Raw genomic sequence first — 222,292 nt, forward strand, 5'->3', positions numbered from 1 at the left:
GCTTCATCGCGGCCAGCAGCAGGCGGATGGTGGCCAGGCGCTCGGAGTCCTTGGCGCGCATCGCCGTCTTCATGTCTTCGTTGATCTGTGCTTTGAGAGTCATTCGGCAACCTTTCGGAAAAAACAAAGCCGCGGCAGGTTTCCCTGGCGCGGCTGAGGCAACGAGGCGACCGGGCCGACTTTCGTCTGGGGCCCGCCGCCCGGGTGTCGCTTAGTACAGCTTCTTGGGCAGCTGCATGCTGCGCACGCGCTTGTAGTGGCGCTTGACCGCGGCTGCCTTCTTGCGCTTGCGCTCGGCGGTCGGCTTTTCGTAGAACTCGCGGGCACGCAGGTCGGTCAGCAGGCCGAGCTTTTCGATGGTGCGCTTGAAACGGCGCAGTGCGACGTCGAAGGGCTCGTTTTCTTTAACGCGGATGGTGGTCATTGATGAATCGTTGAAATGAATTTGGCCTGGAGAGATCGAGGCCCCAAGCCGGGGTTCCTCAACTGAAAACTTTTGCGGCCGTTGAGGGGAGGCCAGAGTTAGCCAGCGATTATAGCACTCCCCCAGGCGGAAATGGCACTCCCCCAGGCTGCGCGCACTTCGTGTCGCTTCGCCAACCCCCTCGCCGGGGGCGACACCTGAGGCCCGGCAAAGCCGGTTCCTCGGTGTCTCTGAAGGGGGCGAGAAGGTCAGAGAGCCTGGGCGCATGCATGCGCGCTCGCCCAGGCCCACTGGAAGTTGTAACCGCCGAGCCAGCCCGTCACGTCGACCACTTCGCCGATGAAATACAGGCCCGGCTGCTTCGATTCCATGGTCTGCGACGACAGGTCGCGGGTGTCGACGCCGCCGGCCGTGACTTCGGCCTTTTTGTAACCTTCTGTCCCGCTGGGGACGATCTGCCAGCGCGCGATGCGCTCCGAAAGCGCGGCCAGCGCCTTGTCGGCCGCCTCGTTCACCGGCCGCTGCAGGGCAGGGTCCTGCCCGACCCAGGCATCGGCCAGCCGCGAGGGCACCAGCGCGGCCAGCTCGTTGGCGATGCGTTTCTTCGACCGCAGTTTCGCCTCGCCCAGCGCCTCGGCCACGTTCACGCCGGGGGCGAAATCGAGGGTCAGCGGGGCGCCGGGCTTCCAGTAGCTCGAAATCTGCAGCACCGCCGGACCGGAAAGGCCCCGGTGGGTGAAGAGCAGGTCTTCGAGGAAGGCTGTCTTTTCCTTCTTCGCGCCGGTCTCGATGCGCACCGGCAGCGCCAGGCCAGCCAGTTCGGCATACGGCGCCCAGGCGTCGCCGCCGAAGGTCAGCGGCACCAGCGCGGGCCGGGGCGTGACCATCCGCAGCCCGAATTGCTCGGCGATGCGGTAGCCGAAGTCGCTGGCGCCGATCTGCGGGATCGACAGGCCGCCGGTGGCGACCACGATCTTCGGCGTATCGACCGGCCCCCGATTGCTCTCGATTCGATAGCTGCCGGCTCCCGCCCCATCTGCATTACCGGCGGAAAATGCAATTTCGCCGATCCTGCACGGCTGCCAGCGCTCGACCCCGCCCGCCTCGCATTCGGCCAGCAGCATGTCGACGATCTGCTGCGACGAGCCGTCGCAGAAAAGCTGCCCCTTGTGCTTCTCGTGGAAGGCGATCCCGTGCTTCTGCACCAGCTCGATGAACTGCTGCGGCGCATAGCGCGATAGCGCCGAGCGGCAGAAATTCGGGTTGTCGCTGATGAAGTGCCGCTGCGGCGCGCGCACGTCGAGGTCGCGGTTCGTGAAGTTGGCGCGTCCGCCACCCGAGATGCGGATCTTCTCGCCCACCTTCTCGCTGTGGTCCACCACCAGCACCTTCAGCCCGCGCTGGCCCGCCACGCCGGCGCAGAAGAGGCCCGCGGCCCCGGCGCCGATCACGACGACGTCGAACTCCGCCGCGCTCAAGGTCCATCGGCCGCGAGCAGCGGCGGCGGGTTGTATTTCAGGTGGCCCACGTAGCGCAGCGGCTGCGTGGCGGCGATGGAGGGCACGTCGCCCTCGCGCATGTGCAGCAGGTCGGCCGGGCTCACCCAGCGCGGGTCGGCGTTGGTGATCGGCATGCCTGCCTGGCGGTAGGCCTCCAGCACGAACTGCGAGCAGAAGAACTGGTCGTCGCGGCTCGCGCCCAACTGCACCATGGCCAAGCCGCTCATGCAGTAGTGGCTGACGGCGGTGGGCACCAGCGGCAGTTCGCACAGGCGCCGGTTCAGCACGAAGGGCGCGTTCAGCAGCACGCCCACGGTGTTGTAGCTGGTGCCGACCTGCGACAGCGCCCATTCGCGCATGCGGGCGGCGCTCGTGTCGTCCACGCCGGGCACGCGGAAGGCCACGACCATCTGTTCCTCGTCGACCACCTCCGAAAGCGGCCGCGCGCGCACGCCCGTGCCCACGGCCTCGGCGATCTGGCCGTTGCCCAGGTACAGCACCGCGTGGCTCACCGGCGAGAAGGTGCCCAGCCGGATGCCGAAGGAGTTCACTGTGGCGATGGAGGTCAGCAGGATGTCGCCCGGCGCCAGCGCGTCGGCGGCGATGAGCTCGCCGCCGTTGCCCGGCGCGATGACCGAGCTCTGCACGCGCAGGCGCAGCCCGTTGTCCTTGGTCGGCAGGTCGAGCCGTGTGGCGCAGGCCGACAGCAGCAGGGCGGCGCCCGCGGCAACGATGGCCGCGGCGGAACGGAAAGCGATGCGCATCAGCCCTTCCAGACGAACGGGAACTTCAGCTGCTTGAAGAATCCGTTGGGCACGTAGTCGCCCAGCACGCCGTACTTCTCGGGCCAGAGCTTGGTGCTCTTCACGGCGGTGCCGAAGATGTAGTCGAGAAAGGCGTAGTGCGCCGCGTAGTTCTTGTCGAGCGCCTCCTGGTCCTGGCTGTGGTGCCAGTGGTGGAAGTTGGGCGTCACGATCAGGTAGCGCAGCGGGCCGAGCCGCACGCTCACGTTGCAGTGGTTGAACACCGCCTGGAAGCCCACCACCACGATGTAGGCGTCGATCACGTCCTTGCTGAAGCCCAGCACGTAGATGGGCGCCAGCACCAGCGTGCGCGTGATCAGCAGCTCCAGGATGTGCTGGCGCGAGCCGGCCATCCAGTCCATGCTCTTCACGCTGTGGTGCACCGCGTGCAGGCGCCACAGCACGGGCACCTCGTGGTAGGCGCGGTGCGTCCAGTACTGCACCAGGTCGGCCACCAGGATGATCAGCAGCAGCCCCGCCCAGAACGGCAGGTTGCTCACCCAGCCCCGGATGCCGTCGTTGGCCGCCCAGCCGAAGAGCTTGTGCACCATCAGGTTGGTGGCCAGCAGCACGAAGCCCACGATCATGTGGTTCACCACGAAATGGTGGAAGTCGGTCTGCCACTCCTCGCGGAACACCGGCTGGTCCTTGCGCAGCGCGAACAGCTTTTCGATGAAGATGAAGATCAGCGATGAGCCCAGCAGGTCGAGGATGAACCAGTCGAGCCCGATGTAGGGCGTGTTGTCCGCGAAGTCGTGCACCGGCACCTTGTGCCCGCCCAGCAGCGCCGAGGCCGCCACCAGCAGGAACGCGGCCGAGGAGAGCCAGCGCGAGCGGTTGAAGATGATGTTGACCAGCGAGAGCCCGCCCGAGACGACCAGCGCCACCAGCAGGATCATGCGCATCACGTCGACGTTGTAGCTCTTGCGCAACTCCGGCGTCGTGAGGTACTGCGGGAAGTGAAAGGCCAGCACGCCCAGGAAGCACAGGATGGCCAGGCTCAGTGCGATGGTGCCGGTGACCAGTCCCTGTCCGCGGCGCAGCTCGCCGTGGTTCTGGGTGAATTCGTTGAGCTTGTCGATGTCCAGCATGCCCCGCCTCTCTCTCTCTTCTTGACTTTTGTGGGTGCGCGATTTTAGAGGCGCGGCGGGAAAATGCTCACCCCCTGCGCACGGAGCGCCGCCTCAGCAGGGCTGCCGTGCCCAGCGCCACCGCCATCACCAGCAGCGACACCACGGTGGTCACCGTCCCCAGCGCATAGATCGAAGGCGTCGTCACCGTCGAGGTCAGCCCCTGCAGTTCGAGCGGCAGCGTGTTCACGTCGCCGATGGCCTGGGACGTGCGGGCGATCTCGTCCCACGACAGCGTGAAGCCGAACATGCCGATGCCGACGATCGACGGCCCGATCAGCGGCAGCACCACGAAGCGGAAGGTCTGCCAGGGCGTGGCGCCCAGGTCGCGCGCGGCTTCCTCGTAGGCTGGGTCGAAGCGGTTGAACACCGCGAACATGATGAGCAGCCCGAAGGGCAGCGTCCACGTCAGGTGCGCGCCGAGCGCGGAACTGAAGAGACCCAGCGCGGTGCCGTAGCCTTCGAGCAGCGAGGTGGCGTCCATCGCCGTCAGCACGCTTTTGATGCCGGTGTCGATCAGCCGGAACTGCAGGCCGATGCCCAGCGAAATGATGATCGACGGCATGATGAGGCTCGCGACCGTCACGAAGAAGAGGGCGTTGCTGCCCGCGAGCTTCTTGCGGAACGCGAGGCCGGCGAGCACCGACAGCACCACGGTGAACCCCATCACCACAGCACCCAGTGCCAGCGAGCGCCTGAAGGCCGCGCCGATGTCGACCGTGCCCAGCCCTTCGGCCAGCTTGTGGAACCAGTGCAGCGACAGCCCGCGCAGCGGAAAGGTCAGCCCGCCCTCGGGGCCCTGGAAGCTCAGCACGAAGATCGTGATCATCGGGCCGTACAGGAACAGCACGAAGAGCCCGAACACGGTGGCCAGCGGCCAGAAGCCGGGGGCGCGCTGGGCGCCGATGGGTGTCTGCATCTCAGAGCTCCTTGCGGATGTCGACCATCCGGGTCAGGCCCCAGATGATCATCAGCACCACCGCCAGCAGGATCATGGCGTTGGCCGCCGCCAGCGGGAACTGCAGGTACGAGGTCTGCACCTGGATGATCTTGCCGATGGACGCGATCTGCTGGCCGCCCATCACGCCGATGGTGACGAAGTCGCCCATCACGATGGTGATGACGAAGATCGAGCCGATCAGGATGCCGGTGCGCGACAGCGGCACCACCACGTTCCACAGCGTCTGCCAGCCCGAGGCGCCGGCGTCGCTGGCCGCTTCGAGCAGCGAGCGGTCGATGCGCATCATGCTGTTGAAGATCGGCACGATCATGAACATCGTGTACAGGTGCACGAAGGCCAGCACCACCGAGAAGTCGGAGAACAGCAGCCATTCGACCGGCTGGTTCACGAGGCCCATGCCCATCAGCGCCTGGTTGACCAGCCCGTTGCGCCCCAGCAGCGGCACCCACGAGATCATGCGGATCACGTTGGAAGTCCAGAAGGGCACCGTGCACAGCACGAACAGCACCGTCTGCATGGTCGACGAGCGCACGTGGAAGGCCAGGAAGTACGCCACCGAGAAGCCGATCACCAGCGTGATGCCCCACACCAGCAGGCAGAACTTGAAGGTGCTCAGGTAGGTGTTCAGCGTGACGCACAGGTCGCCGTTGTCGGTCAGCCGCGAGCAGCCCTCGAACAGGCTCAGGTAGTTGCGCAGCGTGACGGCAGGTATCAGCTCGTACTCGTTGAAATTCCACAGGCTGACCATTGCGACCAGCGCCAGCGGAATCAGGAAGAACAGGAGAAACACCAGCGCGAACGGCGCCGCCTGCCACCAGGCCTTGACGGCGTGAACGGGGGCAGCGGCGACGGACGCGCGGGTGGCGGGAGCGCTCACAGGCTCAGGCCGAAGGTCAGGCTGCAACGAACTCGTTCCACTTCCTGACCATGTATTCGTTTTCATCCATCACGGCGTTCCAGCACGCGATGCCGCCCATGCGCTGCTCGTAGCTGCCGCCGTCGCGCACCGCGCCGGCCTTGGCGATCACGTCGCCCTGCGGGCTCTTGATGTCCTGGGCTGCGGGCTTGCCTTCCATCCAGTAGGCCCACTCGTAGGCCTCCATCTTGGTCTTCGCGGTGTCGAGCACGGCGCTGTAGTAGCCCTGGCGGTTGAGATACGCGCCGGCCCAGCCGTCGAGGAACCAGTTGATGAACTCGTAGGCGCCGTCGAGCTTCTTGCCCGAGAGCGTGGCCGGCAGGCCGAAGCCCGAGGCCCAGGCGCGATAGCCTTCCTTGAGCGGCTGGAAGGTGCAGTCGATGCCCTTGCTGCGCACGGCCGTGACCGCGGGCGACCACATCGACTGGATCACCACCTCGCCCGAGGACATCAGGTTCACCGACTCGTTGAAGTCCTTCCACAGCGCGCGGAACTGGCCGGCCTTCTTGGCCTCGATCAGCGCCTTGATGGTGAGGTCGATCTCGGCCTTGGTCATGTTGCCCTTGTCGGCGTACTTGTGGATGCCCTTGGCCTCCACCACCATTGCGGCGTCCATGATGCCGATAGAGGGAATGTTCAGGATCGCGGCCTTGCCCTTGAACTCCGGGTTCAGCAGTTCCGCCCACGAACCGATGGGACGCTTGATGAGGTCGGGGCGGATGCCCAGCGTGTCGGCGTTGTAGGTGGTCGGAATGAGCGACATGTACTGCGTGGCCGACTTGGCGAAGGCCTTGCTCTTCTCGCCTTCGAGGTAGATCACCTTCACCGGAGCCGTGCCCTGGTCGCCCACCTTCTTGCCGGCCACTTCGCCCTTGGTGAAGAGCGAGGTGATCTTGTCCGCGTTCTTCACGCGCCTGGTGTCGATGCCCTTCAGGTTGCCGGTGGGCACGATCTTCTTGAGCGAGAAGAACTCGGTGTCGATCAGGTCGAAGCTGTTGGGCGCGGTGACTGCGCGCTTGGTCACGTCGTCGGTGGTCACGGCCACGTACTGGATCTCGATGCCGGTGTCGGCCTTGAACTTCTCGGCAATGGCCTTGTCCTGGTTCACCGCGGTGCCGAGATAGCGCAGCACGACCTTCTCCTGTGCATGCACGAAGGGTGCGATGCCCGTGGCAAGAATGCCGGCGGTGCCTTGCAGCAGGGTGCGGCGCTTGAGGCCGTTGTTGTCGATGGAATCGGTCATGGGCAGGGTCTCCATTGCAGAAAGAAAAGGAAGGTGAAGGGAAACGAACGCGGAGAAAAGCGGGTGGCGCGGGCGCTCAGAAGGGAACGGCGAGCACGGCGGTGTCGTCCTGGCGGGTGGCTTCGGCCCCGGCGGGTGCCGGTGCCCGCTCGCTCGGCGGCTTGGCGCCGGGGCCGAGCACACGCGCGTCGGCTTCGGCCCACGAGAGGTGCACCGCCTCGCCGTGCGCGTAGGGGCGCGCGAGGAAAGCGGCTTCGCTGAGCAGCACCGAAACGTTCTGGCGTCCGGCGGCGGCGACACCATCGAGCGCCAGCCCGAGCAGGACGTAGGTGCCCTGGTACTCGACGTCGGTGACAGTGGCTGCGAGGGCTCCATCCGTTGCTGCCTGCGCGGCGGCTGCGATCCGCATGCGGTCGTTGCGCACCGCGATCGGCCCGGCAGTCGTGTCGAACACGTTGTGGCCGCCCATGAAGCGCGCCACGAACTCGCTCGCCGGATGGTTGTAGACCGCGTGCGGCGAGCCGACCTGCTCGATCACGCCGTGGTTCATGACCACCATGGTGTCGGCCAGCGCCATCGCCTCTTCCTGCGAGTGCGTGACGTGGATGAAGGTCAGGCCCAGTTCCTTCTGCCAGCGCCGCAGTTCGGCGCGCATCTGGATGCGCAGGAAGGGGTCGAGGGCGGAAAGCGGTTCGTCGAGCAGCAGCACGCGCGGCTCGGTGATGAGCGCGCGCGCCAGCGCCACGCGCTGCTGCTGGCCGCCGGAAAGCTCACCCGGCTTGCGCGCGGCAAGGTGGCCCATCGCGACGCGCTCGAGCAGGTCGTTCGCACGCTTGTGGCGCTCGGCCTTGCCCACGCCCTTCATCTTGAGGCTGAAGGCGACGTTGTCGGTGGCCGAAAGGTGCGGGAAGAGCGCGAAGCTCTGGAACATCATCGCCGTGCCGCGCGCGGCGGCGGGCAGGTTCGTGATGTTGCGGTTGTCCAGCAGGATGTCGCCGCTGCTGACCGATTCGTGCCCCGCGATCATGCGCAGCGTGGTGCTTTTGCCGCAGCCCGAAGGCCCCAGCAGGCAGCAGTAGCTGCCGCTGGCGATGCGCAGGTCTATCCGGTCGACGGCGGCCGGCGTACCCGGGGCGTAGCGCTTGGTGAGAGCGACGATCTCGACGGCGGCGGGTTCAGGCGTGGCGGCTGCATTCATTGCCCATCGCTGAGCACGATCCATGCCACGTTGTGGTGCGCGGCGCTCGCGCCGCTTGCACCGGCGCCGCCCTGGTCAGGTGCGGTTCAGGTGCCGAACCTGGTCGCGCCCACCGCTGTCTCGGCCGCTGCCAGCCCGCGCAGCACGTCGCCCACCACGATCACCGCCGGGCTCGCGAGGCCGGCTTCGGCGATGCCGTCCTGAAGCCTGCCCAGCGTGGTCGCGATGTGCTTCTGGTGCGGCAGGCTTGCGTGCTGGATGACCGCCACCGGCGTTTCGGCCGGCAGGCCGTGCAGCAGCTCGCGTTCGATATGCGCCGCGCCCGACACGCCCATGTAGATCACCAGCGTGAGCCGCGCGTTGTAGGCGGTCGCTGCCAGCGCGCGCCAGTCGGTCGGGTCTTCGGCCGCGCCGGCACCGGTCTTGGCATGGCCGGTGACGAACACCACGCCCTGTGCATGGTCGCGGTGCGTGAGCGGCACGCCCAGCGTCGTCACGGCCGCGAGGCCTGCGGTAATGCCGTTGACCACCGTGCATTCGATGCCGGCTTCGCGCAGGTGCTCCACCTCCTCGCCGCCACGTCCGAAGATGAACGGGTCGCCGCCCTTCAGGCGCACCACCGTCTCGCCTTCGCGCACGGCGGTGATCATCAGCCGCTCGATGAAGGCCTGCGGCGTGCTCTTGCAGCCGCCGCGCTTGCCCACTTGCACGATTCGCGCCCCGGGCCGTGCGTAGGCCTGCACGATCTGGTCGTTCACGAGGTCGTCGACCAGCAGCACCGTGGCCGCCTGGATCGCCTTCACGGCCTTGATGGTCAGCAGTTCCGGGTCGCCGGGGCCTGCGCCCACCAGCGTGCAGCGGCCGGCGATGAGGGAGGTGGGGTTGTCGTTGTTCATGCGTGGGATGCCAATGCCAGTTGCGTGATGTGCCTGACCTGCGTCGCGATGGCCTCCGGCACGGGAAGCTCGCCGCCCAGCACGCGGCGCGTGTAGTCGGCGGTGGTGGCGACGTCGATTTCCTTCGGCAGCCCCGGCACTTCCGAGGCGGTACCGGCCTGCTGCGACTGCAGCTCGGTGCGTGCGCCGCGCACGAAGCCGTCGATCTGCGCGGTGCGGCGCGGGTCGGACACCACTTCGCCTTCGAGGCCGCGCGAGAGCAGGGCGGTCATGCCCATGAGCTCGAAGGTCTCGGCCATGACGCGCGCGTATTCGGGATGCGTGTAGCTGGCCACCACTACGCTCGGACCCGCGGTGGGCTGCATCAGCTTCACCACGCTGTGGCCGGGGTTGCGCAGGCCGACCACGCGGCGCACGTCGAGCAGGCGCTTGAGCGCGGGGTTCAGCAGCTCGGTGGAGGCAAAGGCCGCTTCTCCATTGGCGACGGCGCGGATGGCCGTCATCGGCGCGTGGCCCAGGGCCGCGAGCACGTTCGAGGCCAGCACGCGCGATGTTTCGCTGGCGCTGCCGTGCACCAGCACCGGCAGGCCCTCGCGCGCCAGCAGCAGCGCCAGCAGCGGCGTGAGCACCGGCAGCTTGCGCGCGCCGTTGTAGCTGGGCAGCACGATCAGCGGGCGGTCGCCGGCGGGAACCATCTGGAGCCGCGCATGGGTGGCATCGAGAAAACCGGCCATCTCCTCGGGCGTCTCGCCCTTGATGCGCATGGCCAGGCAGAAGCCGCCGATCTCCAGGTCGGTCACGGTGCCGTCCAGCACCTGGCCGAACAGGTCGGTGGCCTGTTCGCGCGTGAGCGGCCTGGCGCCTCGCGCGCCGCGGCCGATTTCCTTGATGTATTGGCTGATTCCCATGGGTAGGCGGATTGTCCTGCAACGCTTATGCCGGAATGTGAGTCGGCTTATGCATTGGGTGTCTTGTCCCCTCTCCCGCTTGCGGGAGAGGGTTAGGGTGAGGGCAGCGGCCTTGCAACATGGCGCGGACGTCATTACCGCTCCCCCTCACCCCAGCCCTCTCCCCGAGGGGAGAGGGAGCAATGCAGACGGCGCATCACGACAGCGCCTCCGCCTCGGCCGGCGTCGCCCGCACCATGCGCTTGAGCTCGGGAATGCACGAGCCGCAGTTGGTGCCGCACTTCAGCGCGCCCTGCAGCCTGGCCAGCCGCTCGTCCGGGGTGCCGGCGCAGCGCGCCAGTTCGGTCTGGATGGCCACGTCCGCCACGTTGAAGCAGGTGCACACCGTCTTGCCGCGCGACTGCACCGCCACCGGCGCCTTCGAGCCCGGTGACAGCAGCAGGCGGCCGTAGCTCTGGGCGGGCAGTTCCTCGCGCAGCAGGGTGGCGATCCATGCCTCGGCGCTGGTGTCGCCGCCCAGCAGGAAGGCGTCGAGGCCCGCGCTGCCGTCGGCGCGGCGCACCAGCCGCGCCGAGCGGCGCTGGCCGCGGCGGCGATCGGCGTAGCGCAGGGTGTCGGGCGTCTGCAGGCCGAGCAGGGCTTCGATCTTCCCGATCAGCGCGTCGTCGGGCGCGTCGTGCGCGGCGGCGCGAAAGAGCAGGCCGCTGCGTTCGCCTCCCTGTGTGTTGCCGGAAAACGGCACGCAGGTTGCAAAAGGAAAGAGCGCCATCATCGGCTGCAGCGCGCGGTGCGCCGCCAGCGCCTCGCCGTCGGGCAGCCAGGCCATCGCCAGCAGCGACCAAGGCAGCTCGGCCTTGAGGATCTTCACCGCCGCGTGCTTCAGCTCGGGCTGCTTCGAGGTCGGGCAGAAGGCTGGCGTGGTGAGCGCGTTGATGCCCGCCAGCCGTGTGCCGCTCGACGAGCAGCCGCTGAGGTACTCCTCGCCCCAGTGCATGGCGACGAAGGCCTGGCTCAGCCCCACCTCGGCGCTGGCGCGCGCGCGCAGCATGATCGAGCCGCGCTTGGAGGTCAGGTGCACCAGGTCGCCTTCGCCGATCTGGCGGCGGGCCATGTCCTGCGCGTTCATCTGTACCACCGGCTCGGGTACGTGGCCGAACAGGCGCCCGGCCGTGCCGGTGCGGCTCATGCCATGCCACTGGTCGCGCAGGCGGCCGGTGTTCAGCGAGAAGGGGTAGCGGGCCTCGCGCGCCTCGGCCACCGGCTTGTAGGCGGTGTCGACGAAGCGCGCGCGGCCGTCGGGCGTGGGGAACACGCCGTCTTCGTAAAGGCGCGTGCGGCCGGCGCTTTCGCCTTCCTTCAGCGGCCATTGCTGCGGGCCGGCGCTTTCCAGCATGGCGTAGCTCAGGCCGGTGATGTCGAGGTCGCGCCCGCGCGTGGATTCGCGATGCTCGTTCCAGACCGATTCGGCCGTCTCGTACGGGAAGAGCGAGAGGCCGCTGCCGGCCAGCGCTTCGAGCCGGCGCGCGAAGGCCACCGCGATCGACCAGTCGTTGCGCGCCTCGCCCGGCGCCGCAACGGCCGGGCGCACGCGCGAGATGCGGCGCTCGCTGTTGGTCACGGTGCCTTCCTTCTCGCCCCAGGTGGTCGCTGGCAGCAGCAGGTCGGCGAAAGCGCAGGTGGCGGTGGTGGCGAAGGCTTCCTGCACCACCACGAACTCGGCGCGCTCCAGCGCGCGGCGCACGGTCGCCTGGTCGGGCATCGACTGCGCCGGGTTGGTGCAGGCGATCCACAGCGCGCGGATCTCGCCGTCGGCCGCGGCCTGGAACATCTCCACCGCGGTCTTGCCCGGCTTCTCGGGCACCGAGGGCACGCCCCAGAGCGCGGCCACTTCGGCGCGATGGTCGGGGTTGGCCAGGTCGCGGTGCGCGCTCAGCAGGTTGGCCAGGCCGCCCACCTCGCGCCCGCCCATCGCATTGGGCTGGCCGGTCAGCGAGAAGGGGCCCGCGCCGGCGCGGCCGATCTGGCCGGTGGCCAGGTGCAGGTTGATGAGCGCCGCGTTCTTCGCCGTGCCGCTGGACGACTGGTTCAGGCCCTGGCAGTACAGGCTCAGCGTGGCCGGCGAGGTGGCGAACAGCCGCGCGGCCTCGAGCAGGTCGTCCTTCGGGATGCCGCAGACCTGCGCCACCTTGTCGGGCGTGCACTCGCGCACCGTGGCCTTCAGCGCGTCGAAGCCGCTGGTGTGCGCCGCGATGTACTTCGCGTCGGTCCAGCCCTCCCACAGCATCAGGTGCAGCATGCCGTCGAAGAGCATCACGTCGGTGCCGGGCTGGATCGGCAGGAACAGGTCGGCGATCTCGACCGTGTCGGTGCGGCGCGGGTCTGCCACCACGATCTTCAGCGCCGGGTTCGCCGCCTTCGCGTCCTCGATGCGGCGGAAAAGAATCGGGTGCGCCCAGGCCGTGTTGCTGCCCACGATGAAGAGGCACTGCGCGTGCTTCAGGTCGTCGTAGCAGGCCGGCGGGGCGTCTGCGCCCAGCGTCTGCTTGTAGCCGGCCACCGCGCTGCTCATGCACAGGCGCGAGTTGGTGTCGATGTTGTTGGTGCCGATCAGGCCCTTGGCCAGCTTGTTGAAGACGTAGTAGTCCTCCGTCAGAAGCTGGCCCGACACGTAGAAGCCGACCGCGTCGGGCCCGTGGTCGCGGACCACCTGCGCGAACTTGCCGGCGGCGTTGTCCAGCGCGGTGTCCCAGCTCACGACCTCGGGCGCCTCGCCGCGCGCGAGGCGCTGCATGGGCTGCAGCAGCCGCGTCTGGCGCGTGACCGTGGCGCTGGCAGTGAGGTGCAGCGTCGAGCCCTTGGTGCACAGCCGCCCGAAGTTGGCGGGGTGCGCCGGGTCGCCGCGCACGCCGGTGATCTGGTCGCCGGTCGACTCGATGATCACGCCGCAGCCGACGCCGCAATACGGGCAGGTGGACCGGGTCTCCCGCATCATGGGTTTATTCCAGCGGAAGGACCGACAGCACCGCGAAAGGCTTCGGGCCTGCGACCGGGCGCTCCAGGTCGATGGCGTGCGTAGCCAGTTCGGCCGCGTCGAGGTGCACCACGCCGTCTTCCACCTTCACCGCGAACTTCGGCGTGCAGCCCTCGTCGGGTGCCTTGGCGCAGCCGTCGTCCAGCCCGATGGCCCAGTTGTGCAGCGGGCAGGCCACGCTGGTGCCGAACACGATGCCCTGGCTCAGCGGGCCGCCCTTGTGCGGGCAGCGGTCGAGCAGCGCGAACACCTGGTCCTCCGAGTTGCGGAACACGGCCACGTCCAGCCCGGCCGGCCGCGTCACGCGGCGCGCGCCGAGCACGGGGATGTCGTCGATGCGGCAGATCACTTTCCAGTCGCTCATGGTGGGCTCTTCTTTCTTTCGTTCCTTGTTGCGGTTCAGGCGGCTGCCGTCAGCGGCGTGAACTGCCGCACGTCCACTGACGCCTGCGCCGACTCGAACCACGGGTCGGGTTCGCCGTCGAGCGCGAACTGCAGGCGCTCCCACAGCGCCTTGCGGCCCTCGGCGTCGTCGAGGATCTTCTTCTTCACGTAGTCCAGGCCCACGCGGCCGATGTAGTGCACCGTGCGTTCCAGGTACCAGCCTTCCTCGCGGTACAGCTGCAGGAAGGCGCCCGAGTACTCCATCACCTCGGCGGCGGTCTTCACCTTCACCAGGAACTGCGCCACCTCGGTCTTGATGCCGCCGTTGCCGCCCACGTAGAGCTCCCAGCCGGAGTCGACGCCGATCACGCCCACGTCCTTGATGCCGGCCTCGGCGCAGTTGCGCGGGCAGCCAGAAACGGCCAGCTTGACCTTGTGCGGCGAGTACATGGCCCACAGCGCGCGCTCCAGGTCCTTGCCCATCTGCGTGCTGTCCTGCGTGCCGAAGCGGCACCACTCGCTGCCCACGCAGGTCTTCACCGTGCGCAGCGACTTGGCGTAGGCGAAGCCGCTGGGCATGCCGATGTCCTTCCACACGCCTTCCAGGTCTTCCTTCTTCACGCCCAGCAGGTCGATGCGCTGGCCGCCCGTGACCTTGACGGTCGGAATCTTGTACTTGTCGGCCGCGTCGGCAATGCGGCGCAGCTCGTCGGGCGTGGTGTGGCCGCCCCACATGCGCGGAATGACGGAGTAGGTACCGTCCTTCTGGATGTTGGCGTGGCTGCGCTCGTTGATGAAGCGGCTCTGCGGATCGTCCTTCGCCTCCTTGGGCCAGGTGCTGATCAGGTAGTAGTTGATGGCCGGGCGGCAGGTTGAGCAGCCGTTGGGCGTGCGCCAGCCGAGGTTGCGGTAGACCTCGTCGTGCGTCAGGTAGTGCTCCTTGCGGATCGCGTCGCGCACGTCCTGGTGGCTCACGTCGGTGCAGCCGCACACCGCCTTCTTCTTGGGCGTGGCCGAGTAGTCGCCGCCGGCGGTGAACATCAGGATCTGCTCGACCAGGCCGGTGCACGAGCCGCAGCTCGCGCTGGCCTTGGTGTGCTTCTTCACCTCGTCGAGCGTGAACAGGCCCTTTTCCTTGATGGCCTTGCAGATGGTGCCCTTGTTCACGCCGTTGCAGCCGCACACCTCGGCGTCGTCGGGCATGGTGGCGGCCTTGTTGTGGCCCTCGTGCCCGGTGTCGCCGATGTTCGATTCGCCGAACATCAGCTTGTCGCGGATGTCATGCACGCTGCGGCCGTCGCGCAGCAGCTTGAAGTACCAGCTGCCGTCCACCGTGTCCCCGTAGAGGCAGGCGCCCACCAGCTTGTCGTCCTTGATGACCAGCTTCTTGTAGACGCCGCCGAAGGGGTCGCTCATGACGATCTCCTCCGTGCCTTCGCCGCCCATGAACTCGCCGGCCGAGAAGAGGTCGATGCCCGTCACCTTCAGCTTGGTGGAGGTGAGCGAGCCCAGATAGCGGCCGATGCCGAACTGCGCCAGGTGGTTGGCCGCCACCTTGGCCTGCTCGAAGAGCGGGGCCACCAGCCCGTAGGCGATGCCGCGGTGCGCCGCGCATTCGCCCACCGAGTAGATGCGCGCGTCGGTCACGGTCTGCATGGTGTCGGTGACGACGATGCCGCGGTTGCAGTGCAGCCGCATCTTCTCGGCCAGCTCCACGTTGGGGCGGATGCCCACGGCCATCACCACCAGGTCGGCGGCGGTCTCGGTGCCGTCCTTGAAGCGGATGGCCTTCACGCGGCCGCTCTTGCCGTCATCCGTGTCGCCGACCAGTTCCTGCGTCTGCGCGCCCATCCTGAACTTCAGGCCCCGGTCTTCCAGCGACTTCTGCAGCAGCTTGCCCGCCACGTCGTCGAGCTGGCGCTCCATCAGCCAGGGCATGACGTGCACCACCGTCACGTTCATGCCGCGCAGCATCAGGCCGTTGGCGGCCTCCAGGCCCAGCAGGCCGCCGCCGATGACCACCGCGTTCTTGTGCGTGCGCGCGGTCTCGATCATGTAGTCGGTGTCGGCGATGTCGCGGTAGGCGATCACGCCCTTCAGGTCCTTGCCGGGCACCGGCAGCATGAAGGGGTTGGAGCCGGTGCACATCAGCAGGCGGTCGTAGGCGGCCTCGGTGCCATCCTCGGCGCGCACGATGCGTTTCACGCGGTCGACCTCCACCACCTTCTTGCCGGCGTGCAGCGTGATGTTGTTCTCGGCATACCACTCCCAGCTGTTGAGCACGATCTCGTCGATCGTCTGCTCGCCCGCGAGCACCGGCGACAGCAGGATGCGGTTGTAGTTGGGGTGCGGCTCTGCGCCGAAGACGGTGATGTCGTACAGGTCGGGCGCGATCTTCAGAAGCTCTTCGAGCGTGCGCACGCCGGCCATGCCGTTGCCGACCATCACGAGTTTCATTTTCTTCATGGGGCTGGACCTTTCAGGGAAATCAAGCGGACTTGCGCCCGCAGCGCGCGTTCAGAATCGCGCCATGAGCTTCGAAGTGGATATCGGCTACAGCAGCCGTCGCGGACCGCGCGAGGTGAACGAGGACTTCGCCGGCGCGGTGCACGCGCCGCCCGGCGACGAGGCACGCGGGCTCATCGCGGCCATTGCCGACGGCGTGTCCAGCGGAGGCCGGGGCCGCGAGGCGGCGCAGACCACGGTGATGGGGCTTCTGGCCGACTACTTCGCCACGCCCGCGACCTGGGAGCCGACCGCCGCGCTCGACCGGCTGGTCGCCGCGCAGAACGGCTGGCTGGCCGACCACAACCGCCGCCGCCAGAGCAGGAGCAGCGAGGAAGGCGGCACGGCGCTGACCACGCTCACCGCGCTGGTGCTGCACGGCCAGGGCTACACGCTGGCGCACGTCGGCGACACCCGCGCCTGGCGCGTGCGTGCCGGCGGCGAAGCGGCCGTGCCGCTCACGCAGGACCATGCCTTCGACCATCCCGACATGCGCAGCCGCCTGACGCGCGCCATCGGCCTGGACGACCAGGTGCGCGTCGACTATGTGCAGGGCGACGTTCGCGTGGGCGACTGCTTCGTGCTCACCTCCGACGGCGTGCACGGCGTGCTCAAGCCCCAGCAGGTGGCCGCGCTGGCCCTGCAGGGCGACGACGCCGAGGCCGCCAGCGAGGCGCTGGTGCATGCGGCGCTCGACGCCGGCACGCGCGACAACGCGACCGCGCTGGTCATCCGTGTCGTGGGTTTGGACGCCCGCCAGCTCGACGACGAACTCGGCGACGGCCGCCGTCTCGCTCCGCCGCCCGCCCTGAAGGTGGGCGAGGTGCTCGACGGCTACGCCATCACCGCGCTGGTGGCCGACACCGGTGTCCATCTGCTGTACCAGGCGCGCCATCCGGCCACGCGCGAGCTGGTCGCGCTGAAGACGCTGCACCCCTCGCGCGCCGGCGATCCGCAGGAGCGCGCGATGTTGGCCCACGAGGCCTGGCTGGGGCTGCGCGTGGGCGGCAACGGTTTCGTCCGCGTGCATGAGCGCGCCGCGGACGCGAGCGCGCTGTACGTCGTGTTCGACTGGCACGGCGGGCGCACGCTCGAGCAGCTGCGCAAGGCCAACCCGCGCGGCGCGGTGCCCGAAGTGGTGGCCGCCGCCATCGAGCTCAGCCGCGCGCTCGGCCGGCTGCACCGCCAGGGCGTGATCCACCGCGACATCAAGCCCGGCAACCTGCACCTGGGCGAGGACGGGCGCTGGCGCATCCTCGACCTGGGCGTGGCGCTGTCGGGCAGAGAGGGTGCGGCCCAGCGCGAGCTGCATGCCGGCACGCCCAGCTACATCAACCCCGAGCAGTGGGAGGAGGGCGGCACGGCCGACGCGGGCAGCGACCTGTTCGCGCTCGGCGTCACGCTCTACCAGTGGCTCACCGGCCATCTGCCCTACGGTGAGATCGAGCCCTACCAAGTGGCGCGCTACCGGCGCGACCCGGTTGCGCTCTCGCGGTTGCGGCCCGACGTGCCCATCTGGCTCGACCACCTGGTGCGCAAGGCCGTCGCCCGCGATCCGCGCGAGCGTTTCGAGACCGCCGAGGAGCTGCTGCTCGCGCTCGAACGCGGTGCATCCCGCCCGGTGAACGCGCCCGCCGCCACGCCGCTGATCCGCCGCGACCCGCTCGCGCTCTACCAGCTGGCGCTGGGCGTGTCGGTGCTGCTCAACCTCCTGTTGATCGTGTGGCTGCTCTTTTTGCCACGATGAGCGGAGGCGGGCCGGGCGGTTCATGACCGGGCAGCCTTCCGCGTGTTGTTGACTGCGGGCGAAGCATGTGCCGGCGCGATGCGCGCACGGCCACCCTTTTCGGCCCAGGTGCGGGTCCAGCGGATCTGCATCACGCGCATCACGCCCAGCATCACGAGCGAGAGCACCGCGAAGAAGATGAAGCCCCAAAGGTAGCTGCCCAGGTACTGCTTCGACAGGCCCATGGCGTTGGGCACGAGGCCGCCGCCCAGGGCGCCGATCTCGCCGATCATGGAGCCGGCCACCGCGGTGCTCGCGGGCCAGCGCAGCGGCACCAGCTGGAACAGCGCGCCGTTGCCCGCGCCCAGCGCGGCGAAGCAGACGATCAGCGCCAGCGTGGTCACGGCCAGCGAAGCCGACGAGACGCCCACCAGCACCAGGCTGGCGGTCACCACCAGCAGCACCACCGTGAGGGTGTTGACGCCGCCCCAGCGGTCGGAGATCCAGCCGCCCGCGACGCGCACCGCCGCGCCCATGAAGGCCGCGAGCATGGTCAGCTGGCCGGCCTGCACCTTGCTCACGCCGAACTGGTCGTAGTAGTAGGAGGGCAGGAAGGTCGTGAGGCCGATGAAGCCGCCGAAGGTCACGCCGTAGATCAGGCTGAACACCCAGCCGTCCTTCTCGAACAGGCAGGCGATGTGCTCGCGGAAGCTCGAATGCGCGTTCACGTCCGGCGGCTCCTTGGCGAAGAGCACCATCACCACCATCGGAATCAGGATGGCGACGGCGGCCACGCCGTACACCGCCTGCCAGCCCAGCCAGTTGGCCAGCGGCGGCGCCACCAGCACCGACACGGCCGTGCCCACGTTGCCCGCGCCCACCAGGCCCATGGCCAGGCCCTTGTGCTGCGGCGGGAACCAGCCCGAGCCCAGCGACAGCGCCACGCCGAAGCTCGCGCCCGCGATGCCCAACAGCACGCCCATGGCGAGCAGGTCGTTGAAGCTCTTCACGAAGAAGAAGCCGAAGAGCATCGCCACCGCGATCAGCGCCATCTCCACCAGCGTGGCCTTCTTGCGGCCGATGTACTGCGACAGGATGCCCAGCGGAAAGCGCATGAGCGCGCCCGCGATGATCGGCACCGACAGCATCAGGCCCTTCTGTGCCGGCGAGAGGCTGAAGGTTTCGCCGATGAAGGGCGCCATGGCGCCGTTGAGCACCCAGATGCAGCAGGAGAACGAGAAGTACAGGAAGGCCGCGAACAGTGTCGGACTGTGGCCTGACTGCAAGAAATTCCTGAAACCTGACATGGCGTTCAAAGATGCAAAAAGCCGCGGCGCGGCCCTGGAGAGGCCGTGTCGACGGACGGGGTTGGGAGCGGAGTGCCGGCAGCGGACGCTGTCGACGTGGGGGTGCGCGCGGCATGTGCGTTGCCGGGCCGGATGCAGGAGCCTGCAGCCTCTTCACCAAAGCGGTGCTTCGTTACACCGCGCCCTGTTTCATGCAAGAGGCGTGCCTGCGGATTCGCGCGGGCGTGGCCTATGCTCGCGGTGCGCTCCCGCACCGCTTCTTTTCCACGATGTCCCTTCTCGTTGTCCTGCCCGATGAAACCGCCCGCCTCGTGCTGCCAGAGGCGCTGGCGAAGGCCCTGTCCGGTGCGGGAATCGATGTGCTCGCGGTTGCCGATTGCGCCGGCTTCGCGCGGCAGGTCGAGGCGCTTTCTCCTCGGCAGGCGCTGATCTTCCTGCCTCTGCCCACACCCACATTGCTCGACACCTTGCGAGGCTGGGCTGGCGTACCGCCGTGCGCGCTGAGCCTTGTCAGCGAGCCGCTGAGCGCCGCGCAGCACGAGGAACTGGTCGCGCTCGGCGTGCATGCCTGGATGCCGGCCGGCGCCGTCGATGCCGGATCGCTCGCCGCAGTGATCGCGCGTGCGCGCTCCCGCTGGCAGCGCGAAGCCGCGCTGCGCACCGAACTGGAGAACCTGCGCACCCGCATGGACGAGCGCAAGTGGGTCGATCGCGCCAAGGGCCTGCTGATGTCCGCGCGCGGCATCGGCGAGGACGAAGCCTTCGGCCTGCTGCGCGGTGCCGCGATGCACGCGAACCTGCGGCTCGGAGAGGTGTCGCGCTCGGTGATAGAGGCCGCGCAGTGGGCGGACGCCATCAACCGCGCCGGGCAGCTGCGCATGCTCTCGCAGCGGCTGGTGCGCGTGGCGGCGCAGCTGCTGGGCGGCATCGACGCGCAGCGCGCCCGGCTGCTGCGCACACAGTCTTCCGAGCGGGTGCAGCAGAACCTGGATCATCTGGCGGCCCTCGGGCTTGATGCTGCCGGCGTCGATGCGCTTGCGCAGGCGCAGTCCGCGTGGCGCGGGCTGGCCGATGCGCTCACGGCGAAACCGACTGCTACAGGGCTGGCCGACATCGACCGGCGTGCCGAAGTGCTGCTGGAGGCTGCCGAGGCGCTGACCGAGGCGCTGGAAACCTCGGGCGCGCGCCGCGCGCTGCGCATCGTCAACATCTGCGGGCGGCAGCGCATGCGCGCGCAGCGGCTCGCGAAGGACGCGCTGCTCGCGGCGGCGCTGAAGGAAGAAGCGGCCAAGGCGCGGCTGGTGCCGACCATGGCCGAGTTCGAGGCCGCGCTGCTCGAACTGGAGCGCGCGCCGCTGAGCACCGCAGAGATCCGCGCCGCGCTGGCGAGCGCGCGCGACGAATGGCTGCGGCTGGTCGGCGGCGTGCAGGCGCTGGACAGCGCCGATGGCCGCGCCACGCTGGTGCGTTCCAGCGAGGCGCTGGTCGACACCTTCGAACGCCTCACGGCGTCGTACGAGCACAGCCTCCAGGTCATCATGTCGTGACGCCTCCGGTGCCGGCGCTCGGTCTGCGTCAGGCCGCGACCTTCTCCACGTGCGCCTGGCGCGTGTAGAGGAAGTCGATCACCGCCTTGCGCGCGTGCACGTAGACCGGGTCTTCCGCCAGCTCGACGCGGTTGCGCGGGCGGGGGATGTCCACCGACAGCACGTCGCCGATGGTGGCGGCCGGGCCGTTGGTGAGCATCACGATGCGGTCGCTCAGCAGCACGGCCTCGTCCACGTCGTGCGTGACCATGACGACGGTGCTGTGCGTCTTCTGCACGATGGCCAGCAGCTCGTCCTGCAGCTTGGCGCGGGTGAGGGCGTCGAGCGCGCCGAAGGGTTCGTCCATCAGCAGCACCTTGGGCTCCATCGACAGCGCGCGCGCGATGCCCACGCGCTGCTTCATGCCGCCGGAGATTTCGCCGGGGCGCTTCTGCGCGGCGGGCGTGAGGCCCACCAGCGCCAGCGCGGCGTCGGTGCGCGCGCGAAGCTGCGCCTTGCTCTCGGTGGCCGCGAACACGCGCTCGACCGCGAGGTAGACGTTCTCGAAGCAGGTGAGCCAGGGCAGCAGCGAGTGGTTCTGGAACACCACCGCGCGCTCTGGGCCGGGGCCCTTGATCTCCTTGTTGGCGCACAGCAATGCGCCCTCGGTGGGCGTTGTGAGCCCGGCGATCAGGTTCAGCAGCGTCGACTTGCCGCAGCCCGAGTGCCCGATGAGCGTGATGAACTCGCCCTTGGCCACGTTCAGGTTCACGTCGCGCAGCGCTACGAAGCGGCCCTTGGGCGTCTTGAAGGCCTGCTCGACGCCGTGGATCTCGATGTACTTGGTGTCGTTCATGATGTGTGCTCCTGGATGCGGGACAGAACGCAGAAGAAAGTCAAAAACTACGCAGAAGTCGCAGAAGGAAGACCGAAGATTTTTTGTTTCTCTTCTGCGACCTTCGCGGAACCTTTGCGATTTCTGCGTTCGGCTGTCCGAATCTGTCTTCAGCTCAGCCTTTCACTTCGTCGAAGGTGAAAGCCGTCGCCAGCTTGATGAGCGCGAACTCCAGCACCAGGCCGACGATGCCGATCACGAAGATCGCGATGATGATGTTGGCGACGTTGAGGTTGTTCCACTCGTCCCACACCCAGAAGCCGATGCCCACGCCGCCGGTGAGCATCTCGGCGGCCACGATCACCAGCCAGGCGGTGCCCACGGCCAGACGCACGCCGGTCAGCATGTAGGGCAGCACGGCGGGAAAGAGGATCTTGGTGAGGATCTTCCATTCGCTGAGGTTCAGCACCTTGGCCACGTTCATGTAGTCGGCGGGCACGCGCTGCACGCCCACGGCGGTGTTGATGACCATCGGCCAGATCGAGCAGATGAAGATGGTCCAGATGGCCGCCGGGTTGGCGCCCTTGAACACCAGCAGGCCGATGGGCAGCCAGGCCAGCGGCGAGACCGGGCGCAGCAGGCTGATGAGCGGGTTGAACATGCGCGAGAGGAACTCGAAGCGCCCGATGGCGAAGCCCGCCGGAATGCCCACCAGCGCCGCGAGGCCGAAGCCCAGCGCCACGCGCTGCAGCGACGAGAGCACGTTCCAGCCCACGCCCTGGTCGTTGGGGCCCTTGCTGTAGAACGGGTCGCTGAACACCGTCACCGCCTGCTGCCAGGTGGCCGCGGGCGTCGGGAAGCCGGTGGTGCTCTTCATGGCCACCACCTCCCAGATCAGCAGCAGCAGGCCGAAGCCCGCCAGCGGCGGCAGCACGCGCATCCAGAAGGCGCGCAGGTCGATGGGCGCGTGCGCCCTTGGCTCGGGTGCCGGAGCGGGAGCGGGAGCCGGCTGCGGGGCGACTGCCTTGGAGGCCGCCGGCTTGGCCGGGGCGGAGGGCGCCGCCTGCGCGGCGGCCACATCGAGCGGCGAGTGGAAGACTGCGCTGACCATGGTGTTCTCCCTATGCATGGAGCTTGAAGGATTCGGCGTACTTCTTCGGGTCCTTGCCGTCCCAGACCGTGCCATCCATCAGCTTGCTGGTGCGCATCGGGTCCTTGGGTACGCTGACCTTCATGGCGCCGGCCACATCCTTGTACAGATCGATCTGGTTGATCTGTCTGGCGACAGCCAGGTAGTCAGGGTGCTCCTTCAGGATGCCCCAGCGCTTGTGCTGCGTGAGGAACCACATGCCGTCGGACAGGTAGGGGAAGTTGACCGCGCCATCGTCGAAGAACTTCATGTGGTTGGGGTCGTCCCAGGTCTTGCCCATGCCGTTCTCGTAGCGGCCCAGGATGCGCTGGTTGATGGCATCGGCGCTGGTGTTGATGTAGCTCTTCTCGGCCACCGTGTCGGCCATCTTTGCCTTGTTCTGGAGGTTCGCGTCGATCCACTTGCTGGCTTCCAGCACGGCCATCATCACGGCGCGGCAGGTGTTGGGGTTGGCCTTGACGAACTCGGCGCGCGTGCCGAGGACCTTTTCGGGGTGGTCCTTCCAGATGTCCTGCGTGGTGATGGCCGTGACGCCGATCTTGTCGATGATGGCGCGCTGGCCCCAGGGTTCGCCCACGCAGAAACCGTCCATGTTGCCCACGCGCATGTTGGCGACCATCTGGGGCGGGGGCACCACGATCACCTTGGCGTCGGCCACCGGGCTGATGCCGGCGGAGGCCAGCCAGTAGTTGAGCCACATGGTGTGGGTGCTGGTGGGAAAGGTGCCGGCAAAGGTGTATTCGCGCTTTTCCTTTGCCATGAGCCTGGCCAGCGACGGCGCGTCTACCGCACCCTTGTCCGCCAGCGCCTTCGACAGCGTGATTGCCTGGCCGTTCCGGTTCAGGCCCATCAGCACCGCCATGTCCTTCTTGGGGCCGCCAACGCCGACATGCACGCCGTAGACCAGGCCGTAGAGCACGTGTGCCATGTCGAGTTCGCCGTTGACCAGCTTGTCGCGCACGCCGGCCCAACTTGCTTCCTTGCTGGGAACGATCTTCACGCCGTACTTCTTGTCGAAGCCCAGCACCGAGGCCATCACGACGCTGGCGCAGTCGGTCAGCGGGATGAAGCCGATCTTCACCTCGGCCTTCTCGGGCTTGTCCGAGCCCTGGGCCCAGACGGCTGCGCGCAGGGCGGGGTCGATGCCGACGGCGCCGATGGCGGCGGCTTGCAGGACGCGGCGTCGGCTGAGGCGGGTTTTGAGCAGGTCGGTCATGGGGCGGGGCTCCGGTTGAAGACAAACAACAGACAAGAAAGACAAAAACGAAAAGGCGTCCGCACCACGCACGGGCTGCTCGAAAACGAGCCCTTGCGGGATGGGGACGCCTTTGTCCGGGTTCGGTGGGAAGCACCCGCCGTTGGGTGCCGCCTGCCTGAAGGCCTTTGGGGCCTGCGAAACTTTCGCTTGCAAGCGGTGTGCCAGCCTTCGGCGGCAGAGGCCGCTATCAGGAAAGTAGCTGGAAGGAGCCGGGTGCTGCGGGGAGGCGGGCTTGTCGGGCCGATCGGGCGGCGAGCGCGGATGGCACGGTTGTTGTGCAGTGCACCAAGTTGAACGGCTGGGCCGCCGTGCCTGCCTCAGCGCGGTGGTGCGCGGTCGAGCATGGGCAGGTAGTCGGCCATCGCGAGCATCGACTCGGCCACGTCTACCAGCCTGCGCTTCTGGTTCATGGCGGTCTGGCGCAGCATCTTGTGCGCCTCTTCCTCGCTGAGGCGGCGGTGCGCCATCAAGAGGCCCTTGGCGCGCTCGACGATCTTTCGCTCGTTGAGCGAGGCGCGCACGGTCTCGAGCTCGTCGCTCATGGCCTGCAGGCGCTGCGACTGCTCGCGGACCATGTCGAGCACCGAGCGCTCCAGGTGTCGGCCGAACTGGGCAGGTGCGGCCGCCTGCGCGTCGGCGTCGTCGAAGAAGAGGGCGCCGGCCTGCGGCGTGAGCGTGTCCAGCAGCTGGCGGTATTCGCGCAGTTCGCTGCGGGCCTGCGCGGTCTTGTGCTCGCACAGCGTGCGCAGGTCGCAGGCGAGGCGGTCTTCGACGGTCTTCATGGCGTCGATGCGGCGGGTGCAGCAGTCGAACCAGGCCTGGCTCAGCGCCACGTCGGCCGGCGCCGCGATGCCGCCGCGCCGGCGGATGCGTTCGAGCTCGGCCACCTCGGCGTCGGGCTGGCTGTCGCGCCAGAGCGCGAGCACCGCCTCGCCCGAGAAGTCGGTGAAAACCTGGAAGCAGCGTTCCTGCGATTCGATCAGGTGCAGCCACTGCAGGCGCTGCGCCTCGTCGCTGCGGCCCAGCGCGAGCGCTGCGGCGCCGAAGGCGCGCTCCTGGCCGGCGAACTCCTTGCCCTGCATGAAGTTGAACATCGCCACCAGCAGGCGCGAGATCTCGGGGTCGGTGGCGCCGTCGGCGGCCTCGAACACCACCGAGAGCAGGCCGGCGACCAGCTTGGCGAAGGCGGCGGTGGACTGGGCGGGCTTCAGCTCCAGCGCGTCGATGCGGCGGCGCAGGGCGGGCAGGGCGTCCAGGCCCGGCAGCACCCAAGCGATGCGGCTGAAGAGGCGCGCGTTGTTGCCGGCGTCGGCACCACGGTGGTAGTTGTCGGCTTCGAGCTGGTCGAAGCCGGCTCGCACTTCCTGCTCCAGCACGAGGCACTCGGCGATCTGCGGGCCGCGCTGCTCGGCGAAGCGGCTGCCGCGCGAGGTGAGGAACATGTTCGACATGCCGCGCTCGCGCTGCAGCGCATGGACCAGCCGCCCGATCACGCCCACCAACTCGCTGGTGCGGGCGAGCCGGTCCAGCTCGTCGATTTCGCAGCGGCGGGCGGCGATGAGGAAGCTCAGTCCGGATTTCATGGTGGGGCGGTTCTCGAGAGCGTCACTGCAACATCCGTGCCGTTTGCCCCTTCGCGGGCGCCGGCCAGGGGGCGCCGCCTACACTCGGCGGCATGCTCTTGTTGGGAATCGAATCATCCTGCGATGAAACCGGCGTGGCGCTGGTCGAGTCGCAAGGCGACGCGCTGCCGGTGCTGCGTTCGCACGCGCTGCACAGCCAGATCGCCATGCACCAGGCCTACGGCGGCGTGGTGCCCGAGCTGGCCAGCCGCGACCACATCCGCCGCGTGCTGCCGCTGACCGAGACGGTCATGGCCGAAGCCGGCCGCTCGCTCGACGAGATCGACGTGGTGGCCTACACGCGCGGACCGGGGCTGGCGGGCGCACTGCTGGTGGGCGCGGGCGTGGCCTGCGCGCTGGGCGTGGCGCTGGGCAAGCCGGTGCTGGGGGTGCATCACCTCGAAGGGCATCTGCTGTCGCCGTTCCTGAGCGCCGATCCGCCGGAATTTCCGTTCGTCGCGCTGCTGGTGTCGGGCGGCCACACGCAGCTGATGCGGGTGGATGGCGTGGGGCGCTACGAGCTGCTCGGCGAGACCATCGACGATGCGGCCGGCGAGGCCTTCGACAAGAGCGCCAAGCTGATGGGCCTGCCGTACCCGGGCGGGCCTTGGCTCGCGAAGCTGGCGGAAGGCGGCGATGCCGCAGCCTTCAAGCTGCCGCGGCCGCTGCTGCACAGCGGCGATCTCGACTTTTCCTTCGCCGGCCTGAAGACGGCCGTGCTCACGCAGGCCAGGAAGCTGGGCGACGAACTGGAAGCGCGCAAGGCGGACCTGGCGGCGTCCACGCAGGCGGCCATCGTCGAGGTGCTGCTGAAGAAATCCCTCACGGCGCTCGACCAGACCGGCCTGAAGCGGCTGGTGGTGGCGGGCGGCGTGGGGGCCAACAGGAGCCTGCGCGAGCAACTGAACGCCGCGTGCGCCAGGCGCAAGGTGCGCGTGCACTACCCCGAGCTGCACCTGTGCACCGACAACGGCGCCATGATCGCCATGGCCGCCGCGATGCGGCTGCAATCAGGCCTGTCGCAGGCGAGCGAGCGCTATGCGTTCGACGTCAGGCCGCGATGGCCCATGGCGTCGCTTTCGGTGCCTGAGACGGCGCTACCTGAGACTGCGTAATCGTTTGCTTAGACGGCCGGCCGACGGCCGGCAGCGGCAATACGTCCAGCACATTGCGCCAGAGCTGGCGCCATTGCGGCCAGTCGTGGCCGCCCTCGATCGTGAAGACCTGCTCCGGCGGCAGGGCGTCTGCCAGCAGCTTGTGGTTGCTCGCGAAGCGGTCTTCCAGCCCGAAGCCCAGGTAGAGCCGCGGCAGGTTCTTCGACGGCTTTGCCGACAGGTACTGCTGGAAGAAGGGCCAGAGCTTGCGGTCGGGTTCCTCGTCGGGCAGCGGACCGGTAGGCGCCTGCCAGGCACGCAGGCCGCCGGCCTTCTTGATCTCCGCGCCGAGCACGCGCCGGCCCAGGTAGGGCGCGAGCGCCACGATGCCGTCCACCGAGCCCGGCCGCGCCAGTTCGTGGATCAGCGCACCGAAGCCGCCGATGGAGATGCCCACGAGCCAGATCGACTTGTAGCCCTTGGCGCGCTGCGGCTCGATGACCTCGGTGTGCAGGCGGTCGCTCAGGGTCTGCTCGTAGTAGTAGGAGACGTCCGCGTCCACCAGCAGCGCATCGGCCGCCAAGTGGCGTTCGCGCACGGCGGCGATGAAGCCCTCGCGCTCGAACTCGTCGGGCTTGAGGTACGCGCCCGGCAGGAACACCAGGAGCGTGTCGGATTGTTCGTCGGGATTTGCGGGCTGCAGATGAGTTTTCATGGTGCCTTGAGGGGGCACCCGAACCGCACCGTCGGGAAATCAGTGCGTTTACAAGACGCCCACGAAGAAGAAAGTTCTAAAAAAACGTCACATCATGTGACGTTAATCCAGCGCTATTGTGAATAAGGTGCTCGTTTAATGTCAAAAACGAGGTCTTACTAACATTTTCCTCTTGTGGGCTTAGGCCTGTTTAGTTGATTTGCAACTGCGTGGCCTGGCTCACCGGCACCAGCTTGCCGAGCTTCAGCGTAAGCACGCCGTTCTCGAGCTTCGCCTCGCTGGCGGCCACGTCGATGTCCTGCGGCAGCTCGTAGGCGGCCTTGAACTGGCGCTTGGCTTCGGCCTTGCTCTCGATGCGCAGCACGGCGCCTTCGATGCTGATGGCGAGGTCTTCACGCGCGAAGCCCGGCACGTCGAGAGAGAGGGTCCAGCTCTTGTCGTCCTGCTCCACGAGGGGCGAACGGCGGGTGCCTGCGAAGGCCTCTGCGGCGAAGCGCTCGAATGCGCGGTCGTAGGCGCGGGGAGCGAAGCGGGCGGTGCGAAGGGTGGGGGCGAAAAACATGGTGAAGAACTCCTGAATGAACACAATGGGGACAAGAAATGTGTGTCCCTTACACTGCGCGGCCGTTCCATCGTGAGTGCCGCTTGAGACCTCATCTAGGCGCAGCGGCACGCGTTTCAAGACAATGAATCCCCCCTTTAATTTGCGTCGCGAGACCTTGAAATTCGCGGCGCTGGCGCTATGCGCGAGGCCCTTCGCTGCGCTTGCTCAGACGCCTGCGGCACCCATTCGCCTGGCCCTCATCGAAAGCATGAGCGGGCCTTTCGCCAACACCGGGGAGGCCGTGTTCCGCAACCTGCTGTGGGCGGTGGAGCGCGTGAATGCGCGTGGCGGTGTGAAGCTGCCGGGCGTTCCCGGCGGCGCGCGGCCGCTGCAACTCGACCGCTACGACAGCAAGGGGCAGAACGAGGAAGCGCTCTCCGCGCTGCGCGCCGCGCTGGACGACGGCGCGCGCGTCGTGCTGCAGGGCAACTCTTCGGCCACTGCTGCGGCGCTGATCGATGCCATCGACAAGCACAACGAGCGCGACCCTTCGCGGCGCGCGATCTTCCTCAACTATGCGGCGGTGGACCCCGCACTCACCAACGAGCGCTGCAGCTTCTGGCACTTCCGCTTCGACGCGCATGCCGACATGCGCATGGCCGCGCTGATGGACGTGATGAAGGACGACGCGGCGCTCAAGCGCGTCTACCTGATCGGGCAGGATTACAGCTTCGGCCAGGCCGTGCTGCGCGAGGCGCGCCGGCAGCTGGGCGCGCAGCGGCCCGACGTGGAGATCGTCGGCGACGAGCTGCACCCCATGGGCAAGGTGAAGGACTTCGCGCCCTACGCCACGAAGATCATCGCCAGCGGTGCGCAGGCCGTGATCACCGGCAACTGGGGCAACGACCTCACGCTGCTGGTGAAGGCCGCTCGCGAGGCGGGCTTCGGCGGCAGCTTCTACACCTTCTATGGCAATGCGCTGGGCGCGCCGGCGGCCATCGCAGACGCGGGCATCGGCCGCGTGGTGGCCGTGGCCGACTGGCTGCCCAATGTGCAGACGGCGCAGTCGGAAGCCTTCTACCGCGCCTTCCGCGCGCGCTTTCCGAAGCCCTCCGACGACTACGTGCATATGCGGCTGCAGCTCATGGTCGAGGCGCTCGCGCAGGCCGTCGAGCGCGCGGGCAGCGCCGATGCGTTGCCCGTGGCGCGCGCCCTGGAGCAGGCCGACGTGAGCATGTACGGCCAGCGCGGGCGCATGCGCGCGTCGGACCACCAGTTCCAGCAGCAGCTCGTGGTGGGCGTGATGGACAGGCAGGGCCGGCCGGGCGTGCAGTTCGACGTGGAAGGCTCGGGCTACGGCTTCCGCGTGGTCAAGACCATCGCCCCGGAGCGCGCCGAACTGCCGACCTCGTGCAAGATGAAGAGACCTTGAAGCTGATGACGAACAACAGGAACTGCCTACATGCGTGAAGCCATCCACAACCTCGAAGCATCGAAGATCCGCGAAGTCGCCAATGCCGGCATGGGCCGCGACGACGTGCTGGCCTTCTGGTTCGGCGAGAGCGACGAAGTCACCCCCGATGTGGTCCGCCAGGCGGCCATCGAATCGCTGCAGCGCGGCGAGACCTTCTACGCCCACAACCTCGGCCTGCCCGAGCTGCGCGAAGCCATCGCGCGCTACACCAGTGCGCTGCACCCCGCCGTCGAGGCGTCGCGCATCGCCGTCACTTCGGGCGGCGTGAGCGCGCTGATGCTGGCGGTGCAGGCGCTGGTCGATGCGGGCGACGAGGTGGTCGCCGTCACGCCGGTGTGGCCCAACCTCACGGCGCAGCCCGCGATCATGGGCGCGCACGTGCGCACGCTGCCGCTGGTGCCGGTGAACGGGCAGTGGACGCTCGACCTGCCGGCGCTGCGCGCGGCGGTCACCTCGAAGACCAGGCTGCTGATCGTCAACGCGCCGAACAACCCGACGGGCTGGACCATGAGCCGCGACGAACAGCAGGCCGTGCTCGACCACTGCCGCCAGACGGGCACGTGGATCCTGGCCGACGAGGTGTACGAGCGGCTCTATTTCGAGCCCACGCCCAACGCCTGCGCGCCGAGCTTTCTCGACATCTCGAAGCCGGACGACCAGCTCGTGGTCACGCACAGCTTCTCCAAGAGCTTCCTGATGACCGGCTGGCGCCTCGGCTGGCTGGTGCTGCCGCCGTCGATGGTCGATGGCATCGGCAAGCTGATCGAGTTCAACACCTCGTGCGCCAGCGTGTTCACGCAGCGCGCAGCCATTGCCGCCATCGAGCACACCGCCGAGATCACGCCGCGCGTGGTGGCGCACCTGAAGCAGTGCCGCGACACGCTGGTGCCGCTGCTCGCCGCGCTGCCGGGCGTGCAGGTGGCGCCGGCCAAGGGCGGCATGTACGCCTTCTTCCGGCTCGAAGGGTTCGGCGACTCGCTCGAAGTGGCCAAGCGGCTGGTGGCCGAGGCCGGCCTGGGGCTCGCGCCGGGCAATGCCTTCGCGCCCGAGGCGCAGGGCTGGCTGCGCTGGTGCTTCGCGTCGAAGGATCCGCAGCGGCTGGTGAAAGGCGTGGAGCGGCTGCGCGACTGGCTGGCGCGGCAGAAGTAACACCGGCTGCAACACGGCCGGTCGGCCGGCTGCAATTTCGTTCAATACGCGGCGCGGCCGGGCCGCGAAGCTCGGGCTTTTCTCCACGAAGGCGGAAGGTCCGGGATGTCGCAACGGTTCAAGGGCATGGCGCTTTGTGCGCTGGCAATGGTCACGGTCGGGAGCGCGGTGGTGGCCAGCAAGGTCATCGCGGCGGGGCTGCCGCCTTTCACCGCGACGGCGCTGCGCTTCGCGCTGGCGCTGCCGGTCTTTCTCGTGCTGCTGCGGTTGACCCGTACGCCATGGCCTCGGCCCGATCGGCGCGACCTGGCGCTGCTGGTGTGCCAGGCGGGGCTGGGGAGCGTGGGTTACACGGTGCTGCTGATCCTCGGCGTGCGCTGGGCGCCGGCCGCCAACGCGGGCGTGGTGGCGGGCACCTTGCCGGCGGTGGCCGCGCTGGTGGCGGTGGTCGCGCTGCGGGAGCGGCCGGGGCGCTATCTGGTGGGCAGCATCGTGCTGGCGATGGTCGGGGTGCTGGCGATCAGCTGGCCCGGGGCGGTGCGGCGGCGGGATCGATCTCCCCGGCGGCGCTGGCAGGCAACCTGCTGGTGCTGGGTGCGGTGATCTGCGAGGCGATGTTCATCCTGCTCAACAAGCGGCTGCGGGTTCCGGTGCGGCCGCTGGCGCTTTCGACGCTGATGACGGCGTTCGGGCTGTTGCTTTCGCTGGTTCCGGCTCTTTTCGAGCGGGCCTGGGAGCGGCCTTTGCCCGCCGAGGCGCTGGCCGGCGTCGCCTACTACGCGCTGGTGCCCACGGTGCTGGGCTTCGTGCTGTGGTTTGCCGGGTCTTCCTGGCTGAACGGGGCAGAGGCGGCGCTGTTCACGGCCGTCCTGCCGGTCTCGGCGCTGGTGCTGGCGGCGCTGTGGCTGGGCGAGAGCATCAGCGCGGCGCAGATCGGCGGGGCGGCCTGCGTGCTGGGCGCGGTGGGGCTGGCGTCGCTCGACGGGAGGCCTGCCCGTGCTTCCAAGGGGGTAAAAGGGCCGGGCGGGGCGGTCGGGCTATAATCCCAAGGCTTTGCATGCCGCAAGGCGCACGGCGAGGGCAGTTCCAGTCCTGGCCGCAAGTCAAACATCCAGGAACAAGGAAATCAACATGATCGCAGCCTCCATCAAGGCCGAAGTTGTCAAGGACAACGCCCGCGCCGCCAACGACACCGGCAGCCCCGAAGTGCAAGTCGCACTGCTGACCGCCCGCATCAACGAGCTCACCCCCCACTTCAAGACGCACGCCAAGGACCACCACGGTCGTCGCGGCCTGCTGCGCATGGTGAGCCGCCGTCGCAAGCTCCTCGACTACCTCAAGTCCAAGGACGCCGACCGTTACACCGCGCTGATCGCCAAGCTGGGTCTGCGCAAGTAATCCAAATCGCATGAAAAAACGCCTGGGTTAGTCCGCTAGCTCAGGCGTTTTTTACTTCGCGATCCACTTTCGGAGTGCCCAAACAGAGCGAAGCTGTGTCATTCCAATGAAGTTCCCGCCGAGCTTCGCTGGAATGGCATCGTGTTCTGAGAAGCCTCCGTCACCTGCGGACTCCGTGTAGTTCGCTATCAAAACAGGAGCAAAACATGAGCCTCTTCAACAAAGTCACCAAGTCGTTCCAATGGGGCGGCAAGACCGTGGTCATGGAAACGGGCGAGATCGCCCGCCAGGCCAGCGGCGCCGTGCTCGTCGACATCGAGGGCACCGTCATCCTCGCGACCGTGGTCGCCTCCAAGTCGGCCAAGCCCGGTCAGGACTTCTTCCCGCTGACCGTCGACTACATCGAGAAGACCTATGCCGCGGGCAAGATCCCCGGCAGCTTCTTCAAGCGCGAAGCCAAGCCCAGCGAGCATGAAACGCTGACCAGCCGCCTGATCGACCGCCCGATCCGTCCGCTGTTCCCCGAAGGCTTCCTGAACGAAGTGCACGTGGTCGTGCACACGATCTCGCTGAACCCCGAAGTCGACGCCGACATCGCCGCCATGATCGGCGTGAGCGCGGCTCTGTCGATCTCCGGCGTGCCGTTCAACGGTCCGATCGGTGCCGCTCGCGTGGGCTACATCAACGGCCAGTACGTGCTGAACCCGGGCCAGACCGCCCGCAAGGATTCGCAGATGGACCTCGTCGTCGCCGGCACGCAAGCTGCCGTGCTGATGGTCGAGTCCGAAGCCCTGCAGATGAGCGAAGAAGTCATGCTGGGCGGCGTGGTGTTCGGCCACGAACAGGCCAACATCGCCATCGACGCGATCCATGAACTCGTGCGCGACGCCGGCAAGCCGGTGTGGGACTGGAAGGCTCCCGCCGAAGACGAAGCCTTCGTCGCCAAGGTCAAGGGCCTGGCCGAGGACAAGCTGCGCGCCGTCTACCAGATCCGCAGCAAGCAGGCCCGTACGCAGGCCCTGCGCGAAGCCAACGCCAGCGTGCTCGAGGCCCTGAAGGCCGAAGGCGCCGAATTCGACTCCGGCAAGGTCTCCGACCTGCTGTTCGCCATCGAATCGAAGATCGTGCGCAGCCAGATCCTGTCGGGCGAGCCGCGCATCGACGGCCGCGACACGCGCACCGTGCGTCCCATCGAAATCCGCAACTCGGTGCTGCCCCGCACCCACGGCTCGGCCCTGTTCACGCGCGGCGAGACGCAGGCGCTGGTCGTGACCACGCTGGGCACCGAGCGCGACGCACAGCGCATCGACGCGCTGGCCGGCGAGTACGAAGACCGCTTCCTGTTCCACTACAACATGCCTCCCTTCGCCACCGGTGAGGTGGGCCGCATGGGCTCCACCAAGCGCCGCGAAGTGGGCCACGGCCGACTGGCCAAGCGCGCGCTGGTCGCCGTGCTGCCGAACAAGGAGGAGTTCCCGTACACGGTCCGCGTGGTGTCGGAGATCACCGAGTCGAACGGCTCGTCGTCGATGGCATCGGTGTGCGGCGGCTGCCTCTCGATGATGGACGCTGGCGTGCCCATGAAGGCGCACGTGGCTGGCATCGCCATGGGCCTTATCAAGGAAGACAACCGCTTCGCGGTGCTGACCGACATCCTGGGCGACGAGGATCACCTGGGCGACATGGACTTCAAGGTGGCCGGCACGACCAACGGCATCACCGCCTTGCAGATGGACATCAAGATCCAGGGCATCACCAAGGAAATCATGCAGGTCGCGCTGGCACAGGCCAAGGAAGCGCGCATGCACATCCTCGGCAAGATGCAGGAAGCGATGGGCGAGGCCAAGGCCGACGTGTCGCAGTTCGCACCGCGCCTGACCACGCTGAAGATCAACCCCGAGAAGATCCGCGACGTGATCGGCAAGGGCGGCGCGGTCATCCGCGGCCTGCAGGAAGAAACCGGCACGACGATCAACATCGACGAAGACGGCACCATCACCATCGCCTCGACCGATCCGGAAAAGGCCGAGATGGCCAAGAAGCGTATCGAGCAGATCACGGCCGAAGTCGAAATCGGCAAGGTCTACGAAGGCCCGGTCACCAAGATCCTGGACTTCGGTGCGCTCATCAACCTGCTGCCCGGCAAGGACGGCCTGCTGCACATCAGCCAGATCGCGCACGAACGCGTCGAGAAGGTGACCGACTACCTGAGCGAAGGCCAGATCGTGAAGGTCAAGGTCCTCGAGACCGACGACAAGGGCCGCGTCAAGCTGTCCATGAAGGCCCTGACCGAGCGTCCGGCCGGCATGGAGTTCAGCGAGCGTCCCCCGCGCGAAGACCGTGGTGACCGCGGCGAGCGTCGTGAACGCGGCGATCGCGGTGATCGCGGCGAGCGCGGTGGTGACCGCGGCGGCGATCGCGGCGAACGCGCGCCTCGCTTCAACGAACAGCAGCAACAGCCGCGCAGCGAAGCGCCGGCCGGCGAGCAGCCGCAGCAGCAAGCTCCGCGCGAGCCTCAGGAGTAAGAAGGGTGCGAGGGTGGCGGCTGTGCATGCAGCCGCCATTGCTGCCTCTTCATCTTTTGAACGTCAAGCTGCGCCCCATCTGCGGGCGCTGGAGGCCGAAAGACCATGAAAGCCATTGAAATCACTTCGTACGGCGCCCCCGAGGTGCTGTGCGTCGCCGAGCGTCCCGACCCCGTCGCGGGCGCCGGCGAACTGCTGATCCGCGTTGCGGCGAGTGGCGTCAATCGCCCCGACGTGTTGCAGCGCAAGGGGCACTACCCGGTACCGCCGGGCGCGTCCGATCTGCCGGGCCTCGAAGTGGCTGGCGAGATCGTGTCGGGCGATGCCGCGGCGCTGGCAGAGGCCGGCTTCAAGGTCGGCGATCGCGTCTGCGCGCTGATTGCCGGCGGCGGCTATGCCGAGCTGTGCGTGGCGCCCGTGGCGCAATGCCTGCCAGTGCCTAAAGGGTGGAGCGATCTCGAAGCGGCTTCGCTGCCCGAGACCTTCTTCACTGTCTGGAGCAACGTGTTCGAACGCGGCCGCCTCCAGAAGGGTGAGACGCTGCTCATTCAGGGCGGCTCGAGCGGCATCGGCGTCACGGCGATCCAGATCGCCAAGGCGCTCGGCGCGACCGTGATCGTCACGGCCGGCAGCGACGACAAGTGTGAAGCCTGCCTCAAGCTCGGCGCCGACCACGCCATCAACTACCGCACCAGCGACTTCGTCGAAGAGGCGAAGAAGCTCACGGACGGCAAGGGCGTGGACGTGGTGCTCGACATGGTCGCCGGCGACTACGTGGCGCGCGAGGTCGAATGCCTGGCCGAAGATGGCCGTCTGGTCATCATCGCGGTGCAGGGCGGCGTGAAGAGCGAGATCAATGCGGGTCTCGTGCTGCGCAGGCGGCTCACGATCACCGGCTCGACGCTGCGTCCGCGGCCCGTGGCGTTCAAGGGCGCCATTGCCAGGGCGTTGCGCGAGAAGGTGTGGCCGCTGCTGGAAAGCGGCGCGATCAAGCCCGTGATCCACAGCACCTTTGCCGCGGCGGGTGAGCCAAGCGGCGCGGCCCAGGCTCATGCGCTGATGGAATCGAACCAGCACATCGGCAAGATCGTGCTGACATGGTGACGAGAAGAACGCGATGACAACGAAGAAGAAACTGATCGCCGGCAACTGGAAGATGAACGGCGGCCTGGCTGCCAACGAGGCGCTGGTGAAGGCCCTCCAGCAGGGCCTGGCCGCGAGCCCGGCCGCGTGCGACGTGGCGCTGTGCGCGCCCGCTCCGTATTTCGAGCAGCTGCAGTCGCTGCTGGCGGCTTCGCCGGCCCTGGCGCTCGGCGCGCAGGATGTCTCGGCGCACCCGCAAGGCGCGTTCACGGGCGAGCAATCGGCCGCGATGCTGAAGGACTTCGGCGTGCGCTATGCGATCGTCGGCCACTCCGAGCGTCGCCAGTACCACGGCGAAAGCGACGAAGTGGTTGCAGCCAAGACCGCGGCTGCGCTGGCCAACGGCATCACGCCGATCGTCTGCGTGGGCGAGACCCTTGCGCAGCGCGAAGCAGGGCAGACCGAAGAGGTGGTCAAGCGCCAGCTGGCTGCCGTCATTCACGTGAACGGCCATTGCATCAGCGAGATTGTGGTGGCTTATGAGCCTGTCTGGGCCATCGGCACAGGCAAGACGGCCACGCCGGAGCAGGCGCAGGCAGTGCACGCGGTGCTGCGCGCACAACTGCATCACGCGGCGAGCGAACATGCCGCAGGCATCCGCATTCTTTATGGCGGCAGCATGAATGCGGCGAATGCCGCGGAGCTGCTGGCGCAGGCCGACATCGATGGCGGCCTGATCGGAGGCGCGTCGCTCAAGGCGCCCGACTTTCTGCAGATCATTTCCGCCGCTGCGCGCTGAACGCGCAACGGCTGCATCAAATTAGGAGTAAGAACGAATGAACGTGGTCCTCAACCTTCTGGTCGGCGTGCAGATGCTGGCAGCCCTCGCGATGATCGGCCTCATCCTGATCCAGCACGGCAAGGGCGCCGACATGGGCGCGGCCTTCGGCAGCGGCAGCGCCGGCAGCCTGTTCGGTGCCAGCGGCAGTGCCAACTTCCTGTCGCGCACCACGGCAGTGCTCGCCGCGGTGTTCTTCGCTTGCACGCTGCTGCTGGCCTACTTCAGTCATGCGCGTCCTGCTGGCGGCGGCAGTCTTCTGGAGCGTGCGGCAGTGGGTGCGCCTGCTGCGCCGGCCTCCGGTGCTGCGAACGAGATCCCCGGTGCGGCAGCTCCGAATGCGCCTGCTTCGGCTCCTGCAGCCCCTGTTTCGGGTGCGGGGCAGATTCCGGGCAAGTAATCAACTCGTTTTCATGAGTTGCCCGTGAGAAATGGCTCCATTTCAGGGTAAACTCTAAATCTGTTCGGAAAGCCAAATTCCTCTTGCAGGTACCTCATGCCATCCGAACAGCAAAAACCGCGGTCGTGGTGAAATTGGTAGACACGCTATCTTGAGGGGGTAGTGGCGAAAGCTGTGCGAGTTCGAGTCTCGCCGACCGCACCAAATCTCATCGGCGGAAAACCTCATCCAGAGGTTCTTCCTGCCGGTGGCAAGCGGTGAAAAACTCTCGATGAATCTCGACTCCTACCTCCCCGTCCTTTTGTTCATTCTGGTCGGAGTCGGCGTAGGTGTCGCCCCTCAGGTCATCGGATACATTCTCGGCCCCAACAGGCCCGACACCGCGAAGAACTCCCCGTACGAGTGTGGCTTTGAGGCCTTCGAGGATGCGCGCATGAAGTTCGACGTGCGCTATTACCTCGTCGCGATTCTCTTCATCCTGTTCGACCTCGAAATTGCATTCCTCTTTCCATGGGCTATTGCGCTCAAGGAAATCGGCGCTGTTGGCTTCTGGGCCATGATGATCTTTCTCGCCATCCTCGTCGTGGGCTTCGCCTACGAGTGGAAAAAGGGCGCGCTCGACTGGGAATGACAAGGAAGAAACACGATGGCCATTGAAGGCGTTCTCAAGGAAGGCTTCGTCACCACGACGTACGACTCGGTCGTCAACTGGGCGAAGACTGGTTCTCTCTGGCCGATGACCTTCGGCCTTGCATGCTGTGCGGTGGAGATGATGCACGCGGGCGCCGCGCGCTATGACATCGACCGCTTTGGCATGCTGTTCCGCCCCAGCCCGCGCCAGTCCGACCTGATGATCGTGGCCGGCACGCTGTGCAACAAGATGGCTCCCGCCCTGCGCAAGGTCTACGACCAGATGCCGGAGCCGCGCTGGGTTCTCTCCATGGGTTCGTGCGCGAATGGCGGTGGCTACTACCACTACAGCTATTCGGTCGTGCGCGGCTGCGACCGCATCGTGCCGGTCGATGTCTACGTTCCGGGTTGCCCGCCCACCGCCGAGGCCTTGCTCTACGGCGTGATCCAGCTGCAGCAGAAGATTCGCCGCACCAACACCATTGCCCGCGCCTGAGGGACCGCCGACGATGACTGACTTTGCAATTTCGCCGGAGGTGCTGCGCGCCACCGTCGCCGAGACGCTCGGCGCCAAGGCCAAGAGCGTGACCGTCGCCCTCGACGAGGTGAACGTGGTGGTCGGCGCTGCCGACTACCTCGAGGCCGCACTGCTGCTGCGCGATGCGCCCGGCTGCCGCTTCGAGCAGCTGATCGACCTCTGCGGCATGGACTACTCCGACTACCGTGACGGCGAGTGGCAGGGTGGGCGCTATGGCGTCGTCTCCCATCTGCTGTCGGTGAGTCTCAACCAGCGCGTGCGCCTGACGGTGCTCGCATCGAGCGACGACTTCCCCGTGGTCGACTCGCTGCAGTCCGTGTGGAACTCCGCCACCTGGTTCGAGCGCGAAGCCTTCGACCTCTATGGCATCGTGTTCGAAGGCCACGACGACCTGCGCCGCCTTCTGACCGACTACGGCTTCATCGGCCATCCGTTCCGCAAGGACTTCCCGGTGTCGGGCCATGTCGAGATGCGCTACGACGAAGAGCAGAAGCGCGTGGTCTACCAGCCGGTTTCCATCGAGCCGCGCGAAATCACCCCGCGCGTGATCCGCGAAGACAACTACGGCGGCGGTTTGCACTGACTGATATGGCCGAAATCAAGAACTACACACTCAACTTCGGTCCCCAGCACCCGGCAGCGCACGGCGTGCTGCGCCTGGTGCTCGAGCTGGACGGCGAGGTCATCCAGCGCGCCGACCCCCACATCGGCCTGCTGCACCGCGCCACCGAGAAGCTTGCCGAAACGCGCACCTTCATCCAGTCGCTGCCGTACATGGACCGTCTCGACTACGTGTCGATGATGAGCAACGAGCACGCCTACTGCCTGGCCATCGAGCGGATGCTGGGCCTCGAGGTGCCGGAGCGCGCGCAATACATCCGCGTGATGTTCGCCGAGATCACCCGCCTGCTGAACCACCTGCTGTGGCTCGGCGCGCACGGTCTCGACTGCGGCGCGATGAACATGCTCATCTACTGCTTCCGCGAGCGCGAAGACCTGTTCGACATGTACGAGGCCGTTTCCGGCGCGCGCATGCACGCGGCGTACTTCCGTCCGGGCGGCGTGTACCGCGACCTGCCCGACGCGATGCCGCGCTACAAGGTCAGCAAGGTCAAGAACGCGAAGGCCATCGAGAAGCTCAACGAGAACCGCCAGGGGTCGCTGCTCGACTTCGTCGACGACTTCTGCAAGCGCTTCCCGAAGATGGTCGACGAGTACGAGACGCTGCTCACCGACAACCGCATCTGGAAGCAGCGCACCGTCGGCATCGGCGTGGTTTCGCCGGAGCGCGCCCTGAACCTCGGCTTCACCGGCCCCATGCTGCGCGGCTCGGGCATCGAATGGGACCTGCGCAAGAAGCAGCCCTACGACGTCTACGACCGCATGCAGTTCGACGTGCCCGTGGGCAAGACCGGCGACTGCTACGACCGCTACCTGGTCCGCGTCGAGGAGATGCGCCAGGCCAACCGGATCATCCAGCAGTGCTCGGCCTGGCTGCGCGCCAACCCCGGTCCTGTCATCACCGACAACCACAAGGTCGCCGCGCCTGCGCGCGAATCGATGAAGGCGAACATGGAGGAGCTGATCCACCATTTCAAGCTCTTCACCGAAGGCTTCCACGTGCCCGAAGGCCAGGCCTATGCCGCCGTCGAGCATCCGAAGGGCGAGTTCGGCATCTATCTGGTGAGCGACGGCGCCAACAAGCCGTACCGCCTGAAGATCCGCGCCCCTGGTTTCCCGCACCTAGCCGCCCTCGACGAAATGTCGCGCGGTCACATGATCGCCGACGCTGTCGCGGTGATCGGCACGATGGACATCGTGTTCGGCGAGATCGACAGGTGAGAAAGAGCGAATGACTTCCTCGACCCACCATGACACGGCGCCCTCGGCGCCTTCTGCCCCTCTGGAGCCTGCGATCCTCGAGCGCTTTGCGCGCGAGGTGGCGAAGTACCCCGAAGCGGGCAAGCAGTCGGCCGTGATGGCCTGCCTGTCCATCGTCCAGCAGAACGAGGGCTACGTCAGCCTGCAGCGCGAGCGCGAGATCGCCGAGTACCTCGGCATGGCGCCCATTGCCGTGCACGAGGTGACGACCTTCTACAACATGTACAACCAGCATCCGGTGGGCAAGTTCAAGCTCAACGTGTGCACCAACCTGCCTTGCCAGCTGCGCGACGGCGTCACCGCCCTCGTGCATCTCGAGAAGAAGCTCGGCATCAAGATGGGCGAGACCACGCCCGACGGCCTGTTCACGCTGCAGCAGAGCGAATGCCTGGGCGCCTGCGCCGATTCGCCCGTGATGCTGGTCAACGACCGCACGATGTGCAGCTTCATGAGCAACGAGAAGCTCGACCAGCTGGTCGACGGCCTGCGCAACGCCGCGCCGGCCACCAAGGGGGAGGCTTCCTGATGTCGCCCGAACAAGTTCTCCAGCAGTTCCAGGCAACGGGCGTCCAGACCTGTTTCCATGACCGCCACATCGATCCGCAGATCTATGCCGGCCTCGACGGCACCAACTGGCGCCTGGCCGACTACGAGGCGCGCGGTGGCTACCAGGCGCTGCGCAAGATCCTGACCGAAGGTCTCACGCCCGACCAGGTGATCGCCGAAGTCAAGGCTTCGGGCCTTCGCGGCCGCGGTGGCGCGGGCTTCCCGACCGGCCTGAAGTGGAGCTTCATGCCCCGCCAGTTCCCGGGCCAGAAGTACCTCGTCTGCAATTCCGACGAAGGCGAGCCGGGTACGTGCAAGGACCGCGACATCCTGCAGTTCAACCCGCACATCGTGATCGAGGGCATGGCCATCGCCGCGTACGCGATGGGCATCAGCGTGGGCTACAACTACATCCACGGCGAGATCTTCCAGACCTACGAGCGCTTCGAGGAAGCCCTCGAAGAGGCGCGTGCCGCCGGCTATCTCGGCGACAAGATCATGGGCAGCACGTACAACTTCCAGTTGCACGCGGCCCACGGTTTCGGTGCCTACATCTGCGGCGAGGAAACCGCGCTGCTCGAATCGCTGGAAGGCAAGAAGGGTCAGCCGCGCTTCAAGCCGCCGTTCCCCGCCAGCTTCGGCCTGTACGGCAAGCCCACCACCATCAACAACACCGAAACCTTCGCGGCGGTGCCCTGGATCATCCGCAACGGCGGCCAGGCCTACCTCGAATGCGGCAAGCCGAACAACGGCGGCACCAAGATCTACTCGGTGAGCGGCGACGTCGAGCTGCCCGGCAACTACGAAGTCCCGATGGGCACGCCGTTCTCCAAGCTCCTGGAGCTGGCCGGCGGCGTTCGCAAGGGCCGCACGCTGAAGGCGGTGATTCCCGGCGGTTCGTCCGCTCCGGTGCTGCCCGCGTCGATCATGATGGAATGCACGATGGACTACGACTCCATCTCCAAGGCCGGCTCGATGCTGGGCTCGGGCGCCGTCATCGTGATGGACGACAGCCGTTCGATGGTCGAGTCGCTGCGCCGCCTGTCGTACTTCTACATGCACGAGTCCTGCGGCCAGTGCACGCCGTGCCGCGAAGGCACGGGCTGGCTCTACCGCGTGGTCGACCGCATCCACAACGGGCAGGGCAGGGCGTCCGACATGGACCTGCTGAACTCGGTGGCCGACAACATCCAGGGCCGCACGATCTGCGCCCTCGGCGACGCGGCGGCAATGCCGGTGCGCGCCATGATCAAGCACTTCCGCCATGAGTTCGAGGCCCTGATCCCGGGCTACGTACCGAAAGCGCCCGTCAAGGCCTGAGCGCGAGAAATACACATATGGTTGAAATCGAACTCGACGGCAAGAAGGTCGAAGTCGCCGAAGGCAGCATGGTCATGCACGCTGCCGACAAGGCCGGCACGTACATCCCGCACTTCTGCTATCACAAGAAACTGAGCATCGCGGCCAACTGCCGCATGTGCCTCGTGGACGTGGAGAAAGCGCCCAAGCCGATGCCGGCCTGCGCCACGCCCGTCACGCAGGGCATGATCGTTCGCACCAAGAGCGAGAAGGCCATCAAGGCGCAGCAGTCGGTCATGGAGTTCCTCCTGATCAACCACCCGCTGGATTGCCCGATCTGCGACCAGGGCGGCGAATGCCAGCTGCAGGACCTGGCCGTCGGCTATGGCGGTTCCTCTTCGCGCTACGAAGAGGAAAAGCGCGTCGTCTTCCACAAGGACGTCGGCCCGCTGATCAGCATGGAAGAGATGAGCCGCTGCATCCACTGCACGCGCTGCGTCCGCTTCGGCCAGGAAGTGGCCGGCGTGATGGAGCTCGGCATGTCGAACCGCGGCGAGCACTCCGAAATCGAAACCTTCGTGGGCGACTCGGTCGACTCCGAACTCTCGGGCAACATGATCGACATCTGCCCGGTCGGCGCGCTCACGAGCAAGCCCTTCCGCTACAGCGCCCGCACCTGGGAACTGTCGCGCCGCAAGTCGGTAAGCCCGCACGACTCCACCGGCGCCAACCTGATCGTCCAGGTCAAGAACAACCGCGTGATGCGCGTGGTGCCGCTCGAGAACGAAGACGTCAACGAATGCTGGATCGCCGACCGCGACCGCTTCTCGTACGAAGCGCTCAACGGCCCCGAGCGCCTGACGCAGCCCATGCTGAAGCAGGGCGGCCAGTGGCAGCAGGTCGACTGGCAGACGGCGCTCGAGTACGTCGCCAACGGCCTCAAGCAGATCAAGGCCGACCACGGCGCGCAGAGCATCGGTACGCTGGTCAGCCCGCACAGCACGCTCGAAGAGCTGCAGCTCGCCGCCATGCTCACGCGTGAGCTCGGCAGCGACAACATCGACTACCGCCTGCGCAATGCCGAATTCGCCGCCTTCGAAGGCGTGCGCTGGCTCGGCACTTCCATCGCGTCGCTCACGCAGCTGCAGCGCGCGCTCGTCGTGGGTTCGAACCTGCGCAAGGAGCACCCGCTGTTCGCGCAGCGCATCCGCCAGGCCGTGCGAAAGGGCGCCGCGCTGTCGGTGATCACTTCGGCCAGCCTGATGGCCGACCGCGACGCCTGGGCCATCAACGTGGCGCAGTCGACCATCGTCGATGCCGGCGAGTGGGTCGAGGCGCTGGCCGCGGTGGCCGCAGCCATCGGCGAAACCAGTGGCGCGGCCGCTCCTCTGGCGCCGAAGAACGCACCGGACGCCGCCGCCAAGGCGATCGCTGCCTCGCTGCTGAGCGGCGAACGCAAGGCCATCCTGCTCGGCAATGCAGCCGCGCACCACGCACAGGCCAGCAGCCTGCTGGCGCTGGCCAACTGGATCGGCGCGCAGACCGGCGCCACCGTCGGTTACCTGACCGAGGCGGCCAACACCGTGGGCGCGCAGATCGTCGGCGCGTTCCCGAAGAACGGCGGCCTCGATGCCGGCCGCATGCTCGCCGCTGGCTCGGGCCTGAAGGCCGTGATGCTGCTGAACACCGAGCCGGTGTTCGACTCGGCAGCCGGCGCAGCCGCGGCCGATGTCATCGGCAATGCGCAAATGGTCGTCACGCTGAGCCCCTTCAAGGCCAACCTCGAATTCAGCGACGTGCTGCTTCCGATCGCCCCGTTCAGCGAAACGCCCGGCACCTTCGTCAACGCCGAGGGCCGCGTCCAGGGCTTCCACGCCGTGGTGAAGCCCCTGGGTGAGACCCGTCCGGCCTGGAAGGTGCTGCGCGTGCTGGCCAACCTGCTGGGCCTGCCCGGCTTCGCGTTCGAATCGACCGCCGAAGTGCTGGCCACCGTGGGTGAGAAGGGCGCCGTGCCCGCGAATGCGCTGAGCAACGCCACGTCCGCCACTGCGGTCGCTGCCGACGGCGCGGCTGCTGCACCCGTGGTCGCGAGCATCTACCAGCTGGATTCGATCGTGCGCCGCGCACCGTCGCTGCAACTGACCGCTGATGCGCGCAATGCATCGGCCGGCTCGAACCTGACGGCACGTGCCGAGGAGGCACTGGCATGATCGACGCAATTCATGGCTTCGGCCAGGGGCTGGTCGCCGCAGGCTGGTGGACCGCCGTGGTCTGGCCCGTGATCTGGACGCTGATCAAGATCATCGTGGTCGTCCTCCCGCTGATGGGAGCTGTGGCGTACCTCACGCTGTGGGAGCGCAAGGCCATCGGCTTCACGCAGATCCGCATCGGCCCGAACCGCATCGGGCCGCTGGGCCTGCTCCAGCCGATCGCCGACGCGCTCAAGCTGATGACCAAGGAAATCATTCTTCCGACGGTCGCCAACAAGGGCCTGTTCTTGCTCGGCCCGATCATGACCATCATGCCGGCGCTCGCCGCATGGGCGGTGATTCCCTTCGGCCCCGACGTGGCGCTGGCCAACATCAACGCCGGCCTGCTGTTCGTGATGGCCATCACCTCGCTCGAGGTGTACGGCGTGATCATCGCCGGCTGGGCTTCCAACTCGAAGTACGCCTTCCTGGGCGCGCTGCGCGCCTCGGCACAGATGGTGAGCTACGAGATTGCGATGGGCTTCTGCTTCGTCGTGGTGCTGATGGTCACCGGCAGCCTGAACATGACGGAGATCGTCAACGTTCAGGGCAAGGGCATGTTCGCCAACATGGGCGTCGGCTTCCTGTCGTGGAACTGGCTGCCGCTGCTGCCGATCTTCGTCGTCTACTTCATCTCGGGCCTTGCTGAAACCAACCGCCACCCGTTCGACGTGGTGGAAGGCGAATCCGAAATCGTGGCCGGCCACATGATCGAGTACTCGGGCATGAGCTTCGCGATGTTCTTCCTGGCCGAATACGCCAACATGTGGCTCGTCTCGATCCTGACCGTGGTGCTGTTCCTCGGCGGATGGCTGCCCCCGTTCGAGTTCCTGAGCTTCATTCCGGGCTGGATCTGGCTGGGCCTCAAGACCTTCTGCGTGGTCACCATGTTCCTGTGGGTGCGTTCGACGTTCCCGCGCTTCCGCTATGACCAGATCATGCGTCTGGGCTGGAAGATCTTCATTCCCGTCACGCTCGTGTGGCTGGTCGTGGTCGGTGGCTGGATGCAGACGCCGTTCAACATCTGGAAATAACAGGGAGCGCCAACATCATGTCTGCTGCGCACACCGCAACCCCATCCGCGCCTTTCTCGCTCAAGGACTTCCTGAGCAGCTTCATGCTGTTCGAGCTGTTCAAGGGCCTGGCCATCACCGGCAAGTACGCCTTCGCCCGCAAGATCACGGTGCAGTTCCCCGAAGAGAAGACGCCGCTGTCGCCGCGCTTCCGCGGCCTGCACGCGCTGCGCCGCTACGAGAACGGCGAAGAGCGCTGCATCGCCTGCAAGCTCTGCGAGGCCGTCTGCCCGGCACTGGCCATCACCATCGAATCGGATGTGCGCGACGACGGCTCGCGCCGCACCACGCGCTACGACATCGACCTGACCAAGTGCATCTTCTGCGGCTTCTGCGAAGAGAGCTGCCCGGTCGACTCGATCGTGGAGACGCACATCTTCGAATACCACGGCGAAAAGCGCGGCGACCTGTACTTCACCAAGGACATGCTGCTGGCCGTGGGCGACCGCTACGAGAAGGAAATCGCAGCGAACAAGGCGGCCGACGCCAAGTACCGCTGACCCGGTTCAGCCCGAAACCCGTACCAATTCGAATTCCAATGGACGTCAAGACCGGTCTGTTCTATCTGTTTGCCGTGGTGCTGCTGTTCGCAGCATTCCGCGTCATCACCGCCCGCAACCCCGTGTACGCCGCGCTGTACCTGGTTCTGGCCTTCTTCCAGGCATCGGCCATCTGGCTGCTGCTGCGCGCCGAGTTCCTCGCGATCTCGCTCGTGCTCGTGTACGTGGGCGCCGTGATGGTGCTGTTCCTGTTCGTGGTGATGATGCTGGACATCAACGTCGACAGCTTGCGGGAGGGCTTCTGGAAGCACTTCCCGCTGGCGGCGGGCGTGGGTGCGCTGATCGCGCTCGAGATGGCGGCGGTGCTCATGGGCGGCTTCCGTCTGGGCGAGGCACCCCGCGCCGCGGCCAATGCGGCAGCGGCCAACACCTCCAATACGCTCGAACTCGGCAAGCTGCTCTACTCCGAATATCTCTATCCGCTGGAAATCGCCGCGGTCATCCTGCTCGTGGCCATCGTGGCCGCCATCGCACTGACGCTGCGCACCCGCAAGGACAGCAAGTACGTCAACCCGGCCGACCAGGTTCGCGTGAAGGCACGCGACCGCGTGCGCATCGTGCAGATGCCGGCAACGCGTGCCGCGGAGCCTGTGGTCGAAGCTGCGGACGCTGCAAAGGAAAACAAGGCATGACGCTCACGCTCGGACACTTTCTTTCGCTCGGCGCGATGCTTTTCGCGCTGTCCGTGATCGGCATCTTCCTGAACCGCAAGAACCTGATCGTCCTGCTGATGGCCATCGAGCTGATGCTGCTGGCGGTCAACATGAACTTCGTGGCCTTCTCGCACTTCCTGGGCGACATGCATGGCCAGATCTTCGTGTTCTTCATCCTGACGGTGGCCGCGGCCGAGTCGGCCATCGGGCTGGCGCTGCTGGTCCTGCTGTTCCGTAACAGGTCGAACATCAACGTCGACGAACTCAACTCGCTCAAGGGTTGACAGCAACATGAGCGCAACCCTTTCCGCATCCACACTGCTGGCCGTTCCGCTGGCACCCCTGGTCGGCGCAGCCTTGGCCGGCGTATTCGGCACGAAGTTCGGCGGCAATCACATCGGCCGCAAGGTCACGCATTCGCTGACCATTCTCGGCGTGCTGGTCGCCTTCATCATCTCGGCGATGACGCTCAAGAGCGTGATAGCCGACGGTGCCCGCTTCAACCAGACCATCTACGAATGGATGGTGGTCGGCGGCCTGAAGATGGAAGTCGGCTTCATGGTCGACGGCCTCACCGCCATGATGATGTGCGTCGTGACCTTCGTGTCGCTGATGGTCCACATCTACACCATCGGCTACATGGAAGAGGACGACGGCTACAACCGTTTCTTCGCGTACATCTCGCTGTTCACCTTCTCCATGCTGATGCTCGTCATGAGCAACAACATGCTCCAGCTGTTCTTCGGCTGGGAGGCGGTGGGCCTGGTGTCGTACCTGCTGATCGGCTTCTGGTTCAACAAGCCGACCGCGATCTTCGCGAACATGAAGGCCTTCCTGGTCAACCGCGTGGGCGACTTCGGCTTCATCCTCGGCATCGGCCTGATCGCGGCCTACGCCGGCACGCTGAACTACACCGAAGCCTTCGCCAAGGCGGGCACGCTGGCCGGCATCACCTTCCCGGGCACCGAGTGGATGCTCATCACGGTGATCTGCATCTGCCTGTTCATCGGCGCAATGGGCAAGAGCGCGCAGTTCCCGCTGCACGTGTGGCTGCCCGACTCGATGGAAGGCCCGACCCCCATCTCGGCGCTGATCCACGCGGCGACCATGGTGACGGCCGGCATCTTCATGGTGGCGCGCATGTCGCCGCTGTTCGAGCTGAGCGACACGGCGCTGAGCTTCATCCTCGTGATCGGCGCCATCACCGCGCTCTTCATGGGCTTCCTGGGCATCATCCAGAACGACATCAAGCGCGTGGTCGCGTACTCGACGCTCTCGCAGCTCGGCTACATGACGGTGGCGCTCGGTGCCTCGGCCTACTCGGTCGCGGTGTTCCATCTGATGACGCACGCGTTCTTCAAGGCGCTGCTGTTCCTCGGCGCGGGCTCGGTCATCATCGGCATGCACCACAACCAGGACATCCGCTGGATGGGCGGCGTGCGCAAGTACATGCCGATCACCTGGATCACCTCGCTGCTGGGTTCGCTCGCGCTGATCGGCACGCCGTTCTTCTCGGGCTTCTATTCGAAGGACAGCATCATCGAGGCGGTGCATGAAAGCCACCTGTGGGGCGCGAACTTCGCCTACTACGCGGTGCTGGCGGGCGTGTTCATCACGGCGTTCTACTCGTTCCGCATGTACTTCCTGGTCTTCCACGGCAAGGAGCGCTACGACCAGAACCCCGACGCGCATCATGACGACCATGGCCACGGCCACGACGATCACGGCCATGGCCACGACCACAAGCCGCACGAGTCGCCCTGGGTTGTCTGGCTGCCGCTGGTGCTGCTGGCCATTCCCTCGGTGGTGATCGGCTTCATGACGATCGACCCGATGCTGTTCGGCGAGTTCTTCAAGGGCGCGATCTTCGTGGACGGTACCAAGCACCATGCCATGAAGGAACTGGAAGAAGCCTTCCACGGCCCGGTGGCCATGGCCATCCACGGTCTGCAGACGCCGCCATTCTGGCTGGCGCTGGCCGGCGTGGTCATGTCCTGGTACATGTACATGATCAACCCGGCGCTGCCGGCGGCGATCAAGCGTGCCTTCGGCCCGATCTACCGCCTGCTCGAGAACAAGTACTACATGGACTGGTTCAACGAGAACGTCATCGCCCGCGCCACGCGCGCCCTGGGTACCGGCCTGTGGAAGGGCGGCGACCAGGCCCTGATCGACGGTGCCGTGGTGAACGGTTCGTGGAAGGTCGTGGGCCGTATCTCTGGTGTGGTGCGCTGGATGCAGTCGGGCTACATCTATCACTACGCCTTCGCGATGCTGCTCGGCGTCTTCATCCTGATGACGTACTTCGTCTGGTTCAAACGCTGAGCCTAGCGCTGGAGAAAAAGAAAAATGGGTTTGTTGAGCCTTGCCATCTGGGTGCCGATCGCATTCGGTGCCGTGCTGCTGGCGTTTGGCCGTGACGAGCACGCCAGGGGCGTGCGCTGGGTCGCGCTCGTCGGTTCCATCGTGAGCTTCCTGGTCACGGTGCCGCTGTTCACGCGTTTCCAGAACGGCACCGCCGCGATGCAGTTCGTCGAGAAGACGGGCTGGATCTCGCGCTTCAACGTCAACTACCACCTCGGGATCGACGGCCTGTCGCTCTGGCTGGTGCTGCTGACGTCGTTCATCACGGTCATCGTGGTGATCTCGGCCTGGGAAGTGATCACCGAGCGCGTGAACCAGTACATGGGTGCGTTCCTGATCCTGTCGGGCCTCATGATCGGCGTGTTCGCCGCGCTCGACGGCGTGCTGTTCTACGTGTTCTTCGAAGCCACGCTGATCCCGATGTACCTGATCATCGGCATCTGGGGCGGCCCGAACAAGATCTACGCGGCGTTCAAGTTCTTCCTCTACACCTTGCTCGGCTCGCTGCTGATGCTGGTGGCGCTGATCTACCTGTACAACAAGTCGGGCGGCAGCTTCGACATCCTGTCGTGGCACAAGCTGCCGCTGGGATCGACCGCGCAGACCTTCCTGTTCTTCGCCTTCTTCGCGGCCTTCGCCGTGAAGGTGCCGATGTGGCCGGTGCACACCTGGCTGCCCGACGTGCACGTCGAGGCGCCGACCGGCGGCTCCGCCGTGCTGGCCGCGATCATGCTGAAACTGGGCGCCTACGGCTTCCTGCGCTTCTCGATGCCCATCGCTCCCGACGCCTCGCACGAATGGGCCTGGCTCATGATCGCGCTGTCGCTGATCGCGGTGATCTACGTCGGCCTGGTGGCGCTGGTGCAGCAGGACATGAAGAAGCTGGTGGCCTATTCGTCGGTGGCCCACATGGGTTTCGTGACGCTCGGCTTCTTCATCTTCAATGAGCTGGGCGTGTCCGGCGGCATCGTGCAGATGATCGCCCACGGCTTCGTCTCGGGCGCCATGTTCCTGGGCATCGGCGTGCTGTACGACCGCGTGCACTCGCGCCAGATCGCCGACTACGGCGGCGTGGTGAACACCATGCCCAAGTTCGCCGCGTTCGCGCTGCTGTTCGCCATGGCCAACTGCGGCCTGCCGGGCACCGCCGGTTTCGTGGGCGAGTGGATGGTGATCCTGGGCGCCGTGAAGGCCAACTTCTGGATCGGCCTGGGAGCAGCCACCGCGCTGATCTTCGGCGCCGCCTATACCCTCTGGATGTACAAGCGCGTGTATCTGGGCCCGGTCGGCAACGACCACGTGAAGGAACTCAGCGACATCAATTCGCGCGAATTCCTGATGCTGGCGCTGCTGGCCATCGCCGTGCTGTGGATGGGCCTGTTCCCGAAGCCGTTCACCGACGCGATGGACGCCTCCGTGACCGAGCTGCTGCGCCACGTGGCAGTCTCGAAGCTGCCCTCCTGATGCCACGCTGAAGAAGAGAACGAGATGATTGACAAACTCAGCTGGGTCACGATCTACCCCGAAATCGTGTTGCTGGTCATGGCCTGCATCATTGCGCTGGTCGACCTGTCGGACACGAGCCCGCGCCGCACCCGTACCTATGTCCTGACGCTGCTCACGCTGGCCGTGGTCGCAGTGCTGTCGGGCCTGCAGGCTTCCGAAGCCAAGACCATCTACGGCTTCGGCGGCATGGTAGTCAGCGACCCGATGGGCAACTGGCTCAAGTGCTTCGCCACCGTCGCCCTGATGGTCACGCTGGTCTACGGCCGTCCCTACGCGGCCGATCGCGAGATGCTGCGCGGCGGCGAGATGTTCACCATCAGCATGTTCGCGCTGCTGGGCATGTTCGTGATGATCTCGGGCAGCAACTTCCTGCTGATCTACCTGGGCCTCGAACTGCTCACGCTGTCGAGCTACGCGCTGGTGGCGCTGCGCCGCGACAACGCGGTGGCCAGCGAAGCCGCCATGAAGTACTTCGTGCTCGGCGCCATGGCCAGCGGCTTCCTGCTCTACGGCCTGTCCATGATGTACGGCGCCACCGGTTCGCTCGACGTGAACGAGGTCTTCAAGACCATCGCAACCGGCAAGGTCAACCACCAGGTGCTGGTGTTCGGCCTCGTGTTCATCGTCGCCGGCCTGGCCTTCAAGGTGGGCGCAGCCCCGTTCCACATGTGGGTGCCCGACGTCTACCAGGGCGCTCCGACGGCGATCACGCTGCTGATCGGCGCGGCGCCCGAGCTGGCCGCCTTCGCGATCATCATCCGCCTGCTGGTCGACGCGCTGCAGCCGCTGGCCATCGACTGGCAGCAGATGCTCGCCGTGCTGGCCATCGCCTCGCTGCTGGTCGGCAACCTGGCCGCCATCGCGCAGAGCAACCTCAAGCGCATGCTGGCCTATTCGACGATCTCGCAGATGGGCTTCATGCTCCTCGGCCTGGTCGCCGGTTCGGACCAGCAGGGCACCTACAACGCCCAGTACGCCTACAGCGCCGCGATGTTCTACATCGTGACCTACGTGCTGACCACGCTCGCGAGCTTCGGCATCATCCTGCTGCTGGCGCGCGAAGGCTTCGAGAGCGAGGAAATCACCGACCTCGCCGGCCTGAACCAGCGCAGCCCGCTGTACGCCGGCGTGATGTCGATCGCGATGTTCTCGCTGGCCGGCCTGCCGCCGCTGGTCGGCTTCTACGCGAAGCTGGCCGTGCTGCAGGCGCTGATCGCCTCGGGCCACCCCATCTACATCGGCCTGGCCGTGTTCGCGGTGATGATGTCGCTGATCGGCGCCTTCTACTACCTGCGCGTGGTCAAGGTCATGTACTTCGATGCGCCCGTCACGGCCACCACCGTGTCGGCACCGCGCGACGTGCGTACCGTGCTGACGATCAACGGCGCGCTGATCCTGATCCTGGGCATCGTGCCCGGCGGCCTGATGACGCTGTGCTACGACGCCATCGTGGCGACGCTGGCCCACTGACGCGGCCGACCTAGGGTGTCGCAGACCGCGTCCGTCTGGGTCGTTCTCCTGGTGGCCCTCGTGGCCGCCAACCTGCCGTTCTTCAACGACCGCCTGTTCGGCGTCGTGCCTCTGGCGACTGCTCCCAAGTCGCTCGCGGTGCGCCTCGCCGAACTGGTGGTCTTGTACTTTCTGGCCGGCGGCGTCGGGCTGCTGTTCGAGCGCAGAGCAGGGCAGATCGCCGCGCAGGGCTGGGAGTTCTATGCGGTGACCGGCGCGCTGTTCATCGTGCTGGCCTTTCCAGGGTTCACCTGGCGCTACCTGATGAAGCACAGGCACTGAAGAGGACGAGCGACCGACCATGACCACCAAGCCGACCGACACCTCCACCGCCGATTCGCACCTGAAGGAAGAGCTCCAGAGCCGCGAGGAGCTGTTCAACGGCAAGTTCCTGAAGGCCCGGCGCGACACCATCCGCCTGCCCGATGGCCACAGCGCCACGCGCGAGTACGTGGTGCACCCGGGCGCCGTGGTGGTCATCCCGCTGCTTGACGACGGCCGCATCGTGCTGGAGCGGCAGTTCCGCTATCCGGTCGGCCACGTGATGATCGAGTTTCCAGCGGGCAAGCTCGATGCGGGCGAGGATCCGTTCGACTGCGGCCGGCGCGAGCTGATCGAGGAAACGGGCTACACCGCGCGCGAGTGGGCGTATGCGGGTGCCATGCACCTCGCGGTGGCCTACTCGACCGAGATCATCCATATCTACTTTGCGCGGGGCCTCTCGCTCGGCGAGCGGCAGCTCGACCACGGCGAGTTCCTCGACGTGTTCACGGCCACTCCCGACGAGCTGGCCGGCTGGTGTCGCGAAGGCAAGGTCACCGATGCCAAGACGCTGACCTGCACGCTCTGGCTGCAGAACGTCCTTTCGGGCGCATGGGCACTGGACTGGCAGGCTGCGCCCGCGCAGGGCAGCGCGGGATAATCCGCGCCATGAAGGTTCTCGATCTCCGCTGCACCCACGGCCACGGCTTCGAAGGCTGGTTCGCCTCGAGCGAGGATTTCGAGACCCAGCTGGCATCAGGCCTGGTCGAATGCCCGGTTTGCGGCGACACCGCCATCGTCAAGCTACTGAGCGCGCCGCGCCTCAACCTGGGCAACGCCAGGGCGCCGAAGGAGGCTGCTGCGGTTGCTCCAGTCGCTGCTGCTTCCAACGTTCCCGCCGATCCCTCGCCCGAAGCCCGCTGGATGCGTGCAGTGCGCGAGGTGCTGGCGAAGACGGAGGACGTCGGCGAGCGCTTTGCCGACGAAGCCCGGAAGATGCATTACGGCGAGACCCCCGAGCGCGGCATCCGCGGGCAGGCCACGCCCGAGCAGACCGAGGCGCTGCTCGACGAGGGCATTCCGGTGATGGCGCTGCCGATTCCGGCGGCACTGAAAGAAACCCTGCAGTAACTGGCTGAGTAGCGCGGCCTGTTCAGGCCGTGAACTGGAGCGCGGCCAGCCGCGCATACACGCCGCCCTGCGCGACCAGCGCCGCGTGCGTTCCCTGCTCGACGATCCCGCCGTGGTCCAGCACCACGATGCGGTCGGCTTTCTGCACCGTCGCCAGGCGGTGGGCGATCACCAGCGTGGTCCGGTTCTCCATCGCCGACTCCAGCGCGGCCTGCACCATGCGTTCGCTCTCCGCATCGAGCGCGCTCGTGGCTTCGTCGAGCAGCAGCAGCGGCGGGTTCTTGAGGATCGCGCGGGCTATCGCAATACGCTGTCGCTGGCCGCCCGAAAGCCGCACGCCGCGCTCGCCGAGGAAGGTGTCGTAGCCCTCGGGCAGCGCCTGCAGGAAGTCGTGGGCGAAGGCGGCGCGCGCGGCGGCCTGCACTTCCTCGGCCGTCGCCTCGGGGTTGCCGTAGCGGATGTTCTCGAGGGCGCTGGCCGAGAAGATCACCGCGTCCTGCGGCACGAGGCCGATGCGGGTGCGCAACTCGGGCAGGGCCAGCGAGGCCAGCGGTGCGCCATCGAGCAGCACGCGGCCCGTTTGCGGGTCGTAGTAGCGCAGGAGCAGCTGGAACACGGTGCTCTTGCCGGCGCCGCTGGATCCCACCAGTGCCACGGTCTCGCCGGGTGCGACATCGAGGCTGAAGTCGCGCAATGCCGGTGTGCCGGGGCGGGAAGGGTAGTGGAAGGTCACCGCGTCGAACCTGATCGCGCTGCCCGCTACGGGGACGGGCGCAGCCGCTGGATTCGCGGGTGACACGATGGCCGCGGGCGCGTGCAGCAGCTCCATCAGCCGTTCGGTCGCACCGGCTGCACGAAGCAGGTCGCCGTAGACCTCGCCGAGCACGGCGGTCGCGCTGGCGAGGATGGCGACGTAGACAACCGTCTGGCCCAGGTGTCCGGCGGTGATATCGCCGCGCAGCACGGCCTGCGTGCCCTGGTAGAGGCCCCAGAGCAGCGCCGCGGAGGTCGCGATGATGATGAAAGCCACCAGCACCGATCGGGCCCGGGTGCGGCGCACGGCGGTGCGGAAGGCGTTCTCGGTCGAGCCGCTGAATCGCGCGGCCTCGCGGCCCTCGGCCGTGTAGCTCTGAACCACCGGAATGGCGTTCAGCACCTCGGCGGCGATGGCGCTCGAATCGGCCACGCGGTCCTGGCTGGCGCGCGACAGCTTGCGCACGCGGCGGCCGAACAGCATGCTGGGCAGCACCACCAGCACGAGGATGCCCAGCACCTGCACCATCACGTAGGGGTTGGTCCAGATCAGCACCGCCAGGGCGCCCACGCCCATCACCGCATTGCGCAGGCCCATGCTCAGCGAGGAGCCGACGACCGTCTGCACCAGCGTGGTGTCGGCCGTCAGGCGCGACAGCACCTCGCCGGTCTGCGTGGTCTCGAAGAAGGCGGGGCTCTGCTTGAGGACGTGGCCGTAGACGGCGTTGCGGATGTCGGCCGTCACGCGCTCACCCAGCCAGCTCACCGTATAGAAGCGCGCCGCCGAGAACACGCCCAGCGCCACGGCCACGGCGAAGAGGGCGCCGAAATGCTCGCGCAGCGCCATGGTCTGGGCGCCCTTGTCGGAGCTGATGAGGCCGTTGTCGATCAGGCTGCGCAAGGCGATAGGAAAAGCCAGCGTCGTTACCGCCGCCATCACCAGGAAGACGCCCGCCAGCACGATCTGCACACGGTACGGACGAAGAAAAGGGCTCAGGCCCGAGAGCGATCGGGGCGAGCCCTTGGCCATGGAAGACGGTGGGGAGGAAGCCATGCGCCAATTCTACCGATCCCTTGCCTCTACAAAGGTAGCCTTGACAATAATTGCCGAGGCAACTAATATTGCGGCCATGAGCGATGCCAACACCCCTCAGAACCCGCCGGCTTCCACCGGCGAGGAGCGTCGCGAGCCCGTCGCCTTCTACAGCCCGGAAACCTACCGCGCCGAGGAGAGCATCGGCTACCTCATGCGCCGCATCGTCACGGCGGTCGGCCAGTCGGTCGAAACCCGCATGTGCGAGCCGGGCAGCCCCACCTATCCGCAGTGGGTGCCTCTCTACAAGCTGCACGTCGGCGCGGCCACAACGGTGGCCGAACTGGCCAGGGCCTGCGAGCTCGACACCGGCGCCATGACGCGCCTGCTCGACCGCCTCGAGGCCAAGGGCCTGTGCCGCCGGGTCCGCTCGCTCGAAGACCGGCGCGTGGTCAACATCGAGCTCACCGACGAAGGCCGCGCGGCCGCCAAGGAAGTGCCGCACGTGCTCAGCAGGGTGCAGAACGAGCACCTCGCAGGCTTCACCACCGAGGAATGGGAACAGCTCAAAGGCTATCTGCGCCGCATCCTCGACAATGCCCAGGCCCTCGCGGCCCGTGGAGATAAAAATGACTGACTCCCTCGCCGTGCGCGCCATGCGCCGCACTCCCGTCGTGGCCGCCGCGCTACTGGTGGTCGCACTCGCCGGCTGCGCCGACATGGCCGGAATCGGCTCGCAGGCAAAGCTGCGCGACGCCTCGTCGCTGGGCATCGCGCCCGACAGTGCCGCTGTGCCCGTGTCCCGCCTCGACAGCCAGTGGTGGCTCGCCTTCGGCGACTCGCAGCTCAACTCGCTCATCGACCAGGCCGTGGCCGGCAACCCCAACCTGCAGGTCGCGCAGGCCCGCCTCGCGCGCGCGCAGGCATCGGCCGATATCGCCGGCGCCGCGCTCAAGCCGCAGGTCAAGGGCGAGCTCGACCTGAACCGCCAGAAGTTCAACACCAACTACATCTACCCGGCGCCGCTGGGCGGCTCCACCCAGAACATCGGCCTGCTGCAGCTGGGCGCGAGCTGGGAGCTCGACTTCTTCGGCAAGAACCGCACAGCGCTCGACACCGCCATCGGCGCCGCCAATGCCGCCGCCGCCGACGCCGACGCAGCCCGCGTGCTGCTCGCCAGCAACGTGGCGCGCAGCTACTTCCAGTGGGCTCGCCTGAACGACCAGCTCACCGTTGCCAGGCGCACGCTGGCGCAGCGCGATGAAACGCTGAAGCTGGTGCGCGACCGCGTTTCCGCCGGCCTCGACACCCGCCTCGAACTGCGCCAGAGCGAAGGCGGCCTGCCTGAAGCCCGCCAGCAGATCGAAGCGCTCAACGAGCAGATCGCGCTGCAGCAGCACGCGCTCGACGCGCTCGTGGGCCAGCCGAACGTCACCGCCTCGCTCAAGCCGCCGGTGCTCGATGGCGTGAAGCCGATGGCGCTGCAGGCGAACATCCCGGCCGACCTGCTCGGCCGCCGCGCCGACATCGCCGCCGCGCGCTGGCGCGTCGAAGCTGCCACCAGCGACGTGGCCAACGCCAGGACGCTCTTCTATCCCAACGTGAACCTCACGGCCTTCGTCGGCTTCCAGAGCCTGGGTTTCGGCAAGCTGCTGAAGTCGGGCAGCGAGCAGTGGGGCGTGGGCCCCGCCATCAGCCTGCCGATCTTCGAGGGCGGCAAGCTGCGTGCCAACCTGCGCGGCAAGTCGGCCGACCTCGATGCGGCCGTCGAGAGCTACAACGCCACCGTGATCGACGCGGTGCGCGACGCGGCCGACCAGGTCACCAGCGCCCAGTCGATCACCCGCCAGCAGGCCGAACAGCGCGCCGCGCAGACCGCGGCCGAAGGTGCCTACGACATCGCCGTGCAGCGCTACCGCGCGGGCCTCGGCAACTACCTCAACGTGCTGACGGCCGAAACGGCAGTGCTGGCCCAGCGCCGGCTCGCGGTCGACCTCGCGGCCCGAGCGCTCGACACCCAGGTGGGCCTGGCGCGCGCGCTCGGCGGCGGCTGGCAGCCGCCGGCCACCGCCACGGCATCGGCTCCCTCGGCCCCGCTGAACTGATCGGCACGGCGCAGATCCAGCCCGGCCCGACTCCTTCGTCTTCGGAAAGAACTTCATCATGAGCGACAACAACACTCCGACGCCCGCTGCAGCAGCAGCTTCCGCAGCCCCCGAGGCGCCCGCCGGAAACGGCAAGCGCCGCCGCGCACTCACCGCGCTCGCAGCGGTGGTCATCGTCGCCGGCGGCGGCTGGGGCCTCTACGAATGGCTGGTGGCCAGCCACTACGAGGACACCGACAACGCCTACGTCTCGGGCAACGTCATCCAGATCACGCCGCAGATCGGCGGCACGGTGATGGCCATCAACGCCGACGACACCGACTTCGTGAAGGCCGGCCAGCCGCTGGTGCAGCTCGACCCGGCCGACGCCAAGGTGGCGCTCGAGCAGGCCGAGGCCGCGCTCGCGCAGGCGGTGCGCCAGGTGCGCACGCTGTACGCCAACAACGGCTCGCTGGCCGCGCAGGTCACGCTGCGCCAGGCCGACATCGTCAAGGCGCAGAGCGACATCGCCAAGGCCCAGGACGACCTGCAGCGCCGCCGCGCGCTGTCGGGCAACGGTGCCGTGTCGAAGGAAGAACTCAACCATGCCGAGACGCAGCTCGACACCGCCAAGAGCCAGCTCGCCGCCGCGCAGGCCGGCGTCGTCGCCGCGAAGGAAGCGCTGGTCAGCAACCAGTCGCTGACCGAAGGCACCAGCGTGGCCCAGCACCCGAGCGTGCTGGCCGCCGCCGCCAAGGTGCGCGAGGCCTACCTCGCCACCCAGCGCGTGGCCATGCCCGCGCCGGTCGACGGCTACGTCGCCAAGCGCACCGTGCAGCTCGGCCAGCGGGTGGCCGCCGGTACGCCGATGATGTCCATCGTGCCGCTCAACCAGCTGTGGGTCGACGCCAACTTCAAGGAAGTGCAGCTGCGCAACATCCGCATCGACCAGCCCGTGAAGCTCACCGCCGACGTGTACGGCAAGAAGGTCGAGTACACCGGCAAGGTCGCGGGCCTGGGCGTGGGCACCGGCAGCGCGTTCGCGCTGCTGCCCGCGCAGAACGCCACCGGCAACTGGATCAAGGTGGTGCAGCGCGTGCCCGTTCGCATCGCGCTCGACCCCGAGCAGCTCAAGGCCAACCCGCTGCGCATCGGCCTGTCGATGGACGCCGAGGTCGACATCTCGCAGAAGGGCGGCAAGATGCTCGCCGATGCGCCGCGCGCCACCGCGCTGGCGCAGACCACGGTCTACAGCCAGCTCGACCGCGGCGCCGATGCCGAAGTGGAGCGCATCGTCGCCGCCAACATCGGCGGCAAGGGCGGCGCCACGGCTGCGGCACCCGCCAAGGCGCCAGCCGCGCCTGCCGGCAACACTTCCGTGGCCGTGCAGGGCCAGCCGGGCTGATCGCGCCAGCGTTCGTCCGGACCTTTCTTCCGTCCAGGTAAACAGCCCGCCCCATGGCCACCGCTGCTCCTGCATACGTTGCGCATCCGCCGCTCGAGGGCGCAGCCCGCGTCTGGGGCACGGTCGCGCTTTCTGCGGCAACCTTCATGAACGTGCTCGATTCGTCGATCGCGAACGTGTCGCTGCCTGCCATCTCGGGCGACCTGGGCGTGAGCACCACGCAGGGCACCTGGGTCATCACCAGCTTCGCGGTGGCCAACGCCATCGCGGTGCCGCTCACCGGCTTCATGACGCAGCGCTTCGGACAGGTGCGCCTGTTCATGGCCAGCGTGATCCTGTTCATGATCAGCTCGCTGCTGTGCGGCCTCGCGCCGAACATGACGACGCTGATCGCCTTCCGCGCGCTGCAGGGCTTCGTGGCGGGGCCGATGATCCCGCTGTCGCAGGCGCTGCTGCTGTCGAGCTATCCGCGCGCCAAGGCAGGCCTGGCGATGGCCATGTGGTCCATGACCACGCTGGTCGCGCCGGTGATGGGACCGCTGCTCGGCGGCTGGATCACCGACAACATCTCGTGGCCGTGGATCTTCTACATCAACATCCCGGTGGGCATCGTCGCTGCCGCCATCACCTGGGCGCTGTACCACAAGCGCGAGAGCGCCACGCACAAGGTGCCCATCGACGCCATCGGCCTCGCGCTGCTGGTGCTGTGGGTGGGCTCGCTGCAGCTCATGCTCGACAAGGGCAAGGAACTCGACTGGTTCCATTCCGCGCAGATCGTCACGCTGGCGGTGGTGTCCGTGGTCGGCTTCGCCTTCTTCCTGGTCTGGGAGCTGACCGACAAGCACCCGGTGGTCGACCTGTCGCTCTTCAAGCGCCGCAACTTCTGGTCGGGCGCGGTGGCGACGGCGGTGGCCTACGGCCTCTTCTTCGGCAACGTGGTGCTGCTGCCGCTGTGGCTGCAGCAGTGGATGGGCTACACCGCCACGCAGGCGGGGATGATCATGGCGCCCGTGGGGCTGCTGGCGATCTTCTTCTCGCCGGTGGTGGGCCTCACGGTGGCCAAGATCGACCCGCGCCGCTACGCGACCTTCTCGTTCCTGGTGTTCGCGCTGGTGCTGTGGATGCGCTCGAACTTCAACACGCAGGCCGACTTCGTGACGATCATCATCCCGACGATCATCCAGGGCATCGCGATGGCGTTCTTCTTCATCCCGCTGGTGACGATCACGCTGTCGGGCCTCACGCCCGACCGCATCCCGGCCGCCTCGGGCCTGTCGAACTTCCTGCGGATCACCGCGGGCGCGATGGGCACATCCATCACGACCACGCTCTGGGACAACCGCGCGACGCTGCACCACGCCCAGCTGGCCGAGACGATCAACCAGGGCAACAACGCGGCCACCAGCGCGATGGCCGGGCTGAACGCCAACGGCTTCGGCACCGACCAGGTGATGGGGCAGATCAATCGCCTCGTCGACCAGCAGTCCTACATGCTGGCGACCAACGACATCTTCTATGCGTCGGCGATCCTGTTCCTGCTGCTGATTCCGCTGGTGTGGCTGGCACGGCCCCAGAAGGGTGGAGCAGGCGGCGACGCCGCGGCCGGCGCGCACTGATTGGGCTCTCCCCCAGGCTTCGCGCACTTCGTGTCGCTGCGCCAACCCCCTCACCGGGGGCAACACCTGCGGCCCGGCGGAGCCGGTTCCGCGGTGTTCGCGAAAGGGCCTTTCTTCAGGCGCGCAGTGCCCTGAGCACGTCGTAGCAGGCGCCCATCGTGTGGTAGTCGGTCTTGCCTGCCGGACTCTTCTCGTCGCCGATCTTCCCGTTCGTCGGCGTGAGGATGCGATACCAGGCGCCGTGCCTGTGGTCGACGAAGTGCTCCCAGCTGTAGGCCCAGATGCTGTCGTACCAGTCCCAGTAGCCGGCCTCGCCGGTGCGCACCGCGAGCAGGGCGGCGGCCGCGAAGCTCTCCGCCTGCACCCAGAAGTACTTGTCGCCGTCGCACACCTTGCCGTCGGGGCCGAAGCCGTAGACCAGCCCGCCGTTGTCGGCGTCCCAGCCGCGGAACATGGCGGTGTCGAAGAAGTGGCGCGCGCGCGGCACGATCCAGCCGGCCTCGCGGTCTTCGGTGGCGAGGTGCCCTTCGAGCTGCAGCAGCAGCTTGGCCCATTCGGTCAGGTGGCCGGTCTGGAAGCCCCAGGGCTTGAAGATGTCGGTCTTGTTGCCGCGGTTGTAGTCCCAGTCGACCGACCAGTCCTCCCGGTAGTGCTCCCACACCAGCCCGTCGGCCAGCGAGGCCAGCCGGCCGGTCACCGATTCGGCCACCGCCAGCGCACGCTCGAGGTAGCGCGCCTCCTGCGTGGCCTCGAAGGCGGCCATCAGCGCCTCGCAGGCGTGCATGTTGGCGTTCTGCCCCCGGTAGGCACCGACGCGCCAGTCGGTCGTGGCCTCGTCGGCATAAAGCTGGTGCCGCGGCTCCCAGAAATGCGCGTCCATCAGCCGCCAGGTGTGATCCAGCCCCGGGTACGCCTCCTCGATGCCGGCCATGAGCGCATGCGCCTGCGCGAGCAGCACGAAGTCCAGGCCGTAGCAGCGGTTGGTGGCGTCCTGCACGGTGGCGCGCTGCTCGTGCCAGTCGAGCTGCCATGCATAGCCGCCGTCCTGCTGCCTGTGGGCATGTTCGATGAACGCGAGGCCGTGTCGCGCGGCCGCAAGGTCGGCAGGCTTGCCGAAGCGCCGGTAGGCCGTCGCATGGTTGAACACGAAGCGCGTGCTGCTCACCAGGTGGCGCGTGCGCCGGTCGTACACCGTGCCGTCGTCCCTGAAGAAATGGAAGAAGCCGCCGGTGGCGTCGAGATTGCGCGTCTCGTAGAAGGCCAGCGTGTGCAGGATGTGGTCGGTCAGGAAGTCCGGAGAGCGGAAGTCGGGCATGTGCAGCGATGTTGTTGGTTCCATGGTCGCGGTCATGCCCGGCGCTTGCCGGTGCGGCCTTCGACGTGATGAGTCCCGGTCAGTTTAGGTTGGCACCCGCGAGACGGCGTGCCGTGATTTCCCCGACGGAAGTCGGCGCTGCCGGCGCAACATGCGTGCGATCTTTGCCGTGCTCCGGATTCCGCTTTGTCGTCGAGATGACAGTCGTGGCGAGCAAGCCCGCGGCGCCGTGAAATGGTTGCACTGCAGCATAGGCATTTGCCCCAGTATGCAAGCCGGAGGCACCCACGAACAATCGGTCCGCGCTCGATGGTTGGCGCATTGAGATGGACCGCATGACCCACATTCTTCACACGAACCCGGGCGACTTCGCGAGATGAGCGACGTCATCCTCGAAACACGCCAGCTCACCAAGGAATTCAAGGGGTTCACCGCGGTCAGCAAGGTCAACCTGTCCGTGGTGCGCGGCTCCATCCACGCGCTCATCGGCCCGAACGGCGCTGGCAAGACGACCTGCTTCAACCTGCTGACCAAGTTCCTCGAGCCCACCACCGGCACGATCCTCTTCAACGGCCAGGACATCACGCGCGAGCGCCCCGCGCAGATCGCGCGCCGCGGCATCATCCGCTCGTTCCAGATCTCGGCCGTGTTCCCGCACCTCACATTGCTGGAGAACGTGCGCCTGGGCCTGCAGCGCCGCCTGGGCACCTCGTACCACTTCTGGAAGAGCGAGAAGTCGCTCAAGCCGCTGGATGCCAGGGCCCGCGAGCTGCTGGCCGAAGTCGGCCTCGAAGAGCTCGCCGACGAACAGACCGTGAACCTGCCCTACGGTCGCAAGCGCGCGCTGGAGATCGCCACCACGCTGGCCATGGAGCCCGAGCTGATGCTGCTGGACGAGCCCACGCAGGGCATGGGCCACGAAGACGTGCACCGCGTTGCCGAACTCATCAAGCGCGTGTCGGCCGGCCGCACCATCCTCATGGTGGAGCACAACATGAGCGTGGTCTCGACCATCGCCGACACCATCACCGTGCTGCAGCGCGGCGCGGTACTGGCCGAGGGCCCGTATGCCGTGGTCTCGAAGAACCCGCAGGTCATGGAGGCCTACATGGGCACCACCGAAGGCCAGTTGCAGGGAGCCCACTGACATGACGGCTGCACTCGAAATCAAAGGCCTGCAAGCCTGGTACGGCGAATCGCATGTGCTGCACGGCGTCGACATGGTCGTGCAGCCGGGCGAGGTCGTCACGCTGCTGGGCCGCAACGGCGCGGGCCGCACCACCACGCTGCGCGCCATCATGGGCCTGACGGGCGCACGCAAGGGCAGCATCGAGGTCAACGGCCGCGAGACCGTCGGCATGCCCACGCACCGCATCGCGCATCTCGGCGTGGGCTATTGCCCGGAAGAGCGCGGCATCTTCGCCAGCCTCTCGTGCGAGGAAAACCTGATGCTGCCGCCCGAGCTGAAGGGGGCGGGGCCGGGCATGTCGGTCGAAGAGATCTACGCCATGTTCCCGAACCTCGCAGAGCGTCGCCACAGCCAGGGCACTCGCCTGTCCGGCGGCGAGCAGCAGATGCTGGCCGTGGCCCGCATCCTGCGCACCGGCGCCAAGCTGCTGCTGCTCGACGAGATTTCCGAAGGCCTCGCGCCGGTCATCGTGCAGGCGCTGGCGCGCATGATCACCACGCTGCGCGCCAAGGGCTACACCATCGTGATGGTGGAGCAGAACTTCCGCTTCGCCGCGCCGCTGGCCGACCGCTTCTACGTGATGGAGCACGGCCGCATCGTCGAGAAGTTCGGCGCCGCCGAGCTCGAAGCCAAGATGCCCGTGCTCACCGAACTGCTGGGCGTCTAAAACACATCGAGTCCACAAGACCTGTCCTTCCATCCCACAAAGATTTCTCCAGGAGACAACAGCATGAACAAGAAACTCGGCCTCATCGCAACCGCAATCGGCATCCTCGCCATGAGTGCAGGCGCCGTGCAGGCGCAGGAAAAAGTGAAGATCGGCTTCGTCACCGACCTGTCGAGCCTGTATGCCGACCTCGAAGGCAAGGGCGGTGCCACCGCCATCCAGATGGCCATCGACGACTTCGGCGGCAAGGTGCTGGGCCAGCCCATCGAGCTGCTGACCGCCGACCACCAGAACAAGGCCGACATCGCCGCCTCCAAGGCGCGCGAATGGATCGACACCGCCGGCGTGACCATGGTCTTCGGCGGCACCAATTCGGGCGTGGCGCTGGCCACCGCCAAGGTGGCCGAAGAAAAGAAGCGCGTGTACTTCAACAACGGCGCCGGCAGCTCGGTGCTCACCAACGAGCAGTGCAGCCCGTACACCATTCACTATGCCTACGACACCGTGGCCCTGGCCAAGGGCACCGGCGCCGCGGTGGTCGACCGAGGCGGCAAGAGCTGGTTCTTCCTGACGGCCGACTACGCCTTCGGCCACGCGCTCGAAGCCGACACCACCAAGGTCGTGAAGGAGAAGGGCGGCACCGTGGTGGGCGCCGTGCGCCATCCGCTGAATGCTTCGGACTTCTCCTCGTTCCTGCTGCAGGCGCAGAACTCCAAGGCGCAGATCCTGGGCCTGGCCAACGCGGGCGGCGACACCATCAACTCGATCAAGGCCGCCAAGGAGTTCGGCATCAACAAGACGATGAAGACCGCCGGCCTGCTGGTCTTCCTGAGCGACATCCACAGCCTGGGCCTGAAGAACACCGAAGGCCTGCTGCACACCACCAGCTGGTACTGGGACCTGAACGACGAGTCGCGCAAGTTCGCCAACCGCTTCTTCGAGAAGACCAAGCGCATGCCCACCGACGTGCAGGCCGCCGACTACTCGGCCACCATGACCTACCTGAAGGCCGTGGCCGCCGCCAAGACCACCGAATCCGACAAGGTGATGGCGCAGCTCAAGAGCATGAAGATCGACGACTTCTACGGCAAGGGCCAGATCCGCGCCGACGGCAGCTTCATCCACGACATGTACCTGGTGGAAGTGAAGTCGCCCGCCGAGTCGAAGAAGCCCTGGGACTACCTGAAGGTGCTGAAGACGCTGCCGGGCGACCAGGTCTTCACGACCAAGGCCGAGACCAAGTGCGCGGCCTGGAAGTGATCGCCTGACGCGGCAGCCCGGGTTCTCCTTCTCCTTTCTCTTCCCTCTTTCCTTCCACCGAAGTCATCACGAGGATCAAGCCATGAAACGCACGCTCATCGCCTCCGCCTGCCTTGCCGCCACCTGCCTCGTGGCGGTGGGAGCCGCTCAGGCACAGGACAAGGTCAAGATCGGCTTCATCACCGACATGTCGAGCCTGTACGCGGACGTGGAGGGCAAGAACGGGGCGCTGGCGATCCAGATGGCCATCGACGACTTCGGCGGCAAGGTCAACGGCATGCCCATCGAGCTGCTGCAGGCCGACCATCAGAACAAGGCCGACATCGCCGCTTCCAAGGCGCGCGAGTGGATCGACACGCAAGGCCTGACGATGCTGTTCGGCGGCACCAGCTCGGGCACCGGCCTGGCCATGGCCAAGGTGGCGCAGGAGAAGAAGCGCGTGTTCATCGTGAACGGCGCGGGCAGCTCGGCGCTCACCAACGAGCAGTGCAGCCCCTACACCGTGCACTACGCCTACGACACCGTCGCGCTGGCCAAGGGCACGGGCAGCGCCGTGATCGCGCGAGGCGACAAGAGCTGGTACTTCCTGACGGCCGACTACGCCTTCGGCCAGGCCCTCGAAGCCGACGCGACCAAGGTCGTGAAGGAGAAGGGCGGCACGGTGCTCGGCAGCGTGAAGCATCCGCTGAACACCTCCGACTTCTCCTCGTTCCTGCTGCAGGCGCAGAACTCCAAGGCGCAGGTGCTCGCGCTCGCGAACGCCGGCGGCGACACGCAGAACGCCATCAAGGCGGCGCGGGAATTCGGCATCACCAAGAGCATGAAGCTGGTCGGCCTGCTGGTCTTCGTGACCGATGTGCACAGCCTGGGCCTGAAGAACACCGAGGGCCTGCTGCTGACCACCAGCTGGGACTGGAACCTCGATGACAAGACGCGCGCCTTCGGCAAGCGCTTCTTCGAGAAGACCAAGCGCATGCCCACCGACATCCAGGCCGCCGACTACTCGGCCACCATGACCTACCTGAAGGCCGTGCAGGCAGCCAAGACGGTCGATGCCGACAAGGTGATGGAGACGCTCAAGTCCACCCCTATCGACGACTTCTATGCCAAGGGCAACATCCGCGCCGACGGCCGCTTCGTGCACGACATGTACCTGGTGCAGGTGAAGTCGCCGGCCGAGTCGAAGCAGCCGTGGGACTACTACAAGGTGGTCCAGAAGCTCAAGGGCGAAGAGGTCTTCACGACCAAGGCCGAAAGCAAGTGCGCGTTGTGGAAGTAACCCCCCAAGCTGCGCGCACTGCGTGTCGCTTCGCCAACCCACCTTTGCAAGGGGGGCGGGCCGGCCGCTTCGGGCGGCCGTGCGCGGCGGCCCCCGCGAAAAAGAAGAACCGGCCAGTGGCGTCCTGAACTTTCTATGAACATTTCCCTTCCCGCCCTGTTGAGCCAGCTCCTCCTGGGGCTGGTCAACGGCTCGTTCTACGCCATCCTGAGCCTCGGGCTGGCGGTGATCTTCGGCCTGCTCAACGTCATCAACTTCGCGCACGGCGCGCTGTTCATGCTCGGCGCCGTCCTGACGTGGATGGCGATGGAGTATTTCGGCGTCAATTACTGGGTGATGCTGATCGCCGCGCCCATCGTCATCGGCATCTTCGGCGTGCTCATCGAGCGGCTGCTGCTGCGCTGGATCTACAAGCTCGATCACCTCTACGGCCTGCTGCTCACTCTGGGCCTCACGCTGCTGATCGAGGGCGTGTTCCGTTCGATCTACGGCGTCTCGGGCCTGCCCTACGACGCGCCCGACGCGCTGTCGAGCGCCACCGACCTCGGCTTCATGGTGCTGCCCAACTACCGCGCATGGGTGGTGGTGGCATCGCTGGTGGTGTGCTTCGCCACCTGGTACGTGATCGAGAAGACCCGCATCGGCGCCTACCTGCGCGCCGGCACCGAGAATCCGCGCCTGGTGGAGGCCTTCGGCGTCAACGTGCCGCTGATGATCACGCTGACCTACGCCTTCGGCTGTGCGCTCGCCGCCTTCGCCGGCGTGCTCGCCGCGCCCGTCATCCAGGTGTCGCCACTGATGGGGCAGAACCTCATCATCGTGGTGTTCGCCGTGGTCGTGATCGGCGGCATGGGCTCGATCATGGGCGCGATCCTCACCGGCCTCGGGCTCGGCGTGATCGAGGGGCTCACCAAGGTTTTCTATCCGGAGGCATCCTCCACCGTCGTGTTCGTGATCATGGTCATCGTGCTGCTCATCCGTCCGGCCGGCCTGTTCGGCAAAGAAAAATAAGGCGGACGGCATGAACATGAAAAAGATATCCACCGTCGTCTACGCGCTGCTGCTGCTCGCACTGGTCCTGGCACCGTTCTTCGGCGCCTACCCGGTGTTCGTGATGAAGCTCATGTGCTTCGCGCTCTTCGCGGCCGCGTTCAACCTGCTGCTGGGCTTCACCGGCCTGCTCTCCTTCGGGCACGCGGCATTCCTCGGCGGCTCGGCCTACGTGGCGGGCCACGCGATCAAGGTCTGGGGCCTCACGCCCGAGCTGGGGCTGATCGCGGGCACGCTCACCGGCGCCTTGCTCGGCTGGGTCTTCGGCGTGCTGGCCATCCGCCGCCAGGGCATCTACTTCGCGATGATCACGCTGGCGCTCGCGCAGATGATGTTCTTCGTCGCGCTTCAGGCCAAGTTCACCGGCGGCGAGGACGGACTGCAGGGCGTGCCGCGCGGCAAGCTGTTCGGCGTGATCGACCTGTCGAACGACCTCACCATGTACTACGTGGCGCTTGTCATCGTGGTCGTGGCCTTCCTGCTGATCGTGCGCACCATCCATTCGCCCTTCGGGCAGGTGCTGAAGGGCATCAAGGAGAACGAGCCGCGCGCTCTCTCGCTGGGCTACGACGTGAGCCGCTTCAAGCTGCTGGCCTTCGTGATCTCGGCGGCGCTGTCGGGCCTGGCCGGCTCGCTCAAGACGCTGGTGCTGGGTTTCGCCACGCTTTCGGACGTGCACTGGACCGCCTCGGGCCAGGTCATCCTGATGACGCTGGTGGGTGGCCTGGGCACGCTCTCGGGTCCGCTGGTGGGCTCGGCGGTGGTGGTACTGCTGGAGAACAAGATCGGCGAACTCGGCAACCTGCTCGCGCGCATCACCACGGTGGACTGGTTCAACACGCTGGGCGAGTCGGTGACCATGGTGACGGGCCTGATCTTCGTGATCTGCGTGCTGGCCTTCCGCAAGGGGATCATGGGCGAGATCATCGCGTTCATCGACCGGCGGCGGGCGAAGTAGGGCGCTGGAAAGCAAAAAGGGAGCCTCGACGGCTCCCTTCTTTGTCTGGGGCTCTGCGGACTGACAGCGCTTTAGCAGTTGCCCTTCTTCGCCTGGCCGGGTGGGCAGAAATCGCCGCGGTCCGGCCCGTGGCGGTGGCCGCGCTCGTAGCGCCCGTGATCTTCTTCCCACTCGCGTTCGCGGCGCGCTTCACGGCGGGCCTCGCGGCGCCAGTCGCCTTCGGTCCAGCGCCAGCCGCCGCGGTCCTCGATCCAGCGGCCGGGCGCATAGACGTAGCCCGGACGCTCCGGCTGCCATCCGCCCGCGCGCCATGCATAGGCGCGGCCGTCCCAGATCCAGCGGCCCGGCACCCAGACGAAGCCGCCGCGCGGCGGCGGCAGCGGCTCGTAGCGCGGCGGTGGCGGGGCCGTCATCACCAGCCCGGGCACGTTGATGTTGACGGAGACCTGCGCGTTGGCGGCAAGGGGGCTCGCCAGGATGGAGAGCGCGCCGGCAGCGGCCAGCATTGCGATTCGGGTTTTCATGTTGGGGCTCCTCTGCTTCGGGATGATTATTTATGGGAAATTTTCCCAACGCATGTAGGAGGCTTTCGGTTGTCAGCCTCTGTCCGTGGCTACAACAGTTACAGCTTCAACGGAGCCGCGTAGCCGGTCATCTCGAGATAGCCGCGCCCCACGCGGCGGCCCTGCGCGTCGAGCAGGTCGCTCACGCCCTCCCAGTACACGCCGCCGGTGGAGCCGCGGCTGTCCAGTTCCTGGTCGTCGAGCAGGGCGCGCACCTCGAAGCTGCCGGCGGGCGTCTGTACTCGCCATCGCGTCGGATACTTCGCCTGCGTGCGGGGGCTGTCCCAGGTCTTGAGGCTCTCGAAGCGGACCTCGCCGTTCCTGAAGATCCGGGCCGTGCCGTCTCGCTGCCGGTACGAGCCTCCGGCCCACAGCGCGGTGCCGTCGCTGCGCCGCAGGTGGAAGGCGGTGAGGGCGCTGCCATCGTCGAGGTTCATGCCGATCCAGTCCCAGCCCACGGCCTCGGGATGCATCAGCGCCTCGCTCCATTCGTGGTCCAGCCATGCGGTGCCCGCGACGTCGAAGGCCTGGCCCTTCAGCGTGAGCTTGCCCTGTGCCTTGAGCTGCGGCTCGCTGTAGTAGTAGCTGGCCTGCGATTCCTCCGGCCCCTTGCGCGAGAGCCCGGCATTGCCTTGCAGCAGCACCGGCTGCGTGGGGGTGAAGCGCAGTTCGAGCATGAACTCGTTCGCCGGAATGCGCGCCACATAGATGCCGTTCTCGCGCACGAGAGACCAGTCGCGGATGCGCACGTCGGTGTCGTTCGCGGAAGCCTCGGCAACGCCGAAGCCCGCGCGCGCGATGCGCTGGTCGTGCAGCAGCACGCGGCCTTCGAGGTCGGTGACGGCCGCATGCGCGAACACCAGGTGCTTCGCCGCGAAGGCCGAGCGCATGCCCAGCGTGGCCTCCACGCGCGAGCGGAAGAAGGTGACCTGGAAGCCGAACTCGCGTCCGGCGGAAGTCTTCGCGTGGCCGGTGACGTACCACCACTCGGTGTGCAGATCGGGATGGCTGCCGAAGTCGCGCGGGAACTCGAGGCGGCGCTCGGGCAGCGCCCATGCGGCCAGCGGCCCCGATGCGAGCGCGGCGAGCAGCAGGTTTCGGCGCGAAAGAGGGAAGGAAGAGAGGGCTCGCTGCATGGTGTGCCAGTCTACAAGTCGCGCCTTGTAACGCCCACGAGCCGCGCAAATCGGGATACTGTTCGCTGCCACCCCTCTACGAACAACACAAGGCAGGAGACGAGGCCCATGAAAAGAACAAACCTGCGCCGGGCATCGCGGCGCTCGTTAGGTCAAAGGCATTCCTTTCGCGCAGTTGCGCTCGCATCACTCACCGCTCTCATGCTCGCGGGCTGCGCCTCGGGGCCGCCCGATGCGCAGCCGGGCACCACGCGGCCTTCCTCATCATTCGCCGTGCCCGGCCTCGAGAAACCGGCCGAGGTGCTCGTGGACCGATGGGGCGTACCCCACCTCTACGCGGGCACGCTCTATGACGCCTTCGTCGCGCAGGGCTTCATCGCCGCGCGCGACCGGCTCTGGCAGATGGACCTCTGGCGCAAGCGCGGCCTGGGCGAGATGGCGAAGGACTTCGGCCCCGCATGGGTGGAGAACGACCGCGCCGCGCGTGCCGTGCTCTATCGCGGCGACATGTACCGCGAGTGGCTGGCCTATGGCTCCGACGCCAAGCGCGTGGCCGAGGCCTTCACGGCCGGCGTGAACGCCTACGTGGCGCAGGTGCGCGCGAAGCCTTCGCTGCTGCCGCCGGAGTTCGCGCTCCTGGGCTATCAGCCGGCCACGTGGTCGCCCGAGGACGTGGTGCGCATCCGCCACCACGGCCTCACGCTCAACTTCACTTCCGAGATCGACCGCGCACGCGCCTTCTGCGCGGGCGGCCCCGGCATCAAGGCCGACTGGCTGCGGCGCGAGCTCGATCCGCCAATCAATCCGCGCGTGCCGCAGGGGCTGGACCCGTGCACCATTCCGACAGCCGAACTGCGCGCGGCCTACATGCGCGCGACCGAGGCGCCGCAGTTCAGCAAGACCAACACTCGGCTCGCGGCGCCCGTAGCGAGCCTGCCGAATCCGCAGCAGCCATCGCAGGGCGACCCCACGGCCGGCTACGGCAGCAACAACTGGGTGATCTCGCCGAAGCTCACCTCCACCGGCCGGCCCATCCTCGCCAACGACCCGCATCGCGCGCACGGCGCACCCAGCCTGCGCTACATGGCGCACCTGAGCGCGCCGGGCATGGATGTGATCGGCGCGGGCGAGCCTTTCCTGCCGGGCATCTCGATCGGCCACAACGGCACCATCGCCTTCGGCCTCACGCGCTTCTACATGGACCAGGAAGACCTGTACGTGTACCAGCTCAACCCGCGCAATCCCAACGAGTACCGCTACCAGGGCCGCTGGGAGCCGATGGTGCGCGTCACCGAGCGCATCGCGGTGAAGGGCGAGAGCGCGCCGCGCGAGGTGATCAACACCTTCACGCGCCATGGGCCGGTGCTGCTGTCCGAACCGGGCAAGCGGCGCGCCTTTGCGTTGCGCGCGGCGTGGCTGGAGCCCGGCATGGCGCCGTACTTCGGCTCCATGGACTACATGCGCGCGCGCAACTGGGACCAGTTCCGCGCCGCCATGAACCGCTGGGGCGCGCCGGGCGAGAACCAGGTCTACGCCGACAGCAGCGGCAACGTAGGCTGGATTCCCGGCGGCCTCACGCCCATCCGCCCCAACTGGGATGGCCTGATGCCCGTGCCCGGCGACGGCCGCTACGAGTGGTCGGGCTTCCGCAACGGCGACGAGCTGCCCTCCGAGTTCAACCCCGCGCGCGGCTACGTGGTGACCGCCAACGAGAACAACATCCCGCCCGACCATCCTGCGGCGAAGAAGGGCGTGGGCTACGAGTGGAGCGACGCGGCGCGTGCCCGCCGGCTCAAGGAGCTGTTCGCCAGCAAGGTGGCGGCGGGCTCGCGCTTCTCGCTCGAAGATTCGCAGCGCATGCAGAACGACATCGTCGCCACGCCCGCGCAGCGGGTGCTGAAGCTGCTCTCGGGCCTGCGCAGCGACGACGCCCAGACGGCCGCCGCGCTGCGCATGCTGCAGGGCTGGGACGGCACCATGGACCGCGACAGCGCCGCCGCGGCCCTCTACGAGGTGTGGAGCAGCAAGCCGCTGCGCGCCGCCGTGCTCAAGGCCGGCGCGGGCGATGCCGGCGCTGCGCTGGCCGCGCCCGGCGACAACACGCGCATGGTGCTGCTGCTGGAAAACCCCTTCGGCTGGGTCACGAACGAACAGCGCGACGCGCTGCTGCTCAAGACCTTGCCGGCCGCGATGCAGGAGCTGAGCGCCAAGCTCGGCCCCGACCCCGCGACATGGAAGTGGGGCGCGCTGCACCGCGCCGAGTTCCGCCATCCGCTGGGCGGCGTGGTCGATGCCTCCTTGCGCGGGAAGCTCGACGTGGGCGACTGGCCGATGTCGGGTTCCTCCTTCACGCCGATGGCCGCCACCTACCGCGCGAGCGACTACAAGCTGACCTCCGGCGCGTCGTTCCGCATGGTGCTGGACGTGGGCAACTGGGACGCCTCGCGCGTCATCAACGCGCCGGGCCAGTCGGGCAACCCCGAGAGCCCGAACTACCGCGACCTTGCGCCGCTGTGGCTCGAGGGCAAGTACGTGCCGCTGGTCTACAGCCGGGCTACCGTGGAGAAGGAGACGCTGGAAAGAATCCAGCTGACGCCGGCACGCTGACGTCGTGGGGCTGGCCTGCGGCCTACCAGTCTTCCTTTACCGCCAGCACCACATCCTTGCCGGCGGCGGCGCGGCCGGCCATCCACGCCGTGATGGTGCCGGCGGCGACCACCGCCGCGCACAGCGCCAGCAGACGCGCCCACGGCACCAGCAGATCCATGCTCCAGTGGAAGCTCTGCGGGTTCACCACCTTCACGAGCACCACCGACACCGCCAGCCCCAGGCCGAGCCCGGCCACGGCGCCGATGGCGGTCCACGCGGCGCCTTCGCCGGCGACCACCGCGAGCACCTGCCGGCGCGTGAAGCCCAGGTGCGCGAGCAGGCCGAACTCCTTGCGACGCGCGAGCACCTGCGCGCTGAAGCTGGCGGCGATGCCGAACAGGCCGATGGCGATGGCCACCGCCTGCAGCCAGTAGGTGACGGCGAAGCTGCGGTCGAAGATGCGCAGCGAGGTCGTGCGGATCTGGCCCACCGAAGCGATCTCCACCGATCCGGCCGAGCCATCGTTGTGGCGCGCGGCGAGTTCGTGCACAGCGACCTGCACGGCCCCCTCCGACGCGCCGGGCGCGAGCCACAGCGCAACGTCGCTCACGTTGCGCTCGCCGGTGATGCGTTCGTAGTCGCGCGCGTCCATGGTGATGGCGCCGAACTGCCGCGCGTAGTCGCGCCACACGCCGGCCACGAAGAACGAGGCCTGCGCCTTGCCCATGGCGGCCGACAGCGGCGCGAACACCGTGCCCGGCTTCGCGCCGTAGAGCTCCACCATCGGCTCGCTCACGTAGATGCCGATCTGCCCCTCGGGCACCGGCAGTGCGCTGCCCACCAGCGGCAGAGACTGCGCGGCTCCGCCTTCGAGGCTGCGCGCGATCAGCGTCACCGCCGGCCGCGCCGCATCCAGCTGCAGCGGTTGCGTGCGCAGCGTGCCGGTGCGTGCCACGCCGGGCAACTGCGCCAGCGACTGGACGAAGGCCGGCGCGAAGGTGGCGGTGTCGGTGCTGCTGCCGCCGCCGCTGTTGCCGCCGCGGCCGCCTGAGGTGGCGCGCACGTACAGGTCGGCGGGCAGCACCACGCCGAGCCATTGCGTCACCGAATCGCGGAAGCTCGCGACCATCACCGTCAGCGCCACGGCGAGGCTCAGGCTTGCGACCACGCCGCTGACCGCCACCGCCGCCGTGCCGCGCATGCGCCTGGCGCGCTCCACCGCCAGCATCGGCAGCACGCGCTGCGAGAACAGCGGCGCCACACGGTCGTACAGCAGCGCGATCAGCCAGGGCAAGGCCGTGATGCCGCCCACCAGCAGGCAGGCCACAGAAAGATACGCCGCCACCGGAATGCCGCCGATGGCCGGCAGGTTGGCCAGCACGGCGCCCAGCGCGATCAGGCCCAGCGCCAGCCAGTGGCCGTTGCTGCGCGTGGGCGCGGCGCCCAGGCCCTTGAGCGTCTGCGCCTCGGGCAGCGACTGCGCCGCGCGCGCGGGCCACCAGCCGCCGACCAGCGCGGCCAGCACGCCGAGCCCGCCGTAGAGCAGGGCGGCGCCCGCGCTCCAGTGCAGCGTGGGCGCCACGCCCTCGAAGTAGCCGCCGCCCAGGTCGCCGCCCAGCACGCGCAGCGCGAAGGCCGCCAGCGCCGTGCCCAGCGCGAGGCCGGCCAGGCTTCCGATCAGGCCCAGCACCAGCGATTCGGCCAGCACCAGACGCAGCCGCTCGCGCGGCGTGAGCCCGAGCACGCCCAGCAGTGCGAACTGCTGCGCGCGCTTGGCCACGCTCAGCGCCAGCACCGAGAACACCAGGAAGGCGCCCGTGAAGAGCGCCACCAGCGCCAGTACCGTGAGGTTCACGCGGTAGGCGCGCGACAGGTTGCTCACGCGCTGCGCCGCGTCGCCGGGCTCGGCGAACTGCACGCCTGCGGGCCAGCCGGGTGCGCGCTGCAGCGAGGCCATGAACGCGGCCCGGTCTGTACCGGGCGCGAGGCGCAGGTCGATGCGGCTGAGCTCGCCGATGCGGCCGAAGAGCTCCTGTGCTGCCGCGATGTCCATCACCGCGAGCGCCTTGCCGCCCGCGGCCACGTGGCCGGCCACCGAGAGGCTGTGCCAGGCGTCGCCGCTGCGCAGCTGCACTTTCTCGGCCCTGCCGTCGGCCGGCGCCTGCGCCGGCAGCCCCAGCGCATCGCGAGCCGCGAGGTTGAGGAACACATGGCCCGGCGCAAAGAGGGCGAAGCGGTCGGCACCCGCCGCGGCCTGCGGCATCAGCGCGGGTGCGATGGTCGGCAGCGCCAGCGCGTCGATGCCGATCACGCGGATCGGCACTTGCTGCCCGCCGGCAAGCGCCAGGCCCTGCACCTCGACCACCGGACTCGCCAGCGCCACCTGCGGATGGCGGGCGAGTTGCGCGAACACGGCCTCGTCGAAGCCGCCCTGCACGGCGCGCACCTCCAGGTCGGGCTCGCCGTTGACCGAGCGCACCGCGCTCGAGAACTCGTCGAGCGCCGAGGCGTTGATCAGCTGTACCGAGAAGGCCAGCGCGACGCCGAGCATCACGGCCAGCACGGCCGCCGCGTTGCGCCAGGGGTGGTGGCGGAGTTCCTGCCAGGAGAAGGTGCCGAGCAATGCGCGCATCGGCCGATTGTCGTCGCGGCGCGCGAGGGGGACTCCGGACGTGGCAGGATTGCGGCTCTTCGAACGCCTGAGGAATCCGACGATGCGGCTCATGCCCCATGCCCTGCTGTACCGCTCCTGGCTTGCGGCCTGGCTTTTCGTCCCTCTGCTGGCCGGCAATGCCCTGGCGCAACTGCAGCCGCCGCAGCAGCAACAACAGCCCCTGACGCTGGCAAGCGATCCGGCCGTTCTTGCGAAAGCAGCCCTCGGCACCGAGCGGGGCACGATGGTGGTGGGCACGCTGCACGATGGGCAGGTGGCCTACGGCGCCGCCTACAACCCCGAGCCGCCGTCGCAGCCACGCGCCATCGCATCGGGCAGCGCAGAGCAGCCGATGTTCGAGATCGGATCCGTCACCAAGGTGTTCACCGGCCTGCTGCTCGCGCAGGCGGTGCAGCGCGGCGACCTGAAGCTCGACGACACGGTCGGCAGGCTGCTCGCCGGCAAGGTCGCCGGCCTTTCGCCCGCGGTGGCCTCGGTCACGCTGCGCCAGCTTGTCACGCACACCGGCTGCATGCCCGTGATGGCCGACGGCGTGACCGGCGGCGCGCCGCTCGTCGAGCAGTTCCACGCCTACGACAAGGCCATGTTCTGGGCCGCGCTCGCTCGCATCAGGCTCACGGCCGCCGCGCCGCCTTGCGAAGGCGCTTACAGCAACTTCGGCATGGCGCTGCTTGGCCAGCTGCTCGCCGAGCACTACGACACCTCGTGGGGCGAACTGGTGCGCGCGCGCATCACCGAGCCGCTGGGCATGAACGACACCGTCATCACGCTGGGCGACAAGGCCTCGCGCATGGCCCCGGCCTTCGCGGGCGACCGTCGCCAGCCGCTGTTCGACATGCAGGCCTACGCGCCGGCCAGCGCGCTGCGCTCCACCGCCGCCGACATGCTGACCTTCAGCCGCGCCATCCTCGCAGGCGCCGCCGGCCCGCTGGGCCCGGCCGCCGCGCGCATGCTCACGCCGCTGGCGCGCTACGAGGGCGCCGAGATCGGCTATGCCGTGATGGTGCGCGGGCCCGAAGGCGGCCGGCGCACCTACTATCACGCGGGCGTCACCGAGGGCTACCGCACGCTGTGGCTGCTCGCGCCTGACACCGGCGAGGCGATGATCGTGCTCAGCAGCAATGCGCGCGCGCCGATGCAATCGGTGATGCTGGCCATCGGCAAGAGCCGCTATCCGGTGCCGACCGCCGAAGTGCCGATCGATGCGAAGCGGCTGGACGAGTACCGCGGCGAATACCGCGTGACCAGGAACAAGTCGCTGAGCTTCACCGTGCGCAGCGGCAGGCTGCTGGTGCGCGAGACGGGCCGCGGCTACAGCGCGCTCACGCCCACGGGCAACGACCGCTTTGCTGTGACTGCCATCGGCGCGCAGGTCATGTTCAGGCGCGATGCGGCGAATGCGGTGGTGGGAGTGTCGCTGGCGCAGGGCGGCAGCCAGCTCGATGCGCGGCGGGTGGGGGACGCGGCCGTGCAGCCTGAGTAGTCGCCGGGCTTCGTCAGCCGGCCAGCGCGAGGAGCTGCCCGGCCATCTCTTCGATTTCCGCGCGCATCACGAGCTTGTCGAGCCAGTCCCGCGGGATGCCTGCGACGCCGTAGAAAGCTCCTGCCAGCTGGCCGCAGATGGCTGCAGTGGTGTCGGCGTCGTCGCCGAGGTTGGCGGCGGCGAGCACGGCTTCCTCGAAGGAGCCGGTGTTCGCGAAACACCAGAGCGCCGCTTCGAGCGATTCGACGCAGTAGCCTGATCCCTTGATCTGCCTGGCGATCTTCGAGGCATGGTCGTTCCGCGCCAGGGCCGTGACCTTCTCGCTCAGAGGCGCCAGCGGTTCGGTCGAGAGGATCGCAGCCTTGCCCTTGCCAAGCAAGGCCGAACGCAGCTGCAATGCGAAGAGCCGCGAGCATTCGATGGCCTCCAGCGCGCCGTGCGTCGTGCGCGTGCTTTCGCCGGCCTGCTTCCAGGTGGCCTCGGCGCTCGCCGCGTAGAACATCGGCACCGGCGCGAGCCGCATCAGCGCGCCGTTGCCGGCAGTGCGCGGATCGGGATCTCCGGCGAAAGGATCGCCCGAGGCCAGGTAACGGGTGAGGGCGCCCGACACCGTCAGGCCGATGTCGAAGCAGTTGCCGGTGCTGCTCATGTAGCCCACGCTGCGCCAGTTGCAGTAGCGGTTCATCTGGTCGATTGCGTCGAAGCCCTTGCAGTGGATCAGGCTCGCGGCGAGGCACAGGGCCATCGAGGTGTCGTCGGTCCACTCGCCCGCGACGAGCCCGAAGGGCCCGCCGCCGTGCATGCCCGTCACCGGCGCGAAGCTCCCGCGCGTGCGGAACTCGACCGTGGTGCCCACCGCGTCGCCACAGGCCAGACCGAGCAGGCAACCCCGATAGCGCTCGATCACGTTCATGGCCGCTGCCTCAGCGCCTCGCGCGCGGCCATCAGCGCGTAGCCCAGCAGGTTGAGCCCCTTCCATTCGCGCGGGTCCTGCGCGAGCGGATCGTTGGCGGCACGTCCGATGCCCCAGATCGGATCGACCGGGCTCGCCTCCACCAGCACCTGGTGGCCCGTGCCGAGCAGGAAGGCGCCGAGCTCCGTGTTCTGCGAGAACTTGGCGATGTTGCCCTGCGTCACGATGTCCAGCCGGGCGGCCACCCATGCGGCCTCGTCGAAGCCGCGTATCTCGCGGCCCAGCTTCTTGGCCTCGCCGGGCGTGCGCGCGGCGAGGATGCGATCGCATATCTCGTTGTCGCCGAACAGGCGCGCCTTGCCGGCCATCATGAAATGCTCGGCCGTGCGGTACCGGACGCCGTCGACGGTGAACGCGGCTTCGAACCATTGGCTGAAGCAGCTCTTGTTCACGCCGGTCTTCGGCGCCTGATGGCCCCAGAAGAGAAGGAACTCTGGGCGATGGCCCTGTGCGAAGTAGGCGGGCAGGTCGCGGGTGCTGCGGGGTGTGACAGCGGTGTTCATTTCGTTTTCCTTGTTCTTGTCTTGACTACGATCTCGTGTGAGTTGCTCTATGCAACTAAATGAGAGTTGTATAGTACAACTAATAAACCCGCAGTCAAGTTCTCAAGTGAGTACTCCATCTTCCGGATTTCCGCCACTGACCTTCCCGCGCCCGCTGGTCACCGTCGACATCGTGATGTTCACCGTACTCGGCGACGCCCTCCAGGTGCTGCTGGTGAAGCGACCCGCCGACACCGACGAGCCCTTCCCGGGCAAGTGGGCCTTGCCCGGCGGCTTCGTGAACATCGACGAAGACGCCACGCTGCTCGACTGCGCGCTACGCAAGCTGCGCGAGAAGACGGGCGTGGTCACGCCCTACCTGGAGCAGCTGGGCAGCTGGGGCGGCGCGCAGCGCGATCCGCGGGGCTGGTCGGCCACGCATTGCTTCTACGCGCTGATCCCCGCGCAGGCGATGCAACTGCGCAGCGGCGCGAACGCGACGGAGGTGGCGTGGTTCGAGGTCGATGCCGCCTCGCGCAAGCGGCTGGCCTTCGACCATGGCGAGCTGCTCGATGCGGCCGTGGCGCGGCTGCGCGGCAAGGTCGAATACACCTCGCTGCCGGCCTTCCTGCTGGAGGAGCCGTTCACGCTGCCGGCGCTGCAGCACACCTACGAGGTCGTGCTGGGCAGGGCGGTCGACAAGAGCGCCTTCCGCAAGCGCATGCTCGACGGCGGATTCATGGAAGAGGCCGGCATGGTCACCGGCAGCCTGGGGCGGCCGGCCATGAGCTACCGGCTGCGCGACCGCTCGCAGGCGGCGCTGTTTCCGCGCACCTTCAACGCGACGAAGTAGCTGGGCGACGGCTCAGAGCCGATCCGACATCGCGTGCAGGTACGCACGCACCGCCGCGTTGGAGCTCAGCCCGATGGCCCGGTCGAACGCCTGCCGGGCGGCGGAGCGCGCACCACCGGCCGCGAGCAGATGCGCTCGTGCAGCCCAGTACGGCTGGTAGTTCGCCACGTCCTGCGCGGGAATGGCTTCCAGTGCCCGCAGGCCGATCTCCGGGCCGCGCGCGTTCGCAAGCGCGCAGGCGAGGCTGACCTGCGCGCCGATGCTGGTCCGCAGCGCCAGCAGTCCCTCGTACAGCGACACCAGCGCCTCGGGCGGCACCGGTGCGCCGACGCGGCGTTCGCAGTGGGCCGACTGGATCGCGGCTTCGAGCTGGTAGGCGCCGAGCGACTTCATCTCGGATGCGCGGCGCAGGCAGAGCTCGGCCTCGGCGAGCAGGTCGGGGTTCCAGCGCAGCGGGTCCTGCTGGTCGAGCGGCACGTAGGCGCCGGTGTCGCTGCGGCGCGCGGGCATGCGGGCTTCGCAGAAGAGCATCAGCGCCAGCAGGCCCAGCGGCTCGGGTTCGGTGGGCATCAGGCCGCAGAGGATGCGGCACAGGTCGATGGCCTCGGTGGTGAGGCCGCGCGGCAGGGCGTCGGCGCCGTCGATGTCGTCCCAGCCGGTGCCGTAGGCGGCGTAGATGCCATCGAGCACGTCCTGCAGCCGCTGCGGCAGGTCGCGCGCCTGCGGGTATTCGAAGGGAATGCCGGCTGCGCGGATGCGGGCCTTGGCGCGCACCAGCCGCTGCCCGAGGGTGGAAGGCGCGGTGAGGAAGGCGCCGGCCATGCGCGCCGCGTCGAGGCCGAGCACGGTCTGCAGCATGAGCGGCGCACGTGCCGGGGCATCGACGGCCGGGTGCGCGCACACGAAGAGCAGGCGCAGCCGCTCGTCGGGAATGGCGCCGGCGCCGTCGGTGGCGTCGTCGACTTCACCCGCGAGCAGCAGCAGGGTCTGCGTGGCCTGGTCCTGCACGCGGCTGTGGCGCCAGGCGTCGAGCTTGCGGTGGCGCGCCACGCTCAGCAGCCAGGCGTCGGGCTCGGCCGGAATGCCGTCGGCGGGCCAGCGTTCGAGCGCGCGGGCGAAGGCGTCGGCCAGTGCGTCTTCGGATGCGGCGATGTCGTGGGTGCGCGCGGAGAGGATGGCCAGCAGCCGGCCGTACGACTCGCGCGCCGCCCGCTCGGCGGCCCAGTGAACCGCCGGGTCGCTCATGCAGCAGCCAGGGCCGTGGCGACGAAGACGGGCCGCACCTCCACCCCGCCGCTGGTCGCGCAGGGCGCACGCGCGGCCCATTCGAGCGCGGCGTCGAGGTCGGGAACGTCGATCACGAAGTAGCCGCCGAGCTGCTCCTTGGTGTCGGCGAAGGGGCCGTCCTGCACCTGGCGCCTGTCGCCGCGCACGCGCAGCGTGGTGCCGGTCATGGGCGGGAAGAGGCCGTGGCCGCCGAGCGAGATGCCCGACTGGCGCACGGCGTCGGCATATGCGACCCAGCTGGCGCGGTAGGCCTGCGCGGATGCGTCCTCGCGTTGCTCGAATTCGGCCGCGGGCTGATAGAACATCAACATGTACTGCATGGTGTCTCTCCGTCGTGGAAAAGCTTGCTGAGCAGGATCGCTCACCACAATGACGGCCCGCCGGCGGTCATTTCGACACGGGTCTCGTGTCGAGCAGAATATTTTTTACGTGGAAGCCGCCCGGTGCAACGGTGGCTGCACCGAAGCGAAAAGTTCTCGGCCAGCCTCCTTCAGGCGGCCTCTGCCTGCGCCGCGGGCGCGAACAGGGCTTCCATCTCGTTGCGCAGCTTGTAGGCCGCGGTATTGGTGTCGATGACCACGTCTGCCCAGCTCAGGCTCTGGCCCTTCTTCACCGGGCGCACCAGCCTGATGTTGTGCGCCAGCCCGAGCGGCAGGCCGCCCAGGCGCAGCGAGCGCCCGGCCGGCAGCAGCTTGCCCCAGACGGTGTAGCCGCCTTCTCCGTCGAGCATCTCGCCGGCGGCCAGGTCGCGCTTGGCGGTGGCGACCACGTCGGCGTTCCAGCAGGTGGCCACACCGGTGGCCTCGCCGCGCAGCGCCACGCTGGCCACCGACATGCCCACTTCGAGCCCGATCAGGTGCCAGCGCTTGTAGAGCGTGAAGTAGCGTCCGCTCGGGTCGGTGTGGGCGTTGTATTCCTCGAAGCAGTTCTTGATGTACTCGGTCTCGGCCTCGACCGTGACCCACACGCCCATGCGGATGTCGTACGGGATCTTCCGTCCGTCGGCTTCCAGTGAAGAGACCACCTCGACCATGCCCTTGCGCTCCAGCACGCCGCCTTCGCTCCTGGGCCGGGTGACGAAGGGAATGTCTTCCACGCTCGCGGGCGGGTAGAGCAGGCCGTCCGATGGCACGGCGAGGCCGGTGGCGTTGGCCACCGCCGAGCTTTCGATGGAAGGCTTGGAGCCGTCGAGGAAGCTGTTGAACATCTTCGGATTGAGCCCGCCGCGTTTCGCCTGCTCGGGCGTGAGGCCGTAGTTGCCCCACACCGTCTCGGGCGTCGATTCGGTGAAGTGCGGCAGCCACTTGTGACCGCGCCCGGCCGCCACCACCGGAAAGCCGCAGGTGCGCGCCCAGTCCACCAGGTCGCAGATCAGCGCGGGCTGGTCGCCGAAGGCCAGCGAATAGACCACGCCGGCCTGCTGCGCCCTGCGTGCGAGCAGCGGGCCGCAGAAGGCGTCGGCCTCGACCGTCACGTTCACCACGTGCTTGCCGTGCGCGAAGGCATCCAGGCAGTGGTCCACCGCCGCGATGGGGTTGCCGGTGCACTCGACCACGATGTCGATGGAGGGCTCGCGCGTCACGGCCTGCCAGTCGTCGGTGATCCAGGTGGTGCCTTGCTTGAGCGCCTCCTGCACCGATGCGGCGGCGGCACGGCCGGGCTCCCAGCCCACGCGTTCGAGGTTGACGCGGGCCGCGTCGGGCGAGAGGTCTGCGATGGCCACCAGCTGCACGCCGGGCGTGCGCGGGATCTGCGCCAGGTACATCGAGCCGAACTTGCCGGCGCCGATCAGGCCGATGCGGATGGGGCGGCCTTCGGCGGCGCGCTGCTGCAGGCGGGCGTGGAGGCTCATGTCGTCAGGCCTCCACGGTGTCGAGCACGTCGGGCGAGGTGCGCAGCGCGCTCTCGGGCAGGCCGTTCTTCCATGGCACATCCACGGGGTAGGGCTTCAGCAGGCAGTCGTCGGGCAGCAGCTCGATGGGCGTGAAGTCGCGGTGCGCGATGTATTCGGGGCGCTTGTGGCGGCGGATGTGGTTGCTGACGGCGCACAGGCTCAGGTACACGGCCACTCGGTTGAAGGGCGAGAGGTTGCTGCCCGAGGCATGCACCAGGCAGCTGTGGAACAGGATCATCGACCCGGCCGGCCCCTTGGGCGAGACGATGCCGCCCTGCTTTCCGCCGGCGCGGTCCACGAGCTGGCGGATCAGATCGTTGTCGACGGTCCACAGGGGATAGCTGGTGGTGGTGAGGTCATGCTTCGCATCGACCACGCCCTTGCGATGGCTGCCTGGGATGAACATCAGCGGGCCGTTGTGCTCGTTCACCTCGTCGAGAAAGATCGCCACGTTCATCGCGCGCTCGGTGGGCATCAGGTCGTCGTTGAGCCAGGTACCGTAGTCCTGGTGCCACTGCCACACGTCGCCTTCGAAGGCCATCTTTCCGTTGATCTTGAACTGGTGCATGTACACGTCTTCGCCGAAGAGATCGGTCACCGGTTCGACCATGCGCGGGTGGCGCGCGAGCCGCGCGAAGGGCTCGCTCACGAGGTGCGCGGCGAAGTTCGTGCGCACGGCGTCGGAGCCTTTCTCGCGCACGTTGAAGGCCTCGCGCTTCGCATAGAGATCGGGCACCGCGTCGGTCAGCACCTTGGTTTCTTCGGCCGAGAAGTGGCCGGGGAAGAACAGATAGCCGTCGCGCTCGAACTGTGCGCGCTGCTCGGGGTTGAGCTTCATGCCTTGTCTCCTTTTTGCTTGGGGGGAATGGCGGTGTGGGTGGATGCGGCATGCGCCAGCAGCCGTTCGCTCAGTGCCTCGCTGGCCCGCGAGACGTGTTCCTCGCTCAGGCGCGCGGCGCGGTCCGCGTTGCCTGTCGCGATGGCGTCGGCAATGGCTTCGTGCTCGTCCCACAGCGTCTCGCGCTGGGGCTCGGCCTGCAGCACCGCGCCCATCGCGCGGCGCAGGTGGCGCCAGTGCGGATCGGCGCTCTGCGCGATCAGCGGATTGCCCGATGCCTCGTAGATGGCCTGGTGGAAGGCCACGTCGGCATCGATCATGGCCTCCACGTTGCGCCCGCGCGCGGCGCGCCGGCCGCGCTCGATGAGCTTCGGGTCGATGCGAAAGCGCTGCCGCGCCGCCAGCCGCGCGGCCAGGGCATCGAGCGCACCGCGCACCTGGTAGACCTTGCGCATCGCCTCCGCTTCGAGCGGGGCTACCAGCACGCCACGGCCGGGCGCGTCGAGCACGAAGCCGTCCTTCTTCAGCAACCGCAGCGCCTGCAGCACCGGCTGGCGCGACACCGAGAGGCGCTGCGCGATGTCTTCCTGCGTGATGCGCTCGCCGGGTGCGAGCGTGCCGCTGCTGATGGCGCCGAGCAGGGCGCGGTAGACCTGGTCGACGAGGTCGGGCGCGACCTCGATGCTGACGAGCTGGGCGGGCATGGTTGTCTCCTTGCGCCGGGTTCTTCGAACTCTGTATACAGAGTACGGAGTTCAGGGCTGTCGCGGCTAGCGGGTTTTTACCCATTGGTGCTGCAAAAGAGCGGAAGCCGCCGCTAAGCTCGACCCCATGCAACTACCCACCTACGACGACGTCATCGCCGCAGCCGCGCGGCTCGAAGGCCATGCCCACCGCACGCCGGTGCTGCGCTCCACCACCGCCAACGAGCGCTGGGGGGCCGAGTTCTTCTTCAAGTGCGAGAACTTCCAGCGCATGGGCGCCTTCAAGTTCCGCGGCGCGTTCAACGCGCTGTCGAAGTTCGATGCGACGCAGCGCAAGGGCGGCGTGATCGCCTTCTCGTCGGGCAACCACGCGCAGGCCATCGCGCTGTCGGCGCGCCTGCTGCAGATGCCCGCCGTGATCGTGATGCCCAAGGACGCGCCGGCCGCCAAGGTCGCGGCCACCAAGGGCTACGGCGCCGAGGTGGTGATGTACGACCGCTTCACCGAGGACCGCGAGGCGCTGACGAAGAAGCTGGCACAGGAGCGCGGCATGACGATGATCCCGCCCTACGACCACCCCGACGTGCTCGCTGGCCAGGGCACGGCGGTGAAGGAGCTGATCGAGGAAACCGGCCCGCTCGACCACCTGTTCGTGTGCCTTGGCGGCGGCGGGCTGCTCTCGGGCTCGGCGCTGTCGGCACGCGCGCTGTCGCCGCAGTGCAAGGTCTACGGCGTTGAGCCCGAGGCGGGCAATGACGGCCAGCAGTCGTTCCGCGCCGGGAAGATCGTGAGTATTGAGACGCCGAAGACCATCGCCGACGGCGCGCAGACGCAGCACCTGGGCGAGTACACCTTCGGCATCATCCGCCGCGACGTGGACGACATCTTCACCGTCACCGACGAGCAGCTCGTCGACGCGATGCGCTTCTTCGCCGAGCGCATGAAGATGGTGGTGGAGCCCACCGGCTGCCTCGCCTTCGCGGGCGCGATCGCGGCGGGCAAGGCGATCGCGGGCCAGCGCGTGGGCGTGCTGATCAGCGGTGGCAACGTCGACCTGTCGCGCTTCGCGGCGCTGATCGCACCGCAGTAACTCTCGGCCTCGTTCAGGCCCGGATTCCGCTGGCCGTGAGGTGCAGCAGGCGATCGGCCTGCGCGGCCGCGCTTTCCGAGTGCGTCACCAGCACCAGCGAGGCGCCGTGCTCGCGGGTCTGGCCGATCAGCAGTTCCATCACCTTCGCGGCGGTGGTGGGGTCGAGGTTGCCCGTGGGCTCGTCGGCCAGCAGCAGGGCGGGGCGGTGTACCAGCGCGCGTGCGATGGCCACGCGCTGCAGCTGGCCGCCCGACAGCGTCTGCGGCAGCCGCGTACCCATGCCGGGCAGGCCCACCGCCTCGAGCATGTGCGCGATGCGGCCTTCGCTGTCCTTCTGCTGCCCCAGCAGCATCAGCGGCAGCGCCACGTTCTGCGTCACGTCCAGGTGCGGCAGCACGTGGAAGGCCTGGAACACGAAGCCGACATGCCGCCGCCGCCAGAGCGCGCAGGCTTCGCCGTCGAGCGCGCCGATGTCGACGCCGTCGTGCGTCACCGTGCCCTGGTCCCAGCTGTCGAGGCCGGCCATGCAGTTGAGCAGTGTCGACTTGCCCACGCCCGATTCACCCACGATGGCGACGAACTCGCCGGGCTCCACGGTGAGCGTCACGTTCTCGAAGACAGGCGCATCACCGTAGTGCTTGCCGAGGTTGGAAATACGCAGCGTCATCTGGGAGCGACGGCCTTGGCCATGAGTTGAACGGCGGCCTGCACCGCGTCGGGAGCGTCGCAGGCGATCACGGTGCGCTGCGGCATGCTGCGCAGCCAGGTGACCTGCCGCTTGGCGAGCTGACGCGTGGCGGCGATGCCGCGCTCTCGCAGATCGGCCATGGCCCTGGCGTCGGGCGCCGCGCTGCCGGCCGCATCGAGCGTTTCCCAGGCTTGCCGGTAGCCGACGCAGCGCATCGAGGGCAGGTCGGTCGAAAGATCGCCGCGTGCGCGCAGGGCACGCACCTCGTCGAGGAAGCCTGCGGCGAGCATGGCGTCGAAGCGCTCGGCGATGCGGCCATGCAGCCACGAGCGGTCGGCGGGCTCCAGCGAGAACAGCGCGCCGCCTTCGACCGCGCCGGCTGCCTTGTTGTCGCTCGCATGGAAGCTCGACAGTGGCTGGCCGCTGCTCTCCCACACTTCGAGCGCGCGCTGGATGCGCTGGCTGTCCTGCGGCGCGAGCCGTGCGGCCGTGACCGGATCGACCTGCGCGAGCCGCGCGTGCATCGCGGGCCAGCCGAGCGCGGCCGCGTCGGCATCGATGCGCGCGCGCACCGCGGCATCGGCCGCGGGCATGGCGTCGATGCCGTCGAACAGCGCCTTGAAATAGAGCATGGTGCCGCCCACCAGCAGCGGCAGCGCGCCGCGCGCGCGGATCTCGCCGATGAGCCGCGTGGCGTCGGCCACGAAGGCGGCGGCGCTGTAGCTCTCGCGCGGATCGAGGATGTCGATCAGATGGTGCGGCACGGCGGCCTGCTCGGCGGGCGTGGGCTTGGCGGTGCCGATGTCCATGCCGCGGTAGACCAGCGCCGAATCGACCGAGACGATCTCCACCGGCAGCAGGCGCGCGAGCGCCAGCGCGGCGGCCGTCTTGCCCGAGGCGGTGGGACCTGCGAGCGCGATGTAGCGCGGTGGAGTCGGGGAGGGCGCGGCATCGGGCGATGCGCGGGTGGCGGCCTTCGCGGCCGCGTCGGAACTGGGAGACATGGTGCGCCGAGCGTAGCAAATGGCGCGGGCCCGGCAGCGTGCCGGGCCTTGGGTGGAGGCGGGGAGGTGGGGAGGTGGCCGCCCTCAGATGGCGGCGGGCACTGGCGGCGCCACCTTGCCGCTCACGTCCTGCGGCGTGAGCGGGGCCGAGGCAGCCGGCGGCGCGAGGCGCGGTGTCGGCCGCACGGCGGCGTTGCTGGCGACCATGTTCTCCGGCTTCATGCGGAACAGCTGGGTCAGCGCCGCGCGGTACTGCGCCTCGCCGATGGAATTGGTGTTGTGGTGCGAGCCGCCCTCGACCAGCACGAACATCTTTGGCCCGGTGGCCGCGTCGTACAGCTTGCGGCCCAGCGTCGGGTTGATGAGGCTGTCGGCCGTGCCGTGCACCACGAGCAGCGGCGAGCCGATGTCCTTGACCGCGTTGATCGCCTCGAAACGCTGCGTGATGAACGGGCCGAAGGGCAGCCAGCCCCACTTGAAGCCGCTGACCACGTCGGCGATGGAGGTGAAGGTGCTCTCGACGATGGTGCCGCTCTCGTCCTTCACGTGCGCCGCGAGATCGATGCCGATGGCGCCGCCGAGCGAGTGGCCGAAGATGTAACGGTGCTGCCTGGGGTGGCGCGCGGCCAGCCAGGTCCAGGCGGCGCGGGCGTCCTCGCGGGCCGATTCTTCCGAGGGCAGGCCCTTGGAGCTCTTCCCGAAGCCGCGATAGTCGATGGCCAGCACAGAGAAGCCCAGCTCATGCATGCGCTGGATGCGTGGTGCCGAGCCGGCCACGTTGTAACGGGCTCCGTGCAGGTACAGCAGGACAGGAGTGGCGGTGGTCTCGGGCGCGCCGCCCAGCCACAGGCCGTGCAGGCGCGCGGGCTCGCCGGTGAGGGAGGACTGGAAGTCGATCCACACGTCCTCCATGCCCTGGGCCATGGAGGCGGTGTTGCCCCAGCTGCGGTCGCTGGGCTGGAAGATCCATTCGCGTTGCTGCTCGTCGAGCGTCGAGCAACCGGCGGCGAGCAGTGCACACAGCGAGAGGACAGACGCGAGGAGGGTCCAGCGTTTCATCATGGGTTTGAGGGACAGCGGAGTCGGCTCGAAAGTTCACCTGCTTTCACCTTGATGCGCCGACACGGCAGCAAGGTAACTCCCTGAAACAGTGCTCGCCGGCACTTTACCGAGCACATGCAACGGATGTGCCTGGGATTTCGCCGACTGCGGAAAACCCTAGAAAAAAGGCTTAAAAATGTCCGAAAACCGCAGATCGGCCGGGGGGTCGCTGCTTATCGGCCACGCATGAAGAGCGAATCCAGCTCGCGCACCGAAAGCTGGCGCCAGGTCGGCCGGCCGTGGTTGCACTGGTCCGAACGCTCGGTGGCCTCCATCTGGCGCAGCAGCGCGTTCATCTCGTCGATGGTGAGCTTGCGGTTGGCCCGCACCGCGCCGTGGCAGGCCATGGTGGAGAGCAGTTCGTTCTGGGCGCGCTGCACCACGGTGCTGGCGTCGTGCTGGCCCAGTTCGGCCAGCACGCTGCGCGCGAGCTCCACCGGATCGCCGTCGGCCAGCGTTCCGGGCACGGCGCGCACCGCGAGCGTGCGCGCCGAGAAGGGCGTGATCTCCAGCCCCAGCGTCGGCAGCACCTCGGCGCAGGCCTCCGCCGTGGCCACTTCCTGCGGCGTGGCCGCGAAGGTCGCCGGAATCAGCAGCGGCTGGCTGCTGATGGCAGCGCCGTCGAGCTGCGTCTTGAGCCGCTCGTAGACGATGCGCTCGTGCGCCGCGTGCATGTCGACGATCACCAGGCCCTGGCTGTTCTCGGCCAGGATGTACACCCCCTGCAACTGGGCCAGCGCGCGGCCCAGCGGCCAGGCCTCGTCGTTGTTGGCGATGGACTGCGTGCCAGGGCTCGGCGCAAGGGGAAGTCCGCTCGGAGCCTGGAAGCTTGCCGGCGCCGCGCTGGCAGCGGGCCAGGGTGGCGGCGCGGAAGGTTCCGACGCATGCAGCGCAACCTGCCGCGGCTGCTCGCTGCGCTGGGGCCACATCGCCTCGAAATCGCCGGTGCCGCGTTCGCGCGGCGTGAAATCCATGGCCGGCTGGGCCCAGCTTGCGTTCGGGGGCAGCGGCGCCTGCTTGAAGAAGGGCTGCGGCGCGCCTGCCGGCGCTGTCGCGTCATTGGCGCGCGGAGCCGCCAGCGCGTCCTCGACGGCATGGCGTACGGCCTGGTGCACCTCGCGCCCGTCGCGAAAGCGCACTTCGATCTTGGTCGGATGCACGTTCACGTCGACGCGCGACGGATCGATTTCGAGGTACAGCGCATAGACCGGCTGGCGCTGGCCGTGCAGCACGTCTTCATACGCGCTGCGCACCGCGTGCGACAGCACCTTGTCGCGCACGAAGCGTCCGTTGACGTAGAAGAACTGATGATCGCCGCGCGAACGCGCCGCGTCGGGAATGCCCGCGCGGCCGACCACGCGCACCGCGCCGCCTTCGCGCGCGACGGCCACGCTCTGCGACACGAACTCGTCGCTCAGCGCATCGGCCAGCCGCTGCTCGCGCGTGGCGGCTGCGCGCCACTGCTCGACCAGCTTGCCGTCGTGCCAGATCGAGAAGCCCACCTCGGGCCGCGCCAGCGCATGGCGGCGCACCGCCTCGATGCAATGGGCCAGCTCGGTGGCGTCCGTCTTCAGGAACTTGCGGCGCGCAGGGGTTGCGAAGAACAGCTCGCGCACCTCGACCGTGGTGCCGGTGGAGCGCGCCACGGGCCGCAGCTCGCCGGTGCGCCCGTCGAGCGCGAAGGCCGAATCGGAGCCCGCGAAGCGCGAAAGAATGCTCAGCTCGGCAATCGCATTGATGGCGGCCAGCGCCTCGCCGCGAAAGCCCATCGTGCCGACCGTCTCGAGGTCGTCAAGGCTGGCGATCTTGCTGGTCGCGTGGCGGCGCAGCGCCACCGTGAGTTCCTCGCGGGGAATGCCCAGGCCATCGTCTTCCACGGAGATCAGCCGCACGCCGCCGGAGGCCAGCCGCACCGTGATCTGGCCGGCACCTGCGTCCAGCGCGTTGTCCAGCAGCTCGCGCACCACCGAGGCCGGACGCTCGACGACTTCACCGGCGGCGATCTGGCTGATCAACTCGTCGGGAAGCTCGCGGATCGGGCGGCGTTGTGGGGGGGAGATGGTGGTGGGGAGGGCGCTCACCGGGGCATTCTAAAAGCGCGGGTTGCGAGGCGTCCGCTCAGGGCTGCTGCAGCTGCTTGAACATCACGTAGGCATCCACGAAGCCGTGCCGCGGATGCCTGAACGCGCCTGGCAGCGTGCCGACGATCTCGAAGCCCATCTTGCGCCACAGGCGCACCGCGCCTTCGTTGGTGGACACGACGAAGTTGAACTGCATCGCGCGAAAACCCATGCACAGGGCCTCCTGCTGCGAGTGTTCGCACAGGGCCGATGCGACACCCATGCCGCGCGCCGCGTCGGACACGACGTAACCGCAATTGCTTACGTGCGAGCCCTGGCCCGGCTGGTTGGGGCGCAGGACGTAGGTGCCGAGCACCGCGCCCTGGTCGTTGCAGGCGACGAAGATCGCCGTGGGCACCTTCATCCACGAGTGGCGCGCCTGTTCCTCGGTCACGTCGGGCGCATACGTGTAGGTGTCCGCGCGGCGGAAGGTGGGTTCCAGGACTGACCAGATGGCGGGCCAGTCCGCATCCGTGGCGGCGCGTATGTGCAGCATGGGGTGATTCGCGAGTGCGTCGAGGTCGAGCAAGGATAATCCGCGCCCATGGAAATCATCAGCTTTCTCGTCGACTTCATCCTTCACGTCGACAAGCACCTCGAGGCCTTCGTCATCGCCTACGGCCCCTGGGTCTATGCCTTGCTGTTCCTCATCGTCTTCGTGGAAACCGGCGCGGTGGTGATGCCGTTCCTGCCGGGCGACTCGCTGCTCTTCATCGTCGGCGCGCTGTGCGGCGCGGGGCTCATGAACTATCCGCTGGCGTGCGGCATCCTGATCGCGGCCGCGATCCTGGGCGACCAGTGCAACTACTCCATCGGGCGCTACTTCGGGCCGAAGGTGTTCCAGTGGGAGAACTCGCGCTTCTTCAACCGCAAGGCCTTCGACCAGGCCCATGCCTTCTACGAGCGCTACGGTGGCATCACCATCATCCTCGCGCGCTTCATGCCCTTCATCCGCACCTTCGCGCCCTTCGTGGCCGGCGTTGCCGAGATGAACCGAGCGAAGTTCACGATGTTCAACGTGGTGGGCGGGCTGATCTGGGTGCTGGGCATCGCCACCGCCGGCTACTTCTTCGGCAATCTGCCTTTCGTGCGCCAGCATCTGGACAAGATCATCTGGGCGCTGATCTTCGTACCGGGCCTTCTGGCGATCTACGGCGCGTGGCGCGCCTCCAAGGCCGAGAAGGCGCGCGAGGCCCAGGCCTCGCAGGCCTGATCCGACTTCGCCAACCAATGAAAAAGCGCGCCGGCAGCGCGCTTTTTCATGCAGGCCCGTTGTTCAGACCGTGCATCAGTAGTTCGGCCCGTTGCCCGGGTAGTAGCCGCTGCCGCGCGGATAGCGTTGCTGGTTGTAATAGTTGCGTTCATCGGCATTGCGGCCGACTTGGTTGCCGATGAGGCCGCCGATGGCCGCGCCGCCCACGGTGCTCGCGGTGTTGCCGCCGATGGCATTGCCCACCAGAGCGCCGCCCACGGCGCCTACGCCGGTCCCGAGGTTCTGATTGGGACCGCTTGCGCAACCCGCAATGGTCATGACCGAAGTGGCTGCGGCTGCAGCGATCCAGAGACGTGTGTTCATGATGTCCACCTTTCGATGAGTGATGGTTCATCATGTCCAAAGCACCCCGGTGCGCCGTGTAGGAACCAGCCGCACGTGCCTGTGCGGCCCCGCGGGGCGCACCGCGTGGGACAGGAGTGCATGCTTTGGCCCTACAGCCGGAAGCGGCGGGGCCGCAGCGCGATCAGAGCTGCCGGCTGCGCGCCAGCGGCGGGTTCTGCGCGAAGTAGCGCTGGATGCCGCGCATCAGTGCGTCGGCCAGGTTCTCCTGGTAGTCGACACGGCGCAGGTTGGCTTCTTCTTCCGGATTGCTGATGAAGGCGGTTTCCACCAGCACGCTCGGAATGTCGGGCGCCTTCAGCACCGCGAAGCCGGCCTGTTCGACCTGGCCCTTGTGCAGCCGCGCGCCGATGCCCTTGATCTCGCCGAGCATTGCGCCGCCGAGCTTGAGGCTGTCGTTGATCTGCGCGGTGGTGCTCATGTCGAGCAGCGCTCGCTGCACCTGGGCCTCGTGGTTGCCCACGTTCACGCCGCCGACGCGGTCGGCGTCGTTCTCCTTGTTGGCGAGCCACCGTGCGGCGCTGCTGGAGGCGCCGCTCTGGCTCAGCGCGAACACGCTGGCGCCGCGCGCGGCGGGTGTGGTGAATGCGTCGGCGTGGATGCTCACGAACAGGTCGGCCTGCACGCGCCGCGCCTTCTGCACGCGCACGCCCAGCGGCACGAAGAAGTCGGCGTCGCGCGTGAGGAAGGCGCGCATGGGGCTGCCGTTCACGCTGCTCGCGTTGATGCGCTGGCGCAGGCGGTGGGCCACCTGCAGCACGATGTCTTTCTCGCGCGTGCCGTTGGGGCCGATGGCGCCGGGGTCTTCGCCGCCGTGGCCGGGGTCGAGCGCCACGATGATGATGCGGTCGGTGCGATTGGCCGTGGCGGAAACCGGTGGTGGGGGCGGCACGGGCGATGCGGACGGCGCAGGGGGCCTGGCAGGCGCGGCGGCCACCACGGGAGGCGGTGGTGGCGTCACGGGCCTTTCGCCGCCGGCCGTTGCGCCGGTAGGCGGCGATTGCGGGCCGGGTCGCATCGACTGCTGAGCCATCAGGTCGCCGAGCGGATCGGCGGCCGGTGCAGGCGCGGTTGGCGGCGGCGCGACGGCGACCGCGGAGCCGCCGCCCGAAGCGCGCGGCGCATCGCGCAGGCGCTCGGCGATCAGCGCTTCCATCGGGTCGATCGCCTGCTCGGGGTACAGGTCGAGCACCAGCCGGTGCTTGTAGGCGGCCACGGGCGCGAGCGAGAACACCTGCGGCACCACGGCCTGCTTCAGGTCGAACACGATGCGCACCACCTTCGGTGCGTTCTGCCCCACGCGCAGGCCGTTGATGTACGGGTCGCCGGGCTTGATCTTGCCGACGAGCTCGCGCAGTTCGGGGTTGAGGTCGATGCCCTCGATGTCGACGGCCAGCCGAGGCGGGCTGCCCACCACGAGCTGCTGCGAGTTCAGGCGTGCGTCGGATTCGATGGTCACGCGCGTGTAGTCGGCGGCGGGCCACACGCGCACTGCGAGGATGGTGGCTCCGCGCGCGATCTGGTGCACGCCGAGCATCAGCGCGATGCTGCCGCCCTGCAGCAGCACGCGCCGTTTGAGGCCGGCCGCCTTCATGCGGCGATGCGCGCCAGCAGATCGCTGCCGCGAGCGGTGTTCGCCAGGAGGGTCACGCTGCGTGTGTCGTCAGTCATTGCTTCTATTTTAATAGCGAGGTCGGCAATTGGCGTACGGCCCGCGGCGTTGTCCGGCCACTCGGCCAGCTTGAGGCCCGGCCCGGCGAAGATGTCGCGGAAGCCGGCGTCGTCCCATTCGCGCGGATCGGCGAAGCGATAGAAGTCGAAATGGAAGATCTGCAGCCCGTCGGGCGCCTCGTGGGGCTCGACCACCGCGTAGGTGGGGCTCTTGATGCGCCCGGTGATGCCCAGGGCGCGAAGCAGGTGGCGTACGAAGGTGGTCTTGCCGGCGCCGAGGTCGCCATGCAGTTCGATGAAGGCGTCGCGCAATGCGGGTGACGAGGCCAGAGCCTTCGCGAAGGCTTCGGTGTCGGCTTCGCTGCACCAGCGCAGGCTGCGGGTGCTTTTGTGCGTTTCTACAATCGGCAAGTGATCGTCAGCCATCCACTCGTTGTTCGTATTCAGGCCTTGGCCAGGGAACTCGGATTCTCCCAAATCGGAATCGCGGGCGTCGATTTATCGAGCGCCGAGGCCGGTCTGATGCAATGGCTGGCCCATGGGTTCCATGGCGAGATGCAATACATGGAAACGCACGGCACGCGCCGCGCGCGTCCTGCCGAGCTGGTGCCGGGCACGGTCAGCGTGATCACCGCGCGCATGGACTACCTGCCGCGCAGCACCGAGCCCGAGTGGCAGGCCATCGAGTTCGACCGGCTGAAGCGCCCCGGCGAGGCCATCGTGTCGGTCTACGCCCGGGGCCGCGACTATCACAAGGTGCTGCGCAACCGGCTCGCCAGGCTGGCCGAGCGCATCGCCGAGGAGGTCGGCCCCTTCGGCCATCGCGCCTTCACCGACTCGGCCCCCGTGCTCGAGGCAGAGCTGGCCTCGCGCAGCGGCCAGGGCTGGCGCGGCAAGCACACGCTGGTGCTCGACCGCGACGCGGGCTCGATGTTCTTCCTGGGCGAGATCTACGTCGACATGGAACTGCCGCCGAGCGAGCCCGTCACCGCGCACTGCGGCAGCTGCAGCGCCTGCATCGACGTGTGCCCGACGCAGGCCATCGTGGCGCCCAAGAGGCTCGACGCGCGCCGCTGCATCTCGTACCTCACCATCGAGCACGGCGGTTCCATTCCGGTCGAACTGCGTCCGCTGATGGCCAACCGCATCTATGGCTGCGACGACTGCCAGCTGATCTGCCCCTGGAACAAGTTCGCCAAGAAGAGCACGCTGCCCGACTTCGACGCGCGCGAGGAACTCACCAGCCGCACGCTGGCCAATCTCTTCGCGTGGACCGAACAGGACTTCCTGCGCCGCACCGAAGGCAGCCCTATCCGCCGCATCGGCCACGAGCGCTGGCTGCGCAACATCGCGGTGGCGCTGGGCAACGCGGCACGGGTGGGCGAGGGCGGTGCGAAGGAAGCGCTGGCGACGCGGGCAGAGCACCCGAGCGAACTGGTGCGCGAGCACGTCGCCTGGGGCCTCGCGCAACGCGCAGACTGAGCCTCAGGCCGGCAGGATCTCGCGCACCCGCTCCCATGGCCGGCACATGAGCGTGCCGCGCGGCGACACCACGATGGGCCGCTGCAGCAGGATCGGGTGTTCCACGATGAAGTCGAAGATCTGGTCGTCGGTCCATTTCGGATCGGCGAGGTTCAGCTCTTCGTAGGGAGCCTCCTTGGTGCGCAGCAGGTCTCGCGCGCCCATGCCCATGGCCTTGGAGAGCTCGCGCAGCTTCTTCTTCGAGGGCGGCGTTTCAAGATAGAGAACGATCTCGGGCTCCACGCCGCTTTCGCGGATCAACTGCAGCACGTTGCGCGACGTGCTGCAGTTGGGCTTGTGGTAGATCGTCATCGGGTAGGCGGTGGTGGGGGTGCGTGCGGTCATGGTGCCGATGATAGAAAACAGGCGCCGCTCAGCTTTCCTGTGCGTCCATCGAGAACGGAAACCGCGCCTCCCAGAATTCCGCCAGGCGCGGATCGGCATCGACACGGCGCACCACCTGCGCCATGCGCGGCGCCACGCGATAGAAGCGCCGGCGGCGCGGCGTCCAGCGCGACACCACTGTCACGTACAGGTCGAGCATGCTGATCTTCTCGCCCAGCAGGTAGGGCGCGGGCTCGTCGATCTGCGAATCCATCAACTGCCAGCAATGCGCGATGCGCTCGGCGGTGCGTTCGAGCATCGCCGGCTGCGCGGCGGGGTCGGGCACGAGGCGCGAAGGCTCGTCGCGCACCCAGAACATCGAATAGATGGCGGCCGGCAGGTAGACCATCCAGCGCAGGTACCGCGCACGCAGCGGGTCGTCGGGCGCGGGGCAGAGTTGGGCCTCGGGATAGCGGTCGCCCAGCCAGAGCAGGATGGCCGCGCTCTCGGTCATCACCTCGCCCGAAGGCAGCACGAGCGCCGGCACCTGTCGCATCGGGTTGACGCCGGCGACCCGCTCGCGCTCGGCATCGCCCTCCCACGGGGCGATGTCGACGGTCTCGACCTGCGCTCCGATCAGCGTGAGCGCGGCGTGCACGGGCGTGGCGCCCGAGCCGGGGGCGCCGTAGAGGGTGTAGCGGTCTTCGCGGGCGGAGGTGGATGGCGTAGTCATCCGCGCAGGTTACGCAGGCCCGCCCCCGATGTCACGTAGGTCAGGCGGCCAGAAGCGCGTCCACCTTCTTCAGCCCTTCGAGCGTCTTCACGCAGGCCTCGGCCACTTCAGTGCCCTTCACCGCGAAGTGGCGGTGGAAGTACTTGCGGTGCTCCACGTGCTCGTGGAAGTGGTGCGGCGTGAGCACGGCCGAGAAGATCGGCACGTCGGTCTCCAGCTGCAGCGACATCAGCGTGCTGACCACCGTGTTCGCCACGAACTCGTGGCGGTAGATGCCGCCGTCGACCACCAGCGCGCAGCCGATGATGGCCGCGTACTTGCCCGAGTTGGCGAGCCGCTTGGCGTGCAGCGGGATCTCGAAGGCGCCCGGCACGTCGAAGATGTCGATGAGATCGCGCGCCACGCCCTGGCGCTCCATCTCCTCGAGGAAGGCGTCGCGCGCCTGGTGGACGATGTCGGAATGCCACTGCGCCTCGACGAATGCGATGCGCGTGCCGCGCGGCGAACCCGACGCGGTGACGGCGGAAAGGGGAAGGTCGTTGATCTGACTCATGGTGTGCCTCTTGAAGAAAGCAGGTTTCCTGAATCAGGGCGCACGAAACAGCGAGCCCGCTCGCGCGCCGGTTCGCCTGAAAAAGCGCAGCGCGCGGGCCGACCCGCATTTCGCGCTCTCTTTCATCCGGACTGTGACCGTCGGCTTCGGAATCGCACCGAAATCTGCTGACCCTGGAGCTCATTGCGAGCCCCAGGCGCTCGCGGGCTTGTGCTGCCTTTCCTTCCGGAACATGCCGCCATCACCGCCGGTGGGGAATTTCGCCCCGCCCTGAGAACGCTTGCCGCGCGGCGAACCGCGCAGCGGGGGCGATTCTAGGTGGCACCCACGGTGCCGGCCTGTCGCCCCCGCGCCAGACCTTCGCCCAGGCAAGGATTTTCCTCAGAAGCGATACGTGGCCGCCGCAGTCACGGTACGGCGCTGGCCGTAGAAGCAGTCGCCGCGCGCGAGGCAGGTGGTCAGCTGAACCTTGTCGGTCAGGTTGCCGACGTTGAGCGACAGGCGCAGCGGGCCGTTGTCCCAGGCGAACATCGCGTCGAGCAGCGTGACCGAGGGCACCGGGTTGGCGTCCATGCCGTCGTACGACTTGCCGAGGTAGCGCACGCCGCCGCCCAGCGAGAAGCCGGGCACGCCGCCGATGGAGAAGCGCCGCATCAGCCAGGCCGAGGCGGTGTGCTTCGGCACGCCCGAGATGCGCTTGCCCAGGTCGGAGCCGGTGCTGCGCGACACGCGTGCGTCGGTGTATGCGTAGGAGGCGACCCAGTCCCAGTCGCGCCCGATGCTGCCCTTGTATTCGAGCTCCAGCCCCTTCACGTGCACCTCGCCGAGCTGCACGCTGTTGAGCGGATTGGTCGGGTCGGTGGTCTTGCGGTTGGTGTCGCGCAGGTCGTACACCGCCGCCAGGAACGAGGTGCGCTGGCCTTCGGGCTCCCACTTCACGCCAGCTTCCCACTGCTTGCCGCGCTGCGGCTTGAATGGCTTGTTGTTCACGTCCGCGCCGCCCAGCGGCAGGAACGACTCGGCATAGCTCAGGTAGGGCGCCCAGCCGCCATCGGCCAGGTAGACGAGGCCGGCGCGCTTGGTGGTGGCCTTGTCGTCCACCGCCACCGCAGGGCGGCCTTCGGTGTTGGTGGTGGCCTTGTCGTGGCGCAGGCCCAGCAGGCCGATCCAGCGGCCGTACTTGACCTGGTCCTGCACGTAGATGCCGGCCTGCTTCTGCAGCACCGCGGGCTGCCGCGTGAGGAAGGTGGGCGCGGAGTAGTTGCCGTACACCGGCGCGTAGACGTCGAGCGCGCCCGCGCGGCCGCGGCCGGTGAGCTGCGAGGTCTCGTTGCGCTGGAAGTCCGCGCCGACGAGCAGCGTGTGCTCCGCCGCGCCGGTCTTGAAGTGCGCCTCGGCCTGGTTGTCGAGCAGCAGCATCTTGCCGCCGTTGAGCTGCACGATCAGGTCGCGCTCGATGGTGCGCTGGTCGGCATTGAACACCGGCCGTGCCGGGCGCCCCGTGAGCCGGTTGGCAGTGAAGCTGGTGTACGAGGAGTTGTAGACCACCTTGCTCTCGGTCGAGCGCAGGTTCTGCCTGAAGGTCCAGGTGTCATTGAAGCGGTGGCTGAACAGGTAGCCCAGCGAGGTGTTGCGCGTGTCGTAGCGGTCGAAGCCCGGCTCGCCGGTGAAGGTCGAGGTGGGAATCTGGCCGTACAGCGAGGGCAGCAGCGTGCCCTGCCAAGGGAAGAAGCCGATCAGCGAGCCGCTCTTGTCCTTCTGGTAGAGCGCCTGCAGCGTGAGCGAGGTGTCGGCGTTCGGGCGCCAGGTGAGCGAGGGCGCCAGCAGGATGCGGTCGTCGGGCACGTGGTCGACCTGCGTGCCGCTGTCGCGGTTGACGGCCACCAGGCGGTAGAGCCACTTGCCTTCGGTGTCCAGCGGCCCGGTGAAGTCGGCCGCGACCTGCTTGCGGCTGTGGCTGCCCAGCTGCACCTGCACCTCGCGCTGCCGCTCGGCCTGCGGACGCTTCGACACCAGGTTCAGCACGCCGCCGATGCCGCCCTGGCCGTAGAGCACCGAAGAGGGCCCGCGCAGCAGTTCGACGCGTTCCAGCGTGTACGGGTCGGCGCGCGTGGTGTTGTAGGTGCCGTAGCTTCGCTGCAGCCCGTCGAGGTACTCGATGGCATCCCCGCCGCGCACCTTGAAGCGGTCGACGCGGCTGTCGAAGTTGCTCGACACCACGCCCGCCGTGTAGTTGGTGGTCTCGCGCAGCGTGAGCGCGCTCTGCGCCTCCATCTGGTCGCGCGTGATCACCGAGATGGCCTGCGGCGTCTCGATCAGCGGCGTGTCGGTCTTGGTGGCGGTGCCGCCGCGCCTGGCGACGAAGCCGGTCACCGGGCCGGTGGCGGTCTCTCCCGCATCGCCGGTCACGGTGATGGTCGGCAGGGCCTTGCGGGTCTCGGCAGATTCGTCTTTTTCCTCGGCGTAGGCTGGTATGGCGGCGCCCAGCGCCATTGCGGTTGCGGCGAGCGTGGCGCGGCGGGTATGAGAAAGGCGCCAAGCCGGGCGGCGATGCTTCTTCGATGTCATGTGCAGCTTCTCCTGTGTCCTGCGTTTGGGGGGAGTGGCTGCGGCGTGCGCCGGATGTGGGCGCGCCATGGCTTCTCGTCTCTGATCCGGTGATTCCGTCGATCCGGACGAGCGCAACCGGCGGCTCGCTTCGGGCTGGCGGCCGGTGTGTTTTGTGGGTTCTTGTTGCGTCGTCGCGGGCAGCTTTTTCGGCTGCGGTCTTCGTTCCTTCGAAGACGGCTGGCGCCCGTTGCGGGCGGCTGGCTGAGGCCGGCGATTATAGGAAGAAAGATGTCAGCGCCCGGCGAGAAACAGCGTCATGCGCTGCAGTTCGTCGTCGAGCGCCGCGCGGAACTCCGCGTCGCGCGGCCTCTTGTCGGCATAGCCGAACATCGGCTTCAGCCGGCCCTCGGGTGAGTTGCCGAAATTGGCCCAGCCGATCACGCGGTCGTGCCACAGCATCGGCAGCGCGTAATAGCCGAACTGGCGCTTCGGCGCGGGCGTGTAGGCCTCGAACTTATAGGTCCAGCCCCAGAGCAGCTCGAAGCGGCGGCGGTCCCACACGGCAGGGTCGAAGGGCGCGAGCAGGCGCACCGCATCGTCGGGCGCGTGGCGGCGCGAGGCCGGGTTCTCGTCGGCGGGCCAGAACCAGGTGGTGCCGTCGATGCTGCAACTGGCGAGCTCCTCGCGCGCGATGCGCAGCGCGGCCTGCGTCTGCGCCGCGAGATGCGGCGCGCCATAGCCCAGCAGCCGCACGAGATACGTCAGGCTGGAGGCCGGCAGCGGCGCGTACTTGCGCACCACCAGCTCGATGAGCGCCGCCGCGCGGCGCGCGCGCCCGGCGGGGCTGTCGTCTGCGGGCACGTGCGTCACCGCCTCGTAGACGCGCGTGCCGCTGTCGCGCCGCACCACGCGCAGCATGCCGCGGTAGTGCATGCCGTCGAGCAGATGCGTGGTCGCGTTGCTGGAGCCGCCCCAATAGTTCTTGACGCGGCCGTGCGCGAAATGCTGCTCGACCTGGCGCGGATGCACCGGGCCGTGCTCCTGCACGTAGGCGAGCACGTCGGCCGCCTTGCGCCGCGTGTCGGCGTCCCATGCCTGCCTGGCCTCGCGCGGATGCATCAGCGCCAGATGCTCGCGCGGCAGGAAGCCGTAGTTGACGAGGCAGTCTTCCTCGACGGCGAGGCGCGTGTAGCGGCTTTCGAGATCGCCCGCGCGGTAGTCCTTCACGCGGTGGCGCAGCGTGAGGTCTTGCGCGCGTGCCGGGGCTCGGATCGGGTCGGCCTGCACGAAGCCGAGCCGGCGGATTGCGGCGGGCAGGGTCGTTGGCTTGAAGAGGGTGCGCGCCACTGCGTAGCGGCGCAGGTCGTCGAGGGTCGGGGCAGGCATCGGCGGATTGCAGCACAGGCGGGGCGGTTTCGCTTTGCTGGGTTTGTTTGTTGGCGCTGTTGTTCGGGGCGCGCTCACGCCGACGGGGTACCTTGCTCCGCGAATGTCCTCCGCCCTTCGGGCTCCCCCTTTATTTCGCTGCGCAAGGCACCCCATCGGCGTGAGCGTTCAGCGCCGCTGCGGCATTGGCTCATGGCCTACGCATGGCGCATTGCGGAAGCTGCATTTGTTGGCAGTCTGCGCGACTTCGTGCTGTGGCAGCGGCTACTTCGCCGGGTTCTTCTCTAGAGTGAATGCCCCTATCACTCGACGCCCCGCCAAGGGGGCAGAAAGGCGCCACCCACTCAAGTCACCCAGATGTTCGAAGGCTGCTTGCCTCGCGGCAGGTCGTCGGTGCGAAAGCAGCGATGCAGATGCGAGGTATCAAAAGGCGACGGCCGGAGTGTTATCAGCACCCCAGCCGTCTAACCAAGTTCGTGCACACACCTTGGAAGGAACGCACAAAAATGGCTACCAAGACTATAGCCCGGCCAACTACGCCGGTAGCTTCCGCAGAAACCGCCCAACAAGACCCGGCGGATCTTCTTGAAAACACCCTTACCCAACTCGAAGCTCTGCTGTGGGTCTGCCATGGGGAAGAGATCGACTGGTGCAGCGGGGATGGGCCTCGGCAATTGAACAACCTGCTCTGGCTTGCGGCTGAAATGGCTCGCAAGGCTGGGGAGTTGTTTCAGATGAGCGAGAAGGCGCGGCGTGGGGCGCCTGAGACCGGCGAGTAGCGGCCGGTCTGCGGGCTGCGGGTTTCGCGGCCCGCGTGAAGCCTTCGGGGTGAAGAGAATTAGGGGCGATTCCGACACAGCCGCATAGCCGCATCGACGAGCTGTTGCCGCACCGCTGGAAAGCCTTCGCGCATGGTTGAGCTACTACACTCGCTCGTGTGGCAGACAGTCTGTTCATCCCCATCTCGCAACCGCCCGCCGACGTCTTGGAGGTTGAGTCGCTCGTCGCCGAGGGGTTCCGCGAACTTGGGAGAGCGCCTCCGCGGTTGTCTCTGCGCAGAAATAATGACATCCCAGCCGCCAGCCTGATGACCTCTTTCCTCATGTTCGAGGGAGAAGGCCCTAACGACTTCTGCTGGGCCTCCATCCGCGAGGCGTCAATAGAGATCACAGAAGATTCCGGTCGACGCTACATGGTCGACGTCACCACCCGCGGCGACTGGAAGTTCGGAGGCGCCGTTGCATATGCATTCTGCAAGCACGAGGGAAGCTGTGTATTCAACGATTCGGGGGTGCTCGATGGCTTACCTCGATTCGACGCAGATTCGCTGCAAGACGCACTGCTAGCCGATCCGCCCTGACACGGCCATGATGGCGTTGCCGAACACTTACCCGGTGCCCTGTGCACGCGCCCCGAACAACGCGAGCACAGAGCAGCCCTAGACAGCCTGCTTATGCCGCTCGATACAGACGTCCAGCGTCTCAGCCCCAGGCCGCTGCCACCAGTCGAGATTCGAAAAAATCTCCACCTCGCTGAACCCCGCAAAGCCCGCGTCTTCCACCCACCCGCGGATCTTCTTCAACTCGACCACCCCATCCCCCATCATCCCGCGGTCACTCAGCAGGTCGCGCGTAGGCGTGAGCCAGTCGCAGACGTGGTACGCCAGCAGGCGCTCGCGGCCGGCGCGGGTGATCTGCTGCTGCAGCTTCGGGTCCCACCACACGTGGTAGATGTCCAGAGCCACACCGAGCATGCCGCTCCTGCCCGCGTCGAGTTCGTCGCACAGGTCCAGCGCGTGTTCGAGCGTGTTGATGCATGCGCGGTCGGCCGCCTGCATCGGGTGCAGGGGCTCGATGGCCAGCGGCATGCCGACCTCGCGGGCGTATTCGAGCGAGGCGGCGATGCCATCGCGCACCTCGGCGCGCGCGCGGCCGATGTCCTTGTAGGCGGCCTTGCCTTCGAGCGCGCCGGGCAGGGCGCCGACCACCAGCACTAGGCAGGGTGCATCGAGCGTCTTGGCCTCGTCGATGGCGCGGCGGTTGTCGTCGAGCGCGGCCCTCAGGCCGGCCGCATCGGGCGCGGGGAAAAAGCCGCCGCGGCAATAGCCCGAGAGGCCGATGCCGTGCGCCTTCAGCTGCTTCGCCACCTTGTCGAGCCCGACGGCTGCCACCTGGTCGCGCCACGGGCTGATGGCGCGGATGCCGCGTTCGGCGCACTGGTCGATGATGCGGTCCAGCGGCACCTCTGCGCCCGACTGCTTGCGCACGGTAGCGGTGTTGATCGAGAGCCAGTCGTGGTTCTGCGAGAAATCGCGCATGCTCGTCTTCAGCCTTCCACGCCGTGCAAAGCCAGTAGGGTCTTCATGCGCTGCACCGCCAGTTCGGGTTGCTCCAGCAGGTTGGCCGCGTCGGCCAGCCTGAACAGTTCCGCGAAGTGCTGCAGCGAGCGCGTGCTCTGCTGGCCGCCGACCATGGTGAAGTGCTTCTGGTGGCCATTGAGCCAGGCCATGAACACCACGCCGGTCTTGTAGAAGCGCGTGGGGGCCGCGAAGATGTGGCGAGACAGCGGCACCGTGGGGCCGAGGATGTCGTGGAACTTCTTCTCGTCGCCCTGCGCCAGCGCACCGAGGGCCGCGCTCGCGGCGGGCGCGATCGCGTCGAAGATGCCCAGCAGCGCATCGCTCTTGCCGTGCGTGGGCTCGCTGCCGAAGCCGTCGCCGGCGATCAGCTCGGCGTAGTTGAAGTCGTCGCCCGTGTACATGCGCACGCCCGGCGGCAGGCGGCGGCGCATCGCGATTTCCTTGTCCTTGTCGAGCAGGGAGATCTTGATGCCGTCCACCTTGCTCGGATGCGCGGCGATGATGCCCAACGCGGTGTCCATGGCCGCGTCGACGTCCTTCGTTCCCCAGTAGCCCGCCAGCGCAGGGTCGAACATGTCGCCCAGCCAGTGCAGCACCACCGGCTGCTTCGCCTGGCTCAGGATGCGGTCGTACACCCGTTCGTAGTCGGCCGGGCTCTTCGCCACGCGGGCCAGCGCACGACTGGCCATGACGATCAGCTTGCCGCCCAGTGCCTCGATGGCGGCCATCTGCTCTTCGTAGCCGCGGATCACTTCGTCGACACTCTTCACGCTGTCGATGTCCAGGTGGTCGGTGCCGCAGCCCGAGGCGACCAGCGCGCCGGGCACGTCCTTGGCTGCATCGAGCGAGCGGCGGATCAACTCCAGCGAGGTGGGCCAGTCGAGGCCCATGCCGCGCTGCGCGGTGTCCATGGCCTCGGCCACGCCCAGGCCCAGCGAGAACAGGTGGCGGCGGTAGGCGATGGTGGTGTCCCAGTCGACCGCGCACTGCAGCCACGGGTCGATGGCGGCCATCGGGTCGGCCACCACGTGGGCGGCCGAGTAGGCGATGCGGTTGAACTTGACGCCCGCATCGGGCTTCACCGGTGCGGTGCCGCGCAGCGCGTAGGGCGCGAGCGTGCCGCCGGCGGTGGGGAGGTTCAGCGAGAGTGCCATGTCAGACCTTCAGCGCAGGCACGTCGACCCAGCGGCGGTCATTCCACGACTCGAGCGCGGCCTCGACCAGCTGTACGCCCTTGGCGCCTTCGGGCAGCGTCCACTTGTAGGGCGCGTCTTCCACCACGTGGCGGATGAAGTGTTCCCACTGGATCTTGAAGCCGTTGTCGTAGACCTGCGAGTCCGGAATCTCCTGCCACTGGTCGAAGAAGTTCATGGTCTGCTTCTCGTCGGGGTTCCATACCGGGCGCGGCGTGGCCACGCGCGACTGGGCACGGCAGCTCGACAGGCCGGCCACGGCCGAGCCGTCGGTACCGTCGACGTGGAAGGTCACGAGGTCGTCGCGGCGCACGCGCGTGACCCAGCTCATGTTGATCTGCGCGATGACGGGCTCGCCGTTGTGGCCGGTGAGCTCGCAGGTGGCGTAGGCCGCGTCGTCGGCGGTGGCCTCGTAGGGCTTGCCGGCCTCGTCCCAGCGCTTGGGGATGTGGGTGGTGCCCAGGCAGCTCACCGACTTCACTTCGCCGAACAGGTTGTCCAGCACGTACCGCCAGTGGCACATCATGTCCAGGATCATCCCGCCGCCGTCTTCCTTGCGGTAGTTCCAGCTCGGGCGCTGGATGGGCTGCAGGTCGCCCTCGAACACCCAGTAGCCGAACTCCAGGCGCACGCTGAGCATGCGGCCGAAGAAGCCGGCGCGGCGCAGCATGTCGAGCTTGCGCAGGCCGGGCAGGAAGAGCTTGTCCTGCACGGCGCCGTGCTTCAGGCCCTTGGTCTTCGAAGCTTCTTCGGCCAGGCGGGCGATCTCCACGGCCTCGTTGAGGTTGGTGGCGATGGGCTTCTCGCAGTAGACGTGCTTGCCGGCGCGGATGGCCTTGGCCAGCAGGGCGGGGCGCATCTGCGTGGTGCCGGCGTCGAAGAAGATGGTGTCGTCCTTGTTCTCCAGCGCCTTGTCGAGGTCGGTGCCCCAGCGCGGGATGTTGTGGGCCTTGGCCAGCGCTTCCATCTTCTCGGCATTGCGGCCGATGAGGATGGGGTCGGGCATGACCTTGTCGCCGTTCGACAGCGTGACGCCGCCCTGGGCGCGGATGGCGCAGATCGAGCGGATCAGGTGCTGGTTCATGCCCATGCGCCCGGTGACGCCGTGCATGATGATTCCTAGACGTTGGGTGGCCATCGTTTTCTTCCTTGGGGTGCGAGAGATTTGTGCGGGCTTGACGCGCGCTTCGGTTCAGTAGACGGAACGCATCGCGTCCCACGAGATGCCGGCGCCTGGCTTGCCGGTGGCGAAGCCGGGCGCGGCGTTGAGCGAGGACAGGTCGAGTTGCCCTTCGCGGATGGCGAGGCGCACTGCGCCGTCGCTGGTTTCGTAAAGCCCCGGGTGGGCGCGCAGCAAAGCCTGCTGCTCGGCCTCGGGCGCCGCCGAGAGGCCGTTGACGTAATGGTGCCCGTTGCGCTCGACGTGCGAGAGGCCGAGCCAGGAGACGAGTGCCAGGTCTTGCTGCACGCCGATGCCGGCCTGCATGGTCAGGTCTTCGCCGGAGAGAAAGTAGCGTGGCTTCTCCAGCTCGGCATTCCACTGCGCGCAGCGCGCGGCGTTGATCACTGACTTGTAGAAGCTCTTGCAGCTCTTGCTCGACACGCCGGTGTAGCCCAGGGCACGGGCCTGCACGAAGGCGTCGAGCGTGGCGTCCGATTCGTCGATGAGCAGCGGAATGCGCTTGCCCAGCGCCGACACGTCGCGCTGCAGCGCCGCGTCGCGGCGGATCGGCTGTTCGACGAAGACCGTCTTCTGCGCGAGCTTCCACAGCGTGGGCGTGGAGAGCATGCGGTCGAGAAAAGTGGCGAAGTCGTCGGCGTCCGCGTACTGCTCGTTGCCGTCGAGTGTGACGAGCTGGGCCTGGCCGTCGATCACGCGGGCGATGCGCTGGAGCCGGTCGATGTCCTGCGCGATGTTGCCGCACAGCTTCAGCTTGAAATGGGTGTGGCCGTAGCGCTGCACGGCGGCCTGCAGCGTCGTGGGCAGGCCGTCGGTGGGTGCATCGGGCGAGACGTCGTACTCGTCGATGGCGTCCGCCAGCCCGACTGTGTGGCGGGCGGCGATGTTGCTACGCGGCGACTGCTTCGCGAGGAAGGCCGGCATGTCGAAGCCCGCGAGATCATCGACAAGGCCGCTGCCGGCAATGTCGATGCCGCAGAGGTTGCCGCTCATCGCCGCCGCGAAGCTGGCGCCGCTGTGCAGGCACAGCGCATCGAGCAGGGCGCGGTCGATCAGCGCAGGGCCGTAGCTGGCCACCAGCGGCTGCAGGCCCTTGGCCCTGGCGCGCGATTGCAGCGCGGCGTAGTTGGAGGCGAAATGCGTCCAGGCGGTCTGCGCATCGGGCTCGGCGGTGTAGGCCTCGCGGGCGTCGCGCAGCGCGAAGCGCAGCTGCTCGAAGTTCTGTTCGTTGTTCAGGGCCGGGTTCTTGTCGAACCACTTCGGAATCATCATCTCCGCCGCACAGCCCTCGGCCGTGCGGCCGTCGGCAAAGCGGATGCGCGCCTTCACGTAGATCTGCGGGCAGGCCGTGACGGTGGCGGCGCCGAAGCGGAAAGGCAGCCGCAGCGCCACGTTGCGCTCGGCGAAGCGGATCTCCTCGACGTGAAAGCGGATCGCGTCCATGGCCGGCTCTCGCTCTTCAGTGGTCCAGGATGCCCTGCGAGTAGAAATGCGCGCGCACCAGCTTGGTGTAGGCGCCGAACTCGGGCGAGGACATGACGTCCAGCGTGCGCGGGCGCGGCAGGTCGATGTCGTACACGGCGGCGATGGAGCCGGGGCGCTCGCTCATCACCATCACGCGGTCCGACAGGAAGATGGCCTCGGGAATGCTGTGGGTGATGAGCATCACCGTCTTCTTCGACGTCATCCAGATGCGCTGCAGCTCCAGGTTCATCTTCTCGCGCGTCATCGCGTCGAGCGCGCCGAAGGGCTCGTCCATCAGCAGCACAGAGGGGTCGTGCAGCAGGGCGCGGCAGATCGATGCGCGCTGCTGCATGCCGCCCGAGAGCTGCCACGGGTACTTGCCCTCGAAGCCCTTGAGGCCGGCCATCTCCATCAGCTCGCGGGCGCGTGCCCTGGCAGCGTCCATGGGCATGTGGCGCATCTCGGCCTGCAGCAGGATGTTGTCTTCCACGCTGCGCCAGGGCAGCAGCACCGCGCTCTGGAACACGATGCCCACGTCCTTCTGCGCGCCCTTGATCGGCTTGCCGGCCAGCGTGAGGCTGCCACCGCTGATGGGCAACAGGCCCGCCACCATCTTCAGCAGCGTGCTCTTGCCGCAGCCCGACGGACCGACGACGGAGACGAACTCGCCTTCCTTGATGGCGAAGTCGAGCGGCTTGAGCGACTCGACGGGGCCGTCCTTGCTTGGGTAGATCTTCGAGACGCCGCGCGCTTCGATCAGGTTGACTTGGGACATGGAATGCGTGAGAGGTGACTACTGCGGAAGGCGCGCGGGGTTCAGGACCGAAGGAAGGTCAGGGGAGGAAATCCAGAGTGACGTAGTCCTCGGGCTTGCCGCGCGTGGAGGCATCCATGCCGCCGTACTGCACCAGCAGGTCGAGCGAGTCGTTCACGTTCTTCATCTGCACGCGGAAGGGGCGCTGGTTGGCTGTTTCCTTCGTGTGGTAGAGCGCCACGCTCTGCTTCATGCCCACGATGAGCGTGTCGCGCACGCCGGCCTTGGGGTTGGCCTTGAGCATCGCGTCGACCGCGGCCTCGGGGCTCTTCTCGGCGGCTTCGGCGGCCTTGGTGGAGGCGCGCATGAAGCGCTTCACCAGGTCGGGGTTCTCGGTCAGCAGGTTCTTGTTGGCGATGATCCCGGAGCTGATCTGGTTCACGCCCGAGTCGGCAAAGCGGATCGGCGTCACCGGCTTGCCGGTGGCGTCCTGCAGCTTGATGGCCTGGTCCATCACGTAGCCCAGCAGCAGGTCGGCCTGGCCGTTGGTCACGGCATTGAGCTTGGTCTGCGCGTCGCCCGAGACGGTCTTGATCTGGTCGGGCTTGATGTCGTTGACCTTCAGGAAGAGCGGCCACATCTGCGACATCGAGTCGCCAGGCGTCACCGCCACGGTCTTGCCGATGATGTCCTTCGGCGTCTTGATGTTCTTCTCGCTGAAGCCCATCACCGACATCGGGCTCACCTGGAACAGCACGCCCGTCGACTTCAGCGGCGCGCCCTTGGCGGCGGCCTTGATCATGGTCGTCACGTCGATGTAGCCGAAGGTCGCCGACTTGGCGGCCACCGCCTGCGCGGTGACGGCGGAGCCGCGGCCTTCCTGGATGTCGAGGTCGATGCCCTCCTCTGCGTAGAAGCCCTTTTCCTTGCCGAGGAAGAAGGGCGCGTGCTCGCTGTACAGGTACCAGTTGAGCATCAGCGTGACCTTGTCCTTGGGCTTGTCGCCCTGCGCATGGGCAGGTGCGATGGCGAAGGTGGCGAGCGCGGCCGCGGCGAGCAGCGTGGGAAGCAGTTTCTTCATGGTCTTGTCTCCGGGAGTTGTTGGCTTTGCGAAGGAACTCGTTGAACTCAGTGCACGTGGCGCTGCGAGGCGTGCCAGGGAATCATCACGCGCTCGACCAGATCGACCGCGACGAAAAGAATGACGCCGATGCTCGAAAGCACCACCAGCGCCGCGAACATCAGCGGCAGGTCGAAGTTGCCGTTGGCGACCTGCAGCACGTAGCCGATGCCCGAGTTGGAGCCGACGAACTCGCCGACCACGGCACCCACCACCGCCAGCGTGACCGACACCTTCAGGCCGCTGAAGATCTGCGGCAAGGCCTGCGGCAGGCTGATCTTGAAGAAGGTCTGCAGGCGGCTCGCGCCCATGGAGCGCGAGAGGTCGAGCATGTCGGGCTCGACCGACTTGAAACCCATCACCGTGGACACCACTACCGGGAAGAAGCCCAGCAGGAAGGCGCTGATGACCTTCGGGAAGATGCCGAAGCCGAACCACACCACGAAGAGGGGCGCGATCGCCACCTTGGGAATGCTCTGCGAGAACACCAGCAGCGGATACACGTACGACTCGATGACGCGCGAGTAGGCGATGACCATCGCGATCGGAATGCCGATGAGGATCGTCAGCCCGAAGCCGCCGAGCGTGGCGAGCGTGGTCTTCCAGCTCTCGGCGAGCAGGCGCGGCCATTCGGCGACGAGCTGCTTCACCACCTCCCACGGCGGGGGAATGAGGTAGGCCGGAATCCTGAACAGGCGGATCGCCAGGTCCCACAGCACCAGCAGCAACAGGATCAGGAGGAAAGGGCGCAGGGCCGGGGAGAGCAGGAGCTTGCGGAACATGGCGGGAGCCGGGGCTTTCGGGAGAGCGAGGGGAGCGTGCTTGCGTTGCTTACTGTTGGACCGAGAGACCGGCCGCCTTCACGAGTTGGGCGTTGCTCGCGATCTCTTCCTTGATGTAGGCGTCGAACTGCTCGGGCTTGAGCGTCCAGGCGTCGGCGCCCAGCTTGGCGAAGCGCTCCTTCACCTCGGGCGTGGCCAGTGCCTTCGCCACCTCGGCGTTCAGGCGCTCGACGATGTCGCGCGGCGTCTTGGCCGGCGCCATCATTCCGATCCAGAAGTTGAACTCCGAGCCAGGCACGCCGGCTTCGCTGGTGGTGGGCACGTCGGGCAGGGCGGCCGCGCGCTTGGGCGAACCCACGGCCAGTGCCAGCAACTGGCCTTCCTTGATCTGGCCGATGACCGGTGCGATCGGCGAGAAGTAATAGTCGACGCGGCCCGAGAGCACCTCGGTCACGGCCTCGCCCGATCCCTTGAAGGGGATGTTGGTCGCGTCGATCTTCGCGGCCAGCTTGAACTTCTCTGCGTTCAGGTGCGTGGCGCTGCCCTGGCCGGCGGAGGCGAAGTTCATGCTGCCGGGCTTGGCGCGCGCGGCGGCCAGCAGCTGCGGCAGCGTCTTGATGTTCTTGCCCGGCGAGATCACGAGTGCGTTGGGCAGCGACGAGATCGGCGTGACGCCCGCGAAGTCGTGCACCGTGTCGAAGGGCAGCTTGGCGAAGGTGGAGGGGCTCACCGTGTGCGACGACGAATGGATCATCACCGTGTAGCCGTCGGGCGCAGCCGTGGCCACCGCCTGCTGGCCGATGGTGCCGCTCGCGCCGCCGCGGTTGTCGATCACCAGCGTCTGGCCCATGCTGGCGCTCATCTTGTCGGTGATCGCGCGGGCAATGATGTCGGTGGTGCTGCCGGCCGCGAACGGCACGATCACGCGGATCGGCTTGTTCGGATAACCGTTCTGCGCCGCCGCCAGCCCCGGCAGCAGCGCCGCGATGCAGGTCAGCGAGGCAAGGACGGTGGTGCGTACGGCACTGCTGGCAATGAACTTCATGGATGTCTCCGCGCGGTCGGGCCGCATTCTTGAAATCAATCAATTCACCATCGAGTGAATTGCTGATTGTAGGAACGGCCGCGCGGGAGCGTCAACGGGCGCTCCCTAGTGAATACCCGCAGGAGGAGGTTCGGTGGTTTTCGGATGCGATCGCGTCGTGCGCGGCTGTTGGAGCCGGCGCGGCGCAAGGCCGGAAACATCGTGGAAGCTGCTGGAGTTGCCCCCTCGGATGGGGTTGGCGAAGCGACGCGAAGTGCCGCGCAGCCCGGCGGCGAACCCTATTTCAAGACGTAGCCGAGAACCAGGTCGGTCATGTGCGAAAGGCGTTGCGCCATCGCCTTGGGCGCACGCAGGTCGCGACCGAAGATGGCCGATAGCGTGTGGTTGTTCGAGAGGTAGAAGTAGCAGAGCGACGCGATGGAGATGTAGAGCTGCACCGGGTCCACGCCCGCGCGGAACAGGTCGCCGCGGCGGCCGCGCTCCAGCACGGTGTCGAGCAGCTGCACCAGCGGCGAGTTCATCTCCTGGATGCGTTCCGAGCGCTTCAGGTGCGCCGCGCAATGCAGGTTCTCGCTGTTGAGCAGCGTGATGAACTCCGGGTGCTCGAGATAGTAGTTCCAGGTGAACGACACCAGCTGGCGGATCGCCTCCACGGGGTCGATCTCTTCGAGGTGCAGGCGCTGCTCCGCCTCGCGGATGTCCGCGTAGACGCGCTCCAGCACGGCAAGGAAGAGGTCGTCCTTGCTGCCGAAGTAGTAGTAGATGAGGCGCTTGTTGAGGCCCGCGCGCTCGGCGATGCTGTCCATGCGCGCGCCCGCGAGGCCGCGCGCGGAGAACTCGTCGCGGGCCGAGGCGAGGATGGCCAGCTGCGACCTGTCCGCGTCGCGCGAGCGGGGTTCCATGGCCTCGATGGCGATGTCGGGCGTGGGGTCCTTGGAGGCCTTCATGGCGCGAATTTAACCAATTGGGGAATTAACGCAAGGCGTCTGGAGCGGGCGCACATAATTGCCGGAGACATTTGCAGCTGAGGTTCCTACTTCCCATGAGTACATCACAACCCGCAGGCCACCTGATCGTGGAGTGCCTGGTAGAGCAAGGCATGGAGATCGCATTCGGCGTGCCGGGCGAGAGCTTCCTGGCGGTGCTCGATGGCTTCCACACCTACCGCGACCGCGCGCGCTTCATCGTCAACCGGCAGGAGGGCGGCGCCGCCTTCATGGCCGAGGCGCACGGCAAGCTCACCGGCCGGCCGGGCGTGTGCTTCGTCACCCGCGGGCCGGGCGCGACCAATGCGTCGATCGGCGTGCACAACGCCTTCCAGGACTCGACGCCGATGGTGCTGTTCGTGGGCGACGTCGGCAGCGACTTCCGCGACCGCGAGGCCTTCCAGGAGGTCGACTACGCGAGCTTCTTCGGGCCGAGCACCAAGGGTTTCGCCAAGCGGGTCGAGCGCATCGACGACGCGAATCGCATCCCCGAATACATCGCGCGTGCCTTCGCCACCGCCATGAACGGGCGGCCGGGGCCGGTGGTGCTGGTGCTGCCGGAAGACATGCTGCGCAGCGAGACCACCGCGCGTCCGCTGGCGCGGGTGGAGGCGGTGGAGCCATGGAGCGACCCGGGCGCGCTGCGCACCCTGCGCGAGTTGCTGCTGAAGTCGCAGCGTCCGCTGGTGATTGCTGGCGGCGGCGGCTGGACGACGCAGGCCGCGCAGGCGCTGCAGCGCTTCGCCGAGAACTGGCGCCTGCCGGTGGCGAATGCCTTCCGCTTCCAGGACACCTTCGACAACCACCATCCGCAGTACGCGGGCGACGTCGGCATCGCCATCAACCCGAAGCTGGCGCAGCGCGTGAAGGATGCCGACCTGATCCTCGCCATCGGCCCGCGCCTGGGCGAGATGACCACCAGCGGCTACACGCTGCTCGAGGCCCCCAAGGCGAAGCAGACGCTGGTGCATATCCACGCGAGCGCCGAGGAGCTCAATCGCGTCTACCAGGCCGACTTGGCGATCAACGCCGGCATGAGCGCGGCCGCGCGCAGCCTGGAAGTGCTGAGCGCGCCGCCGACGCTGCCCTGGGAAGAATGGACGCTGCAGGCCCATGCCGACTACGAAGCCAACCTCGTGCCGCAGGCGCTGGCCGGCATGCCTGCCGAAATGCCGCGCGGCCCGGTCGACATGGCGCAGGTCGTCGCGCTGCTGCAGAAGCACCTGCCCGCGGATGCGGCCATCACCAACGGCGCGGGCAACTTCGCGAGTTGGGTGCATCGCTACTTCCGCTACAGCGGTCTCGCCAAGGGCGCGAAGACGCAGCTGGCGCCGACCAGCGGGGCGATGGGCTACGGCGTGCCGGCGGGCATCGCCGCCAACCTGGCGACGGGGCGCGTGGCCTTCACCATCGCGGGGGATGGCGATTTCCTGATGACCGGGCAGGAGCTGGCGACGGCTTCGCAGCACGGAGGCAAGAGCATCATCGTGCTGCTCAACAACGGCATGTTCGGCACGATCCGCATGCACCAGGAGCGCGAGTACCCCGAACGCACCAGCGGCACCGCGCTGCGCAACCCCGACTTCTGCGGACTTGCGCGCGCCTACGGCTACGCGGCCGAGCGGGTGACGGAAACGGCGCAGTTCGAGGCGGCCCTGCTGCGCGCGCTGGAGGCCAACACCGGCACGCTGATCGAGATTCCGCTCGACCCCGAGGTCATCACCACGCGCGGCACGCTGTCGTCGATCACGCGTTCGGCGAAGCAGCAGCAGGCACAGGGCTGAGCGCGGCGCGATGGCGGGCCACCTCCTCGCGCAGGAACGGCGAGCGCAGCTCGAAGACGTCGAACAGGCCGAGTGCGTCGAGGGTGGGGATCAGCGAGGCGAAATCCTGTTCGGCGGCCTGCCTGTCGGAGGCGGATGTGCCGGCGTCTTCGAGGATGCGCGCGTTGGCGAGGAAGGCGGCGACCGATCCCTTGCGCAACGTGCGGCCGTTGATGGTGGTGAAGTCTTCGCCATCGGGGAGTATGTCCTGGGCTTTCATGGAGGCTGTTCCTTGGTTGGAGTCGAGAGGGTTTCGATGCTAGGCAGCGCCGCCTCTTCGGGCTTGCGGGGCGGGGCCAATCGATACCTCCCGCGGGCCACCCATGGCTGAACGGACACCCGCGACGCTGTGGATCAACGCCTACGAGGCGGCGCGCGTCACCGGCTATCACTCGCACGAGACCGGGCAGCTGTTCGCCTTGCGGGAGGGGCTGCAGGTCATCGAGACGCCGTCGGGCCGCTGGGTGCAGCCGCCGGGGTGGATCGGCTGGATCGCGCCGCGCTGTGCCCATGCGGCGCAGACCTTCGGCGCCACTGCGGGCTGGAGCCTGCACATCGATGCGACGACGGCACAGGCGTTGCCGGGCGTGCCGCACGTGTTCGCGGCGACGCCGCTGGTGCGCGCGCTTGTGGACCGCCTGACGGGCATGGAGGCATCCGAGCCCCTGCTGGAGCCCCGCCGAGGGCGTCTGGTGGGCGTGCTGATCGACGAGCTTGCCGCGGGCGACAGGCCGTCCCTTCATCTGCCGATGCCGCAGGACAGCCGGCTGGCAGCCATGGCTGCAGCCCTGGCCGACGACCCGGCGCTGCCGGACGGCATCGACCGATGGGCCGATCGCATCGGCATGGCACGAAGGACGCTCACCCGCCGATTCGCTGCCGAGACGGGACTGAGCTTCGCGCTGTGGCGCCAGCAGGCGCGGCTGCTCAAGGCGGTGGAACTGCTGAGCTTGCAGGAGAGCGTCACCGCGGTCGCGCTGACGGTGGGTTACAGCTCCGTCAGCGCCTTCATAGAGGCATTCCGCAAGCACTTCGGCTGCACGCCGGCGCGTTTTTTCGAAGAGGGCGGGGCGATGCCGCAGGCGAAAAAAAAGCCCGCATGAAGCGGGCTTCTTGATTCAGGAGCGCGAGGCCCCCGAAGGCTTACTTGACGTGCTTGCCGATCAGCGCTGCCAGTTCGAACATCGACACTTGCGGCTTGCCGAAGATTTCCTTCAGCTTGGCGTCGGCGTTGATGTTGCGCTTGTTGGCCTTGTCCTGAAGGTTGTTCTTCTTGATGTAGTCCCACAGTTTGCTCACGACAGCGGTGCGCGGCAGCGGCGTGGAGCCGACGACGGCGGCCAGTGCCGGGCTGGGGGTCAGTGCCTTCATGAACGCGGCGTTGGGCGTGCGCTTCTTGGCGGGAGCTGCCTTCTTCGCGGGGGCCTTCTTGGCAGGAGCAGCCTTCTTCGCCGGTGCGGCCTTCTTCGCAGGAGCCGCCTTCTTCGCAGGAGCGGCCTTCTTCGCCGGAGCCGCCTTCTTTGCAGGAGCGGCCTTCTTTGCCGGAGCTTTCTTGGCCGGAGCCTTCTTTGCAGTTGCCATGGTTGATTTCCTTTTTTGGTTGAACACTCACCAATGAAAAACTTGCGTCTCCAGTGGCACTGCGGATGCTAAATGAGAAAAAACGCGTTTCCAAGGGAAAAAGCGCTTTTTTCATTGGGAGTTGTTGTTTTTTCAGAGGGGAGAAGCCCCGTTTTTCACGTTCGGCGCCCAGGCCACGTTGCAAGCACCACGCCGATGAGCGCAACGACGAACGCAACCAGCTGTGGGGAAGAGAGGCTTTCGCCGAGCACGAGCACGCCTACGAGGGCCGCGCTCACAGGCAGCAGCACGGCGAAAACACCCGCTTGTGCGGCTGGTACGTGGCGAAGTCCGGTCATCCAGAGCCACACCGTCCAGATGCTCGCGGCCAGTGCATAGGCCACGAGCAGTGCCCAGGTGCCGAAGCGCACGGCAGTGAAGTCGAACTGCAGCGCGAACCAGATGCCGAAGGGCATCGACAGCACGAAGCCCCAGAGGTTGATGAGCGAAGCGATGCGCTTGGGTCCGAGGCGCCCGGTGAGCGACTTGCCGATCACCGCATAGGCCGTCTCGCAGAGCACCGCGCAGAAGACGAGCAGATTGCCGAGCCAAGGCATCGACGTCGACGTAGATGCGGCCGCGGTGGAAGCCGGCGCATGCGATGCCGAAGGCGACAGCGCCAGCAGTCCGATGCCGATTGCCGCGCAGGCGATGGCCAGGCCGATGCGCACCGTGATGCGCTCGCGCAGGAATAGCCAGCTCGCGACGGCGACGCACGCCGGGATCGACGCCATGATCACGCCCGCCGACACTGCGCTCGTCAGGCTCACGCCGAAGAGCATGCAGATCGAGAACAGGAAGTTGCCGAGGAAGGACTCGAGGAACACCAGCCAGCGCGTGCGCGTGGTCATCGGCGGTTCGTCGGGCGAGCGCTTGAGCCAGTGCGGCATTGCCAGTGCCGCGATGCCGAAGCGCAGCCAGGCGAGCAGCAGCACCGGAAAGGCGGCGACGAGGGGTTTGGAGAGGGCGACGTAACCGCCGACGAGCGACATGCTCAGGGCCAGGCAGCCATAGGCCACGAGGCGGCCTGATGCGGGGGCAGCGGAGTTCAATAGACTGGACGACGTGTTGTTGTGAAGGAAGGAGTGCGCTTTCGATGATGCCCCACGTTTTTGTCTACGGCACGCTGCGCAGCGGCGGACGCAACGACATCGCGCGCTATCCGCCCGCGCCGAGGTTCATCGGCCAGGCGTGCATCGCCGGCACGCTGCTCGATCTGGGCGCCTATCCGGGCATCGTGCTCGGTGGTGAAAGGCGGGTTAAGGGCGAGGTCTACGCCATCGAGCCCGCGGTGGAAGCGGCGCTCGACGTGCTGGAGGAAGTGGCGGACGACGATTCCGGCGAGTACATCAAGCGGCAGGTGCGCGTGGAGGCGAATGGGCAGTGGTTCGATTGCCTGGTCTATGAGATCCACCCGACACGCATCGCAGGGCTTGAAGTGATCGAAAGCGGCGACTGGATCGCCCATGCGGCACGCAGCGACGCCGCATTTTCACAACCGAAAGATTGATTGCGCATTACGGAATGTGCGCCTGCTGCGCCGCAATATTTTTTCTCGATATGGGAAAAATGATTCTGCATTGAGAAATATATCCGTAAGTTGTTGATTTAATTGGTGCAAAAATATGTCTTCTATAAGACATAAGAGTCCGCAGCGGAGTTACAGTAACTCCACGGCCGCAGCGCCAATCCTTCAATCAACCTCACGGAGTGACCATGCCCCAGACCCTCACTGAACAACTGAGCCGCGAACAGCAGATCGCCGCACTCGAGAAAGAATGGGCCACCGACCCCCGCTGGAAGGGCGTCAAGCGCGGCTACAGCGCGGCCGACGTCGTGCGCCTGCGCGGTTCGTTCCCCATCGAGCACACGCTGGCCAAGCGCGGTGCCGAGAAGCTCTGGGACAAGATCAACGGCGGCGCCAAGAAGGGCTATGTGAACGCTTTCGGCGCGATCTCCGCCGGCCAGGCGATGCAGCAGGCCAAGGCCGGCCTCGAGGCCGTGTACCTGTCGGGCTGGCAGGTCGCCGCCGACGGCAATACCTCCGAGACGATGTACCCCGACCAGTCGCTGTATGCCTACGACTCGGTGCCGACGATGGTCCGTCGCATCAACAACACCTTCCGCCGTGCCGACGAGATCCAGTGGGGCCGTGGCATCAACCCGGGCGACAAGGAATTCATCGACTACTTCCTGCCCATCGTGGCCGACGCGGAAGCCGGTTTCGGCGGCGTGCTCAACGCTTTCGAACTGATGAAGAACATGATCACCGCCGGTGCCGCCGGCGTGCACTTCGAAGACCAACTCGCCGCCGTGAAGAAGTGCGGCCACATGGGCGGCAAGGTGCTGGTGCCGACGCAGGAAGCCTGCGAAAAGCTGATCGCCGCGCGCTTCGCCGCCGACGTGCTGGGCGTGCCGACCATCGTCCTGGCCCGCACCGATGCCGAAGCCGCGAACCTGATCACGTCCGACCATGACGCCAACGACAAGCCGTTCCTGACCGGCGAGCGCACGCAGGAAGGCTTCTTCCGCGTCAAGAACGGCCTGGAGCAAGCCATCAGCCGCGGCGTGGCCTACGCGCCCTACGCCGACCTGGTGTGGTGCGAGACCGGCGTGCCCGACATCGGCTTCGCCCGCGAATTCGCCCAAGCCGTGCACGCCGCCTGCCCGGGCAAGCTGCTGTCGTACAACTGCTCGCCTTCCTTCAACTGGAAGAAGAACCTCGACGACAAGCAGATCGCCTCGTTCCAGGAAGACCTGTCGGCGCTGGGCTACAAGTACCAGTTCATCACGCTGGCCGGCATCCACGTCAACTGGTTCAACACCTTCCAGTTCGCCCATGCATACGCTCGCGGCGAAGGCATGAAGCACTACGTGAACATGGTCCAGGAACCCGAGTTCGCCGCACGCGACAAGGGCTACACCTTCGTGTCGCACCAGCAGGAAGTGGGCGCTGGTTACTTCGACGACGTGACCACCGTGATCCAGGGCGGTTCGTCCAGCGTGAAGGCGCTGTCGGGTTCGACCGAGGAAGAACAGTTCCACTGATCCGACGGACAGTTTTCGCTGTCACTTTCAGCCCGGCCTCGTGCCGGGCTTTTTTGTTTCCGCTGCAGCGAGATCAGGCCTCGAGCCGCACTTCGCGTACGCCGCGTCCCAGCCGCTGGCGCAGCAGGGTGCGCAGCGTGACGCCGTCGGCATAGCCGACCATGCCGGCGATCTGCTCCAGGCTCTTGTCGCTGGTCTTGAGCAGGTGCACGGCGCGCTCGACACGCAGGTCCTGCACGTACGAGAGCGGGCTCTTGCCCAGCACCTGCTGCATGCGGCGGGCCAGCGTGCGCTTGCTTGTTCCCGCGGCCAGCGCCGCCTCGTCGAGCGAGAAGCCCTCGGCCAGCCGGCCGCGCGCCCAGCGCTCGAAGCGCTCGACCAGCGGATCGGAGTGCGAGAGATGGTCGGAGATCACGTAGGCCGACTGCGACGGGCGCGAGTCGACGATCAGGTAGCGCGCCACCAGCGTGGCGAGCTCGGGGCTGGCCTGGCGAACGATCCACAGTGCCAGGTCGACATGGCTCAGTGCGGCGCCGGCGGTGACCAGATGGCCCGAGCTGACCAGCATGCGCGAGTCTTCCAGTTGCACGCCGGGGTAGCGCTGGCGGAACAGCGTGGCGAGCCACCAGGTCGTGGTCGCCTTGTGCCGGTCGAGCACGCCCGACTCGGCGAGCACGAAGGTGCCGATGCAGGCGGCGGCCACGTTGGCGCCTCGATCCGAGCGTTCGCGCAGTGCGGCGCAGGCGTCGCGCACGTCGGGGCGGGCTAGGGCGGGCTCCAGCGTTTCGGGCATCTTGCAGCCCAGCGCGGGAACGATCAGCCAGTCGGCCGTGCCGGCGCCGAGCGCGCGGGCGACCGGCACGGCGAAGCCCTGCGAGGTCCGCACGCGCTTGCGGACGCCCCTCACAACGACTTCGAAGGGCGCCACGTCGAGCTGCAGCATGGCTGTGAGTTCGTTGGCAGTGGTGAAAACGTCGAGCACGGTGGACAGGCCGGTGTCGAACACGCCATCCAGGGCGAGTATGTCGAGTTTCATGGCCATAACGATATCAAAGATGTCAAAAACGCCAATGGCTACAGAGGCGGCGGCTGCCTAGAGTTCATGCCAACGCCGCGCAATGTCGCGCGCCGTTCAACACTCAGGAGATTGACCCATGATCAAGTACGCACTGTTCGCCCGCCTCGAAGCCAAGCCTGGCAAGGAAAGCGATGTCGAGAAGTTCCTGGAGGCCGGCCTTGGGATGGCCCGTGACGAGAAGACCACGCCGATCTGGTTTGCGCTGCGCCTGTCGCCGACCACCTTCGGCGTGTTCGATGCTTTCGAGAACGAGGCCGCCCGCCAGGCCCACCTGACCGGTCCGATCGCCCAGGCGTTGATGGCGAAGGCCCCTGAGCTGTTTGCCGCGCCGCCGTCGATCGAACCGATCGAAGTGTTGGGACTGAAGAACACTGCGGCCTCGTCCTGAGCGGGCAGCGGCTAGAATTGCCGGCTCTGCACTCCAACAAGAGCGAGAAAGGCACCTTGGTTATGACACCGCGAACTACCCGGCAAGGTTTCGGCGGCTTTTTCTTCACCGAAGGAAAAGGCCGGTAGCCCCGCGCTCGCTGGTTTTCGCCAGCTACACAACCAAGCAAAGCGCGGTCATCCACCGCGCTTTTTTGTTTTTCTCACCGAGGTTTTCCCAAAATGATCCAGATCACGCTCCCCGACAACTCGCGCCGCGAGTTCCCTGGCCCGGTCTCGGTGGCCGAAGTCGCCCAGTCCATCGGCCCCGGCCTGGCCAAGATGACGGTGGCCGGCAAGGTCGACGGCCGGCTCGTCGATGCCAGCGACGTCATCGACCATGACGCGAAGCTGCAGATCATCACGCCCAAGGACGAAGAGGGCCTGGAGATCATCCGCCACTCGACGGCCCACCTGGTCGGCCACGCGGTGAAGCAGCTCTACCCGACGGCCAAGATGGTGATCGGGCCCGTGATCGACGAGGGCTTCTACTACGACATCGCCTACGAGCGCCCGTTCACGCCCGAGGACATGGCCGCCATCGAGGCGCGCATGCGCGAGCTGATCGCGCAGGACTACGACGTGATCAAGAAGATGACGCCGCGCGCCGAGGTCATCGATGTCTTCAAGTCGCGCGGCGAGGACTACAAGCTGCGCCTGGTCGAGGACATGCCCGACGAGCAGGCCATGGGCCTGTACTACCACCAGGAATACGTCGACATGTGCCGCGGCCCGCACGTGCCGAACACGCGCTTCCTGAAGGTCTTCAAGCTCACGAAGCTGGCCGGCGCCTACTGGCGCGGCGACGCCAAGAACGAGCAGCTGCAGCGCATCTACGGCACGGCCTGGGCCGACAAGAAGCAGCTCGACCAGTACATCCAGCGCATCGAGGAAGCCGAGAAGCGCGACCACCGCCGGCTTGGCAAGGAGCTCGACCTGTTCCACATCGACGAAGTGGCGCCGGGCGTGGTGTTCTGGCATCCGAAGGGCTGGGCGATCTGGCAGGCGGTGGAGCAGTACATGCGTGCCATCTACCGCGACACGGGCTACTGGGAAGTGAAGGGGCCGCAGATCCTCGACAAGAGCCTGTGGGAGAAAACGGGCCACTGGCAGAACTACCGCGACAACATGTTCACGACGGAGTCGGAAAAGCGCGAGTACGCGCTCAAGCCGATGAACTGCCCGGGCCACGTGCTCATCTTCAAGAGCGACCTGCGCAGCTACCGCGACCTGCCGCTGCGCTACGGCGAGTTCGGCCAGTGCCACCGCAACGAGCCCAGCGGCGCGCTGCACGGCATCATGCGCGTGCGCGGCTTCACGCAGGACGACGGCCATATCTTCTGCACGGAAGACCAGATCCTCGACGAATGCATTGCCTACACGGCCCAACTGCAGAAGGTCTATGCCGACTTCGGCTTCACGGACATCCTCTACAAGGTGGCGACGCGTCCGGAGAACCGCGTCGGCTCCGACGAGCTGTGGGACAAGGCCGAGCATGCGGTGATGGAGTCGCTGCGCCGGTCGGGCGTCGACTTCGTCATCGCGCCGGGCGATGGAGCCTTCTACGGCCCGAAGATCGAATACACGCTGCGCGATGCCATCGGCCGCCAGTGGCAGTGCGGCACGATGCAGGTCGACTTCAACACGGCCGAGCGCCTGGGTGGCGAATACGTGACGGAATCGAGCGGTCGCGCGCACCCCGTGATGCTGCATCGCGCGATCGTCGGCAGCCTGGAGCGCTTCATCGGCATGCTGATCGAACACCACTCCGGCGCAATGCCCGCATGGCTCGCGCCGGTGCAGGTTGCGGTGCTGAATATCAGCGAAGGGCAGGCGGATTACGCTGCTGAAGTTGCGAAAACGCTGCAAAATCAAGGGCTTAGGGTCCAGCTCGACCTGCACAACGAAAAGATTACGTATAAAATACGGAAGCATTCGTTGCAAAAGCTCCCTTACATCGTTGTCGTGGGCGACAAGGAAAAGGAAGCAGGTGCCGTCGCAGTGCGCGCCCGGGGCAATCAAGACCTCGGTGCAATGTCCCTCGAATCGTTCGTGCAGCGGCTCGTTCAGGATGTTGCCGACAAGCGTTGATTTGTCCTCGAAACACCCCACATGTTTCCCTGCCAAATCGTGCCGCTTGTCCGCGAGGGCTGAGCGGCGTTCGCTACAGATTTTGTAGCAAATTTTGAAGGATTCTGACCATCGCTACTGCATTCCGCGACCGCCGCCACCGCGAGGAACGCCAACACCGCCTGAACCGGGAAATCATGGCCCCGGAAGTCCGCCTGATCGGCCCGGATAACGAGCAATTGGGTGTCGTGAGTCTTGCAGAGGCTCTACGCCTTGCCGGTGAGCAGGACGTGGACCTGGTAGAGGTCGTCGCGGCGGCCAACCCGCCCGTGTGCCGCCTGATCGAGTACGGCAAGTTCAAGTACCACGAGCAGAAGAAGGCGGCCGAGGCGAAGTCGAAGCAGAAGGTCATCGAGGTCAAGGAAATCAAGTTCCGGCCCGGTACCGACGATGGCGACTACAACATCAAGATGCGCAACATCCGGCGCTTTCTTGATGAGGGTGACAAGTGCAAGATCACGCTTCGCTTCCGCGGCCGCGAGATCACGCACCAGGAACTCGGCCTGGCCCTGCTGCAGCGCATCCGCGACGAGCTGGGCGACTCGATCATCGTCGAGCAGTTCCCGAAGCTCGAAGGCCGGCAGATGATCATGATGATCGCGCCGGGCCGCAAGAAGCCAGGCGGCGGTGGGCAGCAGAAGCCGGCAGCCGATGCCGGCGCCGCTCCGGCAGCGACGCCCGCTGCGGCCTGATGGGCCGAAAGCTGGAGCCGCGTTAGAGAGGTTTTGAAGGGATTTCGTCATTGCCCGCATTTCGAAAGAAATGCAGGCGAGGGCGGGATGAAGAAGTGTCTCGGGGCCAACAAGTCCGTGGAGCATCCATGGCGCCTCACGAGCACAAACTAAAGGAGCATTCACATGCCCAAAATGAAGACCAAGAGCAGCGCGAAAAAACGTTTCCGCGTTCGTCCCGGTGGCACCGTCAAGCGCGGTCAAGCCTTCAAGCGTCACATCCTGACGAAGAAGACCACCAAGAACAAGCGTCACCTGCGTGGTGCAGTCGCAGTGCATGAAACCAACATGGTTTCTGTCGCCGCCATGCTGCCCGGCCGTAGCATCTAACTCAGACGAACAAGGAGTACACACATGCCTCGCGTCAAACGTGGTGTAACGGCTCGCGCCCGCCACAAGAAAGTTCTCGCACTCGCCAAGGGTTTCCGCGGTCGCCGCGGCAATGTCTTCCGCGTCGCCAAACAGGCGGTGATGAAGGCAGGCCAATACGCCTACCGTGACCGCCGTACCAAGAAGCGCGTGTTCCGTCAGCTGTGGATTGCGCGTATCAACGCCGCCTCGCGTGAACTGGGCCTGACCTACAGCCAGTTCGCCAACGGCATCCGCAAGGCCGGTATCGAGATCGACCGCAAGATGCTTGCGGACATCGCCGTGCACGACAAGGCCGCTTTTGCCGGCATCGTGGAGCAGGTCAAGGCCAAGCTGGCTGCTTGATTCTGCACAGCGGGGCGCTGCCTTCGGGCAGCTTCCTGCGCCCACGGCTCAAGGGCTGGCGCTTGAAAAGGCTCCAGCTCTTTTTTATTTCCCCTCGAAGATTTTTGTTGCTATGAACGAGTTGGACTCCCTGGTCGACACCGCACGTGCCGCCTTCGCCGAAGCGAAGACACCCGCCGAGCTTGAAAACGCCAAGGCCCAGTTCCTCGGCAAGTCGGGCCGCATCACCGAGCTGATGAAGGGCATGGCCGCGCTGAGTGTCGAAGAGAAGAAGTCCCGCGGCGCCGCCATCAACGTCGCCAAGCAAGCCATCGAAGCCGCGCTGACCGACCGCCGCCAGCAGCTGGCCGACGAGGAGCTCTCGCTGCAACTGCGTGCCGAGGCGCTCGACGTGAGCCTGCCCGGCCGCCGCCGCATTTCGGGCGGCCTCCACCCTGTGAGCCGCACCCTGGAGCGCATCGAAGAGATCTTCTCCAGCATGGGCTTCGACGTGGCCGACGGCCCCGAGATCGAGAGCGACTGGCACAGCTTCACCTCGCTCAACAACCCGCCGAACCATCCTGCGCGTTCGATGCAGGACACCTTCTACGTCGACCTGAACGGCGACGACGGCATCCCCTACAACCTGCGTCCGCACACGAGCCCGATGCAGGTGCGCTACGCCCACCAGCACATCAAGAAGTACGCCGCCGAGTTCGCCGCGGCCGCGGCCGACACCACCGGCGCCGTGAAGGCGCCCGAGATCCGCGTGATCGCCCCGGGCCGCACCTACCGCGTCGACAGCGACGCCACCCACTCGCCCATGTTCCACCAGTGCGAAGGCCTGTGGCTTGGCGAGAACGTGAGCTTCAAGGACCTGAAGGTCGTCTTCACCGACTTCTGCCGCACCTTCTTCGAGCGCGACGACCTCGTGCTGCGCTTTCGCCCGAGCTTCTTCCCGTTCACCGAGCCGAGCGCCGAGATCGACATCCAGTTCGCGAGCGGCCCGCTGGCCGGCCGCTGGCTCGAAGTGTCGGGCTCGGGCCAGGTGCACCCGAACGTGGTGCGCAACATGGGTCTCGACCCCGAGCGCTACATCGGCTTCGCCTTCGGCATGGGCCCCGACCGGCTCACGATGCTGCGCTACGGCGTGAACGACCTGCGCCTCTTCTTCGACGGCGACCTGCGTTTTCTCTCGCAGTTCCAGTAAGCACCCCATCACAGAAAAAACCAGATCGAGATCGAAGAGATGCAATTCCCGGAATCCTGGCTGCGCGAGTTCTGCAACCCGCCCATCGACAGCGCCGCACTGGCCGAAACGCTCACCATGGGCGGCTTCGAGGTGGAAGAGCGCCGTCCGGTGGCGCCGCCTTTCACGCGCATCGTGGTCGGCGAAATCAAGGAAGCCGTGCAGCACCCGAATGCCGATCGCCTGCGCGTGTGCCAGGTCGACGCGGGGCAGGGTGCCCTGCTGAACATCGTGTGCGGCGCGCCCAATGCGCGCGTCGGCATCAAGGTGCCGTGCGCGCTGGTCGGCGCCGAACTGCCGCCGGGTGAGGACGGCAAGCCCTTTCTCATCAAGCTCGGCAAGCTGCGCGGCGTGGAAAGCCAGGGCATGCTGTGCTCGGCGCGCGAACTGCAGCTGAGCGAAGACCACGGCGGCCTGCTCGAGCTCGACGCCGATGCGCCCATCGGTGCCGACGTGCGCGACGTGCTCAAGCTCGACGACATGCTGCTCACGCTGAAGCTCACGCCCAACCTGGCGCACGGCCTCAGCGTCTACGGCGTGGCACGCGAGCTGGCCGCTCTCACCGGCGCGCCGCTCAAGACGCCCGAGATCGCACCGGTCGCCACCTCGTTCGCCGACGTGCTGCCGGTGAAGGTCGAGGCCGCCGAGCTCTGCGGCCGCTTCTCGGGCCGCATCATGCGCGGCGTGAACACCAAGGTCGCGACGCCGGCCTGGATGGTCGAGCGCCTCGCGCGCTGCGGCCAGCGCAGCGTGACGCCGCTGGTCGACATCTCCAACTACGTGATGTTCGAGTACGGCCAGCCCAGCCACATCTTCGACCTCGACAAGATCCACGGCGGCCTCACGGTGCGCTGGGGCAAGCCGGGCGAGCAGCTCAAGCTGCTCAATGGCAACACGATCACCGTCGACGACAAGGTCGGCGTGATCGCCGACGACCGCGAAGTCGAGTCGCTCGCCGGCATCATGGGCGGCGATGCCACCTCGGTGTCGGACGACACGCGCAACATCTACGTCGAAGCCGCCTTCTGGTGGCCCGAGGCCGTGCAGGGGCGTTCGCGCCGCTTCAACTTCTCGACCGACGCGGGACATCGCTACGAGCGCGGCGTCGATCCGAGCCGCACGGTCCAGATCATCGAGCGCATCACGCAGCTGATCGCCGAGATCTGCGGCGGCCAGGCCGGCCGCATGGACGACCAGACGCTGAGCGTGCCTCAAGCCGTGCCCGTCACGCTGCGTGTGGCGCGCGCCTCGCGCGTGATCGGCATGCCGCTGACGCAGGCCCAGTGCGCCGAGGCGCTGAACCGCCTCGGCTTCGCCATCACCGAAGGCGAAGGCACGCTGACCGTGACCCCGCCGCCGCACCGCTTCGACCTGCTGATCGAGGAAGACCTGATCGAGGAGGTCGCGCGCCTGATCGGCTTCAACAACCTGCCGACCACCGCGCCGCTCGCGCCCATCACCGCGCGCGTGCGTCCCGAGGCGCAGCGCAGCCGCTTCGCAGTTCGTCGCAGCATCGCCGCGCTGGGCTACCAGGAAACGATCAACTTCAGCTTCGTCGAAGCGCACTGGGAGCAGGACCTGGCCGGCAACGCCAACCCCGTGAAGCTGCTGAACCCCATCGCCAGCCAGATGAGCGTGATGCGCTCTTCGCTGATGGGGTCGCTGCTGCAGGTGCTCAAGTTCAACCTCGACCGCAAGGCGCCGCGCGTGCGCGTGTTCGAGCTGGGGCGCGTGTTCATGCGCGACGACAGCGTCGTCACCACCGACAGCACCGTGCGCGGCGTGAGCCAGCCGATGCGCGTGGCGGGCCTCGCATGGGGCGACGCCGACGAGGCGCGCTGGGACGGCAAGCCGCAGCGCATCGATTTCTACGACGTGAAAGGCGACGTCGAGGCGCTGCTCGCGCCGCTGCGGCCCGTCTTCGAGGCGGCCGAGCATCCGGCCCTGCACCCGGGCCGTTCGGCACGCGTGCTGGTCGACGGCAAGGCCATCGGCTTCGTCGGCGAACTGCATCCGCGCTGGCGCCAGAAGTGGGACTTCGCGCAGGCGCCCGTGCTGTTCGAACTCGACCTCGACGCCGTCACCGCGCGCCTCGTGCCCGTGGCGCAGCCGGTGCCCAGGCACCAGGCCGTCGAGCGCGACATCGCCGTCGTGGTGGCCGAGGCGGTCACGCACGACGCGCTGATGCAGGCCATCCGCTCCACCGCAGCGGCCAAGGGCCTGCTGCGCGACGCCGTGCTGTTCGACATCTACCGTCCGCAGCCGCTGCGCGACGGTGCGGTGGCCGCCGCCGGCGCGCTGGCGCAGGGCGAGAAGAGCATGGCGGTGCGCCTGAGCTTCCAGAGCGACAGCGCCACGCTGACGGACGAGCAGGTCGAGCCCGCTGTCCGCGCGATCGTCGAACAACTGGGCGCCAAGCTCGGCGGCCGCTTGAGGGGGTGATGAGAATGAACGCTGCCGAATTCACGCTCGAGGCTCTGGAAACGCCTGCGCTCACCAAGGCGCATCTCGCCGACCTGCTGTTCGAGCAGATCGGCCTGAACAAGCGTGAGTCCAAGGACATGGTCGAGGCGTTCTTCGAGCTCGTGGCCAACAGCCTCATCGAAGGCACGGACGTGAAGATCTCGGGCTTCGGCAACTTCCAGATCCGCGTGAAGGCGCCCCGGCCCGGGCGCAATCCGCGCACAGGCGAAGCCATTCCGATCGGCGAGCGCCGCGTGGCGACGTTCCATGCGAGCGCCAAGCTCAAGGAGCAGATTCACGGAAGCATCGATCAAGGCGGGACATCCGAAGTCGAGTGGAGCCTCGGCTCCGAATAAGTGCTTGGTGCTGCGCGGCCGCGTAGAGTAATCTCTGAGGTTTCCCGCGCACAGTCTTGATTTCAATGGAGAAAACGCTCCCTCCGATCCCCGTCAAACGCTACTTCACCATCGGTGAGGTCGGCGAGCTGTGCGGCGTCAAGCCGCACGTGCTGCGTTATTGGGAGCAGGAGTTCACGCAGCTGCGCCCGATGAAGCGGCGCGGCAACCGCCGCTACTACCAGCACCACGAGGTGCTCATGATCCGCCGCATCCGCGATCTGCTCTACGACCAGGGCTTCACGATCAGCGGCGCGCGCAACAAACTGCAGGAACTGGTGCAGGGCGAGCGCGACCGCCGCAAGGCGGGCGAAGTGCCGCTCGAAGGCGTGGAGGCCATCGAGATCGACCAGGAGGAGTTCGACGCCACCATCGTCGAGGATTCGCCCGCGTCCGCAGCCGTGCAGACGGCCGATCTTTCGCAGCTGCTGCACCTTCGTCGCGAACTATTTGAAATTCGTGAGCTGCTGACCGTCGGGCGCTGAATTTCCAAGGCTATAATCGAGAGCTTCGGTGTGTGGCGCAGCCTGGTAGCGCACTTGCATGGGGTGCAAGGGGTCGAAGGTTCGAATCCTTTCACACCGACCAAAGTCAGTAGATGGAACAACGGCTTACGCTCAAAAGGCGTAAGCCGTTTTTCTTTGGGCCCCCCGATCGCCGCGGCCAAAAAAAAGCTCACCCAAGGGTGAGCTGAAGGACCCCGTTCTCGCATGGGGTCGGAGGGAGGAGCCCGCCGGAGGGAGGCGGGCAAGGCGATGATCGCGACCAATCTGGGAGACATCGAGGACGAGTCGCCTGTTTCGGGGCTCTCGTGCGGCGATTCCGAAGAAATGCGGACGCCCCGGAATTAGTTCCTTTGTTTGCTGTGCCTTCGCGCCTATCCTTCGCGCCCAACATGAATCCCGCACAGCAACTGCAACTCCTCGTCGACCTGCCCGATGGCTGGTCCAGCCGCATCGACATCAAGCGCACCACCAACGGCCGTTACGCCGGCGTTGCCGAACTGAATCTGCGAGGGCTCAGGCGCGGCGTGCTGGTCTTCATGCAGCAGCCCACGCTGGAAGCCGCGCTGCAGCGCGTGCGGTTGCGGGCCAGCCAGTTCGCAAGAGAACGGCTCGTCTCGCAGGACGCGCCGTCGAAGAGGGGGGCGAGGCCCGCCTGAAGAAGCCGCGTCGGGAGGTTGGTGTTTCCTATCCCGCGGATGAGGATTCCCAACCCACGAAGCGTCGCTCCTGCGGCACCATCAGGCGTCACTCCCACTCCAGGATCACGCCATGAAAGCATTCAGAAGACTCGTCGGCGGCGCCATCTCCATCGCCGGAGCCGTGGTGCTCATCACTCAGCATCTTTAGCATCCTTCGCATCTTCAGGCAGCAGGGAGATGAGCGCTGCCCCGCCGTCCATCATCAGCCGAATGTGAACGCGTAGGCCTGCGCGCCCGCGTCCAGAAACTCGATCTCGAACAGTCGGTCCTTCACGTCCGACGTCTGTCGCACCAGCTGATAGAGCCGCTGCCCGTCGATGACGCCGTTGCCTTGCGCGTCGGTGTCCGTGCCATGGTCAGTGAGCGGCGGCGCGCCGTCGATCCGTACCCTGAAGCGCACCGGCTTCCCGTCCGCCGATGGCCCGAGCACCAGGTGCAGGTCGCGCGCGTGGAAGCGATAGGCGATGCGGCCGTTTGGCTGCACCAGCACCGCACGCTCTCCTTCCACCTTCCACTCGCCGGCCAGCGTCCACTGATTGATGCGCAGCGCCGAAACCCCTGAATAGACCCGTGCGCGATCATTCGAGATGCCACCGGGCGACGCGAAGTTGCGCGCCTGCCCGTACCCCAGGTAGGTCTCGCCCGAAAGAGCCGGCTCCGCGGCTGCCGCAGCTTGCGTGCCCTTGCCCTCGGGCGAGACAAGTGCCCGCGAATCAACCGGCCTGCCGCCTTCCGCCAGCAGTTGCTGAATGGCCTGCTCCGACTTCGCATACTGCCCCTCGCCGAACTGGTGGTGCCTGATGCGCCCCTGCGCGTCCACGAGATAGAAGGCCGGCCAGTACTGGTTGCCGAAGGCGCGCCAGATCGCGTAGTTGCTGTCGACGGCCACCGGGAAACCGATGCCCAGGTCCTTGGTCGCGCGGCGCACGTTGGCCGGCTGCTTCTCGAACGCGAACTCCGGCGTGTGGACGCCCACCACCACCAGCCCGGCGTCCCTGTACTTCTCGGCCCACGCGCGAACGTAGGGCAGGGTGCGCAGGCAGTTGATGCAGGAGTAGGTCCAGAAGTCGACCAGCGCGACCTTGCCGCGAAGGCTCTCTGGCGTGAGCGGGGTCGAGTTGATCCACTCGGTGGCGCCTGCGAGCGACGGGAGCATGCCCTCGTCGGGCAGCGTCAGCGAAGGCCTCTTGGGCTCGGGCTGCGTCGACGTCAGCATCAGGCCGCCGGGGTCGACGGATGCCTGCGGCGCGGACACAGGCTGCTGCGACGGCATCGGCATGCCGATCCTCTCCACCAGGGCCTTCTCCAGCGCCGAGGTCGTGCCGATCGACAGCTGCGCGAGCAGCCCCGTGTCCAGCCCCGACGCGATGGCCGCCACGCCCGCGAGCACCGCCACGCCGGCCACGCGGCGAGCCCATTCGCCCGCGTGCAGCGACCCCTTCATCGCCGAGAACACTCGCCCGCCGAAGAGCAGCGCCGCCGCCAGCGAGGTGCACGCGCCAGCCGCATAGGCCAGCAGCAGCAGCGAGGTGCCGACGCTCGCGCCGTTGAGCGCCGCACCCGTCAGGATCAGCCCCAGGATCGGCCCCGCGCAGGGTGCCCACAGGAATCCGGTGCCGATGCCCAGCAGCAGCGGCGAGAACACCGACGCCTTCGCGTCCGTCGCCGGCCCGGACAGCCGAAGCCCCAGCGCCACCAGCGGCCGGGTCAGCCGATCGGCCACCGAGGGAAACAGCAGCGTCACACCGAACAGCGCCAGCAGCGCGATCGCCGTATGGCGCCCGTACTCGTTGAGCGCCACGACCCAGCCGCCGCCCACGGCCGCCAGCGTGGCGACGGCCGAGAACGCCAGCGCCATGCCCAGCAGCATCGGTAGGCCGTGCGAGCGGAACGGCCGGTCGGCGCGCGCGAACACGAAGGGGAGCACGGGCAGGATGCACGGGCTCAGGATGGTGAGCACGCCACCGAGGTAGGCAACGATGAGGAGGAACATGGTCGGATTCCTGTCGGTGAATGTTGTCGATGAATGGCTGAAAAGAAAAGTCGGAGGCGAGCGGGGGCCTTCGCGGTCTCGCCATGCGAGCCGCTTCTTCGTCGGTCAGTGATTGGGGGGGCGGCGGCTCAGTCCGGTGGCACGGCCGCGTTGGTATTCATGGTCAGCCGGGCTTCCAGCCCGCCTTCGTCCCGGTTGCGCAGCGTGAGCTCCGCGCCCATTGCCGTCGCCAGCTGCTGGGCGATGGCCAGGCCGAGACCGGTGCCGCCGGTGTTGCGGTTGCGCGAGCCCTCCACGCGGTAGAAGGGCTTGAGCACGTTCTCCAGCTGGTCGGGCGGAATGCCGGGGCCGTTGTCGATCACGGCCAGCGTGAGCCGGTTGCCGCCGGCATCGGCACTGGCATGCACCTGCAGCCGCACGTCGGTGCCGAACTTCAGCGCGTTGTCGATCAGGTTCGTCAGGATGCGGCGCAGCGCGTTCGGCCGCGTCACCATGGGCTCGCCCACGCGGCCCTCGAGCAGCACCTGCTGCCCCGAGTCCTCGTAGTCGGCCACCATGCTCTCGAACAGCGCGTCCGCGTCGATGCGTCGCGGCGGCTCGGTGGCGCCGTGCAGGGTGCGCGCGTAGGTCACACCCTCGCGCACCAGGGCGTGCATGGCGTCCAGGTCCTGGCGGAACTTGTCGCGGTCTTGGCCGTCGTCCATCAGGTCGGTGCGCAGCCGCATGCGGGTGATGGGCGTCTGCAGGTCGTGCGAGATGGCCGCGAGTATCTCCACCCGCTCGGCCATGTAGCCGGCAATGCGCTTCTGCATCGCGTTGAAGGCGCGGGCCGCGTGCCGCACCTCGGTCGGTCCTTCCTCGGCCAGCTGCAGGCCCTTCAGGTCGGGGCCCAGCTCGTCGGCCGCGTCGGCCAGCTGCGCCAGCGGCCGCGTGACCAGCCGCACCGCATACCAGGCGCACACCGCCAGCACCAGCAGCTGCACCCACAGCAGCCACATCACCCAGCTCGACACCGGCATGTCCACGCGCCGCGCATGCACGATCACCGAGGAGCCGTCCGACAGCCGCACCTGGATCTGCAGACCCTGCGGCGGGCTGCTCACCTGGCCGATCTTCACGATCTCGAAGGGGCGCATCGCGTCGGCGATGGCGGTCGCGAACTGCTGCGTCGAAGCCGTGTCGGGCGCCTTGCCCTGTGCGTTCCCGCCGAGCACGAAGTGGTAGTTGCGCCGCTCCAGCCGCGCCAGCCAGCCCTCGCGCTCGGCGGCGGGCAGCCGGTCGAGGATGGCGACCGAGCTGGCGATGTCGCGCTCGATGCCGATCATCATCAACTCGCGCATCGCGATGCCGCGCTCGTAGCCGATGGCCATGAAGGTCAGCAGCTGCGCGATGGCCAGCCCGACGACGATGATCAGCGTCACCCGCGAGAACAGCGAGCGCGGCAGCAGGCGGCGCAGGCCCGTGGCGGGGGAGGCCGGGGCGATGTCGGCGGGAAGGCTGGCGGCGGAAGTAGGCATGGGCAGGTTTATAGACCCGCTTGCGCCTCGCGGCGCGGCGCTTTGTATTCCAGTGTGTTGGGCGGCGTGGCCCGACATACAACATTACCCGCCACACCCGGGCCGCAGCCGTGGCGCCGGCCGGGCAACATAGTGTGGCCGGCCCGCCCGCGGGATACACGGGAATACAAAACCGCCCGATCCGGCGCCCGTCCGGGCTACATTGCACCTGCCCGCTTTTCCTCGGGCGCCTCGCCGCACCGCCATGAACATCGCCAAGACCTCCGACCACATCCTCATCGTCGACGACGACCGGGAAATCCGCGAACTGCTCTCCACCTACCTGGTCAAGAACGGCCTGCGCGTGGTGACGGTGCCCACGGGGCGGCACATGCGCGCGGCACTGGAGGAGTCGGGGCCCTTCGATCTCATCATCCTCGACCTGATGCTGCCGGGCGAAGACGGCCTCACGCTGTGCCGCGACCTGCGCACCGGCAAGTACAAGGCCACGCCCATCCTGATGCTCACCGCGCGAAGCGAGGAGGCCGACCGCATCCTCGGCCTGGAGATGGGCGCCGACGACTACCTGGCCAAGCCGTTTTCCGCGCGCGAGCTGCTGGCGCGCATCCGCTCGGTGCTGCGCCGCACGCGCATGCTGCCGCCGAACATGCGCTCCACCGAGTCGGCCTCGAGGCTGGCCTTCGGCGACTGGCAGGTCGATACCACCGCGCGCAACCTGATCGACGACAGCGGCGTGATGGTGGCGCTCAGCGGCGCGGAGTACCGGCTGCTGATGGTGTTCCTCGACCATCCCCAGAAGGTGCTGAGCCGCGACCAGCTGCTGAGCCTCACCCAGGGCCGCGAGGCCGAACTCTTCGAGCGCTCCATCGACCTGCTGGTGAGCCGCCTGCGCCAGCGTCTGCGCGACGATGCGCGCGAGCCGCGCTACATCAAGACGGTGCGCAGCGAGGGCTACGTCTTCTCATCGGCCGTTGAAGCGCTGGACTGAGCCGCAAGCCGCGGGCCTAAACTCGCGAAATGATCAAGCCACTGTTCCTCCCGGCGGGCGCGCTTCTTTCGCTTCTGCTGGTCACCGCGTGTGCCCAGCCCGAGCCACCCCGGCCCGCGCCGCCGCCGGTCGGCATGGCGAACCCGGCGTCGGTCTACTGCAAGAGCCTCGGGGGCAAGACGCTCCTCAGGTCGAACGACAAGGGGCAGTACGGCATCTGCGAGCTTCCGGATGGCAGGCAGATCGAGGAGTGGGAGCTCTACCGCCGGAATCATCCAGCGAAGTAGGGCGGTTTCAGCCTCACTTCGACGGCTTGCGCGAGCCGTCTTCCCGTCTGGACGAGATGCATTGGCAGCTCACCGGATTGCGGATTTCATGCGCGACGCCGCCCGCGAAGAAGAGCAGGGCGAGCCAGAGTTTCTTCATGTCTGCTGCTCCGCGCGGCTTCAGGTTCCCGAAGGAGCCGCAGTGGTGGCGGCGGGCGCAGGCTCGGCCAGCAGCGCCTGGATCTTCTTCTCCGTGGTCGCGTAGCTGCCCTCGCCGAAGTGCGAGTAGACGATCTTCCCCTGCTTGTCGATCAGGTACACGGCGGGCCAGTACTGGTTCCTGAAGGCCTTCCAGGTGCCGTAGCTGTTGTCCTGCGCAACCGCGTGCCTGATCTGCAGGCGCTCGATGGCGTCCTTCACGTTCTTCGTCGACTTCTCGAAGGCGAACTCCGGCGTGTGCACGCCGACCACCACCAGGCCCTTGTCCTTGTACTTCTGGTTCCAGTCCTTCACGTAGGGAAGGTGGTTCAGGCAGTTGATGCAGGTGTAGGTCCAGAAGTCGACCAGCACCACCTTGCCGCGCAGCTCGCTGAGCTTGAGCGGCTGCGAATTGAGCCAGTTGTCGATGTTCTGGAATTCGGGCGCCGGCGCCGCCTCGCTGGCGGGAATGTCGCCGCCGAACGGCGATGGAGCGGCGAAGGTCAGCGTGAGGGCGGCCGCCGAGGCGGCGATGGCGACTGCGAAATAGAGGGCGGAAGAGCGAAAGCGCATGGCGGTTCCTTCGGAAGAGTGACGGACGTTCGTCTGTGAACGGAGCCGATTCTTCGCCGGGCCGCCTGCGCGCGCAGCGGATTGCGTATTCCTCTGTATCTGCGGGACGCTGCCCGCACACTACGTTTCACACCCGTTTCACACTCCGCCGGGCGCGAGGGTCAATCGACCCTGATGTTGCGCGCGCGGACCAGCGCGCTCACCCTGCCGGTTTCGTCCTTCACGAACTTAGCGAAGGCCTCCGGCGTGGTGCCGGCCGGTTCCAGGCCGAGCTGCAGCAGCTTCTGGTTCACTGCGGGGGCGTTGACGGCGGCCTGCACCGCCTTGCCCAGCTTCTGCACGATATCGGCCGGCGTGCCCTTGGGCAGGAACACGCCGTTCCACTCGACCACGTTGTAGCCCGGCAGGCCCGACTCGGCCAGCGTCGGCACATCGGGCAACCCCGGCACGCGCTTGCTGGAGCTCACGCCCAGCGCGCGCAGCTTGCCGCTCTTCACGTAGCTCAGCGTAGAGGCCACGTTGCCGAAGTAGGCCGACACCTGCTCGCCCATCACGTCGGTCAGCGCGGGCGCGCCGCCCTTGTAGGGCACGTGCATCAGGTTGATCTTCGCCTGCTCGTTCAGCGCCTCGCCCGCCAGGTGCGAGCCGGTGCCGCCGCCCGCAGACGCGAAGCTCAGCGTGCCCGGGTTCTTGCGCGCGTAGTCGATGAACTCCGGCACCGTCTTGTAGGGCGCAGTCGCGGGCACGACCAGGATCTGCGGCGCGGTGGCCACCAGCGACACCGGAATGAAGTCCTTCGCCGCGTCGAAGGGCAGCTTGCGCAGCGAGGGGTTCACCGAGAACGCCGAGGCGTCGTACAGCACGGTGTAGCCGTCTGCCGCGGCCTTGGCCACGTTGTCGGCACCGATCACGCCGCCCGCGCCCGGCTTGTTGTCGATCACGATCTGCTGGCCCAGCGCGGCGCTCATCTGCTGCGCGACGATGCGCGCCGTGTTGTCGGCGCCGCCGCCTGCGGCATACGGCACTACCATGCGGATGGGCTTGTCGGGCCAGGCGGCCCAGCCAAGCAGGGGAACGGCGCAGGCCAGGGCGGCGATGGATTTCAGGAGTCGCTTCTTCATCTCGATGTCTCGGGTCTTGGGGTTCAGGAAAAGTCGTAGAGCCGTGCCGGGTTGTCGACGAGCACGCGATGGCGCGCGGCCTCGTCGGGCACCCAGCGGCCCAGCAGGTCGAAGAGCTGCGCGTCGTCGGGCTTGGCCGTGCGCTCCGTCGGGTGGGGCCAGTCGCTGCCCCATACGACCCGCTCGGGCGCCTGCGTCGCCCAGGCCCTGGCAACGTCGATGGTGTCGGCATAGCCGCCTTCGGCGCCGGCTGCGGAGTCGAGGTAGGCGCCCGAAAGCTTGATCCAGGTGCGGCCGTTGTCGAGCAGCCGGCTCACCACCCGGTATGCGGGGTGCGAGAGCCTATCGGGCTGCGGCAGCCGCGCGAGATGGTCGAAGACCACCGTGCAGGGCAGGCGATCGAGCAGCGCCGCATGCGCCGCGATCTGGTCGGCGCTCCAGTGCAGCTGCACGTGCCAGCCGAGCGCATGAACGCGATGGGCCAGCGGCTCGACCATGGAGAAGTCCGTCGCCGCGTTCGTCGAGGTGTACAGCGTGAAGCGGATGCCCCGGATGCCGCCCTCGTGCAGCTGCTTCAGCTCGGCATCGCTCACCTCGGGCCGCACCACCGCCACGCCGCGCGTGCGGTGCGCGCCCAGCGCCCGGATGGCATCGAGCGTCACGCTGTTGTCGGTGCCGTGCACGCGCGGCTGCACGACGACCGTGCGCTGCGTGCCGTTGCGCTGCTGCAGCAGGCGGTAGTCGTCGGCGGTGGCGTTGTCCAGCATGGCATCGGGCGAGCCGTACATCGGAAAGCGGCGGTCGTACACGTGGATGTGCGCGTCGCATGCGCCCTCTGGCGCCGCGATGGCCGGCTTGCGCGTGCCGGCGCTGTGGGGCACGGCGATCATCTCGTCGGGCATTTCTCAGTCGTCCGCGCGTCGCCTGGCCAGTACGGCGGCCGTGTGCTGCCCCAGCGTCGGTGCGGCAAAGGGCTCGGGGCCGGGCGTGCGGCCGAAGCGCACCGGGCGGGTGAAGCCCCGGTACGAGCCCAGCGTCGGGTGCGGGAAGTTCGCCACCATGTCCTCGGCCCGCACCTGCTCGTTGTCGAACATGTCTTCCACGGTGCGGGCGGCGGAGCAGGGCACTTCCTCGCCGAAGATCTCTTCCCATTCGAGCGCGCTGCGCCCGGCCAGCGCCGCGCGCAGCTTCGGCACGATCTCGGCCGCGTGCTGCGCGCGCTTGCGCACCGAGTCGTAGCGCTCGTCGGCCGCGAGCTCGGGCAGGCCGGCCTTGGCGCACAGCGCCTGCCAGAAGTGCGGCGTGTTGGCCGAGATGTAGATGTGCCCCTCGCGCGTCGGGTGGATGCCGGTGATGCCGCCGGAGCGCATGTCGCGCCCCACGTCCTTCGGCTCGCCCTCGGCCCACACCATGCGCGCCGACTGCATCGTGAGCGCCGAGCGCAGCAGCGACACGCCCACGAACTGGCCTTCGCCGCTCTTTTCGCGCTCGTACAGCGCCGAGGCGACGCCCGCGGCCACCAGCGCGGCCGCGTAGTAGTCCACCACAGAGCCGTAGATGATCTCGGGCGGCTCTCCGCGCTTGCCCTGCAGCGCGCACATGCCGGTCATGGTCTGCAGCACCTGGTCGTAGCCGGCCTTCTCGCGCAGCGGGCCGGTTTCGCCGTAGCCGGTGACGGCGCAGTAGATGAGCCGCGGGTTCACCGCCTTCAGCTGCTCGTAGGCGATGCCCAGCCGCGGCGGCACGCTGGGCCTGAAGTTGTGCACCAGTACGTCGGCGCCGCGCACCAGCTCCATCAGCGCGGCCAGGTCCTCGGGGTTCTTCAGGTCGAGCACCGCGCCCAGCTTGCTGCGGTTCACGCCGATGAAGGCTCGGCTCTCGGCCTCCAGCGTCGAGGGGTACTTGCGCAGGTTGTCGCCCGTGGGCGGCTCGATCTTGATGACCTCCGCACCCTGGTCGGCCAGCAGCGAGCAGCCGTACGGGCCCGCGATGTAGGCGCTCAGGTCGAGCACGCGCAGGCCGCTCAGCGGCCCGGCGGGGCCCTGGCGCTCCGGCAGGCGCGTGTTCTCAGGGGCGGTGTGGCTCATGGGCTTTCTCTTTCCTTGCTCAGTCTGCGGTGATGTTCTGTTGCTTCGCCAGCTTCTTCCAGCGCTCCACGTCCTCGGCGATGACGGTGCCGAACTGCGCCGGCGTGAGCGGCGTGGCGATGGCGCCTTCGCGCAGGAAGTTCGCTGCGATCTCGGGCTTCGACAGGATCTGGTTGACCGCGCCGTTCAGCTTCGCGACCACGTCGGCCGGCGTGCCGGCCGGGGCCAGCAGGCCCCACCAGAGTTCGAACTCGTAGCCGGGCACCGCAGTCGAAATGGGTGTGAGGTCGGGTGCGATGGGGCTCGGCTTCAGGCTCGTGATGCCGACCGCGCGCAGCTTGCCGGCGCGCACCATCGGCAGCAGCGAGGGGCCGCTGGAGATCAGCAGCTGCGTCTGGTTGCCCACGAGATCGGTCACCGCCGGGCCCATGCCCTTGTACGGGATGTGAGCGATCTGCAGGTCGCCCACCTTGGCCTTCAGCAGCTCGGTGCCGAACTGGTTGACGCTGCCCGAGCCGGAGGACGCGTAGTTGTACTGGCCCGGCTTCGCCTTGATGGCGGCGATGAGTTCGGCCGGCGTCCTGGCGGGGAACTCGTTGTTGACCGCGACGATGAACGGCCCCTTGGCGAACATCGCCACCGGCGCGAGTCCCTTGACCGGGTCGAAGGGCAGCTTCGACTGCACCGCCGCGTTGGTCGTCATGCTCGAAGACACGGCTACCAGGGTGTAGCCGTCGGGCGCCGCCTTGGCCACCTGGCCCGTGCCGGTGTTGCCGCTCGCGCCGGGGCGGTTGTCGATGATGACCGGCTGCTTGAGCTGGTCGCCCAGCTCCTTGGCCACCTGCCGCGCGAAGGTGTCGTTGGAGCCGCCGGCCGGGTAGGGCACGACGATGGTGATGGGCTTGGAAGGGTAGGCGGCCTGCGCGAGCGCGGTGCCGCCCAGCGCGGCAAGCACGACTGTCGAGGCTGCGGCGAGCGCGCGCGGGCGAAGGAACGAGGGAATACGCATCTGTCTTGTCTCCGGTTTTCTTATGGATGGGGAAGCAGGCTCAGCCTGGAATCAGCCTGGCATCAGACCGAGGCTGCGCGCGCTCTCGACGATGGCGCGCGCGCGGATCACGAAGGGGATGTCGATCATCTTTCCGTCCACCACGTAGGCTCCGACGCCCTTGGCGTCGGCTTCGCGCGCCGCCTCGACCACCTTGCGGGCGTGCGCGATCTCCTCGTCGGTCGGGCGGAACACCTCGTTGGCGATGGCGATCTGGCTCGGGTGGATGCAGGTCTTGCCCAGGAAGCCGAGGTCGCGCGCCAGCTTCGCCTCGGCGCGGAAGCCTTCGGCGTCGCGGATGTCGGCGAAGGCGCTGTCGTAGGCATATAGGCCCGCCTCGCCAGCCGCGATGCGCACCGTGAACATCGCCTGGCGGATCGCGGAAGGCTCCCGGCGGGCAATGCCCAGCGGTTCGAACAGGTCGCCCAGCCCCAGCTGGAGCCCCGCCACGCGCGGATGCGCCAGCGCGAGTTCGGCGGCAATGCGCAGCGCGGCGGGCGTCTCGATGTTCAGCAGCAGTCCGATGGGCGCCTGCACGCCGTTGGCCTGCTCCGCGCGCTCGATGGCTTCGGCGGCTGCACGCACATGCGCGGGGCTCTGCGGCTTGGGCAGGTTGATGAGCTGCACGCCGGTGCGCGCGACCGCCGCAATGTCGCGCTCGAAATGCGGCGTATCCATGGCGTTGACGCGCACGATCAGCGTCTTGCGCGACGAAGCCGCGTCGCCGCTCTCGAGGAACTGGCGCACCGTCTCGCGCGCCTCGTCCTTGCGCGGCTCGGACACGGCGTCTTCCAGGTCGAGGCTGATGGCGTCCGCCTCGCCCGCGAGCGCCTTGGCGAACAGTTCGGGGCGGGTGCCGGGAACGAAGAGTTTGCTTCTCATGAGGGCAGTGTCGGCAGTTCATGACAAGAGAAAAACAGCTGTTCACTGCGATCACATCGCAGAAAATCTATCTTCATGGAAACGGCCTACCTGCAAAGCTTTCTTCTGGTGGTGGAGTCGGGCTCGATGTCCGAGGCCGCGCGCCGGCTCGACCTCACGCCCGGCGCGGTGGCGCAGCAGATCCGTGCGCTGGAGCGCGAGCTCAACGCGCCGCTGCTCGCGCGCGCCGGCCGCACCGTGCAGCCCACCGAGGCCGGCCACCGGCTGGTGCAGCGGGCGCGCACGCTGCTGCGCGAGGTGAGCGACATCAAGGCGCTGCTGGGCAGCGAGTCGGCGGGCGGCGAACTGGTCATCGGCACCATCAACACGGCCATCCACAGCCTGCTGCCGGACATCCTCGCGCGCTTCGTGAAGACGCATCCGGGCGTCAAGGTGTTCCTGCAGTCGGGCACCACCGCCACGCTCTACAAGGCGATGCAGCAGGGCGATCTCGACGCGGCCGTGTGCCTGTATCCGCAGTTCGCGCTCGCCAAGACATTCGACTGGGCGCTGCTGCGCGAGGAGCCGCTGGTGCTGCTCGCGCCCAGCCGCCTCGCGCGGCGCGACCCCCACGAGCTGCTGCGCACCTCGCCGCTGATCCGCTACGACCGCAACCTCGGCGGCGGCAAGCAGGCCGACCGCTACCTGCGCGCGGCGGGCATCGTTCCGCAGGAGCGCTTCGAACTGAGTTCGCTGCTGGCCATCGCGATGATGGTCGACCGGGGCCTGGGCGTGTCGGTCGTGCCCGACATCGCTTCACCGCTGCTCGAAGGGCAGCGCATCGTGAAGATCCCGCTGCCGCTGCCCTCGGAAACGCGGCGCTTCGGCATCCTGTGGCTCAGGGCTTCACCGCGGCTGAAGCTGATCCATGGCTTCGTCGAGAGCGCCGGGCTGGTCACGGCGGGGAAGGGCAATGGCGCCCGGAGGCCGGCCGCGCGTTAGGCCGGCTCCATGCCGTGACGGCGCTTCGCTTCCTCGGTGGCGGGAGATCCGAGGTAGGCGAGCAGTGCGTCTGCGGCCTCTGCCTTGGGAGTGTTCGCCACCGGCGCCGCACTGAAGATCGTCGTGATCTGGACCGCTGGCGGCAGCGGCCCCAGCAGCGTGATGCCTTCGACACCGATCAGCTCGCTGAACTGCTGGAAGCCCAGTGAGGCTTCCCCGCGCGCGAGCAGCGAACCCACCGGCACGCCGGGAGGCGCCTGCACCAGCCGTTCCTTGACCGCATCGGCGATGCCCCAGCGCTCGAACAGCGCGATCAGCGCAACGCCGCTCGGCCCGGTCGAGTAGGCGATGCGGGCCGCGTCCAGCACGGCGCGCCGCACCGCTTCCTCGGTGGAGATGTCGACTTGCGCCGCTCCAGCGGCAACCGCCACCGCGACGCCCGATCGCACCACATCGACCTTGCGCGACACATCCACCTTGCCGGCGGCCGCCAGCTTGTCGATGGCATCCGATGCCAGGACCACCACGTCGAAGGGCTCTCCCGCCGATACGCGCCGCGCGGCGTCCACGCCGCCCACCGCCTCGAAGGCGACCGGCACGCCGCTCGTGCCCGTGTACGCGGCGGCGAGTTCCGCCAGCAGCCCCTTCGTGGCCATGGAGCTGATGCCCCTGAGCGAACCCGCCATGCTCATCTGCGCCCGATCAGCCGGTCCGCGTAGGCCTGCCAGTCGCTCGACGCATCGATACCGTCGAACAGGCCCTCGCGCGCCTGCGTGGCCACCCAGTCCTGCTTGGCCGCGATGGCGGAGGCCATCAGCGGCTCGAAGCCGGCTTCGCGCACGGTCTGCGCCGCCTCGCGCATTTCCTCGGCGCGGCGCTTGCCGTGCTGCACCACGCGGCTGAAGAAGTAGGCGCCTTGCCTGTCCCAGTCGATCTGCGGGAAGGTTTCCCTCAGCGTGGGCAGCACGTGTTCTTCCACGCCGTAGCGCCTCGCCGTGGCGTAGCTCTCGATGACCAGCGCCTCCAGGCCCTTGATCATGATGCTGCGGCTCATCTTGATCGCCGAAGCGACGCCGAGCCGGTCGCTCACCGCACGCACGTCCATACCCCAGCCGCACAGCGTCGCGGCGAGCGCTTCTGCGTGCGCGCCGCCCAGCAGCATCGGCACGCGGATGCCGTAGGGCGGCACGGAAGTCATCACGCCCGCCTCGACGTAAGCGACGCCCACCGCTTCGAGCGCGGCGGCGGCGCGCTGCTTGGTGCCGGGCGATGCCGAGTTGAGGTCGAGCAAGCGCGAGCCGGCGCGTGCATGGCGCGCGGCTTCCTCGGCCACCGCGAGGGTGCTGGAGGCGGTGACGGCCGAGATCAGCAGGTCGGCGTGGCTGCAGAGCTCCTGCATGCTGCCCGCCACGCGCAGTCCGTCGCGTTCCGCCGCGGCGCGTGCGGCTTCGCCGGTCGCGGCGTCGGCGAAGCGCAGGTCCCATGCCCAGACGGCGTCCACGCCGTCTTTCCCGAGCAGGCCGCGTCCGAAGATGCCGCCCACCTCGCCATGGCCGATGAGGCCCAGTGTGATTCCCATGATGCTGCCTGTCCTTCCTTGTGATCGATGTCAGTCGACGGTGATGCGCGCGCTCTTGATCACGCGGTTCCAGCGCTTCATCTCACTGGCGATCAGCTCGCCGAAGGCCTGCGGCGTGGTGGGCGTGGGTTCGGCGCCTTCGGCCGCGAGCCGCGCATGCATTTCGGCCGCGTTGAGCGACTGGTTGATCTGCCTGTTGAGCATGGCGACGATCTCCGCCGGGGTGCCGGCCGGCGCGACCACGCCGTACCACTGGTCGGCCTCGAAATCCTTCGTGCCGGGCACGCCGCTTTCCGCCACCGTCGGCACTTCGGGCAGCAGCGCGATGCGCCTGGGGCTCGACACCGCCAGCGCGCGCAGCCTTCCCGACTTGATGTGCGGCAGCAGCGCGGGCGCGCCGGTGAAGAGCAGCTGCAGCTGGCCCGCCAGCAGGTCGGTGACGGCCGGCGCCGTGCCCCGGTAGGGCACGTGCATGAAGGAGGCGCCCGTCTGCAGCTTCAGGTACTCGGTGGCGATGTGCGCCGCGCTGCCGTTGCCGCCGGAGCCGAAGGCCAGCTGGTTCGGGCGCGACTTCGCCAGCGCGATCAGCTCTGCAAGCGAGCGGGCAGGCACCGACTCGTGCACCACCAGCACGTTCGGCACCCGCGCCACCCAGGCCACGGGCGCGAAGCTGCGCACCGGGTCGTAGTCGAGCTTGGGGTAGAGCGACGGGTTGATCGCCAGCGTGCCGATGTGCCCCATCAGCAGCGTGTAGCCGTCGGCGGGCGACTTCGCCACCTTGTCCGCGCCGATGGAGCCGCCCGCGCCGGGCAGGTTGTCGACCACCACCGGCTGGTGCCATGCGCGCCCGAGCTCGATGCCGATGGCGCGCCCGAGTACGTCGGTGGAGCCGCCGGGCGTGAAGGGAATGACCATGCGTATCGGTTTCGATGGATACGCCTGTTGCGCCATCGCGATGCGGCCCGCCGGGAGAAGGGCCGCGGCGGTGGCTGTGGTGAGGGCCTGCCGGCGGGTGATGCCTGTGCTCGTCATGGTGGTAGCCGCCTCAGTCCGGCTTGATGCCGGCTTCGCGGATCAGCTTGCCGTAGCGCGCCACGTCCGCCTTGAGCAGCTTGTCGAACTGCGCGGTCGGTCCCGGCAGCGGAACGCCGCCCGCGGCCGCGAGCTGGTTGCGCACCTCGGGCGAATCGATGGCCTTCTGCACCGCGTCGTGCAGCTTCTCGACCACCGGCCTGGGCAGCCCGGCCGGACCGACGAAGCCGTACCAGACGCTGGCCTCGAAGCCCGGGTAGCCCGACTCCGCGACCGTGGGCACGCCCGGCAGCACGGCGGAACGGTCGGCGCTCATCACCGCCAGCACGCGCAGCTTGCCGGACTTGGCCAGCGGCAGCGCTTCGAGCGCATTGACCGCGACCACGTCCACATGGCCGCCGAGCACGTCGGTGAGCGCCTGCGCGCCGCCCTTGTAGGGCACATGCCGCAGCTGCAGGCCGGCGGTGTGCTGGAACAGCTCCATCGCGAGATGCGGCGTCGAGCCGTTGCCCGGCGTGGCGACGGTCAAGCCACCGGGCTTGGACTTGGCCGCCGCGACCAGCTCCGGCAGCGTCTTGATAGGCGATTCCTCGCGCACCGTGAACACCACCGGCACCCGGCCGACCGAGGCGATGGGCGTCAGCTCGCGCTCCAGGTCGTAGGGCGCGGGCTGGAAGAGCGACGGGTTCACCGCCAGCGCATTGGCGGCCAGCAGCAGCGTGTAGCCGTCGGGCGGGCTGGTGACGACCGACTTGATCGCGATGTTCGTGCCCGCGCCGGGCTTGTTCTCGACCACCACCGGCTGGCCGAGGATGGCCGACATCCGCAGGCCGACCGAGCGCGCGATGGCATCGACCGCGCCGCCGGCGCTGTAGCCCACGAGGATCTTCAGGGGCTTGGAGGGAAAGGCATCGGCCGCGACGGCATTGCCGAACTGGCCGAGCGCGACCACGGCAGCCATGCCGAGGGCAAGGCGCCGGGAAAGCAGGGTTCTCATCATCTTCGTTGTCTCCAGAATCGAAAGCGGGTGAAGGCTCAGTGCGGCTTCGGCGCGGCGGCCTTGTCCCACGTTTGCGGCGCGGCGTCCTTGCCGGCCACCGAATACAGCGCGCCGGGCGCGTTGCGGGTCTGCTGGAAGTCCTCCAGCGACTGGCCGCGCATCGCGGCGTAGATGTGCAGGTTCGACACGCCCACCACCGCGCCCAGCTTCTCCAGCATGAAGAAGATCACGCCGTACTGGATCAGCCCGCGCCAGTCGCGGTGGCGCACCATGTCGCGCTCCCTGGCCGTCAGGCCGGCGGCTTCGAAGGCGGCTTCCTCGTCGGCGAGGAAGGCCGCGCGATGCGCGGGCCGTGTCATGCCGTGCAGGAACTTGTTGAGGCGGTAGGCGCGCACGCTGGTCTCCAGCGTGAAGGGGTAGGTGCCCTGCAGCGCCTGGACGCCGGCGAGTTCCTGCGCGACGTGGCGGCGGTGGCGTTCCACCTCGCCCGCGATGGGCGGGCTCGCGAGGTTCTCGTAGATGGCGGTGGCGATGCCCGTCATCGAGGGCAGGTAGTAGCTCTGGTGCGTCTTGCGCACGTTCGACGACAGCGCCCCGCGCATCACCAGCCACATGATGACCTCGGCGCCTTCCATGCCGCCCAGCGTCGCGAGTTCGGCCTGCGTCATCTCGGTGAGCCGCACCGGGTCGTTCTCGATGAGGTCGAGAAACTGCGCGTCCCACGCCGTGTTGTTGAAGCCCGCGCGCTCGCCGTGCACCTGGTGCGAGAGCCCGCCGGTGGCGATGATGGCCACCTTGATGTCGTCGGGGTAGCTCTCGATGGCGCGCCGCAGCGCCTGCCCGAGGCGGTAGCAGCGCCGCGCCGAGGGCACGGGCGACTGCAGCACGCCCACCTGCAGCGGGATCACGGGCACTGGCCATGCCGGCTTGTGCGGGCACAGCAGCGACATCGGTGAGAACACGCCGTGGTCCAGCGCGCGGTCCTGGAAGAAGGACATGTCGAACTCGTCCGCCACCAGCGAGCGGCCGATGTGCCGCGCCAGCGCCGGATGGCCGGCCAGCGGCGGCAGCTCGCGCGCGCCGCCGCCTTCGTCGGCCACCTCGTGCCGCTCGCCCACGCCCAGCGAGAAGGCCGAGTAGTGGTCGAAGAAGAAGGAGCTGACGTGGTCGTTGTAGATGAAGAAGAGTACGTCGGGCTTCTTCCCGGCCAGCCACTGCTGTACCGGCGCGAAGGCTTCGAAGATGGGAGCCCACACCGGGTCGCCCTGCTTGTTCTTGTCGAAGGCGAAGCCGATGGTGGGTGTGTGGGAACAGGCGACGGCGCCGATGATCGTGGCCATGGTCAGTCCACGTAGCGCAGGCCGGCCTTGGCCAGCGGCTCGCGCATGCCGTACATGTCCAGTCCCAGCTCGCCGGCTGCGAAGCGCGCGCGCTTGCCGGCCTCGTTGGCCTCGCGCGCTTCGGCGGCATCGGCCACGCGCGCGGCCAGCTGAGCGGGCACCACCACCACGCCGTCGATGTCGGCCAGCACCACGTCGCCCGGCTGCACCAGCGCGCCGGCGCACACCACCGGCACATTGACCGAGCCCGGCGTGGCCTTGATGGTCCCCTTGGAGTGGATGGCACGGCTGAACACCGGGAAGTCCATGGCGATGAGGTCGCGCACGTCGCGCACGCCGCCGTCGATCACCAGTCCCTTGCAGCCGCGCGCCTTGAAGGAGGTGGCGAGCAGGTCGCCGAAGAAGCCGTCGGTGCTGTCGGCGGTGCAGGCGGCCACCACCACGTCGCCGGGCCGGATCTGCTCGGCTGCGACGTGCAGCATCCAGTTGTCGCCGGGCTGCAGCAGCACGGTGACGGCAGTGCCGCACATGCGCGCCTCGGGGTGGATGGGGCGGATGCGCGGCGCCATCAGGCCGAGGCGGCCCAGCGCCTCGTGCACGGTGGAGACGCCGAAGCGCGAGAGCTTCTCGACGGCGGCCGCGTCGGCGCGCTCGATGCGCCGGTGCACGACGCCGAGTTCCTGGAGCAGGGGAGTGTTCGACATGTTCTTTCAGAGTCCTCTTTGCTTGAGCGCGCGGTCCAGGCGCGGGTACACGCGGCGCGCGTTGCCTTCGTAGATCTGGCGGCGCGCCTTGTCGTCGAGCATCGGCGTGGCGTCGATGTAGCGGCGCGTGTCGTCGTAGTTGAAGCCGGTCTCGGGGTCGATGCCGCGCACCGCGCCGATCATTTCGCTCGCGAAGAGCACGTTGTCGACCGGGATCACGCGTGTGAGCAGGTCGATGCCCGGCTGGTGGTACACGCAGGTGTCGAAGAAGATGTTGTTGAGCAGGTGGTCCTTCAGCAGCGGCTTCTTCATCTCCTGCGCCAGGCCGCGGAAGCGCCCCCAGTGGTAGGGCACCGCGCCGCCGCCGTGCGGGATGACGAAGCGCAGCGTCGGGAAGTCCTTGAACAGGTCCGAGGTGAGGCACTGCATGAAGGCCGTGGTGTCGGCGTTCAGGTAGTGCGCGCCGGTGGTGTGGAAGCAGGCGTTGCAGCTCGTGCTCACGTGCACCATGGCGGGAATGTCCAGCTCCACCATCTTTTCGTAGACCGGATACCAGTGCCGGTCCGACAGCGGCGGGCTGGTCCAGTGGCCGCCCGAGGGGTCGGGGTTGAGGTTGATGCCCACGAAGCCGTATTCGTTCACGCAGCGCTCCAGCTCGGGAATGCAGCTGGCCGGATCGACGCCCGGCGACTGCGGCAGCATGGCCGCGCCGATGAACTGGTCGGGAAAGAGCCGGCTCACGCGATGGCACAGCTCGTTGCAGATGGCGGCCCAGGTCGACGACACCTCGAAGTCGCCGATGTGGTGCGCCATGAAGCTCGCGCGCGGGCTGAAGATGGTGAGGTCGCTGCCGCGCTCCTTCATCAGCCGCAGCTGGTTGCCCTCGATGGATTCGCGCAGTTCGTCGTCGCTGATCTTCAGCTCCGACACCTTCGGCCGTGCCGACGGGTCCTGGATGGCGGCGACCTGCCGGTTGCGCCAGGCCTCCAGGGACTTGGGCGCGGTCGTGTAGTGGCCGTGGCAGTCGATGATCATGCGCGGGGCTCCGGGTGGCGTGCAGGGGGTGCTTCAAGCATGGACGGAAGTCTGCGCCGCGGCGGCACGGCGTGGCGTGAGTTAGCGTTGCGCTGCCATCAGTCTTTTTTATCGACAAGGGTTTACCCATGGTGGCGAAAATGCACGGCCTGGAGGAGCCTTGCAGGCCATGCGCCACCTAGCCGGGAATCACAAAGTTATCGAGCACGCGGACAGCGTGGCGCTGGGCATCAACCTGCGCCACCTGCGCGCGTTCTCGGCGGTGGCCTCGGCCGGGAGCATCGCGGCGGCGGCCGACGCGCTGTTCCGCGTGGCCTCGGCGGTGACGCGCTCCATCCTCGACCTGGAGGCCGTGCTCGGCAGGCCGCTGTTCGACCGGGGCCCGCGCGGCGTGGCGCTCAATGCCTATGGCGAGCTGGTGCTGGCGCGCGCGCTGCGCATCGAGCGCGAGTTCGAGGAGGCGCGCGCGCAGCTTGCAACCCGTGGCGGCGTGGCCGGCGCAGGGGGCGCGGCCGACGTGCACTCGCTCTTCGCGTCGATCCTCAACGGCCGGCGGCTCGCTGTGATCGCGAGCCTCGCCGAAAAGCGCAACATGCCGGCCGTCGCGCGCGAGTTCGGCATCACGCAGCCGGCGATCAGCAGCGCGCTGAAGGACCTGGAAAGCGGGCTGGGCGTGACGCTCTTCAACCGCAACGCGCGCGGGCTCTCGGCCACGCCGGCCGGGGAGATCGTGGCCTTCTACTTCAGGCGCGTGCTGTCGGAGCTGCGGCACATCGGCCCCGACATCGCGGCCAGCGAGGGCACGCTGCAGGGCCGCGTGGTGGTGGGCGCGCTGCCGCTGGGGCGCACGCAGATCCTGCCGCTGGCCATCGCCTCGCTGCTCGCGCGGCATCCGCGCCTGCACGTCGCGACGGTGGAGAGCCCGTACGACGCGCTGGCCGCTTCGCTGCGCAGCGGCGACATCGACTTCATCCTCGGCGCCCTGCGCACCGCTGGCGAGGCGAAGGACCTGCAGCAGGAGCCGCTCTTCGAGGACCGCATCTCGGTGATCGCCCGCGCCGGGCACCCACTCGCGCGGGCGAAGCGCATCGACTTCAGGACGCTGCGCGAGGCGAGGTGGACGCTCTCGCGCCCCGGTTCACCGTCTCGCGAGCTGCTGGAGCGCTTCTTCTCCGAAGCGCGGCAGGCGCCGCCGGTGCCCGCGGTGGAGACGGGCGACCTCGCCGTGCTGCGCAGCCTGCTGCTGGAGAGCGACATGCTCACCGCGATCTCCGCGCACCAGCTGCGCTACGAGATCCGCGACGGCAGCCTGGTGGTGCTGGACTTTCCGCTGGAGGAAACCCGCCGCGAGATCGGCCTGAGCCAGCGCCAGGGTGCCTTCCCTTCGCCGGGCGCGCGGGCGTTGATGGAGGAGATTCGCCAGGTGGTGGCCGGTTCGCCGGACTTCCGCACGCCGAACGGCCGGAAGTGAAGCATCGCCGCGGCAAGGTCGAAGCCGCGGCACACACCGGCGGCGACCGCGCCGGCGACGGCCAGCATCGCAGCCATGTGCACGCCGACCGCCGCGAGGGCCAGCAGCAGCGAACCCGACGCGGTGATCTCTCGGGCCGCAGGAGCTTCGCTCATGCACAGCGGGATCAGCGCGGGCACCAGCATCAGCCCGGCGCCGTGCGCGGTGGCCATCATGAAGGACCAGAGCGCTAGCCCCGTGTGACTGGTCTTGCCGCGCCGCAGGTGGTGCGCCACGGCCGCGACGAGCAGCAAGCCCGCCAGCACCAGCAGCACCGTGCGATCCATCGATGGAGCGAACACGACTGCGCCGGCCACCAGTGCTACGGAAGCGGCATGCCCGAGGGCGATCGGCACCAGGGCCCGAAGCACCCGCGAACGGTCGTGCGAGCGCAGGCCCGAAGCGGCGGCGAAGGCCCAGCCGGTGGCGGGATTCAGCCCGTGAAGCGCGCCGACTCCCGCGACCGCGAGCCATGGCCAGAGGCTTGCCATGATGTCGTCGCCTTCACGCGTCGAAGCTGCCGCCGTTCGCGCCTCAGGCCTGCCTGTCGCAGCAGCACGCGCCGATGGCGGGCGTCTCCGTCTGCGACTCGTAGCGGTCGTGGTGGCGCACCCAGTCCATCTTGTAGGGCACATCGCGCTCGTCGCGGCCCTTGGGCATGAGGTCCATCATGTTGTAGGCGCCCATCATCACTTCCACGCCGCGGCCGAAGGTCGAGTAGGTGTGGAACACCTCGCCGGCCTCGTTCCTGTAGAACGCGCTGATGCCGGGCGCCTCGTCGTGCGGGAAGGGCAGCTTGCCGTAGTTGTAGTAGACCTCGCCGGTGGCCAGCTCCTCGGGCGTGAAGCTGACGTGGAAGTCGAGGTTGAAGTCGCTGCCGTGCGACGACACCCAGTCGAAGCGCCAGCCCATGCGTTCGCGGAACTGCATGATCTTCGCGAGCGGCGCGCGCGAGACGGCCACCAGCGTGATGTCGCGGTGCGCGAGGTGCACGTTCATGCCGTCGGTGTGGTCGGCCATGAAGGAGCAGCTCTGGCAGCCTTGCTCCCAGTCCGGGCCGAGCATGAAGTGCTGCACCAGCAGCTGGCTGCGGCCCTTGAAGAGATCGGCCAGCGTGCGCTTGCCCTCGGGCGTGTCGAAGACGTAGTTCTTCTGCACGCGCTCCCACGGCAGCGCGCGGCGCTCGCGGGCGATCTGGTCGCGCAGATGTGTCAGTTCCTTTTCGCGTGCAAGGAATGCCTTGCGTTCCGCGAGCCACTGCTCGCTGGAGACGACGCGATGGTTCGTCGTTTCGGGTCTCTCGATGGTCGTGGTGTTCATGATGGATGGCTCCTGGGTCAGTGGCTGGACTGGGGGCGGCGCACCGCGCGGACCTTGCCGCTGGCGCCGCCGCCGGCATAGAAGAGACCGGCGCCGTCGGACTCGAGCCCGCTCACGCCCGCGCCGCGCGGCATTTCGAGCCGCTCGAGCACGGCGCCGGTCTGCGGGTCGATGCGGCGGATGTCGCTTTCCTCCGCCTCCCAGGTGCCGTGCCAGAGTTCGCCGTCGACCCAGGTCACGCCGGTGACGAAGCGGTTCGACTCGATGGTGCGCACGACGGCGCCGGTCTCGGGGTTGACCTGGTGGATCTTGCGGTCGCGGTACTGGCCCACCCACAGGCTGCCCTCGGCCCAGGTCAGGCCCGAGTCGTAGCCGTTGCCGGGCGAGGGGATCGACGCCAGCACCTTGCCGGTGGCCGGGTCGATCTTGTCGATGCGCGACTCGGCGATCTGGTAGAGGTACTTGCCGTCGAAGGCGGTGCCGGCGTCGCAGGGCACGTCCAGCGTCTGGCTGGCCTCGCCGCTGGCGGGGTCGAAGGCCACCAGCTTCGCGCCGGTGGCGGCCCATACGCGGCGGCCGTCGTGGGTCACGCCGTGGACCTGGCCGGCACCGCCGAACGGGCCGTATTCGCGCACGATCTCGGCGGCGCGTACCGTGGGATGGCTCTTGCCTGTCTTGCTGCTCATCGTTGGCTCCTTGTGTGAAGCGCCCCGGACAGGCGCCTGGAGCCAACTCTATTCAATAGGCAGCGCAGCGGGGAGTAACAAGATCGTCGTGAATCCGGCCAGCGGCGGCGCGAGCCACTTCTGCGACCGGGCCTTGCCGATGGAGCGCACCCGGCCCTGCGCCTCCAGCTCGACCAGCGCGCGCTGCACCGTGCGCTGGCTGGCCCCCAGCGCCAGCGCGAGGGCCGAGGTGGACCATGCGGCGCCATCGGAAAGCAGCGCCGCCAGTGAGGCCTGTTCGCCGTCGATGGGCGGTGCCAGCACCGCGACGCCGCGCTCGCCCTGCGGCCGGAGCACGAAACCGCGCGGCGTGGCCTCGATGCTCGCCATCGCTTTGACGAGCGCGCGCAGCCGGCCTATCTCCACGCGCAGGCGCGCGCGATGCGTTTCGTCGGGGTGGCGGGTGCGGAAGGCGCTTTCGATCAGCGCCTCGCGATCGACATCGCCCGGCCATGCCTCGGCGAGCGAGCGTGCCAGCGAGAACAGCACCGGCCGCCGCGCCAGAGGCCGCCACGCATCGCCGGCGCCCAGGCCACGGCGGCAGGCGTCGACCACCAGCGTGTCCGAGGCGAGGAGGGCGGCGACTTCGCCCAGGCGCAGCGGCTGCTCGCCGCCGGAGCCGACCTGCCGGGCGGCGGGGCGCTCGAAGGCGGCTTGGGCCTCGGCGACTTCTGCGAGCAGGGCCGGCACGCGCGCGCGAACCGCTGCTTCGTGCGCACGGGCGAGCGAGGCCTGCGCAGGCGTGATGCGCAATGAGCGAAGCGACAGTTCTGTCGTCGCAAGCTCGGCCACCGCCGTCAGCGAGGGTGGCAGGCCGCGCGTGTTGAGATGAGCGAGGGCCGCCTCCGCGTCTTCGAGCCGGCCCAGCAGCAGCAGGCGGCGCGCCGCGATCAGCCGGGCCTGCACTGCATTGGCGTGATCCTCGTGCGATTCGAGCGCGGTGGCGGCATGCGCCAGCGAGCGTGTCGATCCGCCCAGGTCGCGCATAGCCAGGGCGACTTCGGCCTCGGCGACGATGCAGCGGGCGCGCGAAAGCTCCTCATGCGCACCGAAGCCGCGCGCGGCGCGCCGCAGCAACTCGCGCGCACGCGGATGCTCGCCGAGCTGGGCCATCGCGATGCCGCGCAGCGCCAGCGCCGGCGGATCGTCGCGCAGGGCGACCCGCTTGAGCGCTCCGAGCGCATCGCCCGCGGCAAGGGCGCGGGCGGAGGCGGCGATGAGGGAGTCCATGGAGGCGGATTATCTTGATGGCGGCCTCCGCGTTGACAGGTTGTGTTGCTTTGCCGCTTCAGGCCGCGAGCTTCCCGTTCTTCGGCTGCGGCACGCGCGACTGCGGTGCCTGCCGGGGCCAGACACCGGAGCAATACAGCGCCCAGGCAATAAAAACGGGCTGGAACAGCGGCCGGATCCAGAAGTACCACGCGCCGAACTCCAGCCCCTGCACCGTCTGCCCCTTGAGCGCGACGCTGATGTTCGCGCTGACCACGCAGACCAGCATCACCGAGAGCCAGATGCCCGCCTGCCGCTGCAGGTTGGGCAGGCCGAGGCGCCGGTAGACCGGCACCGGGACCAGCAGGCCCAGTCCGCCGGCAAGCTCCGCAACGCCGGTCAGGTAGACCCAGGCCAGTGCGTGCCCGGCGAGGGCGTCGGGAATCATCGGCGCGTAGCGCGTGGAGGCGCTCACGAAGTGGTCGACGCCGGTGAACAGGAAGCCGAGGCCCATGCCCCAGCGCATGGCGGCGCGCAGGCCCAGCGGGCGCTTCAGCAGATGGGACACCGCCCAGGCGATCACGCCGAAGGAGGAGATGAAGAAGAGAAAGCTCATGACGGACGACGTGTGTTTACAGTGGAAACATTGTGCGGGCGTATAGTTTCCACTGTCAACATCAGGGCATTACCGATGAGCACGAACTCGTCTTCCTCTTCATCATCATCCTCTTCGTACCACCATGGCGATCTCAAGGCGGGCCTTCTTGCCTATGCCCGCGAGCAGATGGAGCGCGACAACCTCGACGGCCTTTCGATGCGCGAGATGGCCAAGGCCGTGGGCGTCTCGCACACCGCCGCGTACCGCCATTTCCAGGACAAGCGCGCGCTGATGGAGGCCGTGGCGCTGCAGGGCTTCGAGGAGATGCAGGCGGCCTGCCAGTCGGCGATCGACGCGGCTCCCGCCGGCGCCCGTTCGAGGCTCAAGGCCTGTGGCAGCGCCTATGTCGGCTTCGGGCTGAGGTCGCCGCGGCTGCTGGCCCACATGTTCGGCGCGGTAGCTCAATCGCGCTCGAACGAAGGGCTGGTGCAGGCCGGCGCGCGACTCTTCGACCAGCTGCTCCAGCTGGTGGGCGACGGTCAGGCCGATGGCACCTTCCGCGAGGGCGATGCCCGGCAGCTTTCGCACACCTGCTGGGCGATGGTGCATGGCCTCTCGGCATTGCTGGGCGTGGGCGTGATGCGCACGCCCGATGCGCAGATCGACACCCTGATGCTCAGCGCCGGGCAGGCGCTCGATGTGCTGCTCGACGGAATTGCGGCGAACACTGCCTCATGCTGATGGCCCCGGGGTGCTGTGCGCATCCCGCACAACACTTGTCGCTGCGCCCGCCTAGGCGTGAAGGAAGGCCGTTCCTAGACTTTCCCCCATCGATTTCGATGGACCTACAGGAACAGCAAACATGTCTTTCTCATCAGGACTCTCCCGCCGCGGACTCATGGGCGTGCTCGTCGCGCCGTGTGCGGCCGGCATCGTCGGCGGCTCGGCGGCAGCGGCTGCAACAACGCAGCCGTTGCCCACGCCCACCATCCGCGCGATGTTGGGCGCGAAGCCGATACAGCAACTGCGCCGCAACGCGACGGCGCTGCTGGTGATCGACTTCCAGAACGAATACTTCACCGGCCGCATGCCCATTGCCGACGGCGCGCGCGCCGCTGCCCAGACCAGGCGCCTGCTGGCCTGGGCCGACCAGCACGCGATGCCCGTCTTCCAGATCCAGCACATCGCCCCCGAAGGCGCAGCCACCTTCGCCAGGGACGGCAAGACCGTCGCCTTCCACCCCGAGATGCAGCCCCGCTCGCGCGACAAGGTCGTGCAGAAGACCACCGTCAGTGTCTTCGCGAGCACCGACATCGCGCAGCAACTGCGCTCGGCCGGCGTGCAGACGCTGGTGATCGCCGGCCTGATGACCCATGCCTGCGTGGCCGGCGCCGCCCGCGACGCAGGGCCGCAGGGCTTCGACGTGGTCGTGTCTTCCGATGCCACCGCCACCCGCGCGATCCGCCGCGAGAACGGCGACACCGTGTCGCACGACAGCCTGCACCGCGCGGCGCTGGCCGAGATCGAGGACACCTTCGGCGACGTGCTGAGCACTTCGCAGATCCTGGCCCTGCCGGTCGCCTGACGGAAAATGCGCGGCTTCTGAAGTACCCGCGGGAGGGCGGCGCATGGATCAGGTCAAGGCGATGCGTGCCTTTCAACGCATCGCGCAGGCGAAGAGCCTCTCGGCGGCAGCCCAGTCGCTGGACACGACGCACTCCAGCCTCTCGCGCCAGCTGCAGGCGCTGGAGAAATCGCTGGGCGCGCAGCTGGTGCGGCGCGACACGCGCGGCATCACGCTGACCGAGGCGGGCAGCCGCTACTACGCCGCCTGCGCCGACATCCTTTCGCGGCTCGATGCCGCGCAGGCGGATGTCGCGGCCGATGGCAAGGCGCCCTCGGGCACGCTGAAGGTGAGCATGCCGCTGGCGATCGCGACGCTCGAGCTGCCCGAGTGGCTGCCGGCGTTCCAGTCGCGCCATCCGGGCATCCGGCTGGAGGTGGTCTGCACCGACCGCTTCACGAAGCTGGTCGCCGAAGGCATCGACGTCGCGCTGCGCATCAGCGATGGGCTGGAAGACGCTTCGATGATGGCGAGGACGCTGGCGGTCTCCGACATGGTGCTTGTCGCCGCGCCGCGCTACCTGGTGGAGCACGGTGTTCCCGCAGAGGCGGACGAGTTGTCGAAGCACCAGTGCCTGCTCCACAACGGGCCCGAAAGTCCCGCGCACTGGACGCTGCACATGCCCGATGGCCGGCAGCAGTCATGCAAGCCGGAAGGGCGCTTCGCCTGCGACACGATCACCGCGCTGTACTCGGCCGCGAAATGCGGCCTTGGCATTGCCGCGCTGACATGGCACACGGTGCGCTCCGACCTGCAGTCGGGCGCCCTGGTCCGCGTGCTGCCGGAGGTCACGCTGGGGCAGCGCACCTATGCGGCGCTGTATCCGCGCACGCGGCATGTTCAGCCCTCTGTGCGCGCCTTCATCGATTTCATGGCGGGCCACTACCGGTAGCGGCCGCGCGGCCGGCTACGCTTCCTTCAGCTCCGGCAGCACCGAGGTCAGCGCGAAGTCGACGAGGTGCAGCCAGGTCGCTTCCAGGCCCATGATGTTGTGATGGTCCGAAGCCGGCACGGTCGTCACGCTGACCGGCGTGGGCCATGCCGCGATGAGTTTCTGCGAGCGCTCGGGCAGCACCACGTCGTCGGTCTCGGCCAGCAGCACCTGCGTCTTGGCCGCGACTTCCTTGCAGTGCTCCAGCGAGTTGAACTGGTGGCGCAGCAGCAGCGACAGCGGCACCAGCGGAAAGCGCTTCTTCGCCACCTCCAGCATCGAGTCGTAGGGCGTCACCAGCTGCAGGCTCGCGAACTCCTGCCGCGCCACGAGCTGGATGGCCACGCCCGTGCCCAGGCTGCGGCCCACCACGTGCAGGCGCGCGTGGGGAAAGGCCTTGCGCAGGTGCCTGGCGAACTGGCAGGCGTCCTGCACCGAGGCGATCTCGGACGGATGCCCCTGCGAGTCGGCCACGCCGCGGTAGTTGACCGCCGCGAAGCCGAAGCCCTCGGGCAGCCAGTGCAGCGTCTGCGCGGTGGCGCGCACGTCCTCGCCGCGGCCTGCGAAGTAGATGAAGAGGTCCTGCAGCGCCTCCTCTCCCTGCGGGTGGTAGACATAGCCGCGCACCATGCCGCCCGGCACGGTGTGGGAGTAGGTCGAGAAATCGTCGGACAGCGGAACGACCGGCAGCTTGCGGGCGTTGAAGAGGATGTGCCCCTGGCGCGTGGCGAGCAGTGTCCAGTAGGCGGCGATGCTCCCGATCGCGGCGGCCGAGGCGGAGAGGGCGATGCGGGCGGCTTTGGATGACGACAAATTGGGCTCCGGGGGGAGAAAGGCTGGCGCCTAGTTTCGCCTCTTTCTCCGGTGTGGAGCCCTTGCCGGTCTTTTCGCCTGTTTCTCTTTCTTTCCTTTTCAGCGTGCCGCAATCAGCTGCAGGCGGCCGGCCCCGATGCCCGGGGTCTCGTCAGCGTGGTTCTGGCGATGCTGCTGCTCCAGCCTGAACTTGCCGACGATGCGCGACAGGCTGCCCGCCTGTTCCTGCAGCGACTGTGCCGCCGCCGAGGCCTGCTCGACCAGCGCCGCGTTCTGCTGCGTTGTCTGGTCCATCTGCGTGACGGCCTGGTTGATCTGCTCGATGCCCGAGGTCTGCTCCTGGCTCGCGGCGCTGATCTCGCCCATGATGTCCGTCACCCGCTTCACGCTGCCGACGATCTCTTCCATGGTGCGGCCCGCGTCGGCCACCTGGCGGCTGCCTTCCTCGACCTTCTCGACCGAATCGCCGATCAGCGACTTGATTTCCTTGGCCGCGGCTGCCGAGCGCTGCGCGAGGCTGCGCACTTCGGAAGCCACCACCGCGAAGCCGCGGCCCTGGTCGCCCGCGCGCGCGGCCTCGACGGCCGCGTTCAGCGCGAGGATGTTGGTCTGGAAGGCGATGCCGTCGATCACGCTGATGATGTCCACCACCTTGCGCGAGGAGGCATTGATCGAGCCCATCGTCTCCACCACCTGGAACACCACGCTGCCGCCGCGCGCCGCCACTTCCGAAGCGGAGGTGGCCAGCTGGTTGGCCTGTCGCGCGTTGTCGGCGTTCTGCTTCACGGTGGAGGTCAGCTCCTCCAGCGATGCGGCGGTCTGCTCCAGCGAGCTGGCCTGCTCCTCGGTGCGCGAGGACAGGTCCTGGTTGCCCACGGCGATCTGCGTGCTGGCGGTCGACACGTTCGCCACCACGCCGTGCACCTGCGCCAGCGAGCCCTGCAAGGCGGTGCGCATCTGGTCGAGGGCGCGCAGCAGGTGGCCGGTCTCGTCGCCGGCGTATGCGGCCTGGGGATTGCCGGTCAGGTCCATCTCGGCGATGGCCTGCGCGATGGCCTCGGCGCTGCGCAGCGGCCGGGTGATGCTGCGCGCCAGCATCCAGGCCAGCAGGGTGCCCAGCACCAGGCTCACGGCGGAGCACACGATCAGCAGGGTGCCGGTCTGCGCGCGCAGGTCGTTGGCGCGGACGGCGGCGGCGTCCAGATGCTCGCGCTGCATGTCCACCACCTGCTGCACGCCGGCGATGTAGCTGACCGAGGTGGGCTGGAACTGCGCGTCGAACACGCGGTTGGCGCCCTGCAGGTCGCCCGCGAGCTTGAGCTTGCTCACTTCCTCGCGCGCGGCCAGGTAGGCCTTGCGCAGGCCCGCGACCTTCTCGAGCAGGGCGCGCTCGTCGGGCTGTACCAGCTTCTCCTCGATGAACTTCTGCAGCTCGTTGGTGTTCTTGATCGACGCCGCCGTGGCCGGCGCGAAGTAGTCGATCAGGCTGGCGTCGCTGCTCTTGGCGATGGCCGCGGCGCGCTGCACGCCGGCGGTGGTGTGGCGCAGCCAGTCGGAGCCGGCGCGCTCGGTCTTCACGTTGTCCTCGATCATGGTCTCTATCTCGCGGCTGAGCTGCTGCAGCTTCCACACCGCGGCGGCGCTGGTGGCGAGAAACAGCGCCAGGATGATGCCCAGCACGATGGCCAGGCGCTTGCCGATTGAGACGTTGCTCAGGAACATGATCGAACTCCGGAAACCAGGAATGAGAGGAAGGAGGGCAGCCCTCGGGCTGCCCTCCAACGCTGGTTATCGGCCGATCAATTGAAAACTTTAGAAAACTTCTGATGAAGCCTTGCGGGAGCACCGGCCGGCTGCCGGCCCCGCCACTCAGATCTTCAGCGGCGGGAAGGACTTCACCAGGTCGTCCAGCGCCTTGATCTGCGTGAGGAAGGGCTCCAGCTTGTCCAGCGGCAGTGCGCTCGGGCCATCGCACTTGGCCTGGGCCGGGTCGGGATGGGCTTCGAGGAAGAGGCCCGCCAGCCCCACGGCCATGCCGGCGCGCGCCAGGTCGGCCACCTGTTCGCGGCGGCCGCCCGATGCGGCGGCGCCGGCCTCGCGCTGCTGCAGCGCGTGGGTCACGTCGAAGATGATGGGCAGGTTCTGCGACACCTTCTTCATCACGCCGAAGCCCAGCATGTCGACCACGAGGTTGTCGTAGCCGAAGCAGGTGCCGCGGTCGCAGAGGATCAGCTTGTCGTTGCCCGCTTCCTTGAACTTCTCGACGATGTTGAGCATCTGCGAGGGGCTCAGGAACTGGGGCTTCTTGATGTTGATGACCCGTCCGGTCTTCGCCAGCGCCACCACCAGGTCGGTCTGGCGGGCCAGGAAGGCGGGCAGCTGCAGCACGTCGACCACCTCGGCCACGGGCGCGGCCTGGGCGACTTCGTGCACGTCGGTGATCACCGGGACGCCGAAGCCGTCCTTCACGGCCTGCAGGATCTTCAGGCCCTCGTCGAGGCCGGGGCCGCGATAGGAGTGGATGGAGGAGCGGTTGGCCTTGTCGAAGCTGCCCTTGAACACATAGGGAATGCCCAGCTTCTGCGTGACGCGCACGTATTCCTCGGCGCTGCGCATGGCGAGGTCCTTCGATTCGAGGACGTTGACGCCGCCGAAGAGGACGAAGGGGGCCTCGTTGCTGGTGGCGACTTTGGGGGTGATGGTGACGGTGGACACGGTTTTCTCCTGACGGTGCTTCGTTCGGTGCAGGGGCCTATTGTCGTTGCGCCGGCCGGGCCGGGGTTCAGCCCCCCGGCGTCACCGTCAGGTAGAAGGGCGTGAGCGTGCCCGCCACCGGCCGCAGCAGCTTCAGCAGCAGCGGCTTGCCGTAGCCCTCGCCCGCCAGCCGCTTGAGCAGGTCCGACAGCTGGGCCAGCGGTACGCCGTCGCAGCCGATGAGGATGTCGCCGCTGCGCAGCCCGTCGCGCGCGGCGGCCGAGCCGGCCACCACCTCGACCACGCGCACGCCCGTGGCCACCGGCCATTCGTTCTCGCGCACCCAGCGCCGGGGCAGGGCCACCGCCGCGCACTGCACGCCCAGCTTGCCGCGCCGAACGGCGCCGTGGCGCATCAGCTCGCCGGCCACCCAGCGGGCGGTGTCGATGGCCACCGCGAAGCTCAGGCCCTGCGCCGACGGGATCACGGCCGTGTTCACGCCGATCACCTGCGCCGCGCTGTCCAGCAGCGGGCCGCCCGAGTTGCCGGGGTTGAGCGCCACGTCGGTCTGGATCACGTCCTCGATCATCCGCCCGCCGCGCGAGGGCAGGCTGCGGCCCAGCGCGCTCACGATGCCGGCGGTCACGGTGAAGTCGAAGCCCAGCGGGTTGCCGACCGCCACTGCCAGCTGGCCAGGCTGAAGCGCGGCCGAGCTGCCCAGCGGCAGGAAGGCACTGGGGTGCGACTCGATGCGCAGCACGGCGATGTCGGTGGAGGCATCCGTGCCCACCAGCCGCGCCACGCTCTCGGTGCCGTCGGCGAACGCGGCTCGCAGCTCGCCCGCGCCCTCGACCACGTGGGCGTTGGTGATCGTGAAACCGTCTGGGGTGAAGAGAAAGCCGGAGCCGCTGCCGTGGGCCACGGCATTGCCGCGCTGGGCCGGTTTCCGGACCTTGATGTGGGCGACCGCCGCGCTGGCGGTGTGAGCCACCTGCGTGACGGTGGCCGAGTAGGAGTCAAGAATGAATTCGTCGCGCGCGCCCATGGAGCACCTCTTCTTTCGGTCGGCTGAACCTGAAGGAAGTGGCGGTGCGCGCCCGGTTTTCAACCCGGCGCCGCGGCCTCAGGGCCCCTTCGGCCGCGACGACGGCTCCCACGAGTCCGGCGTGGTCGCCACCAGCGACTTGAAGTCCTTCCACGGCCGCGCCCCGGGGATGGTGCGCCCGCCGACGATCAGCCCCCTGGCGAACACCACCATGCGCTCTCGCAGGTAGGCGCGGTCCGATTCGGGCCAGGTCTCGATGGAATGCGGCCCGCGCGCGAGCACGATCTCCTTCAGGCCGCGGATGCGGTTGTAGGCCGCCACCGTGCCTTCCAGCGTCTCGGCGCGGTCCCACAGGCCCTTGCCGAAGAAGGCGGCGGGCCAGCGGTCCATGCCCGCGAGCGTGGACGAGTTGGGATAGAACACGATGTGGTGCTCCGCCGCCATGCCGCCCAGGAACAGGTTGCGGTCGGCCAGGTCGGGCGAGTCGCCCACGTAGCCCGCGCCGCTCGCGAACGAAGACAGCAGCAGCGCGCCGCGGATGTTGCGCAGGCCCTTGGGCGGCGTGCAGTTGGGCTGGGGCATGTCGAAGCTGCACTGGGCGACGTAGTTCTTCGTCATGGCCCAGGCGGTGGACATCGAGCCGCGCGAGTAGCCGCCGAGCACCAGCGGAATCTCGCTGGCCGGCATGCCCGCCAGCAGCCGGCCCCGCGTCGCTTCGCCTTCCAGCAGTTCGCCCCTGGGCGTGAGGATGCGCAGGCCGCGCCCGGTCTCCAGCGCCGTGAGCGCGCGGAACACGTCCTCGCCTTGCTCCAGCGTGTTGGTGTCGCTGAAGCCCCCCGAGAGGCCCTCGCCGCGCCGGTCGTAGGCCAGCACGTCGAAGCCGGCCTGATTGAGCGCGTACAGGTTCTCGCGCCACCAGCGCTGGCCCATGGTCTCGGTGGTCGCGTTGGGAAAGCTCACCGGCACGGTCTTGCCGGTCTTCTGGTCGACGCGGTACGCCACCTCGTCGGGATGCTGGATGGCCGTGAGCTGCCCGCCGCCGCCCGGCGCCATGACGACCAGCGCGCGCGTCTTCTTCCCCTTGCCGTCGTCGATGCCGGCGCCCTCGATGTACCAGCCTCGCAGCTTGATGTCGCCGGTCATCTTCAGGTCGATGCGCTCGAAGGTGTCGCGCGGCGCGGTGAACTCCACCACGTAGGTGCGTGCATCGGCCTCGGCGATGCCTTCGCGGTAGGGCGCCCTGGCGAAGAATGCCGGCCGGCGGATCTGCTTCAGGTCGACGTTGGCGCTGTCCGGATCGATCCGGCCCGACGGGTCGACCACGCCGGTCGAGCGCGCGGCGCGTTCCTTGTTGGGCGGCAGCCAGCGCTGCATCTGCGCGTCGATGCGCCTGAAGCAGGCCGGGTCTTCCTTGCAGGCGCGCCAGCGGGCCTTGAGCTTGTCGTCGGTGAACTCGCCGATGTAGTAGTTGCCGCCCGCGTAGCCGGCCGGCGGGTGGTTGGCCGTCATCAGCACCGGCACGCAGACCTTGGGGCCCTTGGCGTCCTTCGGATTCTTCGGCAGCAGGTAGCCGCCCATCATCGCGTTGCGGTCGGTGCCGACCCAGGCCGTGCAGTCGGTGGGCGGCGCTGTGGTCACCGCCGCCTGGCGCTGCGCCTCGCTGGGGCCGCCGCACGCGGCCAGCTGGATGGCGAGCGCGGCAACGGCCAGGGCGGACGCGACGCTGCGCGGGCGGAGCCGGGCAGGCAGCGTGAGGATTGCGGTCATCGGGGCAGGCCTTGCGGCGGAGAGAGAAAAGAGCATGCAGCGAGGTGCGAATCGGGAGGCCCCGATCTTCGCCGCATCGGCGCGCGGAAAACCAAGCCATGGCCGTTTCCGGGTGAAAGATGGCGCCTCGATCCGTGTAGGACGTTTCCTGCATGCGCATGCGCTTCTTTCTCCCTCCCGCCGCCGCGCGGTGCGCGCTCAATCGCCGCCGACCCGCGAGCGAATCGCGGAATCGCGAATTGCGGCAGCAAGGAGACATCAGAGATGACGAATTTCGAAGGCATCTACTGCTTCGACAGTGCGAGCGTGCGCTTTGCCTTCTATCCCGACGGCCCTGGCGGCCCGCGTGTACTCGCGCAGATTTCCGAGGAAACGCTGCACGACGAATTCGGCGTCCGCGTAATGGGCGAGCACCTGCTCGACGCGTGCCAGGAGCACTTCTACGCCATAGAGCCCGCAGCCATCGCGCGCTACAGGGCGACCCCGGGCAGCGCCATCACGCTCACCATCAGGGATTTCGGGCTCCACGCCTGAAATCGCCTCGCCGGCCTTCCGCCGACGCGCGGGCACCTCGGAGACAGGGCGAGGCGGCTCGGGCCGTACCCCGGGGCATCCGGCGCCCCGACAGATGGGCGCCAGGCCAGAACAGAACCGAACAAAAGAGCGCCGCTCCGGCGTAAGCCGGACGCGGCTGCGCACTCAGGTTGCGCTTGCCCCGTGCGGCGCGCGATGCCGGATTTCGCTTTGCAAGGCGCGCTGGCCCGAGGAAAGAGCCAGCTCGTAGCTCTCCACGGGTTCGAAGGCCTTGCGCAGCACGCGCGGGCGCTTTCCCTGATCGTCGGTTTCGAGCAGCTGCCAGACAAATGCACCCGGCAGCGGCTCCTCGATGGTGAGTTCGATGGGATGTGTCATGGCGCCACCTTGGCGCGGCGCGGGGGTTCTGTCTGTAGGCCTGGAACGACGTTCGGGCTGCGCATGCGCCGCGCCCCTTTTCTCCTGGAAAGACAAGCATCGAAAGAAGAAAGGACTCAGCCATGCAACAAGCCACACCGCCAGCCTTCGAGGAACGCCTCGTCACCTTCAGCTACCGCGGCCGGCTCTTCCTGTGCCGCGCCGAGCGGCTCGACGACCAGACCTACCGGCCCGTCGTGATCTGCCGTGCGCCCTCCGTGGGCGAGGACGACATCGAACTGCCCGCCGATACCGACAACGCTTCCTACGGCACCGAGGCCGAGGCGCTGCGCCATGCGGAGCAGCAGGCCATGCGATGGGTGCACGACCGCACCGAAGGAGCGCAGGGGCAGGCTTGATCAGCCGTGCACCAGCCGCTCGAACACGTCCAGCGTGCCCATCTGTCCGCCCTTGAGCATGACTTCCATGCCGTCGAGCGACGCGTCGTCGCTGTGCACCCGGCACAGCGATGCGCCGGCGCCCATGTCGGCGGCATAGGACAGCCCCCAGACGTCCAGCGCCTGTATGCCGTGGCTGGATGTGTCGCCGCCGGCCACGCCGATGCGCCCGAGCGGCTGTTTCGCCAGCACGGCAGCCAGCAGGTCGCCGCCCGCGCGGGCAAGGGCTTGCGCGTCCAGGTCCGCGGCCGCAGGCATGCCGGAGGCGCCGTTAGAGTGCGGCGCGCGCGTGCAGGCCAGCACGTTGCGCCCCTGCGCGAGGCCGCGGGCGATCGCGTCCGCCTGGTCTTCCAGTGTTCCCGCGTTGCGCCGGGCCATCTGCTGCGCATCGAGCCACACGACGTCGAATGACTTCGCGGCCGCGACCTGCGACGCGGTCACGGGCGACAGGCTTCCCGCGAGGACCAGCACCGGGCCCCGCGCCGGCGCCAGCTTCGGCTGCCCGCCCGGCGCGCGGCCGGAAGAGGGCATGGCCGTGGCGAGCGCATCGACCACGCTGCTCGGGCCGACGGCGAGCATGGTCGCACCCCGCGCGCGAGTCCACAGCACCTCGCCGATGGCCGCGAGCTGTCCGGCATCCGCGACATCGAACAGCACTGCGTCCGCGGGCGGCGCGTTGAGCGCCTGCCGCAGCGCGGTGTCGAGCGCATCGCTGCCTCGGGAGGCGGCGGTGAAGGGCACGCAGTGCACCTCGGCCAGGCCCTGCCTTGCAAGGTGCAGCCGCAGGTCGGCCTCGTCCATGGGTGTCACGGGGTGCCGGCTCATGGTGGGATGGCGGTCGATGCGGAACACTTCGCCGCCGCTTCCGGCCGCGGCGAAGAGATTGCCGAAGAGACAGTAGCGGCCCAGGCCGGGCTGGCCGCCGACGATCGCGGTCCACGGCTGCTGCACAGCCGAGCGCAGCAGGCGCACGGCCGCGCCGATGGAGCCGATGTGCGGCGCGCTGTCGAAGGTCGAGCAGGTCTTGTAGTGCAGCACGCGCGCGCCCACCGAGCGGAACAGCGCCGCCACCGGGCGCAGCTCGGCCTGCATCTCCTCGGGCGTCATGGCCCGCGCCGCGCCGGCGATGCCCAGCACGTCGAGCGCCCCGACGCGCTCGAGCTGCGCCGCGTCGGGCGTCTTCAGGAAGAGCAGCGTGCGCAGGCCCGCGCGCGCGGCGGTGCCTAGGGTGTCGGTCGCGCCGGTGAAGTCGTCGCCGTAATAGACGACGGCCGGCGCCGGTGCCTCGCCGGGCGTCATGGCTTGCCGAAGAAGGCGAGGGCGCGCGCCAGCTCGGGCTGCTCCCTGGCGGCGTCGGCCAGCGCGATGCCCGCGCGCGCGGCCAACCAGGCCTGGCGGATGCTCGCCACGCCCGCCGCCGCGCCGTCGGGGTGGGCGAGGATGCCGCCGCCGGCCATGAAGAGCAGGTCGTCGCTGCCGACGGCCGCCCAGGTGGCGGGCACCGTGCCGGCCCACTGGCCCGACGAGAAGGCCGGCATCACGCGGTCGTCCGCCGCTTCGGTCAGCGGGGTGAAGCAGTCGCGGGCCGACTCGACGACCTCGCTGTCGGGCTGCGAGAACTTGCCCTGCAGCCCGTGCACGTGCATGTGGTCTACCCCGGCCAGCCGCCAAAGCGTCTGGTAGGCCTGGAACGAGATGCCCAGCAGCGGATGCCGAGACAGCGCGCCGTAGCCGTTGCGGTGCCCGTGCAGCGCCAGGCCGGTGTGCCGGCGCAGCGTCTGGACGCCCGAGTGCCCGCACCAGTTCAGGCTGGCCATCACGCAGGAGCCGCCCTCGCGCTCGACCAGGTCGGCGTGGCGCTTCATCGCGTCGGTCTCGTCGGTGATGTTGAAGGCCACCATCACGTGCTTGCCGGTGCGCTCCCGGTGCGCGCGCACCACGGCCATCACGGCAGGAACGCGCTCGGCCAGCGGGGCATGCGCGGGATCGGCGCAGACCTCGTCGTCCTTGATGAAGTCGACGCCCGCGGCGCACAGCCGGCCCACCAGCTCGGCGGTTTCCGAGGCCCGCAGCCCGACGTTGGGCTTGATGATGGTGCCGACCAGCGCGCCGCTTTCCACGCCGGTGGCGCGCCGCGTTCCGGGGATGCCCGCGCGCGGCATCTCGAAGCGCGCGCGATAGTCGGCCGGCAGCTGCAGCGATTCGAGCCGCAGCCCCGTCACCTCGCCCAGGTCGTAGAGGTTGCCCGAGACCGTGGCCGCGAGCGTCGGCAGGTTGGCGCCGATGTTCGCCACCGGAAACGCGATGTCGACATGCGCGCGCCGCCACGGCCCCTTCGCGCCCTTGCGTTCGAGCAGCGCGTTGGGCAGCGAGGGCGCGTCGGCCGCTTCGAGTTCGGTGATCGCCTCGACCGTGGCGCGGGCCCGCTCGCGCAGCGCGTCGGTCTCGCCCTCCACGCGCGTGAAGGTGCCGCAGGACTGCTCGCCCGCCATCACCTCGGCCACGGCGGCCGGCTCGAGCGGCGTCTCGATCAGGTAGCGCGCGCGGATGAATCCAGGTGCCGTTGCGCTCACAGCTTGTCCAGCTCGGGGAAGGGGCGCACCGGGTCGCTGCCGTCCCAGCCTTGCGATGCGCTGCGGATCAGGTCGAACATGCGGCCCTTGGGGCCGGCCACTTCCGACAGCTCGATGACGGTGCCGGGGTGGTATTCGGTGTCGAAGTAGATGAAGCGCCCGCGCTCGCCTACTTCACCGCTCATGACCGGCTTGAAGCCCTGCGCGGTGAGGCGCGCGAGGTCGGCGTCGTAGTCGGCGGTCCAGTAGGCCACGTGCTGCAGCCCGGTGCGCCCGGCGCGGAGGAAGTCGCGGTACATCGAGGGCACGTCGTTGCGCGTCTGGATGAGCTCGACCTGCACGTAGCCCGAATTGGCCAGCGCCACCGAGTTGTGGGGCTCGTGCGCCTCGCCGTTGTAGCGGTAGTTCCTGATGGGCACCCTGGGGTTGTAGAACCAGGGGCCCACGCCGAGCGTGGTGCTCCAGTAGTCCATGGCGGCTTCGATGTCGTGCACGACATAGCCAAGCTGGCGGATCTCGCCGAGGAATCGACTCATTGCGGGTGGCTCCGTGAATGTGAGTTTGTTGTGTGTTGTGTTTCTTGGGGTCTGCCCGTGGAGCGGCAGGGCCGCCTCAGGACTTCAGGAAGCCCGTCGAGAACCACGGGAAGGCGGCCACGATCAGCAGGCCGATCAGCATCGCGGCGATGTAGCCCCAGATGTGCCTGATGCCTTCGTCGGGATTGACCTTGCTCACCGCGCAGGCACCGTAGTAGCCCACGCCGAAGGGCGGCGCGAACAGGCCGATGCCCATCGCGAAGATCACCACCATGGCGTAGTGCACCTCGTGCACGCCGGCGGCCTTGGCGATCGGAAAGAGCAGCGGCCCGAACAGCACGATGGCCGGGATGCCCTCCAGCACGCTGCCCAGCACGATGAAGGCGACGATCGACACCGCCAGGAAGCCGTAGGCACCGCCGGGCAGCGCGCCCATGAGCCGCGCCAGGTCCTGCGAGAAGCCCGACTGCGTGAGCCCCCAGGCCATGGCGGTGGCGCAGCCGACGATGAAGATGATGGCGCCCGAGAGCGAGGCGGTGTCCACCAGCATCGGCTTGATGCGCTTCCAGTCGAACTGCCGGTACACCACCAGGCCCACGATGGCCGAGTAGACGATGCCGATGGTCGACACCTCGGTGGCCGTGGCCACGCCCTCGACCACCGCCGCGCGGATCACGAAAGGCAGCAGCACCGCGGGCAGCGCCACCAGCAGCAGCCGGCCGATCTCGCGCCTGCTGTGGCGCCGCACCGCGCTCAGGTCTTCGCGGCGGTAGCGCCACCACACCACCACGCACAGCGCCGCGCCCAGCACCACGGCCGGAAGCAGCCCGCCCGTGAACAGCGCGGCGATCGAGATGCCGGTGACCGAGCCGATGGTGATGAGCACGATCGACGGCGGGATGGTCTCGGTCTGCGCGCCCGTGGCCGACAGCAGCGCCACCAGGTCGCCGGGCTTGGCGCCGCGCTTGGTCATCTCGGGGAAGAGCACCGGCGCGATGGCCGCCATGTCGGCGATCTTCGAGCCCGAGATGCCCGACACCAGGTACATGGCGCCGATGAGCACGTACGAGAGGCCGCCGCGCACGTGGCCCAGCAGGCTGGCCAGGAACTGGATCATGGCGCGCGCCATGCCCGTCATCTCGATCAGCGCGCCGAGGAAGATGAACAGCGGCACCGCCAGCAGGATCAGGTGCGACATGCCCTCGTCGAGCCGCCCGACCATCACCAGCAGCGGTGTGCGCGTGGTCAGCGCCAGGTAGCCGAAGGTGGCCAGCGCGAAGGAGAAGGCGATGGGCACGCCCGAGAGCACCGTGGCCGCCACGATCACCACGAAGAAGATCACCAGGTTGAACTTGCCCAGCGTGGCGAAGAGCGGCGCGGCCAGCCAGAAGGCGCCGACCAGCGCCGCCATGCCGAGCAGGGCCACGGCGATCTGCCGGCCCGAGCACACGCGCAGCAGCCGCAGCAGCGCCATCGCCAGCATGATGCCGATGCCCGCCGGAATGGCCGCGGCGCGCCACGCGTTGCTGACCTCCAGCGCAGGCGTGACGATGAACGACTCCTCGTGCGCGTAGTCGATCGACGGCCAGATGATGAGCGCGAGGAACGCGACCGAGGCCGCGATGGCGAAGGCGTCGAGCATGGCGCGCGCCTGCGGGTGCACCTTCTGCACCAGCGCCGTCATGCGCATGTGCTCGCCGCGCCGCAGCGCCACCACGGCGCCAAGCATCGACAGCCACAGGAAGAGGATGGACGCGAGCTCGTCAGACCAAACCAGCGGCGCGTGGAACACGTAGCGCGACACCACGCCCGCGAACAGCACGCAGATCTCGGCCAGCACCAGCAGCGCGGCCACCGCCTCGACAGCGCCGCCGAGCACGCGGTCGGCGCGCGCGGCGAAGCGGACGAGCGGGTTGGCCGGGGAGCCGGCGGACGAGCCCGAAAGGGCTGCCGCCTCGAAGGTCGATTCGTGCACCATCGGTCCTCAGGCCAGCTTGCCGACCGCGCCTTCGAGCAGCGCCCAGGCCTCGGGGCCGAAGCGGCCCTTCCATTCGCCGTAGAAGCCGGAGTCGCGCAGCTTGGCGCGGAAGCTGTCGGCCGCGGGCCGGTTGATGGCGAGGCCCTTGGCCTGCAGGTCGCCGACGACCGATTCGTTGAGTTTTCTGATGTCTTCGCGCTGCTGCATGCCGGCGTCGTTGATGGCACGCGCCACGATGGTCTTCAGTTCATCGGGCAGGGCGTCCCAGGCGCGGCCGTTGGCGATGAACCAGTAGCCGTCCCAGATGTGGTTGGTGAGCGAGCAGAACTTCTGCACCTCGAAGAGCTTCGCCACCTGGATGATGGGCAGCGGGTTCTCCTGCGCGTCGACGATCTTCGTCTGCAGCGCCGAATACACCTCGCTGAACTGCAGGCTGGCCGGGGCGGCGCCCAGGCCCTTGAACATGGAGATCGACAGCGGGCTCACCGGCACGCGGATCTTCAGGCCGTCCATGTCCTTCGCGGTGGCCACCGCCGCCTTGCTGCTGGTGGTCTGGCGAAAGCCGTTGTCCCACATCTTCTCGAAGGCGTAGAGCCGCGACTTGGCGATGGCGCCGCGCACGTGCGCGCCGAGCTTGCCGTCCATGGCGGCCCACACCTGGGCGTAGTCGTTGAAGGCGAAGCCCACCGCGTTGATGGCGGCCACCGGCACCAGCGTGGCGATGACGAGCGCCGAGGGCGTGAAGAACTCGATGCCGCCGGAGCGCACCTGCGCCAGCATGTCGGTGTCGCCGCCGAGCTGGTTGTTGGGAAATATCTTGATCTCGACGCGGCCCTTCGTTTCCTTGGCGATGCGGTCGGCCGCCTCCTGCGCGCGGATGTTCAGCGGGTGCGTCAGCGGCAGGTTGTTGCCGTACTTGTACGAGAACTCCGCGGCGCGCGCGATGCGCGGCACCGCCGCCACGATGCCGGCGGCGGGCAGGGCGGAGAAAGTGCGCAGGGCATCCCTGCGGGTCAGGCGGGTGGCTGAGGTCATGTCTCGTTGTCTCCGTGATCTTCTGAAGGGGCGCTGAACGGCAGGTGGGCCGGGCAGCCGATTGAGCGGGGTTCGCCGTTGATGCAATCTGATGCATCGCTGGATTCGAACCACAGCGAAGATAAAAGCCTGCATCATTCGGGTCAAACTTCAATCTGATGGTTTTTGATGTATGCGGGAAAACCCTTCACAAACATCGCGGCCCGACTCTCGACCCGACTCTCGACCCGATTCGCAGCGTGAGGCGCGCCGCGCCCGCGTGGTCGACATCGCCCGCTCGGCGCAGGTGTCGACCGCCACCGTCGACCGCGTGCTGAACCGCCGCCCCGGCGTGCGCGACGCCACGGTGCAGCGGGTGCTCAAGGCGGCGGGCGAGCTCGACTACCTGCCGGGGCCGGCGCTCTATGCCGCGCTCACGCCGCCGCCGTTGCGGCTGGTGTTCCTGCTGCCGGCCGGCACCAACCGCTTCATCCGCATGCTGGGCGACATGGTGGGCTACTCGCAGGAGCACTGGGCACCGTTCAACGTGCAGTGCCGCACGGTGTTCATCGAGAGCTTCAACCCCCACGAGCTGGCCGACGCGCTGCGCAGCCACGGCCAGCGCTGCGACGGCATCGCGATGATGGCGCTGGAGCACCCGGCCGTGCGCGAGGCGGTGGCCGCGCTGGCGGCGCGCGGGCTGCCGGTGGTCACGCTGATCTCCGACCTGTCGAACTCGGAGCGCGCGGCCTTCGTCGGGCTGGACAACCGCGCGGCCGGGCGCACCGCGGGCTATCTCATCGGCCGCTTCATCGGCGCGCGGGCCGCCAAGGTCGCGCTCATCGCGGGCAGCCTGAGCTACAAGGCGCACGAGGAGCGCGAGGCCGGCTTCCTGCACGTCATCGACGAGATGTTCCCGCGGCTGGAGGTGGTGGGCCTGCGCGAAGGGCAGGACGACGCGGACAAGAACCACCGCCAGACGCGCGCGCTGCTGGAGCAGCATCCGGACATGGGCGGCATCTACAACATCGGCGGCGCCTCCGACGGCGTGGCGCGGGCGCTGAAGGAGGCGGGGCGCGAACAGAAGGTGGTCTTCATCGGCCACGGGCTCACGCCCGATACGCGCGCGCTGCTGATCGACGGCAGCATGGACGCGGTGATCACGCAGAGCCCGCACACCACGCTCATGAACTGCGTGCGCATCTTCACCAACCTGCGCGACCGGCGCGAGGCGCTCAGCGGCGTCGAGACGACGCGCAGCCAGGTGATCTTCAGGGAGAACCTGCCGTAGTCCTCTTCAGGCCTGCGCGCCGGCCGGCACGGCCATGCGCTGCAGCAGCGGCTGCCTCGCCAGTACCTCTTCGCATGGCCCGTGGTCGAGCACATGCCCGGCTTCCATCAGCACCACCGTGTCGAAGCGATCGAGCAGGCTCAGCCGGTGGACCGAGGCGATCAGGCAGGCGTCGGGGAACGCACCGGCGATGCGTTCGAGCACCCGGGCTTCGGTGCTCGCGTCGAGCGCGCTGGTCGGCTCGTCGAGCAGCAGCAGCGAGCTGCCCTGCGCCGCGAGCACGCCGCGCGCGAGGCACAGCCGCTGGCGCTGGCCGCCCGAGAGATTGAATCCGCGCTCCGACACGGCCGTGCCGAGGTCGCCGTGGGTGGCCTTCAGCACTTCGTCGAAAGTGCTGACGTGCAGGGCGGCTTCGAGCAGCGCGTCGTCGCTCGGCTGGCCGAAGGCGAGGTTCTCGCGCACGCTGGCCTCGAAGAGCTCGGTTTCCTGCGGGATCAGCGTGGCGAAGCGGCGCAGCCGGGGCCAGTCGGCGGGCTGGCCGTCGAGCAGCAGCGTGCCGCTGTCCGGCGGATAGAGCCCGGCCAGCACGCGCAGCAGCGTGCTCTTGCCGCCGCCGCTCGGGCCGACGAGGGCGATGCGCTCGCCGCGGCGCAGCGTGAGGGCCACGTCGTGCAGGCCGCTGCGTGGCGGGCCGGTGGATTCGATTTCCGCCGGAGCATTGCGCGGCGCATAGCGCCATTGCAGCGCCTGTATTTCCAGCTGCCGCCATGGCGCATCGGCCTCGATGCGCTCCGTGCCGGGCACCTGCTCGGGCGGCGTGTCCAGCGCCTCCTTGCTCGAAGGCGCCCGCCAGATCGGCTCCGCGCTGCCGTAGTCGGTGTGCATGCGCGCGAAGAAACTGAAGTTGGCCGCGACCGAGCTGACGACGCCGGCCGCCTGCTGCGCGTACTGGTGGATCATGAACACCGCGCCCAGCATCACGGCCTGCCCGGGCGTGCGCGACTGCCACACGTAGAGCACCACCAGCCCCCATGTCAGCGCCAGCCCCATCAGGTCGACCGCGAACCACTTGCCTTCGTTCAGTACCACGGTGCGCTTCAGCGGCAGCGAAATGGCGGCCATGCGCCGGCGCAGCAGCAGCCGCGAGGCGCCCTGCAGGCGCAGGCCGATCACGGTCGAGGCGTTGCCCAGGAAGTCAAGCAGCGCGGCCACGTAGCGCCGGTCGGCGTCGTTCTCGGCGCGCGCCAGTTTCATGAGCGCGCGGTCGATGCGCACGATGACGAGACCGATCAGCACATAGCCCGCGAGCGCCGTCATGCCGCTGGTGCGCGACAGCAGCGCCAGCGCCACGAGCGGCCCGACGAAGTTGACGGCGTTGGTCAGCCAGATGAACTGGTTCTGCGCGAAGTCCGACAGCGCTCGGCTCGCCTGGTGCACGCGGTGCTGCAGTTCGCCGGAGTGGTGCCCGTCGTGCCACGCCAGCGGCGCGGCGGCGATGCGCGCATAGAGCTGGTCGGCCAGCGTCTCGCGCACCTTCAGGCCCACGTTGCGTTCCAGGATGCGGCCCGGCCCGTGCAGCATCCACGCGCCCAGGTACACGCCGGCCAGTCCGCCGATCCAGCGCCCGGCGGTGCCAAGCTCGCCGCGCTGCAGCGCGTTGATGGCCTGGCCCGCGAGGTAGGGCGCCGTGAGCCGTATCAGCTGCGAGCCCGCGAGCAGGGCGGTGGCCGCCAGCAGCTGCGCCCGCGCGCCGGCCGCGAAGTGCCACAGCGCGGCGTACAGCTCGCGCATCGCGCCCACGGGGCTGGTCTTGCGTGCCTTCCTTGTTTCTTCGCTCGCCTGCATGCGCTCAGCCCGCCTTGCGGAAGGTGAGGTTGATGCGGATGGCGCCGAGCAGCGGATGCGGCTCTTCCTTCAGCGGCAGTACGCCGTGGTAGCGCAGCCGGTCCTCGCCGCCCCAGACCACCACGTCGCCGTGCGCGAGCGGTATGCGCGCCGCCTTGTCGCCGCGCGCATGGCCGCCGAACAGGAACACGGCCGGCATGCCCAGCGACACCGAGACGATGGGCGCGCCGTAGTCGCGCTCGTCCTTGTCCTGGTGCAGCGACAGGCGCGCGCCGGGCGCGTAGCGGTTGACGAGGCAGGCGTCGGGCGCGAAGCCGTCGAAGCCGGCCGCCGATGCGGCCTCGCGCGCCAGCCGGGCGAGGGGCCCGGGCATGGCGGGCCAGGGCCTGCCGCTGTCGGGATCCGTCGCGCTGTAGCGGTAGCCGCGCCGGTCGCTGGTCCAGCCCAGCGCGCCGCAGTTGGTCAGCGCCACCGACATGGTGAAGCCGCCGGGCGTGACGAGGTGGCGGAAGGGCGCGTCCGCCTCCACGGCGCGGATCGCGGGCAGCAGTTCGTCGACGAAGGGCAGGGCGAAGCCGGGCAGCACGAAGGCGCCGGTGCCCAGCGCCTCGCGCGCCGGCCGGGGCGGATCGTCGAAGAGGGCGAGGGTGGCCGCGCTGGCGGCCCTGGATTTCATCGTCGTCGTCATCGGATTCATGCTCCCCGATCTTTGCCCAAAAGCCGCCGGCGCCTCCCATGTTCAGGCGATGCCGTTTACAGGCGCAGCCGGTAGCCTCGGCTCCCCCGCACTCGGAGGTAGTGCTTAGGGTTTAAATTCATGGAAGTACGTTAATAAATGGGTTATGGTGAATCCATCATGGACGGCGCTCGGCTTGCTCTCAGCGTACCGGACGGCTGGACGGGCTGGCTCGAACTCATGCGTACGCCCAGCGGTACCTACGCGGGTATCGCCGAACTGAGCTTCAGCGGAGTTCCCCGCTGCGCGCTCGTCATCACCCAGCAGCTCTCGTGGGACGCGGCGGTCGAAAGGGCCACGCTGCGGGCCGAGCATTTCGTCAGGCAGTGGGGGCCTGCGCGCAACTCCTGAGCGGGCCCCTTGAAACTGCTGCGGCGGCGCGGCACATGAGTCGGGCTCGTGGTAGAAACCGCGAGCTTTTTCGGGCCTTGCCCCGATCCACGATTCACGCTCCAACCCACGCGCCGCCATCCATGCCGAAACTCCACCGCCGGACTGCCTATCAACCGCACGTCCGATGGCTGGCCTGGCTGCTGCTGGGCATCGCGGCGCTTTTCATGGCGGGCTGCGCCGGCCTGCCGTCGGAGGTGCAGCGCAAGCCCTCCACGGCCATCTCCGATGGGGCGGACACCAGGCTCGGCCGCCTCGTGAAGGCCTCGGCGCCGCCGGGCGAACCGCTCAGCGGCTTCCGCCTGCTGCCGATGCCGCAGTTCTCGCTGCATGCGCGCGTCGAGCTCGCGCGCCGCGCGCAGCGCTCCATCGACGTGCAGTACTACCTCGTGCAGAACGACGAGACCGGCCGCTACCTGCTTCGCGCCCTGCGCGATGCGGCCGACCGGGGCGTGCGCGTGCGGCTGCTGGTGGACGACCTCTACACGGCCGGCGCCGATCCGCTCTTCTCGAGCTTCGCCTCGCATCCGAACGTGGAGGTGCGCTTCTTCAACCCCTTTCCCGCCGGGCGCGAGCGCTTCGGCACGCGCTGGGCATGGTCGATCCTCGACTTCGACCGCGTGCACCGCCGCATGCACAACAAGCTCTACGTGGTGGACAACACCATCGGCGTGATGGGCGGGCGCAACATGGCCAACGAGTACTTCCTGCGCGACGGGGGCTCGAACTTCATCGACATCGACACGCTGGTGGCCGGCGAAGTGGTGCCCAGGCTGTCGTCGCTGTTCGACATGTACTGGAACAGCCCCTACGTCTACCCCATCGAGTCGCTGGTGCCGCCCACCGGCGAGACGCGGCAGCAGCTGCGCGAGCGCTTCGACCGCCTCACGACCGGGCCCGAGGAGCTGCACCCCGAGGTGCCCGGCTCCACCGACCTGCTGGGCAACAACCCGCTGGCCAAGGACCTGGACGCGGGCGAGCTGAAGCTGGTCTGGGCCCGCGCCGAGGCCTATGCCGATCCGCCCGCCAAGGCGCTGGGCCAGACCGACGAGGCGCGCGGCCTGCCGGCCGACGAGTCGAAGGACAGCGTGCTCTACAACGTGCGGCGCTACCTGCGCGGCGCCGAGAACGAGATCATGCAGACCACGCCCTACCTGATCCCGGGGCGCGGCGGCATGGAAACCATCCGTCTCGTGCGCGGCAACGGCGTGAGCTACACCATCGTCACCAATTCGCTGGCGGCCACCGACGAGTCGCTGGTGCACATCGGCTACCGCCGCTACCGCGCCGAGATGCTGCGCCTGGGCGTGGAGCTTTACGAGCTGAGCCCCAAGCGGGTGGAGCAGACCAGGCGCTTCGGCATGTACGGCTCGGCCAGCGGCCGGCTGCACGGCAAGTCGGCGGTGGTCGACCGCAAGATCGTCTTCATCGGCTCGATGAACTTCGACCCGCGCTCGATGCTGCACAACACCGAGGTCGGCATCTTCATCTTCAGCCCGCAGATCGCCCAGCAGCTCACCAGCCTGATCGGCTTCATACGGCTGGACGGCGCCTACCAGCTGCAACTGGGGCCGAAGGGTGCCATCGAGTGGGTGAGCCCGGCCTCTGGCGACGCGGCCGACACCATCCTGCACCAGGAGCCGGAGACGGACTTCTGGTCGCGCTGGAAGCTGGAACTGCTGGCGCCGCTGGTACCGGAGAGCCTGCTTTAGGCACGCCCGGCCCGCATCCTCAAAACAGAGGATGGTCTACGGAAGGGGCCTCCAGAAGAATCGCATCGCTCGTGTTACGAGTTGATTCTTTTGTTTGCCCTTCACCTGACAAGACCATCCATGAAAACAAACTTCGCGACCCCCGCGGCCTCCGGCCAGTCCTTCTTCAAGACGACGCGCTGCGCATGCGCCGTGGCGCTGCTGATCTCGCTCGGTGCCTGCGGCGGAGGCGGGGGTGGCGGAGGCGGCGGCTTCGCCGGCTTCCCGGCTGCGGGTGGCAGCAGCAATCCGCCGGCCAGCGAGCCGCCGGCAAGCTCGGCGCCTGTTACGTTCTCGGGCACGGCGGCCTCCGGCCTGCCGCTGGTGGGTACCGTCACCGTCAAGGATGCCAAGGGCGCGAGCAAGACCGTGCCGCTGGTCGATGGCAAGTACACCATCGACGTGAGCGGCATGACCGCGCCCTTCGTCTTCCGTGCGGAGGGCACGGTGGCCGGCGAGCGCACGGTGATCCACTCGGCCGCCACCGCGGCCGACGCGAACGGCAACATCAACATCACGCCGCTGACCGACCTGGTGGTGTCCAACATCGCCGGCCGCCTGGCCTCGCAGTACTTCGACGGCGGCGAGTTCGCCTCGCTCTCCGCCGACGAGCTCAAGGCCGAGAGCGACGCGCTGAAGGCCAAGCTGCTGCCGGTGCTGCAGGCCATGGGGGTGGACGCCAGCATCGACCTGCTGCGCACGGCCTTCACGCCGCTTTCGAGCGCGCTCGACAAGGCGCTGGACGTGCTGCGCGTGAGCGTCGATCCGGCCACCAACGTGGCGACCATCACCAACATCGTCACCCAGCAGCAGATCGCCGACGACCTTGCGGTGAAGGCGGCGGCCGAGCCCGCCACCACGCCGATGAGCGGCTCCGGCATGGACACCGCGGCCGACGACATCGTGGCGATCCGCAAGGTGCTCTCGGACTTCGTGGGCAAGTTCGCCACCGGGCTGCCCGCGCCCTCGCAGCTGCTGTCGCTGATGACCGACGGCACCAATCCCGTCACCGGCACCTACGGCTTCAGGTTCTCCGACCTCTCGGCCATGCAGTTCGCCAACGAGACGGCGACCGACACCAGCCTCATCGGCGCCAGCTTCACCGACGTGGTGATCCAGCGCATCAACTACACCATCGACGCGAACAACACGAGCCCGCGTGCCTTCGTCGAATTCACCCACAAGGACAAGGACGGCATCGCCTTCAGCAACACGCAGGGCATGCAGATCGTGAAGGGCACGGACGGCGCCTGGCGCCTGCGCGGCGACGGGCGCGTGCTGGACATCAACCCGCACATGCATGCCACCAAGGAGAAGTCGACCGGTTGCGTGAGCAGCTCGCTGCAGTTCGAGATCCAGGACACGAACACCAGCAACAGCGGCACCGTCGCCTCGGTGGTCGTCACCGGGCCGGGCCTGCCCCCCGGTGGCCTGCGCCACGTGCGTCCTTCGGGCGGCGGCGCATGGCCGATCGACGGCGGCTCGAGCTTCAACTACTACTACCTGACCTCGAACTGCAGCGGCCGCCCGACCGCCGGCCTGAGCGACAGCGCGATCGCGGCGCTTCCCGCCACGCCCGAGTACACCTTCACCGCCTACGAGAGCGACGGCACGACGGTGGCCAAGTTCAACGGCTTCGACATCATCTACAGGCACCGCTTCCACGGCCGTCCGCTGACGCTGGCCGAAACCGCCGCCGTGAGCTACCCGGCCTTCTCGACCACGCCGGCCCTGTCGTCCTACCTGGGCGGCAGCGACTTCGCCGTCAGCGCCACCGGCCTGAACCCGGCCTTCGCCGCGCAGTTCTTCCTGAACCTGATCGCGGGCCCCTCGGCCGGCGCGGAAGACCGGGCCGACGTCGCGCCCTCGGCCACCGGCGCGGCATCGAAGACCTTCAACCTGCCGGCGCAGGGCTCGGTGTCCTTCCGCAACATGTTCGTCAGCACCTACGACAGCAGCTGGCGCGAGATCGTGCTGCGCGATACCACTACGTCCGAGTGACGCGACTGGACAGGGAGAGGGCGCCCGTTCTTTCGGGTGCCCGTAAAAACGAAAAAACCCCCGAAAGGGGGCTTTTTCCTGGTGAGCGCCGCAGCGCTTACTGCATCAGCCGGCCGCTGAGATACGGCTCGGGATCGACCGGGTTGCCGTTCTTGCGGATCTCGAAGCGCAGCTTCACGCGGTCGGCGTTGCTGCGGCCCATCTCGGCGATCTTGTCGCCCTGGCGGACAACGGCGTTTTCCTTCACCAGGATGGTCTGCACGTGCGCATAGGCGGTGAGGAAGGTTTCGTTGTGCTTCACGATGACCATGTTGCCGTAGGCCGGCAGTTCGCCGCCCACGTACACCACGCGGCCGTCGGCCGAGGCGACGACCGGGTCGCCGAGGTTGCCGGCGATGTCGATGCCCTTGACGCGGTCGCCGTCGAAGCGGGCGATGGTCGGGCCGTTCGCCGGCCTGATGAACAGGGCCGCCGGGCGCTGCTGCACCGGTGGCTTGGCCGCCGGGGGCGCCGGCCAGGGCGTGTTGAGGTCGACCGTGGAGCAGGCTGCGAGGCCTGCGGCGAGCAGCGCCATGGCGCCGGCGCGTAAAACGAAAGTCTGAAGGTGCATGGGCTCTGTTCGAACGGGTTCGTTGCGGAGGGTTCCTGCAAACCGGCGCGCCGTGGGGGTGCGCCACGCGGGCGATGCTAGCAAACCGCCGCGCCGGCGCCGCGCGAAAGAGCAACCGGCTGTGAAGAGGACATAGGCCGCCGGCTATTTGAGCGGGATCGGCGTGCCCCGGTCGATGGGCACCGCCGTCACGCTGTTCTTGGGCGAGCCGTCGATCAGCAGGTCGGAGTAGGTCAGGTAGACCAGCGTGTTGCGCCTGGCGTCCACCATGCGCACCACGCGCAGGCGCTTGAAGAGCACCGACAGCCGCTCGCTGTAGACCTCCTCGCGCTTGGGCAGCGGCTGCGTGATGCTCACCGGGCCGACCTGGCGGCAGGCGATGGAGGCTTCGGCCTTGTCCTCGGCCACGCCGAAGGCGCCGGCCAGCCCGCCGGTCTTGGCGCGCGAGACGTAGCAGGTCACGCCGTTGACCTTGGGGTCGTCGTAGGCCTCGATCACGATCTTGTGGTCCGGGCCGATGAGCTTGAAGGCGGTGTCGACGTCGCCCACGGTTTCCGCCCTGGCCGCCGCTGCCGCCAGCGCGAAGCCGAGGCTGGCGCCGCAGAAGAGGGTAGTGCGCAGTGTCTTGTTCATGGATCTGGTCAGACGATGCTGAGTTCGTGCACGCGGTCGAAGCTGCCGCGCTTGCGGTCCGCGAAGTAGTGCTCGAGCGTCTCGCGCACTGTACGGAAGGCGATCTCGTCCCAGGGAATCTCTTCCTCGGTGAACAGGCGCGCCTCGATGGTCTCGTGGCCCGGGTCGAATTTGTCGTCCAGCAGGCGGGCGCGGTAGAACAGGTGCACCTGGCCCACGCGCACCACGCTGATCACCGAGAACAGGCCCTCGAGTTCGAAGTTCGCGCCGGCCTCCTCGTCGGTCTCGCGCGCGGCGCCCTGGGCGGTGGTCTCTTCGAGTTCCATGAAGCCGGCCGGCAGCGTCCACTTGCCCCAGCGCGGCTCGATGTTGCGCTTGCACAGCAGCACCTTGTCGCCCAGCACGGGGATGGTGCCGACCACGTTCAGCGGGTTCTCGTAGTGGATGGTGTGGCAGGCCGGGCAGACGGCGCGCTGCTTGGTGTCGCCGTCGTCCGGCACGCGGTAGACCACCGCGGTGCCACAGTTCTTGCAATGCTTGATGGGTACGCGCAGGAGCATGAAACCGGCCGCCGTCTTCAGACGACCTTGACGGTCAGCTTCGGCAGGCCCGCGACCTCGCCCACGAGCGTGTCGCCGGCCACCACGGCGGCCACGCCTTCGGGCGTGCCGGTGTAGATCAGGTCGCCGGGCTGCAACTCCCAGGCCGCCGACAGGTGCTCGATGGTCTCGGCCACGTTCCAGATCAGCTTGCTCACGTTGCTGCGCTGGCGGTCGGTGCCGTTGACCTGCAGCGAGATCTCGGCCTTCTCGGCGTCGCCGGCCTGCGCCACGGGCACGATGGGGCCGATGGGCGCGCTCTGCTCGAAGCCCTTGCCGATGTCCCAGGGGCGGCCCTGCTTCTTCATGTCGTTCTGCAGGTCGCGGCGCGTCATGTCGAGGCCGACCGCGTAGCCGTAGATGTGCTTGTGGGCGTCGGCCGCGGCAATGTTCCTGCCGCCGGTGCCGATGGCGACCACGAGCTCGATCTCGTGGTGCAGGTTCTTGGTGAGGGAGGGGTAGGCCATGGTGCCGGTCTGGCCCGCATCGACCACCACCAGCGCATCGGCGGGCTTCATGAAGAAGAAGGGCGGCTCGCGGCCGGTGAAGCCCATTTCCTTGGCGTGATCTTCGTAGTTGCGGCCCACGCAGTAGATGCGGTGCACCGGAAAGCGGGCTGACTGGCCGGCCACCGGCACCGAAACGGCGGCGGGCGGGGCGAAGACGAACTCGGAAGCCATTGCGACGTGTCCTTTTTTCAGGGAAGCCAAGCGGGAAACCGGCAGTGTGCCAGAGGCGGCAGGCTCACAATAGGCGGCCTGCCCGGCGTATTCCCTCTCCATTCCCCTCCAATCCCACCATGCCCATCCGAATCGGCAAGGCCGGCAAGGCCAACGCGCTCAACGAACTAGGCCGCCGGCTCGACGAGGAGGGCGACCAGGACGGCGCGCTGCAAGCCTATGCGCAGGCCGGCGCCGTGCTGCCGAACTGGTCGGCCCCCTGGTACAACATCGGCCTCATCCACAAGTACCGCGGCGACTGGGCCGCTTCGCTGCAGGCCAACGCCCGCGCGGTGCGGTGCGACCCGCGCAACGAGGGAGCGATCTGGAATCTCGGCATCGCGGCCACCGCCCTGGGCGACTGGACCACGGCGCGCAGTGCATGGCGGCAGTACGGCATCGAGGTGCCCGAGGGCGACGGGCCGGTCGATCTCTTCATCGGGCTCACGCCCATCCGCGTGCATGGCTTCGAGGCCAGCGAGGTGGTGTGGGCCGACCGCATCGACCCGGCGCGCGCCATCCTGCGCAACGTGCCCACGCCCGACTGCGGCCACCGCTACGGCGACCTCGTGCTGCACGACGGCGCGGCCAATGGCTACCGCCTGCATGGCGAGCGCGAGGTGCCGGTGTTCGATGCCCTGGAGTTGATCGCACCTTCGGACTATTCGACGTACGAAGTCACCATCGAGGAGGCGACCAGGCAAGACATCGACGCGCTGGTCAAGCGCTTCGAGGCCGCCGACGCCAGCGCCGAGAACTGGACCACCAGCATGCAGATGCTCTGCCGCGCCTGTTCCGAGGGCCGCCCCTACGGCGAGGGCCAGCACAACCACGGCGAGGGCGAAGAGCCTGGTGCGCTGGGGCCCTGGCGCATCGGAATCGCCGCGCGGGAGGAGGAGGCCGCGCGCCGCATCCTCGGCGAATGGCGCGAAGGGATCGCAGCCACCTCGCCGAAGGCGGCTCTGCAGGACTTCCGCTGCGTGCTGGCCGCCATGCCCCGTTCCTGAACTTGCTCCCTGAGGAGCGCTATCCTTGTGAAACCATGAAGCTGCATAACTACTTCCGCTCCTCCGCCTCGTTTCGCGTGCGCATCGCCCTCAACCTGAAGGGCCTCGACTTCGACTACGTTCCCGTGCACATCGCGCGCGGCGACCACCGCACCGGCCCCTTCGCATCCATCTCCGCCGACCGACTGGTGCCGCTGCTCGAAGACGAGGGCGAGCGCTTCTCGCAATCGATGGCCATCATCGAGTACCTCGACGAAACCCACCCCGAGCCCGCGCTGCTGCCGCGCGACCCGGCGGGCCGTGCCCATGTGCGCGCGCTGGCCCAGTCCATCGCCTGCGAGATCCATCCGCTGAACAACCTGCGCGTGCTCAAGTACCTCGTGAAGGACCTCAAGCTCGACGAGGACGCCAAGAACGCCTGGTACCGCCACTGGGTGCGCGACGGCCTGATGGCCTTCGAGCGCCAGCTCGCGCAGTACCCCGCCGGCACCTACTGCTGGGGCGACACGCCTACCCTGGCCGACTGCTGCCTGGTGCCCCAGATCTTCAACGGCCGCCGCTTCGACTGCGACTTCAGCGGCCTGCCGCGCACCATGGCCGCCTTCGACGCCTGCATGGAGCTCGACGCCTTCCAGCGTGCCCAGCCTTCGCAGGCCCCCGACGCGGAAGCCTGAAGCCGATGGATGCGAGCTGGCTCGTGCCCGACTGGCCCGCGCCGCCGAACGTGCGGGCCGTGTGCACCACGCGCGAGGGCGGGGTCTCGCTCGGGCGCTACGAGAGCCTGAACCTCGGCGACCACGTGGGCGACGAGCCGGTGCACGTGGCACAGAACCGCAACCGTTTGCGCGCTGCCGTCGGGGCTCGTCCGGTCTTTCTCCAGCAGGTGCACGGCACGGGCGTCGTCGAGCTCGATGCCGCCGCTGGTGCGGTGAACGATGGCACGGCCGCTGACGGCTGTACCGCCACCGAGGCCGGCCTGGCCTGCACGATCATGGTGGCCGATTGCCTGCCGGTGCTCTTCACCGACGAAGCCGGTCACCGCGTGGCCGCCGCACATGCCGGCTGGCGCGGTCTGGCAGGCGGCGTGCTGGAGCAGACGGCGAAGTCTTTCGATGGCGCTTCGAAGGTCATCGCCTGGCTGGGGCCGTGCATCGGCCCCAAGGCCTTCGAGGTGGGACCGGAGGTCAAGGCCGCGTTCGAGGCGCATGCGCCAGAGGCGGCGTCCTGCTTCCGGCCTGCGCCTGCTGCAGGCAAATGGCTTGCCGACCTGCCCGGGCTGGCGCGCCAGCGGTTGCGCGCGGCGGGCATCGAGTCGATCCATGGCAACGACGGCAGCGACCCCTGGTGCACCGTCGGCAACGCTTCAAGGTTCTTTTCGCACCGGCGCGACGGCATCAGCGGCCGTTTCGCCGCCCTGGTCTGGAAGGCCTGAGCCTGCAGCAGCCTCGGCAGCCGCTCGCCGGGCGGCTTCCTGCGCCTCGAGTTCGCGCTGCCTGATCGCGCGTCGCCTCGCTGGAGTGCCCATCAGGTAAACCACCAGTGCGACCGGCGCCAAACCGTACAAAAGAAATGTGAAGATGGCGCCCAGCACGGTGCCGGTAGTGTTGGTGGCTTCGGCCACGGCCATCATCAAGGCGACATACAACCAACCGATGACGATCAGATGGACAAACACGGAAAGTTTCAGTTGGTAAGTGGTGGAGGTAGCGTTGTGAGCGCTCTTTGAATGCAGCATACTCAAAAGACGCAAGCCATCCGTACCGTTTCAGGCGAGGACCAGGAGAGATGATGAAGCAACAAGCAACGGGTGCCGATGCGTTCGCGCCCTTTCAGCAGGCTCTTTCAGAGGGATGGAGCAAGGCGCTGGAATCGTTCCAGCAGTCCGCCGCGCAAGGGGCTTCGGCCTTCAACGTCGGCGGCACGCCGCTATGGGAGCTGCCGCAGGGCATGAAGATGCCCGAGCTGCCTCGTTTCTCCATCGATCCCGAAAAACTCCAGTCCATCCAGCAGCAATACCTCGCCGAGGCCACCGAACTCTGGCGCCAGGGCTTCGGTGCCAAGCCCGAGGGCGACAAGCGCTTCGCGGGCGACGCCTGGGGCCACAATCCGCTGTCGGCCTTCTCGGCGGCCGTGTACCTGCTCAACGGCCGCACCATGCTGAGCATGGCCGAGGCCATCGATGCCGACCAGAAGACCAAGGCGCGGCTGCGCTTCGCGGTCGAGCAATGGATGGCCGCCTCGGCGCCCAGCAACTCGCTGGCCTTCAATGCCGAGGCGCAGAAGAAGGCGATCGACACGCAGGGCGAGAGCATCGCCAAGGGCATCCAGAACCTGCTGCATGACGTCAGGCAGGGCCACCTCAGCATGACCGACGAGAGCGCCTTCGAAGTGGGGCGCAACGTGGCCACCACCGAAGGCGCCGTGGTGTTCGAGAACGAGTTCTTCCAGCTGCTCGAATACAAGCCCCTCACGCCCAAGGTGTACGAGCGGCCCTTCCTGCTGGTGCCGCCTTGCATCAACAAGTTCTACATCCTCGACCTGCAGCCCGAGAACTCGCTGATTCGCTATGCGAACGAGCAGGGCCACCGCGTGTTCGTGGTGAGCTGGCGCAACCCCGACGAGTCGATGGGCAAGGCCACCTGGGACGACTACATCGAGAACGCCGCCATCAAGGCGATCCACACGGTGCAGGAGATCAGTGGGAGCAAGCAGATCAATGCGCTGGGGTTCTGCGTGGGCGGCACCATCCTGAGCACCGCGCTGGCCGTGCTCGCGGCGCGCGGCGAGAAGCCGGCCGCCTCGGTCACGCTGCTCACCACCTTCCTCGACTTCAGCGACACCGGCATCCTCGACATCTTCGTGGACGAGCAGATGGTGCAGTACCGAGAGATGCAGCTGGGCAACGGCGGCCTGCTGCCCGGCGGCGACCTGGCCTCGACCTTCAGCTTCCTGCGGCCCAACGACCTGGTGTGGAACTACGTGGTCGGCAACTACCTCAAGGGCGAGACCCCGCCGCCTTTCGACCTGCTGTACTGGAACAGCGACGCCACCAACCTGCCGGGCCCGTTCTACGCCTGGTACCTGCGCAACACGTACCACGAGAACAAGCTGGCCAAGCCCAACGCGCTCACGGTGTGCGGCGAGAAGATCGACCTGGGCCGCATCGACATCCCGGCCTACATCTACGGCTCGCGCGAGGACCACATCGTGCCGATCGGCGGCGCCTATGCATCCACGCAGCTGCTGCCCGGCAAGAAGCGCTTCGTGATGGGCGCCTCGGGCCACATCGCCGGGGTGATCAACCCGCCGGCCAAGAAAAAGCGCAGCCACTGGATCCGCGAGGACGGCAAGTTTCCCAAGACCCAGGCCGAATGGCTGGCCGGCGCGCAGGAGCACCCGGGCAGCTGGTGGACCGACTGGGCACAATGGCTCAAGGGGCACGCGGGCAAACAGTTTCCCGCGCCCAAGGCGTACGGCAACGGCAGGGCCTACAAGGCCATCGAGCCGGCACCCGGACGCTACGTCAAGGCCAAGGCCTGACGGAGTTCGGCACGGCAAGGCCGTAGCAGCAGAGTTTCAAATCACTTCAACGGAGAACCTCATGGAAGACATCGTCATCGTTTCGGCAGCCCGCACGGCAGTCGGCAAGTTCGGCGGCTCGCTCGCCGGCATTCCGGCCACCGAGCTCGGCGCAGCCGTCATCAAGGAAGTGATTGCGCGCGCCAACCTCACGGCCGACCAGATCGGCGAGGCCATCATGGGCCAGGTGCTGGCGGCCGGCGCGGGCCAGAACCCCGCGCGCCAGGCGTGGCTGAAGAGCGGCGGCGCCAAGGAAACGCCGGCGCTCACCATCAACGCCGTGTGCGGCTCGGGCCTGAAGGCCGTGATGCTGGCGGCCCAGGCCGTGGCCACAGGCGACAGCGAGATCGTCATTGCCGGCGGCCAGGAGAACATGAGCGCCGCGCCGCACGTGCTGCCCAACTCGCGCAACGGCCAGCGCATGGGCGACTGGAAGATGGTCGACACCATGATCGTCGACGGCCTGTGGGACGTCTACAACCAGTACCACATGGGCATCACCGCCGAGAACGTGGCCAAGAAGTACGGCATCGACCGCTCCGCTCAAGATGAGCTGGCGCTGGGCAGCCAGACCAAGGCCGCCGCCGCGCAGGACGCCGGCAAGTTCAAGGACGAGATCGTCGGCGTGAGCATTCCGCAGAAGAAGGGCGACCCGGTCGTCTTCGACACCGACGAGTTCATCAACCGCAAGACCAGCGCCGAAGGCCTGGCCGGCCTGCGCCCTGCCTTCGACAAGGCCGGCGGCGTGACGGCGGGCAACGCCTCGGGCCTGAACGACGGCGCCGCGGCCGTGATGGTCATGACGGCGAAGAAGGCCGCTGCCCTCGGCCTGAAGCCGCTGGGCCGCATCGCCAGCTACGCCACCGCCGGCCTCGACCCGGCCATCATGGGCATGGGCCCCGTGCCCGCCTCGACCAAGGCGCTGCAGCGCGCCGGCTGGAAGGCCGCCGACCTCGACCTGCTCGAGATCAACGAAGCCTTCGCTGCCCAGGCCTGTGCCGTGAACAAGGAAATGGGCTGGGACATCAACAAGGTGAACGTCAACGGCGGCGCCATCGCCATCGGCCACCCCATCGGCGCATCGGGCTGCCGCATCCTGGTGACGCTGCTGCACGAAATGCAGCGCCGCAACGCCAAGAAGGGCATCGCCTCGCTGTGCATCGGAGGGGGCATGGGCGTGGCGCTGACGATCGAGCGCTGATCGACAGCCTTTGGTCCTGACAGCGGCGCCTGGTGCGCCGTTGTCATGGGCTCAGCGCGCCATCGCCATCGACGGCCGCTGCGCCATAGCCGCACGCCAGCGCAGCAGCTCGGGGTGCTGCTCCCCGGGCTTGACGCGCACCACGCGGGCGAAGTCCACCGCCACCACGGCGGTGATGTCGGCAATGCTGAAGCGGTCGGTGGCGATGAAATCGCGGCCGGCCAGCCGTTCGTTCAGCGTCTCGAAGAAGTGTTGAATCCGCGCGAGCCCGCGTTGGGCGAGTTCGGGAATCTGCGCGTAGTTGACCGGGCCGGGCAGTGCGCGGTCGGCCATCGCGGGTGAGCTGTTGCGCAGCGTCTCGGCGATGGCGAGCAGGCCTTCGAACTCGATGCGCCAGTTCCAGCTGGCGATCTCAGCTTTTTCCCGTGGGGTGATGCCCATCAGCGGCGGCTGCGGGTATCGGGCTTCCAACCAGGCCGCAATGGCGGCGTTGTCGGTCAGCAGCAGGCCGTCTTCCTCGTCGGTGCGCAGCGCCGGCACGGTGCACTGCGGATTGATGGCCCGATAGGCCTCGCTCATCTGCTCACCACGGACCAGATCGACCAGCACGGTCTCGTGCGCAATGCCCTTCTCGGCAAGCAGGATGCGCGCGCGCCGCGGGCTGGGGGCGGTGGCGCAGTCGTAGAGAATGATCATCGTCGGTTCAACTCCAGGAACTCATCGCATGAATGGCACGACAGCCTACACGCCGCCCACCGTCTGGTCATGGAACAAGGAAAGCGGCGGCCGCTTCGCGAACATCAATCGCCCTATCGCGGGCGCGACGCACGAGAAGGAGCTGCCCGTAGGCAAGCATCCGCTGCAACTCTATTCGCTCGCCACGCCCAACGGCGTGAAAGTGACGGTGATGCTCGAGGAACTGCTGGCGCTGGGCCATGCGGGCGCCGAGTACGACGCCTGGCTGATCCGCATCAACGACGGCGACCAGTTCGGCAGCGGCTTCGTGGCGGTGAACCCGAATTCGAAGATTCCCGCGCTCATGGACCGCAGCGGCGACAAGCCGATCCGCGTGTTCGAGTCGGGCGCGATCCTGCAGTACCTGGCCGAGAAGTTCGGCAACGCCTTCCTGCCGACCGAGCGGGCGGCGCGGGCCGAGTGCCTGTCGTGGCTGTTCTGGCAGATGGGCAGCGCGCCGTACCTGGGCGGCGGTTTCGGCCATTTCTATGCTTACGCGCCCACGAAGATCGAATACGCCATCGACCGCTTCGCGATGGAGACCAAGCGCCAGCTCGACGTGCTCGACCGCCGCCTGGCCGAAAGCCGCTATCTCGCGGGCGACGAATACACCATCGCAGACATGGCCGTCTGGCCCTGGTACGGCACGCTGGCCAAGGGGCAGCTCTACGAGGCGGGCGAGTTCCTGCAGGTGAGCGGATACAAAAATGTGCTGCGCTGGACCGACGAGATCGCCCAGCGACCGGCGGTGCAGCGCGGCCGCATGGTCAACCGCACCTGGGGCCAGCCGACGAGCCAACTGCACGAGCGGCACGACGCCACCGACTTCGACACCCGCACGCAGGACAAGCTGCAGGCGCCGACCTGAGCGAGCCACAGCACACCGACGCAAAGGAGCACAGACGATGAGCGACAAGATCCTGGTGTTCTACGGCTCCTACCGCTCCGACCGCATGGGCGTGCGCCTCGCGGACTACATCGTCGCCGGCCTGCGCGAGCGCGGCGACGACGCGGAGCTGATCGACGCGAAGGCGGTCGACCTGCCCATGCTCGACCGCATGTACAAGGAGTACCCAAAGGGCAGCGCTCCCGCCGCGATGGAGGCGCTGGCCGAGAAGATCCGCTCGGCCGATGCCTTCGTCTTCGTCACCGGCGAATACAACTGGGGTCCGCAGCCCGGCCTGAAGAACCTCACGGACCATTTCCTCGAAGAGTGGTTCTGGCGCCCCGCGGCCATCGCGAGCTATTCGGCGGGGCGCTTCTCCGGCGTGCGCTCGGGCACGGTGTGGCATTCGATCCTCTCGGAGATGGGCATGGTCGTGGTGTCGAGCACGCTCGCCGTAGGGCCGATCTCGCAGACGCTGGACGCAGCCGGCAAGCCGACGGGGCCTGCCGGCGAATCGCTGCAGCGCTCGTTCGGCCGGTTTGCGGACGACCTCGCGTGGTGGACCGAGGCGGCACGCGCGCAGCGGGCGCGCAAGGCGCCGCCTTACTGATCGCCGACAGGCTCGCGGCGAGTCCCGAAGGGCATCTTGTTCACCGCCCAAATTTTGGGCAGATTAACTAATCCCCTTGTAAAACAACAACTTACGTTGCTTTTACAAAGCTCCTCATCAGTTATCCCCAAAGTTGTGCACTGAAAGTGGGGAAGAAGCTGGCTTTTCCACATTCCAGCTGCAAGTGGCTGATCCGATAGCGTTTTTCGTTCACGGAAAACCGTGAAAAACAGGAGTCGGAGGCGCTTCGAGGGCTTGGCGACGCGGTTTTGGCGACCAAGGTTGTTCACCGCCCAAAATTTGAGCAAACTAAGGAATACCCTTGTAAAACAACGACTTGCATTCGTTTTACAAGGCTCCTCATGAGTTACCCCCAAAGTTGCCCACAGAAAATGGGGACGGGAGCGAGTTGTTCAGCAATCGCGCGCAAGTTGCTGTTTTTTCGATGCCGTCGTCAGCTTTCAGGCGCTGCCTGCTGTTCCGCGTAATGCCGGCATAGCGTGTCGACCAGCGCCTGCGCGTAGATCGGCAGCGCCGCGCGGTCGCGTACCAGCAGGTAGCGCTCCCGCACGCACCAGGCGTCGTCGAGGTCGATCAGCGCGAGCTGCATGCTTTCCTGGTTGCGCCGGGCGGCCGACTCGGGCACGACGCCGATGCCCACGCCGTTGCCGATCATCCGGCACATGGCGTCGAAGCTGCCGAGCTGGATGCGCAGCTTCTGCCGCTTGCCCAGGTTGTCGGTGATCTGCGAGAGGAAGGTCTGCAGCGTGCTGCCTTGCTGCATGCCGATGGCGTCTTCGTCGAGCGTCTCGGCGAAGGAGATCTTCTTGCGCCTGGCGAAGCGGTGCTTGCGCGAGGTGGCGAGCACCAGCCGGTCGGTGCTGAAGTGGATGGCTTCCAGCCCCAGCGTGTCGACGCGGCCCGCGACGATGCCGATGTCGGCGCGGCCGTCGAGCACGCCGCGAGGGATCTGAGCATTCGGTTTTTCCTGAAGGTCGACGTTGATGCGCGGGTTGCGTGCCAGAAAGCCCGGCAGGATCTCGGGCAGGAAGTCCGTCACCGCCGTGGTATTGGCGAACACGCGCAGGTGGCCGCGCAGGCCGCCGCCGTATTCGAGCAGGTCGGCGCGAAGCTGCTCCGTCTGGTGCAGCACGAGTCGGGCGTGGTGCAGAAAGGCTTCCCCCGGCGGCAGCAGCCGCACGCCGCGGGCCTCGCGCTGGAGCAGTTGCAGGCCGGCCTGGGTTTCCAGCGCCTTGATGCGCGCGCTGGCCGCCGCCAGCGACAGGTGCTGGCGCTCGGCCGCTCGCGTCAGGTTGCCGAGCTCGGCCGTGGCGACGAAGAGCCGGAGGTCGGTGAGGTCGAAAAGCATGCAGTGATGGTAGGCGCCGGCATGCCACCAGCCTTCGGCATTGCAGAAGGCTGGGTTCCGAAATCGCAGATTGCGCGCGAGGGTGGGGCGGCCGACGATGCGGGCCATGGAGACGACAAGACACACGAAATTCCGCGCATGGGCGCTGCTGTCGCTGGCAGCCGCGTTCGTGCTTCCGGCGGGCCCCGCGCTCGCGCAAAGCTATCCCTCGCGCCCCGTCACGCTGGTCGTGCCGCAGGCCGCCGGCGGCACCAACGACATCGTCGGCCGCCTCGTGGGCCAGAAGCTCGGCGAGGTGATGAACAACGCCAGCGTGGTGGTCGACAACCGCCCCGGTGCGGGCGGCAACATCGGCACGCAGCTGGTGGCCAAGGGTCCGAAGGACGGCTACACGCTGCTCATGACCATCAGCAGCAGCCAGGCCATCAACCCGGCGCTGTACAAGAACCCGGGCTTCGACCCAGAGAAGGACTTCAAGCCCGTGGGCCTCGTCGGCGCGGTGCCCAACGTGCTGCTGGTCAACCCCTCGTTTCCGGCGAAGAACCTCGCCGAGTTCCTGAAGCTCGCGCGGGCGAAGGGCGCGAACTACCAGTACGCCTCGGCCGGCAACGGCACGCTCAACCACCTGCTGGGCGAAATGCTCAACAGCATGGCAGGCATCTCGATGCAGCATGTGCCGTACAAGGGCGTGGCGCCGGCGCTCAACGACGTGCTGGGCGGGCAGCTGCCCATCGTGTTCGCGAGCCTGCCTTCGGCGCTGCCGCATATCAAGGCCGGCAAGCTGCGCGCGCTGGCCGTGAGCGGCGAAAAGCGCTCGCCCGTGCTGCCCGACGTGCCCACCATCGCCGAAGCCGTGCCCGGCTACAACGGCACGCTGTGGATCGGCCTGTTCGCCCCCGCGGGCGTGCCGGCCGACGTGCTCGCCACGCTGCAGGGCGCCACGCGCAAGGCGCTGGCCTCGAAGGACCTGCGCGACAAGCTCGACCAGCAGGGCGTGGAGATCGCCGCGCCAACCACCCCCGAACAGTTCTCGGCGCTGCTGCACGACGACCTCGGCAAGTGGGCGCGGATCGTCAAGGCATCCGGCGCGGCTGTCGACTGAATGACGAATAGATCTATGAGCAACGACACACAGACTTCATCTCCCGCGATCGACAGCGAGGCGCTGGTGAAGCTGCAGGCCTGGCAGGGCCGCAGCGAAACGCTGTCCGACGACATCACTGCCGCGCCAGTGCGCGCTCTTTCGGCCACGCTCGACCGCGACGACCCGCTGCCGCAAGCCGGCACGCGCCTGCCCGAGCTGTGGCACTGGCTCTACTTCCTGCCGCATCACCGCCAGTCCGAGATCGGCGAGGACGGCCACGCGAAGCGCGGCGGCTTCCTGCCGCCCGTGCCGCTGCCGCGCCGCATGTGGGCGGGCGGTCGGCTCGCGTGGGAGCCGGGTAATCCGCTGCAGGTGGGCGACAGGGCGGAGCGCACCTCGCGCATCGTCTCTGTCACGCACAAGGCGGGCCGCACCGGCGAACTGTTGTTCGTACTGGTGCGCCATGAGGTTCGCAACGAACGCGGCCTCGCGCTTACCGAGGAGCACGACATCGTCTACCGCGCCGCTGCACAACCTGGCGAGGCCGGCCCGCCGCCCACGCCCGCACCGAAGGACGCCGCCTTCAGCCGCGACATCGTGCCCGACGACGTGCTGCTCTTCCGCTATTCGGCGCTCACCTTCAACGGCCACCGCATCCACTACGACCGCCGCTACGTCACGCAGGTCGAGGGCTACCCGGGCCTGATCGTGCATGGACCGCTGATCGCGACGCTGCTGGTCGACCTGCTGCGCCGCAACGTGCCGGGCGCGCAGCTGGCGCGCTTCGAGTTCCGCGCGGTGCGCCCGACCTTCGACATCGCGCCGTTCCGCGTGCACGGCAAGCCGGGCGCCGACGGAAAGACATTCAGCAAGACCTTCGACCTGTGGGGCGAGGACGCCGACGGCTGGCTCACGATGCAGGCCACGGCCGTGCTGGCCTGAGCTGGAGGAGGAAAGCACATGACAAGACCCCTGGACGGCATCACCGTCATTTCGCTCGAGCACGCCATCGCCGCGCCGTTCTGCACCCGCCAGCTCGCCGACCTCGGCGCGCGTGTCATCAAGGTGGAGCGCCCCGGGGCGGGCGACTTCGCGCGCGCCTACGACGCCCGCGTGGCCGGCGAGGCCTCGCACTTCGTGTGGGTGAACCGCTCGAAGGAAAGCCTCACGCTCGACCTCAAGCAGCCCGCCGCGCTGGCGGTGCTGCAGGAGCTGCTGGCCGATGCCGACGTGCTGGTGCAGAACCTCGCGCCCGGCGCCGCCGCGCGCATGGGGCTGGGAGCGCAGGCCCTGCACGAAAAGCACCCGAGGCTCATCGTCTGCGACATATCGGGCTACGGCGAGGACGGCCCGTACCGCGACAAGAAGGCCTACGACCTGCTGATCCAGAGCGAGGCCGGCTTTCTCTCGGTGACGGGCACGCCCGAGGAGCCCTGCAAGTCGGGCAACTCCATCGCCGACATCGCGGCCGGCATGTATGCGTACACCGGCATCCTTGCGGCGCTGCTCCAGCGCGGAAAGACGGGCAGGGGCTCGCACATCGACGTGTCGATGCTCGAGGCGCTGGCCGAGTGGATGGGCTACCCGATGTACTACGCCTATGACGGCGCACCGCCGCCGCCGCGCAGCGCCGCCTCGCACGCGACCATCTACCCCTACGGCCCGTTCCCCGCGGGCGACGGCGGCACCGTGATGCTGGGCCTGCAAAACGAGCGCGAGTGGCGAGTCTTCTGCGAGAAGGTGCTGCTGCAGGCCGGGCTGGCCGCCGACCCCCGTTTCGACAGCAACGCGCGCCGCAACGAGAACCGCGAGGCGCTGCGCTCGATCATCTTGGAGACCTTCGGCGCGCTGAGCACGGCCCAAGTGCTGGAGCGGCTGGACACCGCGCAGATCGCCAACGCCCGCATGAACGACATGGCCGGTCTCTGGGCCCATCCGCAGCTGCAGGCGCGCGAGCGCTGGCGGCAGGTGGGCTCGCCCGCCGGAGACATTCCGGCCCTGCTGCCGGCGGGGCGCCAGAGCGCGTTCGACTACCGCATGGACCCGATCCCTGCGGTCGGCGAGCACACCGACGCCATCCTGCGCAGCCTCGGGCGCAGCGAGGCGGACATCGCGGCGCTGCGCGAGGCGAGGGCGGTGTGAGCGCGCCGCTGCTTGCGCTGGCGCGCGCCTTTCTCTTCGTACCCGCTGACCGGCCCGAGCGCCATGCGCGCGCGCTGGCCACGGGGGCGGGCGGCGTGATCGTCGACCTGGAAGACGCCGTGGCGCCCGAGCGCAAGGTGCAGGCCCGCGAGCAGCTCGCGGCCTCGTTCGCCGCGCTGCCCACCGAAGACCGGCGACGGCTGCTGGTGCGCATCAACGCGGCCGGTACGCCTTGGCATGACGACGATTGCGCGCAGATCGGAGCGCTCGCCGCGCAGGGACTGATCGCCGGCATCGTGCTGCCCAAGGCGGAACGCGCAGCCGATCTCTCGCGGCTGGCCGAGGCGGCTGGCCCGTCGGCCGCGCTGGTGCCGCTGATCGAAACAGCCGCCGGCCTCGCCGCCGTCGACGAACTCGCCGCCGGCCCGCAGGTGCTGCGCCTGGCCTTCGGCAACCTGGATTTCCAGGCCGACCTGGGCCTGGCCTGCGACGCCGACGAGGCCGAGCTGGTGCCGGTGCGCCTCGCGCTGCTGCTGGCCTCGCGCCGCGCCGGACTGCCAGCACCCATCGACGGCGTGACGCCCGACTGGCGCGATACCGCCCGGCTGGCAGCGGACACCGCGCGCGCCCGTCGCGGCGGCTTCGGCGCCAGGCTGTGCATCCACCCCGACCAGGTCGCGCCTGTACATGCGGGGCTCGGCCCCACGGCGCAGGAACTGGCGTGGGCCCGTCGCGTGGTCGAGGCCATCCGAGCGGCCGGCGGCGGCGTCGTGAGCCTAGACGGGCGCATGGTCGATGCGCCGGTGGTGCGGCTGGCCGAGCGCCTGCTCGCACTCGAACACATCTGACGAACGGACCAGAGAACAACCCAAGGAGACAAAGAAAGTGAAAGCAACCAAGAACTGGAAATTCAGGACCCTGATCGCCGCTTCCGCAGGCGCCTGCCTGCTCGCCTTCCAGGCGCCGGCATCGGCGCAGGCCGCATGGCCCGACAAGCCGGTGACGATGGTCGTGCCGTACTCGGCCGGCGGCCCCACAGACGTGGTGGCGCGCATGCTGGCCATTCCCATGGGCAAGTCGCTGGGCCAGCCGGTGATCGTCGAGAACACCGTGGGCGCGGGTGGCACCATCGCGCCCACGCGGGTGGCCAAGGCGGCGCCCAACGGCTACACCATCCTCATCCACCACATGGGCATGGCCACCGCGCCCGCGCTCTACAAGAAGCTCAACTACGACCCGCTGAAGGACTTCGAGTACGTAGGCCAGGTGCTGGACGTGCCGATGACGCTGCTGTCGCGCAAGGACTTTCCCGCCAGCAACTACCAGGAGCTGCTGGCCTACGTGAAGGCCAACAAGGACAAGGTGACCCTGGCCAACGCGGGCGTGGGCGCGGTGTCGCAGCTGTGCGGGCTGCTGTTCATGAACCAGATCGGTGTGCAGCTCACGACCGTGCCCTACAAGGGTGCGGGCCCGGCGCTCAACGACCTGATGGGCGGGCAGGTCGACCTGCTGTGCGACCAGACCACGCAGACCGCGCCGGTCATCAAGGACGGCAACCGCGTGAAGGTGTTCGGCGTGACCACGCCGCAGCGGCTGTCGAGCATGCCGAACATCCCGACGCTGGACGAGCAGGGGCTCAAGGGCTTCGACGTGCGGGTGTGGCACGGCATCTATGCGCCCAAGGGCACGCCGGCCGCGGTGATCGAGAAGCTCAACGTCGCGCTGCGCGCGGCGCTGCAGGACGACATGGTGAAGCACCGCCTGGCCGAACTCAGCTCCGAGATCGTGCCGGTGGAGAAGCAGACGCCAGAGAGCCTGCGCACGCACCTCGCGGCGGAGGTGGGCAAGTGGGGCAAGGTGATCCGAGCTGCGGGCGTGCAGGCGGACTGATCTTTTTCAGTCGGTGGCCTGTGCCCGCAGCGTCTCGTCGAACAGGGCGAGCAGGTGCCGGGCGAACAGGTCCATGTTCGCCGGCCGGTCGGCATTGCCGGTTTCGATGGTGCGGCTCACGGTGACCGGGCCGGCGAGTGCCAGGCACACGCGTCCCGGCACGTCGCCGTAGGGGCTGGGCGAGGGGCCGGCCGCGCCGCTCTCGGCGATGCCCCAGGTCGAGTGGTGGGTGTCGCGCACCCGGCCCGCGACGAGTCGGGCGTAGGGCTCGGTTTCGCCGCGCATGCCGGCCATGTCTTCGACGGTCAGGTTCAGCAGCGCGCGGCCGGCGCGCCTCGAATAGACGACCGCGCCGCCCTTGAAGTAGGCCGAGGCGCCCGCGATGGCGAGCAGGGCGGCCGAGGCCAGTCCGCCGGCCGAGGACTCGACCACCGCCACGGTCTGGCCCCGCGCGCGCAGCGCTTCGCCGACGCGTGCCGCAAGCACGGGCAAGGAATCGGGCAGGGATTCGGGCAGGGAGGGCGCGGTCATTTGGCCTGGAAGCGCGGACCGGGCCGCTTCACGTAGGCCGGCGCACGCTCGTGGCTTGCGGTGCTTCCGTAGACGGTGTCCGCGGGGTAGTACTCGGCCTGCAGCTGCACCTTGGCGGCGGCCTCCTCGCCCGCGGTGTGGGCGATGTAGGCCAGCATCATGTCGGTACCGGCCGATACCCCGGCCGAGGTCCAGACGTTGCCGTCCTGCACGAAGCGCTGCTCCACCACCTTCACGTCGCCCAGCGCGCGCAGGCGGTCGAGCGACCCCCAGTGCGTGGTGGCGGTCTTGCCCGAGAGCAGCCCGGCCGCGTGGAGCACGAAGGCGCCGGTGCATACGGACATCAGCGTGGTACATCCGGGTGCCTGATCGGCGAGGAAGCGGGTCATGACGACGTTGTCGACCTCGCGGCGCGTGCCCATGCCGCCGGGCACGAGCAGGCAGTCGAGCTGGGGGCAGTCGGAGAAGGAAACGTGGGGGTTGATCGAAAGGCCCTTGGCGCAGGCCACCGGCTCGCGCTTCTCGGCCACGATCAGGCAGTGCTCCGGACCGCCGGCGAGCTTGCTCCACATGGTGAGCATTTCCCAGGGGCCGACGAAGTCGAGTTCCTCGACCTCGGGGAAGACGATGATCCCGAAATTCATACTTTGGAACTCCTTGGGTGATTGGCTCGTGCTGACACGCACGGATGAGAGGATAGAGGCTGAGCACGGAGGCCGCTTCGTGACAGCTGGTTGCAAGCCTGGCTCAGTGTTTTCCTGAGAGGGCCCATGGCTTGAAACTCGCTAGAGTGAAGGCGGCCGTTCAGGCTTTTGCCATTACACAAAGGAAATCTCATGAGCAAGAAAGTTGCATATGTCACCGGGGGCATGGGTGGCATCGGAACAGCCATCTGCCAGCGTCTCTACAAGGACGGGTTCACCGTGGTCGCAGGTTGCGGCCCCACGCGCGACTACGCCAAGTGGCTGGCCGAACAGAAAGCCGCAGGCTTCGAGTTCCATGCGTCGGTCGGCAATGTCGGCGACTGGCAATCCACCGTCGAAGCCTTCTCCGCCGCCAAGGCCGCGCACGGCCCCATCGACGTGCTGGTCAACAACGCCGGCATCACGCGGGACCGCATGTTCCTCAAGATGACGCCCGAGGACTGGAGCGCGGTGATCGAGACCAACCTCAACAGCATGTTCAACGTCACCAAGCAGGTGGTGGGCGACATGGTGGAAAAGGGCTGGGGCCGCATCATCAACATCAGCTCGGTCAACGGCGCCAAGGGCCAGGCGGGCCAGACCAACTACTCGGCGGCCAAGGCCGGCATGCACGGCTTCACCATGGCGCTGGCGCAGGAGCTGGCCAACAAGGGCGTGACGGTCAACACCGTGAGCCCGGGCTACATCGGCACCGACATGGTCAAGGCCATCCGCCAGGAAGTGCTCGACAAGATCGTGGCCACGATCCCGGTCAAGCGCCTGGGCGAGCCCAGCGAAATCGCCTCCATCATCTCGTGGCTGGCCACCGACGAAGGCGGCTACAGCACCGGCGCCGACTTCTCCGTGAATGGCGGTCTGCACATGCATTGAAATGAGGCTCTCCCCCAGGCTTCGCGCACTTCGTGTCGCTCCGCTCACCCCCTCACCGGGGGCAATACCGGCGGCCCGGCGGAGCCGGTTCCGCGGTATTCCTGGAATAAGCCCCGACGGCCGAGGCAGCATCTGGATGCTGACCGGAGGCTGATTCGCAAGACCCGCTTCGGCGGGTCTTTTCTTTTTCACCGATACGGATTCCACGGATAGAAAACCACGAATACGCGTCCTACAGTCTTCAACCCTCCGGAGGCAAACATGGAAAGCACAACAAGCACTCCCGCCAGAAAGCTCCCGCTCTATCGCTCCCTGTACGTGCAGGTGATCACCGCCGTGATCATCGGCGTGCTGCTCGGCCACTTCTATCCCGCGGCCGGCGAGGCGATGAAGCCGCTGGGCGACGGCTTCATCAAGCTGATCAAGATGATCATCGCGCCGATCATCTTCTGCACGGTGGTGGTGGGCATCGCCGGCATGGAGGACATGAAGAAGGTCGGCAAGACCGGCGGCCTGGCGCTGCTGTACTTCGAGGTGGTGAGCACCATCGCGCTCATCGTGGGCCTGGTGCTGGTGAACGTGCTCAAGCCCGGCGGGGGCATGAACATCGACCCGAGCACGCTCGACACCAAGGGCATCGCGGCCTACACCGGCCCGGGCAAGATGACCGGCACGGTCGACTTCATCATGAACATCATCCCGAACACCATCGTGGATGCCTTCGCGAAGGGCGAGATCCTGCAGGTGCTGCTCATCGCTGTGCTGTTCGGCTTCGCGCTGCACCGTTTCGGGGGGCGCGGCACGCTGGTGTTCGACGTGATCGAGAAGGGCTCGCACGTGCTCTTCGGCATCGTCAACTACATCATGAAACTGGCGCCCATCGGCGCCTTCGGCGCGATGGCCTTCACCATTGGCAAGTACGGGCTGGGCAGCCTGTTCTCGCTGGGCAAGCTGATGGGCACCTTCTACCTGACCTGCCTGCTGTTCATCTTCGTGGTGTTGGGGCTCATTGCGCGATTCCACGGCTTCAGCATCTGGAAGTTCATCAAGTACATCAAGGAAGAGCTGCTGATCGTGCTGGGCACCTCGTCCAGCGAATCGGTGCTGCCGCGCATGATGGAGAAGATGGAGAACCTGGGCGCCAACAAGACCTGCGTGGGCCTCGTCATCCCGACCGGTTATTCATTCAACCTCGACGGCACTTCCATCTACCTGACGATGGCGGCGGTGTTCATCGCGCAGGCCACCAACACGCCGATGACGCTCACGCAGGAGATCACGCTGCTCGCCGTGCTGCTGTTGACCTCGAAGGGGGCGGCGGGCGTCACGGGCAGCGGCTTCATCGTGCTGGCGGCAACACTGTCGGCGGTGGGCCATGTGCCGGTGGCGGGGCTGGCGCTCATTCTGGGCATCGACCGCTTCATGTCGGAAGCCCGCGCGCTGACCAACCTGATCGGCAACGGCGTCGCGACCATCGTGGTCGCCAAGTGGACCAACGAGCTCGACGAGAACCGGCTGCAGGCCGGACTCAACAACGAGAGCTGGGTGGAAGCGCAGGAGCCCGAGGTGCTGGACGCGGCCCGGGCGAGCAAGATGGCCGGCTGAGATCGCCGGCCGGGATGGCCTCCTGAAACAAAAGGCCGGGCATCGTTCCTGCAAAATGCAGCGATGCCCCACAGCGTCTCCCTCATCAACACGATCGCCGCCGGCCTGGGGCTGGCGCTCATCCTCGGCTTCCTGGCGGCCAGGCTGCGTTTGCCGGCGCTGGTGGGCTACCTGCTGGCGGGCGTGATCATCGGGCCCTTCACCCCGGGCTTCGTGGCCGATGCGGGCATCGCGGCCCAGCTCGCCGAGATCGGCGTGATGCTGCTGATGTTCGGCGTGGGCCTTCATTTCTCTCTCGACGACCTGCTGGCGGTGCGCAAGATCGCACTGCCAGGCGCGCTCGCGCAGATCGTGGTGGCCACGCTCCTTGGCGGCGGGCTGGCCATGTGGTGGGGCTGGAGCCCTGGCGCGGCGCTGGTGTTCGGGCTGGCGCTGTCGGTGGCGAGCACGGTCGTGCTGCTTCGTGCGCTCGAGAGCCTGGGCATCCTCGATTCATTCACCGGCCGCATCGCGGTCGGCTGGCTGGTGGTGGAAGACCTCGCCATGGTTCTGGTGCTGGTGCTGCTTCCGCCGCTGGCGGGCACGCTCGGCGACCGGGGCGCGGCGGGTGGCGCAGGCACTGCCGACCCGCTGTGGCAGACCCTGGGCCTCACGCTGCTGCAGGTCGGCGGCTTCGTTGCGCTGATGCTGGTGGTGGGGCGGCGGGTGTTCCCGTGGATCCTCTGGCAGGTCACGCGCACCGGCTCGCGCGAGCTGTTCACGCTGTGCGTGGTGGCGGCGGCCGTGAGCATCGCCTATGCGTCGGCGGCGCTCTTCGGCGTGTCCTTCGCGCTGGGCGCCTTCTTCGCCGGCATGGTGATGCGCGAGTCGCAGTTCGCGCACCGGGCGGCGCAGGAGTCGCTGCCGCTGCGCGACGCCTTCGCGGTGCTGTTCTTCGTGTCGGTCGGCATGCTGTTCGACCCCTCGGTGCTGCTCGACCGGCCGCTGCAGGTGCTGGCGGTAGTGCTGGTGATCGTGCTGGGCAAGTCGCTGGCGGCCTGCGCGCTGGTGCTGGTGTTCCGCTACCCGCTGGGCACGGCGCTCACGGTGAGCGCGAGCCTGGCGCAGATCGGCGAGTTCTCGTTCATCCTGGCCGGGCTGGGCGTGTCGCTGGGGCTGCTGCCGGTGGAGGGGCAGAGCCTGGTGCTTGCCGGTGCGCTGATTTCCATCGCCACCAATCCGCTGTGGTTCAGCCTGATCGCGCCGATGCAGAAATGGCTGCATGCCCATTCCTCCTTCGCGCGCGGGCTGGAGATGCGTGAAGACCCGCTGGCCGAGCTGCCCATGACCACCGAGGCCAGGTACCTCTCGCGGCAGGTGGTGCTGGTGGGCTACGGGCGCGTCGGGCGCCGCATCGCGGCCGAGCTCGACGCCAACGACATTCCCTACGTGGTGGCCGAGCAGAACCGCGAACTGGTCGAGAAGCTGCGCGAGGCCGGCACCCCCGCCGTTTGGGGCGACGCGGCCGACCCGGCGGTGCTGATCCAGGCGCACATCGCACGCGCCCGCGTGCTGGTGGTGGCCACGCCCGACGCCATGAACGTGCGGCAGATGATGGAAACCGCGCACACGCTCAATCCGGCGATCCAGACGGTGATTCGCAGCCACAACGAGCAGGAGGCCCGGCTGCTCACGCAGGAAACCTCCGCCACCGTGTTCCTCGGCGAGCACGAACTCGCCCAGGCCATGGCCCGGGACGTGGTCCAGCGCGCGGTGTCGATGGCGGTGCCGGCCTGAAGTCCGGTCAGGCCGGCCCGGTTCAGAGGTCTTCTATCACCAGCGTGCGGTAGCGCTGGGCGATGGAGTAGGGCACCGTGCGTACCAGCTCCATCATCTGCTCGGCCGCCGCGCCGTCCTTGGTCCTGACCAGCAGCCCGGTGTGGCCCTCGCGCGCCAGCTTGGCGTAGGCGCGCACGGTGGCCGCGTCGGTGCCGGCGGACGGCAGCGGATCGTCGGCGATCCTCACCGTGGGCACGATCTCGCTGAGCACGGTCTCGGCGGGGAGCAGGTAGACCTCGTCGCCGCTGACGCCCTTTTCGATCAGCCGGTGGCCGATGCGGTCGGCATCTTCCGCGCTCGGGAACATCACCATCGAGTAGCCGGTGGGGTAGAAGGCGCCACCGATGCTTGAGCGCATGCGGGGTTCAAGGGTGAAGTGCTTCATGCTGCCTCCTGATTCTTGTGGAAGTCCCTGGATACAACATTAGGTCGCACCCGCAGGGGCCTCTGTAGGAGAACCCCGAAAGCTCTGTCAACCGCCCGCCTTCCTGGCCTGTTCAATTCATTCAGCAGTCAGCAAGCAACGTCATCCTCGCTCCATGCCTTCTCCCAGAAACATCGCACTCACCGTCCACGAGCTGGAGGAGGGGGAGTTCTACTGGGTGCTGATGGAGGCCGTGGAGGGCTCTCCCGGCGACACCACCCATGTCTACGTGCCCCTGGAGGCTGCCCACGAGCCCTACGCCACCTATTCGAACGCGCTGGTGGCGGGCGTGGCCATGATGCGGCGGCTGTTCGGGCCCGACGGCAAGCCGGCCTCCTGAGCCCGGCGGCCGGCTTCGGGGCCGGCCCCCGAGGGGCGCTACCTATAATCCCGCCGTTCCGGTTCGGCAGTTTTCATTGGTTACTCGCCGTTCCGGACCACACGGTTCGAAGGTGCCCCGCACGCCATCCATCTGATCGACGGCGACGGGGTTAAACGGGAAGCAGGTGAGCCGCGCCGTCGTTCTCTCTGGAGATCGATGGACGCGCCGATTCCTGCGCTGCCCCCGCAACGGTCAGCGGATCTGGAACCCCTCGGCTCGTGCCTCCTCGATTGGCACGGGCAGCCACTGCGCTTGGGCGTGGGAAGGCGAGGGCTTCCGCCACTGCGTGCATCCAACAGCACGCAGTGGCACTCCGCAAGCCCGGATACCGGCCTTCGCAACCGCCTTCGGACGCTGCGGGAGTGCGTGTCCGGGCCAGCCGCCTACCGCGCCCGCCGCGGGCCGCCGCAGCCCTTTCGCCTCTTCCGCCACGTCCTTCAACGGTCAGGAGCCTGCGGGGACGCAGGCTGGAGGAGAGGTTTCATGGGTCATGCGTCGCGAGGGAGCGATCGCAGAAGAGCGTCGCCACAACGGCTGCGACGCTGGGCGCGGTTTTCAGGTCTTTCGAGTCTTTCACTGGGTTGGGGGCTCGCCGTGGGCCCCTGTGCGGCGGTCTTCGCGCAGACGCCCGACGGCCAGACGCTCAAGCCCATCCAGGTCGACGCCGAGCGGCACACGCCGCTGGCCATCGACGAGCCCACGCAGACCGGCAGCCGCCTCGGCCTCACGCCGCTGGAGACGCCGGCCAGCGTCGAGGTGCTGACCGGCGACACCATCCGCGCGCGTGGCGACGTCTCGGTGATCGACGCCGTCACCCGCGCCACCGGCATCACCGGTTCGCCCGGCCCCGGCAATGGCGGTACCGCGCTGGGAGCGCGCGGCTTCCTGGGCCATGGCTCGGTGATGCAGCTCTTCGACGGCACGCGCCTGTACGCGGGCGCCGGCACCGTCACTTTTCCCTTCGACACCTGGTCGGCCGACCGCATCGAGGTGCTGCGCGGCGCAGCCTCGGTGATGTACGGCGAGGGCGCCATCGGCGGCGCGATCAACGTGGTGCCGAAGAAGCCCACGCGCGGGCCGATCCGCAATGAAGCGCTGGTCACGCTCGGCTCCGACGCCACGCGGCAGGTGGCCTTCGGCAGCGGCGGGGCGATCAACGACCGGCTTTCGTACCGCTTCGACATCAGCCAGCGCAACACCGACGGCTTCATGCTGCGCGGCGAGGCAGAGAGCCTGGCCGTGAGCGCCGCCGTGCGGCTGGACGTGTCGCCGCAGCTGCAGTTCACGCTCTCGCACGACGAGGGCCGCCAGTCGCCGCAGCGCTACTACGGCGTACCGCTGATCGATGGCCGCCTCGGCAGCCAGACCCTGCGCCAGAACTTCAACGTGGACGACGCCGAGATCAAGTACCGCGACAAGTGGACCCGCCTCGACGCCCAGTGGACGCCCAACGACGCCGTGACGGTGCGCAACCAGCTCTACCGGCTGGAGAGCAAGCGCCACTGGCGCAACAGCGAAACCTACACCTACAGCGCCACCACCCGGCGCGTGACGCGCGGCGACTACCTGGAGATCGGCCACGACCAGGAGCAGATCGGCAACCGCACCGACGCCACCTTCAGGCATGGCCTCTTCGGCCTGGCCAACCAGGTGCTCGTGGGCTTCGACGTGAACCGCATCGACTTCACGCACATCAACGACTCGCCCTACGGCGGCCGTTCGGTGGTCGACCCCTTCGTCTTCAGCCCCGGCTACTACGCCTCGCCCGTGGCCTACACGCCGCGCTACAAGACCAGGACCAGCACCTACGCCTTCTTCGCCGAGGACAAGCTGGCCTTCAGCCAGCAGTGGTCGCTGGTGGCCAGCCTGCGTTGGGACCACGCGAAGATCGCGCGCACCGATCTTCAGAACGCCGCCAACAACTTCGGCAAGACCTTCGAGTACGCCACCGGCCGCCTCGGCGTGGTCTACGCGCCCGACGCCTCGCAGTCGTTCTACGCGCAGGTGGCGCGCGCGGCCGATCCGCTGGGCTCGCTGGTGACCACCTCGGCCTCGCAGGCAGCCTTCGACCTCAGCACCGGCAGGCAGGTCGAGGTCGGCTACAAGCGCCAGCTCGCGGACAACCGCGGCGCCTGGACCGTGGCGGCCTACCGCATCGAGAAGAACAAGCTGCTCTCGCGCGACGCCATCGACCCCACGGCCACCCAGCAGGTCGGCAAGCAGTCTTCGGAAGGCATCGAGGCCACGCTCGACCTGGCGCTGACCTCCACGCTGCGGCTGGAGGCCAATGTCGCCAAGCTGCGCGCGCGCTACGACGACTTCAACGAGGTGGTCGGCGGCAGGCTGGTCTCGCGCGCGGGCAACATGCCCACCGGCGTGCCCGAGGAGGCCGCCAACCTCTGGCTCACCTGGCGCTTCCTGCCGCAGTGGGAAGCCGATGTCGGCCTGCGCTACGTGGGCCCGCGCCAGGTCGACTCGGCCAATTCGCGAAAGATCGGCTCCTACACCGTGGCCGACGCGGGCGTGAGCTGGCAGGCGAACCCGTCGCTCAAGCTCGCGCTGCGCGCCTACAACCTGGCCGACCGGCGCTATCCGGTGTCGTTCTCGAACGGCGGCAACCAGTGGCTGCTGGGGCGCCCGCGCTCCTTCGAGCTGTCGGCGCTGGTCAACTTCTGACGAACGCGGGCAGGACGAACGCATGACCTCCGCATGGCGCCGCGCCTGGCCGCGCATCCGGCACTGGCTCTACTGGACGCACCGGTGGCTGGGCATCGGCGGCTGCCTGCTGTTCGTCATGTGGTTCGTCTCGGGCGTGGTGATGATGTACGTGGGGTATCCGAACCTCACGGACGAGGAGCGCCTCGCGGGCCTCTCGCCGCTGCGCTTCGGGCAGGCGGCGGTGTCGCCCTCGGCCGCGCTCGAAGCGCTGCCGAAGGAGGCACGCGCCCAGCCGCCGCGCCGCATGGTGCTGGAGATGCAGGGCGGAACCGGCGCCGGCCCCGTCTGGCGCATCGTCGATGCGCGCGGCGGGCGGCACACGGTTTCGGCGCGCGACGGCCGCGTGCCCGGCCCGGTCGATGCCGCGCAGGCCGAGGCCATCGCGCGCGACTTCTCCGGCCATGCCGGCGCCCGCTGGGCCGAGACGCTGGAGCGCGACCAGTGGACCGTGCCGCAGGCCCTGAACCTGCTGCGTCCGCTGCACCGCATCGAAGTGGGCGACGCGGCGGGCACCGAGCTCTACGTGTCGCAGCGCAACGGCGAGGTGTTGCGCGACACCACGCGCTCCGAGCGCTTCTGGAACTGGCTGGGCTCGGTGCCGCACTGGATCTACTTCACGCCGCTGCGCGCCGATCCGCCGCTGTGGCACGACGTGGTGGTGTGGCTGTCTGCCGCCTGCATTGTCTCGGCGGTGACGGGCATCGTCATCGGCATCCTGCGGGTGCGGCTGCGGCGGCGCTTCCGCAACGGCGCGGTCACGCCGTACACGGGCTGGATGGCCTGGCACCACATCGCGGGGCTGATAGGTGGTTTCTTCGTGCTGACCTGGATCGTCAGCGGCTGGCTGTCGATGAACCCCAACGGCTGGTTCCAGCGCGGAGGCGCAGATGCCGCGGCGATGGCCCGCTACACGGGTGCCGGTACCTCGCCGTTCCCGTGGCCGCCAGCAACGATGCCGGCGGGCGAGGGCGCCGACGCCCCGCGCGAGGCCGTGCTGCTGTGGTTCGACGGCAAGCCGCTGCTGCAGCTGCGCGACGCGAAGGCGCGCACGCGAGTGATCGATGCGGTTTCGGGCCAGCCTGCCGCCATCGCCAGGGAAGACATCCTGCGCGCCGCCGCCCGCCTGCGGCCCGGCTCGAACATCACCGAGGCCGTGCTCCAGACCCGAGAAGACTTCCACTGGTACGGCCACCACCGCGAACGCATCGTGCCCGTGTGGCGCCTGCAGTTCGACGACCCGGCGCGCAGCTGGATCTACATCGACCCGGCCAGCGGCCAGGTGGCCGGCAGCAACGACGGCAACTCGCGCCTGCGCCGCTGGCTCTTCAACGCGGCGCACAGCCTCGACTTTCCCTGGCTCATCCAGTACCGGCCGGCCTGGGATCTCGTGGTGTGGCTGCTTTCCATCGTCGGCGCGGTGGCTTCGGCCAGCGGCGCCGTGATCGGCTGGCGCCGGCTGCGGCGAAAGCCGAAGCCGGCGGCCGAACCGGGCGCGCGGCATGCGCTGCGGCGTTCATGAACGGGGCTTGCGTGAGCTTGCCCATCCACCAACAATCAACTTTCGCACCGCGGTGCATTTCAGGAGGTGCTCGATGCACATCGAACCAGGTCTAGTCGACGGATCCAAGATATTCCTCAGCTACGCTACGGCGGCAGCCGCGCTTGCCTACACCGGCAAGGTCGCGTTCCAGACGCTCATGAAGGACGGGCCCGCCGCACTGGCGCTGCGTTCCGCCATCGCCGTGGCGCTGGTGTTCTGCTTCTTCGAGGTGTTCCCGCACCACCCGGTGGGCGTGTCGGAGGTGCACCTGATCCTGGGCACCACGCTGCTGCTGGTGTTCGGGCTCGCGCCCGCCGCCATCGGGCTGGCTGGCGGCCTGCTGATCCAGGGCCTCTTCTTCGAGCCGCAGGACATTCCGCAATACGGCATGAACGTCACCACGCTGCTGGTGCCGCTGTTCGCCACTTCCGCGCTGGCGCGCCGCATCATTCCCGAGAACCTGGCCTATGTGGACATCGGCTACCGCGAGGCTTTCAAGCTCTCGGTGGCTTACCAGGGCGGCATCGTGGTGTGGGTCGGCTTCTGGGCGCTGTACGGACGCGGCACCGGCATCGAGAACGTGAGCCAGATCGCCAGCTTCGGCGCTGCCTACATGACCGTCGTGCTGGTCGAGCCGCTGGTCGACCTGGGCGTGCTGGCTGCTGCCAAGGCATGGCGCCGGCTGCAGGGCACCGCCCTCGTCGAGCGTCGCCTGTACGGCGGCGCCTGATCCGCGCTTCTCGCGCGCTTCCTTTCCCCGCGGGCGCCGCGGTGCCTGCCCGGGCGCCTGTGTGCCGCCCACCCATCGCGCCGCCGCCATCGCCGGCGGCGCCTGAAAGACCTTCTCCCATGACACAAGCAAGCAACGCCAAGATCCCCGTCACCATCGTCACGGGCTTCCTCGGCAGCGGCAAGACCACGCTGCTGCGCCACATCCTCGGCAACGCCGAAGGCCGCCGCATCGCGGTGATCGTCAACGAGTTCGGCGAGTTGGGCATCGACGGCGAGATCCTGCGCGGCTGCGGCATCGGCTGCGACGACGAAGGCAACGAGCGCGAAGGCGCGCTCTACGAGCTGGCCAACGGCTGCGTCTGCTGCACCGTGCAGGAAGAGTTCCTGCCGGTGATGCTGCAGCTGGCCGAGCGGCGCGGCGAACTCGATGCGGTGCTCATCGAAACCTCGGGCCTCGCGCTGCCCAAGCCGCTGGTGCAGGCCTTCCAGTGGCCGGACATCGCCAACATCTTCACCGTGGATTCGGTCGTCACCGTGGTCGACGGCCCGGCCGCCGCCTCGGGCCAGTTCGCCGAGAACCCGCAGGCCGTCGACGAAGCCCGCCGCGCCGATCCCAACCTCGACCACGAATCGCCGCTGCACGAACTGTTCGAAGACCAGCTCTCGGCCGCCGACCTCGTGGTGCTCAACAAGACCGACCTGATGGACGACGCGGCGCGCGCCAAGGTCGAGGCGCTGGTGCGCGAAGAGCTTCCGCCCGAGGTGAAGATCGTCGCCGCCAGCGAAGGCCGGCTGCCGCTCGCGCTGCTGCTGGGCCAGGGCCGCGCGGCCGAGGCCACCATCCACCTGCGCGAGAGCCACCACGACCACGAGGAAGACCACGACCACGACGAGTTCGACTCGCTCGTGATCGAGCTGCCGCCCGTGGACCGCGACAGCCTGCTGGCCGTGCTCGGCAAGCTGGTCGAGCAGCACACCATCTACCGCGTGAAGGGCTTCGTCGCCGTTCCGGGCAAGCCGATGCGCCTGCTGGTGCAGGGCGTGGGCCGGCGCTTCGACCACCACTTCGACCGCCGCTGGCGCGACGGCGAGGCGCAGCGCACGCGGCTGGTGTTCATCGGCGAAGACCTGGACGAAGGCGCGCTGCGCAAGGCGCTCGAAGAGGCGGGCGCCGTCGCCACCGCCTGACGCCCCGAGCGCATGCACCTGCTGAGCACCCAGCCCGGACGCTTCGTCGAGGACGACAGCGTCGTCACCCGTCTCGACCAGACACCGGGCGACATCGTGGTGCTCAGCTCGGCCGACACCACGCTCGCGCTGCTCGCCGCCGCGCGCACTGCGTTGGCGGCCACCGACCCAGGCTATCCGTCGCTGCGGCTGGCCAACCTCATGTACCTGCGACAGCCGGCATCGCTCGACCTCTACGTCGACGAGGTGCTGCAGCATGCGCGCGTGGTGGTGGTCGACCACCTGGGCGCCGAATCGGCCTGGGCCTACGGGCTGCAGCAGCTCGAAAAACTGGCCAGGCGCAAGGGCCAGCAGCTCGCGATGTTCTCCGGCGACCTGCAGGAGGACGAAGACCTGCTCGCGCGCGGCACCCTGTCGCGCGACGTGAGCCGCCAGCTCTGGCAGTACATGCGCAGCGGCGGGGCGGGCAACGCGATGCAGTTCCTGCGCGCGGTGGCCTTCCACGGCCTGGGCCATGGCGAGGCGCCGCTGCCGCCGCGCAGCCTGCCGCAGGTGGCGCTGCATGTGCCGGGCGGGGCGGGCGCTTCGCACACGGTGGCCGGCATCGACGATCTGCGCGCCCGCTGGCACGCGGGCGCGCCGGTGGTGGCGCTGGTGTTCTACCGGTCGCACCTGCTGTCGGGCAATACGGCCGCCTTCGATGCGTTGGCAGCGGCGTTGACCGCGCAGGGGTTGAACCCGCTGCCCGTCGCGCTCGATTCGCTCAAAGACCCGCTGTGCCTGTCCACGCTGCGCGAGCTGTGCGCGGAGCACGACGTGCAACTCGTGCTCAACACGACCGCATTCGCGGCACTGGGGCAGGGCGAGGGCGTGGAGCTCGCCGGCGACGCTCCCGTGCTCCAGGTCATCGTGAGCGGCGGCAACCGGGAGGACTGGCTGGCCGACAGCCAGGGCCTGCGCCCGCGCGACATCGCGATGCAGATCGCGCTGCCCGAGATGGACGGCCGCATCGTCACGCGGGCCGTGAGCTTCAAGGGCCTGTCGCACCGCTGCGAGCTCACGCAGACCGAGGTGGTGAACTACCAGCCCGAGCCCGACCGCATCGCCTTCGTGGCCGAGCTGGCGCGGCGCTGGTGCCGGCTGCGCAGCCTGCGCGCGGAAGAGAAACGCATCGCGCTGATCCTCGCCAACTATCCGGGCAGCGAAGGCCGCATCGGCAGCGGAGTGGGACTGGACACGCCGGCCTCCGTGATGGCGATCCTGCAGGCGATGGCGGCCGAAGGCTATGCGCTCGGCGACCCCGGCGTGATGCCCCCAGACGGCGACGCGCTGATGCGCAGGCTGCAGGAAGGCATCGCCAACGACCCGTCGCAGTGGGCTTCGCGGCCGGCGTGGCAGAGCTTCGCGCTGGCCGACTACCGGGCGTGCCTGGCCCGGCTGCCCGATGGCATGGCGACCGCCATCGACGAACGCTGGGGCACGCCCGAGCAAGACCCGATGCTGCGCAACGGCCGCTTCATGATCGCGGGCCTGCGGCTGGGCCGCGTGTTCGTCGGCATCCAGCCCGCGCGGGCGCTCGGCAGCCTGGGCGCCGCCGACTACGCGAGCTACCACGACGCCGAGTTGGTGCCGCCGCACAGCTACCTGGCCTTCTATTTCTGGCTGCGCGAGGCTTTCGCCATCGACGCGGTGGTGCACGTGGGCAAGCACGGCAACCTCGAATGGCTGCCGGGCAAGAGCATCGCGCTGTCGCAGGCCTGCTGGCCCGACGCGATCCTCGGGCCGCTGCCCAACGTGTACCCGTTCATCGTCAACGACCCGGGCGAGGGCGCTCAGGCCAAACGGCGCACGCAGGCGGTCATCGTCGACCACCTCATGCCGCCGCTCACGCGCGCCGAGAACCACGGGCCGATGCAGGACCTGGAGCGCCAGGTCGACGAGTACTACGACGCGCTGTTGGTCGACGCGCGCCGCGCGAAGGTGCTGCGCGCGCAGATCCTCACGGCCGTTCGCGCCCAGCATTTGGTCGAGGAGCTGGGCATGCCCGGCGCGGAGGAAGACGACGCCGTGCTCGCGCGCGTGGACGCCTATCTCTGCGAGCTGAAGGAAACGCAGATCCGCGACGGACTGCACGTGTTCGGCGCTTCGCCGAGCGGTCGGCTGCGGCGCGACACGCTGCTGGCGCTGGCGCGCTATCCGGCCGCCGACGGCGCTGGCGCGAATGCCGGGCTGCTCGGCGCGCTTTCGCAAGACCTTCTGCCGGACGACGCCTTCGACCCGCTCGACATCGACGCGGCCCGGCCTTGGCAGGGTGCGCGCCCCGCGCTGCTGCAATCGGTGAGCACCGGGGCATGGCGGCACCAGGGCGACACGCGCGAGCGGCTGGAGCTGCTGGCGCAGCGGCTGCTCGAAGCCGGCGAGTACCCGCCCGGGTTGCCGAAGACAACAGCCGTGATGAGCCGCATCGCACAAAGCCTGGCCCCCGCGCTCGACGCCTGCGGCGCGCAGGAGCTGCGCCAGTTGTCCCGCGCCCTGCAGGGCCGCTTCGTGCCGCCGGGGCCGAGCGGTTCTCCCTCGCGCGGCCGGCCCGACGTGCTGCCCACCGGCCGCAACTTCTACGCTGTCGACACCCGTGCTATCCCGACGCCCACGGCCTGGATGCTGGGCCTCAAGTCGGCCGCGCAGTTGGTCGAGCGGCACATGCAGGAGCATGGCGACTACCCGTCGGCGATGGGCCTGTCGGTCTGGGGCACAGCCACCATGCGCACCGGCGGCGACGACCTGGCGCAGGCCTTCGCGCTGATCGGTGTGCGGCCGAGGTGGGCGCCGGGCAGCCAGCGCGTGGTCGATTTCGAGGTGCTGCCCACGGTAGGGCTCGGGCGTCCCCGCATCGACGTCACGCTGCGCATCTCGGGCTTCTTCCGCGACGCCTTTCCCAATGCCGTACAGATGTTCGATGCAGCGGTGCAGGCCGTGGCAGCGCAGGAAGACGAGGACGAGGAGCGCAATCCGATCCGAGCACGCATCCTGCGCGAGACCGCCGCGCTGCAGGCGCAGGGCATGGCGCCCGAAGCGGCCCGCACGCAGGCCGGCTGGCGAGTGTTCGGCTCGGCGCCGGGCAGCTACGGCAGCGGCTTGCAGCCGCTCTTCGACCGTGGCGACTGGCAAAGCGACGACGATCTGTCGAAGGCCTACGTCGGCGGTAGCGCCCATGCCTACGGACAGGGCAGCGACGGCGTGCCGGCGGCCGACGCGCTCAGGCGCCGGCTGCGCGCGATGACCGTCGTCATGCAGAACCAGGACAGCCGCGAGCACGACCTGCTCGACTCCAACGACTACTACCAGTTCCAGGGCGGCATGGCGGCCGCCGTGCGCCACCTGAGCGGCCGCCAGCCGGCCATGTACCACGGCGACCATGGCAACCCGCAGGCGCCGCGCGTGCGCACGCTGAAGGAAGAAATCGGCCGCGTCGTGCGCTCGCGCGTCGTCAACCCGAAGTGGATCGACGGCGTGAAGCGCCACGGCTACAAGGGCGCTTTCGAGATGGCCGCGACGGTCGACTATCTGTTCGGCTTCGATGCCACCGCGCGCGTGGTCGGCGACCACCAGTACGCCATGGTGGCCGACGCCTACGTGCTCGACGACGCCACCCGCGACTTCGTGAATGAACACAACCCGCGCGCGCTGCACGACATGCTCAGCCGCCTGCTCGAAGCCATGCAGCGCGGCCTCTGGCAATCGCCCGGCGACTACCGCGCCCGGCTCGAGAACCTGCTGCTCGACCACGAGCAGCGGATGGAAGGAAGCCTCCGATGACGATCACCGCCGCCGCCATGCCGGCGCCTTTTCCTTTTTCCGCGATCGCGGGGCAGCCGCACCTGCGGCAGGCGCTGCTGCTGGCCGCCGTCGATCCCGGCCTGGGCGGCGTGCTGATCGAAGGACCGCGCGGCACCGCCAAGACCACCGCGGCGCGCGCGCTTGCCGAATTGCTGCCCGACGCGCCCTTCGTCACGCTGCCGCTGGGCGCGAGCCTCGAGAGCCTGGTCGGCACGCTGGACCTCGGCCGCGCGATGGCGGGCCACGAACTCCAGTTCGCGCCCGGCCTGCTCGCGCGCGCGCACGGCGGCGTGCTCTACGTGGACGAGATCAACCTGCTGCCCGACGCGCTCATCGATTCGCTGCTCGACGCCGCCGCCAGCGGCGTCAATGTGGTGGAGCGCGACGGCATCTCGCACCGTCACGCCGCGCGCTTCGTGCTCGTGGGCACCATGAACCCGGAGGAGGGCACGCTGCGCCCGCAGCTGCTCGACCGCTTCGGCCTGTGCGTCCAGCTGCGCAACATCGACGACCCGTCCGAGCGGCAGGCCATCGTGCGCGCCCGGCTGGCCTTCGATGCCGATCCGCAGGGCTTTCGCGACAGGCATGCGCAGGCGCAGGACGAGCTGTCGGCGGCGCTGGTGCGTGCACGCGCGCTCGTGGCCGACGCGGCGGCGCTGCCGTACACCGATGCGGTGCACGAGGCGGTGAGCGAGATGTGCATCGCCGCAGCCGTCGATGGGCTGCGTGCCGACCTCGTGATGCTGCGCTCGGCCCGTGCTCTTGCGGCGTGGGAAGGTGCAGCGGCCGTCAAGTCGGACCATGTGCAACGAGTGGCCGAGGCCGTGCTGTTGCACCGGCGCAAGCCGGAGGCCGAAGCTCCCGCTCCTCGGACTGCGCCGCCCGAAGCGGGCGGCAAGGCCAGCAGCGATGCGGACGGAAAGAACAGCACAGGCAGCCCGGACGACGGTGACTGGGGCGCCATGCCCCCCGAGCCCGTCGGCATTGAGCGCGTGAAGCCGCTGCGCCCGCTGATCGACTCGCGCCAGCGGCAGCCAACCCCAAAAAAAGCCTGAGCCTCCGGCACGCCGCACCGCCCGCTGGCGCACGCCAGGGCGACCGGAGGCAGGGCCCGCAAAGGGACGCATGGCACGGGCCCGCGAAGCAGGGCCCGGCCTTCGACTGGCCGCGCACTTTCGCGGCACGCGGCGCCGACCGGCTGCGCGCCGGGCATCTGCGCCATCGCCCACAAGAAGCGCGCAGTGGCGTGCTCCATTGCTTCCTGCTCGACTGCTCGGCCTCGATGCGCAACGACGGCAACCTGGCCCGCGCCAAGGGCCTGCTGCTGGCGCTGATGCAGGAGGCCTACCAGCGCCGCGACCATGTCGCGCTGCTGTGCTTCGCGGGCGATGTCGTGGAGCTGCGCCTGCCGCCGCGCCGCGCCAGCGCCTGGAACGACGACTGGATCGCCCCGATCGCGGCCGGCGGCGGCACGCCCCTCGCGCTGGGCGTGCGGCGCGCCGACCAGTTGCTTGCGAAGAGCGGAACCCGGCAGAACTGGCTGTGGCTGCTGACCGATGGCCGCAGCAGCGAAAGCCCCGAGCGGCCCGGGTCGGCCGATGTGGTGTGCGTGGTCGACTTCGAGGCGGCGCGCTTGCCGCTGCACCGCGCGAGGCAACTGGCCGAAAACTGGGACGCGCGCTATCTGGCGGCGGACGGCGCCTAGGCGGGCTGCACGTCAGCCGATGCCGCTTCGGACGGCGTTTCCTCTGGCGGCGCCAGCATCGTCCCCCTGCAGTTCGGCGAACCGCAATGGCAGGGGTACTTCGATGGCGGCGAGCCGTCGTCCGCGGTGAGCGAGTAGTCGATGAAAAGCTCGTCGCCCGCGTCCACCGCCACCAGCGTCTGGAACTTCAGCACCAGTTCGCCGCCCTCGTCGTATTCCTCCACTGCCTCGCAGTTCGGCTCGCAGGAGTGGTTCAGGTGGCGGGTGGCGTTGCCGCCCTTGGCTCCGTCGATGGTTTCGTTGTTCGACAGGGTGAACAGGTAGGTGAGCTGGTCGTCCCAGACCTTGGTGGCGATCTCGGCCTTGGTGTAGCGGCGGCCTTCGTAGAGGCCGAGAAAAGCTTCGGCCGGCAGGTCGCGGGTGGCGAAGGCGCCGAGGCCGTGCACGCCGCTGGGGCCGACACGGACGAAGGGAGTGGACGAGGTTCGCTTGTGGTGCTTCATGGAGGGGAGGAGGGGCCGTCTGGCGCGTTGTTGTTGGCGTTGTCTTGCCGCTGGAGTGTCAACGCTGTTTCGATCCGGCGGATGACAGGCATCTGTTCAGGGCCTGGGTTCGCCAAGGGACGCCAGGCAGCCCACGATCGCATCGGCCGCCTCGTCGAGCCGTGGGCCGGGGCGCATCATCAGGTCGAAGCGCGCCGAGGCGAAGCTGCACACCCGGCCACGCTGGATGGCGGACATGGCGGACCAGCCGGGCCGCGAGGCCATGGCGGATATTTCGCCGAGGGCCGAGACCATCAGCACGTCGGGGTTGGCGCGCACCACGAACTCGGGGCTCATCTTCGGGAAGGGGCCGAGCGTGCCCGGCACGGCATTGCCGAGGCCGAGGCGGGCCAGCGTCTCGCCGATGAAGGAGCTCTCGCTGGCCGCGGCCATGCCGCCATGCACTTCGAAATACACGCGCCGGCCCTGCCAGCCGGCCGGCACGCGGGCCCTGGCTGCGTCCAGCCCGGCGTCGAGCTTGCGCCAGTAGGCCTCGCCCGCGCCGGGGCGGCCGGTGGCGCGGGCCACGGTTTCCATCACCCGGCGCATGTCGGCGTGGGTCTTGGCGTCGAGCGCCAGCACCTTCAGGCCCAGCCGCTCCAGCGGCTCGGCGGCGCGGCTGCGAGGGCGCAGCAGCACCAGGTCGGGCTTGAGCGCGAGGATGCGTTCGACGTTCGCGTCGTCGATGCCACCCACCTGCGGCAGCCCCTTCACCGAGGCCGGCCAGTTGGCATGGCGGTCGATGCCCACCAGCCGGTCGCAGGCGTCGAGCGCGCAGACGGTCTCGGTCAGCGAGGGCATCAGCGACACGATGCGCTTCGCCGGCGCCTGCAGCTCGACCGTGGTGCCCCGGTCGTCCTCCAGGCGGACGCCGGCGCCATGGGATGCCGCGGCGCCCAGGCCCAGGGCCACGAAGGCGGCGGCCTTCGCGACCTGCCGGGCGGCGATGGAGGGGGAGAACGGGAAGGGCTGCAGGGTGGAGGAGTTCATCGGAGCGGAACAGGACGGGCATCGTCGGCGCGCCGGCTATTGTCGTCGCGGCGCGCGCATGCGAAAGCGACGGGCCGCTTCTTCCTCGGCGCGCGCGTCATGCACCTCGCGCATCAGCCCGCGCAGGTCGACCGGGCCGCTCGCCTGCGCGAAGCGGCCGGTCAGCTCCGTCTCGGGGCGCAGCTGGCCTCGCTCGTAGAGGTGCCAGATCTCCTCGCCGTAGTTCGTCTCCAGCAGCGCGGGAGCGAAGCGGCCGAAGAAACCGCGCAGGTTGGCCACGTCGCGCAGCAGCATGCGCTGCGCGTGGTTGTTGCCCGCAGCGTCGACGGCCTGCGGCAGATCGATGATCACGGGCCCGTCTTCTGCCAGCAGCACGTTGAACTCCGAGAGGTCGCCGTGCACGATGCCGGCGCACAGCATGCGCACCACCTCCCTCAGCAGGCTGGCGTGGTGGCGCAGCGCGTCGCGGGGCGGGAAGGCCACGTCGCCGATACGCGGGGCGGCGTCGCCGTGGGCGTCGGTCACCAGGTCCATCAGCAGCACGCCTTCGAGGAAGTTGTGCGGCGCGGGCACGCGCACGCCGGCAGCGGCCAGGCGGTAGAGCGCGTCGACCTCGGCACTCTGCCAGATGGCCTCGGTCACGCGCCGGCCGAAGCGCGTGCCCTTGGCCATGGCGCGCGTCTCGCGGCTGTTCTTCACGCGCCGGTTCTCGGTGTAGTCCACGGCCTGGCGGAAGCTGCGCCTGTCGGCTTCCTTGTAGACCTTGGCGCAGCGCGTTTCCTCGCCGCAGCGCACGACGTAGACCATGGCTTCCTTGCCGCTCATGAGCTGGCGCACCACGGAGTCGATCAGGCCTTCGTCGACCAGCGCCTGGAGTCGTTCGGGTACCTTCATGGGCGCACCTCCCGGCTGCGGAGATAGGCCCGCAATGTTTCGGTGCCCAGCTGGTAGAAGCCGTCGCGCCTGTATTCCGTGTAGCCGAGCCGGTGGTTGATGGAAAGCATCGGCGCGTTGACTTCGGCGTTGTGGGTGTAGGCCAGCGTCACTTCGGGGTGGCGCTCGTGCACGAGCTGCAGCATCGCGGCCTTCACTCCCTTGGCCAGGCCCTTGCCGCGCCATCGTCTGTCGACGGCGGTGAGCCGCTGGTGCATGCGGTCGGGGAATTGCAGGTTCCAGGAGGCCTCGCACACCGCGACCACTTCGTCGCCGTCGAGCAGCAGCACCAGGAAGTGTTCGCCGCCGCGCCGGTCCATGTCGGCGTACCAGTGCGGGAAGTCTTCCAGCTCGTAGCGCAGCGGAGGGCGATCGAGCAGCGTGGTGGGCGCATCGCCCAGCAGCGCGGAGAGCGGCGCCATCAGCGTCGCCAAGCGCTCCATCGGCACACGGCCCGCATGCACCTCCGCGCGCAGTCCGTGGGCGGGCGCGAAGCCTTCGGCCTGCCAGCGTGCAAGCTCGCGCCAGTCGAGATCCGCGAAGTACATGCGGTTCTCGACGCTGCGGTGCTTCTGCGCGGCGCCGATGGCCTGCAGGAAGGCGTGGCCCTCGGGCAGGTGGGTCTTGACGGTCGCGACGGTCTTGCCGCGCGCCTCCATCAGCTGCAGCAGCGCGTGAAGCAGGGCGCTCGCCACGCCCCGGCGCCGGTGCGGGCGCAGCACTCCGCCCCAGGTTTCGAGGAAGGGTGCGAAGGCCTCGTGCTCGGGCGTGCCTTCGCGGCGGAAGCTCGTGCTGAGGCTGCCGATGAATTCGCCATGCGCTCCGACGGCCAGCACGCGGTGGAACTCGTACAGCGGATTGAAGCGCAGCACGTTGTGCCGGGTATCGGCATCGGGGGCAACGGGGTCGCCGGGAAAGTCTTCCGCGGCGCGCACTCGCCAGTAGGTCAGGAAACTGGCCCAGTCGGCTTCGCTCGCGCGCTGGGGATCGAACACCGTTGTCACGGTATGCCGCGCGTTCGCGGCACTGTTTTCAAGCATGGTTGCTGCCTTGATTCGACAAATGAACGGGGCACCGCAGGCACGGGCGTGCCTGCGGCGGCGTCTTGTTTGAATCGGGGCGGTTCGGTGGGCGCTGCGGCCGGTGAGGGTGGCCGCGACGGCTGACCGGCTAGGCGGTCGGCGCTTGCTGTTGAACGATCAGTTCAGATGAGGCCCGACAAACCGCACGATATGGGGGGCATGAATTACGGCGTTTTCCATCTCGTACCTCCTTTGCTGCGTGGTTGTCGAAGCGGTGAATGTAGCGGGCTTGCCGCGTGCTGTGAAGTGCCGCGCGGTTTTGACGCACGCGCCGGATCATCGCGTGGTGCCGGGCCGACCAATTCGATAGACGAAATGCGCGGTTCCGTCGATCGGGTTGTCGGGCGTGAGCGGCCCCTCGGCCACGCGATGGAAACCGGCGCGCTCCAGCACGCGAGAAGAGGCCGCGTTGGCGGCCGACACCGGCACCACGATGCATGGTGCAGCGGGGTAGTCGCGCCATGTGGCATCGACCAGCGTGCGGATCATCGCCGCGCCCAGGCCGCGTCGCAGCGCATCGGGCTCGCCGACGAAGTAGTCGATGCTCAGTGCCGGGCCCGGCACTTCCACCAGCGGCGAGAGTTCGTCGATGTAGCCGGGGTTGTCCTCGAAGGTGTAGCGCTGCACAAGGCCGAAGTCCCGGCCTTCGGTGGATGCGATGTAGATCTCGGCCGTGTCGCTTCCGTCCACCGACGGGCCGAAGTCGTGCTCGATGGCTTCCTGCGATGTCTCGTGGTTCCACCAGCGCGCCACATGCGGCTCGCTGAGCCAGCGCGACAGCATCGCGAAATCGGCACGCGAGAGCCGGCGCAGCGTGATCGGTGCGTCGGCCCTGAACATGCCTTCAGTTCTTCATGCTGTGGACGAGGGAGGCCAGCGCCGACGATATGAAGATCGCCACGATGAAGCGCAGCCAGCCCGACTTGCGCTGCACGAAGTTGCCGATGGCGACGCCGCCCGTCATCAGCCATATCAGCGGGCTGGTTCCCGAGAGGAAGACGCTGACGACGTACAGGGCCTGCAGCATCATGCTGGCGACCCAGCCGATCTGAGAGAGCGCGCCCGGTGCTTGCTTTGCAGCCGGCGCGGCAGCGGGCTGTGCCGTGGCGGGCGCGCGCGCCGGCGCCGGGCTGGCCGCGACCGGTTGCGGGCGTGCCGCTTCCCGCTGCGCCTTCTTCTCTTCCGCTATCTGCTCGGCGGTTTTCTCCAGCACCGGTGCAGCCGCTTCCGCCGGCTGCCACCACGCCGGCCATGGCGCCTTGCCCGCAGCGGACTGCTTGCGGAACTCGCCTGCGCCGAGCCTGCGCTGCGATGCCTGCGTCTTCGGTGCCGCGCCGCCTTCGTGCTTCGCCGCCAGCGCGCGCACGCGCTGCAGATACGGCTCGCCACGCGCCGCATCGGTCATCGCGATGAAGTTGGCATAGCCGCGCAGCGCGCCGATCACGTCGCTGTTGCCGTTCCATTGCAGGCCCTGCAGGCCGTTGCGCTCGGCCTGGTGCAGCACCGCGCGGAAGCGCCGCAGGGTGTCGCGGTCGACCGAGAGCTTGTCGTTGACGACGATGCCCGTCACATGCTGCTGGCGGTGCTTTCGCATCACCTGCTGCTTGTCGGGGTGCAGCGTGAGGCCCTCGCTGGCCACGATCTGCTTCGCGCGCCACAGCAGCTTGGCCGTGTCGCGGCTGTGCTCGGGGCCTGCCGAGAACGTCAGGTCGTCGGCGTAGCGCGTGTAGCGAAAGCCCAGCTTCGCCGCACTTGCCGACAGGCGGGCGTCGAGCCGGCGGCACAGCAGGTTGGTGATCATCGGGCTGGTGGGCGCGCCCTGCGGCAGCACGCGGTCACCGCGCGCGACGAAATAGCGGTTGCCGTCGAGCTGCACCTCGTCGGTCGGCGCCTCGGTGCACACCAGTGCCAGCAGGCTCGCCACCTGCGACGAGTAGCCGAGCTGGCGGAACACGCCGCGCACGCGGCGCATGCCGATGGAGGGGAAGAAGTCCTTCAGGTCGAGGTTGATGACCACGTCGCGGCCCACGTGCGGTGCGGCGTTGGTGAGGATCGAGCGGCCCGGCATGAAGCCGTGCGCGGCCTCGTGCACCGGCATCTTCGCGAGGATGTTGTCGAGCACCCAGTACTGCGCGCGCTTCAGCCGCGGCATGGGCGCGGAGATGTGGCGCTCGCCGCCGCTCTTCTTGGGCATGGTGAAGCGCTGGTAGTGGCTCACGCTCGACACCTCCCGATGCCATGCGAGAAAACGCAGCTCGCCCAGGCCGATGCCCATGGCCTGCGCGAGATCGCTCACGTGGTCCAGCGCGGGCAGGGCGTTGCGGGCCAGTGCCTGGCTGTCGCTGTGCGCGTCGTTGAGGCCGCCGGAGACGCCGTCGCCCACGTAGAGCAGCTCGCGCTGGCGCCGCTCGTGCCATGCAACGGCGCGCGCGTGGCGGCCCTGTGCTGCGCGCTGGCGGGTTTCCTCGCGGCGCTCGCGGGCGCGGGCCATGCGCTCCTTGCGCATGATCTTCAGGGCCCGGTCGCGGTCCTCGATGCCGCGCAGTTCGCTGCCGAGCTTCGAGAGCGCCGTCTGCAGCTCGCCCTCTCGGCGGATCAACTGCTCCTCGACCGTCGGCTGCGCTGCGTCGCGCGGCCAGAAGCCCAGGCGCTGCATTTCCTCGAGGACGACTTCCTGCTTGGAACTCTTGCGGATGCGCTCGTACAGCTCCTCGCGGGTGAGCGCGGAGTCGGGAATGGAAGAAGAGGAGGCGGGAGACTGCATGGTCATGGCGCTGCGCCACCGGCCGATGCACTGCTGGAAGAGAAAGGTTGCGAACGAAGCGGGAATCTCGTCGAAGAGCCTCGGGACTGGAGGGCTCCACTCGACGCCGGATGGCCATGGTGACGCCGATGAGCTTCGAGGAAGCCGCACTGTTGTCGCGTCACCATGGCCATCCGGCACAGTGAAGAGACGTCCAGTGACGCTTGGGAAGTGCTGTATGCGAGGGCGGCGATACGCCGACCGGATTGCAAGAGCCTTCCCGCTCCGTTCGCAAAAAGCAGTGTATCAGCCGATGTGGGCGGTGGTCCTTTCCTGGTCTGTCGTTGTTGTTGTCGTCGTGTTCGCGGTGATCGAAGGCGCGGCCGACAGGCGCAGCGCGAGCATGTGCTCGCACGGCCCCTTGGTCATGCGGTGGCGCACGAAGTGGCTGCACTGGCATTCGCCCGAGGCGATGCGCTGGTCGGCGTCGAGCTGCAGGCTCATGAAGTACTCGCGCTGCCCGGACGCGCCCTTGCACTTGCCGCTGATGGAAACGCCGCCGTCGGCGCGCGCCTGCGTCTTCACGCCCGCGATGCGGCGCGCGCGCACCAGCTCGGCCGCGGCTTCCTCCTCGGGGCTGGCGTAGCGCAGCTTGTCCATGGGCAGCGGCTCGCGGCTGAGCTCGCGCAGCCGCCACACGCCGTGCGCGATGTCGTAGACCACGCGACCGGCCTGCACGTAGCCGCCGAGCGCGGCATCGACCGTGAGCGTCGAAAGACCCGTGGCCGCCGCCAGCTCGGCGGTGGTGGCGCGCCAGCGTTCGCCCAGCGCCGCGAATACGCGCAGCAGGCTGTCCTGGTCGGCCGTCTGGCGCGGCTGCAGCAGCTCGAAGTGGCCGTTGCGCGACCAGTCGTTGGCGGTCCAGCCCGAGAGGCCGAGCGTGAATTCCATGTCGGGCATCTGCGCGACCCAGAAGCTGGGCATGCCCGTGCCCAGCAGGTGCACGGTGAAGCCCTGCGCCACCGGCACCAGCCGCTCGAGCTGCAGCAGGCGGCGCCGGCCCCATACGCGGATGTCGATGTCGGAAGTGGCGCTGTGCGTGGAGCGCGGGCACACCAGCTCGTGGCCCCAGGGCTCGAACACGATGCGCACCGGCTGCCCCGGCCGCAGCACGAAGCGCAGCGAACGCGGGCCCACGTGCTCCTTGCGGCGGCGCAGCACCAGGCAGATGTTGTGGATGTCCATCGGGTGCAGCTGCAGCCGGTGCGCGGGCAGCAGCATCGCGCTGCTCACCTGCAGGAAGCCGCGCACCCAGCTGTCGGGCACGTCGATCTTGGGCTCGTGGAAGGCCGGATCGTTGTCGCTCTGAACCTGGAAGCCGCCGGGGTCGATGGCCAGCCGCGTCGTCTTGTAGTCGCGGATCTTCTGGAACTCGTCGTACAGCGACTCCGAATAGTCGACGTTGGTGGTGCCGTACGCATGGTCGCTCACCCGGTCGAAGATGTCGTGGCTGCACGAGAACATGCCGTAGCTCGACTCGTCCTGGCTGAAGCACTCGAAGAACACGCGGTCGGGGTGCACCGTGATGACCGGGTCGAGCACGAACCACGCCTCGCGGTTGACCTTGTAGAGGTGGTCGAAGTAGCGCTTCTGCGCGCTCATGAAGGGCTGCAGCACCGACTGCTTGCGCTTGCGCAGCTCGGCCAGCTCCTTGCTGATGGGCTCCATCTGCGCCTTCAGCTCGTCGCTGCGCGCCATGAACTGCGCGAGCAGCTGGCCCTCCTGCCCGGCCAGCCATTCGAGGTACGCGCTCTTGTCGCGCGGCTTGAAGCGCAGGTCGCCCACCACCACGTCGTGCAGCGCCGACATGCCTTCGCGAAACGGCAGGTGGCGGTTGATGTCGGCGACGAAGTGCACCGGCGCGCGCAGCGTATCGGGCGCGAACTGCAGCGCGGTGCTGTTGGCCGTGTGCTGTGCGCCTGAATGGCCGAAGTAGCGGTACTGGAATCTCATGCGGCGGGCGCTCCGGTCAGGGCGGAGGAAGAGGGCGGAGGCGCGCGGCGCGGCGCGATGCTGCGCACCGGCGCAGTCTGCAAGGGGTTGTCCAGCCCGGGGAAGGCTTCCTGGATGCTGCGCAACCCCGCCACGTATTGCGCGCGCTCCGTGATCGCGCCGGTCACGGCCTGCCGTGCGAACACGCGGGCGACGATGCGCGCGATGTCTTCCGAGTGCATCGCCTGCGCGGCCAGGAACTCCATGACGCGCGCCTTGGCCAGCCGGCCCCGGTTGGCCTGCGAGAGCACGCTGAGGAAGTAGGGCTCCAGCCGCGCGAGCACGTCGGCATTGCGGCTCGCGGCCGAGGCCAGCCAGTTGGTCACGAAGAGCTGCATGCCCGGCGAGGGATGCTGGCTCAGCTGCAGCATGTAGGTGGTGACGTCGGTCACGTCGAAATGTGTGGTGAGCAGCTCGCGGCCCAGGCGCTGGGCGCCCGCGTCCTTGTGGTCGCACAGGCGCACGAGCAGCGCGGGCGTCCACAGGCTGGATTCGCCCTGGGCGCCGAACCACTGGCGCGCCCAGTCGCGCGCGTCGTCCCAGCGGCTGTCGAAGATGCGCAGCGCGTCGCCGAGCTCGGCGAGCGTGCGTTCCGGCCTGGCGGCCAGTTGTTCGGTGGCCCACTGGCGCGCGGCGGCGGTGTCGACAAGGCCGAAGCTCGCGGTCTGCAGCACGCTGAAGCTGAGAGCGTCCTGCTGAGGCAGCAGCCATGCGCCCAGGCGCTGCGCGCCCTTGCTGCGCGCTTCGAGCAGGCGCAGCGTCACGGCGGGCTCGCCGCGGCGCGTGTGCTCGGCCAGCGGGCCGCACAGCCATTGCAGCAGCGAATCGAACACGCCCTCGGCGGCTTCGGCGCGGAACAGCTCGTCGCGCAGCAGTGGCATCAGCGCGGCGGCGAAAGCCGGGTGCGCGGGCAGCAACTGCGCAAGGCGCGGTGCGACGGCGGCACGCACGACCGGCATCGGGCTGCTGCAGAAGGCGGCAAAGAGTTCGGGCTGGGTGACCAGCGACTCGTCGGGCAGCGAGGTGAAGAGCCTCACGCCGGCGCCGCGCAGCCGCTCGTCGTCGGACTGCAGCAGCCGCGTGAGCACGCTCACCGGCAGGCCCTGCACCGAGGCCGGATGCAGCAGCAGCCACTCTGCGGCGGTGCGCACGACGTCGGGGCTCGCATGATCGAAGAGCGCCAGCAGCCTGTCGAGCGGCGCCTTGGCGGCAGCCGTGCGCAGCAGGCCCTGCAGCGCCCATTGCACGTTCTCGCAGATGGCGTCGAGCTGCGGCTGCGCGGCATCGCAGGCCGACAGCCACGAGAGCAGTTCGGAAGCGAGCACATCGAGCGTCGAAAGGTTCGGCGCGGCGGCCTGCAGCAGCAGGCGCGAGGCGCGGCGCACTTCGGCGTCGGCCGAGGTCAGCAGCATCAGCAGCAGGCCGACCTGCTGGCTGTAGAGGCCCGGGTCCTGCCCGATGTATTCGAGCGCGAGCGTGCGCGCCTCGGCCAGCGGGGAGCCCAGCAGCGCTGGCAGCCAGGGCAGGGGGGCTTCGCCCGCCGCGATGCGCTGGCGTGCGATGTCCAGCGCGAAGCGCGCCGTGTCTTCCCAGGTGCTGGCCAGCAGGCGCCAGACGGTGGGCGCTTCGAGCGCTTCGCAGAAGGGCTTGTTGTCCTGCAGCGCGCGCGCGGCGAAGGCGTGCACGGCGGCGCAGCGGCCCTGCTGCATCAGCTGCAGCAGTGCCTGCGGATGGCGATCCCAGCGTTCGGGCCAGGCTTCGGTGCGGCTCAGGCGCTGCGCGGGCAGCGGCGTGCCGCGGCGCCACTGCAGGCCGCCGCGCTGTGCTTCCCATTCGGGGTCGTGGCGATGCAGCAGCTGCATCAGCACCAGCCAGCGGCTGTAGGGGCCGGTGTGCCAGCTGCGCGGCTCGGGCGTCCAGCGCGACTCGCGCTGTTGGCCGGCGGTGCCGGCTTCGGCGTCGTCGGCCGCGAGCAGCACGCCCATGGCGAGCCGGAGCCAGTCGGCTTCATCGGCCGCGCCGGCCAGGGCAAGCCTGCGCAGGTTGCGCCAGGTGCGGCGGCGCAGGTAGTCGCGCGTGCGCTGGCTGTAGGCGAGACGGCTGTCGGGCCGCACGACTTCCTTGGCGATCTCCACGTAGCGGCCGTTGACCTGCGCCCAGCGCCCGCCGGTGCGGTAGGCCGCGCGCTGCGTCTCGAGGCGCTGGTGCAGCACGCCGAGCAGGTCATAGTCGCCCGCGAACTCCGCGCCCTTGTAGAGGCGCCGCCATGCGCGGAAGCTGCCGGCCGCGAGCTGCAGCGTCGGCGCGATCTGGAGCAGCGCGGCATGCGCGAGCCCGTCGGCGCGGCGGCCTTCGAGCAGCGACAGGTCGAAGAGCTGTTCGACCCAGACGGCGTACTTCAGTCCGTTCCAGAGCGCTGGGTCGGCCAGGTGTTGCTGGAGCAGCGGCATGGCCTGTGCGGCAGGCACTTCGCCCATCGCGGCCCAGGCGCGTCGTAGCGGGGCGGGCCAGTCGTCGATGATGCGCGCCGCCTCGGCTGCGCGCTGCTCCTCGGGCCAGAGTGCGAGCGCTGCCCATCGCGCGGCGCGCGTGACCACCGGCGTGCGGCCGCGCTTCGACAGCTCGCGCATCGCCTCGAAGGCGCCAGCGTCGCCGCATCGGCCGACGGCCCAGGCGATGCAGTAGTCGAGCATCGGCTCCCCGGTCTCGATGTGGTCGATGAGCTGCGGCACGGCGGTAGCGAGCCGGCGTTCGCCGATGCGCCACACGACTCGGGTGCGGCGCACCGGCGGCAGCAGCCGCCATGCGTCGGGGCGGATGGCTGCCAGCAGCACGGCGTCGCCGGGGTGCGCGATGGCGGTTGCGGTGGGCGGGGTTGCCGCCGGAGCCGGTGCGGCGGAGCCTTCGGGCACATAGCCCTGCGCGATCTGCGCGGCAACGGCATGCTCGAATGCGGTGCTGGCTGCCTCGAAGGGCAGCGGCGACGGGGTGAAGACCGTTTCCTTCCATTGCAGCCCGTCGCGGCTGGTGCTCACGTGCACCACATGGCCGGGAGCTTCCGGCAGGGCGAACAGTTCCACTGTGCTGAAGCCGGCGGCGCCTGCCGCGCCGGGCTTCGTGCGAATCAATTTCTCTGAGCGAATGCGCTTCACGCGGAGGCCTCCCCTGCCTTCGGTTGGTGCTTGTGCTGCTTTCTTGTGTCGCCGCGCATCTTAGCGGGCGTTTGCGGAGTTCACGGCGATCACTTCGCTCGTGCCTGTGTAGCATGCGCGCTCCGGCAACCACGCAGCGATTCTCCAGATGTCGAACACCGCGCAGACTCCGCAGTCGAGCTTTCTCTACTTCACGGGCGCAGGCTCGGACAAGGTCTACCAGGTGCACCTGCGTCCCAAGGACGACGGATGGGTGGTCGACTACGGCAACGGCCGGCGCGGCGGCACGCTATCCACCGGCACCAAGACCAGCAGCCCGGTCGCCTACGAGGCCGCGCTGAAGATCTACGACAAGGTCGTCAAGGAGAAGACTTCCAAGGGCTACACGACCGACCAGTCGGGCGCGCTCTACACCTCCACCGACCTCGCCGGCCGCGTGAGCGGCGAGCTGCCGCAGCTGCCCACGCTGATCCTCGAGGAGCAGGCCGCGCGCTACTTCGACGACCCGAGCTGGGGCCTGCAGGAAAAGGCCGATGGAGAAAACCGCATCCTGCTGATCGAGGGCGAGAGGGTGCGCGGCACCAACCGGCGCGGGCTGTTCGTCGACATTCCGCAGGCATGGGTCGCAGCGGTTGCAGCACAGCCTGGGCGCACCGTGATCGCGGGCGAGCACGTGGGCGATGCCTTCATGGCCTTCGACCTCCTGGAGT

The 222,292-nt window shown here is 68.1% G+C and carries 206 protein-coding genes, 2 tRNA genes, 1 pseudogene and 2 riboswitches (2 of these 211 cut by a window edge); of the genes and pseudogenes, 99 read left to right on the top strand and 110 right to left on the bottom strand.

All coding sequences use genetic code 11. The annotated features are described in order from the left end of the window. From EJP67_RS00270 to nirB, 14 genes are all read right to left on the bottom strand, one after another. Nucleotides 1-103: the 5' portion of a GatB/YqeY domain-containing protein gene (locus tag EJP67_RS00270; RefSeq protein ID WP_126018238.1), read on the bottom strand. The gene continues 347 nt to the left of window position 1, outside the view; 103 of the gene's 450 nt are visible here — the first part of the coding sequence; its start codon is at nt 101-103; its stop codon lies off the left edge, out of view. Nucleotides 104-211: 108 nt separating this feature from the next. Then, the gene (rpsU, locus tag EJP67_RS00275) at nt 212-424 is read right to left on the bottom strand and encodes a 30S ribosomal protein S21 (RefSeq protein ID WP_007833691.1); all 213 of its coding nucleotides are present in this window, start codon (nt 422-424) and stop codon (nt 212-214) included. 248 nt (nt 425-672) lie between these two features. Then, a complete protein-coding gene (locus EJP67_RS00280; RefSeq protein WP_126018240.1) occupies nt 673-1,902 on the bottom strand; it encodes a BaiN/RdsA family NAD(P)/FAD-dependent oxidoreductase in 1,230 nt (409 codons plus the stop codon). Then, complete coding sequence (locus tag EJP67_RS00285; protein ID WP_126018242.1) at nt 1,899-2,687, bottom strand: YaeF family permuted papain-like enzyme; 789 nt, start codon at nt 2,685-2,687, stop codon at nt 1,899-1,901. The genes EJP67_RS00280 and EJP67_RS00285 overlap by 4 nt, the downstream gene beginning before the upstream one ends. Next, complete coding sequence (locus EJP67_RS00290; RefSeq protein WP_126018244.1) at nt 2,687-3,817, bottom strand: sterol desaturase family protein; 1,131 nt, start codon at nt 3,815-3,817, stop codon at nt 2,687-2,689. The genes EJP67_RS00285 and EJP67_RS00290 overlap by 1 nt, the downstream gene beginning before the upstream one ends. A 67-nt stretch (nt 3,818-3,884) precedes the next feature. Next, nucleotides 3,885-4,775 (bottom strand): ABC transporter permease, encoded by an 891-nt coding sequence (locus EJP67_RS00295; RefSeq protein ID WP_126018246.1) that lies wholly within the window; start codon nt 4,773-4,775, stop codon nt 3,885-3,887. Between the two features lies 1 nt (nt 4,776). Beyond that, a complete protein-coding gene (locus tag EJP67_RS00300) occupies nt 4,777-5,694 on the bottom strand; it encodes an ABC transporter permease (protein WP_126018248.1) in 918 nt (305 codons plus the stop codon). A gap of 16 nt (nt 5,695-5,710) precedes the next feature. Then, nucleotides 5,711-6,976, bottom strand: a complete 1,266-nt coding sequence (locus tag EJP67_RS00305) for an ABC transporter substrate-binding protein (protein WP_126018250.1) — start codon at nt 6,974-6,976, stop codon at nt 5,711-5,713. Nucleotides 6,977-7,052: 76 nt separating this feature from the next. Beyond that, nucleotides 7,053-8,174, bottom strand: coding sequence for an ABC transporter ATP-binding protein (locus EJP67_RS00310; protein WP_126018252.1), 1,122 nt, complete (start codon nt 8,172-8,174; stop codon nt 7,053-7,055). 86 nt (nt 8,175-8,260) lie between these two features. Further along, the gene (gene cobA / locus EJP67_RS00315; protein ID WP_126018254.1) at nt 8,261-9,070 is read right to left on the bottom strand and encodes a uroporphyrinogen-III C-methyltransferase; all 810 of its coding nucleotides are present in this window, start codon (nt 9,068-9,070) and stop codon (nt 8,261-8,263) included. Continuing rightward, entirely contained in the window at nt 9,067-9,978 is a 912-nt protein-coding gene (gene ybiB, locus EJP67_RS00320; protein WP_126018256.1) for a DNA-binding protein YbiB, read from the bottom strand. Before ybiB ends, cobA begins: the two co-directional genes overlap by 4 nt. Before the next feature lie 196 nt (nt 9,979-10,174). Beyond that, nucleotides 10,175-12,967: a nitrate reductase gene (locus EJP67_RS00325; RefSeq protein WP_126020319.1), complete on the bottom strand. Its 2,793-nt coding sequence runs from the start codon at nt 12,965-12,967 to the stop codon at nt 10,175-10,177. 7 nt (nt 12,968-12,974) lie between these two features. Continuing rightward, entirely contained in the window at nt 12,975-13,373 is a 399-nt protein-coding gene (gene nirD / locus EJP67_RS00330; RefSeq protein ID WP_126018258.1) for a nitrite reductase small subunit NirD, read from the bottom strand. Between the two features lie 35 nt (nt 13,374-13,408). Continuing rightward, nucleotides 13,409-15,859, bottom strand: coding sequence for a nitrite reductase large subunit NirB (gene nirB / locus EJP67_RS00335; RefSeq protein ID WP_126018260.1), 2,451 nt, complete (start codon nt 15,857-15,859; stop codon nt 13,409-13,411). 64 nt (nt 15,860-15,923) lie between these two features. On the opposite strand from nirB, the gene EJP67_RS00340 reads away from it, so the two are divergent. Next, nucleotides 15,924-17,645, top strand: coding sequence for a bifunctional protein-serine/threonine kinase/phosphatase (locus EJP67_RS00340; RefSeq protein ID WP_126018262.1), 1,722 nt, complete (start codon nt 15,924-15,926; stop codon nt 17,643-17,645). 20 nt (nt 17,646-17,665) lie between these two features. Here EJP67_RS00340 and EJP67_RS00345 read toward each other — a convergent pair whose 3' ends face one another. Then, nucleotides 17,666-18,931 carry an MFS transporter gene (locus EJP67_RS00345; protein WP_126018264.1) on the bottom strand — a complete coding sequence of 422 codons (1,266 nt, stop codon included), beginning with the start codon at nt 18,929-18,931 and terminating at the stop codon, nt 17,666-17,668. A 269-nt stretch (nt 18,932-19,200) separates the two neighbouring features. On the opposite strand from EJP67_RS00345, the gene EJP67_RS00350 reads away from it, so the two are divergent. Then, nucleotides 19,201-20,478 carry an ANTAR domain-containing protein gene (locus EJP67_RS00350; RefSeq protein ID WP_126018266.1) on the top strand — a complete coding sequence of 426 codons (1,278 nt, stop codon included), beginning with the start codon at nt 19,201-19,203 and terminating at the stop codon, nt 20,476-20,478. Between the two features lie 28 nt (nt 20,479-20,506). Here EJP67_RS00350 and EJP67_RS00355 read toward each other — a convergent pair whose 3' ends face one another. From EJP67_RS00355 to EJP67_RS00370, 4 genes are all read right to left on the bottom strand, one after another. Next, nucleotides 20,507-21,316: an ABC transporter ATP-binding protein gene (locus EJP67_RS00355; protein ID WP_126018268.1), complete on the bottom strand. Its 810-nt coding sequence runs from the start codon at nt 21,314-21,316 to the stop codon at nt 20,507-20,509. A gap of 151 nt (nt 21,317-21,467) precedes the next feature. Continuing rightward, on the bottom strand, nt 21,468-22,403 hold the full coding sequence (gene ntrB, locus EJP67_RS00360) for a nitrate ABC transporter permease (protein WP_126018270.1): 936 nt from the start codon (nt 22,401-22,403) through the stop codon (nt 21,468-21,470). A 10-nt stretch (nt 22,404-22,413) separates the two neighbouring features. Beyond that, nucleotides 22,414-23,658, bottom strand: a complete 1,245-nt coding sequence (locus EJP67_RS00365) for a CmpA/NrtA family ABC transporter substrate-binding protein (RefSeq protein WP_126018272.1) — start codon at nt 23,656-23,658, stop codon at nt 22,414-22,416. 359 nt (nt 23,659-24,017) lie between these two features. After that, complete coding sequence (locus EJP67_RS00370) at nt 24,018-25,283, bottom strand: nitrate regulatory protein (RefSeq protein WP_126018274.1); 1,266 nt, start codon at nt 25,281-25,283, stop codon at nt 24,018-24,020. A gap of 92 nt (nt 25,284-25,375) precedes the next feature. Here EJP67_RS00370 and tsaD point away from each other — a divergent pair, with 92 nt between their 5' ends. Continuing rightward, the gene (gene tsaD / locus EJP67_RS00375) at nt 25,376-26,437 is read left to right on the top strand and encodes a tRNA (adenosine(37)-N6)-threonylcarbamoyltransferase complex transferase subunit TsaD (RefSeq protein WP_126018276.1); all 1,062 of its coding nucleotides are present in this window, start codon (nt 25,376-25,378) and stop codon (nt 26,435-26,437) included. Here the strand turns inward: tsaD and EJP67_RS00380 are convergent. Further along, nucleotides 26,373-27,131, bottom strand: coding sequence for an alpha/beta fold hydrolase (locus EJP67_RS00380; RefSeq protein WP_126018278.1), 759 nt, complete (start codon nt 27,129-27,131; stop codon nt 26,373-26,375). The genes tsaD and EJP67_RS00380 overlap by 65 nt on opposite strands. A gap of 190 nt (nt 27,132-27,321) precedes the next feature. Further along, a complete protein-coding gene (locus EJP67_RS00385; RefSeq protein WP_126018280.1) occupies nt 27,322-27,693 on the bottom strand; it encodes an Hsp20/alpha crystallin family protein in 372 nt (123 codons plus the stop codon). 124 nt (nt 27,694-27,817) lie between these two features. On the opposite strand from EJP67_RS00385, the gene EJP67_RS00390 reads away from it, so the two are divergent. From EJP67_RS00390 to EJP67_RS00515, 26 genes and pseudogenes are all read left to right on the top strand, one after another. Continuing rightward, nucleotides 27,818-29,107, top strand: a complete 1,290-nt coding sequence (locus EJP67_RS00390; protein ID WP_126018282.1) for a branched-chain amino acid ABC transporter substrate-binding protein — start codon at nt 27,818-27,820, stop codon at nt 29,105-29,107. Between the two features lie 30 nt (nt 29,108-29,137). Continuing rightward, nucleotides 29,138-30,298 (top strand): pyridoxal phosphate-dependent aminotransferase, encoded by a 1,161-nt coding sequence (locus EJP67_RS00395; RefSeq protein ID WP_126018284.1) that lies wholly within the window; start codon nt 29,138-29,140, stop codon nt 30,296-30,298. 105 nt (nt 30,299-30,403) lie between these two features. Further along, a pseudogene (locus EJP67_RS00400) lies at nt 30,404-31,341 on the top strand (DMT family transporter). Nucleotides 31,342-31,429: 88 nt separating this feature from the next. Then, nucleotides 31,430-31,696, top strand: coding sequence for a 30S ribosomal protein S15 (rpsO, locus tag EJP67_RS00405; protein ID WP_007837783.1), 267 nt, complete (start codon nt 31,430-31,432; stop codon nt 31,694-31,696). Between the two features lie 206 nt (nt 31,697-31,902). Next, complete coding sequence (pnp, locus tag EJP67_RS00410; protein ID WP_126018286.1) at nt 31,903-34,221, top strand: polyribonucleotide nucleotidyltransferase; 2,319 nt, start codon at nt 31,903-31,905, stop codon at nt 34,219-34,221. 105 nt (nt 34,222-34,326) lie between these two features. Next, nucleotides 34,327-35,325 carry an NAD(P)H-quinone oxidoreductase gene (locus tag EJP67_RS00415; RefSeq protein ID WP_126018288.1) on the top strand — a complete coding sequence of 333 codons (999 nt, stop codon included), beginning with the start codon at nt 34,327-34,329 and terminating at the stop codon, nt 35,323-35,325. Between the two features lie 13 nt (nt 35,326-35,338). After that, entirely contained in the window at nt 35,339-36,103 is a 765-nt protein-coding gene (tpiA, locus tag EJP67_RS00420; RefSeq protein ID WP_126018290.1) for a triose-phosphate isomerase, read from the top strand. A 37-nt stretch (nt 36,104-36,140) separates the two neighbouring features. Further along, nucleotides 36,141-36,542, top strand: coding sequence for a preprotein translocase subunit SecG (gene secG, locus EJP67_RS00425; protein ID WP_126018292.1), 402 nt, complete (start codon nt 36,141-36,143; stop codon nt 36,540-36,542). Between the two features lie 119 nt (nt 36,543-36,661). Further along, nucleotides 36,662-36,746, top strand: a tRNA-Leu gene (locus EJP67_RS00430). Nucleotides 36,747-36,813: 67 nt separating this feature from the next. After that, nucleotides 36,814-37,173 (top strand): NADH-quinone oxidoreductase subunit A, encoded by a 360-nt coding sequence (locus tag EJP67_RS00435; RefSeq protein ID WP_026346262.1) that lies wholly within the window; start codon nt 36,814-36,816, stop codon nt 37,171-37,173. 15 nt (nt 37,174-37,188) lie between these two features. Further along, a complete protein-coding gene (locus EJP67_RS00440; protein WP_007837763.1) occupies nt 37,189-37,668 on the top strand; it encodes a NuoB/complex I 20 kDa subunit family protein in 480 nt (159 codons plus the stop codon). 13 nt (nt 37,669-37,681) lie between these two features. Further along, a complete protein-coding gene (locus EJP67_RS00445) occupies nt 37,682-38,293 on the top strand; it encodes an NADH-quinone oxidoreductase subunit C (protein ID WP_126018294.1) in 612 nt (203 codons plus the stop codon). Nucleotides 38,294-38,298: 5 nt separating this feature from the next. Beyond that, entirely contained in the window at nt 38,299-39,552 is a 1,254-nt protein-coding gene (locus tag EJP67_RS00450; protein WP_126018296.1) for an NADH-quinone oxidoreductase subunit D, read from the top strand. A gap of 10 nt (nt 39,553-39,562) precedes the next feature. Next, entirely contained in the window at nt 39,563-40,117 is a 555-nt protein-coding gene (locus EJP67_RS00455; RefSeq protein ID WP_240650452.1) for an NADH-quinone oxidoreductase subunit NuoE family protein, read from the top strand. After that, complete coding sequence (gene nuoF, locus EJP67_RS00460) at nt 40,117-41,457, top strand: NADH-quinone oxidoreductase subunit NuoF (RefSeq protein WP_126018298.1); 1,341 nt, start codon at nt 40,117-40,119, stop codon at nt 41,455-41,457. The genes EJP67_RS00455 and nuoF overlap by 1 nt, the downstream gene beginning before the upstream one ends. A 17-nt stretch (nt 41,458-41,474) precedes the next feature. Then, nucleotides 41,475-43,646, top strand: a complete 2,172-nt coding sequence (gene nuoG, locus EJP67_RS00465; protein ID WP_126018300.1) for an NADH-quinone oxidoreductase subunit NuoG — start codon at nt 41,475-41,477, stop codon at nt 43,644-43,646. Next, nucleotides 43,643-44,719, top strand: coding sequence for an NADH-quinone oxidoreductase subunit NuoH (gene nuoH / locus EJP67_RS00470; protein WP_126018302.1), 1,077 nt, complete (start codon nt 43,643-43,645; stop codon nt 44,717-44,719). The genes nuoG and nuoH overlap by 4 nt, the downstream gene beginning before the upstream one ends. A gap of 17 nt (nt 44,720-44,736) precedes the next feature. Next, the gene (gene nuoI / locus EJP67_RS00475) at nt 44,737-45,258 is read left to right on the top strand and encodes an NADH-quinone oxidoreductase subunit NuoI (RefSeq protein WP_019653385.1); all 522 of its coding nucleotides are present in this window, start codon (nt 44,737-44,739) and stop codon (nt 45,256-45,258) included. A 38-nt stretch (nt 45,259-45,296) separates the two neighbouring features. Then, on the top strand, nt 45,297-45,950 hold the full coding sequence (locus tag EJP67_RS00480; protein WP_126018304.1) for an NADH-quinone oxidoreductase subunit J: 654 nt from the start codon (nt 45,297-45,299) through the stop codon (nt 45,948-45,950). Next, on the top strand, nt 45,947-46,255 hold the full coding sequence (gene nuoK, locus EJP67_RS00485) for an NADH-quinone oxidoreductase subunit NuoK (RefSeq protein WP_093204819.1): 309 nt from the start codon (nt 45,947-45,949) through the stop codon (nt 46,253-46,255). Before EJP67_RS00480 ends, nuoK begins: the two co-directional genes overlap by 4 nt. A gap of 7 nt (nt 46,256-46,262) precedes the next feature. Further along, nucleotides 46,263-48,296, top strand: coding sequence for an NADH-quinone oxidoreductase subunit L (gene nuoL, locus EJP67_RS00490; RefSeq protein WP_126018306.1), 2,034 nt, complete (start codon nt 46,263-46,265; stop codon nt 48,294-48,296). Between the two features lie 24 nt (nt 48,297-48,320). After that, complete coding sequence (locus EJP67_RS00495) at nt 48,321-49,799, top strand: NADH-quinone oxidoreductase subunit M (protein ID WP_126018308.1); 1,479 nt, start codon at nt 48,321-48,323, stop codon at nt 49,797-49,799. A gap of 24 nt (nt 49,800-49,823) precedes the next feature. After that, nucleotides 49,824-51,311, top strand: a complete 1,488-nt coding sequence (gene nuoN, locus EJP67_RS00500) for an NADH-quinone oxidoreductase subunit NuoN (RefSeq protein ID WP_126018310.1) — start codon at nt 49,824-49,826, stop codon at nt 51,309-51,311. Between the two features lie 15 nt (nt 51,312-51,326). Beyond that, complete coding sequence (locus EJP67_RS00505) at nt 51,327-51,632, top strand: DUF2818 family protein (RefSeq protein ID WP_126018312.1); 306 nt, start codon at nt 51,327-51,329, stop codon at nt 51,630-51,632. Between the two features lie 19 nt (nt 51,633-51,651). Further along, nucleotides 51,652-52,272, top strand: coding sequence for an NUDIX domain-containing protein (locus EJP67_RS00510; RefSeq protein WP_126018314.1), 621 nt, complete (start codon nt 51,652-51,654; stop codon nt 52,270-52,272). Between the two features lie 8 nt (nt 52,273-52,280). Further along, entirely contained in the window at nt 52,281-52,742 is a 462-nt protein-coding gene (locus EJP67_RS00515; protein WP_126018316.1) for a DUF1178 family protein, read from the top strand. Between the two features lie 22 nt (nt 52,743-52,764). Here EJP67_RS00515 and EJP67_RS00520 read toward each other — a convergent pair whose 3' ends face one another. Beyond that, nucleotides 52,765-54,549: an ABC transporter transmembrane domain-containing protein gene (locus EJP67_RS00520; RefSeq protein ID WP_126018318.1), complete on the bottom strand. Its 1,785-nt coding sequence runs from the start codon at nt 54,547-54,549 to the stop codon at nt 52,765-52,767. Between the two features lie 76 nt (nt 54,550-54,625). Here EJP67_RS00520 and EJP67_RS00525 point away from each other — a divergent pair, with 76 nt between their 5' ends. The 4 genes from EJP67_RS00525 to EJP67_RS00540 are packed head-to-tail and all read left to right on the top strand — an operon-like array spanning nt 54,626 to nt 59,633. Beyond that, the gene (locus tag EJP67_RS00525; protein WP_126018320.1) at nt 54,626-55,165 is read left to right on the top strand and encodes a MarR family winged helix-turn-helix transcriptional regulator; all 540 of its coding nucleotides are present in this window, start codon (nt 54,626-54,628) and stop codon (nt 55,163-55,165) included. Next, a complete protein-coding gene (locus EJP67_RS00530) occupies nt 55,158-56,633 on the top strand; it encodes an efflux transporter outer membrane subunit (protein WP_126018322.1) in 1,476 nt (491 codons plus the stop codon). The genes EJP67_RS00525 and EJP67_RS00530 overlap by 8 nt, the downstream gene beginning before the upstream one ends. Nucleotides 56,634-56,691: 58 nt before the next feature. Beyond that, nucleotides 56,692-58,017: an HlyD/EmrA/EmrK family protein gene (locus EJP67_RS00535; RefSeq protein WP_126018324.1), complete on the top strand. Its 1,326-nt coding sequence runs from the start codon at nt 56,692-56,694 to the stop codon at nt 58,015-58,017. 53 nt (nt 58,018-58,070) lie between these two features. Next, complete coding sequence (locus EJP67_RS00540) at nt 58,071-59,633, top strand: DHA2 family efflux MFS transporter permease subunit (RefSeq protein ID WP_126018326.1); 1,563 nt, start codon at nt 58,071-58,073, stop codon at nt 59,631-59,633. A 115-nt stretch (nt 59,634-59,748) separates the two neighbouring features. On the opposite strand, the gene EJP67_RS00550 is transcribed toward EJP67_RS00540, so the two are convergent. Further along, nucleotides 59,749-60,972 (bottom strand): AGE family epimerase/isomerase, encoded by a 1,224-nt coding sequence (locus EJP67_RS00550; RefSeq protein WP_240650453.1) that lies wholly within the window; start codon nt 60,970-60,972, stop codon nt 59,749-59,751. A 352-nt stretch (nt 60,973-61,324) separates the two neighbouring features. On the opposite strand from EJP67_RS00550, the gene EJP67_RS00555 reads away from it, so the two are divergent. The 6 genes from EJP67_RS00555 (at nt 61,325) to EJP67_RS00580 (ending at nt 67,351) form a co-directional block, all read left to right on the top strand. Next, nucleotides 61,325-62,095, top strand: a complete 771-nt coding sequence (locus tag EJP67_RS00555) for an ABC transporter ATP-binding protein (RefSeq protein ID WP_126018330.1) — start codon at nt 61,325-61,327, stop codon at nt 62,093-62,095. Between the two features lies 1 nt (nt 62,096). Then, nucleotides 62,097-62,804: an ABC transporter ATP-binding protein gene (locus EJP67_RS00560; protein WP_126018332.1), complete on the top strand. Its 708-nt coding sequence runs from the start codon at nt 62,097-62,099 to the stop codon at nt 62,802-62,804. Between the two features lie 63 nt (nt 62,805-62,867). After that, on the top strand, nt 62,868-64,064 hold the full coding sequence (locus tag EJP67_RS00565) for an ABC transporter substrate-binding protein (RefSeq protein WP_126018334.1): 1,197 nt from the start codon (nt 62,868-62,870) through the stop codon (nt 64,062-64,064). An 82-nt stretch (nt 64,065-64,146) separates the two neighbouring features. Beyond that, nucleotides 64,147-65,343, top strand: coding sequence for an ABC transporter substrate-binding protein (locus EJP67_RS00570; protein ID WP_126018336.1), 1,197 nt, complete (start codon nt 64,147-64,149; stop codon nt 65,341-65,343). A gap of 135 nt (nt 65,344-65,478) precedes the next feature. Then, the gene (locus tag EJP67_RS00575) at nt 65,479-66,354 is read left to right on the top strand and encodes a branched-chain amino acid ABC transporter permease (protein ID WP_126018338.1); all 876 of its coding nucleotides are present in this window, start codon (nt 65,479-65,481) and stop codon (nt 66,352-66,354) included. Nucleotides 66,355-66,364: 10 nt separating this feature from the next. Further along, nucleotides 66,365-67,351 (top strand): branched-chain amino acid ABC transporter permease, encoded by a 987-nt coding sequence (locus EJP67_RS00580; protein ID WP_184636568.1) that lies wholly within the window; start codon nt 66,365-66,367, stop codon nt 67,349-67,351. 71 nt (nt 67,352-67,422) lie between these two features. Here the strand turns inward: EJP67_RS00580 and EJP67_RS00585 are convergent, their stop codons facing one another. Further along, the gene (locus tag EJP67_RS00585; RefSeq protein ID WP_126018342.1) at nt 67,423-67,875 is read right to left on the bottom strand and encodes a YXWGXW repeat-containing protein; all 453 of its coding nucleotides are present in this window, start codon (nt 67,873-67,875) and stop codon (nt 67,423-67,425) included. Between the two features lie 98 nt (nt 67,876-67,973). Further along, complete coding sequence (locus EJP67_RS00590) at nt 67,974-69,050, bottom strand: lipocalin-like domain-containing protein (protein ID WP_126018344.1); 1,077 nt, start codon at nt 69,048-69,050, stop codon at nt 67,974-67,976. A gap of 108 nt (nt 69,051-69,158) precedes the next feature. Here EJP67_RS00590 and EJP67_RS00595 point away from each other — a divergent pair, with 108 nt between their 5' ends. Then, a complete protein-coding gene (locus tag EJP67_RS00595) occupies nt 69,159-71,657 on the top strand; it encodes a penicillin acylase family protein (protein ID WP_126018346.1) in 2,499 nt (832 codons plus the stop codon). 22 nt (nt 71,658-71,679) lie between these two features. Here the strand turns inward: EJP67_RS00595 and EJP67_RS00600 are convergent, their stop codons facing one another. Continuing rightward, nucleotides 71,680-74,271, bottom strand: coding sequence for an FtsX-like permease family protein (locus EJP67_RS00600; protein WP_126018348.1), 2,592 nt, complete (start codon nt 74,269-74,271; stop codon nt 71,680-71,682). 82 nt (nt 74,272-74,353) lie between these two features. Between EJP67_RS00600 and EJP67_RS00605 the strand changes: the two genes are divergently transcribed. Beyond that, nucleotides 74,354-75,796, top strand: coding sequence for a serine hydrolase domain-containing protein (locus EJP67_RS00605; protein ID WP_126018350.1), 1,443 nt, complete (start codon nt 74,354-74,356; stop codon nt 75,794-75,796). 13 nt (nt 75,797-75,809) lie between these two features. On the opposite strand, the gene EJP67_RS00610 is transcribed toward EJP67_RS00605, so the two are convergent. Together EJP67_RS00610 and EJP67_RS00615 are read right to left on the bottom strand one after the other, a co-directional pair. Then, a complete protein-coding gene (locus EJP67_RS00610; RefSeq protein ID WP_126018352.1) occupies nt 75,810-76,709 on the bottom strand; it encodes an ADP-ribosylglycohydrolase family protein in 900 nt (299 codons plus the stop codon). Then, on the bottom strand, nt 76,706-77,272 hold the full coding sequence (locus EJP67_RS00615) for an NADAR family protein (protein ID WP_126018354.1): 567 nt from the start codon (nt 77,270-77,272) through the stop codon (nt 76,706-76,708). The genes EJP67_RS00610 and EJP67_RS00615 overlap by 4 nt, the downstream gene beginning before the upstream one ends. Nucleotides 77,273-77,447: 175 nt before the next feature. On the opposite strand from EJP67_RS00615, the gene EJP67_RS00620 reads away from it, so the two are divergent. After that, entirely contained in the window at nt 77,448-78,104 is a 657-nt protein-coding gene (locus tag EJP67_RS00620) for an NUDIX hydrolase (protein ID WP_240650515.1), read from the top strand. A gap of 12 nt (nt 78,105-78,116) precedes the next feature. Here the strand turns inward: EJP67_RS00620 and EJP67_RS00625 are convergent, their stop codons facing one another. From EJP67_RS00625 to EJP67_RS00645, 5 genes are all read right to left on the bottom strand, one after another. After that, nucleotides 78,117-79,349 (bottom strand): RNA polymerase sigma factor, encoded by a 1,233-nt coding sequence (locus EJP67_RS00625; protein WP_126018358.1) that lies wholly within the window; start codon nt 79,347-79,349, stop codon nt 78,117-78,119. Beyond that, nucleotides 79,346-79,711: a YciI family protein gene (locus EJP67_RS00630; protein ID WP_126018360.1), complete on the bottom strand. Its 366-nt coding sequence runs from the start codon at nt 79,709-79,711 to the stop codon at nt 79,346-79,348. The genes EJP67_RS00625 and EJP67_RS00630 overlap by 4 nt, the downstream gene beginning before the upstream one ends. A 170-nt stretch (nt 79,712-79,881) precedes the next feature. Continuing rightward, a complete protein-coding gene (locus EJP67_RS00635) occupies nt 79,882-81,243 on the bottom strand; it encodes an NAD(P)H-dependent oxidoreductase (protein ID WP_126018362.1) in 1,362 nt (453 codons plus the stop codon). A 4-nt stretch (nt 81,244-81,247) separates the two neighbouring features. Next, nucleotides 81,248-82,123, bottom strand: a complete 876-nt coding sequence (locus EJP67_RS00640; protein WP_126018364.1) for a phytanoyl-CoA dioxygenase family protein — start codon at nt 82,121-82,123, stop codon at nt 81,248-81,250. Further along, the gene (locus EJP67_RS00645) at nt 82,120-82,827 is read right to left on the bottom strand and encodes a GntR family transcriptional regulator (protein ID WP_126018366.1); all 708 of its coding nucleotides are present in this window, start codon (nt 82,825-82,827) and stop codon (nt 82,120-82,122) included. The genes EJP67_RS00640 and EJP67_RS00645 overlap by 4 nt, the downstream gene beginning before the upstream one ends. Nucleotides 82,828-82,954: 127 nt before the next feature. On the opposite strand from EJP67_RS00645, the gene EJP67_RS00650 reads away from it, so the two are divergent. Beyond that, complete coding sequence (locus EJP67_RS00650; protein ID WP_126018368.1) at nt 82,955-83,917, top strand: threo-3-hydroxy-L-aspartate ammonia-lyase; 963 nt, start codon at nt 82,955-82,957, stop codon at nt 83,915-83,917. Nucleotides 83,918-83,930: 13 nt separating this feature from the next. Here EJP67_RS00650 and EJP67_RS00655 read toward each other — a convergent pair whose 3' ends face one another. The 5 genes from EJP67_RS00655 to EJP67_RS00675 form a co-directional block, all read right to left on the bottom strand. Then, nucleotides 83,931-84,584, bottom strand: a complete 654-nt coding sequence (locus EJP67_RS00655; protein WP_126018370.1) for an ABC transporter ATP-binding protein — start codon at nt 84,582-84,584, stop codon at nt 83,931-83,933. Then, nucleotides 84,581-85,609, bottom strand: a complete 1,029-nt coding sequence (gene miaA / locus EJP67_RS00660) for a tRNA (adenosine(37)-N6)-dimethylallyltransferase MiaA (protein WP_240650454.1) — start codon at nt 85,607-85,609, stop codon at nt 84,581-84,583. Before miaA ends, EJP67_RS00655 begins: the two co-directional genes overlap by 4 nt. 84 nt (nt 85,610-85,693) lie before the next feature. Beyond that, the gene (locus EJP67_RS00665; protein ID WP_240650455.1) at nt 85,694-86,668 is read right to left on the bottom strand and encodes an alpha/beta hydrolase; all 975 of its coding nucleotides are present in this window, start codon (nt 86,666-86,668) and stop codon (nt 85,694-85,696) included. 215 nt (nt 86,669-86,883) lie between these two features. Next, complete coding sequence (gene mutL / locus EJP67_RS00670; RefSeq protein ID WP_126018373.1) at nt 86,884-88,791, bottom strand: DNA mismatch repair endonuclease MutL; 1,908 nt, start codon at nt 88,789-88,791, stop codon at nt 86,884-86,886. Between the two features lie 37 nt (nt 88,792-88,828). Further along, nucleotides 88,829-89,326 (bottom strand): GNAT family N-acetyltransferase, encoded by a 498-nt coding sequence (locus EJP67_RS00675; RefSeq protein ID WP_126018375.1) that lies wholly within the window; start codon nt 89,324-89,326, stop codon nt 88,829-88,831. 48 nt (nt 89,327-89,374) lie between these two features. Here EJP67_RS00675 and EJP67_RS00680 point away from each other — a divergent pair, with 48 nt between their 5' ends. Beyond that, nucleotides 89,375-90,043, top strand: a complete 669-nt coding sequence (locus EJP67_RS00680; RefSeq protein ID WP_126018377.1) for a DedA family protein — start codon at nt 89,375-89,377, stop codon at nt 90,041-90,043. A 75-nt stretch (nt 90,044-90,118) separates the two neighbouring features. On the opposite strand, the gene EJP67_RS00685 is transcribed toward EJP67_RS00680, so the two are convergent. The 3 genes from EJP67_RS00685 to tsaE form a co-directional block, all read right to left on the bottom strand. Then, complete coding sequence (locus tag EJP67_RS00685) at nt 90,119-90,406, bottom strand: glycine zipper domain-containing protein (RefSeq protein WP_126018379.1); 288 nt, start codon at nt 90,404-90,406, stop codon at nt 90,119-90,121. Nucleotides 90,407-90,569: 163 nt separating this feature from the next. Then, complete coding sequence (locus tag EJP67_RS00690; RefSeq protein ID WP_126018381.1) at nt 90,570-92,039, bottom strand: N-acetylmuramoyl-L-alanine amidase; 1,470 nt, start codon at nt 92,037-92,039, stop codon at nt 90,570-90,572. Next, nucleotides 92,036-92,542, bottom strand: coding sequence for a tRNA (adenosine(37)-N6)-threonylcarbamoyltransferase complex ATPase subunit type 1 TsaE (gene tsaE, locus EJP67_RS00695; RefSeq protein ID WP_126018383.1), 507 nt, complete (start codon nt 92,540-92,542; stop codon nt 92,036-92,038). The genes EJP67_RS00690 and tsaE overlap by 4 nt, the downstream gene beginning before the upstream one ends. On the opposite strand from tsaE, the gene queG reads away from it, so the two are divergent. Beyond that, nucleotides 92,528-93,598 carry a tRNA epoxyqueuosine(34) reductase QueG gene (gene queG / locus EJP67_RS00700; RefSeq protein WP_206169432.1) on the top strand — a complete coding sequence of 357 codons (1,071 nt, stop codon included), beginning with the start codon at nt 92,528-92,530 and terminating at the stop codon, nt 93,596-93,598. The two genes, tsaE and queG, sit on opposite strands and share 15 nt — an antisense overlap. A gap of 3 nt (nt 93,599-93,601) precedes the next feature. Here queG and arsC read toward each other — a convergent pair whose 3' ends face one another. The 5 genes from arsC to EJP67_RS00725 form a co-directional block, all read right to left on the bottom strand. Continuing rightward, nucleotides 93,602-93,982, bottom strand: a complete 381-nt coding sequence (gene arsC, locus EJP67_RS00705; RefSeq protein ID WP_126018385.1) for an arsenate reductase (glutaredoxin) — start codon at nt 93,980-93,982, stop codon at nt 93,602-93,604. A 28-nt stretch (nt 93,983-94,010) separates the two neighbouring features. After that, nucleotides 94,011-94,694: a glutathione S-transferase family protein gene (locus EJP67_RS00710; RefSeq protein ID WP_126018387.1), complete on the bottom strand. Its 684-nt coding sequence runs from the start codon at nt 94,692-94,694 to the stop codon at nt 94,011-94,013. A gap of 40 nt (nt 94,695-94,734) precedes the next feature. Beyond that, nucleotides 94,735-95,247: a 6,7-dimethyl-8-ribityllumazine synthase gene (locus EJP67_RS00715; RefSeq protein WP_126018389.1), complete on the bottom strand. Its 513-nt coding sequence runs from the start codon at nt 95,245-95,247 to the stop codon at nt 94,735-94,737. 110 nt (nt 95,248-95,357) lie between these two features. After that, a riboswitch (FMN riboswitch) is annotated at nt 95,358-95,529 on the bottom strand. A 99-nt stretch (nt 95,530-95,628) separates the two neighbouring features. After that, the gene (locus EJP67_RS00720; protein WP_126018391.1) at nt 95,629-97,815 is read right to left on the bottom strand and encodes a TonB-dependent siderophore receptor; all 2,187 of its coding nucleotides are present in this window, start codon (nt 97,813-97,815) and stop codon (nt 95,629-95,631) included. 273 nt (nt 97,816-98,088) lie between these two features. Continuing rightward, a complete protein-coding gene (locus tag EJP67_RS00725) occupies nt 98,089-99,183 on the bottom strand; it encodes a DNA glycosylase AlkZ-like family protein (protein ID WP_126018393.1) in 1,095 nt (364 codons plus the stop codon). A 506-nt stretch (nt 99,184-99,689) separates the two neighbouring features. Between EJP67_RS00725 and EJP67_RS00730 the strand changes: the two genes are divergently transcribed. Beyond that, on the top strand, nt 99,690-99,962 hold the full coding sequence (locus EJP67_RS00730) for a hypothetical protein (protein ID WP_126018395.1): 273 nt from the start codon (nt 99,690-99,692) through the stop codon (nt 99,960-99,962). Between the two features lie 308 nt (nt 99,963-100,270). Then, complete coding sequence (locus EJP67_RS33515) at nt 100,271-100,543, top strand: hypothetical protein (RefSeq protein ID WP_165909526.1); 273 nt, start codon at nt 100,271-100,273, stop codon at nt 100,541-100,543. Nucleotides 100,544-100,621: 78 nt separating this feature from the next. Here EJP67_RS33515 and EJP67_RS00740 read toward each other — a convergent pair whose 3' ends face one another. From EJP67_RS00740 to EJP67_RS00780, 9 genes are all read right to left on the bottom strand, one after another. Next, nucleotides 100,622-101,500, bottom strand: coding sequence for a sugar phosphate isomerase/epimerase family protein (locus tag EJP67_RS00740; RefSeq protein WP_126018399.1), 879 nt, complete (start codon nt 101,498-101,500; stop codon nt 100,622-100,624). A gap of 8 nt (nt 101,501-101,508) precedes the next feature. Then, nucleotides 101,509-102,696, bottom strand: coding sequence for a dihydrodipicolinate synthase family protein (locus tag EJP67_RS00745; RefSeq protein WP_126018401.1), 1,188 nt, complete (start codon nt 102,694-102,696; stop codon nt 101,509-101,511). Nucleotide 102,697: 1 nt separating this feature from the next. After that, nucleotides 102,698-103,873 (bottom strand): Gfo/Idh/MocA family protein, encoded by a 1,176-nt coding sequence (locus tag EJP67_RS00750; protein ID WP_126018403.1) that lies wholly within the window; start codon nt 103,871-103,873, stop codon nt 102,698-102,700. Between the two features lie 54 nt (nt 103,874-103,927). Then, a complete protein-coding gene (locus EJP67_RS00755) occupies nt 103,928-105,358 on the bottom strand; it encodes an enolase C-terminal domain-like protein (protein ID WP_126018405.1) in 1,431 nt (476 codons plus the stop codon). 16 nt (nt 105,359-105,374) lie between these two features. Continuing rightward, entirely contained in the window at nt 105,375-106,154 is a 780-nt protein-coding gene (locus EJP67_RS00760; RefSeq protein ID WP_126018407.1) for an ABC transporter ATP-binding protein, read from the bottom strand. 58 nt (nt 106,155-106,212) lie between these two features. Beyond that, entirely contained in the window at nt 106,213-107,214 is a 1,002-nt protein-coding gene (locus EJP67_RS00765) for an ABC transporter substrate-binding protein (protein WP_126018409.1), read from the bottom strand. Nucleotides 107,215-107,261: 47 nt separating this feature from the next. Next, complete coding sequence (locus tag EJP67_RS00770) at nt 107,262-108,035, bottom strand: ABC transporter permease (protein WP_126018411.1); 774 nt, start codon at nt 108,033-108,035, stop codon at nt 107,262-107,264. A gap of 49 nt (nt 108,036-108,084) precedes the next feature. Beyond that, a complete protein-coding gene (locus EJP67_RS00775; protein WP_126018413.1) occupies nt 108,085-109,080 on the bottom strand; it encodes a tripartite tricarboxylate transporter substrate binding protein in 996 nt (331 codons plus the stop codon). A 278-nt stretch (nt 109,081-109,358) separates the two neighbouring features. Further along, a complete protein-coding gene (locus EJP67_RS00780) occupies nt 109,359-110,027 on the bottom strand; it encodes a TetR/AcrR family transcriptional regulator (RefSeq protein WP_126018415.1) in 669 nt (222 codons plus the stop codon). A 95-nt stretch (nt 110,028-110,122) separates the two neighbouring features. Between EJP67_RS00780 and EJP67_RS00785 the strand changes: the two genes are divergently transcribed. Continuing rightward, the gene (locus EJP67_RS00785) at nt 110,123-111,850 is read left to right on the top strand and encodes a thiamine pyrophosphate-binding protein (protein WP_126018417.1); all 1,728 of its coding nucleotides are present in this window, start codon (nt 110,123-110,125) and stop codon (nt 111,848-111,850) included. Here EJP67_RS00785 and EJP67_RS00790 read toward each other — a convergent pair. Further along, on the bottom strand, nt 111,813-112,109 hold the full coding sequence (locus EJP67_RS00790) for a hypothetical protein (protein WP_126018419.1): 297 nt from the start codon (nt 112,107-112,109) through the stop codon (nt 111,813-111,815). The two genes, EJP67_RS00785 and EJP67_RS00790, sit on opposite strands and share 38 nt — an antisense overlap. A 103-nt stretch (nt 112,110-112,212) precedes the next feature. Here EJP67_RS00790 and EJP67_RS00795 point away from each other — a divergent pair, with 103 nt between their 5' ends. Then, complete coding sequence (locus EJP67_RS00795) at nt 112,213-112,992, top strand: AraC family transcriptional regulator (protein ID WP_126018421.1); 780 nt, start codon at nt 112,213-112,215, stop codon at nt 112,990-112,992. Between the two features lie 40 nt (nt 112,993-113,032). Here EJP67_RS00795 and EJP67_RS00800 read toward each other — a convergent pair whose 3' ends face one another. Both EJP67_RS00800 and EJP67_RS00805 read right to left on the bottom strand, forming a co-directional pair. Further along, nucleotides 113,033-113,470, bottom strand: a complete 438-nt coding sequence (locus EJP67_RS00800) for an SWIB/MDM2 domain-containing protein (RefSeq protein WP_126018423.1) — start codon at nt 113,468-113,470, stop codon at nt 113,033-113,035. 155 nt (nt 113,471-113,625) lie between these two features. After that, a complete protein-coding gene (locus EJP67_RS00805; RefSeq protein ID WP_126018425.1) occupies nt 113,626-114,561 on the bottom strand; it encodes a DMT family transporter in 936 nt (311 codons plus the stop codon). Nucleotides 114,562-114,605: 44 nt separating this feature from the next. On the opposite strand from EJP67_RS00805, the gene EJP67_RS00810 reads away from it, so the two are divergent. Together EJP67_RS00810 and aceA are read left to right on the top strand one after the other, a co-directional pair. Continuing rightward, nucleotides 114,606-115,019 (top strand): gamma-glutamylcyclotransferase family protein, encoded by a 414-nt coding sequence (locus tag EJP67_RS00810; RefSeq protein WP_126018427.1) that lies wholly within the window; start codon nt 114,606-114,608, stop codon nt 115,017-115,019. A gap of 206 nt (nt 115,020-115,225) precedes the next feature. Further along, a complete protein-coding gene (gene aceA / locus EJP67_RS00815) occupies nt 115,226-116,557 on the top strand; it encodes an isocitrate lyase (RefSeq protein WP_019653316.1) in 1,332 nt (443 codons plus the stop codon). Between the two features lie 73 nt (nt 116,558-116,630). Here the strand turns inward: aceA and EJP67_RS00820 are convergent, their stop codons facing one another. Continuing rightward, nucleotides 116,631-117,593: a GlxA family transcriptional regulator gene (locus EJP67_RS00820; protein ID WP_126018429.1), complete on the bottom strand. Its 963-nt coding sequence runs from the start codon at nt 117,591-117,593 to the stop codon at nt 116,631-116,633. Between the two features lie 118 nt (nt 117,594-117,711). On the opposite strand from EJP67_RS00820, the gene EJP67_RS00825 reads away from it, so the two are divergent. The 11 genes from EJP67_RS00825 (at nt 117,712) to EJP67_RS00875 (ending at nt 126,884) form a co-directional block, all read left to right on the top strand. Then, the gene (locus tag EJP67_RS00825) at nt 117,712-118,023 is read left to right on the top strand and encodes a putative quinol monooxygenase (protein WP_126018431.1); all 312 of its coding nucleotides are present in this window, start codon (nt 117,712-117,714) and stop codon (nt 118,021-118,023) included. 221 nt (nt 118,024-118,244) lie between these two features. Beyond that, nucleotides 118,245-120,152 (top strand): threonine--tRNA ligase, encoded by a 1,908-nt coding sequence (gene thrS, locus EJP67_RS00830; protein ID WP_126018433.1) that lies wholly within the window; start codon nt 118,245-118,247, stop codon nt 120,150-120,152. A 101-nt stretch (nt 120,153-120,253) separates the two neighbouring features. Beyond that, a complete protein-coding gene (gene infC / locus EJP67_RS00835; protein ID WP_126018435.1) occupies nt 120,254-120,883 on the top strand; it encodes a translation initiation factor IF-3 in 630 nt (209 codons plus the stop codon). Between the two features lie 165 nt (nt 120,884-121,048). Next, the gene (rpmI, locus tag EJP67_RS00840) at nt 121,049-121,252 is read left to right on the top strand and encodes a 50S ribosomal protein L35 (RefSeq protein ID WP_126018437.1); all 204 of its coding nucleotides are present in this window, start codon (nt 121,049-121,051) and stop codon (nt 121,250-121,252) included. 24 nt (nt 121,253-121,276) lie between these two features. Further along, complete coding sequence (rplT, locus tag EJP67_RS00845; RefSeq protein ID WP_007832499.1) at nt 121,277-121,636, top strand: 50S ribosomal protein L20; 360 nt, start codon at nt 121,277-121,279, stop codon at nt 121,634-121,636. 112 nt (nt 121,637-121,748) lie between these two features. Beyond that, on the top strand, nt 121,749-122,825 hold the full coding sequence (gene pheS / locus EJP67_RS00850; RefSeq protein ID WP_126018439.1) for a phenylalanine--tRNA ligase subunit alpha: 1,077 nt from the start codon (nt 121,749-121,751) through the stop codon (nt 122,823-122,825). Between the two features lie 39 nt (nt 122,826-122,864). Beyond that, nucleotides 122,865-125,306, top strand: coding sequence for a phenylalanine--tRNA ligase subunit beta (gene pheT / locus EJP67_RS00855; RefSeq protein WP_126018441.1), 2,442 nt, complete (start codon nt 122,865-122,867; stop codon nt 125,304-125,306). 5 nt (nt 125,307-125,311) lie between these two features. After that, nucleotides 125,312-125,683, top strand: a complete 372-nt coding sequence (locus EJP67_RS00860; RefSeq protein WP_126018443.1) for an integration host factor subunit alpha — start codon at nt 125,312-125,314, stop codon at nt 125,681-125,683. 65 nt (nt 125,684-125,748) lie between these two features. Further along, nucleotides 125,749-126,207: a MerR family transcriptional regulator gene (locus tag EJP67_RS00865; protein WP_126018445.1), complete on the top strand. Its 459-nt coding sequence runs from the start codon at nt 125,749-125,751 to the stop codon at nt 126,205-126,207. Between the two features lie 26 nt (nt 126,208-126,233). Continuing rightward, nucleotides 126,234-126,310, top strand: a tRNA-Pro gene (locus EJP67_RS00870). A gap of 307 nt (nt 126,311-126,617) precedes the next feature. After that, nucleotides 126,618-126,884, top strand: coding sequence for a hypothetical protein (locus EJP67_RS00875; protein ID WP_126018447.1), 267 nt, complete (start codon nt 126,618-126,620; stop codon nt 126,882-126,884). Nucleotides 126,885-127,128: 244 nt separating this feature from the next. Here EJP67_RS00875 and EJP67_RS00880 read toward each other — a convergent pair whose 3' ends face one another. Both EJP67_RS00880 and EJP67_RS00885 read right to left on the bottom strand, forming a co-directional pair. After that, nucleotides 127,129-128,919, bottom strand: a complete 1,791-nt coding sequence (locus EJP67_RS00880) for a cytochrome c biogenesis protein DipZ (RefSeq protein ID WP_126018449.1) — start codon at nt 128,917-128,919, stop codon at nt 127,129-127,131. 128 nt (nt 128,920-129,047) lie between these two features. Next, nucleotides 129,048-130,436, bottom strand: coding sequence for an ATP-binding protein (locus EJP67_RS00885; protein WP_126018451.1), 1,389 nt, complete (start codon nt 130,434-130,436; stop codon nt 129,048-129,050). Between the two features lie 244 nt (nt 130,437-130,680). On the opposite strand from EJP67_RS00885, the gene EJP67_RS00890 reads away from it, so the two are divergent. After that, nucleotides 130,681-131,424, top strand: a complete 744-nt coding sequence (locus EJP67_RS00890; RefSeq protein WP_126018453.1) for a response regulator — start codon at nt 130,681-130,683, stop codon at nt 131,422-131,424. Nucleotides 131,425-131,453: 29 nt separating this feature from the next. After that, nucleotides 131,454-131,711, top strand: coding sequence for a putative hemolysin (locus EJP67_RS00895; protein WP_126018455.1), 258 nt, complete (start codon nt 131,454-131,456; stop codon nt 131,709-131,711). A 13-nt stretch (nt 131,712-131,724) separates the two neighbouring features. Here the strand turns inward: EJP67_RS00895 and EJP67_RS34095 are convergent, their stop codons facing one another. The 7 genes from EJP67_RS34095 to EJP67_RS00925 all read right to left on the bottom strand — a co-directional run bounded on the left by EJP67_RS34095 (nt 131,725) and on the right by EJP67_RS00925 (nt 137,599). Further along, on the bottom strand, nt 131,725-131,850 hold the full coding sequence (locus EJP67_RS34095) for a hypothetical protein (protein WP_276312228.1): 126 nt from the start codon (nt 131,848-131,850) through the stop codon (nt 131,725-131,727). Nucleotides 131,851-131,870: 20 nt separating this feature from the next. Then, complete coding sequence (locus tag EJP67_RS00900) at nt 131,871-132,461, bottom strand: thioredoxin family protein (protein ID WP_126018457.1); 591 nt, start codon at nt 132,459-132,461, stop codon at nt 131,871-131,873. Nucleotides 132,462-132,622: 161 nt separating this feature from the next. Next, on the bottom strand, nt 132,623-133,582 hold the full coding sequence (locus tag EJP67_RS00905) for a Bug family tripartite tricarboxylate transporter substrate binding protein (RefSeq protein ID WP_126018459.1): 960 nt from the start codon (nt 133,580-133,582) through the stop codon (nt 132,623-132,625). 23 nt (nt 133,583-133,605) lie between these two features. Further along, nucleotides 133,606-134,484, bottom strand: a complete 879-nt coding sequence (locus EJP67_RS00910; RefSeq protein WP_206169433.1) for an amidohydrolase family protein — start codon at nt 134,482-134,484, stop codon at nt 133,606-133,608. 3 nt (nt 134,485-134,487) lie between these two features. Continuing rightward, nucleotides 134,488-135,669: a CaiB/BaiF CoA transferase family protein gene (locus EJP67_RS00915; RefSeq protein ID WP_126018461.1), complete on the bottom strand. Its 1,182-nt coding sequence runs from the start codon at nt 135,667-135,669 to the stop codon at nt 134,488-134,490. A gap of 19 nt (nt 135,670-135,688) precedes the next feature. Then, nucleotides 135,689-136,678, bottom strand: a complete 990-nt coding sequence (locus EJP67_RS00920) for a tripartite tricarboxylate transporter substrate binding protein (protein ID WP_126018463.1) — start codon at nt 136,676-136,678, stop codon at nt 135,689-135,691. A 51-nt stretch (nt 136,679-136,729) separates the two neighbouring features. Beyond that, the gene (locus tag EJP67_RS00925; RefSeq protein ID WP_126018465.1) at nt 136,730-137,599 is read right to left on the bottom strand and encodes an HpcH/HpaI aldolase/citrate lyase family protein; all 870 of its coding nucleotides are present in this window, start codon (nt 137,597-137,599) and stop codon (nt 136,730-136,732) included. Between the two features lie 75 nt (nt 137,600-137,674). On the opposite strand from EJP67_RS00925, the gene EJP67_RS00930 reads away from it, so the two are divergent. Further along, nucleotides 137,675-138,580, top strand: coding sequence for a LysR family transcriptional regulator (locus tag EJP67_RS00930; protein WP_126018467.1), 906 nt, complete (start codon nt 137,675-137,677; stop codon nt 138,578-138,580). On the opposite strand, the gene EJP67_RS00935 is transcribed toward EJP67_RS00930, so the two are convergent. The 7 genes from EJP67_RS00935 to EJP67_RS00965 are packed head-to-tail and all read right to left on the bottom strand — an operon-like array spanning nt 138,577 to nt 145,270. After that, nucleotides 138,577-139,266, bottom strand: a complete 690-nt coding sequence (locus tag EJP67_RS00935) for a substrate-binding domain-containing protein (protein WP_206169452.1) — start codon at nt 139,264-139,266, stop codon at nt 138,577-138,579. The two genes, EJP67_RS00930 and EJP67_RS00935, sit on opposite strands and share 4 nt — an antisense overlap. Nucleotides 139,267-139,268: 2 nt before the next feature. Continuing rightward, nucleotides 139,269-140,159, bottom strand: a complete 891-nt coding sequence (locus EJP67_RS00940; protein WP_126018469.1) for a DUF1932 domain-containing protein — start codon at nt 140,157-140,159, stop codon at nt 139,269-139,271. Between the two features lie 30 nt (nt 140,160-140,189). Then, nucleotides 140,190-141,191, bottom strand: a complete 1,002-nt coding sequence (locus tag EJP67_RS00945) for a Bug family tripartite tricarboxylate transporter substrate binding protein (RefSeq protein ID WP_126018471.1) — start codon at nt 141,189-141,191, stop codon at nt 140,190-140,192. 13 nt (nt 141,192-141,204) lie between these two features. Then, entirely contained in the window at nt 141,205-142,191 is a 987-nt protein-coding gene (locus tag EJP67_RS00950; RefSeq protein WP_240650456.1) for a Bug family tripartite tricarboxylate transporter substrate binding protein, read from the bottom strand. Between the two features lie 35 nt (nt 142,192-142,226). After that, on the bottom strand, nt 142,227-143,531 hold the full coding sequence (locus EJP67_RS00955; RefSeq protein ID WP_126018473.1) for a gallate dioxygenase: 1,305 nt from the start codon (nt 143,529-143,531) through the stop codon (nt 142,227-142,229). A gap of 2 nt (nt 143,532-143,533) precedes the next feature. After that, complete coding sequence (ligK, locus tag EJP67_RS00960) at nt 143,534-144,235, bottom strand: 4-carboxy-4-hydroxy-2-oxoadipate aldolase/oxaloacetate decarboxylase (RefSeq protein ID WP_126018475.1); 702 nt, start codon at nt 144,233-144,235, stop codon at nt 143,534-143,536. Between the two features lie 6 nt (nt 144,236-144,241). After that, nucleotides 144,242-145,270: an amidohydrolase family protein gene (locus tag EJP67_RS00965; RefSeq protein ID WP_126018477.1), complete on the bottom strand. Its 1,029-nt coding sequence runs from the start codon at nt 145,268-145,270 to the stop codon at nt 144,242-144,244. 169 nt (nt 145,271-145,439) lie between these two features. On the opposite strand from EJP67_RS00965, the gene EJP67_RS00970 reads away from it, so the two are divergent. Then, nucleotides 145,440-146,741 (top strand): LysR family transcriptional regulator, encoded by a 1,302-nt coding sequence (locus tag EJP67_RS00970; protein ID WP_126018479.1) that lies wholly within the window; start codon nt 145,440-145,442, stop codon nt 146,739-146,741. A 573-nt stretch (nt 146,742-147,314) separates the two neighbouring features. Here EJP67_RS00970 and EJP67_RS00980 read toward each other — a convergent pair. From EJP67_RS00980 to EJP67_RS00995, 4 genes are read right to left on the bottom strand one after another with little or no spacing between them, the layout of a single operon-like run. After that, on the bottom strand, nt 147,315-148,100 hold the full coding sequence (locus tag EJP67_RS00980) for a DUF899 domain-containing protein (RefSeq protein WP_126018481.1): 786 nt from the start codon (nt 148,098-148,100) through the stop codon (nt 147,315-147,317). A 17-nt stretch (nt 148,101-148,117) separates the two neighbouring features. Then, nucleotides 148,118-148,786 (bottom strand): Vgb family protein, encoded by a 669-nt coding sequence (locus EJP67_RS00985; protein WP_126018483.1) that lies wholly within the window; start codon nt 148,784-148,786, stop codon nt 148,118-148,120. Nucleotides 148,787-148,834: 48 nt separating this feature from the next. Continuing rightward, entirely contained in the window at nt 148,835-150,055 is a 1,221-nt protein-coding gene (locus EJP67_RS00990; RefSeq protein WP_126018485.1) for a helix-turn-helix domain-containing protein, read from the bottom strand. 58 nt (nt 150,056-150,113) lie between these two features. Next, nucleotides 150,114-150,650, bottom strand: a complete 537-nt coding sequence (locus EJP67_RS00995; RefSeq protein ID WP_126018487.1) for a DoxX family protein — start codon at nt 150,648-150,650, stop codon at nt 150,114-150,116. A 75-nt stretch (nt 150,651-150,725) separates the two neighbouring features. On the opposite strand from EJP67_RS00995, the gene EJP67_RS01000 reads away from it, so the two are divergent. The 3 genes from EJP67_RS01000 to EJP67_RS01010 all read left to right on the top strand — a co-directional run bounded on the left by EJP67_RS01000 (nt 150,726) and on the right by EJP67_RS01010 (nt 153,148). Then, nucleotides 150,726-151,373 (top strand): TetR/AcrR family transcriptional regulator, encoded by a 648-nt coding sequence (locus EJP67_RS01000; protein ID WP_165909527.1) that lies wholly within the window; start codon nt 150,726-150,728, stop codon nt 151,371-151,373. Between the two features lie 157 nt (nt 151,374-151,530). Further along, the gene (locus EJP67_RS01005) at nt 151,531-152,217 is read left to right on the top strand and encodes a cysteine hydrolase family protein (RefSeq protein WP_126020333.1); all 687 of its coding nucleotides are present in this window, start codon (nt 151,531-151,533) and stop codon (nt 152,215-152,217) included. Between the two features lie 43 nt (nt 152,218-152,260). Continuing rightward, the gene (locus EJP67_RS01010; protein ID WP_126018491.1) at nt 152,261-153,148 is read left to right on the top strand and encodes a LysR family transcriptional regulator; all 888 of its coding nucleotides are present in this window, start codon (nt 152,261-152,263) and stop codon (nt 153,146-153,148) included. Nucleotides 153,149-153,163: 15 nt separating this feature from the next. Here EJP67_RS01010 and EJP67_RS01015 read toward each other — a convergent pair whose 3' ends face one another. The 5 genes from EJP67_RS01015 to EJP67_RS01035 form a co-directional block, all read right to left on the bottom strand. Continuing rightward, entirely contained in the window at nt 153,164-154,000 is an 837-nt protein-coding gene (locus EJP67_RS01015) for an alpha/beta hydrolase (protein ID WP_126018493.1), read from the bottom strand. Nucleotides 154,001-154,099: 99 nt separating this feature from the next. Next, nucleotides 154,100-155,722 (bottom strand): methyl-accepting chemotaxis protein, encoded by a 1,623-nt coding sequence (locus tag EJP67_RS01020; RefSeq protein ID WP_126018495.1) that lies wholly within the window; start codon nt 155,720-155,722, stop codon nt 154,100-154,102. Nucleotides 155,723-155,869: 147 nt separating this feature from the next. Further along, on the bottom strand, nt 155,870-156,715 hold the full coding sequence (gene kdsA, locus EJP67_RS01025) for a 3-deoxy-8-phosphooctulonate synthase (RefSeq protein ID WP_126018497.1): 846 nt from the start codon (nt 156,713-156,715) through the stop codon (nt 155,870-155,872). A gap of 67 nt (nt 156,716-156,782) precedes the next feature. After that, complete coding sequence (locus EJP67_RS01030) at nt 156,783-157,739, bottom strand: S1C family serine protease (RefSeq protein ID WP_126018499.1); 957 nt, start codon at nt 157,737-157,739, stop codon at nt 156,783-156,785. A 78-nt stretch (nt 157,740-157,817) separates the two neighbouring features. After that, nucleotides 157,818-159,506 (bottom strand): alpha/beta hydrolase family protein, encoded by a 1,689-nt coding sequence (locus EJP67_RS01035; RefSeq protein WP_165909528.1) that lies wholly within the window; start codon nt 159,504-159,506, stop codon nt 157,818-157,820. 264 nt (nt 159,507-159,770) lie between these two features. Between EJP67_RS01035 and EJP67_RS01040 the strand changes: the two genes are divergently transcribed. Further along, complete coding sequence (locus EJP67_RS01040) at nt 159,771-160,040, top strand: hypothetical protein (protein WP_126018501.1); 270 nt, start codon at nt 159,771-159,773, stop codon at nt 160,038-160,040. A 165-nt stretch (nt 160,041-160,205) separates the two neighbouring features. Here the strand turns inward: EJP67_RS01040 and EJP67_RS01045 are convergent, their stop codons facing one another. Then, the gene (locus EJP67_RS01045) at nt 160,206-160,418 is read right to left on the bottom strand and encodes a hypothetical protein (RefSeq protein ID WP_126018503.1); all 213 of its coding nucleotides are present in this window, start codon (nt 160,416-160,418) and stop codon (nt 160,206-160,208) included. A 122-nt stretch (nt 160,419-160,540) separates the two neighbouring features. On the opposite strand from EJP67_RS01045, the gene EJP67_RS01050 reads away from it, so the two are divergent. Beyond that, complete coding sequence (locus EJP67_RS01050; protein WP_126018505.1) at nt 160,541-160,816, top strand: hypothetical protein; 276 nt, start codon at nt 160,541-160,543, stop codon at nt 160,814-160,816. Here EJP67_RS01050 and EJP67_RS01055 read toward each other — a convergent pair whose 3' ends face one another. From EJP67_RS01055 to EJP67_RS01075, 5 genes are all read right to left on the bottom strand, one after another. Continuing rightward, nucleotides 160,817-162,154, bottom strand: a complete 1,338-nt coding sequence (locus EJP67_RS01055) for a four-carbon acid sugar kinase family protein (RefSeq protein ID WP_126018507.1) — start codon at nt 162,152-162,154, stop codon at nt 160,817-160,819. After that, nucleotides 162,151-163,428: a ribulose-bisphosphate carboxylase large subunit family protein gene (locus EJP67_RS01060; protein WP_126018509.1), complete on the bottom strand. Its 1,278-nt coding sequence runs from the start codon at nt 163,426-163,428 to the stop codon at nt 162,151-162,153. Before EJP67_RS01060 ends, EJP67_RS01055 begins: the two co-directional genes overlap by 4 nt. Next, nucleotides 163,425-163,964: a VOC family protein gene (locus EJP67_RS01065; protein WP_126018511.1), complete on the bottom strand. Its 540-nt coding sequence runs from the start codon at nt 163,962-163,964 to the stop codon at nt 163,425-163,427. The genes EJP67_RS01060 and EJP67_RS01065 overlap by 4 nt, the downstream gene beginning before the upstream one ends. Before the next feature lie 76 nt (nt 163,965-164,040). Next, nucleotides 164,041-165,942 (bottom strand): TRAP transporter large permease, encoded by a 1,902-nt coding sequence (locus EJP67_RS01070; RefSeq protein ID WP_126018513.1) that lies wholly within the window; start codon nt 165,940-165,942, stop codon nt 164,041-164,043. Nucleotides 165,943-165,948: 6 nt separating this feature from the next. Further along, on the bottom strand, nt 165,949-166,977 hold the full coding sequence (locus EJP67_RS01075; RefSeq protein WP_126018515.1) for a TRAP transporter substrate-binding protein: 1,029 nt from the start codon (nt 166,975-166,977) through the stop codon (nt 165,949-165,951). Nucleotides 166,978-167,149: 172 nt separating this feature from the next. On the opposite strand from EJP67_RS01075, the gene EJP67_RS01080 reads away from it, so the two are divergent. Beyond that, nucleotides 167,150-168,247: a LacI family DNA-binding transcriptional regulator gene (locus EJP67_RS01080; RefSeq protein WP_418125478.1), complete on the top strand. Its 1,098-nt coding sequence runs from the start codon at nt 167,150-167,152 to the stop codon at nt 168,245-168,247. Nucleotides 168,248-168,253: 6 nt separating this feature from the next. Here the strand turns inward: EJP67_RS01080 and EJP67_RS01085 are convergent, their stop codons facing one another. Together EJP67_RS01085 and alkB are read right to left on the bottom strand one after the other, a co-directional pair. Further along, on the bottom strand, nt 168,254-170,092 hold the full coding sequence (locus tag EJP67_RS01085; RefSeq protein ID WP_240650457.1) for an ABC transporter ATP-binding protein: 1,839 nt from the start codon (nt 170,090-170,092) through the stop codon (nt 168,254-168,256). 4 nt (nt 170,093-170,096) lie between these two features. Continuing rightward, nucleotides 170,097-170,780 (bottom strand): DNA oxidative demethylase AlkB, encoded by a 684-nt coding sequence (gene alkB / locus EJP67_RS01090; protein WP_420824249.1) that lies wholly within the window; start codon nt 170,778-170,780, stop codon nt 170,097-170,099. 147 nt (nt 170,781-170,927) lie between these two features. Here alkB and EJP67_RS01095 point away from each other — a divergent pair, with 147 nt between their 5' ends. The 3 genes from EJP67_RS01095 (at nt 170,928) to EJP67_RS01105 (ending at nt 174,970) form a co-directional block, all read left to right on the top strand. Beyond that, nucleotides 170,928-171,179, top strand: a complete 252-nt coding sequence (locus tag EJP67_RS01095) for a hypothetical protein (RefSeq protein ID WP_126018521.1) — start codon at nt 170,928-170,930, stop codon at nt 171,177-171,179. 122 nt (nt 171,180-171,301) lie between these two features. After that, nucleotides 171,302-172,930: a phospholipase D family protein gene (locus EJP67_RS01100; protein WP_126018523.1), complete on the top strand. Its 1,629-nt coding sequence runs from the start codon at nt 171,302-171,304 to the stop codon at nt 172,928-172,930. A gap of 120 nt (nt 172,931-173,050) precedes the next feature. Then, nucleotides 173,051-174,970, top strand: coding sequence for a hypothetical protein (locus tag EJP67_RS01105; RefSeq protein WP_126018525.1), 1,920 nt, complete (start codon nt 173,051-173,053; stop codon nt 174,968-174,970). A gap of 97 nt (nt 174,971-175,067) precedes the next feature. Here the strand turns inward: EJP67_RS01105 and EJP67_RS01110 are convergent, their stop codons facing one another. From EJP67_RS01110 to EJP67_RS01125, 4 genes are all read right to left on the bottom strand, one after another. Continuing rightward, complete coding sequence (locus EJP67_RS01110) at nt 175,068-175,580, bottom strand: murein hydrolase activator EnvC family protein (RefSeq protein ID WP_126018527.1); 513 nt, start codon at nt 175,578-175,580, stop codon at nt 175,068-175,070. Between the two features lie 144 nt (nt 175,581-175,724). Continuing rightward, nucleotides 175,725-176,213: a CreA family protein gene (locus EJP67_RS01115; RefSeq protein WP_126018529.1), complete on the bottom strand. Its 489-nt coding sequence runs from the start codon at nt 176,211-176,213 to the stop codon at nt 175,725-175,727. A gap of 8 nt (nt 176,214-176,221) precedes the next feature. After that, nucleotides 176,222-176,773, bottom strand: coding sequence for an NUDIX hydrolase (locus tag EJP67_RS01120; RefSeq protein WP_126018531.1), 552 nt, complete (start codon nt 176,771-176,773; stop codon nt 176,222-176,224). A 17-nt stretch (nt 176,774-176,790) separates the two neighbouring features. Continuing rightward, a complete protein-coding gene (locus EJP67_RS01125) occupies nt 176,791-177,492 on the bottom strand; it encodes a fumarylacetoacetate hydrolase family protein (protein ID WP_126018533.1) in 702 nt (233 codons plus the stop codon). A 119-nt stretch (nt 177,493-177,611) separates the two neighbouring features. Between EJP67_RS01125 and EJP67_RS01130 the strand changes: the two genes are divergently transcribed. Genes EJP67_RS01130 through pgeF form a run of 3 tightly spaced genes read left to right on the top strand, consistent with a single transcriptional unit; the run spans nt 177,612 to nt 179,970 of the window. Next, the gene (locus EJP67_RS01130) at nt 177,612-178,538 is read left to right on the top strand and encodes a tetratricopeptide repeat protein (protein ID WP_126018535.1); all 927 of its coding nucleotides are present in this window, start codon (nt 177,612-177,614) and stop codon (nt 178,536-178,538) included. A gap of 35 nt (nt 178,539-178,573) precedes the next feature. Further along, nucleotides 178,574-179,212, top strand: a complete 639-nt coding sequence (maiA, locus tag EJP67_RS01135; protein WP_126018537.1) for a maleylacetoacetate isomerase — start codon at nt 178,574-178,576, stop codon at nt 179,210-179,212. A 5-nt stretch (nt 179,213-179,217) separates the two neighbouring features. Further along, nucleotides 179,218-179,970 (top strand): peptidoglycan editing factor PgeF, encoded by a 753-nt coding sequence (pgeF, locus tag EJP67_RS01140; RefSeq protein WP_126018539.1) that lies wholly within the window; start codon nt 179,218-179,220, stop codon nt 179,968-179,970. On the opposite strand, the gene EJP67_RS01145 is transcribed toward pgeF, so the two are convergent. Further along, on the bottom strand, nt 179,902-180,273 hold the full coding sequence (locus tag EJP67_RS01145; RefSeq protein ID WP_206169434.1) for a hypothetical protein: 372 nt from the start codon (nt 180,271-180,273) through the stop codon (nt 179,902-179,904). The genes pgeF and EJP67_RS01145 overlap by 69 nt on opposite strands. 53 nt (nt 180,274-180,326) lie before the next feature. Here EJP67_RS01145 and phaC point away from each other — a divergent pair, with 53 nt between their 5' ends. Further along, the gene (phaC, locus tag EJP67_RS01150; protein WP_126018541.1) at nt 180,327-182,078 is read left to right on the top strand and encodes a class I poly(R)-hydroxyalkanoic acid synthase; all 1,752 of its coding nucleotides are present in this window, start codon (nt 180,327-180,329) and stop codon (nt 182,076-182,078) included. A gap of 61 nt (nt 182,079-182,139) precedes the next feature. After that, a complete protein-coding gene (locus tag EJP67_RS01155; RefSeq protein ID WP_126018543.1) occupies nt 182,140-183,318 on the top strand; it encodes an acetyl-CoA C-acetyltransferase in 1,179 nt (392 codons plus the stop codon). Nucleotides 183,319-183,369: 51 nt separating this feature from the next. Here the strand turns inward: EJP67_RS01155 and EJP67_RS01160 are convergent, their stop codons facing one another. Next, a complete protein-coding gene (locus EJP67_RS01160) occupies nt 183,370-184,014 on the bottom strand; it encodes a glutathione S-transferase family protein (protein ID WP_126018545.1) in 645 nt (214 codons plus the stop codon). A 28-nt stretch (nt 184,015-184,042) separates the two neighbouring features. Here EJP67_RS01160 and yghU point away from each other — a divergent pair, with 28 nt between their 5' ends. Both yghU and EJP67_RS01170 read left to right on the top strand, forming a co-directional pair. Continuing rightward, nucleotides 184,043-184,921 (top strand): glutathione-dependent disulfide-bond oxidoreductase, encoded by an 879-nt coding sequence (gene yghU, locus EJP67_RS01165; RefSeq protein ID WP_126018547.1) that lies wholly within the window; start codon nt 184,043-184,045, stop codon nt 184,919-184,921. A 37-nt stretch (nt 184,922-184,958) separates the two neighbouring features. Next, the gene (locus EJP67_RS01170) at nt 184,959-185,549 is read left to right on the top strand and encodes an NADPH-dependent FMN reductase (RefSeq protein ID WP_126018549.1); all 591 of its coding nucleotides are present in this window, start codon (nt 184,959-184,961) and stop codon (nt 185,547-185,549) included. Between the two features lie 454 nt (nt 185,550-186,003). On the opposite strand, the gene EJP67_RS01175 is transcribed toward EJP67_RS01170, so the two are convergent. Continuing rightward, complete coding sequence (locus EJP67_RS01175; RefSeq protein ID WP_126018551.1) at nt 186,004-186,918, bottom strand: LysR family transcriptional regulator; 915 nt, start codon at nt 186,916-186,918, stop codon at nt 186,004-186,006. A gap of 106 nt (nt 186,919-187,024) precedes the next feature. Here EJP67_RS01175 and EJP67_RS01180 point away from each other — a divergent pair, with 106 nt between their 5' ends. Genes EJP67_RS01180 through EJP67_RS01200 form a run of 5 tightly spaced genes read left to right on the top strand, consistent with a single transcriptional unit; the run spans nt 187,025 to nt 192,034 of the window. Continuing rightward, nucleotides 187,025-188,020, top strand: a complete 996-nt coding sequence (locus EJP67_RS01180; RefSeq protein WP_126018553.1) for a tripartite tricarboxylate transporter substrate binding protein — start codon at nt 187,025-187,027, stop codon at nt 188,018-188,020. A gap of 15 nt (nt 188,021-188,035) precedes the next feature. After that, nucleotides 188,036-188,944, top strand: coding sequence for an HTD2 family dehydratase (locus EJP67_RS01185; RefSeq protein ID WP_126018555.1), 909 nt, complete (start codon nt 188,036-188,038; stop codon nt 188,942-188,944). 18 nt (nt 188,945-188,962) lie between these two features. Continuing rightward, nucleotides 188,963-190,144 (top strand): CaiB/BaiF CoA transferase family protein, encoded by a 1,182-nt coding sequence (locus EJP67_RS01190; protein WP_126018557.1) that lies wholly within the window; start codon nt 188,963-188,965, stop codon nt 190,142-190,144. Next, nucleotides 190,141-190,992 carry an HpcH/HpaI aldolase/citrate lyase family protein gene (locus EJP67_RS01195; protein ID WP_126018559.1) on the top strand — a complete coding sequence of 284 codons (852 nt, stop codon included), beginning with the start codon at nt 190,141-190,143 and terminating at the stop codon, nt 190,990-190,992. Before EJP67_RS01190 ends, EJP67_RS01195 begins: the two co-directional genes overlap by 4 nt. Nucleotides 190,993-191,029: 37 nt before the next feature. After that, nucleotides 191,030-192,034, top strand: coding sequence for a tripartite tricarboxylate transporter substrate-binding protein (locus EJP67_RS01200; RefSeq protein ID WP_126018561.1), 1,005 nt, complete (start codon nt 191,030-191,032; stop codon nt 192,032-192,034). A gap of 6 nt (nt 192,035-192,040) precedes the next feature. Here the strand turns inward: EJP67_RS01200 and EJP67_RS01205 are convergent, their stop codons facing one another. Further along, a complete protein-coding gene (locus EJP67_RS01205; protein ID WP_126018563.1) occupies nt 192,041-192,565 on the bottom strand; it encodes a CinA family protein in 525 nt (174 codons plus the stop codon). Continuing rightward, nucleotides 192,562-193,209, bottom strand: a complete 648-nt coding sequence (locus tag EJP67_RS01210; RefSeq protein ID WP_126018565.1) for a DJ-1/PfpI family protein — start codon at nt 193,207-193,209, stop codon at nt 192,562-192,564. The genes EJP67_RS01205 and EJP67_RS01210 overlap by 4 nt, the downstream gene beginning before the upstream one ends. A gap of 192 nt (nt 193,210-193,401) precedes the next feature. Between EJP67_RS01210 and phbB the strand changes: the two genes are divergently transcribed. The 3 genes from phbB to EJP67_RS01230 all read left to right on the top strand — a co-directional run bounded on the left by phbB (nt 193,402) and on the right by EJP67_RS01230 (nt 197,520). Further along, nucleotides 193,402-194,139 (top strand): acetoacetyl-CoA reductase, encoded by a 738-nt coding sequence (gene phbB / locus EJP67_RS01215; RefSeq protein ID WP_093201910.1) that lies wholly within the window; start codon nt 193,402-193,404, stop codon nt 194,137-194,139. Between the two features lie 261 nt (nt 194,140-194,400). Further along, nucleotides 194,401-195,744, top strand: coding sequence for a dicarboxylate/amino acid:cation symporter (locus EJP67_RS01225; protein WP_126018567.1), 1,344 nt, complete (start codon nt 194,401-194,403; stop codon nt 195,742-195,744). Nucleotides 195,745-195,807: 63 nt separating this feature from the next. Then, complete coding sequence (locus tag EJP67_RS01230) at nt 195,808-197,520, top strand: cation:proton antiporter domain-containing protein (protein ID WP_126018570.1); 1,713 nt, start codon at nt 195,808-195,810, stop codon at nt 197,518-197,520. Between the two features lie 22 nt (nt 197,521-197,542). On the opposite strand, the gene EJP67_RS01235 is transcribed toward EJP67_RS01230, so the two are convergent. Then, nucleotides 197,543-197,947: a hypothetical protein gene (locus EJP67_RS01235; protein WP_126018572.1), complete on the bottom strand. Its 405-nt coding sequence runs from the start codon at nt 197,945-197,947 to the stop codon at nt 197,543-197,545. A 154-nt stretch (nt 197,948-198,101) separates the two neighbouring features. Between EJP67_RS01235 and EJP67_RS01240 the strand changes: the two genes are divergently transcribed. The 8 genes from EJP67_RS01240 (at nt 198,102) to EJP67_RS01275 (ending at nt 210,088) form a co-directional block, all read left to right on the top strand. Then, nucleotides 198,102-198,326 carry a hypothetical protein gene (locus EJP67_RS01240; RefSeq protein ID WP_126018574.1) on the top strand — a complete coding sequence of 75 codons (225 nt, stop codon included), beginning with the start codon at nt 198,102-198,104 and terminating at the stop codon, nt 198,324-198,326. A gap of 94 nt (nt 198,327-198,420) precedes the next feature. Beyond that, nucleotides 198,421-198,719, top strand: a riboswitch (cobalamin riboswitch). 243 nt (nt 198,720-198,962) lie between these two features. Next, complete coding sequence (locus EJP67_RS01245; protein WP_240650458.1) at nt 198,963-201,044, top strand: TonB-dependent receptor; 2,082 nt, start codon at nt 198,963-198,965, stop codon at nt 201,042-201,044. A 22-nt stretch (nt 201,045-201,066) separates the two neighbouring features. After that, nucleotides 201,067-202,605, top strand: a complete 1,539-nt coding sequence (locus EJP67_RS01250) for a PepSY domain-containing protein (protein ID WP_126018579.1) — start codon at nt 201,067-201,069, stop codon at nt 202,603-202,605. 73 nt (nt 202,606-202,678) lie between these two features. Continuing rightward, a complete protein-coding gene (locus tag EJP67_RS01255) occupies nt 202,679-203,356 on the top strand; it encodes an energy-coupling factor ABC transporter permease (RefSeq protein WP_126018583.1) in 678 nt (225 codons plus the stop codon). 119 nt (nt 203,357-203,475) lie between these two features. Then, nucleotides 203,476-204,546: a cobalamin biosynthesis protein CobW gene (cobW, locus tag EJP67_RS01260; RefSeq protein WP_126018585.1), complete on the top strand. Its 1,071-nt coding sequence runs from the start codon at nt 203,476-203,478 to the stop codon at nt 204,544-204,546. A gap of 12 nt (nt 204,547-204,558) precedes the next feature. After that, a complete protein-coding gene (gene cobN / locus EJP67_RS01265; RefSeq protein WP_126018588.1) occupies nt 204,559-208,362 on the top strand; it encodes a cobaltochelatase subunit CobN in 3,804 nt (1,267 codons plus the stop codon). Further along, nucleotides 208,359-209,438, top strand: coding sequence for a magnesium chelatase ATPase subunit I (locus EJP67_RS01270; RefSeq protein WP_126018590.1), 1,080 nt, complete (start codon nt 208,359-208,361; stop codon nt 209,436-209,438). Before cobN ends, EJP67_RS01270 begins: the two co-directional genes overlap by 4 nt. Before the next feature lie 191 nt (nt 209,439-209,629). Beyond that, complete coding sequence (locus EJP67_RS01275) at nt 209,630-210,088, top strand: vWA domain-containing protein (protein WP_240650459.1); 459 nt, start codon at nt 209,630-209,632, stop codon at nt 210,086-210,088. Here EJP67_RS01275 and EJP67_RS01280 read toward each other — a convergent pair. The 8 genes from EJP67_RS01280 to EJP67_RS01315 form a co-directional block, all read right to left on the bottom strand. Then, the gene (locus tag EJP67_RS01280) at nt 210,085-210,591 is read right to left on the bottom strand and encodes an SET domain-containing protein (protein ID WP_126018595.1); all 507 of its coding nucleotides are present in this window, start codon (nt 210,589-210,591) and stop codon (nt 210,085-210,087) included. The genes EJP67_RS01275 and EJP67_RS01280 overlap by 4 nt on opposite strands. 96 nt (nt 210,592-210,687) lie before the next feature. Beyond that, entirely contained in the window at nt 210,688-211,620 is a 933-nt protein-coding gene (locus EJP67_RS01285; RefSeq protein WP_126018598.1) for an ABC transporter substrate-binding protein, read from the bottom strand. Between the two features lie 36 nt (nt 211,621-211,656). Beyond that, nucleotides 211,657-212,514 carry a PA4780 family RIO1-like protein kinase gene (locus tag EJP67_RS01290; protein WP_126018600.1) on the bottom strand — a complete coding sequence of 286 codons (858 nt, stop codon included), beginning with the start codon at nt 212,512-212,514 and terminating at the stop codon, nt 211,657-211,659. After that, nucleotides 212,511-213,593, bottom strand: coding sequence for a GNAT family N-acetyltransferase (locus tag EJP67_RS01295; RefSeq protein ID WP_126018602.1), 1,083 nt, complete (start codon nt 213,591-213,593; stop codon nt 212,511-212,513). Before EJP67_RS01295 ends, EJP67_RS01290 begins: the two co-directional genes overlap by 4 nt. 318 nt (nt 213,594-213,911) lie before the next feature. Then, a complete protein-coding gene (locus EJP67_RS01300) occupies nt 213,912-214,475 on the bottom strand; it encodes a GNAT family N-acetyltransferase (RefSeq protein WP_126018605.1) in 564 nt (187 codons plus the stop codon). A gap of 4 nt (nt 214,476-214,479) precedes the next feature. Next, nucleotides 214,480-216,405, bottom strand: coding sequence for a reverse transcriptase family protein (locus EJP67_RS01305; protein WP_126018607.1), 1,926 nt, complete (start codon nt 216,403-216,405; stop codon nt 214,480-214,482). A 279-nt stretch (nt 216,406-216,684) separates the two neighbouring features. Continuing rightward, nucleotides 216,685-218,391 carry an SWIM zinc finger family protein gene (locus EJP67_RS01310; RefSeq protein ID WP_126018609.1) on the bottom strand — a complete coding sequence of 569 codons (1,707 nt, stop codon included), beginning with the start codon at nt 218,389-218,391 and terminating at the stop codon, nt 216,685-216,687. Beyond that, on the bottom strand, nt 218,388-221,582 hold the full coding sequence (locus EJP67_RS01315) for a PI-PLC domain-containing protein (RefSeq protein ID WP_126018611.1): 3,195 nt from the start codon (nt 221,580-221,582) through the stop codon (nt 218,388-218,390). Before EJP67_RS01315 ends, EJP67_RS01310 begins: the two co-directional genes overlap by 4 nt. A gap of 148 nt (nt 221,583-221,730) precedes the next feature. Between EJP67_RS01315 and EJP67_RS01320 the strand changes: the two genes are divergently transcribed. Continuing rightward, on the top strand, nt 221,731-222,292 hold the 5' portion of the coding sequence (locus tag EJP67_RS01320; RefSeq protein WP_126018614.1) for a DNA ligase. Its footprint extends 530 nt past the window's final position; only the first 562 of its 1,092 coding nucleotides appear in the window; its start codon is at nt 221,731-221,733; the stop codon falls past the right edge of the window.

It is taken from the genome of Variovorax guangxiensis, from assembly GCF_003952165.1.
In the GTDB taxonomy this organism is placed as follows: Bacteria; Pseudomonadota; Gammaproteobacteria; order Burkholderiales; family Burkholderiaceae_C; genus Variovorax; species Variovorax guangxiensis.

Excerpts from the sequence above, each read along its gene's own strand:
- EJP67_RS00655 (WP_126018370.1), bottom strand. The coding sequence starts at position 84,584 with ATGACGCTGCGTATTTCCAACCTCGGCAAGCACTACGGTGATGCGCCT.
- EJP67_RS00605 (WP_126018350.1), top strand. The coding sequence starts at position 74,354 with ATGCGGCTCATGCCCCATGCCCTGCTGTACCGCTCCTGGCTTGCGGCC.
- EJP67_RS01280 (WP_126018595.1), bottom strand. The coding sequence starts at position 210,591 with ATGAAGCACCACAAGCGAACCTCGTCCACTCCCTTCGTCCGTGTCGGC.
- EJP67_RS00920 (WP_126018463.1), bottom strand. The coding sequence starts at position 136,678 with ATGCGTATTCCCTCGTTCCTTCGCCCGCGCGCGCTCGCCGCAGCCTCG.
- EJP67_RS01290 (WP_126018600.1), bottom strand. The coding sequence starts at position 212,514 with ATGAAGGTACCCGAACGACTCCAGGCGCTGGTCGACGAAGGCCTGATC.
- tpiA (WP_126018290.1), top strand. The coding sequence starts at position 35,339 with ATGACAACGAAGAAGAAACTGATCGCCGGCAACTGGAAGATGAACGGC.
- EJP67_RS00885 (WP_126018451.1), bottom strand. The coding sequence starts at position 130,436 with ATGCCTACTTCCGCCGCCAGCCTTCCCGCCGACATCGCCCCGGCCTCC.
- EJP67_RS00595 (WP_126018346.1), top strand. The coding sequence starts at position 69,159 with ATGAAAAGAACAAACCTGCGCCGGGCATCGCGGCGCTCGTTAGGTCAA.
- cobW (WP_126018585.1), top strand. The coding sequence starts at position 203,476 with ATGACACAAGCAAGCAACGCCAAGATCCCCGTCACCATCGTCACGGGC.
- EJP67_RS00800 (WP_126018423.1), bottom strand. The coding sequence starts at position 113,470 with ATGGCAACTGCAAAGAAGGCTCCGGCCAAGAAAGCTCCGGCAAAGAAG.
- EJP67_RS00730 (WP_126018395.1), top strand. The coding sequence starts at position 99,690 with ATGGCTACCAAGACTATAGCCCGGCCAACTACGCCGGTAGCTTCCGCA.
- EJP67_RS00715 (WP_126018389.1), bottom strand. The coding sequence starts at position 95,247 with ATGAGTCAGATCAACGACCTTCCCCTTTCCGCCGTCACCGCGTCGGGT.
- EJP67_RS00750 (WP_126018403.1), bottom strand. The coding sequence starts at position 103,873 with ATGGCCACCCAACGTCTAGGAATCATCATGCACGGCGTCACCGGGCGC.
- ybiB (WP_126018256.1), bottom strand. The coding sequence starts at position 9,978 with ATGGGAATCAGCCAATACATCAAGGAAATCGGCCGCGGCGCGCGAGGC.
- EJP67_RS00775 (WP_126018413.1), bottom strand. The coding sequence starts at position 109,080 with ATGAAGTTCATTGCCAGCAGTGCCGTACGCACCACCGTCCTTGCCTCG.
- EJP67_RS00780 (WP_126018415.1), bottom strand. The coding sequence starts at position 110,027 with ATGAAGGCCTCCAAGGACCCCACGCCCGACATCGCCATCGAGGCCATG.
- EJP67_RS00510 (WP_126018314.1), top strand. The coding sequence starts at position 51,652 with ATGACCACCAAGCCGACCGACACCTCCACCGCCGATTCGCACCTGAAG.
- EJP67_RS01225 (WP_126018567.1), top strand. The coding sequence starts at position 194,401 with ATGGAAAGCACAACAAGCACTCCCGCCAGAAAGCTCCCGCTCTATCGC.
- tsaE (WP_126018383.1), bottom strand. The coding sequence starts at position 92,542 with ATGGCTGACGATCACTTGCCGATTGTAGAAACGCACAAAAGCACCCGC.
- EJP67_RS01125 (WP_126018533.1), bottom strand. The coding sequence starts at position 177,492 with ATGGCTTCCGAGTTCGTCTTCGCCCCGCCCGCCGCCGTTTCGGTGCCG.
- EJP67_RS00390 (WP_126018282.1), top strand. The coding sequence starts at position 27,818 with ATGAATCCCCCCTTTAATTTGCGTCGCGAGACCTTGAAATTCGCGGCG.
- thrS (WP_126018433.1), top strand. The coding sequence starts at position 118,245 with ATGATCCAGATCACGCTCCCCGACAACTCGCGCCGCGAGTTCCCTGGC.
- EJP67_RS00930 (WP_126018467.1), top strand. The coding sequence starts at position 137,675 with ATGGAAACGGCCTACCTGCAAAGCTTTCTTCTGGTGGTGGAGTCGGGC.
- EJP67_RS00385 (WP_126018280.1), bottom strand. The coding sequence starts at position 27,693 with ATGTTTTTCGCCCCCACCCTTCGCACCGCCCGCTTCGCTCCCCGCGCC.
- EJP67_RS00675 (WP_126018375.1), bottom strand. The coding sequence starts at position 89,326 with ATGCTGCACATACGCGCCGCCACGGATGCGGACTGGCCCGCCATCTGG.
- EJP67_RS00570 (WP_126018336.1), top strand. The coding sequence starts at position 64,147 with ATGAAACGCACGCTCATCGCCTCCGCCTGCCTTGCCGCCACCTGCCTC.
- miaA (WP_240650454.1), bottom strand. The coding sequence starts at position 85,609 with ATGTCTCCCAGTTCCGACGCGGCCGCGAAGGCCGCCACCCGCGCATCG.
- EJP67_RS01305 (WP_126018607.1), bottom strand. The coding sequence starts at position 216,405 with ATGACCATGCAGTCTCCCGCCTCCTCTTCTTCCATTCCCGACTCCGCG.
- EJP67_RS00380 (WP_126018278.1), bottom strand. The coding sequence starts at position 27,131 with ATGAAAACTCATCTGCAGCCCGCAAATCCCGACGAACAATCCGACACG.
- EJP67_RS01255 (WP_126018583.1), top strand. The coding sequence starts at position 202,679 with ATGCACATCGAACCAGGTCTAGTCGACGGATCCAAGATATTCCTCAGC.
- EJP67_RS00295 (WP_126018246.1), bottom strand. The coding sequence starts at position 4,775 with ATGCAGACACCCATCGGCGCCCAGCGCGCCCCCGGCTTCTGGCCGCTG.
- EJP67_RS00615 (WP_126018354.1), bottom strand. The coding sequence starts at position 77,272 with ATGAACACCGCTGTCACACCCCGCAGCACCCGCGACCTGCCCGCCTAC.
- EJP67_RS00795 (WP_126018421.1), top strand. The coding sequence starts at position 112,213 with ATGGCTGAACGGACACCCGCGACGCTGTGGATCAACGCCTACGAGGCG.
- EJP67_RS00865 (WP_126018445.1), top strand. The coding sequence starts at position 125,749 with ATGGAGAAAACGCTCCCTCCGATCCCCGTCAAACGCTACTTCACCATC.
- pnp (WP_126018286.1), top strand. The coding sequence starts at position 31,903 with ATGAGCCTCTTCAACAAAGTCACCAAGTCGTTCCAATGGGGCGGCAAG.
- EJP67_RS01050 (WP_126018505.1), top strand. The coding sequence starts at position 160,541 with ATGCAACAAGCCACACCGCCAGCCTTCGAGGAACGCCTCGTCACCTTC.
- EJP67_RS01085 (WP_240650457.1), bottom strand. The coding sequence starts at position 170,092 with ATGCAGGCGAGCGAAGAAACAAGGAAGGCACGCAAGACCAGCCCCGTG.
- yghU (WP_126018547.1), top strand. The coding sequence starts at position 184,043 with ATGAATGGCACGACAGCCTACACGCCGCCCACCGTCTGGTCATGGAAC.
- EJP67_RS00310 (WP_126018252.1), bottom strand. The coding sequence starts at position 8,174 with ATGAATGCAGCCGCCACGCCTGAACCCGCCGCCGTCGAGATCGTCGCT.
- EJP67_RS00770 (WP_126018411.1), bottom strand. The coding sequence starts at position 108,035 with ATGTTCCGCAAGCTCCTGCTCTCCCCGGCCCTGCGCCCTTTCCTCCTG.
- EJP67_RS00925 (WP_126018465.1), bottom strand. The coding sequence starts at position 137,599 with ATGAGAAGCAAACTCTTCGTTCCCGGCACCCGCCCCGAACTGTTCGCC.
- EJP67_RS00665 (WP_240650455.1), bottom strand. The coding sequence starts at position 86,668 with ATGAAACGCTGGACCCTCCTCGCGTCTGTCCTCTCGCTGTGTGCACTG.
- EJP67_RS00890 (WP_126018453.1), top strand. The coding sequence starts at position 130,681 with ATGAACATCGCCAAGACCTCCGACCACATCCTCATCGTCGACGACGAC.
- EJP67_RS00365 (WP_126018272.1), bottom strand. The coding sequence starts at position 23,658 with ATGACCGACCTGCTCAAAACCCGCCTCAGCCGACGCCGCGTCCTGCAA.
- EJP67_RS00345 (WP_126018264.1), bottom strand. The coding sequence starts at position 18,931 with ATGTCAGGTTTCAGGAATTTCTTGCAGTCAGGCCACAGTCCGACACTG.
- EJP67_RS00580 (WP_184636568.1), top strand. The coding sequence starts at position 66,365 with ATGAACATGAAAAAGATATCCACCGTCGTCTACGCGCTGCTGCTGCTC.
- EJP67_RS00790 (WP_126018419.1), bottom strand. The coding sequence starts at position 112,109 with ATGAAAGCCCAGGACATACTCCCCGATGGCGAAGACTTCACCACCATC.
- ntrB (WP_126018270.1), bottom strand. The coding sequence starts at position 22,403 with ATGGTCAGCGCAGTCTTCCACTCGCCGCTCGATGTGGCCGCCGCGCAG.
- EJP67_RS00455 (WP_240650452.1), top strand. The coding sequence starts at position 39,563 with ATGACTTCCTCGACCCACCATGACACGGCGCCCTCGGCGCCTTCTGCC.
- EJP67_RS00765 (WP_126018409.1), bottom strand. The coding sequence starts at position 107,214 with ATGAAGAAACTGCTTCCCACGCTGCTCGCCGCGGCCGCGCTCGCCACC.
- EJP67_RS00540 (WP_126018326.1), top strand. The coding sequence starts at position 58,071 with ATGGCCACCGCTGCTCCTGCATACGTTGCGCATCCGCCGCTCGAGGGC.
- EJP67_RS00945 (WP_126018471.1), bottom strand. The coding sequence starts at position 141,191 with ATGACGAGCACAGGCATCACCCGCCGGCAGGCCCTCACCACAGCCACC.
- EJP67_RS00755 (WP_126018405.1), bottom strand. The coding sequence starts at position 105,358 with ATGGACGCGATCCGCTTTCACGTCGAGGAGATCCGCTTCGCCGAGCGC.
- EJP67_RS00950 (WP_240650456.1), bottom strand. The coding sequence starts at position 142,191 with ATGATGAGAACCCTGCTTTCCCGGCGCCTTGCCCTCGGCATGGCTGCC.
- EJP67_RS00820 (WP_126018429.1), bottom strand. The coding sequence starts at position 117,593 with ATGAAACTCGACATACTCGCCCTGGATGGCGTGTTCGACACCGGCCTG.
- rpsO (WP_007837783.1), top strand. The coding sequence starts at position 31,430 with ATGATCGCAGCCTCCATCAAGGCCGAAGTTGTCAAGGACAACGCCCGC.
- EJP67_RS00600 (WP_126018348.1), bottom strand. The coding sequence starts at position 74,271 with ATGCGCGCATTGCTCGGCACCTTCTCCTGGCAGGAACTCCGCCACCAC.
- nirB (WP_126018260.1), bottom strand. The coding sequence starts at position 15,859 with ATGAAGAAAATGAAACTCGTGATGGTCGGCAACGGCATGGCCGGCGTG.
- EJP67_RS01210 (WP_126018565.1), bottom strand. The coding sequence starts at position 193,209 with ATGAATTTCGGGATCATCGTCTTCCCCGAGGTCGAGGAACTCGACTTC.
- EJP67_RS01095 (WP_126018521.1), top strand. The coding sequence starts at position 170,928 with ATGGGTTATGGTGAATCCATCATGGACGGCGCTCGGCTTGCTCTCAGC.
- EJP67_RS01080 (WP_418125478.1), top strand. The coding sequence starts at position 167,150 with ATGCGGGAAAACCCTTCACAAACATCGCGGCCCGACTCTCGACCCGAC.
- EJP67_RS00520 (WP_126018318.1), bottom strand. The coding sequence starts at position 54,549 with ATGGCTTCCTCCCCACCGTCTTCCATGGCCAAGGGCTCGCCCCGATCG.
- EJP67_RS01110 (WP_126018527.1), bottom strand. The coding sequence starts at position 175,580 with ATGCACCTTCAGACTTTCGTTTTACGCGCCGGCGCCATGGCGCTGCTC.
- EJP67_RS00940 (WP_126018469.1), bottom strand. The coding sequence starts at position 140,159 with ATGGGAATCACACTGGGCCTCATCGGCCATGGCGAGGTGGGCGGCATC.
- nirD (WP_126018258.1), bottom strand. The coding sequence starts at position 13,373 with ATGAGCGACTGGAAAGTGATCTGCCGCATCGACGACATCCCCGTGCTC.
- EJP67_RS01105 (WP_126018525.1), top strand. The coding sequence starts at position 173,051 with ATGAAAACAAACTTCGCGACCCCCGCGGCCTCCGGCCAGTCCTTCTTC.
- EJP67_RS01065 (WP_126018511.1), bottom strand. The coding sequence starts at position 163,964 with ATGAGTCGATTCCTCGGCGAGATCCGCCAGCTTGGCTATGTCGTGCAC.
- EJP67_RS01035 (WP_165909528.1), bottom strand. The coding sequence starts at position 159,506 with ATGACCGCAATCCTCACGCTGCCTGCCCGGCTCCGCCCGCGCAGCGTC.
- EJP67_RS00825 (WP_126018431.1), top strand. The coding sequence starts at position 117,712 with ATGATCAAGTACGCACTGTTCGCCCGCCTCGAAGCCAAGCCTGGCAAG.
- EJP67_RS00450 (WP_126018296.1), top strand. The coding sequence starts at position 38,299 with ATGGCCGAAATCAAGAACTACACACTCAACTTCGGTCCCCAGCACCCG.
- EJP67_RS01250 (WP_126018579.1), top strand. The coding sequence starts at position 201,067 with ATGACCTCCGCATGGCGCCGCGCCTGGCCGCGCATCCGGCACTGGCTC.
- EJP67_RS01170 (WP_126018549.1), top strand. The coding sequence starts at position 184,959 with ATGAGCGACAAGATCCTGGTGTTCTACGGCTCCTACCGCTCCGACCGC.
- EJP67_RS00565 (WP_126018334.1), top strand. The coding sequence starts at position 62,868 with ATGAACAAGAAACTCGGCCTCATCGCAACCGCAATCGGCATCCTCGCC.
- EJP67_RS00860 (WP_126018443.1), top strand. The coding sequence starts at position 125,312 with ATGAACGCTGCCGAATTCACGCTCGAGGCTCTGGAAACGCCTGCGCTC.
- EJP67_RS00900 (WP_126018457.1), bottom strand. The coding sequence starts at position 132,461 with ATGCGCTTTCGCTCTTCCGCCCTCTATTTCGCAGTCGCCATCGCCGCC.
- EJP67_RS00585 (WP_126018342.1), bottom strand. The coding sequence starts at position 67,875 with ATGAAAACCCGAATCGCAATGCTGGCCGCTGCCGGCGCGCTCTCCATC.
- EJP67_RS00970 (WP_126018479.1), top strand. The coding sequence starts at position 145,440 with ATGCGCCACCTAGCCGGGAATCACAAAGTTATCGAGCACGCGGACAGC.
- EJP67_RS00495 (WP_126018308.1), top strand. The coding sequence starts at position 48,321 with ATGGGTTTGTTGAGCCTTGCCATCTGGGTGCCGATCGCATTCGGTGCC.
- EJP67_RS01310 (WP_126018609.1), bottom strand. The coding sequence starts at position 218,391 with ATGAGATTCCAGTACCGCTACTTCGGCCATTCAGGCGCACAGCACACG.
- EJP67_RS01240 (WP_126018574.1), top strand. The coding sequence starts at position 198,102 with ATGCCTTCTCCCAGAAACATCGCACTCACCGTCCACGAGCTGGAGGAG.
- nuoN (WP_126018310.1), top strand. The coding sequence starts at position 49,824 with ATGATTGACAAACTCAGCTGGGTCACGATCTACCCCGAAATCGTGTTG.
- EJP67_RS01270 (WP_126018590.1), top strand. The coding sequence starts at position 208,359 with ATGACGATCACCGCCGCCGCCATGCCGGCGCCTTTTCCTTTTTCCGCG.
- EJP67_RS00395 (WP_126018284.1), top strand. The coding sequence starts at position 29,138 with ATGCGTGAAGCCATCCACAACCTCGAAGCATCGAAGATCCGCGAAGTC.
- EJP67_RS01020 (WP_126018495.1), bottom strand. The coding sequence starts at position 155,722 with ATGTTCCTGAGCAACGTCTCAATCGGCAAGCGCCTGGCCATCGTGCTG.
- EJP67_RS00305 (WP_126018250.1), bottom strand. The coding sequence starts at position 6,976 with ATGACCGATTCCATCGACAACAACGGCCTCAAGCGCCGCACCCTGCTG.
- pgeF (WP_126018539.1), top strand. The coding sequence starts at position 179,218 with ATGGATGCGAGCTGGCTCGTGCCCGACTGGCCCGCGCCGCCGAACGTG.
- EJP67_RS00610 (WP_126018352.1), bottom strand. The coding sequence starts at position 76,709 with ATGAACGTGATCGAGCGCTATCGGGGTTGCCTGCTCGGTCTGGCCTGT.
- EJP67_RS34095 (WP_276312228.1), bottom strand. The coding sequence starts at position 131,850 with ATGAAGAAACTCTGGCTCGCCCTGCTCTTCTTCGCGGGCGGCGTCGCG.
- cobN (WP_126018588.1), top strand. The coding sequence starts at position 204,559 with ATGCACCTGCTGAGCACCCAGCCCGGACGCTTCGTCGAGGACGACAGC.
- EJP67_RS00905 (WP_126018459.1), bottom strand. The coding sequence starts at position 133,582 with ATGAAGAAGCGACTCCTGAAATCCATCGCCGCCCTGGCCTGCGCCGTT.
- pheT (WP_126018441.1), top strand. The coding sequence starts at position 122,865 with ATGCAATTCCCGGAATCCTGGCTGCGCGAGTTCTGCAACCCGCCCATC.
- EJP67_RS00620 (WP_240650515.1), top strand. The coding sequence starts at position 77,448 with ATGTTCACCGTACTCGGCGACGCCCTCCAGGTGCTGCTGGTGAAGCGA.
- EJP67_RS00685 (WP_126018379.1), bottom strand. The coding sequence starts at position 90,406 with ATGAACACACGTCTCTGGATCGCTGCAGCCGCAGCCACTTCGGTCATG.
- EJP67_RS00440 (WP_007837763.1), top strand. The coding sequence starts at position 37,189 with ATGGCCATTGAAGGCGTTCTCAAGGAAGGCTTCGTCACCACGACGTAC.
- EJP67_RS00575 (WP_126018338.1), top strand. The coding sequence starts at position 65,479 with ATGAACATTTCCCTTCCCGCCCTGTTGAGCCAGCTCCTCCTGGGGCTG.
- EJP67_RS01030 (WP_126018499.1), bottom strand. The coding sequence starts at position 157,739 with ATGGGCGCGCGCGACGAATTCATTCTTGACTCCTACTCGGCCACCGTC.
- EJP67_RS00875 (WP_126018447.1), top strand. The coding sequence starts at position 126,618 with ATGAATCCCGCACAGCAACTGCAACTCCTCGTCGACCTGCCCGATGGC.
- ligK (WP_126018475.1), bottom strand. The coding sequence starts at position 144,235 with ATGTCGAACACTCCCCTGCTCCAGGAACTCGGCGTCGTGCACCGGCGC.
- EJP67_RS00640 (WP_126018364.1), bottom strand. The coding sequence starts at position 82,123 with ATGAAGCTCAACCCCGAGCAGCGCGCACAGTTCGAGCGCGACGGCTAT.
- EJP67_RS00955 (WP_126018473.1), bottom strand. The coding sequence starts at position 143,531 with ATGGCCACGATCATCGGCGCCGTCGCCTGTTCCCACACACCCACCATC.
- EJP67_RS00285 (WP_126018242.1), bottom strand. The coding sequence starts at position 2,687 with ATGCGCATCGCTTTCCGTTCCGCCGCGGCCATCGTTGCCGCGGGCGCC.
- EJP67_RS00635 (WP_126018362.1), bottom strand. The coding sequence starts at position 81,243 with ATGAGCCTCCACGCCCGCCTGCAGCAGCGCGCCGCCGAAGGCCGCCCC.
- EJP67_RS01145 (WP_206169434.1), bottom strand. The coding sequence starts at position 180,273 with ATGCTGCATTCAAAGAGCGCTCACAACGCTACCTCCACCACTTACCAA.
- EJP67_RS00880 (WP_126018449.1), bottom strand. The coding sequence starts at position 128,919 with ATGTTCCTCCTCATCGTTGCCTACCTCGGTGGCGTGCTCACCATCCTG.
- EJP67_RS00515 (WP_126018316.1), top strand. The coding sequence starts at position 52,281 with ATGAAGGTTCTCGATCTCCGCTGCACCCACGGCCACGGCTTCGAAGGC.
- EJP67_RS01130 (WP_126018535.1), top strand. The coding sequence starts at position 177,612 with ATGCCCATCCGAATCGGCAAGGCCGGCAAGGCCAACGCGCTCAACGAA.
- EJP67_RS00810 (WP_126018427.1), top strand. The coding sequence starts at position 114,606 with ATGATGCCCCACGTTTTTGTCTACGGCACGCTGCGCAGCGGCGGACGC.
- EJP67_RS01115 (WP_126018529.1), bottom strand. The coding sequence starts at position 176,213 with ATGAACAAGACACTGCGCACTACCCTCTTCTGCGGCGCCAGCCTCGGC.
- EJP67_RS01230 (WP_126018570.1), top strand. The coding sequence starts at position 195,808 with ATGCCCCACAGCGTCTCCCTCATCAACACGATCGCCGCCGGCCTGGGG.
- nuoH (WP_126018302.1), top strand. The coding sequence starts at position 43,643 with ATGATCGACGCAATTCATGGCTTCGGCCAGGGGCTGGTCGCCGCAGGC.
- EJP67_RS00725 (WP_126018393.1), bottom strand. The coding sequence starts at position 99,183 with ATGCCTGCCCCGACCCTCGACGACCTGCGCCGCTACGCAGTGGCGCGC.
- EJP67_RS00935 (WP_206169452.1), bottom strand. The coding sequence starts at position 139,266 with ATGGCGGGTTCGCTCAGGGGCATCAGCTCCATGGCCACGAAGGGGCTG.
- rpmI (WP_126018437.1), top strand. The coding sequence starts at position 121,049 with ATGCCCAAAATGAAGACCAAGAGCAGCGCGAAAAAACGTTTCCGCGTT.
- phbB (WP_093201910.1), top strand. The coding sequence starts at position 193,402 with ATGAGCAAGAAAGTTGCATATGTCACCGGGGGCATGGGTGGCATCGGA.
- EJP67_RS01300 (WP_126018605.1), bottom strand. The coding sequence starts at position 214,475 with ATGTTCAGGGCCGACGCACCGATCACGCTGCGCCGGCTCTCGCGTGCC.
- EJP67_RS01175 (WP_126018551.1), bottom strand. The coding sequence starts at position 186,918 with ATGCTTTTCGACCTCACCGACCTCCGGCTCTTCGTCGCCACGGCCGAG.
- EJP67_RS00710 (WP_126018387.1), bottom strand. The coding sequence starts at position 94,694 with ATGACTACGCCATCCACCTCCGCCCGCGAAGACCGCTACACCCTCTAC.
- alkB (WP_420824249.1), bottom strand. The coding sequence starts at position 170,780 with ATGACGACGACGATGAAATCCAGGGCCGCCAGCGCGGCCACCCTCGCC.
- EJP67_RS00550 (WP_240650453.1), bottom strand. The coding sequence starts at position 60,972 with ATGGAACCAACAACATCGCTGCACATGCCCGACTTCCGCTCTCCGGAC.
- EJP67_RS01000 (WP_165909527.1), top strand. The coding sequence starts at position 150,726 with ATGAGCACGAACTCGTCTTCCTCTTCATCATCATCCTCTTCGTACCAC.
- EJP67_RS00965 (WP_126018477.1), bottom strand. The coding sequence starts at position 145,270 with ATGATCATCGACTGCCACGGCCACTACACGACCGCGCCCAAGTCCCTG.
- EJP67_RS01010 (WP_126018491.1), top strand. The coding sequence starts at position 152,261 with ATGGATCAGGTCAAGGCGATGCGTGCCTTTCAACGCATCGCGCAGGCG.
- EJP67_RS01285 (WP_126018598.1), bottom strand. The coding sequence starts at position 211,620 with ATGAACTCCTCCACCCTGCAGCCCTTCCCGTTCTCCCCCTCCATCGCC.
- EJP67_RS01190 (WP_126018557.1), top strand. The coding sequence starts at position 188,963 with ATGACAAGACCCCTGGACGGCATCACCGTCATTTCGCTCGAGCACGCC.
- EJP67_RS01055 (WP_126018507.1), bottom strand. The coding sequence starts at position 162,154 with ATGACGCCCGGCGAGGCACCGGCGCCGGCCGTCGTCTATTACGGCGAC.
- EJP67_RS00995 (WP_126018487.1), bottom strand. The coding sequence starts at position 150,650 with ATGAGCTTTCTCTTCTTCATCTCCTCCTTCGGCGTGATCGCCTGGGCG.
- nuoI (WP_019653385.1), top strand. The coding sequence starts at position 44,737 with ATGTCTGCTGCGCACACCGCAACCCCATCCGCGCCTTTCTCGCTCAAG.
- EJP67_RS00525 (WP_126018320.1), top strand. The coding sequence starts at position 54,626 with ATGAGCGATGCCAACACCCCTCAGAACCCGCCGGCTTCCACCGGCGAG.
- EJP67_RS00895 (WP_126018455.1), top strand. The coding sequence starts at position 131,454 with ATGATCAAGCCACTGTTCCTCCCGGCGGGCGCGCTTCTTTCGCTTCTG.
- EJP67_RS00625 (WP_126018358.1), bottom strand. The coding sequence starts at position 79,349 with ATGAGCGACCCGGCGGTTCACTGGGCCGCCGAGCGGGCGGCGCGCGAG.
- maiA (WP_126018537.1), top strand. The coding sequence starts at position 178,574 with ATGAAGCTGCATAACTACTTCCGCTCCTCCGCCTCGTTTCGCGTGCGC.
- EJP67_RS00560 (WP_126018332.1), top strand. The coding sequence starts at position 62,097 with ATGACGGCTGCACTCGAAATCAAAGGCCTGCAAGCCTGGTACGGCGAA.
- EJP67_RS00350 (WP_126018266.1), top strand. The coding sequence starts at position 19,201 with ATGTCCCTTCTCGTTGTCCTGCCCGATGAAACCGCCCGCCTCGTGCTG.
- EJP67_RS00690 (WP_126018381.1), bottom strand. The coding sequence starts at position 92,039 with ATGAAGGCGGCCGGCCTCAAACGGCGCGTGCTGCTGCAGGGCGGCAGC.
- EJP67_RS01160 (WP_126018545.1), bottom strand. The coding sequence starts at position 184,014 with ATGATCATTCTCTACGACTGCGCCACCGCCCCCAGCCCGCGGCGCGCG.
- EJP67_RS00630 (WP_126018360.1), bottom strand. The coding sequence starts at position 79,711 with ATGCAGTACATGTTGATGTTCTATCAGCCCGCGGCCGAATTCGAGCAA.
- EJP67_RS00325 (WP_126020319.1), bottom strand. The coding sequence starts at position 12,967 with ATGCGGGAGACCCGGTCCACCTGCCCGTATTGCGGCGTCGGCTGCGGC.
- nuoK (WP_093204819.1), top strand. The coding sequence starts at position 45,947 with ATGACGCTCACGCTCGGACACTTTCTTTCGCTCGGCGCGATGCTTTTC.
- EJP67_RS01070 (WP_126018513.1), bottom strand. The coding sequence starts at position 165,942 with ATGGTGCACGAATCGACCTTCGAGGCGGCAGCCCTTTCGGGCTCGTCC.
- EJP67_RS33515 (WP_165909526.1), top strand. The coding sequence starts at position 100,271 with ATGACCTCTTTCCTCATGTTCGAGGGAGAAGGCCCTAACGACTTCTGC.
- EJP67_RS00650 (WP_126018368.1), top strand. The coding sequence starts at position 82,955 with ATGCAACTACCCACCTACGACGACGTCATCGCCGCAGCCGCGCGGCTC.
- EJP67_RS01185 (WP_126018555.1), top strand. The coding sequence starts at position 188,036 with ATGAGCAACGACACACAGACTTCATCTCCCGCGATCGACAGCGAGGCG.
- aceA (WP_019653316.1), top strand. The coding sequence starts at position 115,226 with ATGCCCCAGACCCTCACTGAACAACTGAGCCGCGAACAGCAGATCGCC.
- EJP67_RS00680 (WP_126018377.1), top strand. The coding sequence starts at position 89,375 with ATGGAAATCATCAGCTTTCTCGTCGACTTCATCCTTCACGTCGACAAG.
- pheS (WP_126018439.1), top strand. The coding sequence starts at position 121,749 with ATGAACGAGTTGGACTCCCTGGTCGACACCGCACGTGCCGCCTTCGCC.
- EJP67_RS01180 (WP_126018553.1), top strand. The coding sequence starts at position 187,025 with ATGGAGACGACAAGACACACGAAATTCCGCGCATGGGCGCTGCTGTCG.
- nuoG (WP_126018300.1), top strand. The coding sequence starts at position 41,475 with ATGGTTGAAATCGAACTCGACGGCAAGAAGGTCGAAGTCGCCGAAGGC.
- EJP67_RS00745 (WP_126018401.1), bottom strand. The coding sequence starts at position 102,696 with ATGGCACTCTCGCTGAACCTCCCCACCGCCGGCGGCACGCTCGCGCCC.
- EJP67_RS01045 (WP_126018503.1), bottom strand. The coding sequence starts at position 160,418 with ATGACACATCCCATCGAACTCACCATCGAGGAGCCGCTGCCGGGTGCA.
- EJP67_RS00910 (WP_206169433.1), bottom strand. The coding sequence starts at position 134,484 with ATGCCCGACGAGATGATCGCCGTGCCCCACAGCGCCGGCACGCGCAAG.
- EJP67_RS01005 (WP_126020333.1), top strand. The coding sequence starts at position 151,531 with ATGGGCGTGCTCGTCGCGCCGTGTGCGGCCGGCATCGTCGGCGGCTCG.
- phaC (WP_126018541.1), top strand. The coding sequence starts at position 180,327 with ATGAAGCAACAAGCAACGGGTGCCGATGCGTTCGCGCCCTTTCAGCAG.
- EJP67_RS00590 (WP_126018344.1), bottom strand. The coding sequence starts at position 69,050 with ATGCAGCGAGCCCTCTCTTCCTTCCCTCTTTCGCGCCGAAACCTGCTG.
- EJP67_RS01075 (WP_126018515.1), bottom strand. The coding sequence starts at position 166,977 with ATGACCTCAGCCACCCGCCTGACCCGCAGGGATGCCCTGCGCACTTTC.
- EJP67_RS00720 (WP_126018391.1), bottom strand. The coding sequence starts at position 97,815 with ATGACATCGAAGAAGCATCGCCGCCCGGCTTGGCGCCTTTCTCATACC.
- EJP67_RS00760 (WP_126018407.1), bottom strand. The coding sequence starts at position 106,154 with ATGTCCCAAGTCAACCTGATCGAAGCGCGCGGCGTCTCGAAGATCTAC.
- cobA (WP_126018254.1), bottom strand. The coding sequence starts at position 9,070 with ATGAACAACGACAACCCCACCTCCCTCATCGCCGGCCGCTGCACGCTG.
- EJP67_RS00445 (WP_126018294.1), top strand. The coding sequence starts at position 37,682 with ATGACTGACTTTGCAATTTCGCCGGAGGTGCTGCGCGCCACCGTCGCC.
- secG (WP_126018292.1), top strand. The coding sequence starts at position 36,141 with ATGAACGTGGTCCTCAACCTTCTGGTCGGCGTGCAGATGCTGGCAGCC.
- EJP67_RS00990 (WP_126018485.1), bottom strand. The coding sequence starts at position 150,055 with ATGGACTCCCTCATCGCCGCCTCCGCCCGCGCCCTTGCCGCGGGCGAT.
- rplT (WP_007832499.1), top strand. The coding sequence starts at position 121,277 with ATGCCTCGCGTCAAACGTGGTGTAACGGCTCGCGCCCGCCACAAGAAA.
- EJP67_RS00530 (WP_126018322.1), top strand. The coding sequence starts at position 55,158 with ATGACTGACTCCCTCGCCGTGCGCGCCATGCGCCGCACTCCCGTCGTG.
- EJP67_RS01100 (WP_126018523.1), top strand. The coding sequence starts at position 171,302 with ATGCCGAAACTCCACCGCCGGACTGCCTATCAACCGCACGTCCGATGG.
- nuoL (WP_126018306.1), top strand. The coding sequence starts at position 46,263 with ATGAGCGCAACCCTTTCCGCATCCACACTGCTGGCCGTTCCGCTGGCA.
- EJP67_RS00415 (WP_126018288.1), top strand. The coding sequence starts at position 34,327 with ATGAAAGCCATTGAAATCACTTCGTACGGCGCCCCCGAGGTGCTGTGC.
- EJP67_RS00480 (WP_126018304.1), top strand. The coding sequence starts at position 45,297 with ATGGACGTCAAGACCGGTCTGTTCTATCTGTTTGCCGTGGTGCTGCTG.
- tsaD (WP_126018276.1), top strand. The coding sequence starts at position 25,376 with ATGCTCTTGTTGGGAATCGAATCATCCTGCGATGAAACCGGCGTGGCG.
- EJP67_RS00340 (WP_126018262.1), top strand. The coding sequence starts at position 15,924 with ATGAGCTTCGAAGTGGATATCGGCTACAGCAGCCGTCGCGGACCGCGC.
- EJP67_RS00435 (WP_026346262.1), top strand. The coding sequence starts at position 36,814 with ATGAATCTCGACTCCTACCTCCCCGTCCTTTTGTTCATTCTGGTCGGA.
- EJP67_RS00785 (WP_126018417.1), top strand. The coding sequence starts at position 110,123 with ATGAGTACATCACAACCCGCAGGCCACCTGATCGTGGAGTGCCTGGTA.
- EJP67_RS01120 (WP_126018531.1), bottom strand. The coding sequence starts at position 176,773 with ATGCTCCTGCGCGTACCCATCAAGCATTGCAAGAACTGTGGCACCGCG.
- EJP67_RS00290 (WP_126018244.1), bottom strand. The coding sequence starts at position 3,817 with ATGCTGGACATCGACAAGCTCAACGAATTCACCCAGAACCACGGCGAG.
- EJP67_RS00645 (WP_126018366.1), bottom strand. The coding sequence starts at position 82,827 with ATGCCCGCCCAGCTCGTCAGCATCGAGGTCGCGCCCGACCTCGTCGAC.
- EJP67_RS00985 (WP_126018483.1), bottom strand. The coding sequence starts at position 148,786 with ATGAGCAGCAAGACAGGCAAGAGCCATCCCACGGTACGCGCCGCCGAG.
- EJP67_RS01040 (WP_126018501.1), top strand. The coding sequence starts at position 159,771 with ATGACGAATTTCGAAGGCATCTACTGCTTCGACAGTGCGAGCGTGCGC.
- EJP67_RS00370 (WP_126018274.1), bottom strand. The coding sequence starts at position 25,283 with ATGAAATCCGGACTGAGCTTCCTCATCGCCGCCCGCCGCTGCGAAATC.
- rpsU (WP_007833691.1), bottom strand. The coding sequence starts at position 424 with ATGACCACCATCCGCGTTAAAGAAAACGAGCCCTTCGACGTCGCACTG.
- EJP67_RS00740 (WP_126018399.1), bottom strand. The coding sequence starts at position 101,500 with ATGCGCGATTTCTCGCAGAACCACGACTGGCTCTCGATCAACACCGCT.
- EJP67_RS00555 (WP_126018330.1), top strand. The coding sequence starts at position 61,325 with ATGAGCGACGTCATCCTCGAAACACGCCAGCTCACCAAGGAATTCAAG.
- EJP67_RS01205 (WP_126018563.1), bottom strand. The coding sequence starts at position 192,565 with ATGACCGCGCCCTCCCTGCCCGAATCCCTGCCCGATTCCTTGCCCGTG.
- nuoF (WP_126018298.1), top strand. The coding sequence starts at position 40,117 with ATGTCGCCCGAACAAGTTCTCCAGCAGTTCCAGGCAACGGGCGTCCAG.
- EJP67_RS01155 (WP_126018543.1), top strand. The coding sequence starts at position 182,140 with ATGGAAGACATCGTCATCGTTTCGGCAGCCCGCACGGCAGTCGGCAAG.
- EJP67_RS00980 (WP_126018481.1), bottom strand. The coding sequence starts at position 148,100 with ATGAACACCACGACCATCGAGAGACCCGAAACGACGAACCATCGCGTC.
- EJP67_RS01295 (WP_126018602.1), bottom strand. The coding sequence starts at position 213,593 with ATGCTTGAAAACAGTGCCGCGAACGCGCGGCATACCGTGACAACGGTG.
- arsC (WP_126018385.1), bottom strand. The coding sequence starts at position 93,982 with ATGACCGCACGCACCCCCACCACCGCCTACCCGATGACGATCTACCAC.
- EJP67_RS01235 (WP_126018572.1), bottom strand. The coding sequence starts at position 197,947 with ATGAAGCACTTCACCCTTGAACCCCGCATGCGCTCAAGCATCGGTGGC.
- EJP67_RS00915 (WP_126018461.1), bottom strand. The coding sequence starts at position 135,669 with ATGAGCCACACCGCCCCTGAGAACACGCGCCTGCCGGAGCGCCAGGGC.
- EJP67_RS00535 (WP_126018324.1), top strand. The coding sequence starts at position 56,692 with ATGAGCGACAACAACACTCCGACGCCCGCTGCAGCAGCAGCTTCCGCA.